Consider the following 230686-nt stretch of genomic DNA (forward strand, 5'->3'; position numbering starts at 1 on the left):
CGTTCGGATCCTGCCCCATCGCTCAAGGTTACGCACAATAAGCCGCTGGCTGGTTCGCCCCAGGCGGCCGCGCGCCTCTTCGCGATGTCGCAGCCGGTCACCGGAACCCTCGCCGAATCCTATTTGCGCAAGCGGGGCATTGCAGCTTTGGTCGAGGATGGCGAGCTGCGCTTCCACCCGCGCTGCTATTACCGTTCCGATGATGATTCCGGGACGGAGATCTGGCCGGCATTGATCGCCCGTGTCACGGATCTCAAGGGGCGCACTACTGGCGTGCATCGCACGTGGCTCGACCCTGACGGCTTCGATCGCGTGCGTCTCGGAAAGGCGCCGATTGACACGCCGCGGCGTGCCATGGGCGACCTTCTCGGCAATGCGGTCCGATTCGGTGTGGCCGATGATGTGCTTACGGCAGGAGAGGGTATCGAAACGATCCTCTCGCTTCGTTGCGCAGCTCCGGCGGTGCCGATGGCTGCGGCGCTTTCGGCAAACCATCTTGCCGCCTTGCTCCTTCCGCTGACGCTACGCCGCATCTACATCGCACGTGATGCCGATGCGGCCGGCGATCTTGCTGTCGCGGCCCTGACCGAGCGCGCCATGCAGGCCGGCATCGAGACGATTGCGTTATCACCTCGGCTTTCAGACTTTAACGAAGACCTGCAAACGTTCGGCCTCGGTGAACTACGATCAGCCTTGCAGCCCCAATTTACTCCGCAGGATGCCATCCGCTTCATTGGCCCGGTTGTAACGAAGTGTTCGCGCTGACGCCTGTCAGCCCTGCTAACGGCTGACGCGGTGCCAACACGTCTTGAAGAAACGATGCAGGATCAGCGAGGGCCAAAGCTTTGCTCCGGAAGAAACCTGCTGCCCGTTCTGCCCGTTCCTCCGACGGCGTTGCCATGCCAGCTCCCCACCAATGCGCGCTCCGCTCCCGCCAATATATTTCTAAGAGGCGCTGCTCTTGGGCGTAGTCAACATCCATCAGTTCAGATGGTCGAGGAAATGTCTCGTGCTAAGGAGCGTCGCTTCCTTAGAATGTGCGTACTGCACAGAAGTCTGCAGCCGCAGTTCTTTGCCGCCAAAATATCCGTGCGGACGACCGAAAAATGATTGTCCCCGTGGGCCAAATCGGGTGCTGCCCAAGCAAGCCTGACATCGGGCTGCGAGACGTCAACCCATCAGACGAGCACAGGTCACAAGGGTGAGGTCATCTTGAACCAGGGGGATAGGAAGACTGAATGCGGAGAGATCTGCAAAACAAACTGGGCGATCTGCTCGTCTGGTTGACGCCGGCACAGCCTCCAGCCGAACGCGATGGAAGACATTGATCGTTCCGAAAGATGCGCTCAACCCTAGGAAACCGCGCATCAACGACTTCATTCGCGGACCTGAGAGAGGCTTGCTTGGTGCATGATGCGATCTGGGCCAGCGCCTAAAAGTAGTCGCCTCAACAATGCGAATTACATCCCTGCCCAGCAATGAACACACCGCTAAAGCGCTGAAACAACTTGTATCTGCCGCTGCGGCAGGCTGTAGCATCGAAAAGCCCGCGACGAAAGCTACGCCACTTTGAGATCGGTGCATCAGCGGATCGGCCATCGCGCCGCTCTGCATCACGATGAGCACAATAGCTTGCTTGCCACGCCTAGCCCCTCTGAGCTCGAAGAATCGGGCACAGGCTCAGACGTAGCTGGTTAATTTTCGTTCAGGAGATCGGAGCACCGTTGAGGTTACCCATGAACTCAAGCCATGCGTCTCGTGCGGGAGATCAAGGCATTTCGCGCCAAGTGTCATCACCAGCGCATGATGCGATGCTCTAGCCATCCGAGCGCTCTCTCGACGGGGAGCCGCAACTTCGCCGACAATCCGACGGCACAGCTCTTACAGGCGAACGCGATCATATGAAGGACACAAAGCTTGATTGAGGCGGAAAGAGAGGTAGCCGAGCACATGCTGGCCTCGTTGTCGACCAGCTCGCTGCAGACTCTGACAACACCCACCCGCCAGCAAGTCGCGCATCATTTTCGGCTGGCGTGCAAAAGGACGGGATTCGTTGGGACGGAAGAATCGACGATGCGAATATTGAAGCTTGTCTCACACGAAATCCGCAAGGCGCAGTCGGTGCTCGAACTTGTCAACCGCCGCGAAGGGCAACCACAATAGACGAACTGCCAAAAGCCGCCTTCGTCAAGACAAGGCAAACGACGTCTCTTCTCATGAGAATTGGATCTCTGGCGGCAACGCGGCGATTGGGCCGGAAGCGCGAGAATAGGATGAATGCTTATCCACACCCAAGCGATCGATAGGCGGAAGCTTTCGCTGCCCGCAACGGGACCAGCCGCCGTATAGGAACCGGACACGCTTATACCGAGCCGGAGTGCGGCCTGCGTTTGCGTGCTGAGCGGGGCTGGAAGAAAGATATCACCATGTCGTCACTATCAATTTCGGGTTCGACTATAGCTCGAACCTGAAGTGGCGAACCAAAGAAAGGGACCATGGAATGAAGAATCGCGCCTTGTGGCCCTATTGTTCGTACTTTTGAGCTCTCAAGTTTTTGCGGGGGAACTCAGCGGAATTCCTCGCATCGTCAGTGGCGACACTATCGAAATCGGTCGAGCAAGAATCCGTCTTTCTGGCATCTACGCGCCGGAGATAGACCAAATTTGCCTCGATGCCAAAGGTCACACGTGGGCTTGCGGTATTGCCGCGCGTAATAATCTGATTAGGCATTCAAATGCGCAGCGTTGGCGCTGCGAAACCACTGTGGTCGACCCCTATGGAAGATCGCTTGGCAACTGCTTCGTCGAGGGCGAGGACGTAAGCGCGTGGATGGTACGATCAGGTTGGGCGCTGTCGTTCAACCGATATTCTCATGCCTACGATGTTGACGAAGCCGTAGCGAGAGAAGCCTGTGCCGGCCTTTGGTCAGGAGCTTTCATCGCGCCATGGGATTGGCAACACCGTAATAAGAAGACGGTCATTCTTAGTGCGACCTCAGTGCCGATCAACGCTCAAACATTACTACTCGATCGTCACCCGAGGCGCCGTCGCCCAAATGTGTGATCGAAGGAAGCGTCAGCCAAAAGGGTACCGCATCTGTCACGTGATCGATCCTCAGATCAACGTGTCGAACTGGCCAGCGTGGTTCTGCACGGATGAGGAAGCGGAAGCAGCAGCAGCAGGATGACGACACGCTGATGGAGGCCGGCGTTTGTCGTCGCTTCGCTAGATAGCTGGCTCGAGCTCCAGCGAAGGTCTGCATGCGTCGACCTGGATGAATTCGGCTTATCTTCGCGTCCAACTCGCGACATAAGCATTTCTGCGCTCAATGCGTCCCGGTCGCGCTAGCCGGCCCGTGGTGCAGCTCATGACGGGTCGTGTGGGGGCGGATCTCGCGGCTAGAGCCGCTCCCTGGCCTTCTAGAGGCGATCGGACGGCAAGCGGCACGGCCCTGCAATGGCAGAGATCGCGGCTATTTTCCGCAGGCGCGTTCCGCGCCTTTGCATCGCGAAACAAAATAGCCGCGCCTCTGCCATCCTCCGCTTCGCTTCGGCCCTGCGCTTCGCTTTGGGTTCTGGTCCGCGCCGCCCGCCGTCAGATGATCGCCGCGAAGGCCGCGATGGGCGCGGCCGACCCGGCGAAGGACCTCAACCATGACGACCGACAATGACGATCTGCAATTCGAGCCGACCGACGCTTCATCCCCCACCGATCACGCTCTTGCCGAACTTCAGCTCTTTGGCTTTCGTCCTTTGCAGGACGAACCCGATCCACGGCCGCTGCCAGACAGCAATTCGATCACCGGCGCCATAGCCGACATCTTCGATGCGCTTGTCTCGACCTTGAATGACACGCGCATGGAGCCCGACCTTCAGGATTTGCTCTGGTCGACCGTCAATCTCTTCCATCGCGCGGCGGACCGCATTGAACGCGAGCTGGACGCCAATGAGTAGGCGCAGCAGAGGAGCCAATGCGACCAGAACGGTTCGGAAGTGCGATCCGTCGAGCTCGAACGACTCACCGCTGAAGGCATCACGCTCATCGAACGCCGCAACGCCATGGAGCTCTTTCGCGACCAGGCTGCCGAAAAGTTCGAAGTTCACACCGGCTCGCCCTGGCGATCGCGTTATGGCTCAGTCGTCAACCATCGTACCCTTACCGCCGCGATGATCGACAGCCGCGACTTTCTTGCTGCCAGACGCAGGGCCGAAACCGAGGTGATGCTCCCTCCTGGGCCCAAGATTGCGCTTACCGGTGGGCTCGATTTCAACGACGTCAAGCTCGTCTGGGATCGGCTCGACAAGGTCCACGCAAAGCACCCTTATATGGTTCTGCTGCACGGCGGCTCGCCGAAAGGCGCCGAATTGATCGCGGCAAAATGGGCCAGCACTCGCAAGGTTCCGCAAATCGCTTTCAGGCCGGACTGGACGAAGCATGCGAAGGCTGCACCATTCAAGCGCAACGACACAATGCTGGAGGCCATGCCAATCGGAGTCATGCACTTCCCGGGCACAGGCATCCAGGACAACCTCGTCGATAAGGCCAAGAAGTTCGGCATCCCGGTCTGGAAGTTTGACAAGGACGGCGCGTGAGCGCCGTCCTCATCGACCCTGAAAGCGGCGCAGCCGGGTAAAAAAAACCAATGTCGCAGGATTTCCTTGGTGCGTTGGGGCGGTGATTCGTTATGGCCCAGTGCATCCCGCATCTGGCGATCCGCTTCTGTCAAATTTACAAGTGCAAGCTATCGGGCGAATTCCGCCAATGCAGTTCCGAACCTCAGGCGACCGTAGCCTGCTTCGGTGGGCCGCCACGCTGACTGTTCACTTTCGCCAGGACTTGTTCGTCCTGACAGGGCCTTTTAGCTGGACCAAGCGGGTTCAAAAACACCTTGGCGGTGCGCCTAATGTTTCCTCCTCGTCCAACTTGCTGAAAGCCTAGCGCACGTTTTCCTCGCCTGCCGCACCTTTTGCGTCGAGTTCCTAAAGCTGTGGCAGTAGTCCGGCGAAGAAAGGCCGCGAGCGGTTGTGCTATTGGATCAGTCGGATGGGGAGCTTTCGCTGCGGGCCTGGCTGGGCGATTTCTAAGATGCGATTGATGCGCAAGGGCGCGTTGCCGATTGTGGCCGTTTTCGCCGTGATAACCTCGAATGTCTATTGGGGCTGGGCGAACGTCTTTCTGGCTTGCGTGCTTGCCCTTGGGGCGGGCGCAATCGTAGAACGTCTGATTAAGCGGTCATTGATCCGCCGCGCCCATGCCGAGATGCGCAGGCTTTATGGTTCCGAATGGGAAATGGATAACTGACGCATCGATTCTGGTGGCCCTAAGAACAAAGGAAACCGAGGCCATCTTGGCCGGTCGCTCCAAAGCACATAAAGCCGGCCATTGTGTATGTTAGATAACCCCTATGAAAATTGGCGTTCACGAAGGTGTTCGAGGCGCATTCATGTTGCAGGATGTGCGGACGAATGCCAAGCCGCGTGAGTTCGCCATATCACCACTTCATGCGGCCCTCGGGTCAGGTTTTGCGAACGCTTCATCGTCAGCCAGCCAGAATGTCGGGGTGAGAAGGCGCTGCACGCGCGGCTCCCAAACGATGGCGAACTGCCTTGCGCTTCACCTGATCTCGTGCAGTAGTTGCTGCTGAGCCGATCACTTCCTCTGGCCCTGAGGATGAGCGCATGTTTGAACTCAGCATAGCGGCTGTTGGCTGAGATCCTTACATGAACGGGCCCGACCCGTGGACCATTCTGTCGCGGCACAAGCGTTGTGCTTTCACTATCAGCGTATATTGGGCGACCAGAATGCTCATAGGTTCCAATCGGATTATCGGCTAACTCAATGATCAAAACTTGGTTGGACTTCCCAACATTTGAGCTGTTCGCGGTCCTAATCGCCCTTTACGCAACGACTGGCGCTGTCATTGTGATCGCGAGCTTCAGCCCCGCAACCGTTGTGCCGGTGCGCCGGGTAGAAGGCGTGGTCGCTCCTTTTTTCGGCACGGTTGGTGTGTTGTTTGCGTTCCTGACCGGATTCCTGGCCAATGATATAACCGATCGCAACCGTCAGCCGGCCCGCGCGGTGCAGTCAGAGGCGGCGGAACTGCGCAACATCTATGCCGTTAGTAACGCCTCCGTCTCGGACATGGGCAGCCTCCGCTCGGTGCTTGCGAAATACGTCGCCGCCCTCCTGGACGACGAGTGGCCGGCGATGGCGCACGACAAGGAGGCCCATTCGGTTGAGTCGGCCTATGCCGCTTTGATGCGAGAAGTGAGCAATCCGCAGATCGCTCAAGCAGCGGGCGGGGCGGTGCAGACGGCCCTGCTAAATGCCGCAGTCGGAGCGGGCATCGCGCGCTCCGAACGACTCGCGTTAGCCTCCGACCGAACGATCGATACCAAATGGATTCTCGTCCTCATCCTTGGCGTGGTGACACAGATATCAATCGGTTTGGTGCACCTGAAGAAAGCCGGTGCGCAAATTACGGCGCTAAGCGTGTTCTCAATCGCCGTCGTGATGGCGCTGGGACTCATTGGTCTGCAAGAGCGTCCTTTTTCGGGTGATATCCGAGTAGAACCGGGGCCTCTGGCAGGGGTAGCTAAAATCGTAGCGGAATAAGGATGCATCAGCTTCCTGCGTCTAATGCAAGTCATTGTCGCGTGACGCGGCTGGAACGCTGGTAGCTGCTGCTCGCAGCAACTGCGCTTGAGCGGAGACGAGATAAAATATGTCTACATCAGCGGCCGCGGCCACCGAAATGTGCGTAAATCTGGATGGTGCGGCTGATTAGGCGGTGCGTCTTCGTCGGATCGGAATGACCTCGACGCCGTCGGCGAATCTGACAGCTGCAACGATCTTCGACGACCGACTTGTGCCCTTTAATTGAAGCCTGGTTTTCGACGCTGTGTCGATGAGCTTGAACACCATCGGCTTGGCGGTTTGCGGTGACAGCGATCCCTTTGTCCGAACGCCCGCTGCACGGTGCCGAACACACTCTCGATTATGGGTTGAAGCGGGTGAGGTGGCTTTCGCATGACCCTCACCCAGATCGTGAGCCGCTATAGAATCTCGGGCGATGTCGTCGTCCAGGAGAACACTCTAGGATAACGGCGTGCGCGTTCTACTAACGGCCGCACTCGCAGAGGGGCATGCGCTGCTCTGGCGGCAGCAATTTGTGGACTGGGGTCCCTAATGTCGGCATGCCTCTGGGTAACGGGTGCAGATATACGGACCAACGGGATCCGGGGCAGGATCTACACATCCATCCGGGCCCCCGACGCAAGGACTTGTTGGTTCGGTTGCGTGCGTATCGGTGTCGAGATCTTGCACAGCCTGCTTTGCGACGTGGACCAAAGAGGGCACCACCGCCGCGAGCACGAGAGCGATCGCAGCTATAAGCAACAATTTTTTCATTCCGAACGTCACTTCCTTACTTGCCCCCATCCCTCAGCCTTTAGCGCCAACGCGAAGCGCCAATTGAACACAGCCGGAGGTGTAGCTACTAGCCACTCTACACAGCAGACGTCCGATGACGGCGCTCGTCGCCTCTCGATCTCGTCAATGAGCGCTAGATGATGCTGACCCGGCAGGCTGCTCTGCACAGATTTTCATCTGCTGTCATCAGTGTTCTCTCTGGTGCCGATCGCGCGTTCATTGCACGCACTTGCTCACTCAATCCTGCGCCGATACTGCACCGCAGCCAGTCCGCTCGCAGTGCTTCTTCCGATTACCAGACGAACTTTGCGCCATCTGGCACCTCGCAAACGAATTCACCTTGATTCACCGCTTCGGCCGCGCCGGCGACCAACTTGGAGGCCCTCACCTTGAGCCTGCCTTCGCGGCTGAGGCTATGGCGGATGTATTCGGTCATAGGGTGTCCCGAGCTGTCCAATGTTTGATGCGCATTGGCGAAGCTGATGCCGTTCTGCGCGCTCACCCTGAAGGCGCTGATAATCAGCCCGCCCTGCACAGCCGGCCCGGGCTGGCCATCAACGGTGGTACAGCGACTGAGGTCTAGTACGACCCTCACTTCCTTGCCGGCTTGGAGGGCACTTAGCACCTCCGCGTATTTCGGCGAGGGCTCGTCGGCCTTCGCGATCGTGCTTACGCTTGCAGCCAAAAGCAAGGACAACAGGATCGACAGACGTTTGCCACTGAACTGCATATGCTCTTCTCCAACACAAGACCCGCAGACGTAAGTCGCAACTGGCCCGATGTCGTGTTCGGAAACCCTTTGGCGGATTCCAGACGTCAGTCGAGGTCGCGTTCGCGACAAACAACATGTGCTGCAACCGCACGCAAGCGGTTGCGAGCGTAAACCTAACGTCACAACCTCGTATGTAAGCTTTGTGAAGTGGCATCACCATTGCGATATCGTTCTATCTGCTCCGGCTGCAGCCAAAGGATGAGCGGCACTAAAGCCGATGAAAATCCGGACTATCGGATGTTTGCAGGGCCTTCAGAAGAAATCTGCCTCGTCTTGCATTGTGAAGTGGCCGCTGCATCGGTGCGGTCTTCGCCGCGGGAGGCTTGCTAATGCGTAGCTACGTAACGATACGGAGGTCGGCCGTCGCATTGTCGTGATCTACGAATTGCATCATCGCCACATGACGACATACAGACCAATCTACGATCCAAAGCTCTGGCGAGGTCGTGCGCACGCAACGCGGACCAAAGCCGATGCGCTCCCGCCCGGCAGACCCAGAGATAGGCTCCTGAAGGTAGCCGAAGAATACGATAAGTTGGCCCGACACGCACAAGAGTGTGGCGCGCTCAGAAATGGTGAAGGCTCATGTTCGTGTGACGAATTCTGATCGTTCTCGGCACTCTGACCAATTTGATCTGCCTCGTCCAAGGGCCAGCAGATGATTGTACGATCGCCGGTTGATTCGTTCGGGTGCCGGCACCTCTGCGGCTCGCGAACGTCGGGACACGGTTGATTTGCCGCATCATGCGCACTACTGATCCGCGAACGTGAGCGTCCAGCTGAGCAAATTGCTCGGGTGCACACACTTTCGTCGATAACCCGTGTCAGAGTTGGCCCGGCGATCGGGAGAGATAATCAGAATTGATTCAGATCGAAGAAAGTATCGTCGGGCACATGCTCGCATCATTGACAATCAGCGCGCTGCTGAATCGAGTCGCTCCCACCCACGAACAGGTGATGCATCACTTGGACGTTGCGTGCGAGAGAGCGGGTCTCATTCGGACGCACGCATCTACGATACGGATGTTGGAGCGTATCTCACGTGAGATCAGTCAGGCTCAGTCGGTGCTGGATTTCATCGGCCGAGGCGAGGTGCAACCACACTGAGTTGGCGAATGAAGCTCCTCATTCTCGTGGTTGTCAGACCTTAGTGAGGGAGGTAATCAGGAAGCCAAGCTTAGTTCAGTGACACGCCAAGCCCGTATCCGATCTCTGCTTTTATGCCAATTCATTATGGCTTGACGCCGGTATTTCGGGTGGCAACGGTGCACTTCGCGCGGTTGGAATCCCCCTGCTGAAGCGCCGCAGATCGCAAATGGGCGTCCGACCAGATCAAAGCGGTGTTCGGCTCAAACCCTAGCCGGCGGGCAGGGTGTTGCTATCCGTGTCGGCATTCAGCAACTTGTCATGTTTGAGCTCATCAAATGAGCGCTGCGGGTGCCCACAGACGTGATGTCCAAGCACATTTCCAGGATGCTCGGACATCTATTCGGACGTGATTCCGCTCTCTGCCGCGTTCCAGTCGGCGCACTTTGCGCGTAGCAGAGCATGCGAAGCCTGAAAACGAGCTTTCAAAACAGCAAACCCGGCGGGGAAGCGATCCCCGCCTGGGTTTGGCGTCGCAAGCACCCTCTTGGTCGAGTCAAATCAAAATAGAAGGGTGCGGCCGGGCGCCTCATTCGCGCCGGGAAATCGCATTTTCCATACAAGAGGGATTTGCGGCTCGATTTCATCATTTTTTGGGTCTATTCCATAAAGTGCGCCGTGGTGGTGGTGGAAGGCGCAGTCGCTACTCTTTCAAACGGGACCACCACCGTGCTCGCTCTTGGACTTGCCCTCAATCTCTTGGGGCTCGGTCTGCTGTTCTGGCTGACTGTTGCTCTCGCAGTATACGCCCTCCCATTTTTTGTTGCGGTCAACACCGCTGTAATGGCGTTGGATCGAGGCAGTGGCATTACTAGTGCACTGACCATCGCCATCGTCAGTGCCGCCTTGACGCTTGCCATTATTCAATTTGCCCATTCTATGACACGGCTGATCATCGTGCGCGGCTTGATTGGTGCCGTTTTTGCCATTCCGGCAGGAATCGCTGGTTACCATGTGACGCTCGCGTTATCGCAGATGAGCGTCACGTCGCCGTTTTGGTGTGAGGCCTTCGCGTGCGTCGGCGCAACCTTCATCGCCGGGAAGGCTTGGATGCAGATCGCTGTCCCTAACGGGCCAAGTGTGAGCCAGCCGGGAAGACCAATTTTGCCTCAAGCGGGTCTGGCGGACCAAGGACGTGAGGAATAGCCCTTGTCCCCGTTATATCTGGGCTTGCTTCACTTTCCCGGGGTGTGCCCAGGTTGTCATTGATAAAGCTCCAGAAAAGACGGCGGTCTTCGTTGCGGTAGATCACGCTATGCCGATCCATTCGGCGCTGTCAGTGGTCAGTGGGAGAGGTCTCGGATTTTACTCAGCGACAATGTCGCCGTTTCCCGCACCCTCTTTCTTTCTCTACCTCGAAACCGCCCGACTTCTTGTGCTGCAAAGCCGCCTCTGCCACGTCTTCTTCCGCTTAGGTCTGTGTTCAGCGCTCGGACGTACCTCGCCTCGTTGGCTTGATCTGGCCGAAGACCGGCTGCGCCTCGATCGTCTGAGCCGCAACGCCGCCGGTTGAGACTTTCTTCCCCTGGGCTACGCCCATTCCTCGCGAGGCAAGAAAGTCTCCCCGCCGGCGTCCTCCGCTTAACGCTCCGGCCCGCGAAGAAGCGGGTGCGTCGACGATCGTCTTCGGCCGTCAGATCGCCATCGAGGCCGCGGTGGTCGCGGGGCTCGAAACAACTCAAGGAGAAGTAACATGGCTAGCATCGGTACTTTCAAAAAGGTCGGCAATGACTTCCAGGGCGAGATCGTCACGCTGAGTCTGCAGGCCAGGGGCGTCCGCATCGTCCCCGAGGCCAACCGCTCAAACGAGAACGCTCCCAGCCACCGCGTCTATGTGGGCCGGGCGGAAATCGGGGCAGCCTGGTCGAAGCGCTCCGAGGAAGGCCGCGACTACCTCTCGCTCAAGCTCGATGACCCCTCGTTTAACGCGCCGATCTACGCCAACCTGTTCGATGATGAAGCCGGCGAAGGCTACACGCTCCTCTGGTTCCGCCCACGCAAGACCGGCGAGTAAGCGCTCGCTCCACAACGCCCCGCCCGATCCCATCGGGCGGGGCCTCTTTCTTCGAGCCCACGGGCTAAGAATGAGACGAGAAGACTTATGCTCAAGGATAGCGGCATCTATGTTGCTACCCTTTTTCCGTGATGAAGACGATTTGCTCGAAGCCGGACAACACGCCGAACCCGGCTGCTTCGAGGACCGCTGCAAGCGGGGTCTTGCGGGACATAATGTAGGGAGCCGCTCCTAGCCATGCGGCGCGAAGCGGGTTTGGTGAGAAGGACATCGGTAGATCTTTTTAGAACAAGACCGTGCAGGGCACATGATGCGCCCGCCGGGCGGGTGGAGTGCTAAGATGGATGGGCATGTGGCTGTTGTGCCTATAGGCAGACGCCGCGAAGACTGCATCGTGTCTCCGTTTTGGTTGCCTTTCGCGCAATCTGCGCGAACTATTTGGCACTCGCATGAATACCTCCAGGAGGAAGATAGCTTTAGAAGGCTGAGATGCCGGAACCTATCAGTTCTGATGGGGTGCAATGCCGGCACGCTGACAGCATGGTGTTCTGACGCTTCTCGAAACCTGGGCGTGGACCGGATCGATGTGCCGACAGCCAGAACCGGATAGACGCAAGCTGATCGAAGGCAAAGTAATCGGCAGCGATTTTATCGTAGCGCGTGGCGACGAGGCGACCTTGCTTTATCGGATTGAAGCAACGTTCAGCCCGGTTCCCGGGCACGGTAGAGGTAGGCGCAAAGCAAATCGGATCATTTCGATTGCTTTTCGGCGCCAAGTGGGCCTTGCACCTTCCTTGACGACAAGCTCTCCGAAGCAACCGCGAATGCATCAGGTATGTGGGAGCACCCCGCATCCGCCCACTGCGGACACTTTGAATCGGCGATTAGAATGCTCACATTCTTCTTTGCTACCGTTTCCCTTCTTTACGCAACAGTCGGCCAAGCGGGAGGTACAGCGTTTCTGGCCCTTATGGCATTCTCATCATTTCCATCAACTCAGATGCGGCCGACGGCATTGTTGCTCAACATCGTTGCTGCGACGTATTCAACGTGGCTCTTTAATCGCGGCGGCTATGTTGATTGGAAAAAGCTGAAACCCCTTGTAATCGCTTCAGTGCCAACCGCCTTAATTGGAGGTTTCACAGTCCTATCCCCGCGGGTTTATAATGCTATTACCGGTGTCGTCCTGCTGATAGCTGCTGCCATCTTGTTGCTTGGCCGAGCCAAGAGAGACGTCTCAGATTGCGCTGCACCGCCTTTAGGAGCGATTGCAACAGGGGCTGGCGTCGGCTTCGTTTCAGGACTTACTGGTATCGGAGGTGGCGTTTTTCTCGCCCCCGTCCTAATCGCGTTGCGGTGGGCGTCGCCCAAACAGGCCGCGGCGCTATCCGCTCCCTTCATTTGGGTGAATTCCGCAATTGGGCTCGTCGGCGCAGTTCATGTCGGGCAATTGCCATCACCGCAGACCTGGCAATATGCGCTAGGTGCTTTTGTCGGAGCAATGATCGGAGCCACCATCGGTCTTCGTTGGCTATCGGAGAAGACAACGCGCTACGTGCTTGTCGTTATACTCGGTGCCGCTGCTATCCAGCTTATCGCCTTTCCAACAAAATGAGATCGTTCACGTGCGAGAGACTTCGCCGCTTCAAGCGTAGCCGGCACATGGGGGCAAACCGAATGTAGACTTTGTCGCGTCGGCCAGTGATCGGCCGGGACGGTCGACGGCTCGCGGAGCAACGTGACAAAGCCGTCACCGGGGAGATGCTTGATGAGGCTTACCGATGATGATGCGGAGATCGGGCCGAAAGCCGAGCGCGACAACCAATTTGGCCGTGACAAACATCGGTCCGATCAACAGATGCCTGGGATGATCGACCGCTGCCGGTCTGCGGCGCTCGAACACCAAATGTCCAATGAACAGCGATGAGACGCCGATCAGAATCAGGACGGCAGTAAGCGACCACATCCCGGCAGTCGTCAGGTGATTGAGGATCATCGTCGCGACTGCAAGCAATGCGATCGCGACGCCTACGATCACGGCGCCAAGTTCGAAATCGAGCGCCAGCCAAAAAATCAGCGCCGGCGTGAGCGCCATGGTCGCCATGCTGATTTGAACTCCCAATACCGTTATGAACCACAGGCCGAGCGGAAGATTACTAGCCAAGAACAAGGACAGGATACCCAAGACGTGCATCGCGCAATTCCAGGGGTCGCGATGATACTCCACGTAATCCGCGAGCAGCCGCCGGAAATACGGGTTCAAGCGGCGCTCGCCTCGCCCGTTGTGTTCGCGACCACGGCACAATTTATCATCTGGCAAACGCAATGCTCGCCTCCACTCGGAAACATGCCCGTTGCTTAGGCGCGGTATAGCCTCACGTCAAATCTCCAAAAAACATGATACTTGGCAGATTCGCATAAGCTGCTTGTCAATTGGCGTTCAAATTTGATCCTCATCGGCGGGCGAATTGACCACTTCGCGCGGCCGGCTAGCGCTCGACTCGTCGCAGCTGGTCAAGTCTGCGGAGACCAGACGAGCGGAGGTTCGCGTGATCGTCGCCGCGGCTTTCGAATCCCGAGTTGTGATTGCCGGTCTCGACGATGTCACGGTGATGCGTCAGCCAGTCGAGCAGCGCTGCGTGATCCGCAGTGGTTGTCTTGGCGTTGCGCTATATCGCGGAGTGGACATTTGGCGCCTCCCGGCTACGACAGGCTCGATGTGCGAGACTCTGGATACTTACCTTTCGCAAGCAAAGATGCATTTGGGCCATGGCTCTTGCTTCGGAGCTATTAGTCGATCTCCAACAAAGTCGCGCTGGAGAAGTCCGCTTCTGACGCCTCGTCGGAAGGCATGGGCATGCAGAGGCAGACATGCGGCGTTACGTTCCGTGCACGAGGCAAGCAACGACATTGCGATATTTCCCTGCATGACTTTTGCCTGCGCCCACAAGCGTGAAGGTTCTGAAGAGAGGCTCAGAAATCGACCTCTCGAAACGCCGTATGATCCGGCCTCGGCAAGTCGAACTGCAGCTACGGGCAATTAAGAGGCGGTAACCATCCCGGGGAGATCTCAGAGGACAGATCCGATCATTCTGATTCCTCGTCAGCTTCTCGAAAGCTAAACCTCTCAGAACGTGTTTATCCAGGGGCCGGCGTTAACTGCCTAGATCTGCCAGGAGAATGGGATGGATCCGTTCAACAACGTCAACCCATTCGAGGCCTCGGACGTAGAGCGGACGCATGACGACAGGCTGCAGACGCAGCAGGCGGACCAAGCGGGGTTTCAGCAGCACCTGAACGAGTTGCATCCGCACGAGCGCCAACCCTCCAATTCAAATAGCCTCGGCCAGCCCCATGTTGTGTCGAACAGAGATGCAGAGCAGTTGAGCATGCCGCGCGAGGATCGCGTCGGAGAAAGCACCTCGTGGTCGCCGTCGGATCCGTCCTCTGAGCAATGGGGTAATCAGAATGTGTATTTTGCGGCCGCGGATCACAGCGGCCAGTTGCCGGGCAGTTTCAGCCTGACAGATTGCTGGCAGGGCATGGATGCAGCTGCCGATTGGCCGACGCATAGTGTCGATCAGGAGGAGCATTCGTGGGCTGAGGCCGATGATGTGGTGTCGGAGTGGCCAACGTCCCCCGAAATTCCTTGGGAGCACAGCCTCGAGGCATCGACCCTCGGCCGACAGCCCTGGCCGGGCGATGGCAATGCTTCAAGAGGAGGCCGCCGGCTCCCCCTCGCGCCGGCCGCGGCGCAGTGGACCGACAGCTTGCACGGCACAGGCGCCTCCACATCTGCCTCTGCCAGCAATCTGACGGACCTTGAAGACCCCGTCCTCAGGGAAGCGCGGCTTGAGCAGATCCTGGACAGCTGGGCTGGCGAGCCGGGGAAGACGGAAAACGAGGACCGGCACGAGGCCGTAAGACGAATAAGGGCCTGGGCAGAAGCCGGCGACGTCTATGCACGCCTGGAGCTGCCACGCCTGGGCCTGACGACATTGCCCGCCGCCTTTCCGGCCGTACTCCGGTCGCTTGACGTGAGCGACAACAAGTTGGTGCACCTGCCCGACACGCTCCCGGCCGGACTCCGGACGCTCGGCGCCAGCGGCAACCGGTTGACCTGCCTGCCTGACATGCTTCCGATCGGACTCCAGTCACTGGAAATCGGCGGCAATCTGCTGAGCAGGCTGCCTGAAACTCTTCCGGAGAACCTCTGGACGCTCGCTGTCTGCAGCTGCCGGCTGACCAGCCTGCCGCACACACTGCCAGCCGGGCTCCAGGACCTCGATGTCCGCGGCAACCTGCTGACCAGCCTGCCCAACACACTCCCGACCGGACTTCAGACACTTGCCGTTGGCGGCAACCGGCTGACCAGCCTACCCGAGAGTCTGCCGCCCGACCTACAGGAGCTCGAAGTCGACGGCAACCGGCTGACCAGCCTGCCCAACGCCCTTCCCGCCGAGCTCCCGTTGCTCTTCGCCCGCGACAACGACCTGACCAGCCTACCTGACACCCTCCCGCCTGAGCTTCAGAGACTCCACGTCGGAGGCAACCGGCTGACGAACTTGCCTGAGAACCTCCCGGCCGAGCTCCAGGTGCTCGAGGTACGAGGCAACCGGTTGACTAGCCTGCCGGAGACGCTGCTAACCCAGCTGGGTTCTGAGTGCATCGTGTATGTAGAGGATAATCCGCTGTCCGAGCGGGTGCGGACGAATTTGGCGGCAGCCCTGAATGCCCTGGGCTATAGCGGTCCGCGAGTGTTCTTCTCGATGAGTGAGGGAACGGCGGGCGATTCAGCGCGACCCCTGAGCGAGGCGGTAGCGGACTGGATGGAGGGCGAGCCAGAGGTGATCGCTGCATGGCAGAACTTCGCCGGCGAAGCGGGCGCGTCGGAATATGCGCTTTTTCTCGACAGGCTGCGTCACACCGTGAATTACGGCAATCCCGAGTTCCGAAAAGCGGTTGCCGAGGATCTGCATCAAGCAGCGATCAGGCCGGGGTTGCGCCAGCAGTATTTCCAGCTGGCGTTTGGGGCGAGCGAGACCTGCGAAGATCGCGTCACCCTGACCTGGAACGGCATGCAGACAGCACGTCTGAACGCTGACGTCGAGGAAGGGGCCTATGACAATCGTCTCGGCGAGCTCGTCGACCAGGCGCGGGTCCTGTTCCGCCTGGGCGCACTCGAGCCGATCGCTCGTCAAAAGATCGGTTCGCTCCAATTCGTCGACGACGTCGAAGTCTATCTCGCCTATCAGGTCAAGCTACGCGAGCGGCTGGACCTGCAGCTCATCGCTCCGGACATGCGGTTCTTTGATGTCTCCTACGTCACTGAGCACGACCTCACCGCGGCCGAGACCCAGGTGCGGAATGAGGAGGCGGCGGGATTCGCCGACTATTTAGCAACTCGCTGGCAACCTTGGGAGACGGTGGTGAGCCGGATCGCCCCCGAGGCCTATGCACAGATGCAGGACCGGCTAATCGGGGCGATGGACGAGGATTTCCAGAGTCGCCTTAAGCAACGGCTCGCCGATCATGACCTCACCGGAAACAGCGATGCCGAGTTGCAGTTCGGAGCAAAGATCCGCGACGAGATCGCCTGCGAGATTAAAGGCGAGCTGATGCGCCAGGTGCTCAGGGACCACGACGTTCAGCTGTGAAGCAGCCGTCCAACTGCGACGCACTTCAATCCTGCTTCCACTCAGCAGTCGCTACGTCATGGTGGTCTTCGCCATGCCGGCGCGCCGAATGGGCCGTTTGTTAAAGACGCTCGGCCAGCAGGATCTAGATGCATGGCGGCGGTCGATCTCCTCGCGGGAGACCGTGGCGCGCGCACGTCGCAGCAGCGCAAATGCAATTCATCGCTCTCGCAGCGACCGATACTATTGCTGCGCAAATCGCCCCTTGGCAATTAAGATATCCATATCGGCGGGAGGCGCGGACCGATTGACTGGCTCGAGGATGGGCTCTCCGGCCGAGCGTCGCACTCGACGGCAAAATTTCATCAAGCGGGAGCGGGCCGATCTTCGACAGAATAAAGTCAAACTGAGGTGACCTTCACCTGACGTTCCGCGGGGATCGTCGAGTTAGCCGACGCCGATCGCAAGCTACTCGCAGTTGACGCCGCGCTGCGACGCCAACAAGCGGCTGCAAGATCCAACATAGCAAATTCTGCGAATTTGTTCGCATCGACGCCGATCGCCAATGCCCCACATGGCATCGCGTCACGGCGTGAGATCATTAAGCTATCAGGTAGGCCGGCCTTGAATGGATCAGTTCGCGATGATGGGTCCATTTTGTATCACACTCTAGGTTTGCCATGGCATGCAGAAAAAAGCCGTTCGACCAATCAATCCCGAGCTCAGGCCCGGCGCTGAGCACGAGCAAAGTGTGACGTTGAGACTTCGTGCCCGAGACCTGACGAGCAGGGAGGCTATACGCCACTTTGCCAACGAAAGCGCACCAAACTCCCCGAACATCGGTCCGCTGCGGGCGTGCCGCCGCCAAATGAACTGGCGGTTCGAACCTCCCTTTGACGGTCGCTTGGCTTTAGTCGGACGCAGCACTGACGCCGCAGCTTCGAAAGAGACCAATATGGTTTCCATCGCCGCATCGTTAGCGAGACCCGTCAGCTCGTCGACAGCTAAACCCCTCATAATAGGAGAGATTGTCTACGGAAGCTGACACGCTGATCTGGCCAGAGGGGAACGAGCATTGATGAACACAGGGCGGGCCGAGTCGGGCGCTGGTACTCCTTCCGAACAAACCCACCGGCAAGGTTGTCTATGCGGTCTCACTCAGGCCGCGGCTCAGTGGGTCGAAGCCTTGACTGGAGCGCGGGAGTCCGCTCGTCCGCAGGACTCGCAGGATCAGATCCTGGATGCTTGGGCTGGCGAAGTGAATCAGGGGCAGGGCGAGGACCGGCAAGAGGCGGTAAGGCGAGTCCGAGCTTGGCGACATAACGCCTATGTCTCTACGCCGCTGCCGCTGAATTTGTCATCGCTGTCCCTGACAACCTTGCCCGCCGCCCTTCCGGCGCACCTCCAGCAGCTCGACGTCAGCGGCAACCAGTTGACCCATTTGCCCGCGACTCTTCCGGCTGGGCTCTGGGATCTGAACGCCGACGAGAACCGGCTGACCAGCCTTCCCGAACGCTCCCGGCAGGACTCCAGCAGCTCAGCGTCACTGGCAATCTACTAACGGCCCTGCCTGATACGCTCCCGCCTAGGCTCCTGCGGCTCTACGCCAGCGTCAACCTGCTGACCCATCTGCCCAATACGCTCCCGGCTGGGCTGCTGCGGCTCTACGTCAGCAGCAACCAGCTGACCAGTCTGCCTGATACCCTTCCGGCGGGGCTCCGGCAACTCGGGGTCGAAGGCAACGGGCTGACAAGCCTGCCGGAGACGCTGCTAACCCAGCTAGGCTCTGCGTCTAGGATTGAGCTGGCGGGTAACCCGCTATCCGAGGGGGTGCGGACGAATCTGGCGGCAGCCCTGAATGCCCCGGGCTATAGCGGTCCGCGGGTCTTCTTCTCGATGAATGAGGGAACCGCGAGTGGTCCAGCACGACCACTGACGGAGGCAGCAGCGAACAGGATGGAGGGCGAGCCGGAGGCGATCGCCGCCTTGCAGAAATTCGCCAATGAGCCAGGGGCGCGCGAATATATGCGTTTCCTCAACAGGCTGCGAGAGACTGTGAGTTACAGACATCTGGAATTCCGAAGCACAGTATTGGAGGATTTGCGGCAAGCAGCGATCAGGCCGGGGTTGCGCCAGCAGTATTTCCAGCTGGCGTTTGGGGCGAGCGAGACCTGCGAAGATCGCATCACCCTGACCTGGAACGGCATGCAAATCGCACGCCTGAACGCTGATGTCGAGGAGGGGACCTATGACCATCGTCTCGGCGAGCTCGTCGACCAGGCGCGGGTCATGTTCCGGCTGGGCGCACTCGAGCGGATTGCTCGTCAGAAGGCCGGCTCGCTCCAATTCGTCGATGAGGTCGAAGTCTATCTCGCCTATCAGGTCAAGCTACGCGAGCGGTTGGATCTGCGGCTGATGGCTCCGAAGATGCGGTTCTTCGATGTCTCCTACGTCACTGAGCACGACCTCACCGCGGCCGAGAAGCAGGTGCGGAATGAGGAGGCGGCGGATTTCGCCGATTATCTAGCAACCCGCTGGCAACCTTGGGAGACGGTCGTGAGGCGGATTGCCCCCGAAGCCCATGCACAGATGCAGGACCGGCTGATCGAGGCGATGGACGAGGATTTCCAGAGTCGGCTCGAGCAACGGCTCGCCGATCATGACCTCACCGGAAACAGCGATGCCGAGTTGCAGTTCGGAGCAAAGATCCGCGACGAGATCGCTTGCGAGATTAAAGGCGCGCTGATGCGCCAGGTGCTCGGCGATCACGGCCTTGAGCTGTGAAGCAGCCATCGCGAGGGACTGCTAAAACACGTGAACTAGGCCTCGCCATCGCCTTTTAGATTGTTTGCCATGATCTTTCCGGAAAACCCTTCTTTTTTCCGGACCCATGCTTTAACGGTCGATGCGATGGCCTCCGCCGCCTCAGCGTTCGCGTCGAACGCTACCGCCAACCCAATTTTGTCATGCCAATTCTATTCGCCCGTTCGCTTGGCTACTAGCGCTTCTGCCTCATCTGTATCCAGTTGGCGAGATTAAAGCGCGCTTAGATTCGGTTGGCATCGCGCAGGCTGTTGTTTCAGCATGAGCTTTCCGAAAAACCGCTTAGAGAGACCACGCTTGATGCCGGTCGGAAGCGCAATGGGTCATCGATCTTACGGCAGATCGTCAAGGCGATCACCACGCCGACACTAGGAACGGTCCGTAGGCGACGTGTCGTCTCATCCGACTTCGCCAACTGGCGGACTTCGTTGGCGAACTTGCTTAGATCTGCTCATGGATCGACAGAAGCGGCTCGATCACATCGCGAAGCTGATGATCTGCGCCCAACAGCTCTCGGACCAGATTGCGAGACTGCAGTCCTATCGTGCGTGCGAACAGCATATTTTTTGATGAGGCTTTCGGACCTGGTCCTCGATATCTCGACGAATAGTCACCAAGCGGGATCTCACGACAAACTCGCGCGGATTCTCTGTTGTCCTTGTTCTTGATCTTGACGAGCCGACACGGACCAGCTCGGCGAGCCCTCGCGCGCCATTCTGATCGCTTCTGTTCATGCGTGCAGAAAATGCCGCGTGCGCATGTCGCGCGTCGATGCAAATCACCGGAAAATCGACCCGACGTAGTTCATGCCACCGCCTTCTTTGTAGGACGGTCGCCAGGAACTGGCTTCCGTCGTGCCGACCGTTGGACAAACGAGCAGGTTGGTGCGAAATCCAGCCGGAGAGGAGACACTTGCATGCGCGGCCCGGAGATTCAAACTCGGGCATTGACGTTGCCGCGGCTGCGCCCGGAAGGCGCGGCGGGAGCGGTCTTGTACGGCAGAGCGCCGGCAATCCGGGCCATAAGTTGCCGCAGCCACCGATGGGCGGCAGAATGATGTGTCCGGGAGGTCCAGGTCATGCCGACTTGAAACGGTTCGGGGAAAGGACACGATGTTGTTACGATGGATTTGGCGATGTTCGAAGCGATGCGGCTTGGCACCGTCGAGACCAGGTCCGAGCCGGGGAGAATGTGGGTTAGATCGGAGATGCTCGGCACCGTGACCACCTGGTTGAGCGACAGGCCGCGTTCATCGAGCCCTCTGAGGTAGCCTGAGCGCCAGGTTTCTCCATAGGTGACGACGGCGTGGTTCGCCTTGACATAGTCGTCGACGCGCAACCGCCGGCCGGCGAGCAGATGGCCCTTATGCATAACGCACACATAATGGTCATCCAGCAGATGGCGATGATAGAAGTTCTCCTCCTGCACCTCATAGGGGCCAATGAGAAGATCGGCTTCGCCGCGTTTGAGATGCGCGATCCCTTTCGCGCGCGCCGTCTTGATCTCCAGCAGCAGGCGCGGCGCCCGGCGCCTGATTTCTGCTATGGTACGCGGCAGAATGATCGAGCGTTCGTAATAGTTGCAGGCGATCGTGATTCGCCCGGACGCGCTTGCGGGATCGAAATCCGTCGGCTGCATTAGGCCCTCGAAGCCCTCAAGCAGGCGGCTGGCACACTCAACGATCTCGACACATCGAGGCGTTGGCGCGATCCCGCCATACTGTCGCACGAACAGCTTGTCGTGAAACGCCGCGCGCAGCCGGTCCATCGTATAACTAATGGTCGATTGGTTCGTACCGAGCACTTCGGCGGCCTTCGAAAATGAGCCCAGTTCCGAGACCAGGCGCAAAGTACGGATCGCAGCAAAATCAATCGCAAGTGGATCCCAATCCTTTGCCATCGCCTTAAGTCCCTCCTCGCAAAATCAAACCACCCTATCGAAAGAGTAGATAACGCTTATCAACTCTGTCCGATTGTCCGATCACTATTGCCAACGCAATCTGCTCGAAAATGGGAGTTAAAGCGGCAGGCCCGCGACCATCGCCTCAACCATGGAGAGCCCATGAACGCACCAAAACCCTTTCCGCTGAATGCCTGGTACGCGGCTGCATGGTCACATGAGATCGCCCGCGAGCTGTCCGCCCGCACAATTTGCGGCAAGAACGTCGTGCTTTACCGCCGCACTGATGGCCTTGTCGCGGCTTTGGAGGATGCCTGTTGGCACCGCCTGCTGCCGCTATCGCTCGGGCATCTCAAGGGCGACGACGTTATGTGTGGCTATCACGGGCTGGTGTTCAATTCGGCCGGCCGCTGCTCCTACATGCCGGCGCAGAAAACGATCAATCCGTCAGCCTGCGTGCGTGCCTATCCAGTGGCTGAGCGGCATCGTCTGGTCTGGCTGTGGCCCGGCGATCCAGCGCTGGCGGACCCCGCCAAAATTCCAGATTTTCATTGGAACGACGGCACAGAATGGGTCGGGGACGGCGGCACGTTCTATCAGCTGAAATGCGACTATCGCCTGGTTGTGGACAACCTGATGGACCTCACGCACGAGACCTATGTGCATGCCGGCAGCATCGGCGACGAGGCGATCACGGCCGCGCCCTTCGATGTGACCCACACCGATAACACAGCGACAATGACGCGCTGGATGATCGACATCGATCCGCCCCCCTTCTGGGGCCGCCAGCTTGCGCGCCCGGGCCGTGTTGATCGCTGGCAGATCGTAACGTTCCAGGCGCCTTCGATCGTCGTCGGCGACGTGGGCGTGGCGCTGACAAATACAGGCGCGCCGCAAGGCGACCGCTCGCAGGGGGTTAGCGGCGCGTTCTTAGCGGCGATCTCGCCCGAAACGGAGACGACCTGCCACTACTTCTGGAACTTCGTCCGGAATTATCGCAAGGATGATGCCCAGCTGACGAGCGAGCTCCAGCTCGCCCACGTCAATGGCGGGGCAGGGGTCTACGATCAGGATCACCGAGTGTTGGAGGCGCAGCAGGCTGCTATCGACAAGAACCCGCGTTCTCCCTTTTACGATCTCAACATCGATGCGGGCGCGCTCTGGGCACGGCGGCTGATCGACCGGATGATGGCTGACGAGCAGGCCCCCGTGATTGCTAACGTTGCGGCCCAGTGAGTGAACGTCTTGGCCCAGCCGACAGAACCGATTAGTGCATGCCTTCGCGCCACGCGCGATCTCACTCCTGACGTCCGTCTTTTCGAGATCGAGCCGGACCGCCCGTTGGCCAAGGTAGCGCCTGGCAGTCACATTGACGTCCTCATGCCGACCGATGGGCGGCCGCAGCTTCGTAGCTATTCATTGGTAGGACCTTGTGCGGACGGCCTCTACCGCATCGCCGTCAAGCGCCTCGCGTCGAGTCGGGGCGGGTCTATCGGCATGTGGCGCCTCAAGGCGGGCGAACGGCTCACGATTTTCGAGCCAAAAAATAGCTTCGAATTGAGCTACGGTCGGCCGGACTATCTGCTGCTGGCCGGCGGCATCGGCATCACGCCCATCTACACGATGGCGTTGGCACTGAAGCAAGCGGGGGCGAATTTTCGCTTGCTCTATGCAGCGCGCAGCCGTCGCGACCTCGCGTTCGCGGACGAGCTTGCCACTTACATCGGGGATCGACTTCAGCTTTTCGTCAGTGAAGAGGGTCAGCGGATCGATATCGGCCGCGAGATCACCCAACTAGATGCGCGTGGTGAGCTCTATGTGTGTGGCCCGTTCGGCATGTTGGAGGTGGCCAAACAGCTTTGGAGCCAAGCGGGCAGGCCCGCGGCGCACCTCCGCTACGAAACGTTCGGCAATACCGGCGGCTTCGCGGACACCGCATTCAAGATCAGGGTTCCCCGATTGGGCCTGGAAATTGACGTCCCTGCCCATCGCTCCATGCTGGAGGCGCTTGAAGATGCCGGCGTCGACATGATCTTTGGTTGCCGGCGTGGAGAATGCGGTCTTTGCGTGCTGCCGATCCTGGAGGCGTCAGCTGAAGTCGATCATCGTGACGTGTTCTTCAGCAGTGAAGAGCGAGCGATGAACAGCAAAGTCTGCACCTGCGTGTCGCGCGCGGCGAGCGGCTTTCTAACCATCGACACGCCTGATCGAACGCCCAATTAGCGTCATTCCCCCGGTACAGGCCTCGGGGCTACATAAGAGCCGCGAATAAGCCTCGCTCGACCAGCGTTCCGCCCGATCTTCTCGGGCGGTATAGGCCCTTCGGCACAACAGCAAGGCACGCGCGACGGCCGTTTCCTTGATTTCGATCGGCTCCGGCTAGACCGGACGAAGCCACGCGCGAGCTGTCGGCGGCAGTGCAAAAAGCGCCATAGAAGTGATTGGTCGATTCCGGCAATTGTTATCGGCCGCTTGGCCTCGGTACTGGCGTTGAAGCTGGTTTTGGAGCTGACCGCGAGAACCGGCCATGCGTTCGGGGAAGAGCGAAAGTACTTCGTCTCGGAAGCTTTCAGGCTACGGGCTGCTGTAGGCCCACGACCCTGATTACGGCCCGCTGGCTCCGGATTTCCTGGGACTGACCAATGATGTCGCCACTCGGCACTCTACCGCTAATGGCCCCTAGATCCCAAGTCGAGCGGCCTGCGTCGACAGTTGGTCCACCTCGGCAAGCCGATAGCGTGGGATGTCACTATGCACTGTGGCCAACAAGGACTTACAGAATGCAGGCGTAAGCTTGCCACGGTGAACCACGACGTTTTCGCGACCCGTCGCAGCCCGGGCGTTCTGCCACTGCTGATTGTAGCCGCGTTGTTCATTGGACTTGACGTGGCAAGCGGCGAAGCCGGCGTCATCCAGCGTCGTCAACTGCCACACATGTACCGGCCGCTTCGTATGGATGTGCACCCACATCGGGCTCGGCATTGCACCATTGCGCAGCGCCTTGGGTTGCAGCTTGACCTCAAACAGCACCCCTGGCTCGCCCTTTAACGCGCGCGGTAGATCGGCAGGCGCCAACTCCTCGGCCGCGCGCAACTGTTCAAGGTAGTTCTGCGAGGGAAAGGCATACGTCTTCATGCAATCGAGCGTCATCGTGTCCTTTCGCTCGTTCAAAGCCGTGGCCAGCCCCTGCGCCTCGGACCGCATCATCTTGAGCCGGACGATTTTGTCGTGCACTTCGCGCACTTGTGCAGGCGTGAGTAGAACACGTCGACGAGGCTCCTCCAACGCGTCTACACAGGCCTGCATCTCGGCTGCCTGGGTCTTCAGGCGCCCGATCGCAGTATCCACGACGTGTTCGGCGTCCTCGGGCTTCATGTGGCGGGCTTGCGAGGCGGCCCTTTGCTGACCAGGCAGATCGAATTGCAAAAGTTCGTCCAACCGCTTGAGGAGCCCCGTCAGTGCTTCCATCGACGGCGGGGCCTGCCAGATCGCCAAATGCGCCGTCGCCGACGATGACGTCCTCGCATGCGCCTCCTGCGCGGTCACGAGCCTCTTCGTACCGAAGTCCGAGAGCACAACAACTTTGGCTGCTGGCGCCGCGGCGTTGTCTGCCGTAGCGACATGCGCCTGGGTCTGCCCAGGCGCCGAGCCGCCAGCGGACCGCGTGCTCTTGCCTTTCACCTTCCTCCGCGCTCTAGCGCCTTCGGCGACTACGGCCTCGCCGATAGTGCTGGCGGGTCGCGCAGCCCGAGGGTCGGACGGCGGCACCATGACCGCTGACGCTATCGGCTGCAGTGACAGGAAGCGCATGACCTCCTGCGCAGTGACCCACGCACCTTCCACTATCTGGCCTGACAGTTCCAATGGGAGCTTGGCTGTCCCAGTATCGCTTAGTTTTGCAACGATGTTGTGCCATGCCAGCCCTAATTCCGAAAGGCGCTCCATAACTCCTTCCAAGACGGCGCAGTGCGCTGCGTCGAGTGCACGCCCTTTGCTGTTTAGAACAGCCTCGCTCGTAGAGTTGAATGCCGGGAAAACGTCATCGATGAACGTTCCTAGCAGACGTACCCGCCCGTTCTCATCCATGAGGGTTTCCCTCGTGGCTGGCTCGAATGTGCTCATCTGCGGCTCAATCGTGATTCGCAAGAGAGCGATCTGCGATTGCAGATGCAGGCACTTCATATTCAGTGCCCAGCCGGTGTGCAGCCGCAGATCGGCCTCTTCGGCTTGCCGCATCTCAACCGTTGTACTTGGTAAGTTGTAAGCGGCGGTGCATACGGACTGCATCCTTTCCAAGCGCAACGCCTTCTTTCCCCACCACTCCATACATGCTGCATAACGGTTTGCTACGCTGGAGATCGCTCGGCTCAGCTGGTCGAAGGGAGCGTTCGATTGGACCATCCGATCAAGCACAGCGGCCGCACTCTTCCTGCTCTGCTCCAGGGCGTAGATGGTCGGGGTCGCTAGTTTGTTGCATTGGTCCCCCGCATAGAGCACCTCGTCGCGGAGACGGCGAGCCTTATCGTCGGACAGAATGCTACGCGCCTCATGCTGGGGCAGGCTCGCGTAGTATTCCAGAACGTTTGAGCCTGCCTTGATGAGCTGGTCAATCAGCTCTTGTGCCACCAACGCGTTCGGCGCCGGCTGCACGGCCGCATCGCGGCAAGTATCAAGTTCTGCCAGCAGGCTGTCCATTTGGCGCTTCGCTGCCTTGATCTCGTCGCCCGTCCAAGGAATGGGGCCCGCCATATCCGAAGTTTGCAGCTGGCTTGCGACCACCGCCGCTCTATCTTGAGGCCCAGAGCGCATCCGCTCCACGACGGAATCGAACAATGGGCTGCCTTCCGCAGGAGCGAGACTAGATTCCGAACGCGAACCGCTCGATCCCCACGTGCTGTCGGCTCCACTAGCCTCAACGTGCGATTTGCCAGGTCGGTCAATGCCCGTCATATTCCAACTCCGATACAGGCGAGAATGCCAAGCCAATTTAGATAGACCGCCTGGCTGACAATTAGCTGACGAACGGCATTCTCTCGGATGCGCCAAGAACATCAGAAGCACCGAAGCTTCCAATTCCGGGAAGACGCCGTGGGTTGGAATCTTGCGCCCTGCAGACGGGCGTCCTCTTCGCAAGCAGGCCGTTATCGGCGCGCAAGGCGGCCCGGCCCTGACGAAGAGGGAGGGGTGTATCCCCGACAACGAGCTAGAGCATGATCCGCAAAAGTGTAGGAGCGGTTTTCCGAAGAAGATCATGCTCAAACAAGAACCTAAAGTGCGATGACGATTCATCCCAATCTCCTCGCGCTTTAGCGGACTGCACACGGCGCAGTTTCGTAGGTGCGATCGCACTCCGGCTGGACGCGGAGAGTGTTGTTATTCGATTTGACCTTGGCTCAAACGAGTTGAAAGCGATGATCTTATCGGCGTCTGCGTTCGCGAGAACGGTCTCGTCATGCGAGAGGAGCTCAGCAACTCGCCAGGTAGCGCGAGCAGATCAAAGATCCCGTTCAGCGCTGCCTTTTTTTACGGCCGCTATTGGGATGCGAACCAGTTCGTGATGATGCAGTGATCGCTGCCTGCTTCATAACCGCCGCCGCGACTTGCCCACGGTCTGCAGGTCCAGCCCCAGTTTGGCCGCCACTTCCATGTTCGGACCATCCTCCGCACAGGTCAGCACAATTCGGGTTCTCAGAGCCTGCGCCGTCTTCCGCCGCATCGTCAGCGATCTCAGTTCGGCACGCTCATCACCGCTCAATATCAGGGGAGCAAGTTGCTGAACCGCCACTGGAAACTCCGTCGCTGTTTGCCTCCATTGGCACAGCGACGCGAATCTATGATTGCGAACTTGCCTAGCTGAAAAGCGCAGCAACGGCAGCAACGTTTTGCGCAACGGTTGTTCCAGTCACCTGCTCGCCTCTATGGCGTCCAGCATCTCTTGATGGCTGTCGAGAAAGCCTGCGAACACATCGATGATGAATTCGGCGTCGGAGCGAGTCATTGGTGTCGAGATCGAAGCGGCAGCGGCATGCGGCAGGATGATGCCGTTTTCCGCGAAAAAACGCGAGAGCTGCTTCATTAAAGCTGCTGCGCCTGGTGCGGGATATGCCTCACGATAGTCACTCGGGATATGCGTCATCGGATGGATACGAAAGAGCGAGGCGGCTCCAGTCACGCACAGCGGTACGTGCCGGGTTGAGATCGCCCGACCAATCCCGTCTCGGAGAATGTTTCCAAGCGTCTCAAGATGTGCAAAAGCCGCATGATCTAAATGCCGCATTGCGGCGAGTCCCGCCGTCATCGATAGGGGATTGGCGGAAAATGTCCCGCCTTGCGGAAGCAGTGGCGGGCCGGCTGAGGCGTCGAATACCTTCATCACGTCCTCGCGACCGCCAACTGCCCCAATTGGCAAACCGCCGCCGATAATCTTGCCCATTGTGAGGAGGTCCGGAACAAGGCCATAGCGGGCGGAAGCCCCTCGGAAACCTTGCCTGAGATTCAGGACTTCGTCGGCAATGACCAGAATGCCATTCTTACCGGCAATTTCCTGAACTGCAGCAATAAATTCAGGCTTCGGCGCAATTAGCCCTCCACGGCTAGGCATTGGATCCAAAAGGACGGCAGCGAGCCTATGCGCATCCAATGACAACAGCCGGTGTACGCCTTCAACATCGTTGAAACGGAGCACGACCACTTCGTTGAGTACGCTTGTCGGCATCCCACGATAGTAGGGCGTAGATAAGGGTGCGGTAGGATCACCCCAATTTTCTGGCGTCGCCGCCAAGCTTACCTCGGCCCAATCGCAGGCGCCATGATAGGCGCCCTCGAGCTTCGCGATTTTCGAACGTCCGGTGAAGGCCCGCGCAGCCTTTATGGCAAACAACACGGCTTCAGTCCCCGAGTTGACGAAGCGGACACGATCAACCCGCGGAATCCGGCCGCAAAGTAGTGCTGCGAGCTCGATCTCACTCTCTGTCGGATTTGCGAAGCAGCTGCCGCGCTGGAGTTGGCGGGTTAGCGCCTCCACGACAGGGGCAAAGGCGTGACCATGAATCAGCGTTGTGAAATTTCCGCCGAGATCGAGAAATCGACGGCCATCGACATCGAACAGATAGCTGCCCATTCCGCGCTCGACGTAGAATGGGACCGGATCCCGATCGACGGTCACTCGCGACGTGCCGTCCGGGAAAACCAACCGCGCGCGGGCAAAGCTGTTCTTAGACTTCTGCCCAACGCGCGCAGCTTCCGCCATGTTCGAAACTGAGTCGTTCACATGATTCTCGTAGATTTTGTTGCGTTTCTGGAGTTGACCGACGACTACCCGCTTAAGCCCTCTCTGTTGGCGCTTTGCCTTTCGGCAAATTGTCTCGGCGCGCCGACGTTTCTCGTGGATCGAGCAGATGTGTCCACCGCGATCTTCTTTGCCCTCGGTGCCATGCAAGTACAACGGTCCTGAGGATGTGCATGGATGGTCGGGTCAGCGCAGAACACTCTTCAGTGATCGAAGATGTTCTGCAGAGTTGCTGGTGAAAGATCATTTTGTCGAGCAGCGTCCACGCGCGCGACATCATTGTTTTTGTCGACAGCTAGCATCATTATCCCTCACCTGATTTGGTCGGCGAGCGATCTGGCCGGAAATTTGAATATGTCGGCTTCTTTGCTGCAAGAGTCCGTGTAATCGAGACATACTCATGAAAATCGAATCCTATCGAAAGCTGGATGCCTTTCTGGACAGCTGCATCATCATACGCCCGTGGGAAGCGCGAAATTTGCAAGGGGTCAACGACGCTGGTCATTACCGCACCTTGGTCCTCTCGTGACGGTTCGTATCCGAGCTTACAGTGCGAGTTACTAACTGATGGTACAGCATTGACGACGGATCAAGACACTACCTGCTCTGGTGAGCACGCTGGATTCGCTATTTTCAAGAAACGGTGTCAGGGCGTACGAGCGTTCAACCACGCCACAGCAAGATTGAGCGCTGGGGCCGTCGATGGGTAGGCTCAGTCGCCGGGCTAGTCCGACGGCTGCCATTATTGAAGGAACTCAACGCTAAACGCCCGCAATGTCATCGAGCTAATGAAGATCGGCGCCATTCTCTCCGACGCCAAAATCTTGCTTTTCGATTTGCACTTGTCGCGTCAACCGTGAGCGAACGTGTCATAGTGTCACAGAACGAAGTGCGGCTCGCCCAATCGCCGAATGCGCGAGGCGAGCAGTCTGTCTCCACCGGCTCCGACGGTCGAGGGACGTGAGAAATAGCCTCTGCCGCGATGTCTAGGCTTGTTTCCTTTTCCGGGATGCCACTCTCTCATCGATAAAGCTCTCGAAAGGCGGCGGTCTTCCATGCGCTAGTCTAGAGCTGTGCCGGCCTCCTTCGGCCCAGTCGGGGGAAATGGGAGAGGCTCGGTCGGGGAGGTTACTCTGCGACAATGTCGCCGTTTCCCGCAGGCTTTTTCTTTCTCTACTCGAAACCGCGGCCCTTCTTGTGCTGCAAAGCGGCCTCTGCCACGTCTCCTTCCGCTTAAGTCTGTGTTCAGCGCTCGGACGCACCTCGCCTCGTTGGCTTGATCTGGCCGAAGACCGGCTGCGCCTCGATCGTCTGAGCCGCAACGCCGCCGGTTGAGACTTTCTTCCCCTGGGCTACGCCCATTCCTCGCGAGGCAAGAAAGTCTCCCCGCCGGCGTCCTCCGCTTAACGCTCCGGCCCGCGAAAAAACGGGTGCGTCGCCGATCGTCTTCGGCCGTCAGATCGCCATCGAGGCCGCGGTGGTCGCGGGGCTCGAAACAACTCAAGGAGAAGTGACATGGCTAGCATCGGAACTTTCAAAAAGGTCGGCAATGACTTCCAGGGCGAGATCGTCACGCTGAGTCTGCAGGCCAGAGGCGTCCGCATCGTCCCCGAGGCCAACCGCTCAAACGAGAACGCTCCCAGCCACCGCGTCTATGTGGGCCGGGCGGAAATCGGGGCAGCCTGGTCGAAGCGCTCCGAGGAAGGCCGCGACTATCTCTCGCTCAAGCTCGACGACCCCTCGTTCAACGCGCCGATTTACGCCAACCTATTCGACGATGAAGCCGGCGAAGGCTACACGCTCCTCTGGTCTCGGCCGCGCAAGACCGGCGAGTAACCTCGCTCCGCCGACGCCCCGCCCGATCTCATCGGGCGGGGCTCTCTTGACGCCGAGCGAACCCGGTGCGAGCGCTCGTCACTTCTTCTTGTAACGTGAACGCGTCGGCTTCCGACCTTTGCGCAACGTCTTAGGAGGGGCCGCCCCTTTGGGCGGCTGGACGAAGAACTCAGAAAGATGAACACCAAGTCTTTTGGCGAGCCTGTCGAGAAGATCGATGGTTGGATTCTCTGCTTGTCGCTCAAGGCCGCCCATATATGAGCGATCAATCCCCGCATCGTAAGCCAATTGCTCCTGCGGAATACCGAGATCCACGCGAATCCGGCGCACATTCCAGGCCACAAGCGCACGAGCTTTCATGCGCTAAAGCAGCCATTTGGCAGGCCATCAAACTACTGGCTATAGCCATCCTATTGCACTAAGTTCGTTAAATACAGATAGCGAACTCGGCGCGTGGGCTTACATGAAAAAGCTGGAGCTGGATCCACAAATCGCGGACGTCGTGCCGAATGCGTCGGTGCTGACGAGTTATGACGAGCAGCATCTGGTGACGTATTGGCGTCTCCTCGATGCTGAGGCCGATGGCGCCGACTGGAAAGACGTTGTGCGGATCGTGTTGCATCTCGATCCTGATTGCGAGCCCGTCCGCGCTCGGGATGCATACGACGGGCATTTGGCTCGCGCAAAATGGATAGCCGAGCACGGCTACGGCCACTTGCTCCGCATTAGCGCCCCCAAGTAGGAAAATCTATCGTGTGGATCGGGCCTGAGGAAAAGAATTTCTCTCGTTGATGCGTGATCGCCTACGTGCATCACGTGATGCATCATTCGTGGCTCCAGGCCCGTTCTTGGCTGGTTGCGACCAAGAATCGGGAACGGGCGCGTCGAAGTTGCGCGTGCGCAGTCCACCGCGCGAGCGGCCAAGCGCCTGATCTTCAGAGTCCCTTTTTTGCGTCCCGGCGGCGTGCAGATGCGCTCGGGCGATGGTGGAATCGACGATCAAATATTCCAGGTCTGGATCATCGGACATCGCCTCGAAGATCCGCCACCAAACACCCTTGATGCTCCATCGGCTGAAGCGCCGCAATACGCTGTTCCATTCCGGAAGATCAGCTAGGCAGAGCGCGTACGCACGATCCAAAGCACACCTTCCATCAACGTCCGGTTGTCCCGCCGCGTCGAGCCCTTCTGGTCCGACCGGCCTGCGATCAGCGGCGCCATTCACTCCCAGGCCGCGTCGCTCCACCACCAAAAAATCCATCACACCTAAGGCCGCCTCCCAAAAAGAACGCTTTGAATCTGATTTGCTCTCAAATGGGAATCCTTAGAGTCCAGACCGCCTAGGGCTTGCACATCACAGGCTGCACGAACTCGGTGCGAGCTATCACCATGCACCAGTTCACTCCCTTCACGTTGAACGAGAGCACGGGGAAAGGGAGAACTGGATGAACGAGATCCTGCTGTACGTTTGCGGTTGCCTCCGCGTCGGTAGCGGCGCTCCAAAGCTTGTTCTCGCAGTTGGGCAACACGGGCGAGACAGCTTGCCGTCAGCTTGACTAAGTACCTTTGCAACGAGGGAGCAACACAGCCTTACCAAGGTAAATCGACATGCTCAACCGAATCAGCCACTCATCAACACTCTCTGGCCAAACTGATGAGCTAAGCAAGTCGGCGCACAGTGACAGGTTTGATAAAGCTCTTGCTAGTCTGCCCGAAAGAATGGGGTGCTGCACCAGTAAGGCAGATGCCTCGGATCCAGCCAATCCCGGCACATCCTCTCCACCTAGGATGAGCATCTCCCTGTCCCAACACATGACGGCCGAATTGCAGGGCGCGAACAGAACTAACATCTGTGTTGGACTCACTGCAGGATGGCTCAGCAATCTCCCGAACAGCCCGAGATCCCGAATGACTGCGCTGCTACCCGGCTCCGACGGGCACCGTTCAGCGGCTGTGTGCCAGCGAAACTATGAGGGCCTTGTGCGATCTTTGCGGGACGAGGAGATAGAAAGGTCTGAGGCGGGTTTTCGTGCAAGGGCCACCGTGTTGAGGGACGCTGGCTTGCGTCCGTCTGAGACAGGGAACACATACACATTTGGCAATGCAGCGAGCTTCTCGGAATTGGCGAGGAAAATCACCGCCGATGGAAGAGCGTATTCGCTCAGCTTGTGTTTCGAGCGGGGTGGAGGACGCGAAAGACACTTGGTTGCGACGTCAGCGTCGGACGGAATGGTCACGCTGTTCGATCCTAACTATGGAGAATTTGCTGTTCCACAGCAGCAGATCGGCGAGTTGTTCGAAAACCTCGCCAATCGTTACAGAAACCCCAATCGATTGCAATTGTTGAGCATCACCACGCAAAGGGTACGGAGTGAGGAAGAGTAGGCTAGGACCGGATGCCCAGCGCCATCGGTGATAACCACGCCGTCGTCACTCTCGCTGTCATCGTCTTGTGGATGCGATAAGTGTCCACACTGCCTAAGCCTAGCTCCGCCAATGCCCCGTCCGATCCAATCGGGCGCGACACTCTATAAGGCCGGCAGTAGGCATCACCGCATCACCGAGGTGCGATCCCTCCGAATCGACCTCATTCCTATGACTTTCGCTTCCCTGACTTGGGACGCGGTTTGCAAAATTCTTCATCAGGCAAGACAAGATCGACGTGGCTGACCCCTAGGACGTCTGCGAGCTCGAACAGCGTCACCACAGTCGGATTGCGCCGACCAGTCTCCAACCCGCTGATGTATTGTTGAGTAAAGCCGGAAGCCTCGGCGAATTTCTCCTGCGTGAAGCCTTTCCGCTTCCGCAGTTTGAGGAAATTCCGACCCACCAACTTGCGCATGTCCATCTGCGCAAGTTGCGTCTTTACATACTCTGAGGTTTATCTCCTATAATGTGTATTCTCAGGTTCGGACCGGGGAATAGGCCTAAAGTGCGGCTTGCAACGAGCAAGCCGCGAGCCTTGAGTCGCCACGCGCACGCTTGTTCTCATTCTTTGCGGGATCCTCATGCAAACACCGCTTTCACCCGATGTCGCGGACTTGGCGCCCACAGATGCGGCGTTGACGTCCTATGACGAGCAGCATCTGGTGACGTATTGGCGACTTCTCGATGCCCAGGCCGATGGCGCCGACTGGAAAGAAGTTTCCCGGATCGTGTTGCACCTTGATCCCGAGCGCGAACCCGAGCGCGCTCGCAATGCATTCGACAGCCATTTGGCACGCGCAAAATGGATGGCTAAGTGCGGTTACCGTCACTTGCTCCGCCCCGACGATCCCAAATAGAAAAAATATGTCGTTTGGACTGCGCCTATGGAAAAGATCTCTCCCAGCGATGGGGTGATCGCCTGCGTGCATCACGGGTGATGCACAATTAAGGACTTCCGCAACAACCCACGGATTTATAAACACTGCGCCGCAATTTTCTTTGGCGGGAGATCACAGCAGTGTCTAAATTCGACTGGCGCTCACCGGAATCGTATCAGAGCGTTACAGCCGGCGAGATGTCCGATTTCGCGTGGGAAAGCCTCCGTCGCAATCCCGAATATCAAGCTGACTACCGAGACGCGCTCTCAAAACACGGGCAAGTGACTCCTGAATTCCGGAGGAGATGGGGCCTCTGCTTTCGCTCATGACCCGCAGCGGTCTTTTCACGAGCAGACCATCTTCTGGGCGCCGGAGGCTCTCCCAGCCGTGGTATTGCTCATTGAAAGCGTTTCCGATCTACATGGCGTTGCCGTTAGGTTTGACCTTGCCGATCTTTCATCGGGCAGCATCCGACAGGCCGCTGACGGTTGGCATGCTGTATTGCGCATTCACGGAACCCGACATCACCTGCGGCTGAAGCAGGCCCCACGCTCAGGTGCCGTCTATTCAATCGAACAGCCGACACAGGACTCGGACTACGAAATCCGCGCCCGCGCTACGCTTCGATTGTTGCGTGCGATCAATGACCGCCCGCCAGGACCTCCGATTGCTCTCTTATCGGCGCAACGACGTAAGCGATTGGCTCTGAGCCTGCGCGCCCTCGATGGGCACATGGATGGCGCCTCCTACCGTGCCATCGCCGAGGTACTATTTGGTCCAAGACGCATCTCTGAGCAGGCCTGGAAAACCCACCCGCTGCGTGGCCGAATTATCCGCCTGCTTAAGGCCGGTTTGGCACTGATGCGCGGTGGTTATCGCGCATTGCTCCGTCCTTCATCTCGCAAGGAATAAAAGAGGGACCCGAAAATCATCGACCTTCGAAAGCACCTCTTGAGCCAACGTGACTTGACTGCGACCTAAGTCTTGGGATCGCCACAGAAACGTCGGCTGGCTGTCGCCACGCCGGAGCGTGCATCTAGACTGAGGTTGCGAAACTCCACTCTGACGCCAGGCTGGCTAATTCGGTCTTGTGTAAGTCAGCCGACGCCAAGTCTTCGGATGCTGGATGGCGCTGCCGCTGCGGCTCCCTGAAAGTTGGCCGTTTCAAGTGTGCCGCGACGGTTTAAGGGTGGCGGCATGGGTGGGCCGAGATCATCAGATCTTGCCGAGAGCAACTTGGCAATCGTTCTCACCTGTGCCGGATAACGCGGCCAGTCGTGCCTCATATCCCGCAATTGCAGTTTTCCACTTTCATATTGGTTGCGCATGTCAAGGTGGCTGTGGCTCGAAGCAGCTTCTGAAATGAAGAGTTCTGCCAAGTCGCACGATCTTGCCTCGCAGCATCATCGCGCAGTTCAGTCGTTACGAATGGCCACCGGGCAGCGTATCCCGCGCGGCCTTCGAAGCCGTAAGCGCCTCGGTCAGCTGCGCTGCGATTGAATTTGCAACCCGCAAGTTCTCCTCTTTCTTGGATTCGGCCAGACGTTGCGCCTGCAGAAAGATCGAGGGGCCGAAAGCCAACGAGGAGGACTGCCCAGCTTGCGGGCTAATACTGTTTAGCTCGGCGTCGCTAGCTGCAATGTCAAACGATCCTACTGTCTTACCTTCCAGGAAATCCCAGCAGCTTCGAAATAGCTGACGATAGCCTTCGGTGACTTCCGGACCCTTATCTACTACGCCAGCCTGTTCTGCAAACCGAAGGTCCTGCTCATAACCGAGCTCTATCAAAAGCTGAGCGCCAACCAGATCAGTCACGACCTGCATCTCTTCGACGCTCAATTCGGTTTGCCAGGCCCGGACTGAGCGATCGTCAATAGTCTTTTTCTCTAGAATCTTTCGATCTCCGAAAGTGCTAGACCGGAGATAGTCCGTTTGCTCCAATGGTGCCGATGACATATCCATCGGGGTGAGTCCAAGGCCAGCAACCACGCGCCTGATTTCCTCATCAGGATGCGCCACAAGAACTTCGTACTGCACCACTTGCATCTGAAGGCGACTACGGTACGCCGCAAGCGCGGGCAAACCCAGAACAAGATCAGCGAGAGAAGACGCGATCGCGGGCGTAGGTCGACTCAGCACGATATCGGCGAGACAAGATGCGATCGCGGATGGGGAGCTAGCTGCCAAAAGCGGAACGCTCCACGTCGATTTCAGTGAGGCGGCAATGGCGTAAGGATTGCGCATCAGAACGATCCGCGGCGCCTCTGGATAGAGGGAATCCAAAAAGTCGAGCACCGTCCAATAGCGCGGCGTCTTGTCTATCAGGGTGCGCTTGCCGGTAGCTGCCAAATATTGCCCGTAAGCTGTATCGGCAAAAGCGCGCGTAACGCTCGTTCGATCTATTCGACCCAAGAATTCCGAGGTTGCGGCCTGAACCAGCGACGTCCCGCAGGGGTGACGGTGGTCGACCCGACCAAATGCCTCAAGTGCCAACATCAGCCAGGGTTCTGGCGGAGCAATAATGTCCGGGTGCCGCTGAAGCAAATGCGCCAGCAGCGTCGTCCCTGAGCGGGGAAGACCCAGAAGAAAGCATACCGCAGGCAAATGGTTTAGATCGCTACTCATGATTCAACCTCATATCCTCGGACAGACCGAGCGGCTGTCCAGAACCAACAGCAATGCCAGATTGACTTAGCCATTCTTATCAATGGAGGACTTGTCAGCCAGAACGACGACCTTCCAGCGACAATGTCCGATAAGAAGTGTCCTCGCGCTTTGGCATTTGCATTCCATACCTGCCCGATGCGATCCGTCGGACCGGCTGAGACGCCGACCTCACGATAACAATAGACATGCCAACGCCGTGTTGCTGCGGACTGATTTGCATCGCGTGACTTCCATTTTCGCAGGATAACCAATGCATGTATCTAGCTGCCACGAATTCGATCGCTTTGGTCAGACCGCAGTCATGGAGCAACAATCGACGGACCAATTCCTGGGCTGTCAGAGCTGCCCAAGTTTCGCTCAGTCGCAAGCAGCTAAGCTATATCGATATGGAGAGCCGTGGCAAAGCTATACCGTGGTTTATCGGAGATAGCTGCTGACGCGAGCCCGAAAACCGTCGACTGGGCGCTGTGGGATCAGTCTCACATCGTGCTCCGAACAAGGCGGTTACAATGAACTTGCGCCTCCGCTCATGCTGGCTGTAAAGCCTCTTTTCCTCTCAGAGCCATGGCAAAAATGATAATCCATCTTGATACACCTTAAGTTCTACGAGCCGGCAAGTTCTACAAACCGGCATGAGTATTTTATATGCCACTCCTAAGATCAGGAATAATCTATATTTCTATGAGCTCGCATTCACGGCGTGGATAGATTTCAACTCGAGTCCGCGTCATCTGTCTCCGAGACAGCACGGCAATTGCGTGGCACTTATCCAGTAAACTGCGGCTCTTTGCGGATTTTGGCATCCGCGCAGAAGCCTCACGCCGTGTCGCGCGATGGCCACGTCAAACCTATGCTTCATTTCCCCGCATCGCGAAGGATCGACGTTGGCGGTGCGCGCCTCCGATCGAGAGATCGACGGATTACCGCGTCATCCCGCAAGTTTTTTCGAACGATCTAGCGCGCCTCTGAACACCACGAGCGCCGCAGGGACTGCGCGCTTTGCGCATTGATGTGCGGCTGTCGACCAAAAATGTTCGGCCTGTCATCTCCGAAAGAACGGAGGAGGGGTGCCGAAAATCAGCTCTGCATCTTCGGCATCCCTCTAAGCGTTTCTACTCCGCCATAATGCTCGTGGGCGCGCGATCAAACCCGCTCGCCCTCCAGACGAGCACGGAGCTTTTCAAATGCCCGATCCGACCGCCGGCTTGCCGCCGCGATTGTTGCGTACCCCTGAAGCGGCGCGCTTTCTCGGTCTGTCCGGCCGAACTCTGGAAAAGCATCGTACCTATGGCACGGGCCCGATCTATCGCAAGCTTGGAGGTCGCGTTGTCTATGCGCTCGAAGACCTAAAAGCCTGGGCTGATCGCGGTGCCAAGAAATCAACCAGCGATCCGGGCACAGGTACGGTCTTGCCCGCCAAGCGCCACACACCCATTCCGTATGCGGGCAAGGAGCGACGTTGACCCATGTCGGACGGCAAACCCTCTGCCCATAGGCGGCGCCATTCGCGGCGCGGTCGCCTTGATCTGGTTCGCTCATTGCGCGGCGATCTGGCGCCGCGCGATGCGCAAGATCTGATGGCATATCCGTTCTTCTCGCTGGCACAGTCGAAACGGGTTGTGCCGATCGACTTCCGCGCCGAGACAATGACGATTGGTGTGGAGGCTGTTGCCGAAGATGGCATGGCGACCATCTGGGATGCCAACGTTTTGGTTTGGGTTGTTTCGCAGATTGTCAAACCTCGCGATGCCGGCCTGAGAACGTCCCGGTTGATGGCGGCTATTTCTTACGCGATCCTGATCTATGTAGGTTGTGGCACCAGCGTGCGCGACTACGAGCGGCTCAGTGCTGCACTCGACCGGCTGCAATCAACGGCGGTCCTGACATCGATCCGCCAGCTCACCGGCCGTGGACCGCATCGCTTGTCCGGCATCAACGAATGCCACGAGACAGCCGATTTGCACGGCCGTGCCTGCGAAATCGAGCTGAACTTGGCCGATCGGTTCTACACGGATGTTTTGGATAACGCGCTCCTGTTGACGATCGACCGCGCCAATTTCGATCTGACAGGTGGATTCGAGGGTTGGCTTTACCGTCTCGCGCGCAAACATGGCGGCTGTCAAGCAGTTGGCTGGGGCTGTGATTTCGTCCATCTTCAACCCAACTCTGGCAGCCTATCCCCTCTCAGACACTTTGCTTATGACCTGCGTCAGACCGTTCATCGTCAGACTCTGCCCGAATATCGGATCGCCATCACGCGCGGCAATGACGGTGTGGAAGGATTGAGCTTCGGACCACTTCAGGTCCGTCCCAATGCAGAACCTCTGCGAATCCGCGGGCGCATCTCTTGGTCGGGGGAAAACCTCGTGAATTGCATCCGGCTATCAGGGCCCGGAACAATCGTGTCGTCTGGGACCGGACCCTCCTGCTGTCGGAGACGGAAATCATCGCGAATGCTCTATCGCGCAATCGCTTTCCGCGCCCGTAACTCGGCTCGCCTGGAATCGTTCGGATTCTTGCTCATGGATCACGGGTTTTTATCTGCGATCGGCAAGGCGACCGCCGCGATGCCTGCTCAACGGCGCCTTACAAACTTGCACCAAAACTGTTGCATCTCCGCCAACCTCATTGCTGCTTTTTTGCAAAGGATAAGCGCCGTGCGGGACGGCCGACAGACGTCTCTGAACAAAGGAGCCGTCAGATGAGCGATGTCACAACCGTTGAACTCTTGTGGGTTAAAGGGCGGATCGAGAATCGCATTCGATTCGGCCGACCGGTATCGGAAAAGATCATTGATCGCCACCGCCGCGTTCTTTCATTCGAGACCGGCAGCATCTTCGCCTTCGTGCGCTGGACATCTAATGAGTTTGGAACCGTTCTGTCCCGCATCGACATTTTACGCGCCGCCTCATCACGGCAGCGATATTCAACTATCCCATGGGTCTTACCCGGCGGAGAGAGCCTGCTGCGGTTGTCAGGATGGACGAAAGTCGAGCGCGCGCTGCAATTGATCGATGCGGTGGAGGCGCTTGGTATCAATCCTGCCGATGCTGCGCCGGACTACTGGCACCACGTTCACAACCGTCTGTCTGTCAGTGAAAACCCGCGAGCCTACACTCAGGCGCGCCATCAGGCATGGCTCCGCCGTCGAAAGCGAGCGCTCTGATGGGACGGCTGACGATTATTTTAGCGATCTGCGGATCGGTAGCTCTCGCCTCAAGGTCCGGCACAGGGGCCGCGCCATGGTACATCTGGAACGCTTCTGAGAGCATCCCTATCGGCCTCTATCGTCTACAGCCAGCTCGACAATTGATTGTCGCCGAACTTGTGGCGGTTCGGCCGCCCGAACCCCTTGCGAGCTTCCTCGACTTGAACGGCTATCTGCCGACCGGTGTTCCCATGCTCAAGCGAGTCCTGGCGTTGCCCGGACAAACCGTTTGCAGAAATGGCTTCGCCCTTTTCGTTGATAACGTCGAGATGGGACTGGCGCGGGAGCGCGACACACGTGGCCGGCCGCTGCCGGTTTGGCGCGGATGCCGCCTCATAGCGCCGGATGAAGTCTTTCTCATGAACCGGCAGTCGGCCGGCTCGTTCGATGGGCGGTACTTCGGGCCACTTCCAGTATCCGCCGTCATGGGGCAAGCCTTGCCGGTGTGGACAGAGGGAGACTGATCTTGTTCGGCCTAGCCCGTGGATATGCAGTTTCGCAGGTTGATGGATCGCAGCGCTACTGGTCCGTCCCGGCTACATTTCTGAAGACGATCATGCGCAGTGCGTGTTGGCGATCGCCTCACGTTCAGCGGCCCGAGCTACTACCCGCAGTGTGCTCGAACGCAACCACCTGCGCTTTGATCCCTGCAACGGCGGTCCGCCTGCTCGGAGCTGTGCTGGCTCTTCAATTGCCGTCGCACGCTTTGGCGGAGATGGCAATACCGGTCCTCGGTGTGCACTCCCCGAGCTCTCCACATGCCGACCTGTACACTGCCTTCTTGACGGAAGCCTCTCGACGATTTGCGCTCCCGGAGCACTGGATTCGCGCCGTGCTGCAAGGCGAGAGCGGCGGCAATGTGCGCGCCATTTCCTCCCGAGGCGCATTGGGCCTGATGCAAATCATGCCCCAAACTTGGGCCGAGCTAAGTAGGCGCTACGATCTCGGTGTCGACCCTTTTGACCCCCATGACAACATTCTCGCAGGCACGGCTTACCTTCGCGAGATGCTCGACCGGTTTGGACCGGAGGGATTTCTCGCAGCTTACAACGCGGGTCCAAAACGCTACGAGGCATATCTGGCAAAAGGGCGATCGCTCCCTGACGAAACAAAAATCTATGTTGCTAGACTCGTACGGTTGATCGGTATCAATCAGCACGGGCCTGTGACTGTGGCCATGCCGCAAGCCATTCCGTGGCGGCAGGCAGCTTTGTTCTTTGGCCGCTCCGACGGCTCGTCGGTTGATGCCAGATCGACACCCGCTCGGCATCCAATGAATAGTCCGAAAGAATTTCCGAGCGTGCGCAGGCTCGCGTTCGTACCAGGTGCGGCCCAGCTTTTTGTGCAGCGATCGACCGAAACGGAGTCCCGATGATCGCAGTCGCATTTCGTCGCGTGTTGTCGAAGTTTGTCGCGAGTAGGAGAGTGCTGGTGAAATTGCAGGGAGTAGCCGACCGCGGATGGCAAGGGAAAAGGCCGGCCGTCGGTCCGGCCCTTGTGGTTGGTTGGATTGGGCAATTTGCTCTCAGCGCACCCGCTCCTGCCATCGCTTCTGCAAATTACCCGAACGAAATCAACCTCGACTGGGCCATCTCTCAGCGGCACGAGGGCTTTTTGCCCCATGACAATGCGCGCCGATGACCTGCGCGTCCGGCCCGGGCGCATTGACCACGGCAACCGTGGTGCAAGGCGGCCACAGACATTCGTCGGGCAGGTCATGCGTGCCGCTAAGCGGGCCGGGCACGTTGGTAACAGCTTCCGGTCAGGTCCGGACCGCAGCCGTTCCCGCTTCGGCCGCGGCCGGCGTGCGGCAATCGCGATCCGCTTGCGCTCGAATGCTCGGCGTGTGGTCACGAAGGCGCGCGTGGTGCGCCATCGGGGAACGCGATTCCGCTCTGCGCCCCTATCTAAGCATGTCGCCTATCTTAAACGTGAGGGCGTTACGCGGGATGGCCGGAATGCCTCGATGTTTGACGCCACCTCTGATGCAGCCGACGAGCGGGGCTTTGCCGAGCGCTGCGAGGGCGACCGCCACCATTTCCGGTTCATTATCTCGCCTGAGGACGGTGCGGCGCTCGGTGACCTGAAGGCATTTACTCGCGAGCTTCTACGCGATGTCGAAAAGGATCTCGCGACCAAGCTCGACTGGATTGCAGTCGATCACTGGAATACGGACAACCCACATGTTCATCTCCTCATTCGCGGCCGTGCCGACGATGGACAGGATCTTGTCATCAGCCGCGAGTACATCAGCCGCGGTTTGCGCGATCGTGCCGCCCACCGCATCACCCTTGAGCTTGGACCCCGGAGCGAACAGGAGGTTCGCACCAGCCTTGAACGGGAGGTCGAGGCTGAGCGCTGGACCAGCCTTGACCGAGCGCTGCGTGAGATCTGCGATGACTGCGCCGGTGTGGCGGACCTCAGGCCGGGACGCAAGGGTGAGGATCCTGAACTGCGCCGACTGCTGCTCGGCAGGGCGGCCAAGCTCGAACGCCTCGGCCTCGCCGAACCCATAGGACCCGCCTGCTGGACCTTAAAGGCGGGGCTGGAGCAGACCCTTCGTCAGCTCGGCATGCGCGGCGACATCATCAAGACCATGCATCGGGCGATGAGTGCCGAGGGGCGGGAGCCGGACATCGCCACCTTCGCCCTGCATGGCGAAGAACCCACAGATCCGGTCCTTGGCCGACTGGTTCAACGTGGTTTGGACGATGAGTTGAAGGGGACGGCGTATGCGATCGTCGCTGGCGTCGACGGTCGGACGCATCATCTGCGGTTCGGCGACCTCGACTTTACCGGCGATGCGCCGGCCGGCGCTATCGTCGAGTTGCGAACTTATACTGATGCGAGCGGAAAACCGCGCATGTCGCTCGCGGTTCGCTCAGACCTGTCGATCGAGGAGCAGGTGAGCGCGAACGGTGCGACCTGGCTCGACCGCCAGCTTCTCGCCAAGAATCCGCCGCTCAGCGGGGGCGGGTTCGGGGCGGAGGTCCGTTCCGCAATGGATGAGCGCCTCGATCACCTCGCTGGCCAAGGTCTTGTGCATCGGTACGGACGGCGCGTCGTGTTTGCGCGCGACTTGCTCGCGACTTTGCAGCAGCGCGAGCTGCAAGCCGCTAGCGCGAAGCTTTCTGCCGAGACAGGACTTACCTATCAGCCCTTAGCCGAGGGCGATCATGTGACCGGCATCTACCGTCAGCGCGTGACGCTTGCCTCGGGGCGTTTCGCTATGATCGACGATGGACTCGGCTTTGAGCTGGTGCCTTGGCGGCCGGCTTTGGAACAGCATCTCGGAAAGCAGGTATCTGGCATTATGATGCCTGGCGGTAGAGTCGATTGGAATATGGGGCGTAAGCGAGGATTGGGAATATAGCCTGAAGAGGCGGGCTCAATGGTCTCAGGAAAGAGCAATGCTCGATCGACAGATCGTGGCCCCGTCTGCTCCCTTGCTATTATGCTCTTTCAGCCCAACTCGCGGCTCCAGAAGAGATCGATGGTACAAGCCGCGCTGTGACGGCTGACGCAGAAAATGGCCGACAGAAACTTCGTCAGAAGTCGCTTTTCGGGACCGTACTTTAACCAATCCCCGAACTGCCGGTGGTGCAGCTCTCAGATCATCCCAACGGGTTCAATGAACGCTCGTTAGCGAGAGCGGGGAAGGCCGACGCCATCCCGAAAGAGCGTCACTTATTCATCCGCTGTATGTCGAGCGTGAAGCGTGCGTTGTGACCGACATCAGACGCGGACTTATCTCAAAGATCATCGGTCTTGTTGCGAAGGCGACATCACTAACGAGCAACTGCAGGGAATGCGCCCCGCGTTCGATGGCCTAGATCCTGCACAAACACACGCCGCGTGGAAGCAGCGCGACAACGTCGGTCATTCGGCCTTCGTTGCAAAATGGCGCGCGCCAGTGTGTTCGTGAGGTGATATGAGATCTGAGCTTCTTTTTTGGGGGACCGCAATAGCTGCGCTCGTTGCAAATGGGGTCGTCAATTCCGCAGATTTGAGGCCGGCAGTAAAAGTCCCGCCTGCAGTATGGAGCTGGACCGGAGGATATTTTGGTGGGCACGTCGGCGGGGGTTACGGCCGGACATCTTTTAGTGATCCCTACGGTCCCTCGATCTATGGCGACGTGGTCGATACCCCAGTATTCCTGGCAGGAGCGCAGATCGGCTACAATTGGCAGAGGGATCGCTGGGTTTTTGGCCTTGAACTGAATGCCAGCGGCGCCATCTCGGACGGCGCAAATACCTGTCTTGCTGCCTCCGGTGTTATCGTGAGCGCAAACTGCAACGCAGGTCCGGACGTCTTTGTCACCGGGACCGGCCGGCTGGGTTATACGTTTGGCCCGCAGGGTCACACGCTTGCCTATCTCAAAGCAGGTGTGGCCTGGCAACACAACCGCGGCGATATAGCCAACGGTAACGAATTTTATAGCGCGACGTACCCGTATGGACGGGCGCCACAGAATGCAACCCATTTCGACTATAACCGTATTGGGGGTATCATCGGCGCAGGTGTCGAGCACGCGCTCACGCCCGCATGGTCGGTCAATATCGGATATGATTACCTGAGGTTCGGCGGACCAAGTGTGGCAACCCCTCCGACGCTACAATATCCGCCCTTTGCAACGGTCCCAGCTAGCGCCACTAACCTGTCCAGCGGCTATCACATCGGCAAGGTCGCTCTGAACTACCATTTTGGCGCCGACCCTCGGGCGCCGCGATCGTCCGATACGCCGCTCTACGCGATAGAGCCGACCTTTGGCGCGCCCGAGATTCCCTTCACGGCAGGCTGGTCGCTAGAAAGCGGCACACGGCTCTGGCTGAGCCGGGGAAGATTTCAATGGGATAGTGGTTCGCCCGATTTTTTGGTGTCGAGGCTGACCTATCACAAGCTGGATGGGATTTCCGGTGAGTTGTTCGAACGACTTGACAGCCCCTGGGGCATCTTCCTGAAGGGAAATATCGGTTTGGGGCGCTTTAGTAGCGGGAATATGAATGATGAGGATTGGGGTTTAGGCGGCGACTCCGGCAATCCCATGGCCTACACCAACACGATATCGGGTCAGGCGAACGGAAGGTTCATGTACTACACGGCCGATGCCGGCTATGATTTTCTGCGGAGCAGCACGTACAAGATCGGTGGATTCGCCGGCTGGACCTATTACGGCCAAAAGTCTGACTCGACGGGATGCGTTCGGATCGCTTCGCTTCAATGTCTCGCGGCGGGCGACAAAAGAACGATGGGCAGCCAAGACACCAACTGGAATGCAGTGCGTATCGGCCTCAGCGCTGAGACCATGTTCCTCGATCGTTGGCGCGTGAGCGCCGATGTCGCTTACCTGCCCTGGACGGATTTCCAGGGGCGCGACAACCATCTGCTGCGAGACTTCACGACATTCGACGATCATCGCGGGAGCGGCGGCCATGGGGTACAAATAGAAGGCATCTTATCGTACTTCATCACGAGCAATTTCAGCGTCGGCGTCGGCGGCCGTTACTGGGCGATGTGGAGTCCGAGAGATAGTGAGCGATTCGCCACCGAAGCCGAGCAGGCGCGTAGCTTTCCTGTGACCTATGGGCCTTTTCCGGCAAGCTTTCACATGGAACGATGGGGCACGTTCTTGCAGGCTTCCTATAAGTTTCACTGAAACCATTCGCTAGTTTCTCTAAGCTTCGAGCCGACTGTACGGCGACCATGAAGAAAGCTCATGTTCCGTAGTTCGGGTCAGTGGGAGGTCGCAAGCTGCAAGCTTTTGGGTCATTCAAACTCGAAAGCTTGCCTCGACCTTCGATGCAAGACTGGACGCTGCGGGCGGCCAGAACTATGTGCTTTGGCCATCATATCTGCCCTTGCGCTCCGCTTCATCCTCAATGCATGTCGTTTATAAGCCGGCCTTATAAGATGCCGCGCGACTATGTCAGAGGTAGCAACCGCAGTGTCGCGCGTCGCTTGCTCCGTTACGCCCCTCGAGGTGGTCCAGATCGTTCTGCACTTACGCTACGGCCACCATTTCTACGCTTGTGCAAGTCTAATGTTGCGGATCTAGGCAGGCAGGGCTGATCAATGCTTGTCATGTCTTCGACCAAGGTCCTTTGGGGCCAAATCACGCTTGTCCTTGCCATCGTGCTCATGACCACCTGGGCAGCGACGGAGTGGGTTGCCTGGAAACTCGGATTTCAGGCGCAGCTCGGACACCCCTGGTTTGAGCTCGGGCGTGGGAAGCCCGTCTACCTGCCGCCCGCGTTTTTCTGGTGGTGGTACGCCTACGACGCCTATGCGCCAACGATATTCGCTGTGGGAGCCTGTATCGCGGCATCGGGTGGCATCATTTCGATCATAGTTGCCTTTGCCATGTCGGTCTGGCGAGCCCAAGAGGCGAAGACCGCCGCAACCTACGGCTCTGCGCGTTGGGCGCTTGCTTCCGAACTTCGATCAGCAGAGCTTACCGGGCCGGATGGCGTCATCCTCGGGCGGTTTGATCACAACTATCTCAGGCACAATGGGCCCGAGCATGTACTCTGCTTTGCGCCGACGCGGTCGGGTAAGGGTGTCGGCCTCGTCGTTCCCACCCTTCTGACCTGGCCGGGTAGTTGCGTTGTCCACGACATCAAAGGCGAGAACTGGACTCTGACTTCCGGTTTTCGCTCTGCGCATGGACGGGTGCTGCTATTCGACCCGACGAACCGGAACTCGGCGGCTTACAACCCACTGCTCGAGGTCCGTCGCGGAGAATGGGAGGTTCGGGATGTCCAGAACATCGCGGATGTCCTGGTGGACCCGGAAGGAGCACTCGAACGACGCAGTCACTGGGAAAAGACAAGCCACTCGCTGCTGGTCGGCGGCATCCTGCACGTGCTTTACGCCGAGCCGGACAAGACATTGGCGGGCGTCGCCAACTTCCTTTCGGACCCCAAGCGTCCCATCGAGGCGACGCTTCGCGCGATGATGACGACGGCGCACCTCGGCGATGCCGGTCCGCATCCCGTCATTGCGTCCGCAGCGCGCGAGCTCCTGAACAAGAGCGAAAATGAGCGCTCCGGCGTGCTGTCGACCGCGATGTCTTTCCTCGGGCTGTACCGCGATCCTGTGGTGGCGCGGGTCACGCGTTGCAGTGATTGGCGTATTTGCGATCTCGTGGAGGCGAAGCGACCGACAACGCTCTATCTGGTCGTGCCGCCCTCGGATATCAGCCGGACCAAGCCGCTTGTGCGGTTGATCCTCAACCAGATCGGACGGCGGCTCACAGAAGATCTCCACGCCGAGGCACGCCGACATCGTGTGCTTCTGATGCTTGACGAGTTCCCTGCTTTGGGCCGGCTCGACTTCTTCGAATCGGCGTTAGCATTCATGGCGGGTTATGGCCTGAAGAGCTTCTTGATCGCGCAATCCCTAAATCAGGTCGAAAAGGCCTACGGACCAAATAATTCCATTCTCGATAATTGCCATGTCCGCGTCGCATTCGCGACGAATGACGAGCGAACCGCAAGACGGGTCTCGGAGGCCCTCGGAATGGCAACCGAACTGCGCGCCATGAAAAATTATGCTGGTCACAGGTTGAGCCCTTGGCTGGGGCACCTGATGGTGTCCAGGCAAGAAACGGCGCGACCTCTCCTAACACCCGGCGAAGTCATGCAGTTGCCGTCGGACGATGAACTCGTATTGGTCTCGGGCTGCCCGCCAATCCGAGCCAAGAAGGCACGCTATTACGAAGATCCACGACTGCGTGAACGGGTACTCCCTCCAGCTCGGCCCGCTAACAGTGAAGATGACATGAAATCGCCTCACGATGATTGGAGCAAGCTGCCTTTGCCTGTCGCCTCGCCGGCCAAACAGGAGCGGTCCTCAGGCCACCAGCCCACGACATCAAGCAGTGATCCCGCTAATGGCGGCATTAGGCGGGAACCGGAACTCGGTCAGCACGAAGAGGTGGAGATGGACCGTAGCACGGAAAGGGCGGAGTTCGAGTTTGCCGATGAAGAAGGTGACGATGAGGTCCAGCGCGCCGGCGTTCTTCGCAAACAGGCTTCTGGTCTTGCGCGTCAAGCCGCAATGGATCCCGGTGACGGTCTCGATCTCTGAGCTGAGCGCATGCGCACCAAGCATACGTTTCGTCTGCCGCCGGACCTCGCTGTTCAGCTTGCTGACTATGCCAGCCGCAAGCGGGTGGCTCAGGCGCTCGTTGTGGAGACGGCGCTATCGACGTTCCTATCGCCGGACAATTCGGAGCGAATGGAGGCAGCGCTTAGCCGGCGTTTGGACCGCCTGACCCGCCAGCTCGAGCGGCTTGAACGCCACGTCACGATTTCGAACGAAGCGCTAGCCCTGTTCGTCCGGTTTTGGCTAACGGCGACTCCGCCTTTGCCTGACACGGCGCAACCAGCAGCCCAGGCGAAAGGACGCGAGCGCTATGATTCATTTGTTGAAGCATTGGGCCGACGCCTGGCAAAGGGACAGAGTTTGGCGAAGGAGGTTAGCTTGGACGTCGAGCCACGCGAAGAAGGGCCGGAGAAGTCCGATCCCGCGTAAGTTCGGGGTCCTTTCTTTCCTTTCTAGAGCATGATGGGCGAAAAGTGTGAAGCGGTTTTCCCTCGCGACAAACGCGGACGGCGTTTGCGCGGAGATCATGCTCAAACAACAACCTAAAGCGCGATGACGATCCCTATTAATCTCATCGCGCTGTAGTCTGCGCAAATCCTGTGATCGAAGGCTCTCCTGCTCGTTTGAGCAGCATCAAACTTTCGCTTCCTAAGCACTCGCCGTGCGTCTCGGCCGCCGTGCACCGAAATGCCTGGTCAGCATGCGTTCCACCCACGCGACGAGACATCGAAGGAGCTTGAATCGGTCCTTGCGTCAAGTTGTACAGATTTGCGGAAGGCATGTCCGCGAAAGCACGGCAAATGAACCTACCGTTTCGCATTATTGTACTATGTTCTACTTTCGGTTTGCTCGGGCTGACTGAAGTTGCGCCCGCGGACTCAGTGCGGCGCTACGACTGCACCATAGACGGAACCGATCGAGAGCCGGTAGGTGATCGGAATGGGCACGTCATTGTCAGCCTCCAATACACCTGCCGCGTCGCAGATGGGCTGTTGAGGGACGCTGGCATCACGGCGATATCGGTCAGCGAGTGGGACAGTGAGAAGGGCACGTACTTGGCCTCTCTCGATGTCCACCGCTCGCTCGGAGGATATGCGGTTGGTCAGCTCTTGGAGGGGGAGGGCTCCTCGGTCATGGAAGACAACAGGGCCGCCGGCATCGCAGCTTCCGGTAAGACGGTGTTTAAGTTCGCATCCGGCTCTTTGGCGGCTCTGTCGGGAAAGACAGTGAAATTCACGACTAAGCCCGTCGGTTCTCGCCGATTTGAGATGGAGTTCACAGGTTGGCCAGAGGATGCTCAACGGAAATAACTCTCCTTTATTAGCCAACTCCTATGGTGGATCGGTACCAGGTCACTTCCGCCGACAATCTGACCGTTCTCGAGAGTATTGCCCGTAGCTCGAGGCCCCCGAGCGCGTTGACTTCATACACAGTCGCCGCTCAATCCCTGGTATCACAGATGCAAGCTGTGAGTGCGGCGCAGGGGCGATAGCGAGATCCACAGCACGGACGCGACCCCGAGCACGCTGCTGGCCAAGAGCGCAGTGCGCAGTCCAGATCCGGCGCCGACGGCACCCCCAAGTAGCGCGCCTAGCGGCGCAAGTCCCCACACCAGGCTCCGAATGCTCGCGTTGACGCGGCCCAGCACCCGAGGCGGGGCCAACGCGTATCGGACGGAGACCTGGTGCACGTTGTAGATCTCCTGACCAAACGATAGCACGAACTGGGACAGCGCCACGCAAACGACTGCCGCCGACCGCGGCTCTGTGAATAGCGCTGCCAGAGTCATGCCTGCGGCGCTAAGCGCCAAGGTGCCCATCAACACTGGCCCGAGGCCAATGGCGCGACCGGCCCAGGCTGCGGTGAGCGCGCCCACGATGCCACCCATTGCGCCGATGCTGAGAACCAAGCCCGTCGTCCAGCCGTCCAGACCAATATGTTGGGTCAGGTAAAGCAGAAAAACCGCCGAGTAAGCGTTGTAGCAGAAGATGAAGCTGCCGGTCGCCAACGTAACTGCCCGCAGGATCGGGTTGCCAAATACAGTCGTCAGTCCTTCCGCGATCTGACCGACGACTGAACTCGATCCAGTTGCGAGCCGTTCGGCCGCCCGTGCCGGCAGCAGCGGCAACAAGACAGCGGCCACTACGAAGGAGGCCGAGTCGGCGAGAATCGCGGTTGGGGCGGAGAACGCGCTGACCAGCCAGCCTGCCAGGAACGGACCGACGGTCACCACGCAAGATCTGCTGAGTTGCCAGGAACTCTGCGCTCTGACTATTCGAGCCCGATCCACGACCGTCGGTACGCACGCCAAATAGGCCACGTCGGCGATCACCGCAGCCGTCCCGACCAGCGTGGTTGCCATATACAGTTGGACCATTCCGAGCTCGCCAAGGCTGGCGAGCAGCGGAATCGTTGCGAGCGTTACTGCCATCACTAAATTGGCAGTCAACAGGATGCATCGGTGTGGGAGGCGATCCACGATCACCCCGGCAAGCAGGCCAATGACGAGGTACGGCGCCCGGCCGCAGGCGAGCAGCAACCCGGTCTGCGCTGGACCTGCTCCCAGCAGAGTGATCGCCGTCAGCGGCAGCGCCAGCACCGTCACTTCGGATCCCAATTCCGACACCGTACGCCCGACGAGCAGCGCTAAGTAGCCGCGCGGCAATCCACGAGGCGGGGTGGAGATATCGGTAGGATTCATGCGTCAATGGCCCAGCTCGCGGCCGACAGATAGCCCAACCGCGCCATTTCGCCGCCGGCGATCCGCTCGAATTCCGCGACTTCCGTGAGCGTCAGATCCTGCCTGAAGCGGCCAAGGCGGCCGGCATGCAGCGGTTTGCCCGCGGACTTCGCTGCCGGGTGGTCGTGCGGCTGTTCGAACAGTGCGTGCTCATGTTCGGCATGCCGCAGCACGGCTTCGTCCCAGGGTAGCTGCAGGTGATCCAAAATCTGCATAAGGCTGGGACGGGGGTGAGTGACCAGATCCTCATATCGCACCTCAAGATAGCGCTCCGGTGGCGCGAGGAGATGCGGCCGAGACACGACTTCAAGCCAGCCTTGCGCAGCGTCTGCCACGGTCGGGTAACCCCAGTCGGGCACCGTTTTCAAATGCGAGGCGGCAAGGTCGCGACCATCCCGCACAATGTGGACGAAATGCGCATGCGGCCACAGCTGCGCGAAGACGTCGATTTGGGTGATCTTGCGTTGCAGCTTCAGTCCCCAGCGCGTTGCCCCTGTTTGTGCCTTTCGGAACTCACCGATCTCATTGATCAGCCTGCACCTGTCGGCGAATGAAACGATGTCGCCCGCTGTCTCGTCCATCACCTTGGTGATGAGCTTGCGCACGTCATCGAAGGTCAGGCCGAACCGCTGGCATTGCACGACGAAGTGCGCGCCATCATACCAGAACGGGTCGATCAAGCTTTTGGTCTTGCCCGTGACACGGGCATCATTCGCTTCGAGAAGATCAGTCGCCTCCAGAATGTGCGAGCCGAGGTTCAACGGTTCCAGGAAGTCGATCTCCGGTCCCACCACCAGATCGGCATGAGAGTCCAGTACGACGCTCAGCAATGTGGTACCCGATCGGTTTTCGCCGCCGAGCAGAACCGGCGAGGTAGAGAACGCGTCGGCCTCGGCCATGGGAGTGTCCCCCGTTCGACTGCTCGCGTTCATGGGTGGCTCGGCGCGGTGAACCAACGCCGAACGGTATCCGGCGTGGCAACGAAGTGATCAGCCGCAAACCGCACCACAGCGGCCATCGGATCCGGATCGTCACCAGTGCTCTCTGCCCGCCTCTTGGCGGCCAGCAGGGCGTGACCGGCGGCTTCAATCGCGGCCCTCACGTCGGCATCCGACAACGCCGCGGACGGCATGAACCTTCCACCGTACTGCATGAGGAAGCCGCGGGACCACATCTCCTCAAAGAAGGCGCGACCAAGATCGGCTTTGGCAAACACGACGTCGAACATGGTTGGCCACGCGAACGCAGAGAGCGCACGAGGGCATTATCAAAACGATCTTGGACTGTCTTCAATGAAGCGCCGGCAGGAAGCACCTGGCCCGCCTCGAGGACGAGCACCCGGAATCCATTTCGGGCGATTTCGTGGGCAACTATCGAGCCACCGGCACCGCTGCCGACTACACACACGTCAACGGCGTTGGACGTCATTGTCCCACCTGTGACAAGAAGCATCGGCCATCCATCGTAGGATGTCCATCATTTGGGTGGTCGAGACGGCTGTGAAATGCCACCCAGCGTGAACGTACGCCCGGTCAGACGTCGCGACCTATCTTGAGACTCGTACAATATGACGTTCCGTACGATTCAAGCCCTTTGCGCGCGATCGCATGAATATGTTCAAGAACCTCTGAAGCGGCGAGCGGATGAACATTGAGAGACCAGTATCTCGGAAGCACTTGGCGCGTGGTGTGCTAATGAGCACCGGCAGCTCCGGCGCGCTTCGACCCTCATCATCTCACTCTCATCGAATGGAAGCTCAAAACAGTAGTGTAGGGGGCAACACTTCAAAAAGGGTTGCAATGCGCTCACCATGAGTGATGCCGGGTTGGTTTCGGATCGCCCCCGATTCCAGCTCATGCAAAAAAGTGGGCTGGGCCTCAGCGCGACGCGTCTACTCGCAACGGGGATGACCGTTGGCGCTGCATATTGCGATGCCATCCTAGCACTGCAGTGTGCCTTTTCTGCCCTTGTATGGCTTTGGCGAGCCGACTTTCGGACAATTGCCATAGATCAGCTACAGGCAGCGGTGGGTCGTCTTCTCCTGCGGTGCCGTTGGAGATTAAAGCAAAGCACGCTGGCTCTGCTGTGGCCTCGCAAGTATGGTGAGAGCAGGTCAGGTCGACAACCTGCGACACTGGGCTCCGATTAGCTAGAGCCCATCTAATTCCGCGTCAGCATAGGGGGCGATCGTGCCGCAAACCACCCGTTCAGATCGGGGACGTCCAAGAGGCTGAAAGCTTCAGTGCAAATCGCTGGACATAGAATGTTTTACTCAGCGTATGTACGTCCGTGAGCATGCCAAAGCGATAGTCGTCGGTTATTGTGCAAAAAGACGTGAGTTCTTGCAGACATTGATGTTCGCAATCACCAATTCAGTGGTCGATTGCCTGATGAACTTGCGACACAGCGGTTGGTATGCGCCGAGCCGGGCAAGGAACTGCGGGGCCAGCTCAGCAGAATACAGCCAATGATCCGTACCTAGCTTCGCGCAGGTTCCTACACATCAGCATGTAGCTGCTTCCGATCCGGCACATTCACACATTCGGCAAAGCAGAAAGCCCTCTTTTCCCGCCATGCGATCGGTAATTTCGCAAAACGTTGGCCCTTCGAAGAGATCTTGATATTCGTCACGAAGAAGATTGCCTAAAACGTGGCGTCGCTCAAAATCCATGCAGCATAGGGTGACGTCGCCGTTCGGGAGAAGAAGATTGCGATGGTGTCGTTCGTCAGCACATGTCACTGCTCCGGCGATTGGCTGCCCTACTTCAACGATGTCAGGATCGACTTCTGGAGCCCTGATGCGGTGGGGGCGTGAGCGAATCAGCGCTTTTTCAGGGATTATCTCGACGAGATCAGGGTGGACTTCGCCCACGACCATGAATAGCACCGATGAAATGTCGGCGTTGACGAGTTGACGCACTAAATCGATATACTTACCCCTGACGAGGCGACTGTTCATGTGGGTGCCGTCATCGAAAACATGGACTAAGAAAACCCGGAAAGTTAGAGCTTGCAGCCGTTGTAGATCTCGCTCGTTCATTCCTACAAGTGTCGTCGATATCCGGATGCCATGGCCCGATGCGTAGGCATGCTCAACCATATCGGTGCAAGCTGGATTGAGCCACGGTTCCGAGTAGCCAGCAAAGCTGATGTCGACAGTTGCCGGTACGTGCGCCAAACATCTCTTGAAATCGTCGAGATGAAGATGCTTTGCACGGGATGCAGATCGTTGCCGAATGGCAAACCTGTCCTGCGGACAATAAGAACATCCTATGACGCAGCCCGTGGTCGTCGTGACTTCCAGGACCCTGCCGTCGGGGATCGCAGAATGAGAATCCTCTATGTTCATTGAATCTTTCACCTTCCGCCCCTCGGTGTCCAAAATAGGAGATCTCGATAGACGCCGCGCGATTTGCGCCGCTCATGCGGGTCACTCACGCATTATCGCGAATTAATGGGGCATAAGCGCGACGCTCTGGAGCGCATTTTGCGGAAGAGATTTACTCGCCGCGACTCTCCTTCCGCCGCCCTGATCGAAATCAAAGCAGAGCTGTGTGGGTGCCGAAAAATTGATCTAGCTCGCCTCAAACGCAAGATTCCTCACCCGACCGCTCACCAATGGATGATGTTGGCCATTAATGTATCGACTGCAATATCATTGACCTGCCGTAGCGGCGACTATCGATCAATCGACAGGACCATAGAAATGTTTCGCCCCTTGCGGAACGTAGGGCCAAGCTAAGCGAGCAAATCTTGCAATCTGACCCAGCGTACGATTTAAACTTTCTTGAACGATCACGTGCAATCGCGCTCCGGGAGAGCGATTGTTTAGCCGCCGAAGCTATACTGGTGGGCGAGGCGATCGGCATTGGCCGCGCGCAATTCCGGTGAGGACGTCCGGATTCCGGAAGAAAATCGACACAAAGAGGGCGGCAGCTCGCTGTCGTGCTGGCAAGTGGGCTTATTCAGCACCCGCCGGCTCACTCCCGCGATACGGGGCGTCGGCCTGGCTTATCTCGATCGTTTTTCGACCATCGTAACGTCGCTCCCGGATCGGCGAAGGGACTATTACAGAATTCATTTGGACCGGGCTTTTGCTCGCTAGCAGGGTCGGGACTTGTGCCGGCGAGTCGCCGCACATTGGTTGCGAATGCCGGGTATTGCTCTGATTTCCAAAAGGCCACGCGTGAGGGGATCCAAGACCGACAGCCGGCGCGAAGCGGTCTTCGACAAACGAACCGGTAAGCGCTTGGTACAGCTTGCTGCCGCCGGCGCGGCGGTCAGAGCAGTATCTGCTGGTCTCGAGGGGCCTAGTGAGTTCTCCGTCTGATCACTTCCAAGTGATGATTCCTCGTGCGGCGAGGCAATTTAGCACCTTGTCAGCCAAATATTCTGGCCGCTCGCCTGATGTCTTCAAATGGATTTCCGGCGTGCTTGGCGCTTCGTACGGTGCATCGATCCCGGTAAAGTTCTTGATCTGGCCTGACTTTGTCTTGGAATAGAGACCCTTTGGATCGCGTCGGATACATTCCTCTATGGGTGTATCCACAAATACCTCGACGAATTCGAGGTTCCCGACCAGATTGCGCACCATGTTCCGGTCAGCCTTGTAGGGAGAAATGAACGAGCAGATGACGATCAGGCCACTTTCGAGCATCAATCGTGCCACCTCGCCAGCACGCCGAATGTTCTCAGCGCGATTTTCCTCAGTGAACTCGAGATCACGGTTGAGGCCCTGACGGAGGTTGTCGCCATCCAGCAGCATCGTGTGATGCGACATTGCGAACAGCTTCTGGTCAACGATATTGGCAATCGTCGACTTGCCGGAGCCGGAAAGGCCGGTGAACCAGATGACGCACGGCTTCTGATGCTTGAGCGCGGAACGCTCCTGCTTCCCAATCGACAGTGGTTGCGGGGCGATGTTGGTCGTACGCCTGCGCGAGAATTCGATCATCCCCGCGCCAACAGTGCGGTTGGTATAGAGGTCGATTACGATGAAGGATCCCGTCCGCCGGTTGATACGGTAGGGATCAAAGATTGCAGGCAGGACAGTGGCCAGATTGCAGAAGCCGATCTCATTAAGACCCAACGTGGTCGCCGCGACCTGCTTGCGTGTGTTGACATCGATCTTGTATTTGATGCAGCTAATGCTGCCCGAAGCGATCGATTGCGTGCCAATCCGGAATGCATAGGAACGACCCGGCATCATTGGTTCCTGGTCCATCCAGATCAGATGAGCAGCAAACTGATGGGCGATTTCAGGCGGCCGCGTGGAGCTTGCCAGGATATCGCCGCGGCTGACGTCGATCTCATCTTCGAGACTAATCGTCACGGCTTCGCCCGCTCCGGCGACTGCAAGATCACCATCATAGGTCACAATCCGCTTTACGCGCGAGCTGAGACCTGAGACAGCGACGATGATTTCATCACCAACCGCGATGGTTCCGGAGGCGATCGTGCCCGCGTACCCTCGGAAATCCAGATTTGGCCGGTTCACCCACTGTACCGGAAAGCGGAAAGGAAGATCTGTCGTCTCCGAGTCTATGTCGACAGTCTCAAGGTAATCAAGCAGGGGCGGGCCACGATACCAATCGGTGTTGCGGGATCGCTTAGTGATGTTGTCACCGTACCTGGCGGAGATTGGAAACGGTGTGATTGACGTAAAACCGAGCTCCGAAGCAAAGGCGACATAGTCGTTCACGATGCCGTCGAAGATATCTTTTCGGTAGTCAACGAGATCAATCTTGTTCACGGCGAGCACGACGTGCCCGATACCCAAGAGCGAGCAGATGAAGGAGTGGCGCTTAGTTTGCGGAAGGACCCCTTTGCGCGCATCGATCAAGATGATGGCGAGCTGCGCGTTGGAGGCGCCGGTCGCCATATTGCGCGTATATTGTTCGTGGCCTGGTGTATCGGCGACCACGAATGATCGGCGGGGCGTGGTGAAGAACCGATGGGCGACATCAATGGTGATGCCTTGTTGGCGCTCAGCCTCGAGACCGTCGACCAGCAGGGCAAAGTCGATGTCGCCGCCCGTTGTACCGTGCTTGGCGCTGTCCCGCGCAAGCGCATGCAGCTGGTCCTCATAGATCATCTTGCAGTCGTGCAGGATTCTGCCAATCAGCGTCGATTTTCCGTCGTCGACCGAGCCACAGGTGATGAAGCGCAATTGATCCTTGCTGTCGGCCTCGCCGACGCAAGGCGTGGCTTCCATATCCATCAAAAGTATCCCTCTCGCTTCTTCTTCTCCATTGAAGCTGCCTCATCCGTGTCGATAAGGCGCCCCTGGCGCTCCGAAACTTTCGCAACCTGCATTTCGGCGACAATGTCCTCGATTGTAGTGGCCTCCGATTCGATCGCGCCGCTCAGGGGGTAGCACCCGAGCGTACGAAAGCGGATTCTCCGCATCTGCGGGCTCTCGTTTGGCAAGAGCGGGAGCCGCTCGTCATCCATCATGATCAGGGTGCCGTTCCGATCCACGACGGGTCGCCATTGCGCAAAGTAGAGAGGCACGACGGGAATCTTTTCGAACATGATGTACTCCCAGATGTCGAGCTCCGTCCAATTCGACATCGCGAACACCCTCATGGTTTCGCCTTGGCGAATGCGGGTGTTGAACAGGTTCCAAAGTTCGGGCCGCTGATTACGTGGATCCCAGACGTGTCCTGCCGAGCGGAACGAAAATATCCGCTCCTTCGCGCGGCTTTTCTCCTCGTCCCGCCGCGCGCCGGCGAATGCCGCATCGAATCCGTGCAGGTCAAGCGCCTGCTTGAGCGCGTCGGTCTTCATAACCTGCGTATGCAGCGTGGAGCCGGAATCGATGGGATTGATGCCGCGCGCGATGCCGTCCTTATTCACGTGGACGATCAGATCGACCCCGATGCGTTTTGCCGTCTCGTCGCGAAATGTGATCATCTCGCGGAATTTCCAGGTCGTATCGATATGCATCAGCGGGAAAGGCAGCTTTGCCGGATAGAACGCCTTCATCGCAAGGTGCAGCATGACGCTGGAATCCTTGCCGATGGAATAGAGCATCACCGGCTTTTTGAATGCGGCCACAACTTCCCGCATGATTTCGATCGACTCGGCCTCGAGACGACGCAAATGGCGGGGCAGCGTATGCGGTTCGGATCTGATCATGACCTTCGCGTCCATATTGAACATCCTTGGGATGTAGCCCGGCGACGAAGTGTCCGTGCCGGTACTTAGGCGTATCCTCTGAGCTTTGCCTATGAGATCGGTGATCCCTCAGCCTTGGTGTGAGCAGGATGGCATGCTCCGCGGTATCTGCCTCCATGGTTGATCCAGGGCGGATAGAGGTCGGCGACAACATCGGCAAGGGCACAGAAATTGTGGGGACGAGCCCACGGGCTGTAGATCGGTGACTGACTGACGATCGCGCGATTTCTTGGTTGCGGCCTCGACATCACACTGGCTAACGGTGGCGCTAAGCCGCTGCGTGCGGGCGGGAGCCGCGGCAGCGCGATCCGTCCATCTTGCTGAAGGGAGGGCATGATCATCTACACGCTTTCAAGCTTGCAAGCGTCCCTGCCACCAATCAAGGGCTGATGCGGAGCCGGCAAATAACTCGCCTATAACCGGATTGCCACGTCCATAATGACGTACTCTTCCTAGGTTTCCCGATAGAAAACCTACCTTATTGCTCAATAGCTGGCGCTTTTCCTATCCGCGAGCACGTGAATTGCGGAAATCGATTTTTTGGATGGGGTACATTCACATCGTTGATGGTGAGGATGCGCTCCCGATGTCCCGGCCTCGATTTCCTGCTCGCACGCGACAGTATAATGGCCTGCGCTGATTAGGTGATTTGCATCCGCAGCACGTTCCTACAAGTCTCACTCGGAGGGCAGGCGTCTACGGCTTGAACGTCATCCGCGGCTGACTCTGCTTGATTATTGAGGAGAATGGAGGTCACTGACTACAGCGGGAGTGTTCCTCCGGGAGGTCATATCGACAAGATGCATCTTAGCCCCGCAGCGCTCTCGATAAATCCCGATCTGGGCAACGGCTTATGCTGCGCTTGCCATCCACCTATACCAATGTTTAAGCGAGTCAACCACGAGAATGATTGGCACGAAGCGCGGGCGCAATCATTATCGGCTTTATGGCTATGTACACTGAAGATTACCCCCTGTTCGCGGAGGCGCAGTAACGCACATCTGAAGCTGGTGCACTTTCCCCATATTCCAGTTTGATCGATGACCTCAGTCAGTTGAATTTCGCAGACGCGGATGACCGTCGAGCATTCCCTCCGACGCTGGCATATTAGCAAGGCATGGGCTCTTCGGGCTTACTACGCCAGCAGAGCACGGCGGATTAGCACTTCCCTTGCAAGAGGCCGTTGACCTCATCTCCGCCACCGCATCTTTCGATGTCTCGGCTGCCTCTACCTCGTGATTCATAATTTCCTGGCCTTGCCCTGCATCGAAGCGGCACCGCACATCCCTGAACAAAGGCATGTCATGTGGGGTGCAACACGCGGCGACCTTTGCGCTTTCGCTTTGACGGAGCCTGGAGCTGGCTCTGCCCCGAGACATATAGAGACGTCGGCTTTCATGTACGAAGATAGAGTTCGTATCTCTGGCCGCAAGATTTGGATAGGCCTTGCTGACTGGGCTCGCTGGATCGTTTGCTTTGCGCGCGCCTCTGGTCTCGATGCGAAAGGTCGGTTGGTTGGTATACTAGTTGATAGGCAGGCTCCGGGCCTAAAGGTCACGCACGAGCATCGCACGCTCGGTCTACGGGGCATTATTCAAAATACTCTGGAGTTCCAGGATGTCGAGGTGCCAAGTTCTTACGTGCTCTCTCGCGATCGCGACGGCTGGGGAGCCGCAGCGTCTAGTATGAACCGTGGACGTATCGGTGTGGCTGCTATGGGTCTTGGAGCCCTTGAGCGCGCTATTCAGGTCGCATCCTCATATGCATGCCACCGTCGAACTAGGTAAGCTGCGCTTGATTGAAAACAGCTATGTCGAGCATTTATTTGGACAAATGGTACTCCGGCGGGAAGTGGTGAAGGCAATGCTGAGTGCATCCTGCCGACTTGTCTCAGCGCAGGGCGCACCGAACGTCCATCTTGCGTCGGCAACGAAGGTTTTGTCGTCGGAGTGGTGCGGCCTCGTAGCTGACCAATGCGTCCAATTGCTAGGTGGCCGTGGTTACGATGAGGGAGCGCCTGTAGCTAAGATCTATCGAGACGCTCGCATTCTTCGTATCTTCGAAGGTCCGACTGAAACGCTCCTATCACATCTCGGCCGCTGCCTTCTCTCTAAAGCCACACGTAGCGAAATAGCCGAGCTTTTTCTGGCTCTTGGTGCGGCGCCAGTGCACGCTGCTGCGATTGAGGAACTCTCAGGGCTCAATGAATCAGACGGTGCTGTGCTAATCTATGCGGGTTGGCTCACTACACTAGGACTGGCACAAGCTGTCACGTCTGCTGGTTACTTCTCCGCCTCAGGATGTGCCGCAACCGCGGCTGACCTAGTCAGTTGTGAATTAGCAACCCTCCGTGCTCGCGCGCCGAAACGGTCGTCTTTCGAAGGCCGCATTCGCGCTCGTCAGACTCTGAATACCTTTCTTCAAGACGCAGCTTCCTCCATCCGCTCACCAGTCCTCACTGATGATTACCTCAGATTGGTACAGTATGTCTGATATCTAGCTACTTCCCGCCCCAAAATTGATCGGGACTTTTCCTGGCTCAGAATCGTGAGGTTTGCTGAAGAGTGCAGGAGCGACCTGGTTTCTCTGTTATCCTCTATGGATAATCCTGAATCATTTCTTACGAAGACTCGACATCGAACCCTTGCGGCCCGCGAAAGCTCGTGGACCGGCTTCCGGTCACGAGCTGCTGGGTGGCACGCTGCTGAGCGCGTCGTTCGTGACAAGAGCGGTTGTCCGAAGTGCGCACGAGGCGAAGGATACAAGTTTTTCGTTTTGACGGGAACCGTATCGCCGTGAACGGACGGGGGCAGTTCAGCGTGCGTCGCCAGCTCGTTGCCGAGCCTCGCCGCTGGCTGATCAACTACCAGGAACTCAATGAGGCGATCGAGCCGGTTTGCCCGCGGATGCACTCAGGGGCTGCCCCATGGCTCGCAGCAGGTCCTCCGTCGATCGCACATGAATCAACAAAGCGAGCAAATCGTGTGACCGTCAGCCATCACTCACGCTTATCGGTGATCGCCGAAATATGGCGATGTTCTATCGATTTGAGATTCTGCTCAGGCTGTTCGGCGAGTGATCGTTCTGTAAACCCTCGTATATGTTTTGCAACCCTTCATATATAGCTCGCTTACCTCTGTAGAGTTGAGCCACCTTCTGGTTGTTTGTACTTTCGAGGTCGAATGATTGGAAAGCAATCGATGGGTGGGGCGCGATGCCTTAAGCTGACCGTTTGCTGAAGCTTGTTGCGTGACATCGAGGCGTGAGGACGAAGTTAAATGGAAGTACGTGAGCCCATCTCCGCGTTGGAGATCCATCAGCACATTGTTTCGCTTCTGCAGAAGCCAGATCCAGTTATTCTGGACATTGGATGCTATGACGGAGCTGACTCGCTACGTTTTCTTCGGCTTTGCCCTGAGGCTCAGCTCTACTGCTTCGAGCCGGATCCCCGCGCGATTGCACGTTTTAAGAAAAACATGGATCTCTATGTTCAGAAAGTGCCTCTATTCGAGATCGCGATCAGCGATCGAAATGGCAGGGTCGACTTTCACCCAAGCAACGGAGACGGAGAAGCGAAGGATTGGGCCCTCTCTGGATCGATAAGGCGACCAAAGAACCATCTTGCCGAGTATGATTGGGTTCGGTTCGATAACCCCATCTCGGTTAAAACGCAAAGGTTGGATGACTGGTGCAGCGAGACCAATCTGAACAAGGTTGATTTGATCTGGATGGATGTGCAAGGAGCCGAGGCAGATGTCTTCGCTGGCGGCAGGCGGACATTGAACAATACGCGGTTCATCTACACCGAATACAGCGACAAGGAGCTTTACGAAGGTCAGCTGAGCCTTCAAGCCCTGCTAAAGCTTCTACCTTCATTCGAAGTTGTGGCCCAATATCCTCGCGCGGTGGAGGGTGATGTATTGCTTAAGAACGTGAGCCTTTAGACCAAACGTATCCGCTTCGCTCATGCTATTGGCCTTAGCCGCTGTCGTCGGATTGATGACCGGGGCCGTTGCCGGCTTGCGAGCTGCCTCAATCCCCTGAATGCGAGCGTCGCGATGGCGTTTACCGAGCTTTTCATCAAACGTCCGGTGTTGTCTCTCGTCGTGAGTCTCTTGATCCTCCTGATCGGACTTCGCGCGGCCACCGTGCTGCCGATTCGGCAGTATCCCAAGCTGTCGAACACGGTCGTCAATATCACGACCTCCTATCCTGGTGCCTCTGCAGATATGATACAGGGGTTCATCACCAGCCCCCTGGAGCAGGCGGTCGCTTCCGCCGAGGGTGTCGATTACATTACGTCCTCCTCGGTGCTCGGTACCTCGACGATCCAGGTCTACATCAAGCTCAATTTCGATCCCAATGAGGCGCTCACCGAAGTGCTCTCTAAGCTCAACTCGGTCAAATCTTTAATCCCAAAGGAATCGAACGATCCGGTCGTTACCAAGTCTACCGGTCAAACCACAGCTGTCATCTATATCGCCTTCTCGAGCGAGGAACTTACAGCCAGCGCGATCACCGACTATCTCTCCCGTGTGGTGCAACCGGTCATGTCGACCGTAGACGGTGTCGCGTCGGCAGACATCCTGGGTGCTCAGAGTTTTGCAATGCGGCTATGGCTTGATCCCGTGAAAATGGCGGGGCACGGGGTGTCGCCGGCTGAGGTTTCGGCTGCAATTGCCGCCAACAACTTCCAGGCCGCCGCCGGCCAAACCAAAGGGTATTTCATTCTCTCCGACGTCACAGCCAACACTGATCTGCGGAGCATCGATGACTTCAAGCGCATGATCGTCAAAGCCAATGACGGCGGCTTTGTGCGCATGGAGGACATTGCGACGGTCGAGCTTGCGGCGCAGAGCACAGATACCAGCGTCGCCATGAACGGCGAGCACGCGATATTCATCGGCGTGCAGGCGAGCCCGCAAGGCAATCCGCTGACGATCGTGCGAGGGGTCCGGGCACTATTTCCTGAAATGGAGCACAACCTGCCGCCATCGCTAAAGATGAAAGTGGCCTACGACTCCACCAAGTTCATCCAATCGTCAATCGATGAGGTGGAGAAGACGCTCATTGAGGCCGTCGTGATCGTGGTGATGGTGATCTTCCTGTTCCTGGCTTCGCTGCGGTCGGCGATCATTCCCGTCGTCACCATTCCGCTGTCGCTCGTTGGCGTCTGCAGCACAATGCTGGCGCTGGGATTTTCATTCAATCTCCTGACCCTCCTCGCGATGGTGCTTGCGATCGGTCTGGTGGTCGACGACGCGATCGTTGTGGTGGAAAATATTAATCGCCATCTGGAAGAAGGCGCGCCGCCCCTGGAGGCCGCTACGAAGGGCGCACGCGAGATCGTTGGCCCCGTCGTCTCCATGACGATTACGCTGGCCGCCGTGTACGCGCCCATCGGCTTTCTCGGCGGCCTCACCGGTGCGCTGTTTCGTGAATTCGCGTTTACGCTGGCGGGTTCTGTGATCGTGTCGGGCGTGATAGCGTTGACGCTGTCGCCGATGATGTGCTCGGTCTTCCTGAAGAGCGCAGAGGAGGGGCGGTTCGCGAGATTAGTGAATCGCGCGTTCGGCGCCATGACACGTTGGTATGGCCGCAAGCTCGATCGCTCGCTCGACTATCGCCCGATTACCGGGCTGTTTGCCTTGACCATGTTGGGCCTCGTCGGTTTTCTCTACATGCATTCTTCCAAGGAACTCGCACCCGAAGAGGATAACGGGATCGTATTCGCACTGACGAAGGCGCCGAAATACGCCAACATCGACTACCTCGACTATTACGGCGCTAGAGTTGACAAGGCGTTCGAGAAATTTCCTGAGACCGATTTGCGCTTCGTGCTCAACGGCATCAGTGGTGCGCAAGCTGGCATGGCCGGCATGTTGCTCAAGCCTGGGGACGAGCGCACGCGATCATCAACGGCTCTCAAGCCGTTGGTCCAGGCTGAGCTGTCAAAAATCGAAGGCATCAACGCCTTTGCCTTTAGCTTGCCGCCGCTTCCTGGCGGTTCAGGCGGCTTACCAGTGCAGATGGTGATCAACTCAACGCTAGGCTTCCAGTCCGTCTATGAGCAGATGTCGATGCTGAAGGATGCCGCACGCAAGAGCGGTCTGTTCATGGTCAGCGACTCTGACCTCGAGTTCAACCAGCCAGTAGTACGAATCAAGGTCGATCGGTCCAAGGCCAACGATCTTGGCATCACCATGCAGAACATCGGTAGCGCGCTCGCAACCCTGCTTGGCGGAAACTACGTCAATCGCTTCAACCTGCAGGGCCGATCCTACCAGGTGATCCCGCAGGTGCCGCGCGAGAAACGCCTGACGCCGGAATCACTGGGGAGCTATTATGTTAAGACTGCTGCGGGCTCGATGCTGCCGCTGTCAACCGTGGTCTCCGTCGAGACTGCGACCGATCCTAACGCGCTCACCCACTACAATCAGCTCAACTCCGCGACCTTCCAGGCGGTGCCGATGCCTGGCGTCACGATCGGTCAGGCTGTGGACTTCCTAGACGGAGAGGCAAAGAAGTTGCCCGCCGGCTTCGGTCACGACTTTCTTTCCGACGCCCGCCAGTATGTGCAGGAGGGTAACCAACTCGCCATCACCTTCGCGTTTGCGCTCATCATCATTTTCTTGGTACTTGCGGCGCAGTTTGAAAGTCTGCGCGATCCTTTCATCATCATGATCAGCGTGCCGATGGCAATTGTCGGCGCCTTGATCCCGCTCTTCTTTGGCGTGGCGACGATGAACATCTATACCCAGGTTGGACTGTTGACGTTGGTCGGACTGATTTCCAAGCATGGTATCCTGATGGTCGAGTTCGCCAATGAGCTGCAGCTCAAGGAGAGACTCGATCGCCGCTCGGCTATCGAGATGGCGGCGCGAGTTCGACTCCGTCCAATCTTGATGACAACGGCAGCGATGATCGCGGGCCTCTTACCCTTGTTGGCCGCAACGGGCGCTGGCGCCGCGAGCCGCTTCTCGATGGGGCTCGTGGTCGTCGCCGGCATGTCCATCGGCACGCTGTTCACGCTGTTCGTGCTGCCAGCGGTCTATGTCACGATCGCGTCCGATCACCGCGGTAAGTCCAACCACGCCGATAACGCCGCCGAGTGCGACCTCGCCGGGGCAACTGATGCCCAGCTGGCCAAGCTATGACGCTGACGGTCACCCGCTTCGCTTGATTGCTGCTTCTGGGTATGGGCGGTGCTCGCCGGCCGCGCTGACTTGAACGGCGGCTACAATTCGTGGCGCGGACGGGCAGGAAGAATGATCCGCGGCTGCTGCGCGTCATCTCGATCTTGCCTGAGGTGGAGGACTGCATCGCTAGGAATACGGCCGCTTCCGGGCCGAATGCCTCAACACTCACTGGTTCCTCAGCCTTGCGACGCTCAGGAAAAAGTGCTGACTAGGCGCAGATAAGACAACGAAGAATGGCCCCTTGGGGCGACAACAGACCCCCGATTGTGCTGCAAACCCACCTCGGCGCGGCCAGCCCGCCAACGTGATTAGGAGCAAAAACGCTAGTTGTGGGTGGTCCAAAGTTCGGCTCGCTACAAACGCGACATTAGGTATCGCACTCTGGAACTGTGCTTCTCGGCCGAGCCGTTTCGGGTAGCGTCTTCGTACTGCACGTGAGCGCTTTGACGGACAGTCCATACGACGGCCATACCTTGCGCGACGTCATTGACCGCACCGAGACATTCACTGGGCTTCCGATCGACTGGCCCTAGGTCAAGGGATGCCGCGGTTACCACGTGCGAAAGCCTCCTCGTCTTCATCTCCGGTCAGAAGCGCGGCGTTCTTCGGCGCCATCGGCGCGAGCTGCGCCGCCGCTCCGCCATCGAGCCCATTATCGGACGCCTTAAGCCATAAGGTCACCTTGGCCGCTGCTCTTTGAAAGCTGCGCAGGCGAGGCGGCGGATGCGAGCGATAGAGATCGAACAACCTAACGGTCTTAAGCTGAGAACAGATCGCCACAGAACTGCTCCCGCGAGCGCGTCTCCGTTAAGAAGTCTGATTGAGCTTGGCTGGACGGGCGAGCGTTCGCCATATTGTCGCGCGCTAACGTAGTCCTCTCAGCCCCGGGGGCCACGACTTCCGCCGCGTTCTCGCCTGACTCAGAGAACTCTCGTGCCCGTTCCGATATCCCTGTCCTGTGCGTGCCCATTTTGATGTTTACTCACTCCGACCTTACCCAACGGGCAATCCACCTATCGGCTCGGTTACGCGTTGTGTCGAAGTCAACTACTAGCCTTGGCAATTGATTGAGGTGGCGGACACTGGCACTTCGTGAGTGTCCCGCGTGTCGGCGGGATGCAACACAAATCTGGCCACGGCGACCCTGATGGGTATGCTGTGTCCTTGCCTGCAGTCGTGAAATGCAATCTTTGGATTTCCTGGAACACCGTGATGGACTCTTGTGCTCGTGGACCGCTCGCATGCACAGAAGCCTCATGACGCGAACTGGACGTGATTGCCGTGCACGAGGCCAGCTTTGCGGTGAGTGATCTTGCGGAGAGGCCCTCCGCGACCAGGATGCGACGATGAGCAAATTCTTCTGGCGCCTAATGGTGAATGCGGCGAGGCGTTCCTACGTGCATGAGAGGGCCGGGATTCAGCGGCAGGCCATGAAATCAATTCCGACAGACTTTGGCTGCTGGCGAGGAGCGCCTCGCATGGCGGAGGGATGGCGCCCGAATGCCGGTGCTCAATCGCGCTTTTGCGAGGCGGGGCGCAGTCCAGATGGTACCGATTTGCGTATCCAGCTTGACTGGATTGCGGCATGACGGGTCTGGATGACAAGGGTCCCATCGCAATCCGGGCGGTGCTTCCGTTCGTTTTTCGCCACTGGTTCCGCCAGCCCTACCGCGTCGCCTTCGTACTTCTTGGCTTCCTCGGGTCAACGGCGGCCGACCTCTTCATGCCGGTCTACTCCGGCCAACTTGTCGATGCATTGACGTTAGGTCCCCAGAGCCCGTCGGCACAACATGCGGCGCTGGCCGCGTTCGGCGGTATCGTCGCGCTCGGACTCGTTTCAGTGATTCTGCGCATCATGGGTCTGCAGGCAATTGTTCCGTTTACGCTTCAGACCATGTCGGACGTGGCGCGCGAAGCGTTCATGCGCGTCCAGCGGTTCTCAACCGATTGGCACGCCAACTCTTTCGCTGGGTCGAGCGTGCGAAAGATCACGCGCGGCATGTGGGCGCTCGACCAGCTCAACGCTACCATCCTGATGTCCCTATTGCCGTCCCTGACGGTATTGGTTGGTTCGATGATCCTGCTCGGGCTGCGTTGGTCTGTGCTGGGTGGCGTGATCGCGATTGGTGCAGCAATCTATGTCGGGCTAACGATGACATTTTCGCTTCGCTATATCGCGCCTGTTGCGCGAGTTTCCAACGCCTGGGATACCAAGGTCGGCGGCACGCTTGCCGATGCGCTGACTTGCAATGCTGTGGTGAAATCGTTCGGCGCGGAAGGGCGCGAGGATGCTCGGCTCGCCCGTACCGTCAACTGCTGGCGCAAGCGGCTGCGACGAACCTGGCTGCGCTACAACCACGCCGCCCTGTCTCAGCACTCGCTTCTGTTGTGCCTTCGGGCATCGGTGATCGGCGGCTCGGTGCTACTGTGGATGAAGGGGTTGGCTTCGCCGGGCGACGTCACCTATGTCCTGACCAGCTACTACGTGATCCACGCATATCTGCGCGACGTCGGGATGTACATCAACAACCTCCAGCGCTCCGTCAATGACATGGAGGAGCTCGTCGCGATTAATGACGAGCCAATCGGGGTGGTGGATGCACCGGATGCATGTCCTATTGCCATCGACGGGGGCGAGATCGTATTTGACGACGTCACCTTCCAGTATGGCGGCGACGGGGCGCCGCTCTATGACAAGTTATCCGTCGATATAAGCGCCGGCGAGCGGGTTGGTCTAGTCGGCCGCTCAGGCTCGGGCAAAACGACTTTCGTCAAGCTGGTGCAACGTCTCTATGATGTCGCGGGCGGCCGCATCCTAATCGACGGTCAGGATATCGCGCTAGCCACGCAGCAATCACTGCGCAGCCAGATAGCCGTCGTACAGCAGGAGCCGATCCTGTTCCACCGCTCGCTCGCCGAAAACATCGCCTATGGTCGTCCCGGAGCCGATATGGGGGCGATCGAACGGGCAGCACGGCTCGCCAATGCACATGAGTTCATCCTGCGCCTGCGCAGCGGTTACGGCACGCTCGTCGGTGAACGCGGTGTCAAGCTCTCAGGTGGTGAGCGGCAGCGCGTCGCGCTGGCGCGCGCCTTTCTCGCGGATGCGCCGGTGCTGATCCTGGACGAGGCGACCTCAAGCCTCGACTCGGAATCGGAAGCCCTCATCCAAGAAGCGATGGAGCGGCTGATGAAGGGCCGCACCTCTCTTGTGATCGCACATCGACTGTCGACGGTGCGCAGCCTCGATCGCATCCTGGTGTTTGATGGCGGCGTCATTGCCGAGCAGGGGACGCATGCTGCCCTGACTAGGCGGCCCGCCGGCATCTATCGGCGGCTGCTTGAGCGCCAAGCCACCGACTTCGGCCGGGTCTCTGCGGCGGGCTAGTAGATTTTGATGGCAAGGCCTGTCCTTGAGCTGGGAGGCAAATCGAAGGTTCAGCCCCGGTTTCCCGCAATCCTGTCAACCGGTTCGTCTCCCTCAGACGCGTGGTGTAAATTGGTTGCGCACTTCGCCTTTGCAACATTGCAGTGGCGAGGACATCGAATGGGCGCATTGCCAAGGTATCGAGGTTTACTGTCCGCCTCCCAACTCCAGGAGCGGTGTCGATCCCTTTTTACCCCGGAGCAGCGACGGTCCTGGAGTAGCAGCCTGGCGTGCCGCATGGCCAGCGAAGCCGGCAAGGCTCAGTACCAGGCCCGCACGATCTGTGAATGCGTTCGTGCCCGATGGCGGAATTGGGACTTCAGGCAATTGACCGCGCGCGCGTCGGCGTCTCCAAGGAACGCATCCGTCGCATCAGGGAGCTCGCCTCCAAGGTCGAGTCCGGCGGCGAGCCGATCATCCAGGATGCCGCCTTCCGCGAGAAGCTGGCGGCCTGCGAGATCGAGCTGAAGGCGCTGGAGCTCACGCAGCTCCGCGTCGTCGCCGACGAGGGCAAGCACGGCAAGGGCAAGCCCAATCCGGCGTCCTCGGTGCTCAAGATCAAGGGCTCCGAGATCCAGCAGACCACGACCGAACTGCTCATGGAGGTCATCGGCCCGTTCGCCGCGCCCTATGACGTCCACGGCGACGACGGTTCGAACGAAGCCATGGACTGGACCGCCCAGATCGCGCCGAGCTACTTCAACAATCGCAAGGTCTCGATCTACGGCGGCTCCAACGAGATCCAGCGCAACATCATCGCCAAGGCGGTGCTGGGGCTTTGAGGGACGCAACAAACGGTGTCGTCCCCCGCGAAGGCGAGGGACCCAGTACGCCGCGGCGGTCGTGGTTACGGCAGACGGTTGCGTTTACTGGATCCCCGCCTTCGCGGGGATGACCGTCTGAGGACAAGGCGACGGCAGGCAAGCAAGGAACCTGCATCGATTTTTGGAGAGACAGATGGATTTTGATTTGACCGAGGGGCAGCGGCTTCTCAAGGACAGTGTCGACGGCCTCTTGACCGACTGCTACGATTTCGAGAGTCGCAAGAAGTACATGAGCGAGAAGGGCGGTTGGAGCAAAGCCGTCTGGGGCAAGCTTGCCGAGCAGGGGCTGCTTGGCCTGCCCTTCGCGGAAGCCGATGGCGGCTTCGGCGGCGGCGGCGTCGAGACCATGATCGTGATGGAGGCGCTCGGCAAGGCGCTGGTGCTCGAGCCATATCTCGCAACCGTCGTGATCGGCGGCGGCTTCCTGCGCCATGGCGGATCGGATGCGCAGAAGGCCGCGCATCTGCCCGGCATCATCGACGGCAGCAAGACTCTAGCGTTTGCGCAGCTCGAGAAGAACTCGCGCTACGATCTCTTCGACGTCGCAGCCTCGGCGAAGAAGAAGGGCAGCGGCTGGGTCATCGACGGCGAGAAATTCGTCGTGCTCAACGGCGAGAACGCCGACAAGCTAATCGTCACCGCCCGCACCAAGGGCGACCGCCGCGACAAGACTGGTATCGGCGTCTTCCTGCTTCCCGCCGGCGCCAAGGGGATCGTCAAGAAGTCGTATCCGACGCAGGACGGCCTGCACGCTGCCGACATCACGTTGATCGGTGTCGAGGTCGGCGCCGATGCGGCGATCGGCAATCCCGAGGACTCGCTCGCTCTGATCGAGCGCGTCGTCGATGAGGCCCGCATCGCACTCTGCGCCGAAGCTGTCGGTCTGATGGATGCATCGCTCAAGACCACAGTCGAGTACATTAAGTTGCGCAAGCAGTTCGGGGTCCCTATCGGTTCATTCCAAGCGCTGCAGCACCGCGCGTCCGACATGTTCATCGCGACCGAACAAGCGCGCTCGATGTCGATGTTAGCGACTATGGCAAACAATTTCGAGGATCCGCAGGACCGCACGACAGCCATCGGCGCGGCCAAGGTGCAGATTGGCAAGTCCGGCAAGTTCGTCGGCGAGCAGTCGATCCAGCTGCATGGGGGCATTGGCATGACCATGGAGGCCAAGATCGGTCATTACTTCAAGCGCCTCGCCATGATCGAGAACACGTTTGGCGATTCCGTTTTTCATCTTCGCCGCGTTAATGACAGCAGCGCGTTGTGTGATCTACATTGCTCAGGCGTTGCCTGAGTTTCACCTTCGATGGGGGGCTGACAGTCCTTAAGGCAATCCCATACGTGGAAGGAGTAGGCAGAGTGAGACTTCTGGACGAGATCGCCAGTTGAAATAGGGAAGCGGACGATTCGCCACGGCAGCCGATTCGGTAAAATAGAGCTGTGGAATGAACTCTCTCCTTCTGCAATGATCTGCGCATTACACCCTTTCAGCTCGCCAGCGACACAAAGCATCTCCGGCCTACTCACATATACCTCCCGAAGCGCGACGGCTGAAATATATCGTGCGGACACGCGCCCACAAGATCGGTTAAAACCCTTTCGCGGGTGCCTCCAGCGAAACTCAACTAACCGATGTTGGTCATAGCAATGGCCAAAACGTTTTCGAAAGGCTTTGCCGAGCTTTCAGGCGCAATCCGAGGCGAGGAATAGAGCTTCGAGTGCATTCTCGCTTGGGCCGACGCAGTCACGCGCGACTTGGCTCGTGCTTAGTAAGGAGGACTCGAAATTCTGGAAGAAGAAGCGAGGACGATCTATACAAGCAAATGCTCGGAGCGTCGTGGCACTGAGGGAGGTCATGCGTTATCACCGCATATGGCCATTACATCGGATCGGAATTTCGTAAACTCGATGGGGCAATCCTTTTTGCGCAGGAGCCATGATTCAAGAATGAAGGATCGAACAACGCCGCTCGAGGAGCACACGGCAATACAAGAGGGCCAGCGAGATAAAACAGCATCTCTGACCGCCGCTCTCAAATCTTAAGCTAAGCTAGCGGAGCCCAAATATGCCGATCAGCAAAGGACCGCAGGCATTTCCACGAGCAGAGTACTTGCGACGGCTTGCCGCCGTGAAGCAAGAGATGGAGCAGCGCGATACCGATACCCTATTTGTGACCGATTCGAGCAATATGACTTATCTCACTGGCTACGCGGCGATATCTGCTTATGTGCCACAAGGGGTTGTGGTTTCGATCTACGACGAGGAGCCGACGATCATCTTGCGTCGAATGGACACTCCGGCAGCAATATATCAGACATTCCTAGAACGAGATAAGATCATTGGCTATCCGGAGGCGTTAGTTGGAAGCTCCGATAAGGACGGATACGATGTAGTGATCGATTTCCTCAACGAAATCGGTTGCGCAAGCCGCGCGATAGGGCTCGAGCTGAACAGCCTACCGGCGCAATCCGCAGAAAAACTCAAGACGCGTCTGCCGAACGCAAAGTTCGTGGATTTCAGTAGAGCGGTCACTTGGATCCGAATCGTGAAGTCCGATCTCGAAGTGGAGGTAATTCGAGAAGCCGCCGCGATCGCCGATGCGGCGATCTTGCGCGCCGCAGAAGTCATACGCCCTGGTCTGCGAGAAGCCGATGCGATCGCCGAAATCGCTGGGACTCTAGCTCGCGGCGTCAACGGCAAAATCGGAACAAGGATCGTCAACATCAACCTATGCTCTTCGCCGCGGACGGGTACATCTCATATCCTTTGGAGCGAAGACATCTTTCGAGAGGGATCTCAGATCAATATTGAACTTGGTGGCGTGCGCCATACTTATTGCGGTGCAATTATGCGAACGTTTTCGATAGGCGCCCCCTCTGACCGCTTGCGTCGCCTACATGATGCGGAAGCCGAAGGTCTTGAGGCCGTGCTCAATGTGGTTCGGCCCGGGGCGACCTGTAGCGACGTCGCCAATGCGTTTTATCGTTCGATCGAGAAGCGTGGGTTCAAGAAGGAGTCCCGTTGTGGATACCCCATTGGGATCAATTGGATGGAGCACACCGCCAGCCTGAAAAATGGAGATATGACAGTGCTGAAACCTAACATGACGTTCCATCTTATGCTGGGGAACTGGATTGAAGAGGACTTTGGATATGTGCTTAGCGAGACCTTTAGCGTTACTGAGACTGGCATCGACGTGTTGACGCGTGCGCCACGCAAAATTTTCGAGCTTAGCTAAATGCTTCTGAACCTGCCAGCCCCGTCGACGACGGCGGGTAAGGCGGTGCGGTGAACCTTGAGCGCATCGCTTGACCCCAGATAGTGATCAACTGTCAATGTCCCAGCGGTTGAGCGCTTACAAACCTTGCGAATCGTTCTTCGGACCAACGTCCGAAAAACATCGCACCGCTTCAATCTCGTTCTTCTTGCCTTCTTTTTTCTTCCGGCGCCGATACACAAAACTGCGGGAATGGCCGCCATTAAGGCTAACCGACCTTGTTAAAACGGTCGCGGCGCGAGGCGAGTGCATCAGTCTAGGGCCGCGAGCCTATCCCGCGCCCGAACCGGGCCAGCTAGACCATTTGCCGATCAGGTTGCACTATCCTGTGGCGGGAAGGTAGTTTTGGATTCTGCGGGCGTGTAAAAGTCAATGATGCGCCAATGGCTTCTCAGAGGCCTAACAGGAAAACCAGCCGGGTTAACTTGAGCTGGTGAGTCCCAGACGAGCGTCGCTTTCGCTGTGGTCGGGATCAGAATCGGATCGCCGCTCAGAGCGCAATAGCCATTGATGAATAACGGCTCGATAAGTTCTGTGCGTCAAGTGAATTGATCATGGGGTTCGGCCGAACCATCCGCTCGGAGGCGCCGTCGCTCGCTTGCCCAAAGCGGAGCGCTGGCAAGGTGGCCGAGCCTGACTGGTCCGTTATTGCCCGCGAGCTCAAGCGCAAACCGCTTCAGCGTGTCACGTACCGTCGTCGGCCCGAATATAGCGCGAACAATCTGGGTGGGGAGCCGTATTGCCTCATGTATTGATGCGTACAGCCGTTGCTCCAGCTCGGCGTCGCCTATCGCTTACGGGACCGGCCATGCCAGACCCGCGCGCCACAACATCCCAATGACATGCGGGGTGCCAGCGGAGGAGGCCGGGCGCTCCGAAACCCCGGCCATCTCCGCACCCGGCCTCCTCCTCAACTCCTCAACCCAAGCCAGGAGCAAAATAAATGAGGCAACCGATCGCGCCCGGGAGCCTCATACCCTGGCGGCATTTTCTCGCTAGGAGCGAACAGCAGCGCGTTCGCTTGCTCGCTGCGCCAGGATTTCAGCCGACGTTGAAGCGTTCGAAGAAGCTCGTTCGGATAGGCTCCAGGATATTCCTCCTGCAAGCGCGAGAGCAGTTCGCTGCCAGTCCGCCAAGGCTCGGTTTCAAACCATTTTCGCAAATCTGGCGTTGCTCGGATGAGCGGGTCGGGACGACGTCGGCCTCTCTTCGCCTTCACGAGTGGCCGATCCGTCGGTCGCATGGCTCCGTCCTTCCAGGCCGTGCGCAGGCTTGCCAGGAAGCGATCGATCGATTGCGATGCCGCAGCAGGATGGCCGATTGGTTGGGTGTCCGCGAGGGCCGCGAGGCACTCCTGCACGCCGCGGATGTCGCGCAACAACGCGACTGGATCGAGAGCGGCATAGATTTCTTGGAGATGATGGCGGACTGTAGCGCGACGATCTGGGAGAGAGGTGCGCGACAATCTGGATGAGAATCTGGTGTCGCGGCGGGTGTGATGATCGCGGCTTTGATTGACGCGCGCAAGTGCTTTGTCAGGTTGATTGTCGCGGCGCGTCAATCAGGGGCGATATTGGCGGGTGTGGCGTAAGACGCTGGGCGCCCAGGTCCCTTTTTGCGCTCAGCGGCCTCGCGGCGTCGGTAGCTTTCGACATTCATCTCGAAGATGGTGGCGTGATGAACGAGCCGGTCGACCGCGGCGAGCGTCATAGCGGGGTCCGGGAAGATCTTCCCCCACTCGCCAAAGGGTTGGTTGGCTGTGATCAGCATGGAGCGCCGTTCGTAACGGGCGCTGATGAGCTCGAAGAGCACACTGGTCTCGGCCTGGTCCTTGGTGACGTATGCGAGATCATCGAGGATGAGCAGGCCGAACTTGTCGAGCTTGGCCAGCACGCTCTCGAGGACGAGGTCGCGGCGGGCCTGCTGCAGCTTCTGGACGAGATCTGTGGTGCGGGTGAACAGCACCTCTGTAGCCGTTCTCGATGAGGGCGAGACCGATCGCCGAGGCGAGATGGCTCTTGCCGGTGCCGGGCGGGCCGAACAGGAGCAGGTTTGCGCCTTTCTCCAACCAGGTGTCGCCGGCGACGATGGCCATGACCTGAGCTTTGGAGACCATCGGCACGGCGTCGAACTCGAAGCTGTCGAGGGTCTTTCCGGGCAGAAGGCGGCCCTCTGTGAGGTGCCGCTCGATGCGGCGGCGATCGCGCTCGGCCAGTTCGTGCTCGGCGAGCACAGTGAGGAAGCGCGCGGCGGGCCAGCCCTCCTTGTCGGCCTGCTCGGCGAACTGTGGCCAGATCACCTTGCTGGCGGGCAGTCGCAGCTCGTTAAGGAGCAGGCTGAGCTTGGCGGGGTCAATCGAGGCGCTCTTCATGCTGCGTCTCCCAGGCTGGCGCCGATGAGCGCTTCGTAGGCCTGAAGCGGCGCCAGGCGGACGACTACGTTGGGTAGGCGCGCGGGATCGGGCGCGAAGCGGGCACGCAGCGCGGCCATGTCGGGGAGCCGGTGATTGTCGAGGCAGATGGACAGCTCCTCGGCCAGTTCGCTCTCGCAGCCGCGCTCGTGGGCGAGGCCAAGAAGCTCGACCATGATGCGGCAGGCCTGGCGCTCGGGCAGACGCTCGACGAGGAGATCGAAAGTCCGCCGGTAGGCCTCGCGCGCGAAGAGCCGATCGCGATAGACCAGATTGAGCAACGCCATCGGCTTCCTTCTGAGCGAATGGATGACGCGCCGGTAGTTGACGACCTGGTCATGCTTGCCGGACGGGGAAGCACGCCCGCGCGGCAGCGTCATGAGATGCGTGCCGCCGATGAAGACGTCGAGCCGATCGTCGTAGAGGCGCACGCGCAAGCGATGGCCGATCAGGCGCGAGGGCACCGTGTAGAAGACCTTGCGCAGCGTGAAGCCGCCTGAGGAAGTGACGCGCACGCTGAGTTCCTCATAGTCGGTGGTGCGCCGCTCAGGTAGCTCCCGAAGCTGGGCGCGCTCGGCATCGATGCGCTTGGCGTTGCGGGCATTGCGGCGGCCGACGATCTCGTCGACGAACGGCGATAGGAGGCGAGATCATCGAAGTCTCAGCCTCGACGAACCCCGGCGCCGGATCGTTCCAATCTGCCGACGTCCGTATTGGAACACTGCGACGCAGGGAATGCGCTGCGTGCCGCCGGCGCCTGCGTCCTAATTTTTCTCGGATCCGCACCAACGCGCGATCGATCGTCGCAGCGCTCATCGCCAAGAGCTTGGCGCGGATCTCGGGGGAAAGGTCGAGGTGGCCGTGCCGTTCCATTGCCTCAATCAGCGCTGGCGTCAACGCTTTCAGTCGCTTCCCGCAGATCCGGTCTGACGCTTCCCAAAGCAGCACGAGCGCGTTGTGTTCCGCCTCATTATAGATCCGACGTCGCGCCCGTCGGCCTGCGCTTACGTCTTCCTGGCCTCGAAGTAGACGCATCGCATGTTTGCGATGGAATCCGGTGATGTCGACGAACTCGTCTAATATCCGCGCCTTCTTCGCACGATCCGAACGCCGATAGCGCGCGCCCGCCGCCGCCGTCAGTTCCTTCCGCGTTGCCATGCTCAGCCACCCCATCTGCGCCCCCGCTCGTTCCCGATCCAGGGGAGCAATTTACGTGAGGCAAAGGCTCAGCATCCGGTAACAATTAAGGCGAGGCAATGCGCCGTCTTCCGCTGTTGACGCGTTTTCGACGGAAGCCAGCTCTTGCAGAATGGCTAAGAGGAACGACCGCTGCAAGCCGTGACCGAAGCGCAAGATGCTTCCTTTGAATAGGCCTTCCTTGGCTTTGATGGTTGCCCTGGGCTCCCCCATCAAAACAGACTTCTCACTGCCCTGCAGCCACTCAACCATGAGACTCGCATCTGGATGCGCGAAGACGGCAAGCCGCTTGGCCAGGCTGTCTGAGATTTCCTGAAGCGTGCCCTGCTCCGCCTCGAGTAGAGCGTCGTACTCGGCGCGGGCGCGCGTGCGCAGAGCCTCCAATGCATCGTCAAAGTTGACCTTCTGACGCACCGTTCGTTGAGGCAGTTTGCCCAACGCGGTGTTTCCGGCTTCTTCGGCTTCTGCAGACGCTTCCTTGACGGCCGGCAGATAAATCCACTGCACGAAGGGCTCAAGCTTTCCCTTGCTCTTGCCGACGCCGTAGAAATGATCGCTACTTCGCTGAATTTCACAAATTTCTGGGCGGGCCTCCTCGTAAGATCGAAGAGCATCGATCATGGCGGCCTTGGTGGGCTTTTTCCCGATATCAGGAAAATCAGCCAATCCTTTCGTTATCTCGAAGAAGCGGGCGCGAAGAGGCTCGACCGTCGCTTTGTTCTTATCGTCATCAAAGAACGGAGCGAATTGCTTGAAGACAAGCCGTTCTCCCCATTGGATGACAGGAGCCTTAGCTGTTTGAGGCTCGAAAACCGCAACTGAGGTGATCACCAGCTCGCCATGGCGCACGTAGTGCGTTAGCGCCCCTTTAGCTGCCTCGCTGAGCTGATCGAATGTGACAGTGATCTGAACGGGAATATCCGTGTTCCCGCCGTGGAAATCCTCTGCCGTGAGCGTTGCTACGTCCGTTGGACTGCTCGCTTCTTGAAAGAACACGTTAAGCGCGGACAGCATCGTCGATTTTCCTGCGCCGTTGGGGCCAACCAAACAGGTGCATGAGCCGAATGAGACTGTTTCGTCTTCAAAGCCTCTAAAATTTTGCACGCGAACGGCTCGAATTCTTATGTCGTACTCCGGAGTAGCAATTGGCTATCACTGAACGGTCCAAATCGGGCAGACTCGCTAATGTCATTTCGATACGCGATGTCCAAAGCTGGAATGCTGCTCATGAGAGCGATGCTCGCAGAGAATCTGCGTGTGTTGGATCATTCGTGCAGTTTGGCCCCTTGATTGTGGAAGGAAGCTCCTCAAGGGACGCGACCATGATCCTGATGGTAGGCGTTCGGCACAGCCGAACAACAGTCCGCCAGGCCGTTAGCTCAACAGGCGGCGGATTGAGTGAGCGGTTGACTCACAGCGCTGCTCGCTGCAGCTGCCATTGACGCACTTGCCGCGCAGCTTGATGACTGCAAGCCTCTTCGTTACATCACAGTCCGTGCAATTTGGAGGTCGTGCCGTGGCAATGGCGATCGTGAAGTGTACAATCCGACGTGGCATAACTTGATCAAGCCGAAGATGGAAGAGCTGATGTCTTCGTTCACGTCAGTGCAGTTTGAAAAAGCAGGCTGCAGCGGACTGGAAGAGGGCGCTCGGGTCAGTTACGAGCCTGAAGGCTGGTCGCTCGGGCAGAAAGTCTGCCGAAAATATCCGGCTCGGCTTGTCTGATCAATTTGCAAAGAAACTTGCAACCGACGGGGCTTCTCTCAACTTGCAGGCTCTCGTATTATTCAGGGTGCGCAGGACTGTTTACGCGAATCTCGGAGGGGAACTGCGTGCTACTTCGCTGACACGGTCTTATCGCGTGTGCGCTAACTAATGTTTTTCTGGGGCGAGAGATTGCCAGCGAAATCCTCGCGAACGACCTACGGCCTGGCAATCAGGCGGGGAGCCGTGGCCGCCGGGGCATGGCAGGTGCCGCACCAAAGACATTTCGCTCGCTACGCTCGTGCCTACCCCGGCCGCTCGAAGGGACCGAGAAGCTTCCGATGACCGAGCGGCAAAGATGCCGATTGCTCTGTCACCCGGAAAGCCCTTAGCATGAATGAGGTGTATATGAAGAAACGAGGGGTCCAATAACGGCAGATCATATGACAACAGCCCCCGTAAGAAGAGAGTGTCGGACGACCCACAGAGTTTCACAAACATAGCGAAGCCTGACTGGAACTACTAGGAGTAAGGCGGTTGAGGGCAAAGCCCGGCCTGTATATGAGCACTGCGGGCACTACGCTCTGCAGGCAATGTATCGAACTCGTTCGTTTGCCCATCTTCACAACGTCTCTCTCGCAGTTTTTCGTGCGATCAGCCGCGACTTCGTCGGGGTGATCTGACAGCATAGCCAAAAGCGCTTTCAGATCGCCACAGGCAGCTCGAGCTGCTAGGAATAAGCCCCCGGAAGAAAATAAAAAACCTGTGGTAGCATCGTTCGCTGGATTCCAAATGTTTTCAGCATTGGTCCCTCACTCATGCCAGGGGAGGGCTCCTCTGTTGAAAGATGAGCTCCGCAATTCACAGATCTTCGATCCTTTCGATTCCGCGCCACCTGAGATGGTCACACCGGGCTGCACCAAGCTGTAGACCGCGCTTTTCGATGAGATGGGCAATGAGCTCGTCAGTGTATGCCCGTATAGCTCCCGATGTGACAATATCGTCCAGCGCCGGGACAATCGTTGTCTTGAGGATTGGCAACGAAAATCGCAGTAAGCTTAGCGTCTTGAAAAGTCTTGGGGCGCCTGCGACGCTGGCTGCGCCAGTCTTGCTCATGTATGTAGAAGCCCGAAATACAGCCGCTATCCGACAACAAAATGGCCGCCCCTTGCGGTAGATCGCCGAAGGGCACTACTGCAGCCACATCGGGCGCTTCGCTGGACATCAAATAGCTCAATGCACCCTGCTCGAAGAGGACATCCCCTTCTAAAACAAGGCAGTCTCCAGCGAGCAAAACGTCGCGCGTCAGCCAAAGAGAATAGTCGCTTCCGGTGCAGTCGAATACCGATGAATCGAGATAGTTGATTTTGAGCTCGCCAAAGCGCCGTCCGCAGGCACATTGAATGGCGTCCTTGCGGTAACCGACCACGATGGTCACCTCTCCGATACCAACCGCATCCAGGTTTCGTAAGCGTTATGAATGATCGACGTGCCATTGACCTCGACCAGCGGCTTTGGGCAGAGATCGGTCAGCGGCCGTAGCCGCGAGCCCAAGCCAGCGGCGAGAATGACGGCGCTGTTTGGGACGTTGGGGGTCATTTTCTTCCCTGTCGTCGAATGATCTCGGGCCGCCGCTCCCTGGCGTTGAGGACTGTGGCCAAACGTCTCTGGGTTCGGCTGTTTGGCCGGCTTTCGGAGAAGGACAAACATCCGCGGGCTCCGAATGCCGTGACCGATGGGGCCTCGTGACCGGAGGTCCCGCTCCCGGAGGGGGCGTGTCCCGGGTGGACGAAGCCGGCGCGAGCCGCATCTCGCCGCAAGCACGGGGGCGGGGCTTGGAATCTGGGGCCAAAGGCAGCTCTAAGCATATCGGCACTCGTAGGACCAAGCTTAGTTCCACTCGTTCAGAGTTGCGACCAGGCGCCGCAAGCCTCGACCGAGTAGTTCAAGATCGATTCCATAGGAAAGCCGGAGACCTGTAGGGTCGCCGAATGCTGCGCCCGATACTGTTGCGACACCGGCCTTCGTCAGCAACGCCTTGGCGAAGTCATCACCGTTGAATTCTCCGGGATCGCCGGCGGCGCGCCGCCGAAGCCCGCAGAGATCGAGGTAGAAGAACAAGCCACCCTGGGCAACGGGCGATGGCACCAACTTCAACTTTGAAAGGATCGAAAGTCCGAGTGCTCGCGCGTCCGAGATGTGGCGCTGCAATCCCAATTCGAAGGCAGAATCGCCAGATTTGAGATGATACAGCAGCGCATGCTACGCAATGACATTGGGATTCGATGTTGTTTGGGTTTGTAGAGCCTTAACCGCACTGATAAAGTTTTTAGGCCCGGCGATATAGCCGATCCGCCAGGGCCAACGATTTCGAAAAGGAATTACGATCAATGTACGATCGCGTGCATTGGGGGCAACCGATAGGATCGAATGATGCGTGTGAGGGGGATGAGCGAAAGCCCCGTAGCATTCGTCAAAGATTATCCAGAGGTTCCGATCCCTCGCGAGTTGAGCAATAGCAGCAAGAGTATCGCGGTCGTAGACTGTGCCTGTCGGGTTGTTGGGCGTGTTGACCACGATCGCTTTGGTTCTTGATGTAATGGCCGTAGCCAGATCTGAGGGCCTGGGCACATAATTGTTGTGCCGGCTCTCAATAAAGATTGGTCTGCCGCCGGCGATGATGATCTGCGTCGGGAAAGTCGTCCAGTATGGGGCGGGAATAAGTACTTCGTCGCCAGGATTTAGCAGAGCCAGGGCCGCGTTGAAGAGAGCCTGCTTGGCGCCGCTAGTCACAGCAATTTCGTCTGCTGACCATGGCTGAGCCGTCTCGGTGGAGATCTTGCAAGCAAGCGCCTGACGAAGCAGCCCGATGGGGGCAGTATAGCGGTTGAAGTTGCCCTTGATCGCTGTGATCGCGCCCTCACGCACTGATGGAGCGAGTTCACTCCAGATCTCCCCTGCGGTCAGATCGATGATGCCCTCGCCGCGTGCAGTGCATTCCTTTGCGGCGGCCCTGGCCGGTGTGTGGCCCCACAGTTTCACCAATGCTCTTCGGTGCGCCAACACGAGCTCTCTCCCTTGAAATCTATGGGATCGTTGTTGGGCGGTCGGCGGAAGACTGTCCGACACTGAATAAGGACATACATCAGATCTCGTTCACCTGATGGTTTCCGTCCGCCAGGCGGAGCCCATGCGTTCGCTAGGTGCCTAGAGCGGTTCACGGATTTATTGAATCGGAAGGGATTGAACGAAGCCGCTGGCGCGGCATGTAGGGAGGCATAGCAAGGATTGCCTCCTGTCTGAGAGGATTGCGGGTTTTCGAAGCCCAACCCTTTAGACAGGAGGTTTTCCGATGGCTGAGATCAGCCCACTTCGCCGCCGCATGATCGAGGACATGACGGTCCGCAATCTGTCACCGGCGACGCAGCAATCCTACCTCAACGCCGTAGCGAAGTTGAGCCGATATTTCGGTCGTTCTCCTGACCGCCTCGACCTGGAGGATATCCGTGCTTTCCAGGTTCATCTGGTTGCGACGGGGATGTCCTGGCCGGCGCTGAACCAGATCGTCTGCGCACTGCGGTTTTTCTACGGTGTGACGCTGGGTCATGACACCGTTCCGGAGCGCATCGCCTATGCGCGTAAACCGCGCAAACTGCCGGTGGTGCTGAGCGCCGACGAGGTCGTGCGCTTCCTGGAAGCAATCCCAAGCCTCAAGAGCCGTACCGCGCTGACCACCGTCTATGCCGCAGGCTTGCGCGTATCGGAAGTGGTCCTCTTGAAGGTTGTCGACATTGATAGCCAGCGGATGTTGATCCGGGTCGAGCACGGCAAGGGCGGCAAGGACCGTTACGTTATGCTCTCGCCGCAGCTTTTGAGGATTCTGCGGACGTATTGGCGGCTCACTCGGCCCAAACGATGGCTATTTCCCGGCCGCGACGACGAGCGTCCGCTCGTCCCTAACGTGCTGCACGCCGCCTGCCGTTCAGCCTGTACGGCGGCCGGCTTGAGCAAGTCGGTGACAGTGCATACGCTGCGGCACACATTCGCGACCCATCTCCTGGAGAACGGGGCCGACGTGCGCATCATCCAGGTGCTGCTCGGCCATGCCAGTCTGCAGAGCACGGCGCGCTATACCCAAGTCGCCACAAAGACCATCAGCAATACGCCAAGTCCGCTTGACCGGCTCCGCCTGGAGGTCGTGCCGCCCGGCTGAGCGGACCTGATGACTCCAGTTCTGGAAGTGGCGGATATCTTCCGCCGCCACGGCGAAGCGTTTCGGCAAGCTCGTGCCGGACATCTGGGTCGCGTCGAGCGGCGCGTCATGGGCGCGATCACGGCATGCCGGACGGCTGTGCTTGGCGGCCACATCGAGCAATGCGACGACTGCGGTGCCACCCGGATCGCCTACAACTCCTGTCGCAATCGGCATTGCCCGAAGTGCCAAGGCTCGGCGCGCGCGCAATGGCTTGCCGAGCGACAATCCGAACTCCTTCCCGTGCCATACTTCCACGTCGTCTTCACCTTGCCGGCGCCGGCCAGAGAGATTGCTTTCCAGAACAAGGCGGTGGTCTATGCCATTCTGTTCCGCTGCGCGGCCGAGACGCTCACCACCATCGCGGCCGACCCCAAGCATCTCGGCGCTCAGCTCGGTCTGACCGCCGTCCTCCATACTTGGGGTCAAACCCTGCAACACCATCCGCATATCCACTGCGTCGTGCCTGGTGGTGGACCTTCACTCGACGGCACACACTGGGTCGCTTGCCGGCCCGGCTTCTTCCTGCCGGTGCGCGTCCTCTCCAGGCTGTTCCGCCGCCTGTTTCTGCAAGAGCTGCAAGCTGCCTTCGCGGCTGGCCAGTTGGGCTTCTTTGGCGATCTCGCCCGTCTCGCCGATCCCGCCGCATTCGCCGAGCGCCTCGCTCAACTTCGATGGACCGACTGGGTCGTCTATGCCAAGCCGCCATTCGGTGGGCCCGAACAGGTGCTGGCTTATCTCGGCCGCTATACGCATCGCGTCGCCATCGCCAACAGTAGGCTGATCTCGCTTGCCGACGGCAAGGTGAGCTTTGCCTGGAAGGACTATCGGCAGAATCGTAAAACCAAAGTGATGACGCTTAAGGCCGATGAGTTCATTCGTCGCTTTCTCCTGCACACCCTGCCGGACAGCTTCCACCGCATCCGCCACTATGGTTTCCTCGCCAATGGCGGACGCAACGATAAAATCGCTTTCTGCCGTCAACTCCTTGCTGTCCGCAACGCTCCGACTGATCAAGAAGCCGGCGCCGATCCCCTCACCAAATGCGAGATCCCCGTCTGCCCGCATTGTGGCGGCACCATGCGGCGCGTCGATATCGTCCCGCGAGCCTGCGCGCGCGACCAGCCGTTTCATTGTGATACGTCATGACCAGCGTCTGTACCATCCACCCCTTCCGTAATCACCTTCTTGGTGGCAACGTCCGAAGTCGCCGTGGCCGCGCTCGTCACCGAACACCCCGCCAATCGTTCGGTAGCGCATCCCAGCGCTGCAAATCGCTCGCTGGATCGCGCCCTTGGCCCGATCAATCGGGCCCCTCACATCCGATGAATGACTCGCGGACGCGCGGCGACCACAGGCGAGCGTTCCCCGCAGCCGCACCCGCTGCACTATTCCCATAGCGCCCACAACTCCGCAGCTTCGTTCAATCCGGCTTCTATGAGGTCGCACGCACCACAGAGCGCGCGGCTCGCGCCTGCCACGCGACCTCACAGAACCCTCAAGATTCCGGGTCTGGGACGAATATGATTCAAGATGCTGGCTGGGCTGGAGGCCAGCATCCGATGGTCCGACCAATTTCCAACGATTTGCGTAAGCGTGCGGTATCCGCTGTTGCCAAAGGTGAGAGCTGCCGATCTGTGGCGGAACGGTTTGGCGTTGCTGTCTCGTCAGTTGTGAAGTGGTCACAGCGTTATCGAACGACCGGCTCGGTAGCGCCTGGCAAGATGGGTGGTCACCGCAAGCCTGTGCTTGATCCGCACCGCGCCTTCATCGTCGAGCGGATCACTCAGACGCCGCACCTGACGCTGCATGGTCTGAAGGCGGAACTGGCAGCCCGTGGGGTCAAGGTCTCACACAATGCGGTCTGGCTGTTCCTGCGCCGGGAAGGGCTGCGGTTCAAAAAAAACACTGTTCGCCCTCGAACAGGCTCGCGCCGACGTCTCTCGTAGGCGCTTGCGTTGGCGAGCCTGGCAGGCCGGGCTCGATCCGGGCCGGCTCGTCTTCATCGATGAGACCTGGATCAAGACCAACATGGCCCCTTTGCGAGGCTGGGGACCCAAAGGGGCGCGCCTGCGCGGCTTCGCTCCGCACGGTCACTGGCGTACCCTCACATTCCTCGGCGCGCTCCGCCATGACCAACTCACGGCACCCTGCGTCTTCGATGGCCCGATCAACGGTGAATGCTTCCGTGGTTACGTAAAGCACATTCTCCTGCCAACCCTGCGTGAAGGCGACATCGTCATTCTCGACAATCTCGGAAGCCATAAGTCGAAAGCCGTCAGGCAAATGATCAAGGCTGCTGGCGCCAGACTCTGGTACCTGCCGCCATACTCGCCCGACCTCAACCCAATCGAACAGGCCTTCTCCAAGATCAAACACTGGATGCGGCAAGCTCAGAAGCGCTCAATCGAGGAGACTTGGCGCCATATCGGTCACCTCGTCCAAGACATCCAGCCTCGCGAATGCGCCAACTACTTCGCCAGCGCCGGTTATGCTTCAATCAAAATGTGAAACGCTCTAGCCGTCGAGCAGAGTTGATAGACAAAAGCGTAAGCCGGTCGCGGAACGGGGCTGTCGTGTCATTTAATGGTGTCTCCATGAGACGAACAGGTGCTGCGTTGGATTCAGTGGTGGGCAACGATAAAAAACAGGTGCGTCGCGTCAGTCCGTCAAAAATGCATGAGTCTTGCGGCGCATCAGTATCCGCTATTTGTTGTCATCAGGTTGGAGATATCGCGCCTCGGCACGGACGAGTTCGTCGTACCCCAGCAGGTCGAAGACCTCATCGAGCGTCGCAATATGCGGCTCTATACTCGCAATGCCTTCCCTGGCGATGATACGAGCACAGACCCTGCGCATGGCCACTATTGCAGCTCGCATGGAGTGGTTGGCCCAGATCACCGTGGAGATGCGAGCATCGCGATATGCAGAGACCGGCGTTCGATAGTACTTGGTTGGAATGATCACGACGGGCAGTCTGTTCTGCCAAGCACTAGCAAAGCCAAGGATCTCGTCCGCGGTGCTCTTTCGCGAGTGAATAAGAATAGCGTCGGCTCCCGCATCGGCGTAAGCGTGAGCACGCAAAACCGCCTCTTCCATTGGACGACCGGCAATCAACGCTTCGATACGCGCCACGACAACCAAGTCTTGCCCAACTGTATCCCTGACTGCCCGCAGACGGCCCGAGAACTCATCGATGTCGGCTATTACATGCCGCTCGCCAACGAATGAGTTGATTTTCGGAAAACAGCTGTCCTGCAGGGCGAGGCCGGCGGCCCCTCGTTGCCGGAGTTTGCGAGCGAGCAGACGCGCATTGTTGAAATTGCCGAAACCGCTATCGCCATCAACGAGCACCGGCAGCTCGCTCGAGTCCACGATCCGTTCGACCACGTCGACGAGTTGGCTCCATGATGCCTCGTTGGCATCTCGGTAGCCAAGAGAGGAGGCGATTGATAGGCCTGACGCCCACAGACCTTTGAAACCGGCGCGCTGAGCGATTGCTCCGGAAAGCCCGTCATGGGCTTCCATGAGAAAGGAGAGGTCGTCACTGGAGCGAACCTGAGGTCGAAGTATATCGGCAGGCAGCATTTTCACGGCGCGATCAGGCTCGTTTTCGCGTACAGATCTCTGTTGCATGCCGAAGTTCCTGAGGCGCGACCTGCGCGCCTTGTTTAAGTAGTGATTGGCACGTCACTGTCATCTCGATCAATTGGTAGCGTTGGTAGTTGACTGGAGCGTAAGCTTCGGATGTAAGCATAGAATCCGAGACTTCGTACTGGTCCGCGCAAAACGTATTTCGAGAATCTAACTGGGTCGAGAATGCATGCATCGTTCGGCGCAAATCGGTAATCAACTTTGCCCCTCGCGTGCGTGCAGCCGTTAGGCTTGCCCGTTCGGCCTTTTATGCGAGCGGAAACCGTCTCATAATCAGGAGATCCCTTGATCTACATCAAGGGACGTCGTGGCCAGTACAAACAGCGCTGTCGCAAATCAGACGTATGTCGCACTGCTTCAATGCGGCTAGCCTTATTTCCTTCAAGTGCTTGTCTTGACGACCAGTCTCCCGAGGCCCGCGACTGGTATGACACTTGCTGAGCTCGTGTCCGTCCCTTGCAGAGTCTTGGAGGAGCGGATGCTCAGTGCCATCTACATCAATCGGGTTCCGGACCTTACCCGAACCGCCGTGCTATTCGCCAACGTCGGCAAGCGCCATGGCGGTGACCAATATCAACCCGTTGGATCAGGTCGGACTGATGGGAGGGACGGAGTTGTAGTTCGACGGCAGCATCAGCGTGCTCACGGTAAGGGCAGCAAACGGACCGCGTTCTTTACCCAAAGTCGGGTCCGTTGGATCCGCGACCGCCATGCGATTGAAAGGTCTCGCCCGCGCGGGCGCCGGCTCGCTGCCGATGACTCATGCGCTGGCAGTCGCAATGCAAAAAAGCGATCCAGTCGGGACGAACTCATCGTCGCTCGCAAGGGAGGAGCAATAGTGACATCACGCAGCTGGAGCGCTGCGAAATCAAGCCGTTCGGCGCACTGCGGCTCAGGTGCCGGCCCAAGGTCGGAACGCGGAATCTCGCCCCGCGGACGATCAAACAACTGGTTGACGCGTTCTTGGCATAGCGGGGAGGCCGACGAGGCCATTCTGCCTAGCGGGAAATATCGGCGCAGCCCTTTCCCGCGCGATCCGCATCATTTTGGCGCGCGCGGAAGCGATATGGTGGCGGCCGTAGAGTCCGGCCAAAGCCCGCCGTCGTTTCGACTGTGCCCTTCCTGCCAACGCGTGGATGTCGTACCTGCGCTGACCCTTGCATTCGGCGCGTAGCTATCGCAGCGCTTGTGCGGCAGGCCTTATGAGAGCTGGAGCATGTCACAACGAAACTCCGCCCGAAAAAGGGGCAATCGAACGGCGCAGAGCGACCGCCCTTCGGCTCGATCGTGTGAGGCGCCATATGAATCTGTTTAGCTTCGTCGAATGCGCAAATCAAACGCAATCTCTCAAAGCACTGTTTGATCTGCTTGTGAGCTGTGCGAGCGTAGAGGCGTTCACTGAAGTCACTTACGGAGCACTCACCTTCGCTGAGCCGCTTCGTCTTCCTGAGTGCCCACCACCTCTGGTCGCTATGAAAGCTCCGCCTGACTGGTGCCATAGCTATTTGGTACGCAGGTACTACACCGTCGATCCGGTGCTCCGGCGGGCTCCGACTTTTGGCGGGCCATTTCTATGGGACGAGCTCCCAAACGAACATCAATTGCAGCCATGTGAACAACGGGTATTGCGGGAGGCGAGAGAGGCAGGCTTGAAGAATGGTGTAGGCGTGCCATTGTTTGGGCCATCAGGACGAATATCTCTGATATCGTTCGCGTCCCTTTTTGACGACGCCGATCCTCAGAGGAATATGAAGCACCTCAACGCGCTGGCTTGGCACTTCCATATTGCGTTTGCGGAGATCGCAAGGCCCTCGGGCGGTGGCTCGAACAGAAAGGTAAGCCTCTCCGAGCGCGAAAAGGATTGTCTGCGATGGGTCGGGGAGGGCAAATCGTCCTGGGAAATCGGGAAGATATTGAACGTGAGCGAGAATACGGTGAATTTCCATGTTAAGAACGCAATACGAAAGCTCGGCACGGCGAACCGGACCCAGGGCCTTGTCAAGGCGATTCGTCTCGGACTCATTGAATTTTCAGAGAGCTATGCGTGAAGCTGGGTGATGACGGAATGAGATAGGCGGCGTATCGAGGCGGGTGTCGAGCCTGCCAGAACCTCTCAAGGAGAGCGATACGCCATGAACGAGACTAGCAATATTGTTGCCCTTCGTCAGCCCGACGAGATCGACGATCCACTGACCAATATTTTGCGAGCTGGTGCTCGGCAGCTTCTGGCGCAGGCCGTGGAGATCGAAGTCGAGACGTTTCTTGCCACGGTGAAAGATTTGAAGCTTGCCGACGGGCGCGCCCGTGTCGTGCGGCATGGTTACGGCCCGGCTCGAACGATTGCGACCGGCATCGGACCGGTCGAGGTCGCACGGGCGAAGATCCGGGACCGCGGTGCAGCCGGCGATGGCGAGCGGATCCGCTTCAGCTCGGCGATTCTGCCACTATGGGCGCGGCGGACCAGGAGCCTGGATGCGCTGTTGCCGGTGTTGTACCTGCGTGGCATCTCGACGGGCGATTTCCAGGAGGCGCTGACGGCCCTGCTGGGTAAGGACGCGCCGAACCTGTCGCCGGCGGTGATTTCCCGGCTGACGGCCGAATGGCAGGGCGAGTATGAGCGTTGGCAGAAGCGCGATCTCTCGGCGCGGCGGTACGTGTATGTGTGGGCCGATGGCGTCTTCCTGCAGGCACGCATGGAAGACCACGGCGAGTGCATGCTGGTGCTGATCGGCGCGACGCCGGAAGGCAAGAAGGAGTTGATCGGCTTTCAGGTCGGTGTCCGGGAGAGCGCGCAGAGCTGGCGTGAGCTCCTGATCGACGTGAAGCAACGCGGGTTGCAAATCGCCCCGGAAATTGCCGTTGGTGACGGCGCGCTCGGCTTCTGGAAGGCGCTTGACGAGGTGTTTCCCGGCACGCGGCACCAGCGCTGCTGGGTGCACAAGACCGTCAACGTCCTGGACAAGGTCCCGCTCTCGGTGCAGGCCAACATGAAGAAGGACCTGCGCGAAGTCTATTGGGCGCCAAACCGGGCGGCCGCCGAAGTGGCGATCGACGTCTTCGCCGAGAAATACCGCACCAAGTACGGCCGGGCGGTCGAATGCCTCGCAAAGGACCGCGACGCGCTGCTGGCCTTCTACGACTTTCCTGCCGAGCATTGGGATCACTTGCGCACGACCAACCCCATCGAAAGCGTGTTCGCGACCGTGCGACACAGAACCGTGCGAACGAAAGGATCGCTGTCCTCAACGACCGCCAGGCTGATGGTGTTCAAGCTGGTTATCGCCGCATCAAAAAAGTGGCGGCGGCTCAAAGGCACAAATCAGTTGCCGAAGCTCATCGCAGGTGTCAGATTCAACGACGGCATCGAGGTCATCCACATGCCGGCAAACCACGCCGCCTGATCGCCTCGTCACCCAAAATCCTGCATAGCTCATTTTCAGAGCCTGCATTCCTAACGCCGATGGTGGCCTAACTGCTGCTACGTCCGCTTTCTAAGAGGCCGGCACAAAATCGCAAGCTAATTGCGTAAGAAGCGATCGGCGCGCCGGTGTGGTCTTAAAAGGGCGTGCTTGCGCGCGCTGAATTCCTCGCATCTATGTGCTGCTACTCGATAGACCATCGCCGCCTGACCAGCTGTGTTTCCGCCGCTCACAGACTAGCATGCTCGATATCCATAGTGAAAGATGTGCATTGTTGCGCACAGGACTGACAGCGACTTACTTATGATACAGATTGGTATTCCAGACTTCCCGGAGAACCGTCTCCTGCACAAGCTGTAGCTTTGAAGAAGCAGTAAACACTTTGCAGTTGTTGGCGTGGAACTACGCGTCAGCAGGTCCCGGGGGAGTAGCAGGTAAGGTTGGCCGCTGCGACTTGGTACAAAATGTCGTACACGAACAGCAATGTCTGCCGATGCGCGTCGAACTATTGTCGTCGTCAGTGTGAAAGGTGCGCGAGGGCGAGGTGAGACTTCGCTGAAGCTGCGCTGGTCGATGGTGCGGCGAAACGACATGGCCCGAGCTCGCACAAATTTTCGTTGCAATCAGCGTCGCTAACGTGCTCCTCACAACAATCGGGCTCGGGCGGGTAATCCAGTCTCAAACATCCCGCGTTACAGATCGCATTGGAGAGGTGGTGCAGCCGTGCCTCAAACGCATAATGGAAACGTCGTCTGCCGTGGGCCATGATTGTCGAAAGCCCATCGGGATAATGCTATCAAGATGGCGAAAACCCGCTCGTCACCGCCTGTGGACTTCCCGCTGCATCAACGAAGCTTTTGCGCAGATCGGCAGCAACGCACCTCAAGCATAGTTGTGGGGCGGTCACACACCATGGCGCCTTGCGCACTCGGTGTGTCCCAGCACATCCGGCAGGCCGAAGTATCCTTTCTTTCAGAACGGTACATGAAGGACGGGAAAAGGCTGCACTTTCAGAAAAGAGAGGCACGCCGGTGATCGTTCGCAAGAAAGAGCCCCGGCCAGAGGGCCGGAGCTCTCGATGCCGTTTGGAGTGAGGCGACGTTACTTGAGGGCTACCGGCCAGCCAAACTTGTAATTGACACGGGCGGTGAGGAGGTCGAAATCCTGGCGGATGCGATCGTTCCCAAACGTGCCACCACCGGCGGCGGTGAAGTTCACGTCGCTAGCCGGCATGAACACGTGGTCGTACTCGAGTCCAGCTGTCCAGTTGGGCGTCAAGTTGACCTCGAATCCGGCACCGACCACGCCGCCCCAGCGCGTAGTGTCCGCGCTCCCAAGCTGCGTACCTGCCGCAACGGAGGTGACCTGATAGCTGCTGCTCACGACCGCGGCGCCCCCTTTGGCGTAGAGTAGTACGTTGCTGAAGGCATACCCGATCTGGCCAGTCATCAAGCCGAACGCGTCGATCTTTGTCTGGTTCCTGTTGGCTGGAAATGCAGCGCTGACATTGGAGCCGTTGAAATCGGCCCAGTTGCCCTGGCCTTCGACGCCAAGCACTGTCTGGCCGATCTGCCAGCGATAGCCGAGCTGTCCACCGACTGTGCCGCCGCTTGCGTCATGCGAGCCCTCAGGGGTCGTGCCTGCGAAATCCCATGAGTTATGGCTCGAACCCCAACCGCCGTTGACGCCCGCATAGAAGCCGCTCCAGTCGTAGAACGCGACCGCGACCGGCGGCGGCGCCTTGGTGTAGATGGGCTGTGCGGCGAGATCGGCGGCGAATGCAGGCGCCGCAGCAGTGAGTGCGACGATGCTGGCAGTCATAAGCAACAAGTTCTTCATTTCGAGCTTCATTTCCTTTAGTGGCCCCCGGCCTCGCGCGTCATAACAGTGCCAACGCGAATTGCTGTAACCGCGACGCAACATTCACGCTCAAAGAATCGACTTGATCCTGACGCTGCGTGAGGTTGTAGCTTTGAACGTCATTAAGAACGAACGCATCGAGCTGTACCAGATGCGCCCGTCTGTTGGAGAATGGAGTGGTGGCTGTGTGTCGAAGCTCTTTTATGAAGGCTGTCTGTGAAGGCTGGCCCGGCATTCATTCGCTGAGCAACAACAACTAGAGTGCGGCACAGTGCACTTAGACGAGCAACGACAATCGAAGCTGTCGTGTCCATATGCGAGGTAGTAAGCGGGGCAGGGTTGCCGCGCTGTATTGACAATCGTCCATGGAGAGCTGCGCGCTGCATCCTCTGCTTCTACGGCACCGAGACGGACGCGCTGAAAAAATTCGCTGCACGAGCCGGACTTGGTCGGTAATGCTTTGCTTGATGTGCAGCAGCGAACGTCAGAGTTCTTAAGGAGCGCTGCGTCGTTCGGTATTTCGGACATACCGATGGCTGGCCGGAGTGCCGGCCGCTCGCGGGCTTCTAGGGTGACCGTGAGCTTGGCCATGCACCTTTTCGCTGGCGGATTCATATTCACTATCTGATGCCTATTAGCTCGGTTTGCGCCACGGGATCAGCATGCCGACTTGTCTCTTGTATTGGCCGTACTGCTCCCCGAACAACTGGAGAAGATCGCGTTCTTCGAAGAGAATCCCCACAAAGATGTAGGTGGTGGTTACGGCCGCAAACAGTAAATGCCCGATTGTCATGACCGGCGCGGCCCAGAACGCGATGATAAAGCCGAGATAAAGGGGATGTCGCACGTACTTGTAGTACAGCGGCGTCCGGAACTGAGGTGCGGGCCTGCCGCGACCGTTGAGATTGGCGTAGACCTGACGCAGTCCGAACAATTCGAAATGATCGATAAGGAACGTGCTGGTAAACACGAGCGCCCAGCCGATGAATGATAGCGTCGCAATCATTACGAATATGTCGGGGTCGTCGACCTGCCAAACAACCGCCGCAAGCGGCCTCCACTGCCAGAATAACAACATGAGGCATAGGCTCGCCATGACCACGTAAGTACTTCGTTCTATGCAGTTCGGAACATATCGCGTCCACCAGTTCTTGAACCAGTTGCGCGCCATGCCGGTGTGCTGGATGACAAACAGAGCCATCAACAAGACGTTTGTGGAAAGCGCATCGATGACCGACGTGTCAGGCCCCGTGTCAATCGTCTTCGGCACAATGATTCCGCTTACAAAGCCGACAGCGTAGACAATCGTGAAAAGAAACATCGCGTAAGCCACCAAACCGTAGAGGAAAGCGATCAATCGGAGCGATCGTATTTGGGAAGCTGCTTGCCTTTTGGAGTTTACCTTGAACATTGATCGACTCCGCTTTTAGGCAACGGCTCGCTTTAAGGCCGTGCCGCACTGAAGAACCAGGAAAATCATCTGATCAAAGCCGCGCGGTCGTACACATCTATTGGAGATGCTGCTGATATGCGGCGCTGAGCGAATGCTGGATGATCATCATCACTAGCAGCGAGGCACTGACCGTGTGCACCGGACCGCTGAGCAATGCCGGCCAGGGGAAAGTCATGTCTGACTAGCCTTAGAGCGGTATGATAATGAGCAGGTTTCATCGTGGACTCCTGTTGCTCCTGTTACAGTTCGCTGGGAGCAACATCAGTTGCAGGGCCTTCGTCATCATCCGAGCAAATGGCATGCCGATCGCGGAGGAAGGGGCACATGTTGCCTGACGCGAGAACGCGGGTGTCAGCCGCGGCTCCAAAGGAAGAATACTGAAGCTTGTGAAATGTTGACATCGCCGTAGTCACCGTACAGGGGGGCAATATGGCGATGCCAGCCATCCCTCGCGCCGCGCTTAGGCGAATCTTCAGGATGATGCGCCAGATGGCGAGTCGGCCCGTAACATGCTCGGTATCGCTTCAGAACTCAACGGGACGGCCCTCGAATTGGCATGTCCGGACTTCCAACTCCGCACCTGGTCATTGCGGTTGTTGTAGCCAGTCGCCCGGTCGTGCCGTCAGCGTTTTCGAACCGCTCATTGTGCTCGATGACGCCTACCGCTTCGCGCTAAGCCGGGGCCCTGCTGAAATTGGGAGCGGATCGATGGTCAGTCGCTGCGGGCGTCTGTTTTCACGACGGAAGCCCGCTGATGCGAGAAGACGCGGACTTCAGCCTTGGCCGATTATCTGTTGAGGTCTGGAGCTGACGGAATGACCGAGGCGCGGCAGTGGCTCGATCGGCTCGAGAAGAGGTTCGTCGGCCCTCACCGTGATCGCACCCGCTACCGGCGGCGAAACAGTCCTCCAGCGTCGTCGGCGCTCCGGCTGCCGCATTCCGTGTTTCTTGGCCATTGTCGACAAGCGGCTGTGCGCCACGTGTGAGTGCAAGGGGTGCAAGGCACGCCGCGCATTCCCTAACTTGCCCCGCCAGCGATCCGTGCACATAAAGCGGCGACCTGAACAACCATCAGAGCCTGAATCCTCTTCTGATGCGCAGAAGATCCGACTCCCCAGGGCGTGCTAGCCTGAGACGCGGACGTTGCAGTGCTATTCGAAGGAATGAGCTTGAAGTGACTGGCGCGTCAGGTTGTAGGCTGAAGGCCACATAAAGCATGCATTGGCGGCGTGCCGAGACGCGGTTGAGGCTAACATCGGAGTGAATTGTGTCTGAAGCGAACTCGCCGATAGAGCAGATAAGTCATGGAAGGCCAACGCTACCCGCGCCTGACGATGATCCTTATCTCTGGCTGGAAGAGATAGAGGGCTCGCGGGCGCTCGACTTTGTCGAGCAGCAGAATGGTAAAACCCTGCAGGTGTTCGGCGGAGCGACATTCACGCAGGATCGCGACGAGCTGGCTTCGATCTACGACCGAGCGGACAATATACCCTATGTCAGCCGGCACGGCGACCATCTCTACAATCTTTGGAAAGATGCCGACAATCCGCGGGGCCTCTGGCGTCGGACGACTTTAGCAGAGTTTCGAAACTCGAAGCCGTCATAGGACGTTTTACTTGATGTGGATCGGCTCGCGGCCATTGAACGGAAGGACTGGCTTGTAAGCTGGACCGCCATGCTGCTTGGTAGCTCGCAAGTGATACTCGCTCTGTCACGGGGCGGTAGCGATGCCGTGACGCTGCGCGAGTTCGACCTGACTACCAAAAGTTTTGTGCCTGATGGTTTTGTGCTTGGGGAAGCGAAGGGTAGTGCCGATTGGGTCGATCAGCATACACTTCTGTTGTCCAGCGCCTATGGCGAGGGCATGGCGACATTGTCGGGCTATGCGAGGACCGTCCGATTGTGGCGCCGCGGTGAGCCTATCGAACGAGCGACCGTGGTGTTTGAGACGATCGCCGATCACATGGGCGTCAGCTGCAGGATCGATCGTACCGGCCAAGACAAACGCGTCTGGTTCACCGATCAGCTGAATTTCTTCAATTCCCACACATGGCTTGGAACCGAACAAGGGGCGCACATCAAGCTCGACCTTCCTACCGATATCCGGCTGGAGGCGCATCAGGATTGGCTAGCGGTGAAGCTCCGCTCGGCCGCGGGTATCGAGGGAGTAATCTACCCGACAGATACCCTGCTCGGCATATCGCTGACCGCCTTTCTCGCTGGAAACCGCAATTTCTCGGTGCTTTTTCTGGCAGGCTCCCCGCGGCGAGCACTGCAGGGATTTTTTTTGGTCGATGGTAAGCTTGTCCTCTCCCTCCTCGACGAGTTGCGGCCGGTGTTCGAGATCTGCACGCCTTTCCCTACGACTTGGGGCCGCGAGCAGCTGAGCATGCTTCCCGATATAGGCCTCGTTAATGCGTGGCCGCTTGATCGCGATCCATCCGAGAGTAATGGTGACCTGCTCGCAAAGGTCGAGGATTCGCTCACGCCCCCGTTACTGATGCGCCTGGAGCAAGGCGTCGCAAGTCCAGCCGTGCTGAAGGAGGCGCCCAAGACCTTTGTCGCTGATGGTCTGGTGGTCACCCAGCATGAGGCGATCTCGGTCGACGGCGCGCGCATTCCCTACGTCCAGACAGGACCGAAACAGGAGACTGGCGAGGCGCCCGTCCATATGAGCGGTTATGGCGGGTTCGGCATCTCAGTCAAGCCGTACTACAATTCCGGCGCTCGGCAAGCTGTGGCTCGAGCGTGGGGGCACCACAGTGCAGGCGCATTTGCGCGGCGGCGGCGAGTTCGGCACACGATGGCACGATGCTGGACGGCTCGCCGGCAAGCGGCTCTCCCATGATGACTTCGCAAGCGTTGCGGCCGACCTTGTCCGCCGCGGCGTCACACAGGCAAAGCGGATCGCGGCCGAGGGCGGATCGAACGGCGGCATTCTCATCAGCAATATGCTGGCGCGCTATCCCGGGCATTTCGGCGCGCTGTTCTGCACCATCCCGCTGATTGATATGCGCCGCTACACCAAGCTGCTCGTGGGCGCGAGTTGGATCGCGGAATATGCCGATCCTGACAAGCCCGAAGAATGGGAATGGCTCAAGACCTATTCCGCCTACCATATTGCCAAGCCCGGGCAGGACTACCCGCCGATCCTGATCGCGACAACGCGGCGGGACGATCGCGTCCATCCCGGACACGCTCGCAAGATGGTCGCCAAGCTCCAAGCGATGGGCTATGAGGCTTATCTCTACGAGCCGGACGCTGGCGGTCACGGCTATGGCCGGGACAACAAGGAGCAGGTCGGCTTTCGAGTACTGGGCTTCCAATTCCTGAAAAGCAAAATTGGCTGGCTGGACGAGAAGGCATAAGCGAGCTTCGCCCCGCTCTCGCAAACACAAGGCTGAAATTGCTGACGCCGGCGACCTGGACGCCAGGCCGTCGCTAAGTCGGAATCGGCGAAGGCGTCTCAACGTCAATACCTTGCGAACGCTCGTTCGGTGTTGCGTTCGTGCAGAATGAGCGTGTGGCGCGAGGTTCTACTTACCAGTGACATATTAGGTGGCCCGACCGCGAGATTTGCTTCTATTTAAAATAAGCAGTGAACCGTTCCTAAGCTAAAAAAAAGGTCAGGGATATCCGATAGGTTCAGGACGCCTTGCGTATACAACCCACGCATGCTTGGCAGCTCCACTTCATCCCTGCTAGATGTGTGCACCGAATACCAACGGAGTAGTTATGCCCAAGACGCTGACCAAGAAGAATGTACGCCGCGAGTACACTAAGACGGACGTAAAGGAATTGCGCGCACACTCGAGGGCAAAGACACCCGTTACGAAAATCGCAAAGCTTACAAAGCGAACGACCGGATCGCTGCGTCAGAAGGCGCGAAAGTTAGGCATCCCGCTCGGGCACCGACGGTAATCAGCGCGCCGTTTGGATAGAAGCACGACGCGGAAGCGCCCGACACCGAGTACATTGGCAGGAAGATGCTCAGCGTCCTCTGAGTTTGATGTCATGCACTCACCGCCATCATCCACCGGCCGTGCCCGTGAGGCCAGCTCGCGGAACGAGAAGGCCCTGCAGGGCAACCATATGACCGCAACAGGCTCGGCGGCATTATAAAAAGCCGCCGGGATATCACCGGGACATGATCTCGCGCGCCTGTGTCGCAGAGCAGCTATTTTATCGGACCTGAGTCGTGTCTTGACCTTGCCAGAAGCGCTGCGTCTTTGGCGTAATCAAACGCGAGCTCGGCGCCACTCGTCCGTCGAGCCTGTAGATGGTCGCGTAAAAGCCGAGCGTCATCTCGACTGTTTGTATCATTGCTACGAGCTTGGCCCGGCGAATGTGATTCCCGCCCCACTCGGCCGAAGTCCCGGCCTAGTCTTCGCCTGGAGTTGCTGGGCCGCTTGGTCGTGAACGTTTTGTTCGGCCTGGTCGCCGCCCCAACCGCGCTCATAAGGGAAGACTATCGTTGCCAGACGTTGGACGTCACCGTTTCGTTCGGGAGGCAATTTGGACGCCATGGCAACGCATATTGATAGATCCACTTCTCGAACCCGTAGACGTGTTGAACCGAAGCGTCACGGCTAGGCCGAAAATCGGGGTATGTCACAGTTCGAGTCGGCCGTTTTGGGCGAGCCTTTGTAACGATCTCAAGTGCAGCTTTGCCCGCAGCTTATCCAATCTCGCCAGACCTCCTCGATTAGGCTCATTGGGAGATAGCTAAAGCACAGACGTACATGGTGGCCACTTCGTGGGCCATAATGACGGCCGTGCACAAGGTGCACGTCGTGCTCGAAGCGCGCAGCCTCGATGAAGGTCTCTGCGTCAATTCTGGAAGCAAGCCATACCCAAAATGAGAAACCACCGCTTGGAAGGAGATATTCTGGCGCGCAAAACCGGCTCCGCTGCAGCAGCGCGTGCAAGCTGTCCCGCTTGCCGCGATAATGCTGGCGTAATCGTACGATGTGTGCATCAAGCGCTCTCGACTGCAGCAACGATAAGACGATATTGCTGACAATAGGGCTGACGCCGCCGTCGCATTTGAGGCGTGCCAGTCTGTTGATGACGTCCGAATCTGCAAGCACCCAGCCCACTCGCAATCCGGGTCCCGCGACCTTGGAGATGCGTTCTGCAAGCCTTGTTCGGAGCTTGGGCAAACCCATCGCATCCGTATACTGAAGCAGATCGGCGGTGGCGACACCGGTATTTTGGCTCAATGCGTCCGGCCAAGTGAGCTCCGAGAACATCGCCGGATCGGGAAGCCCAAAGGCGAAATTGATGGCGTGCTTCGCTACTGAATAGTTGAACGGTGCAAAGCCCTGAGCGAGGGAGCTACGCGTCGAGAAGACAGGCGAGTTCATGACGTTCAAATCCCGCTATTTTGCGTGAGCTTGGCGCTTTCGAAAACGCTCATTGTACTCTACGATGAAATTCGCCGGTACCGCCTCGCTGAGGCTTGGGAAGTCGATGGTCGGTGGCAGACCAGCTTTTACTGCCGGTTTACCGAAGGACGGCTGCCACGCTGCACCGAAGAAGTGCCGCCCATATCGGATCGAAAGCTCAGGTAGGACAGGATACACAAGGCTCAGGAACAGCGAAATCTCGATGGCATTCCACATGCCGCTGCTTTCACGCGCAAAATCGGCTACGTCGAAGTACCTATCGACGATATCAAGCGCATCCCAAAATCGGAGTTCCTCGATTGCGTCCGCGTAACGCTGCGTCAGGATGCGCAGACGAGATCGGAGGCGTCTGCTGTCCAATGTGCGCGCCTTGCCAGCATATTGGCGCAATGCATCTTCCCAGACCCGAAGGTGTGATGCGGCCGTGACCAGCCCGTCAACATCGAACTCGTTTTCGTCTTTGCCGAACGGCCGTGCAATTCGAGCGAGCGCGTAACGAAGGACGTTCGGGTTTACTTCGCGCGCGACCTCGTCGGCCCAAAGCGCGTGGTCACGGCTGGTCGAAAACTTTTCCCCCTCGAGCTTGTAGAAATCTTGGACCGAGTGGTTTGTAGGAATTCGATAGCCACACGCGAGCAGGGCGCCGGTCACACCTATCGTGTAGTAGAAGCGGTTATCCTGGCCCATGAAAAACACAAGCCGAGTACTAGGGTCGTGCATGGTCGATTCTGCGTCCAGAAAATCATTGGCGCATTGCTCACGAATTCCGGTGTCGAAGCACCACAAGCCTTCGAACCATGTGAGCAGGGTTTGCCCGAACAAAGGTTCAGGCTGTAGCAGTTCCACACCATGACTGAAGTTGCGCGACATCGGCAAACCGATGCTTATCGGTGGCTAGCCAAGCTCGCGCCTTGTCCCGGATGAGCTCGGGCCAGGCGCTTTGCCCGATAGCTGTGTCCAGCGCTTCGGTGAGGCGGGACGTTTCGAACACGGCCTGCTCAATGGACCTAAGTGCAAGGTTATGGCCGCAGGTCGTGTGCCGGGCGTTGCATAATGTGTCGTGGCGAATTGCCAGGCCACAGTTCTCAAATAAGTTACTGTCGGTAGTGGAATTGCATGCCGGACAATTACCGGCTGCCAGCGAGTCCGCGACAAATTGATCGCAGTTCTTGCAATAGAGTTGGACGCCCTTGCGCACTTCGACGTAACCGGCTTCCTGCAGCTCGCGGAAAATCGCAAGCGCATTATCCTTATGTATCTCGCTGGACGTGCGAACGAAGACGTCAGGCGTGATGTGCACCGCGCGCAGGCACTCCAGGATTTCGTCAATGTGCTTTTGCGCGACGTCGCTAACGGGTTGCCCGAGCTTTCGCGCTTTTACGAGTGTGTACGTACCGTGCTCATCCGCGCCCGTGATGTAGTGCGCGCGATGGCCGGCCATACGCTGAAAGCGCACGAAGATATCGGCAAGCAAGTATACGCCGCCGATGTGGCCGAGATGTAATATGCCGTTAGGGCAGGGGGGAGCTGGACATACGAAATAGGTGCGCATGTCAATCCCACCAGATGGAGAGGAATTTCAGAGTGTTCTCCCGACTGAGATTGCGGATAGCGTGCATCTGATTTGGCGGCATGTAGAATAAAGTCACGTCCGTCACGGAGCGAGTCTGACCGCCAGCTTCGAATTCCCCCTCACCGGAGATCAGTACCCACAACTCATGCTCGTGGTGCGCGTGCAGATCGACCGCGCCGCCGGGGGTGACCTCAACGACCGAGGTACCAAACTCGGGGCTGAGATCATCCGGCAAATGCTCCAGCAAGCGACAAACCAGTACGCCATATTCGGTTCGCATCAGGGAGCGATCGATCTGCTTCGTATGCACGTGGTCTTTCCTTATGAGTTGCGATCACTCGCGATAAAAGATGCCGTTCGGCGCTTTTAGATCCTGGAGGTCAGCTACCTTGCCCTCAGGTGGGTTGTAGGCCCGCTTCATCCGGTTGTATTCGGCGCGATCAGGGCCGCCCGTGGATGCCCGCTGGAACACCAAATAGAGCGTGCGGCGAGAGCGATCGCTCTTGTTCGGCAGTGAGTAGTGCGGTGCGTAGTCATCGAAAATAAACACATTGCCAGCCTTCCACGGCACCGGTTCCCATTCAAAGCTCTCGGCCACTTCCGGATTGATGACGCCGCCCGCATCCATGGGAAAAACTCCTTCCTTAGCGCCCTGGAGTGAAGAACAGACCACCATTGTCCGGAGCCGAATCGTCGATCGCAACGGCTGCAATGGCATGTACCATTCGCTCCGGTAGCTTGTGGGGGATATGATAGATGTCTTGATGTGGGCGATACCCGCCGCTATCAGGATACTTGAAGATCAGCAGCTCTTTGAGCATCCGCGTGTCTTCATCGAGTAGCTTCTGTACCGCATTGAAAATGCGACCGTCGGACAAGAGTGTCTGGCGCAGTGCGTCATGGTATTCCAGGAAGTTCTCAACTTTCGAGATGATCTTGCGATCATCGCCGGTCTTCTCGAACCACATCATCCATTTGTCGGTGCTTACTTCCCAGCGCGAGACGTTGTCTGCGAAATCAGAGATCTTGTCGCGCGTAGCTTCATCGAAGAAGCCTTCAAGCCGAAGGTATCCATCCTGATGCCATTTCGCCTTTTGTGCGTCGGTCAGCATTCGCGAGCTCCTTTTTTCAGGTTACAGAGAGCCAATTCTTGCCTTTGGACGGAGTGCGGTTGCGAGCACTGCGTTGAAGGCGGTCGCACCCAATAGCGTGAGCAACATCGCATCGGGGCCAAATTCGCGGATCAACTGACCTCCAAAGGACGGAAAGCCGAACAACCCGAGAAAATAGGCTAAGCTGAAGATCTGTGAAGTAACGGGCACGGAGAGCCCACGCTCGCCAGCGAGGTTGACGGCCATTCCGTTAAGTGTGGAATAGCTGAGCCCGTAGCCTGTGGCGAAGATTGTAGCGGCCAGGATATAGAGCAGAGTGTTGTCAGTATTGACAATGAACAACGCCAATGAGGCACCGGTCGCGATAAAGAGCGTGAGCGCAAGCCGATGTACGGGTACTCGGTCCAGCATATGGGCGACAGAAAAGCGAAGCGCCACGCTGGTAAGGGTGAATACCAGGAAGAAAAGGTCGGGATTGAGCTGACGTGATGCTGCATATCGATAGCCCCGAGAAAATGCAGGCCGCAACAACTATCATGGCAATCGGTACGGCCGTCGCGTGTCGAAGCAGAGCGACAGTCGTGACCAAGGTGATCTCGATGTGAGGCATAGGGACCGAAGGGATGCGCAGCATGGCACGTCGCGCCACGTCTACGCAGATGGCCGCGATTACGCAGGCCACGCCAAACAGTGCGTACATGATTGCCATCGAGTCTGTGTAGTCTGTCAGGAAGTGGCCGAGCGGAGCCGCGAGGCCAAGACCGGCCATCTGTGCGCCAGACAAGATCGTCAGATGTTGGATGCGCGCTGTCGGACGTAGATAGCGGATGATCTGTAGCGGGGACAGGATGAACAATACTGACCATCCCACACCGACGAGCATGCCGCCTGCATAGGCTATTCGCGTGTCGGCGACCGCAGCGGCAAAGGCTGCCATGGCCAGCGCCATCACGATCGAGGCGGCAGCTATCGTCGGCATGATCCCGATGCGCTGGGCCAGGCGACCAGCCAGGCAGCAACACACGATTGTCGTAACCATGCCGCTGGAGATAATGAAGCCCGCGACGTCGTGCTCCAAACCGAGAACTTCCATATATTCCGGCAATTTGAAGCTGGTGCCATAGGCTGCAGCAATGACGCTAGATGCGAACAAAAATGGTCCGAAAGCGCGGTAGGGCAGTTGGCATGCGAGGCGGTCTGCAGCTCCAGGAGGCACATCGACGATACGCAAGATTGGGGACCGTGCAGCGCTCATGTGATCGCGCTCATGTTTTCTGCCGCTGTAATCGAGCCCGACGTGGCGTTCTGCTCGTCCGGACTCTCGTATCCGCCGAGGAACTGCCCAGAGTGATCGAGATAAAACGGCTGTCCGAGCAGGCTGTTGATAATGAGGCTGTTGCGGTACGCCACCAGCGACAGGTTTGTGCTCTGTAATCCGTGCTGCAAACGGCTTTGATTCTGCAGATAGACCGGTCCTGGCATTTGCTTGGTGAAGCTGACCGCATAGTCAGGGCCGAGCACGGGCAGGCCGTCCTCCATGTGCGCGCTGCTTAGGAGCGACTGCAGAAAGGGGGGAGTGCGCGGCTGAAAGCCCGTGGCGAGCACTATACGATCAACGACGATGCTGTGATGTTGCTGCTTCGTGAGACCGGTCAGATTTACTCGCCAGCGCTTGTTGAGGGGCGTGATGTGCTTGAGGGCGACACTTGAGAGTAAATGGAAACTCTCAGACAACGCATCGTCCACGGCTCGTTCATACAAGATGTCATAGAGGCGATTACATAGTTCGCCGGAAATACCGTCGCTTGTCAGCTTTTCATGCTCGATGATGGCACTGCGGTGCTGAAGCGGCAGGGCATGAAAGCGCCGGCTATAACCGGGCATATATGCCTCGTTGACGAAGCTGGTATCGTCAATCGCGAACAGGTTTGAGCGCGAAGTAATCCAGGTAATCCGGGGCGAATCGGCGCGATTGAGCATGTGCTCGACGATCTCGGCGCCACTCTGACCACCTCCGACAATGAGCACATGCTCGTTCGGTCGAGGTGAGCCCCGCTCAAGATAGGCGGCTGCATGGTAGACGCTTTCGCTAATGAACGGTTTAGCGCACGGCGGGATCTTTGGCTCAACGCCAACTGCTATCACGATGGCGCGCGAGCCAGGTATGAAGTTGTGCTCGTACTAACGCGATAAGCGTCCCTGAAGGGGGCGACGTCAACCACTTCTTTGTTGAAGCGGACCGTGCCGAGTTGACGTGCGACCCAGCGATAATAGTCAGTGAACTCCCGCCGCGAGGTCGAGGCGACGCGTTTGTTGATGAAGCTGTAGAGCCGCCCGTGGTGTGCGAGGTAATTCAGGAAAGAATAGGGACTGGTTGGGCTTACCAAGGTCACGCAATCCCTGAATGGCGATACCTGTAGGCGGCTGTTCGGAAGCGCCAACCCCGGATGCCAGCAAAATGCTTCGCGTTTCTCCAGGAATAGTGCGCGTAAGGGAGTAGGTTCAATCAGCGCGGCCAGGCTGAGATTGAACGGACCGAGCCCGACACCAATGACATCCAGCGTATCTGAAATGGACCCCGATTGTGGGACCACGTGCTTAGTTGGAAGGGGCTGCTCCGTTTGATAGACGGAGCGCATGATGACAACGAAGACGAGACGCAAGATCGACGCGGCACTGAAGGCAAAGATCGCGCTGGAAGCCGTGCGGGAGCAGACGACGGTGGCCGATCTGGCCCAGCGCTATGAGGTTCACCCGAACCAGATCTATGCCTGGAAGAAGCAGCTGCTGGACCAGGCGGCCCGGGCCTTTGACGCGGGTGTCGGGCGGGAGAGCGAGGACGCTCGCGAACGAGAGATCGAGAAGCTGCACGCCAAGATTGGACAACTGACAGTCGAGCGCGATTTTTTAGCGCGGAGGTCCGGAAGATGAGCACGCCGGACCGTCGAGGAATGCTCGATCGCGCCGACATGGCGCTGTCGATTCGCCGGCAATGCATGTTGCTTGGTATCGCCCGCTCTGGGGTCTACCGGCCGCCACGGCCGGCCAACGACAACGACCTCGCCCTGATGCGGCGCCTCGACGAGCTGTTCACCGCCTGGCCGTTCCTGGGCTCGCGGCGAATGACCGCGATGCTGAAGGCTGAGGGGCTTCAGGTCAATCGCAAGCGTGTGCAGCGGTTGATGCGCAAGATGGGCATCGCGGCGCTGGGACCAAGGCCGAACACGACAAAGCCGGCGCCGGGCCACAAGATCTATCCCTATCTGCTGCGCAACATGACGATCGACCGGCCAAACCAGGTGTGGGCGGCCGACATCACGTATCTGCCCATCGGCCGCGGCTTTCTTTATCTCGTCGCCATCATCGACTGGGCGAGCCGTGCGGTTTTGGCGTGGCGGTTGTCGAACACGATGGACGTCTCGTTCTGCGTGGCGGCTCTGGAAGAGGCGCTGGCGAAGTACGGCACGCCGGAGATTTTCAACACCGACCAGGGCAGCCAGTTCACCAGCGTGGCCTTCACCGGCGCGCTGGCGGCCGCAAAGATCAAGATCTCCATGGATGGCCGCGGTCGTTGGATGGACAACGTCTTCATCGAGCGGCTGTGGCGGTCTCTCAAGCATGAGGACATCTATCTCAAGGGCTATGCCGACGGCCGCGAGGCCAAGGCAGGGATCGCGAGCTGGATCGCCTTCTACAATGATCGTCGCCTTCATCAGTCCCTCGGCTATCGCACGCCGATGGCGGTCTGGCGCGAACGGATCCAGGCCGCGAAGGCTGTGGACATGGTGGACAACGCTGACGCGTTGACCACATGCCCACAGCAACAGCAGCAGACAGAGTCTCTGGCAGCGTGATAGAAAGGATCAGGAGCGGTCAGTTTCCAACTAACAAACCGGTTCAAGCGGTCCCGCTCCGCGGGTCCATTTCAATCCACGAAGTTCTCTCTCACGCTTGGTAAGGTCCCGCTTGAGGAAGATTGTCAGTTGTAGCGTATGAAAGCCTACAACCTGACACCGCGTGAGATACAAGATGTTTTATCGGATCATTGTAGCGATCTTTCAAGTAAGGTGCCCGCACGGCGCGCAGACGCGCATCTGACGCGGACGAGTCTCATCGACGACGAAAAGAATTGGATCGGCATAAAGCGCTGCTAGGACATGGTTATGATGGTGACCGGCCGCGCCCTGAGCGATGTAACGAGTGTCACATCTGAAAGCTTATCCTACGGCCTGCTCGCGGAGACAGGTTGTCGAGAATGCGACACGACTAAAAATGTCTGGGGTGCGTCGCCTGATTGTGGTGAAGGCTATGATTCAAAGCCCATCCTCAAGCTCGAAAGCTCTTTGCGAGTCGCAAAAAATTTTTCAGCAGAGGATCTCCCTGTTGGGTCAGTATCGATTCGGGGTGGAACTGGACGCCGAAGGTCGGGTGGTCGCGATGGGAAAGGGCCATGGTCTCGCCCTCGTCCGAACGCGCCGTTACGATAAGCTGCGAGGTGTGTGGCTGATCGATCTCAACAACAAGGGAATGGTAGCGTCCTACGGAAAGAGGAGACGGGAGTCCTTCGAATAGTCCGCCACCGTCATGCCTAATGTAGGAGGACCGACCGTGCATGGGGCGACGTGCACGCGCCACTCGTCCGCCGAAAACACTACCGATGCACTGATGTCCAAGGCAGATGCCTAAGATCGGAACGCGACCTGAAAGTTCGCGAACGATCGAATTGGATATTCCCGCCTCTGTTGGGGAGCAGGGACCGGGGGAGATGACCACGGCGCGCGGCTTGAGCCGAGCAATATCACCGACGCCGATCACGTCATTCCGGACCACTTCCGTTGTTTCACCAAGCCTACGGAAGTAGCGGGCAACGTTGAAGACGAAGGAATCGTAGTTATCGATGATGACAATCAAAAGTCACCGGAAGAATTGGCGCGAAATGCGTCAAAAATTCGCTGGGCCTTGACGATTGTCTCCTCGTATTCGGCCGCTGGATCCGACATCGCCGTTATCCCGCCACCTGCGTGAAACACAGCCAAGCCGTCATCGATCGTGACAGTGCGAATTGCAATATTCGTATCCATGTGGCCGTTGAAGGCGATGAAGCCGATCGCCCCGCAATAGACCTCTCGTGCCACCCGCTCGATTTCAGTAATAATTTCCATCGATCTCACCTTCGGCGCGCCGGTGATGGAGCCGCCTGGAAAGCAGGCGCGAAGAAGGGCAACCGCGTCTTGGCGCTCTTCAAGTTCACCCGTAACGGCTGACACGAGGTGGTGCACCGAGGCGTAAGAGTCGAGATTGCACAGCGCAGGAACGTCGACTGAATGCGGAGTGCAGACACGTGACAGATCATTCCTTAGGAGGTCGACGATCATGATGTTCTCGGCACGATCTTTGTCGGATGTGACCAGGAGTTGAGCGTGACGCTGATCTTCCTTGGAGTTAGTAGAGCGGGCACTCGTGCCCTTGATGGGACGCGTTTCGACCCCTCGTCCGTCGAGCTTCAGGAAACGCTCCGGGGAGCTTGATGCAATAGTGAGATTGCCGTAGCGCAGGAGCGCTGCAAACGGTGCGGGATTCAATGAGCGCAATTGGCAGTAGAAGGCGACAGGATCAAATGAGGTCGGTAAGCGCGCGCTAAAACGCTGGGCAATATTGCCTTGAAAGACGTCTCCGGCCTGAATCAGGTCGATCACGCGCTGTACTGCTGCAATATAGCCAGCGCGGCTGAAGTTCGAGTGCCATGGTCCGAACGCGCCTGGGGCGTCATTTTGGACCAGGTTTGAGGAGGCAAGGAGAGTTGCGAACTCGTTGCCTTGATGGCGTGCGCGCGCGGCGCGGCGGGCGGGATCCTGCTCCGGCCAGCCTGTAGAAACGATCCAGCACCTCTTCTCACCGTGATCGTAGCTGACGACCACGTCATAGAAATGCAGAATGGATTGAGGCAAGCGGTGTCCGGAGACTGCCGGAACTGGCAATCGCTCCAATGTCCTATTCAGGTCATAACCAAAGTATCCCGCCGCTCCTCCCTGAAATGGCGGCAGATCAGGGCGATGCTCTTGCGGATAGTTAGCAAGCAGGGTGCGAAGAGCTTCCCATGGGTCGCCGTCAAGACCCTGTCCGTTCCAACTCGCCAGTCCGTCCGCTACTATGTAAGTGCCGAAAGGGTCGCAGGTCAGATATGAGTAGCGCCCAAGGGACTTGTGTCTTGCTGCGCTGTCAAGAAATGTGAGATGGGGGCGGCGAGCGAGGCGCCGCATCGCCGTGACGGGGTCAATCCATTGCAACTCTTGGACATGCATTGGCTATCAGTCACCGGCGAGTGGCGTTCGCGCGTTTCCGATTATGGCCCGCCAAACAAGAGCAAGGTTTGATCGGAATTGGCAAGCTCGTGAGACCGGCGGTCAGCTTAGGCTCCACCAGGATCGACCGCGCGGCGAGTGAGGAACCGGACATCCGTCGATACATTGTAGTCTGCCGCGAACCGAAGTTCGCGCAGTGGCCGTACTCGCCTGATCGATTCCTGGTAAAGATCATGCGCTTTGTAGGCCGCCAGTTCCGCCTCGTTGTCGAACTCACCATAAACGATAACGTCAATGTCGTTGCCGAGCTGGTCGCTCTTGCGGTTGCGAGCAACCTCCAGCCGGCTTGCATGCGGAATACTCGTGAGAACCGATAGGCCTTCGATGATCCGATCGATGTGCGCCTCATCCTTGGCGGTGAACAGAACGATGTGACGGATCATGTGTGGCTCTAGCAGTGCTGTTGAGATGGGGCGCATAACTAACTTGGGATCGTGCGCTGCGCAACGCAACTCTGCTGCATTTGGTTGATGATCAATTGTTCGCGCTGTGGTGCCTCCCACGCCGCAACTAAACTCGGCAGAAGCGTTTCTTAACCAGGAGGTCGGAAGGGCAAGGCGCTCAATGGTTTGAATGTGACGCGCGAGCAGGTTACAGGCCTGATCAAGGTTGCGCGCTCGCAGGGCCTGCAAGATCAGGCGGTGATCTTGGTTGGACCGTGGGCGCCAGCCGGCCGTCCGCGCCATTGCGAACACTAGCCTAGAGTTGGCAAGCTGTAGTTCGTCAAGACTGGCGAGCAGCCGCGGCATCGCACAGGGCGCAACCAGAGCGTAATGAAAGGCCCGGTTGGCCATCTCAAAATCCTCAATGGTCTTGGCATTGTCTCCTTCAATGAGGGCGAGTTCGATGCGCGCCAGGTGGACCGATGAGAGCTTTGGAGCTGCATTGCGCAGCGCGACTACTTCGAGCGCTGCACGCATCTCGGCGATCTCCTTCACGGAATTCGTGTCGAGCGGAGCGACCCGCACGCCGCGGCGAGGCGCACTCACGACAAGATGTTGAGCCTCCAATTGTCGAAAAGCCTCGCGCACCGGGACGTGACTCGAGTTGAATTCTCGCGCGACATGATCCTGCCGAAGTGGGGAGTCTGGCTGCAGCGCGCCATTGATAATGCGCTCCCCAATCGACTCGGCGATGCGTCCGGCAGTCGTTCTGTTCTCGCTCATCATAGATTATCTACTGGAAAAATGAGTGCGCCCCGATGACACATCGAATAGCATCGATCCAATGTCGCTGACGATAGATAATTCGCGCGATTATCTATGATTATGGATTCGAAGCTGATGGACGTTTGTGACGGGGTTGACCGGAACGGAAGTTGCGAGCTTGCGCAGGTCGGCGGGAAATGGAAACGTGCCGAGGTCGAAGCTCTCTATGGTCTGCCTCTCTCTGAGCTGATGTTTCGAGCGCAAAGCGTTCACCGCGACAACTTCGATCCAAACCACGTCGAAACAGCTAGCCTGCTCAGCATCAAGACGGGTGGTTGCCCGGAAGACTGCGGCTACTGCGCGCAGAGCGCTCACTACGAGACGGGGGTGAAAGCAACCCGCCTGATGGATTGCGCCGACGTCGTCGCCACCGCGCAACGTGCCAAAGAGGCAGGCGCGACCCGCTTCTGCATGGCCGCGGCCTGGCGCAGTCCGAAAGACCGCGATCTTGATCGGGTCTGCGAGATGGTCGGCGCCGTCAAAGAGCTTGGCATGGAGACCTGCGTCACGCTCGGCATGCTGACGCCGAAGCAGGCAGCACTGCTTTCGGAGGCGGGGCTCGACATCACAACATCGACACTTCGCCTGAGTTCTACGGCAGGATCATCTCCACCCGGACCTTGCAGGATCGCATTGATACGCTTGAGCACGTGCGCGAAGCGGGCATCAAGATCTGCTGTGGCGGCATTATCGGTATGGGCGAGCGTGTTGAGGACCGCCTCGACATGCTGCTCCTGCTCGCCAACCTCCGAGAGCCTCCAGAAAGCATGCCGATCAATCTTTGGAGCGAGGTCAAGGGGGTTCCTGTCATTGACACGGCGGAGGCTCCCGGTCCGATCGCGCTGGTGCGTCTGGTCGCAACCGCCCGGATTATGATGCCGAAGTCGGTGATTCGGCTGTCCGCCGGACGGCAAGACATGACCGACGAATTGCACGCGCTGTGCTTTTTGGCCGGTGCAAATTCAATTTTCATCGGTGACGTGCTGTTGACGACTAAAAATCCGAAAGCCGACCGCGACGCTAGGTTGCTGACCAAGCTAGGTATCACATCCGCCCTTGCCTGACCAAACGGGCAGCGAGCGAGCTGTGTGTAGACCTCCAGGATTAGGTGAGAAATGCAGATTACCTTGTTGAAAGGCAAAATTCATTGCGCATCGGTGACCGAAGCCGATTTGCACTATGAAGGCTCAATCTCAATTGATCGGGCGTTGATGGACGCGGCAGGGTTCCTGGTGAATGAGCGCGTCGAAATTCACAACGTCGAAACTGGCGCGCGGTTCGCCACGTTTGTCACCGAAGCGCCGCGCGGCTCAGGTACCATAGACTTGAACGGTGCGGCTGCGCGACTGGCGTTACCCGGAGACAAAATTAGCGTCCTTGCATACGTCTTACTGGACGAGGCGGAAGCCAAAACGTTCAGACCCCGTATTGTGCTCGTCGATCGAGAAAATCGAATATTGCCGGTTTGATCGCCTATCGGCCAACTGAAGCCGATTTTCTGCGCGTCGGCCAGAATTTTGCGCAATTTCAACGACCTCAGAGTGCACAATGAAGTCAATCCACGCGGGAAAGGCTGCCCGATATACCTCGGCGTTGAACGTCCTGAAAGAAGCCCACCGGTTGCGTAGCCTCACTCCGCGTGCAGGAATCGATTTCACGTCGAACGACTATTTGGCGCTCGCGAGCGCGCCGCGCATGAAGAAGGCTGTCTTGGCAGCAATCGAGGCCGGCACACCGATCGGGGCCGGCGGTTCGCGGCTCCTGCGCGGCAACTGCGAGGAACACGAAAGTCTGGAAGCTGAAGCTGCCAAGTTCTTTGGCGCCGATACAGCGCTCTTCTTTGGCAGCGGTTATGTCGCAAACTTTGCCGTCCTGACGACGGTGCCGCAGAAAGGCGATCTGCTCGTTCTCGATTCTCTGGTGCACGCGAGCATCCATGAAGGCGCACGAGCTGGCCGCGCTGACTTTCGGATAAGTGCCCATAACGACCCAGAATCGGTTGAAAGCACGCTTCGAGACTGGCGGGCAAAGGGCGGAGTTGGCCGCATCTGGATCGTGGCCGAAAGTCTCTACAGCATGGACGGCGATTTGGCGCCGCTCAAAGAGCTGGTTGCGCTCGCCGATCGGCATGATGCGTTCCTGATGGTGGATGAGGCCCATGCCACGGGCGTTTACGGTGAGAAGGGACGGGGGCTCACCGCCCCTTACGAGGGACGAGAAAATCTCCTGGTCGTTCATACCTGCGGCAAGGCGCTGGGCGCAGCGGGGGCGCTTGTCACGGCGTCCGGCATCTTGCGAGACTTCATGGTCAATCGATGCCGGCCATTTATCTTCGCCACCGCCCCCTCGCCGTTGATCGCCGTCGCCGTTCGAGAGGCGATTCTGATCCTGCAGCAGGAACCGGAGCGTCAGCAGCGCCTCATCGAGCTGGTCGCGTTCACACATCGGCAGATGGAGCAGCGCGGTTGGAAAAGTCCTTCGGACTCGCAGATCGTGCCATACATCGTGGGCGATAACGCGCGTGCGATGCGGCTCGCCTCTGCGCTGCAGGGGCGCGGATTCGACATCCGTGGAATTCGCCCGCCAACCGTGCCGGCGGGCACGGCCCGCTTGCGAGTTTCGCTGACGCTCAATGTCGCCGAAAATGACGTACGCGCAATGCTCGATGCGCTGGTCGAGGAGACGGAAGGTAAACTTCAATGAGTCCAAGAATCGTGGTGACGGGCACAGATACCGGAATCGGAAAAACGGTGTTTTCTGCTGGGCTCGCGAACCTCCTGGGCGCGAATTATTGGAAGCCGATCCAGGCTGGCCTCGATGGAGAGACCGATACTGAGACCGTCACACGTTTGGGCGGCCTCTCAGCCGACCGCATCTTGCCGGAGTGCTACCGTCTTCGAACGCCCGCCTCGCCCCATTATGCTGCTGAAGTTGACGGAGTTCGGGTCGAGGCAGAGTCGCTCGACGTGCCGGATACCGGGACGCAGCCATTGGTTATAGAAGGCGCGGGCGGGCTGATGGTGCCGCTGAGCGGCGACACACTTTTTATTGACGTGTTCGAGCGCTGGCGGCTTCCAGTGGTGCTTTGCGCGAGCACACGGCTCGGCACCATCAACCACACACTGCTCTCGATAGAGGCTCTCCGAAAGCGTGAGATCCCCATTCTCGGAATGGCCTTCATTGGCGAGCGAAATGCCGAGACTCAGACTGTTATTCGCGAGATGGGCCGGGTGCGTTGGCTGGGGCGATTGCCATGGCTTTCTCCCCTCACCACGGACACGCTGAAGGCCGCATTCAAAGCTTCATTCCGTGCAGATAGCTTCAAGTTGTATGCTAAAGAATAAGTCCCCCATCTGGCATCCGTTCACCCAACACGGTCTTCAAGACGAGATGACGAGGGTTGTTCGGGGTAATGGTGCTTATCTCCACACCGCGGATGGTCGCCGTATCATCGATGCAATCTCATCCTGGTGGGTGGTGACGCATGGTCATTGCCATCCACATATTGTGCGCGCGATTCAGGAACAGGCAGGTAAGCTCAACCAGATCATCTTTGCCGGGCATACCCACGATCCCGCGGAGGAAGTTGCCGCCCAGCTGCTGAGGCTCGCCCCACGCCGGCTCGAGCATGTCTTTTTCTCGGACAGCGGCTCAGCAAGCGTCGAAGTCGCGCTAAAAATGGCGCTTGGCTATTGGCATAATGTAGGCAAGCAACGAGTACGCATCGTCGTGATGCAGCATTCCTATCATGGCGACACGATAGGTGGGATGTCTGTCGGAGCCCGCAGTGTCTTCAACGAGGCGTACGGACCCTTGCTGTTCGACGTCACCTCAGTCCCATTTCCCGCACCAAGTCGTGAGCAGGATACGCTGGACGCCCTTGAGTCCGCATGTCGAAACGAAATTCCAGCAGCCTTTATTGTGGAGCCTCTGATACTAGGGGCAGGCGGAATGCTGATGTATCCAGCCTGGGTGCTCAGGGAAATGAAGCGGATCTGCGAGGCTTCAGACGTCCTGTTCATTGCAGATGAGGTCATGACCGGATGGGGTCGCACGGGAACACTCTTCGCCTGCGAGCAGGCCAATATCACACCAGATATCGTCTGTTATTCCAAGGGAATTACGGGAGGAGCGCTTCCCCTGGCGGTAACACTCTGTCGTGCGGATATTTTCGATGCTCACTACTCGAAAGATCGAACGCGTACTTTCTTTCATTCGAGCTCATATACCGCAAATCCCGTGGCCTGCGCGGCCGCAAGAGCTAATCTGGAGCTCTGGCAAGTTCCCGATACTCGCCAACGCGTGGCAGCGATCGCCGTGATGCAAGAACAGGCACTTGAGCCATTCCGGGGCGACGCACGCTTCGGAAATGTTCGCCGAACCGGCACGATTACAGCACTCGATCTGAAGACGAGCGATTCGGGTTATCTGGCGGATATAGGTCCGAAGCTTCAGGCCTTTTTTAACAATCGAAACCTGCTACTGCGGCCGCTCGGCAACTCGATCTACGTGATGCCGCCGTACTGTGTGACAGCGGCAGACCTTGATGAAATCTATGCTGGCATCTGGGATGCCGCCGATGCGCTAGCTGGAAGGAGCGCTCTGCGGGCATAGAAACCGAAAGCAAGAGCGTCTTAACTATCCGGGCAACCGTTCGACGATCGCACTCACCCGAACCTCCGCCCGCAGTGGGCTTCAGCAAAGATCTGAGGCAGTGCTGCGATTGCCACGAACCGGGATCCGATACCGTAGATCTTTAGCGACGATAAACAATCCTCACGGTTACAAAAATTTTTTAAGCCTTGGTTTCGTGATTGGTGGTGAGCGCCTATCTGCACTTCTGTTGCGTATCCAAGCGAGCCCGGCAAGATGCAACGTCCCAGGTGCGGGGACAGTGCTGTCAGTGTTGTCGGCACGAATCCTGCGCGACCGCACCAAAGATCGCGCAATTTATGCGCGAGCTGCCGCCTTCGGCGCGAGTTCGCAGCAAGAGAGCGTGATATGCCGACGTCGTAACCGGTCTTGGGGCTGTCGACGATCGGCCACTAGGCCGGCCGACCGCGCAGAGTAAGCCGCGAGGGACAAAGAACGCAAAGCAGACTGCCTGCCCGCCCTTGTCACGCGTGTCCCATGAATCCCGGTCTCACCGTCAACTCTGTGTAACAAACCCAAACTAGAGGTTGCGATGATCAGCGTCTCCCCGAGCTTACGTCTTGAGCGTGCTGATCAGCAACGCGCCGAAAATGATCACGGATTGACTGGCAATTTGATGCTCGCCTCAATGACTGCAATACGGCTCGTATTGCCAATTCTTCGTCGATTTCGGCCAAGCCTGCGAACCAAGATTGCCATGCTTGGAATAGTGGGCGTGCTCGTCACAGGGGCAACTTGCATCGTGGGGCTAAATTATGTTGCACAGGTGCAGCACGAGGCAAACCGGAGCATCCATCTTCGCGCTCACTTGGCCGCCTTGTCAGAAGCGTTTCTTGAATCGCAGCAGCTTGCGCTGGAGTTTCTGCGCAAGCACGACGAAGCATTGATCGCGCGGCACGCCCGAGGCATCAGGAAGGAGCTCGCCGACCTCGATCAGATCGAGGAGTGTGTTGCCTCCTTGCCAGACGGCGATCCTCTGAAAGACGTATCGTTCCTGCGCGCCGGAATTGGCCTTTATGCAACGCGTTTTAACAATATCGTTTCAGCGCAGCGCGTCCTCGGCTTCGCCGAGAATGATGGCCTCCAGGGCAAGCTGCGCGACGCCGTGCATCAGGCCGAATCCCGGCTGACGCAGATCAATCAGCCGCAGCTAACCGTATTGATGCTGATGATGCGACGGCACGAAAAGGATTTCATGCTGCGGCGCGAGGAGAAGTATGGCGATGAACTGGATAAGCGCGTCGCCGAGTTCGACACCACCCTTGCTTCCTCCGAGTTGGGGTCAGTTGCTAAGACGGAACTGAAGCGGCTAATTGATTCCTACCGCTCGAGCTTCGTGGCCTTCCTGGTTGCTCAACAAGCATTGGACGATCAGGTTGATGATCTCGGGCAGATCTACGGCCGGAATCGTCCTCTCCTGTTGAAGGCGATCGCGACAGCTGATGCCAGCGCTACCGCTGCGGAAGAGCGTGCTTCGCGCATCCGCCAGATGCTGGGCTGGGGAATTGGACTTGCCACGCTCGTAATCGGTTTTGTTGCCGTCTTTGTCGGGCAGGGCATGGCCCGGCTGATCACACACATGACCAAAGCGATGCGCCAACTGGCGGCTGGGCAATTCGAGGTGACCCTACCCGGACTTGGTCGTTCGGACGAGATAGGCGAGATGGCGCAGGCCATGGAATCGTTCAAGCTTAAGTCAAAAGAAAAGGCGCAGGCCGAATTTGCAGCGAATCTAGAACAGGATCGCTTGGCGGGAATGCGACGTAAGGAGGAACTGGAGAAGCTTGCCAGGATCTTTGAAGATGCGGTCAGCGGCGTCATCGACACACTGTCATCTGCCTCGACCGAACTGGAGGCTTCTGCCCGCAGCTTGACGGACACGGCCCACAATACACAGGAAGTCTCCGACAAAGTCGCCTTCGCCTCGGAGGAAGCTTCGGGCAACGTTCAGGTTGTCGCTGCACGTACCGCGGAGATGATGGCGTCCGCTACGGAGGTTGAACGCCAGGTCGAGCAATCTGCAGTAATCGCCAGAGGCGCCGTGCGTCAGGCCGAAGAAACCAACCGAAGGATAAAGCACCTGTCGGCAGCGGCCCTAAAGATTGGTGGCGTGGTTGAGCTGATCGCCGCAATTGCGAGGCAAACAAACCTTTTGGCTCTCAACGCGACTATCGAGGCTGCACGCGCGGGTAGGGCCGGCCGCGGCTTTGCCGTTGTGGCGCACGAGGTAAAGTCGCTGGCAACAGAGACGGCGAAGGCGACCTCCCAAATTGCAGAGCAAATCGGAGGTATCCAGGCGGCCACCGAGGAGTCGGTCAGCGCTATCGCCGAGATCGGCAACAGCATCGGCAGGATCTCGCAAATCGCATCGACGATTGCAGCTGCGATCGAAGCGCAGGGTACGGCAACCAAAGATATCGCGCAGAATATCCAACATGCGGCACAAATGTCGACGCAAGTCGCCAGCAACATCCGGCAGGTTGCATTGAGCGCCTCAAGCACAGGCGCGTCATCCTCGCAGGTGCTGACATCGGCGAATGCGCTGGCCCAAAGCAGCCATCGCCTCAAACTGGAAGTCGATGGCTTTCTCGCCGGGGTCAGGTCGTGATGATCTGAAATACTGCAGAACTATTTGACGGTGTGATTATCTGCTCTCATTTGGGGTCTCAGAATGCCTGCCTATCTTGCGTCGTATGATTTGAAGGAGACCAAGCCCGATCCTCACCCCACCTTTTTGAAACAAGCAGCGGCGCAGGGCTGGAAACTGTGGATCCTTGGCTCGAACAACATGCGCTATCGTCTTCCAAACACGACGTTGGTCGGCACATTCGACAGTTTGGCTGTTGCCGAGGCCAGGCTCGAAGCAGCCCGCTTGGCGACAGAGAACGAAATGGGTGGCACCGTCACGACGAGCAAGTGGATTATTGCGGAATACGGACCGACTCGGTTCAATTCTGACGAGCGGCAGAGCGCGTAACGTAGGAGCCCCGAAGCGTTCCTGGCGCGCCCCGGACTCATCATAAACCTTGCTCGTATGATTGGCTTTGTCGGTCTTGAACTCGACGTGAGGCACCAGTTGCAGGCCGCTCTTGCCCCACGACCAGTTGGTTCTCAACGTCCCCGCCTAATTGCCTTCCACAGCAAATCGCTGACTGGTCGCTTGGGACTCAAGGAGCCAATCGGCCGCCTTATCCGTTTCCATCCCCTAACGTAAGAAAGTCCTAGAGCAACATCAGCTTCCGTAACTCAATTCCAGCGCGAGATGATCAGAGTTATCACTTGAAGTGACTTCGTCGTTTTGTCAGATCAACGCACATTTTTCTTGGATCGGAGCACTATGGCTGAACAAGTACCGTCGCCTCGTGGCGCAAGGCCGTCTATTGTCGAAAGTTTTAGTATCGAGGGGCTCTACGGATACCGGACAATTTCGATCGCGTCCGAGTACTCAGCGACAATTCTAATTGCGAAGAATGGTTCAGGAAAAACAACCATCCTCGCTGCCTTAGACGCATTTCTGCGGGGGCAATTCTCTCGATTGCGCGATACAAAGTTTCTGCGCATCCGTTGCAAATTGCGCGCAATAGATCAAGAAATCATTCTCTCACGCGATGACCTGATTGGATACTTCAGGAATGAGGAGATCGAATTAGGTGCTCGTCGGCTTGAACTAGAGCCGGCAATCCTATTCGCCTTTATCGAGGAGTACTACGCCGACGAGCGGAAGCTGAATTACGAAGACGACATCGGGCAGCGAATTATTCAGAAGTTCGGTACGCGCGCTGAGGCACAAAGTTTTTGCCAGCGGTTGAGAGCAGACCTGCTCTCCAATGCGCCTACCATTGAGGCAGCACATACCCAAATAAGAGCCGCGCTCAGCGACACTGAGATAGTTTACCTGCCAACGTACCGTCGCATTGAGCTTTCATTCAGCCCTCCCGCACATGACCGCCTTGGAAGAAGACAGAAACCGTTTTTTCCAGGCGTCAAAACTAGCCTGTTTCCTGCTGACATTCAGTTCGGGCTGTCGGACATTTTGGAGCGTCTGTCTGATCTAAATCAACGTATTGTCTTCGACTCAAACCTTGGCTATCGGGAGATCAGCGCAAGCATCATCAATGAGCTTATCGATGGCAGCTTCGATCAAGTTGCCGCAATGCCTGAAGACATTCCGGACAAGGACGAACTGGAACTCTTCTTTTCGCGCCTACGTGAAGGAGGGAGACGTAGATATGGCCCGTATATAGACCCCAGCTCCATTCCCAATATCGACAAGATCTATACTGGGCAGGACATTTCTGACGAACGCAGCAAGTTCCTGCGATATTTTCTCGCAAAGCTTAGCACGGTGATCAGGGCGACCCGCGACATTGAGGCGTTGGTGCGGGACTTCATTGCAAGTTGTAACAGATACCTCTCGTCGATTGATCCTAGCACTTCTTTGCCGCGGGACGCTAACACCCCGCTATTGGCCATTGATGAAAAAGCATTGCGGCTCGATCGACGAGATCTGCAAGTGTCCGTTGAAAGCCTCAGCGCTGGACGAACGATTCCGCTCGATGCACTCTCGTCTGGCGAAAAGCAAATGATCTCGCTTTTTGCGAAGCTTTTCCTGTATCCAAACAACAAGATCGTCTTGATCGATGAGCCGGAGCTGTCATTGTCGCTTGAATGGCAGCGTCAAATCTTGGTTGACGTGATCAACATACCCCTCTGTAGTCAGATCGTGGCAATTACTCACTCCCCGTTTATTTTTGATAATTCCTTGGAGCCCTTTGCGCGCTCGCTAGTCTCATCGATTGATCCTAGTGAGGGTGCCATTCCCGATGAAGCCGAGGACGATGCATGATCGGCGCATCAGGTGGAGAGGTTCAGGCCCCCAACATCGAGAAGCTCAAAGCAGCCCGCAAAAGTCCAGCGGTGCTCAAAACGAAGCTCGTGCTACTTCGTGACCGGTTGCCGGATTGTATCGTGTTTGCATTCGAAGGGGACAACGACAAGCCGGTCTACTACCAGTGGGCTAAGCAGTTGAGGCCAGACCTGTGCTACGAGCCCTTCGTTTGCGGTGGGAAAAAGCAGGTTTTTGAGTTTCGCGAAATGCTGGCTCGCGACCTAGGCGGCCTGTCGAATCGCGTGTATTTCTTTGTTGATCGAGACTATGACGATCTCGCAGGATTTGACGACAGCCCCGCTACTTTTATGACGGACCGATATTCGGTTGAGAACTATTTGGTAAGTGAGAAAGTATTTGAGGAGCTCCTGAAAGATGAGTTCCACTGTCATGGCGAGCCCGAATTGCGGAAGGAAATCGTCGAGCGATTTGCGGAGCGGTTGAACGAATTCATTTCCGTGACCAAGGAGATCAATCGAAGACTATTCGTAGCGCGACAACTCAAACTTCAGCTCTTGAAGAGCCTGCCGGATAGAATAAACCATATCGCTGTTGTCGAGCTTGCCGGTGTTTCTGCGGCTAAATCCAAACCAGAAGAGCTTATCGTATTGGCAGAAGAACCAGCTCAAAAACAAGTGGAACGTCTTTCGGCTGAATTTGAGAAGCTGCTTCCCATCGAGAGATATCGGGGAAAATTTAGCAATCTATTCTTCATGAAGTGGTTGGAATTGCTCTGTGCGGATCGCAAAGAGCAAAACTCCAAATGCTTCAATCGTCTTGGACAGCCGCGCGTGGTGCCCATACAAGGAATTACGCTGGGAATGCTGGCATCCAAATCTGACTATCCGGCGGGGTTGAGGGAGTTCATTGCTTCAGTTCAGTAGAAGTATCAGCCACAACAATGCGTCGGCAGAGTTTTCCCTTCTTGGCCTCCGTAGGCAAATGATAGATCGCTCGAGTAACACCTTGGTAAATCTTGCCCGCGGCGAGGAAGGGAACTCCTCTCTTGAAAGCCAGATGCGCCTCCACGCAACCGGTTCGCATGTTGAGAGCCACCGATCTCCGCTTGATGATCGCGCAATCATTGGATGTTTGGCGCGGTCTGTTCTTGACTTTTGAGCGCACGTTTGTCTTTTCAGCTCGCCTTTCACTGGTTTCTGCTGTCGTAGTTACCCAACAACCACTCTCGCTATATGGGTGGGCTGACGGATCGAACAAGATGAGCCACATTTCGGACGGGCCTATTGAACGCGTCACAATTCCAGTGCTGCAGCGGTGGAAAGGCGAGGGGCGGCTTGTCGCAATGACCACCGCTTATGACGCCGTCGCGGCACGCATCGCCGACCCCATTGTCGACATTATCCTTGTCGGGGATAGCGTTGGCAATGTCTGCCTCGGTTTCGACAATACGCTGCCGGTCAGTATGGCCATGATGAACCATCACCTCGAAGCCGTGGCGCGTACAAGGCCTCATGCCTTGCTTGTCGCTGATATGCCCTTTCTAAGCTTTCATCTCAGTCACGAGGAGACGATTCGCAGCGCCGGAGGCTTCCTGCAGCGTGGGGCCGACGCCGTGAAACTCGAGGGCGGAGCAAAGCGTGCCGAAACGGTACGCGCCTTGGTCGATTGCGAGATTCCAGTGATGGGCCATCTCGGCCTGACGCCGCAGAGCGTCAATATGATGGGTGGTTTCAAGGTGCAGGGCCGGAAAGCCGATGATGCCTTGCGTCTGCTCGACGACGCCCACTGCCTGCAAGAGGCCGGCTGTTTCGCTCTTGTCCTGGAGGGTATTCCGGCTGAGCTCGCGGCTCGAGCGACCGAGTCCTTGACGATACCGACGATCGGGATCGGGGCTGGCCCCAGTTGTTCCGGCCAGGTGCTTGTATTCCACGATGTGCTCGGCTTGACCGAAAGTCATCGGCCCAAATTCGTTCGCACCTATGTCGAGGGTTTTGGGGTATTGCAGGAGGCACTGTCCCGCTGGGCCGCAGATGTCCGCAATGGCGCATTCCCGGCTGCACAAGAATCGTATCGGCTTCCTGAAGGGTTGAGCGATGCGATTGCAAACTGGGCACCTTCTAATCCAACCTGATGTAAAGCTCACACATGCAAACAATTACGACGGTCGCTGAGCTTCGCGGCGCTCTTGCAAACGTGCGTGACAAACGTGTTGGCTTCGTACCGACAATGGGCTACCTGCACGACGGCCACCTTGCATTGGTCGAGGCGAGTCGTGCACAGTGCGACGTCACGGTCGTAAGTATCTTCGTCAACCCGACTCAGTTCGGGCCGACCGAGGACCTCAGCACCTATCCGCGCGACTTTTTGCGGGATGAGAAGCTGTGTCGCGATGCCGGTGTCGCGATTGTCTTCGCTCCAGAGGAACGGGAGATCTATCCGGCTCAATTTGAGACTTTCGTCGAACCCGGCGAACTCGCAAAATCATTGTGTGGGGCGTTCAGGCCTGGACACTTTCGCGGTGTCGCAACCGTCGTTTGCAAGCTGTTCAACATGGTGCGGCCGGATATCGCATTCTTCGGGCAAAAAGATTTTCAGCAATGCGCGGTCGTGCGTCGGATGGCACTTGATCTCAATCTTCCGATCGAGATCGTCACCGTGCCGACGGTTCGGGAGCCGGACAGGCTCGCAATGAGCAGCCGCAATCGATACCTCAATAAAGAAGAGCGCCGGCGGGCTCTTTCGATCAGTCGCGGTCTGCTCGCGGCGGAAGCCGAATTTCGTGTAGGGGAGCGCAATTGCGAGAAGCTCATCGCAATCGCCAGGCAGCATTTGGACGAAGTCGACCGGCTGCAGTACCTCGAGCTGGTCGATGCCGACACGCTCGAGCCGGCCTCCGGTCCCCTAAGCCATCCTGCGGCTCTATGCGCTGCGGCCTACGTCGGCTCGACGCGGCTGATCGATAACGTAATTCTTAAGCCGTAAGTGAGCACGCAATACGGCGATCAAGCTCGAGCGACCTCATTGAGCGCGATGACGCTCCTTGAAAAAAAGCGCGGCCGTCACGCGCGAAGATCACTTCTGAGCATGAGCGCGGCCGTCCCAACTCTGTGCATAGCGAACCAAAGTAGGTGTAGCCGTCCGGTTTTTGTCCGATTTGGCCGGTCTGTCGTGTCGTGGTTGCGCGGCAATTTGTCTGCGCCCGCAATCCTACCTGTTCTGAGCGCTGCGATATCGAAACGCAGATGTCACAATCTCATGCGACGTGCCGCCCGTCTTCCTCAGTAACGCGCAACCGTCGCATCTCAGCTGGCCCCGCAGTGACTACGCTGATCGAGCAACTCAAGATGGGAATCGGATGGCCGTCCTTTGACAGTGAGAATCGGTGCGAACTACCCTGCCAGTCTGCAAAAAGCGTTTCATCGGTCAATCCAGTTAAAATTCGCCAGGAATCGGGTTTGCATCGCAGGATTTAGGCTCGAGTTTGCTCCGGATTGCAGTAATCAAGATTGGACTGCGCTTATAGTCACCAACCTCGGCGAAGCCGTCCAATGGAACAGTTGCTTCGTCAAATCGATGCATATCAAACGCTTACGTGCCGGGCCTGCAGCTTGGCGTCGGCCGACATCGCCCGCGCGGAAAGATATCCACCCAATACGCCATAGGAGGCGAGAATGCGTAATGGCTTCCATAACTCGGAGCATGTTTCAGGAATGTGCTGTGCGGTCTGCGGTGGAAGGTTCGGTCTGATCCGCTACTACTGTTGGCGAACGGCCCTTTGTTCCAAGAAATGCATCGACCGCTTCAAGGCGCGGCGGGAGGCCGATCAAAAATGGCTTCGCTGGTTGCGGGCGGCCTAATTCTGCCGGGTATCACACAGACCTGGAGATTTCATTGCAATTCTTCAATTTGGATGATTCTCGAGGGCCAGCCGGGGCCATAGGCGGTTGTTACTGTGAGACAGTCCGCAAATATCCACCGCTATCCGCCACCCGGGACGCATGTGATCATGTGATCTGCGGTCGAGCTATGCAGGATTTTGGGTGACGAGGCGATCAGGCGGCGTGGTTTGCCGGCATGTGGATGACCTCGATGCCGTCGTTGAATCTGACACCTGCGATGAGCTTCGGCAACTGATTTGTGCCTTTGAGCCGCCGCCACTTTTTTGATGCGGCGATAACCAGCTTGAACACCATCAGCCTGGCGGTCGTTGAGGACAGCGATCCTTTCGTTCGCACGGTTCTGTGTCGCACGGTCGCGAACACGCTTTCGATGGGGTTGGTCGTGCGCAAGTGATCCCAATGCTCGGCAGGAAAGTCGTAGAAGGCCAGCAGCGCGTCGCGGTCCTTTGCGAGGCATTCGACCGCCCGGCCGTACTTGGTGCGGTATTTCTCGGCGAAGACGTCGATCGCCACTTCGGCGGCCGCCCGGTTTGGCGCCCAATAGACTTCGCGCAGGTCCTTCTTCATGTTGGCCTGCACCGAGAGCGGGACCTTGTCCAGGACGTTGACGGTCTTGTGCACCCAGCAGCGCTGGTGCCGCGTGCCGGGAAACACCTCGTCAAGCGCCTTCCAGAAGCCGAGCGCGCCGTCACCAACGGCAATTTCCGGGGCGATTTGCAACCCGCGTTGCTTCACGTCGATCAGGAGCTCACGCCAGCTCTGCGCGCTCTCCCGGACACCGACCTGAAAGCCGATCAACTCCTTCTTGCCTTCCGGCGTCGCGCCGATCAGCACCAGCATGCACTCGCCGTGGTCTTCCATGCGTGCCTGCAGGAAGACGCCATCGGCCCACACATACACGTACCGCCGCGCCGAGAGATCGCGCTTCTGCCAACGCTCATACTCGCCCTGCCATTCGGCCGTCAGCCGGGAAATCACCGCCGGCGACAGGTTCGGCGCGTCCTTACCCAGCAGGGCCGTCAGCGCCTCCTGGAAATCGCCCGTCGAGATGCCACGCAGGTACAACACCGGCAACAGCGCATCCAGGCTCCTGGTCCGCCGCGCCCATAGTGGCAGAATCGCCGAGCTGAAGCGGATCCGCTCGCCATCGCCGGCTGCACCGCGGTCCCGGATCTTCGCCCGTGCGACCTCGACCGGTCCGATGCCGGTCGCAATCGTTCGAGCCGGGCCGTAACCATGCCGCACGACACGGGCGCGCCCGTCGGCAAGCTTCAAATCTTTCACCGTGGCAAGAAACGTCTCGACTTCGATCTCCACGGCCTGCGCCAGAAGCTGCCGAGCACCAGCTCGCAAAATATTGGTCAGTGGATCGTCGATCTCGTCGGGCTGACGAAGGGCAACAATATTGCTAGTCTCGTTCATGGCGTATCGCTCTCCTTGAGAGGTTCTGGCAGGCTCGACACCCGCCTCGATACGCCGCCTATCTCATTCCGTCATCACCCAGCTTCACGCATAGCTCTCTGCGGTCGCCCGAGATTGGCGCGCTTTCGAAGCTCGAATGGCCGACAAAATCTCAGGCCGGACGGAGTACACTAACAGGCCTATGCTATGAAATTCATCCTGGTGAACCACCGGACCCCGCACGGCGAGCGAGCCTGCACGACCTGCTCTCGGGCGTTAGGTCCTGGCTACCTGCGAGATGTAGTGACGCGTAGAGAATATTGCGGCTATGACTGCTACCGACGCTGTCACTTAACAGACATCGCCTCCCTTTTCTGCAACCCGCGTGCCTTCCTTGGGCATAGGAAGGATCTTGCTCCTGTCGGAGTCGCTGCCCTGCTGACTGCCGCTTCGTGCTGGATTGATGTCGGGCTAGCCACAATGTTATGGATCAATACGGTGGCTTGTCCCGCAGAGCGGTCTAAATCTGAAAGACCTCCGTCGGCCTAAGCGAGGAAAAGTGAAGGCGGCGCTTTGCTGCATGGTGAGTGCAGATTGAACTACTCGACCTGGCGTGGTGCGGGCGCCCAAGCTGGGCCTGCGGCTCATTTTGAGGGAGAACGAAGCATGCCAGGACGCGTGGTGCGTCCTTCCGTTGAGGGCTATGCTGTCGCCTTTCGACAGAGAACTCGCGTATGATTGAGTGGCGCCAGATTGTCGTTCTGGCAATGGTCGCTCGCGTTCGCGGGGCCGTTTCTGAAAGCGGCGGCCCCTTGCCGCGGAGGAGCCGGCTACGCATCGGCACCTCCGCGGCTGCAGCAGAATGGGCGCCGTTGATGTACCTCGTTAGCATTACCAGTTATGGTTTCCGCTGCGCAGCGCTGCATGCTACTGTCGTGATCTGGTAGATGGGCCATTGAAAGCAACTGTTGTTTTGAGAGATATATGTCGCGTTCAGTTGAGTTGATCGTCAACGGCTATGTCAGGCTGAGGGATCGTGGTGCGCTAGAGGACCTTCTTTCGCATCGGCGGGAGCTGCTGAGCCAACTAAGTAGCGTCACCGGCATCGATCCAAGACAAGCCGTCGAGCAGATAACCCAAGAAATCTCAGTTATCGAAGCTGGACTTGCGATGATCGCGCCAGAGTGATCAGCGCGCTCGGACCATTCGGTTGAGCGAAGCAATTTGTAGTCGCTCAGCCGCTTCCCACTAGCGCGAGAAGGAACAGGAGCTCGCCCGATAACGCTCTTCCAACGAACGAAGCGCCGCACCGAGTATATTGGCACGGCGACTTCGCCTCAGGTGAATCCGGACGAGCAATGACCGGTCCGCGGAGCTTAGCGCCCTGCAGAACCGCCGCAAACTAAACGTCTGCATCAAGCTTGATGTCGCCGCAGCAGGTTAATGCGGGAACAGGCGCCTACAGCTAACACTGGCAGCACACGTTCGGCAGCAGATGGCCTATTAGGAGAACTCATGACATGCTGAGGCAGGGGGCACACGATCGGAACTAAGCCATGTGGCAAACCAAAACTCCATATAGATTCTGCTGGATGTGGTGTCGCGGCTTCACTCGCTCACCGGCTTAGGCCGGTCGAGAAAATCCAGGGCGATTCTTATCTGCTCAAGCTGTTGCTCGATCTTTTTGCGCTGCCGAACGTCTTGGGTAGAGTCAAGTTGCTCGATGAGCTTCTGCTTTCGGGCAAGCAGATTTTTAATGACGGTCGTCATCTGAACTCCGCTACAGCTCGCAATCCATGGCCGGTTGCTGCCTATTCGCTTACCTTGTCCGGTGCGGCTCCGGTGATGAGCCAGGACAGCAATCGGGGCTTGCGGCCGCTAAAACGCACCGGTCGCGCCGAAACGAGACAGTAGAGAGGATGGTCATTCGAAAATCTGCGTGATCCCGTTGATGGAACGGAGAAGGAGATTATCGGCCTAATGAGGGTGACGGCGTCTCCCTTGTGCGCGTTGGCAGTACCGGATACTCGATCTTAGGGAGGCGCCCGCTCAGTGAATTGAGAAACGCTACAATCGCGTTGTTCTCCTTCTCGCTGAGCTTGGCACCGAGCTGGACTTCACTCATAACATCTACGGCTTCCTTGAGAGTCCAAACTTGACCAGAATGGAAGTAGGGAGCCCGCATTGCGACGTTCCGCAAGGGGGCAACGCGGAATACGTACTCGTCGGTGGCCGCCTTAGTGACCGCGAATCGTCCCTTGTCGGACGCGGGGAGGAGCTTGGTATCGGGCTTTTCAAGCACACCAAACGGTACGAAGTCCTGTCCACCAATATTGATTCCGTTGTGGCAAGAAGCGCATCCTTTCTCCATGAACAGCCTCAATCCCTCTCTTTGCTGATCATCCAGCGCGTCGGCGGCGCCATTCAGGTACTGATCGAACGGAGCCGCCGGGGTTGTGAGAGTCGCTTCGAAGGCCTCGATTGCCTTCGCGAAATTTTCAAAAGTGACAGATGGTGTATCGTCGGGGAACGCTTGATTGAACATCCCGACATATTCTTTCATCGAATTGAGCGTGTTCATCACGTGATCTGGGGTCGCATTCATCTCGACGCTCGCCTGAACGGGGCCCTTGGCTTGTGCCTTGAGATCAGGCGCGCGTCCGTCCCAGAACTGCGCGACATTAAACACCGAATTGTAGACGGTCGGCGCGCGACGCGCCCCCTTTTGCCAACCGTGACCAACTGAGGTCGGACCCGCGTCGACCCCGCCTGTGCCGAGATTATGGCAGGTATTGCAGCTAATGATCTCGCTTGACGAAAGGCGAGGATCGAAAAACAACATCTTGCCGAGTTCGACTTTCTCGGCGGTGACAGGATTGTCTTTTATCGTCGGGATGCCAGAAGGGATCGGTTTAAAAGTCTCTCTGGCTGCCCTCATCAAAGCGTCATCTGCAGTAGCATGGAATGAGACGAACACTGCGACAGCAACAATAGATACCTTGCGCATCACGTGAGACTTCCGCTTCAATACGATTACCGAGCACCATTTTTCAGAGAGCGCTCGCTACATGATCGCCTGCAGCAATGCAGGAACCGAGCCATCTCTCGCGCGTGAATTGCCGCAGGTCTCTCTGGTCGATGTCGGCTTCGTGACAGTATGCCGGCGGCCCGACAAAAAATCGGTTCGCCGCAGCGTGAAATGTGTCGTGACGTCACTCGAATAGCAGCGCAAAGCGCTGAACGGCACGCTAGTTGCAGAGATACCAAGAACATCAGCGGCATCTGTCCAACGAATTCGGATGAAGACCGCTCAATTGGGGCCAAATCGATGCCATAGATGTCGCACTATCAATTTTGGTCCCGCCGATCGAACTTACGCCTTCGTCACGGAGCGTCGTCGCCTTTGATCGAGGGTTGGGGTCTATTGTGCGTGGAGAACGCGGCGGCTGCGCCCGCCGCACCGAGAAGTGGCCGGGCTTCGCAAAAATTCTAAAGTCGACGTCAATACGTCGTGACGCGCGCCGGGACATTGTGGTCGGCTTTGTTACATCCGATGGGGCGCCCTAACCGCAAGCTCACTCTGATGCCTGGTGAGAAGAGCTGAGCGAGAGCTCCGCCATGCGTCCTCCGATCGCGACGTGCACGCAACGAAGCAGCAGCAGCGGCCGACACCGCAGGGCGACTGCTGTTGCTTAACTATCCGCGGCCACTTGCCCGACCGCGGACACCTTCTTCAGTTTCGCGGCCTTTCTTCAGGGACAAATCCGTCAATTCGAGGAGAACCATGAGCTATGTAATTCGACACTGGTGCAGCGCGCTCTTCGGCTGCGCGCTATCGCTGTTCGCTCTAGCGAGCGCGTGCGCACAAGGCCGTCTCACCGAACCAGCGTCGCGCGTCGTTCTATGTGCCGAGCATCTGAACAAGGACTGTCCAATTGATTTGTGGAGAGCAAACGCGATGGAGAGCGGAAAATTTTTTCCCGCCACGAAGGGAGGGCTGTTAGACCCGGTTGCGCCGACCGACGTGCAGAACGCGGTTCCACCCCAGGACGGCCGCATCGCCGGCAGCAGCGCACGCGGTGATGTGCCCTTGCTGGATGAGCAGACACCAACGCGCTGGGAAAAGGTTCGGCTACACTCAGGCGCGAAACAGAAGTTCAAGTGGGAATACGGCGAGGCTCGCCTGACGCGACGTTGGAACTACTTCATCACACGAATCGGCTGGAATCCATCTGCACCGCTGACGCGCGCGCAGTTCGAGGTGAAGCCATTCTGCACGGCGCAGAATCTCGGCCAGCCGTTTTGGGACCCGTATGCCAATCTAATGCCCCAGGAGCCTACGGTGCACGTGTGTGAGCTGCCAAAGCGCACCGGCTATCACGTGATTTTGGCGGTGTGGGAAGTGGCCAATAGTCCGATGGCTTTCTATCAGATCGTTGACGCAATTTTCGAGGAACAGAGATCGTCCGGTGGCTCCGATTGAGAGGAAAATGGGCGGCTGTGGGCCCCCGAATGCACTACGCACCTCACGAACTGCACAGACTCATGACAGACATTGACGTGCGAGCAAAGGAAACATTGACTGAAGGTGAGTATTCTCGACTTCGCCGATTGATAGTTGGGAGCTAATTGTGAATTTTTGTGCACTGCTGCTGATGCTAGCATCGAAGATGTTCTTTGAGCTGTTATGGCACCAGGCTTCGCTTCGACCTCAAGAACGGTTGCAGCCTCCAACTACCGAAGCCTTGCCGATCTGAGCGTCCGCACTGCTAGCTTCTACGTGAAGGGCCAGCTTCTCAGGCCGATCTCGCGCGGGCTGACGCGGGGCTTACCCCGAGGCCTCATAGTGCAAAGGTAGCCGGCGGCCATCATCGTCTCAGAGCCTACCGTTCCATATCGAGCGTGATTTTGATTGGGCGCGGCGAGTAGGAGCCGAGCTGATGCCCTGAGACGATAAAGCGCCGACTCCTCCCCGCGCCCGCCAAGTGGTGTGGTGTGACTTGAACAGAGCAGGCAGTTTGCCGTATCGAAGACCGCATGCTTCGATAAGCACTTGCGCCGTTGCAGCGTTGAGCCACCAATCCCGCGGAGGGTCTCATTGCTGGAATTGGCGCAAAACTGGCAAATCAGCCTTTGTTAGTCGTGTATGGGCGGAAGACCACGGTTGGCCTTCTCCGTGAGAAAGCGCGCGCACGCCGCTTGCTAGATCCTCCAACAGGACCAAAGTCAATGCTTTACGGGGCAACAAAATCGACTGGAGCGCGCGAAGCTTCTCTTCGCCGGATTTCGGTCAATGGGCCGTCCGCAGCATTGGCGTTAGCGGCGGCGAGTCGCCATGCTGTATCTCACCAATGATTTGGAAGCCGTGACGCTGGTAAAAGGGAATGTTTTCGGGATTTGAACTTTCGAGATAGGCGGCCGTGCCCTCCGAATCACATCGTTTGAGAGCGTGTTTCATCAGCGATGTGCCGAGTCCCTGTCCCACCCAGTTTGGATCGGTGGCAATGAGAGGCAGATACCAATGTGCCTCGGCTGGATGATGTTCGGCCATTCCCAACCGTAGCTGTGCCATGTCGTCGGTGATTTCCGGACGTAGCGAGTGCGCCATAATTGCGTCGAGCGCCTCCTCATCTTGCCCCACCCCGGGTGGCAGCCACAGGGCCGCGGCGCGAATCCCTTCTGTCACGTATGCCGTTCCATGCTCGAATGCTCGTCCCCCACAGGCCTTAACGAACTGAGGCATACTCGCAAGATATTGGGTTGGGTCAGGCCAGCTCCATCGCGCCAGTGGGTCTGCGGCAAAGCCCAGCACAAGCGTCCAAACGGTGGTTGCCTTCGTTTTTGCGTGCGCAGATTTGATGTCCGTCTCCGCTGTCATGATGTCTTTTCCAAGTCTCTATTTGAGCGCCAGAGTTACAAAGTCAGAAAGCACGAGAAGCAGCGCAGAAGTGATGCACCATGGAGGTTTCGTCGGCTGCATTTAGCTTCCGTTCCACGCTCTTTCTTTTCCCTCGGTGGTCGCGCTTACGACCGCTCCAGGACGAATGCTCCATTCAATCGGATCTCGTTGGCGCGCATCGCTGCTTCCTGGATCTGGAAGCGTCAGCACGCCCTTCCTAAAGCAGGCTAAGAGCGTGTTCGCGTAAAAGGCGTCGCCGGCCTGCAACAGCCCTCGAGGGAAGCGACGCAGGGACGTTTTTCGACTTTGCAACGAGAGGAACTCGTGGGACACGCTCGGCAGGAACAGCAGCGTTCGACATCGCCGGGGCAATCAGTAAGCGTCGCACATCGAGATCGACGATAGGCACTGATCTTATGTGATAACACCTCGATTCCCAGTGAGCTGTTCTGGTCGAGGTCTCTCGTTCAAAATACGTGCCAAGTTTGCGAGCCCTAGAATGTTCGCGTCCTGACATTCCCAGTATAAGTAGCGATTGATCTGGAATTAGCGATCCTGAGCCTTACCGACGTTGTGCTGGCGATGGCGAAGCCTCGAGGGGCGGCATAGCGCATAGTTGCGACAAAGCTTAAGAGGGTAAAAAAGATGCAAACCTCGAGCCGCTGAAGAGGAGCGACTTTCTTTCCGGCGAAAAGCTGGTCCGTGGTCGCGAGCGTGGCGACAAGATTGTAGCATTCCATCCAATGAGAGCTTCTCATTCGCGCAACAAATGTCGCGTCTGACGAAGAATTACAAAATCGGATTATCTCAGTCGTCGGAAAAATAGTTCGTCTTCGACTCGCGCGGGCGCAAGTTCTTTGAGAGGATAATCAGGCAATGATGCCGGCCAGGGACGCTTTCGATGCGCAACAGCATTGTCGACCAAGCGAGTGATTTGACGAAGTCCGCAGCTTGCCAGTGCGTTTGGGCGTCCTCGTGTTGACGTCATTGTAATGCGCGCGCTCGGATTGTGTCCGAGGATTGTAGTGCTTCTGAACCAATAGCTTAAGCGACGCCATGAATAGTACGTGAGCCGCGCCCGTCTCACCGAGCGCGACGGCTCGGCGTTGCCCGTCTCAGATCGTCGCCCTTCTCCGGGCAAGCCTAGTTCTTGAGGGACAAACAAGATGACTGTGAACAACAATCCAATCAAGTTCGCTTACTGGGTGCCGAACGTATCGGGCGGCCTCGTGATTTCTTCGATTGAGCAGCGAACCAGCTGGGATATCGAATACAATCGCAAGCTTGCCCAGATCGCCGAGAAAGCCGGCTTCGACTATGCTTTGAGCCAGATCCGATTCACCGCAGGTTATGGCGCCGACAATCAGCACGAGTCAGTCAGCTTCTCCCACGCGCTCCTTGCCGCGACCGAGAGGCTCAAGGTTATCGCTGCGCTTCTTCCAGGGCCTTGGAACCCAGCGCTGGCCGCAAAGCAGATTGCGACGATCAGTCAACTCACCAATGCGCGCGTTGCGGTCAACATCGTCTCAGGGTGGTTTCGCGGCGAATTCCACGCGATCGGCGAGCCTTGGCTGGATCATGACGAGCGTTACCGCCGCTCGGAGGAATTCATCAACGCGCTTCGCGGGACTTGGACCGAGGAAACGTTTACCCTGAGGGGCGACTTCTATCGGTTCAACGACTATTCTCTCAAGCCAAAGCCGCTCGATCCGCTGCCGGAGATCTTTCAGGGCGGCTCATCGCGGGCGGCTCGTGACATGGCCGCTCGCGTGTCCGACTGGTATTTCACCAATGGCAATACGCCAGATGGCCTAAAGACCCAGGTCGATGACATCAGGAGCAAGGAAAAGGCTTTCGGCAAAGGCTGGCGTACCAAAATTGGAATCAATGCTTTCGGTATCGTCCGACAAACGGAAAACGAGGCGAAGGAGACTCTACAGGAGGTCATCGACAAAGCGATCCCGGATGCGGTGCGCGGCTTCCATCACGAGGTCCAGAATGCCGGCAATGCCAGCCCCGAGCGCGAGGGCAATTGGGCCAAATCCACATTTCAGGACCTCGTTCAATACAATGATGGCTTCCGCTCGAACCTGATCGGGACCCCGCAACAGGTTGCCGAACGCATCATCGAGCTCAAGGGGGCTGGTGCCGATCTGATCTTGCTCGGCTTCCTCCATTTCCAGGAAGAGGTCGAATATTTCGGCAAGCACGTGATTCCGCTGGTCCGCGAACTCGAGGCGAACCAACCCGTGCGCGCTGAGGCTGCCGAATAGGCGGAAGGAGAGGCAGCCAAGTGACTGAGATCGTGACGGAAGCGAGTACGCTTCCTCTGGATGGGGTCGCCCCAACGAAAAGTGTTCGTACCTCGAGGCGCGAACGTATCGAGGGGACATGGGCCGGAGGGATCGTGTTGCACTCGCATGCCCGGACTGCGATGGGGCTCGCCCCGCTCGTAAGGAGTAGGGCCTCTCGATCCTGGTAGCTGAACAGAATTCGACGGTCGCGCTAAGCTTTTCGACTCATGCAGTCATCCTCGAGAACGGCCATGACGTCCTGTCCGGCGTATCAATCGCCTGCGCAGCCGCGACGACATTAGGTGTGCTTTAGTTCGGCGGCTCACCGCAAACTGACTCCAGAAAGAAAGTGCTGACGCACGCCGTTGCTTGAACTCGTGGGAAAAAGGAGAGACTGACCATGGCTACAGCCAAGCTGGCACACAACTTCGACTTCTATTCTCGGCTGGACACCGCCATCGATGCGACTGTAAGGGGCAATGCCGATCGCAATGATCTCGAAAGCCGCTTTCCCAAAGAGAATCTCAAGGCGTTGGCGGAAGCGGGCTGGACCGGCGTCTTGAACGAAACCCGATTTGGCGGTCTTGGCCTCGCCCATGTCGATTTCGCCCAAGCTGCCTATCGCATTGGTCAGGTCGATGCGTCGACGGGCCTCGTCTACGTCATGCACGTCGGCGCGGCTCAGACCATCAACCTGTATGGCAACGATGACCAGAAGGAGCGCTGGCTCAAGGCGAAGAACGCGACCCTTCTTGGCACATATTCGACAAGCGAACGCGCGACCGGTGGACACTGGTGGTACAATTTGTCCGAAGCATCGCGTGACGGCGACGACTATCTGCTCGATGCCAAGAAATCATTCACAACGAGCTCCGGTCAGGCCGATTTCTATGTGGTCCAGACACGCACGCCCGGCGCCAAGGACCAGGCCGACATTGTCTTCTTCATCGTGCACGGCAAGTCTCCCGGAATCGAATCGAAGCCTTGGAACGCCCTCGGCGTGCGCGCCAATCACTCGGGGCCCATCCACTACAACAACGTGCGGGTAGCGCAGCGGACCGGCTCGGCGCAGAAGGGGAAGGGAAGGAAATCATCTACAATGGTGTCTCACCCGTCTATCTGATCGGGCTCGGCGCGGTCTGGGAAGGCCTGGCCCGCGGCGCGTTGAATGCCGCCGTCAAGCACACTGAAAGTTTCGTGCACAAGGATCGGAACAAGAGACTTTCGGATTATCAGGCGATCCGGCAGGAGCTCGGCGCGGCCAAGGTTCTCGTCGAATCGTTGCGGCCGTGGCGGCTCGAACTGGCAACAAAGCTGGACGAACTCTGGCGCGCCGGCAAGCCGCAGAGCGAAATCCTGATCCTGCTAACCGAGTTCAAGGTGCATGCCGCCGAGGTGGCGAACAAGGTTGCAGCCGCTGCGCTAACAGTGACCGGAGGCTACGGCTATCACCGAGGGCCGATCGAACGTTCCTTCCGCGACGCGCGCGCAGCTATTGCCATGGGTCCATCGAACATCATCGCTCGGGACTGGATCGGAAAATCTCTGGTGGGCCTTCCGCTTGAGCTCTTTTACGAAGGGGGAGAATAGGTCGAACGCTGCTTCCGAAACGCCTCGATGCCGCAACAGATGCGGCGATCAGGGTAAGCTGGCGAACGGCTCGTCAAGGCGTTGGCCAGCCGGTGGCGACGAGCCCGGCCTTGGGAGTTCTTCATGACTATACTAGTTGAACGTGCCGACCGAGCCCTGCCAGGGCCGGAATTCCAGGTCGCCCCAAAAGCACAACTCATCCGTTCTGATGCGGAGGCGATTGACACTGCGCACAAGGTGGCCGCCGAACTTGCGCTCGAAGCTGCTGCACGCGATCGCGAACGGCGTCTGCCGCTAACCGAGCTTGATCGCTTTTCGTCAAGCGGTCTTTGGGGCGTCACCGTACCGAAGGCTTATGGTGGGGCCGGCGTCTCCTTCGTGACGGTCGCAGAAGTAGTCAAGATCATCTCGGCCGCAGATCCCTCGGTTGGGCAGATTCCGCAAAGTCATCTGAGAGTCCTGGACCTATTGCGACTGACCGGCTCGGAAGAGCAGAAGCACTTCTGGTTTGGTAAGGTCTTGCAAGGCTATCGTTTTGGCAACGCGGTCTCAGAAGCCAAAAGCAAGCATACCGGCATTTTCGAGACGACGATTATCCCTGATGGCGATGCTTATCACATCAATGGTCAGAAGTTCTATGCGACCGGGGCACTATTTGCCCATTATATCGCAATTGCGGGAGCTGACGATTTGGGAAGAGCGCATATTGCCATCGCGCCTCGGGATGCGGACGGACTAAGTGTCGTTGATGATTGGTCCAGTTTCGGCCAGAGGACGACTGCCAGCGGCAGCGTCGTCATGCGCAACCTTCGCGTACCCGCGTCTGCCGTATTGCCGGCCTACGCGGCATATCAGTTCCCGAGTGCGAACGGGCCATTTGCCCAACTCGTTCACGCCGCGATTGACGCGGGCATCGCCAAAGGCGCTCTTGCCGACACTGTTGCTTTTGTGCGCCAGTATGCACGACCATGGATCGATAGCGGTCAGAACCATGCTTACGAGGACCAGTTCACTATCTCACAAATTGGAGATCTCAGCGTCAAAATGCATGCGGCCGAAGCTTTGCTTGATCGGGCGGGGCGGACCTTAGATTTTGCCGCTGCGGAGCCAACTGATAAAATAGTCGACGAGGCATCAATCGCCGTTGCAATTGCCAAGGCGGCGACGACTGAGATCGCGATTTTGGCAGCGAACAAGCTGCACGAGCTTGGCGGAACGCGATCGACGCTTGCGCAGTATAACCTCGATCGTCATTGGCGCAACGCGCGTACCCACACGCTGCATGACCCGGTACGCTGGAAATACTTTCATATCGGCAACTACGTGCTGAACGGAGTAAGTCCGCCGCGCCATCCCTGGAATTGAGAACTCCATTGTGATCAGTACTGCCGGTTCAATAAACCTTGATGTTAGTTGAGCTGTTCCAACGGATGTATACTCTTTCGGTCGATGGGGCGTTTATATCCGCCATGCCCCGAACCCATTGCTGCGCAGACACCGTAAGCAGAATCAGCAGGATGCAGAGTCCAGGAGAACTTGGAACAATATGGAGCGATAACGCGGCGATCGTTGCCGCGGCCTAAAATCGGTCATTACTTATCTCAGATCGTTAAAGCTCACGAGCTTGCCTCATCTGTCGACCTGTTGTCGTCAGCTCTATCGTGTTTCGCAGTCACTTGCGCAGGCGCTGTGCCAACCAACTCTTTATAAAGACGAGGATCGGTCGCGCCCTCGGTGTTGATCAGGAAAACTCGTGCATTCGGTCCAAGACCAATCTCGGCGCGCAGGATCGGATTGGAAGCAGCCTTCAGTAACGCTGCAAGGCCAACACCACCGCTTTCGCCAGCAACAACAGCCGGATCACCATCCTTCGGATTTGCCAACCACTTCATTACGCTGATTGCGTCTTCATCGTCGACCGTCATGAAAGCGTCCGCGGCGCGCGAAAGGATACGCCACGCGATGAGCGAAGGTTCGTAGCATTCGAGCATTGCCATCACGGTGGATTGCCTGGAATCCACTTTGACAGGATGCCCCGCCCGCGCGCTTTCGAAAAGGCACGCCGCCCGCGAGGGGTCGACAACGGTGAAGAACGGCCGATCGTTGCCGAACAGGACGGAGAAATGTCCGGCAATCGCGCCGGCGAGCCCACCCACGCCGGCCTGAATGAACACATGAGTCGGAGGTTCACGCAATTGGCGCAGAGCCTCACTCAATAGAGCGGTGTATCCCTGCATCACGAGCCCCGGGATGCGCTCGTAACCGGGCCAGGACGTGTCAGACACCGTAATCCAGCTGTTTTTCGCCGCAACTCGGGTTGCCTCAGCAACCGAGTCATCATAGTTGCCCTCAACGCGGATCATCTGCGCGCCAAAGCGGGCAATGGCGGTGACGCGCTCAGTGCTCACGCCTGAATGAACAAAAATGGCGCACTTCGCCCCAAATAGCTGGGCGCCGTAAGCAACTGATTTGCCGTGGTTGCCGTCCGTGGCACAGCAGACTGTCATGCTTCGCGCGACGGCCTGAACGTCAGATCCGTGCAATTCGGAAAGCTCAACATTGCGACCGAGCTGGCGAGCTGCTTCCTCAAGCACCAGGCGGATCACAGCATAAGAACCGCCCAGCGCTTTGAAACTTCCAAGGCCGAGACGATGACCTTCATCCTTGAGATGGATCGAACCAACTCCGATGTCACGAGCAAGGCCCGCTAAAGAAATCAGAGGAGTTTCCTTGTGTCCATCGCGATGCCTAAGAAACCGCTCGACCTCGCGAGCGGCTTCGACACTCAGCATGTCGGCGTCCGATGCATCGAGGGAAGCGCGGTGATCGCGGTGCGAGTTGGCAAGAAACATAGTTCAACTTTCCTTGCTCGTTAGCATCTCTGTATAGAGTATGACATTCGCGATGACGAAATAGTCGGCAATGCCGCCTGCCTGTCAGCGCCGCCGGAGAAGATGACGAAATTCTTAGACATGGCATACCGTCCCCAAAGCGTGCGCAGCGGTTAAATCACAGATTGTTTAGATCTTGCCGTCGAACAAGTTGACGCCGATCCTATCAGCGAGAATAACGAGGTCCGCGAACACGGAGTCCACAGTCAGAAGGTCTTGCGAAATGCCTCCGGGCGAGAGATCCGCCGCGGCGACGCGATCGCCGAAGATCACGATCGCCAAGGCGCGATCGTCCTGGCGCGATACCCAGCAAAGTCCCTCTGCGTGGGGGCAAGCAGCGTGAACGGCTTCGGCCCAGTTCCGGGTCTTCGGATACTCGTCCTTTTCAGTATCGATCAACTGACCGCGTTGAATCCCGAGCTTCTTGAGTGCCGTCACGCTGAGATCGACGAGCTTGAGATCTCGTTTCGGCGCCACCTGCGAATAAATGTGGCCAGTCAGCTTTTGCTTGTCGAACGTTTTTAACCCGGCGACAAACGGCACGTCATGAAAGACGGTTTCCATGGCCGCGCAATCAAAGGTCGTGCCACCATAGAGGGTAGGGATGTTCGAGCCGTCTGAAGCTTTAATCGGACTGAACCGGGCGTTGCCATGCGGGCCCGGATTGAACTGGTTGCTGCCATAGACTTTCGGGTGGATTCGATGAACGACCTGGCCTTTCGGCCAGGTCGTCATGTTCACCAGATTGGCAAGGTCGGCGGGCAGAGCCGGTACGGCCGATGGCGGGGCGGGCGAAGGCGGAACTGGCGATGGCCTGGCTGCCTTCGGTCGGGCAGTTGGGGGGCGTCGTGCGCCGGACTTCTTCTTAGCCATGGAGTACGCCGGCTACCTCGTCCTCGGCCGCTGCAACGACGCGATCGGCATTGCTAATCAACAAGTCCTGCGGTCGCTTGCCACCAAGGAAGCTGTTGACCGATGCAAACCAATAGGCGAGGCCCCAATCGTCCTTCTTTCCGCGGAAGACCTCCAGCACCCGCGCCAGGCCCTTTGCCGGCCGATAATCCGTCGAGGAGTCGAAAGCGTAGCCCGGGAAGTAGTCCGTTCCGCGATGATGTATGGCGAAGATCTGCCCATCCCGCTTCCACTTGTTCGGCTGAGCGCTAGGATTGCTGGTGCTATATCCCGCCATCTCGGCGATCTGCGCCGCCGTCATCCATTCGCCGGTCTCTATCACGCGCTTGCGTGCTTCCGCCGTCATCCGGGCTTCAATCAGCTTGTGCCGCGGCGGAGGAACGTCAGGGACGAGAGCCTCGATGATCGACCGAAACCTCGCCTCATGACGATCCTCGATGATGCTGGGGATTAGCGGAGCCAGAATAGCAACTGTATCTAACAGCACGTGGGCAACTGATTTGCTGCCGTGCTTCAATGTCAAAGCAACGACTTGCTCCGCCGATAGGTGGGCCAGTTTGCTTCGCACTTCTTCGGGGGTCCCGGCGACGGTTCCCACACCCGAATGCTCAAGAGCTTTTTTCGCGGCCGTCATGGCTTTATCCAGGTTATTTAGGTTACTAATATAATACAATAACCACGATCATCAATGCCTTTTTCGACCTCATTTCGAGGGGCCACAAGGCGCCGAGGCCGCTTCCAAGGTCGCTTTGGGCTGGCGACCGTTAGAGCTCACAAGCCAGGCAAACCTCGAAGAAACCGGTCTAGATCGCTTTCAAGAATAAGGGTCCGATAGCCACAATTCTTCCAAATGCTTCATCTCGATCTCCTCATCAGCTTGGTTCTCGACAGCCCGGTCTGCTCGAAGACTCCTCGAGAGAGAAGGCGCTCGTGTCCCGTAGAAGGTGAGCCTCGTGCTTCGGACTCGGTCGATGATGGCCGGTCGCTGTTTTCCGGCTCCGAGCCATTGCTCGAAAGCCTCCCTCATCAAGAAGTTGACAGTCGGGTCCAGGTGTCCGGTCATCGGTGTAGTCGCTGTGGACGCCGACGCTTTTTCCTATGCGGGTCCACTCCGAGCCATGGAGCTCGAGATCAATACCTGTACGGCTTTATCGATGAAGGCGCGGAGTTCAACGTGACGGAGAACAGAGCGAAACAGCCAATCCGCGGTGCACTCGAGTTCGAACAAGCGACGGTGCGGATCGTCGCTCATATCGACACGCTCGCCCTGTTCCATCAGTTCGTCAAAGCGCCCGCACAAATCGGGCAAACCCGACCGTTCGGCGGCGAGCCGGGCGCAAAGCAAATCGAAAGCTTCGCTCAACCGGCGCTCCGACAGCGCAGAGTTGATCCATGTGCGTGTCGCTGAAGCAACGGCTCGCACCAATTCCGCTTTGCTGGGTCATGGCGAAATCCCGTGCCTTGGACTCCGCTAATTTTGAGGTTCGGTCACATGGCGAACATGATCGCGCTAATAATGCCATAGGTTGGCGAAGGCACCTTCACGCCGATGACGCTCAACAGCACAGCGGAATGCACGCGATTGGGCTGCGCTCAAAGCGGTCCACGGCTTTACGGTCGCGTTCGCCACGGCAAGCTTTCCGTTTAGTTGTGTCTAGCACCATGCGAGGTAGTATTTGCGGCTGCCGCAACCAGTTCCAGTAACGAAGGGGCCGCCACCGCCAAAGCCAAGACCGGCGTAGTGTTCGGTTATCTCGAGGCGCGGCGCCAAGCTCAATATGCCGGCGGAAGCTTGTAATCCGAGAGCGAGGCGAGTGGACTATCATCGAGCTTCGATATTCTCCTATCGTTAACTCGAGACGGCTTACGCCAGACCGCCTTCGTCTTGGTCCAAATGCAGATCAACACGTCGTAGGCGTCGCCATGGGAGGCGGCTTTAGGAGCCGCAACGTCGGCCCCGCCTAGCTCACACTGCCGATGACCTTGATACTAGTAGGACGTCTGGCTATATCCCGCGTGTTCAATTTGGAGCTACTTTGGTGGCAATAGGTACTGTGAAATGGTTCAGCCCGACTAAGGGCTACGGCTTCATCAAGCCTGACGATGGCGGCCCCGATGTCTTCGTGCACATTCGGTCCGTTGAAAAGGCCGGCTATACGGGACTGGCAGAGGGTGCAAAGATCAGTTACGAGATAAAGGCGGGACGTTCTGGCAAAACGTCCGCCGAAAATCTTCGACTTGGATAGTCGCACTCGCGCGAAGAATAAACAGCCCGACCATTCGTCATTTTGGCTCCGCCTCCCGCTTGTTCGCGAGGCGTAGGTACGGCCTCAGCATATCCCCCCGGAGCCGCTGAGGCCGTTTCCTTATCTGGGCGCTATGAGCCCTCACGCCCTGAATAGGGGGCCAAATGTGTGAGTGCGTCGGCAGACGACTACATTGAAGCAGTCTGGGCATTTGTTTTTGGCGCTAATGTCAGCTCTCCAACGAACGGAGAGACAGCCTCTCAAGGGCGGCCTCGCCTAGAACCCTTAAACGCATCATCAGAATTGCTCCCAGGCGCTGCATTATCCCAACTAAGGCAAGCATTAGGTAGGCTTTCATAGTGGCGCTCGCGCAGTAATGGCGCCAAATTTCATGAGATAGAGGCGTCACTCGCGTCTGCCGCTCCTAGCGAAAAGCAGTTGCTAGGCCCGCTCGAACTTATCAAGCCCCGGATCGATTCGAGAGGCGGAAGGCCGACACTCGGTCGGACGAAAAAATGCGCGCTCTCGGGAGCAAAGGCAGAATTTCGGCGAAACAACGCATAAGAAAGCGAAGTTTCTCATGCGTTGCAAAGGTACCATGTGCGACACGTGGAGCTAAGCTGGCGTTAGCAGAACCGGCTATCCATTATGATCCGCACTAAGGGGCAAATGGGATGGACGGCGCTGCTTGGCCTCAGGTGAGGGGCGATCTTTCATCCACGCGGTGGGGTGCGGCCGCCTTCCTCAACAATCTCGAAGCCGCCTGCACAACCATAAGCTGAAGTGAATGGGCCGTAAGATGGGCTAATATTGGGGATGCCCATCACCTTCTTGGTGAAACGAATATACAGAAGGGGTACCGCGATGAGGCGGCAGAAGATTGGCTATGTGCGCTAACCGCCTTTGAAGTTGCCAGGCGATTAGCTTATGAGGATGCTTCAGCAATCGCAGGCATTTCGGGCCGGATCAACGCCGTCATTCAAAAAGTCGGAACCCTGGAACAGAAGATCGAGCGAGTACAAATTAATTGCTGCGATCAGTTTGAGGTCCCAGCCTACTACTTGTCCGCTTGCGGTCCCGATACAAGCGCCCCAGCAATCCTTTGCATCAGCACGGAAGAGGAAACAGCAACGACACTGCTCGGAAGGATTTTGCCCGTCGTGATGGATAGAGGCATGTCCGTCCTGGTGGTCGCTCATGATGACCTCTCAGACACGCGACGCAGTCAATCGGACATGTTCTTGTCTTGCTGTATGGACTATTTATCGACCCGGTCGGACGTTGATGCTACTCGCATTGGCGTCTACGGAGATGGGCTATCCGCTTCCCTGGCAACCGACCTCGCCGCATTTGACGATCGTGTGGCCGCCGCTGTCTGCGATGGCGGTCTCTGGAACCTAGCTCGCACGTTGGCGTCTGTCGACTGGCTTACTCGAACTGCAGATGCACCCGACGAGGAAGTGGTCTCAGCCCGTCGCTTGCGAGTGGTCCGGCAACTGAGATGCCCAGTTCTCGTGGTGGCCGGTGGGCGCGGCATCGTCAGTGCGGCGGAAGCGATGAAACTACTAGTCGATGATGCCCCAGATCTGCAGTTGGCCATACCGAGGATGATCACGACGGACGGAGATGAGGTCGAAAATTTTCTGACGGCCGACGACCGCATCTTCGGGTGGCTTGAGCATAAGCTTGTCCGTAACCGGCGTGACGCCCCCACCTAGCCATCCCTCGGCTTGCGCGCGATACAGCCTGGCATGAGCGGTTCGGTGGAGGTGGAACGATGGCAAATGCCATGCTTGATGCCAGGCAGGAAGGCGATTCCTATCGTCGCGTCGAGGTGATCACCGGGGAGCGCCGGCGGCGACGATGGACGGGCGAGGAGAAGGCGCGGATCGCGGCGGAGAGCTTTGAGGAGGGTGCGAACATCTCCGAGGTGGCGCGGCGCAATGGCGTTTCCCGCGGGCTGCTCACGGTGTGGCGACGCCAGGTTGCGGCGGCGGTGGCCGGCAAGGCGCCGAGCTTCGTGCCGATCCAAATTGGTGCCGAGAGCGACGGCGAGACGGCCGGCGAGTCCGAGCGCAGTTCGCCATCACAGACGAGGCCTTTCGAGATCGCCGCGCCGCCGGCGAAGGCCTGCGGGGTGATCGAGATCGAGCTGAGTGGGGTTCGCATCCGGGTTGAGCCGGGCGTGGAGCTGGCGACACTTTCGACGGTGCTGTCGGCGCTTCGGGGCATCCGGTGATTGCACTACGCTCCGACCTCAAGGTGGTGCTGGCGGCGCAGCCGGTCGACTTTCGCAAGTCGGTGCACACGCTGTCGGCGCTGGTGAGCGAAGCGCTGCGTGCGAACCCGTATTGTGGCGACGTCTTCGTGTTCCGCAGCAAACGCATGGACAGAGTGAAGCTCCTGGCGTGGGACGGCAGCGGCATGGTGCTGGTGACGAAGTGGTTGCACCAGGGGCGTTTCACCTGGCCACCGATCCGCGACGGTGTGGTGCATCTAAGTGCGACGCAGCTCGCGATGCTGCTCGACGGGCTTGAGTGGACGCGTGTCTCACCCAAGCCTGTGAAGCAGCCGGCCGTTGTCGGCTGAGAGGTGAGGATTTCGCTGGAGCGTGTAGCGTGCGCATGTATCGTTCGATCATGGCGATTCGCCCCGACGCTCTGCCGACCGATCCGTCAGCTCTGACCGAGATGGTGCTCGCGCTTGACGCCGAGAACGAGAAGCTGCGTGTGGCGATGCAGACGCTCAAGGAGATGATCTTCGGGAAGCGCTCAGAGCGACTTGCGGTGCTCGTGGACGAGCAACTCGCGCTTGAGCTGGGCGATCTCGAGACCGATGCCACGTTGCCTGTGCAGGCCAACGACGATGTGCCTGCGGCGAAGCCGCCCGGCAAGGTGCGCAAGAAGGCGCGCCGCAACATCGGCGCACTCCCAAAGCACCTGCCGCGCTGCGAGCAGGTGCTGGAGCCGGAGGCGACGGCCTGCCTGTGCTGCCAGGGTCAGCTCCACAAGATCGGTGAGGACGTCAGCGAGGTGCTCGACATCATCCCGGCGATCTTGCGGGTGCTGCGCACGATCCGTCCCAAATACGGCTGCCGCAGCTGCACCGATGGCGTGGTCCAGGTGAAGGCGTTGCCGCGCCTGATCGAGAGCGGCATGGCCTCGACCGCGCTCGTGACTCACGTGGTGGTCTCGAAGTTCGCCTGGTATTTGCCGCTGTATCGGCAGGTGCAGATTCTGGCCGGCCAGGGCGTCAATCTCGACCGGGCGACGCTTGCCGGCTGGGTGAAGCGTGCAGCCTGGTGGCTCAAGAGCCTCTATGAGCTCCAGCTGCGCACAATTCAGGCCTCGCCGCGCGTGTTCTGCGACGAGACCCCGATGCCCGTGCTCGATCCCGGACGACATCGCACCCGCATCTGCCAGTTCTGGGCGCATGCCATGGATGACCGGCCATGGGGTGGCCCTTCGCCGCCGGCGGTCGCCTACGTGTTCGCCGACGGCCGCGGCACCGAGGAGATCGCCGGACAATTGACGGATTTTTCCGGCATTCTGCAGGTGGATGGTTATGCCGCCTGAAATGGACCCGCGGAGCGGGACCGCTTGAACCGGTTTGTTAGTTGGAAACTGACCGCTCCTGATCCTTTCTATCACGCTGCCAGAGACTCTGTCTGCTGCTGTTGCTGTGGGCATGTGGTCAACGCGTCAGCGTTGTCCACCATGTCCACAGCCTTCGCGGCCTGGATCCGTTCGCGCCAGACCGCCATCGGCGTGCGATAGCCGAGGGACTGATGAAGGCGACGATCATTGTAGAAGGCGATCCAGCTCGCGATCCCTGCCTTGGCCTCGCGGCCGTCGGCATAGCCCTTGAGATAGATGTCCTCATGCTTGAGAGACCGCCACAGCCGCTCGATGAAGACGTTGTCCATCCAACGACCGCGGCCATCCATGGAGATCTTGATCTTTGCGGCCGCCAGCGCGCCGGTGAAGGCCACGCTGGTGAACTGGCTGCCCTGGTCGGTGTTGAAAATCTCCGGCGTGCCGTACTTCGCCAGCGCCTCTTCCAGAGCCGCCACGCAGAACGAGACGTCCATCGTGTTCGACAACCGCCACGCCAGAACCGCACGGCTCGCCCAGTCGATGATGGCGACGAGATAAAGAAAGCCGCGGCCGATGGGCAGATACGTGATGTCGGCCGCCCACACCTGGTTTGGCCGGTCGATCGTCATGTTGCGCAGCAGATAGGGATAGATCTTGTGGCCCGGCGCCGGCTTTGTCGTGTTCGGCCTTGGTCCCAGCGCCGCGATGCCCATCTTGCGCATCAACCGCTGCACACGCTTGCGATTGACCTGAAGCCCCTCAGCCTTCAGCATCGCGGTCATTCGCCGCGAGCCCAGGAACGGCCAGGCGGTGAACAGCTCGTCGAGGCGCCGCATCAGGGCGAGGTCGTTGTCGTTGGCCGGCCGTGGCGGCCGGTAGACCCCAGAGCGGGCGATACCAAGCAACATGCATTGCCGGCGAATCGACAGCGCCATGTCGGCGCGATCGAGCATTCCTCGACGGTCCGGCGTGCTCATCTTCCGGACCTCCGCGCTAAAAAATCGCGCTCGACTGTCAGTTGTCCAATCTTGGCGTGCAGCTTCTCGATCTCTCGTTCGCGAGCGTCCTCGCTCTCCCGCCCGACACCCGCGTCAAAGGCCCGGGCCGCCTGGTCCAGCAGCTGCTTCTTCCAGGCATAGATCTGGTTCGGGTGAACCTCATAGCGCTGGGCCAGATCGGCCACCGTCGTCTGCTCCCGCACGGCTTCCAGCGCGATCTTTGCCTTCAGTGCCGCGTCGATCTTGCGTCTCGTCTTCGTTGTCATCATGCGCTCCGTCTATCAAACGGAGCAGCCCCTTCCAACTAAGCACGTGGTCCCACAATCGGGGTCCATTTCAGCCTACAAGGCGCTCGCCCGCGGCCATGGTGGCGCGATCCAGCTTGCTTTTTGTCTCGCCCATGCCCGACGCAAATTCGTCGAGATCTACAAGATGATGCAGTCGCCATTCGCGCACGAGGTGATCGAACGCCTGCAGGCGGTCTATGCTATCGAGGCGGAGATCCGCGGCAGCAGCGCCGAGCAGCGGCTGGCCGCCCGCCGCACCAGGAGCGCACCGTTGATGGCAGCGCTCAAGGCGCGACTGACCGCCATGGTCGACCAGCTCTTCTCGCAGTCGAAGCTGACGGAGGCGATCAACTACACGCTCAATCACTGGGACGGGTTGACGCTGTTTCTCCGCGACGGCCGCGTCGAGGTCGACAGCAATACGGTCGAGCGTTCCATGCGCCCGATTGCCATGGGGAGACGCAACTCATTGTTCAGCGGTAGCGACGGCGGTGCTGAGAGCTGGGCAATCCTGGCGTCGCTCGTGAACACGGCAAAACTCCATGAGCTCGATCCGCAGGCCTATCTGAACGACGTGCTGGAACGCATCGTTTCAGGGCGAACCAAGAGCCATCAGCTGCACGAGCTGCTTGCCTGGAATTGGAAGGCGGCACGCGAGCGCGTCGCACAAGCTGCCGCATGAGCCCACGTCGCCATAAAACATCGTCGTCGATGGCCGCCGCCGCGATGCCGCTTGCGGAACTCGAGAGATGGCTCCAAGCTCGCGTCGATCAGCATCCTGCCGCCACCAGTCTTCCCATGCTCGACGGCTACGTCGCCGCGATCGTGGCTGGACCAGTGTCGATGAGCCCACTCGACTGGATCTGCCCGCTGCTCGCCATCGATGCCGATGCTTTCAACCACGGCGGCACTCCGGAGTTCGCGGCGATCTCCGCCGTTGCGCTGCGTCATAACGAGATCAGCCAGACCCTTTCGACCACGCCTCGCCAGTTCGCGCCGATGCACCGGCGTGAAGTCAATGGCGATATCGATGCGCGTCCCTGGTGCCAGGGCTTCTATGTCGCGATGCGGCTCAGGCTGTCGGCGTGGGCGCCGTTGCTGGACACCAGCAACGTCAATCACGGCCTGCTGCTACCCGTCCTGCTGCACTGTCGCGACGATCAGGGCCGTCCGCTGCTCGGACCGCCGCGAAGCGGCCGCGAGACCGAGGACTTTCTCCGCAACGCCCACCTCGATATTCCAGCGGCCGTCGAGGCGCTGCGCCAATACTGGATGCCGATCCGCTACGCACGCGCCCGCTGATCACAGCGGACGTGGGAGCTCATACCGGTTACGCTTGTCCTGAATTCGCCCTCGAGCAATTGTTAAGTTGCACGTTAGCGGAAGCCTTTGTGATTCGCGGCGCTGCTGTATGGCGATCATGCCGTAGACGACGTCCCTTCAATTTCTGTTCCAAATCTCAGGCTAGCAGCCGCCATTGAGCTCGCCGCTGAATTGGTCTTGCACCCGAACTTGCCGCAATTTGACTGTGGTCTCGGCGTGCATGGCCGCTGATAGCCAGAACAAGCTCGTGCCGCTTGTAGAAGGTCGCTTAGGTAACCCTTGAGCCTTCTGCCAATTCAATTGCGCTACCACGCCATGCTCCCGGGACGCTTCGTGCCGTTATGAGATTGCGAGGCAGCGCAAGGGTCTCCGGGAGTCCAAGCGGTGCCAAGCGATCAAGCTGTGATGCTTGCACAGGACGTAATTACAAAATCCCGATGCTGAGCTTTTGAGATGCCAAGCGGCTATTTTTGGCGATCAGCACTAGCCGTTTGTTGACGTAGTGAAGAGCCTGCTCGTCCAGTCCTTCAAGCATGGTGGCGTTGAGGGATTGTCTTTTGATTGACAGCTTCCTTACTTCCGCCTGCGCCTTTTGAGTCAGTGATATCCGCAAGTATCTCGCATCTTCGGGCGAGGTTACGCGCGAAAGGAGCTCCATTGCTTCGAGTCTCTTTGTTTGGTTGGTAACGAAGGCGGGATGAATTCGCAGCTTGTTCGCAACCGCTGTTCCCGAGATCCCGTGGCCTTCATCGAGTTCGTCGATGGCCATCAAGATCAACCACTGCGCTTGCGATATGCCTAATAGCTGAGCCCAACTCTTGTGTATTTCCTCGAGTTGGGAGTGGACTTCGACGATATTCCAAATGAAGTCATTAACGGCTCTATCGAGTTGTTCTTTCACTTGCATGTTTGTTTTCCCCGGCAGCTCTAGGTTGGCCGATACGCGCACAGTCGTGTTCACTCCGGCCGGAAACGTTGGTAGCCTTGTTGGGCGACCGAAAAAAGAGCTCACACGACACACTCGCATCAAAAACAATTGAGACGTGCAATTGATCTACCAGTGCATTGACGTTAGATGTCGCGCAGATGTCAACTTTGTGTCTAAACGTAATTAGGTCGGCGGTTGTCCTCCTGCCAATGTACTTATCCGCCCAACTGACCTCGTCCACTGGATCGTCTTGCGATAGAATAATGTTGCTCTTATCGAGACGCGTGAATTCCGATATGACGCCTGATCTTGAGTTTGCCGTTCGGCAGGGGTGGTGGCGAAATGTCTAGGCTTCAGCCGACTGCTGTTTGCGAGCAGCAGTTCAATAGAACGGCCTTACTTGATAGATTTTGCTTCAAGTCTCCGACGAGCATGCTGACAACGACTGCGCGTTCTAATCGTTGTCATCCTTAGGACATGACACGTTTCTAAGATATAAGCTGGGTAGCGACTTATCCCTCAACAAGGCTAAGGTGAAGGCATGCGGCGCCGGTCGTGCTGCGGCCGCTCAGGAATCTTGCCCGTCGTGCGGCGAATTTGTTAGGGGCGTAGGACCTCGCGTATCCAGCAAAGGCACAGCTCGAGTGTTGACGTCGGCTTCGTCCGTTCAGCTCTAGTCTACCGCGTTGATCAGGAGCGATCGCAGTGCGTTGGGAGATTCTTTCAAGCAGGCGAGATCGTTGCGCGGAGACAGGAAGCCTCACTCGATCGTCTGAGTGATTTGGGATAACATCACTATCGCAATGCACACGTTCATAGCGATTGCGCATAGAGTCGCAGGCCAAGTGCGTGGCAGCAGTATTGGCTGCGTTGGCGGTTCAGATCTGGTCGGTTCGCGCTCCGAGAAACCTTTATTCGAGAGGTTACCTCAGTCTGCGATCAGAATCGCAAGAACTGACCGCTTACGAGCAGCCCAGGATCGCGGTATGCCCAAAGGTGTGGCCGAAGCGAACGCCGAAGACGAGCCCCTTAGCCGCTATCATCTTCAGTCCTCGCCTAATGTCAGAAAGGCGCGGTAAGCCTGCTGGATGCCATCCTTCAGGGATGTTTTCGCGTGCCAGCCCAGCTCTGCGAGACGGCTGATGTCGAGCAACTTACGCGGCGTACCGTCGGGGCGAGAGGCATCGAACGCGATCTCGCCTTGATAGCCAACGATCTCGGCGACAAGCCGGGCGAATTCTGCGATCGTTATGTCTTCGCCGGTTCCTATATTGATCAGCTCTGCGCCCGAATAGGTCTTCATGAGGTGGACGCAGGCATCGGCCATGTCGTCGACATAGAGAAATTCGCGGCAGGGTGTGCCGGTGCCCCACACCAGGACGCTTTTTGCACCAGAGACATTGGCTTCATGAAAGCGGCGGATCAGAGCTGCGACCACATGGCTATATTCTGGGTGGTAGTTGTCGCCGGGACCGTAGAGGTTGCTCGGCATCACGCTGATGAAGTCGCTTCCGTACTGACTGCGATAGGCTTCCACCATCTTGATGCCGGCGATCTTGGCGATCGCGTAGGGCTCGTTGGTCGGCTCGAGCAGACCGGTTAGCACCATGTCCTCGCGCAATGGCTGAGGAGCAAGTTTTGGATAAATGCAGGAGGAGCCCAGGAACATCAGCTTCTCCGCACCGTTCACATGCGCGGCATGGATGATGTTCGTGGCGATCGCGATGTTGTCGTAAAGAAATTCGGCGCGCAGCGTGTCGTTGGCGACGATGCCGCCGACCTTCGCGGCTGCCAAAAATACGACCTGTGGGCGCGTCTTGGCGAACCAGCTGAATACCTTTGCCTGGTCGCGCAGATCCACCTCGCGCCGCTCCACCGTGACGAGCCGTACCTCCTCCTGTGCGAGCCGACGCACGAGTGCGCTTCCAACCATGCCGCGGTGGCCGGCCACATAGACGGTCTTGCCTTTCAGCTCAAACGGTGCGCTTGCCATTTTCGGCTTCCCGTTTCCCGCTTCGCCTCGGCAAGATCGCTTGCGACCATCTCCTGCACGAGCTGCGCAAAGCTGCGCTTTGGCTTCCAACCGAGCTGTTCGCGCGCCTTGCTGGCATCTCCAATGAGAAGATCAACCTCCGTCGGCCGGAAATAGGTTGGGTCGATCCTAACCACGGTCTTGCCGCTCTTGGTATCGACGCCAGTTTCTTCTACGCCTTTGCCGTGCCATTCGATGCGATGGCCGACCTCCGCAAAGGCGAGCTCGACCATCTCGCGCACCGACCGCGTCTCGCCGGTGGCGAGCACGAAATCGTCGGGCTTTTCCGCCTGCAGGATCATGTGCATGCCCTCGACGTAGTCGCGTGCATGCCCCCAGTCGCGCTTGGCTTCGAGGTTGCCAAGATAAAGTGTATCCTCGAGGCCGACCTCAATGCGGGCAACGGCGCGAGTGATCTTGCGGGTAACAAAGGTCTCGCCACGAATTGGGCTTTCGTGATTGAACAGAAGGCCGTTACTTGCGAACATGCCATAGGCTTCGCGGTAGTTCACCGTAATCCAATAGCCGTAAAGCTTTGCCACACCATAGGGCGAGCGCGGATAAAACGGCGTGCTCTCCTTCTGGGGGACCTCCTGAACCAGGCCGTAAAGCTCGGATGTGGATGCCTGGTAGAAGCGCGTCTCTTTCTCCAGACCAAGAATCCGGATCGCCTCGAGCAGGCGCAGCACACCGATCGCGTCAGCGTTTGCAGTATATTCCGGGCTTTCAAAGCTAACGCCGACATGGCTCTGCGCGGCCAGATTGTAGATCTCGGTCGGCCTAATTTGCTGGACCAAGCGGATCAGGTTGGTCGAATCGGTCATGTCGCCGTAGTGCATGAGAAACGGCACATTGCCGGCATGCCGGTCCCGATAGAGATGATCGACCCGTGCGGTATTGAAGGAAGATGACCGCCGCTTAATGCCATGTACGACATAGCCGAGCGACAGTAGATATTCGGAGAGATAGGCGCCATCCTGCCCGGTCACGCCCGTAATCAGAGCGACCCGCCGTTGAGAGTTCTCGTTAGTCAAATTTTACCCTATGCAAACGAACTGATCAGTTTCCGTGCCCCTCGCTCACCAACCGGACGTACGTATCCGGCCGGAGCTCTGTTCGAGGGGCAAAACCGATACGGTAATAAACAAAAGGCTGCCGAAGGACAGTATACGCTGGTATAAACGCTTACGACAATTTTGCAGAGCCTTTAGCCGCTTTCCAGTGTTTGACCATGAAGAAAATCAGTCACAGTCGCTCCCAGCGTGTCGCCCCGGCCGTAGATGTTCTCCAGTTTCAATCGCAGGCTCCCCACCACTGTTGGTTCGGCGCCGCAATCTCCAAAGGCGAAAAAGATAGATCGAAATCGTGGAAGATCACGGTCGGACCGAACAAGCGAAACTCGTCGAAAACAGCAATTAGGCGCGGGAATAATGCGCCGATACAGGACCCGTTGCATCAATCCAAATGGAAGCCTTTTGGCTATCCGCCAGTGAGAACTCCAACCCTTTACACGCGCCTGTGTGGGGGCAGCTACAGAGAAGCGGTAAAATCATCGGCGAATCGGCGAAGGCGATGGGAGTAGGGTGTTGCTCGCGTGATCCGCATAAGAAGTTGGGGGCAGGCGTGGATGAAGCAGTAGTAGAAGCGACGTCGTGATCTGTCCCACTTGAATTTTGGGCCCCGCGATCTGATTATCTTCGTCATGAGGGGAAGGGGGATCTCCAATGTTGGATACCGCTACCGCCGAGCTTCTGCGCGCTGTCCTCGACGAGGTCTGCGCGAGCATTTCCCGCTATGAAACGGGCGTCCGCGCACATGTTGCCGCTAGGCTTCTCGAAGCCGCCACGAGAGGTGAAAAGACGCCCAGCCGCCTCAAACAGATTGGCGTCGAAGCGCTTCGCGAAGCACCGACCATGTGGCGGTAGGTGCGGACAATGTGATGTCTCACTCAGGTGAATTTCCAAGTTACCGTCCTAAAGATCCTTGTGAGTTATCCGAACGGCTTCGCATCAATGGCGGAGCTTAAGCGCGACATGGCAATTCTAGCGACGAGCGGTCGAGAGTGGGCCGAACGCACGGCGAGAATGGCCGCTAGGGTCGAGAACCTCAACATTTTTTCCCAGAAACTCGTTGAACGGGCGAACGGTGGCTGGCGTATCACCGATGAGGGCCGTGCCGTCCTTGATCTGATGGAAGCGCGACCAGTTGCTGCACAGCTGCCGCGGGAAACGAACTAAACTGGCTCCGAGCAAGAAGAAACCGATCACGAATCGAAAAATTCGTGCCGGTGACGTGAGCGCCAACTTCAGCCGCGTGGGAAAGTTGCGTCCTAACGTCTCAGTCCCATAACGCGAGTTGGTGTGCCGCTCAGGGTTTATCGTGCTCTGCAGAGGTCATCGGAGTTGCCTTCTGCGACAGTTAACAAAAGCGATCGAAGCCATCCAATGATCCGGCCTGTGCCGTATCCGGCCGTTTTTTGCGCTGCGCGCCATGTGCCCCTTACCTAGAAATCGCACCAAGGTTCTCGAATCTACTCCACGGCTCTGACCGACATTCTACGCCCGTCCTTGCTCGAAATGCGTGTGAGAACGATTCGGGGGTGGCCGCTCTCGCGTCAAGCATTTCCTGCTTCGGCTTGGGTCGTTTTCATACGATCGCCCCCGACCGGAATTCGCGATCAAGCCTCAGCCGCGCCCATTATGCGAACGATGAAGCAGAGCAGAGTGATTGAGGCGGCCCACAGCGCGAGGTATTCCCAGCAAGACAACTCACGCTCGGACGTCTCACGTGCGATGGCAGCAGCCAAGCCACCCAAGGTCATTCCGGCTATGACGCCTGCGAACAAATCAATGCCTTCCATACGTGCTCCGTTCAACCAGGCGTGCAACTGTCGCCATCGCATCTCCAACTGCCTGTTGGGGGTCCTGGTCTGCGCTTGAGCAGTCGTGTTGAGCTCGAACGCTGGGTTCGCTCCACGGAAAGCTGATTGCGCGTTGTGATCGATACCGTGATTAGCTTATCTAGGCTCGATTGGAGGAAGGATGAGTGTGAGCCACTCCGGACAAACAGGAAAACCAGGATCACACGACGGGTTTCGAAATTCCAACTATGCAGGCGAATCTGTCGAGAAATCCAAGAGTCCAATCCTTTTTCAGCATCATTTGCTTCACGGCTGGGAAAGCGCGTCGTTAGAAGTTGCTAAAGAGTCGAGGTCGCGGACCCAACGGAGAAGGCAACTTCGGTGAACCTTCCTACAACTTGACGTAACGTACGATTCAATCCCCAAGAACGTTCGTGGAAAGTTGTCCAAAGACTATTCGGGCGCAGGCACAATCTTGAACCGCACGTGGCATCCCGTTGCAGGATCTCCGGTCGGCCGCTCTTTGCGATTGATCGATGGCTTCCCTGCTTGCTGGCATGCTGCTCTTGAGCGACATCAATGCGCTTTAGGAGCGTCTCTATCTACGGTCTGCTTGTAGCCGAACAACCGCCCCTTTCGGGTTGCTGAGGCTATGGGCTCGGATTGCTGTGCAGTCCGGGCCCGCCCCTCGCGCATCGGCTCGGACGGCACGTTGCTACTGAGGACGAATTGCTCCTTGATGGCCGCCGGCACACGAGCTGATTCCAAAAGCAGCAAGCATTTCTGATGAAAAGCGGCGAGCAGAGGATTGCCGGGGCACCAGGCTGTGGCCAAACCTACGTGGGAGACCGCAGCCAATTGTTGGCTTGGTGACAATTCGAATGGCTTGATACTCATAAAAGCTGCCCCTTGAGGATGCTAGCGCGAATTGCTCGAGAAAGCAGGGCTGCGGCACACTACTTGCTTTGTTCAACGTAGCATCGCCACCCAGCCTGGTGATGCGGGGGCGGGCCGGCGTACCCCTGCTCGTTCGTCAGGCCCGCCCTGTTCATCTCTGCGAGCCAGGGACTCGCATCGGCGTGGCGGCAATACAAAAACTTGAGACGGCCTAAGATTAAAGGTCGCCCGAAGGGATAGTCGAATGGAACGCCTGGACCAATCGCAGCCGCAGTATCGGCCGCAATATCGCTTGTCGTATGTGGGTCTGAACATGCGAAGGCCATTGTCCTATCTGCGACCTACCGTCAGTCTTGTTGAGTTGCGGCCACCACGCATTGCCCAGGCTGAGACAGCGCCGATCCACTAACACCAACGTCGATCCTGGATGCCCGTCTATCGGTCTGAGATCTGGCGTTTTTTATCCCAATTCCCCACCGCTATTGGAGAGATAGCCGATGCACAACGTCGTCTGCATAAAGCAGGTTCCGGACTCGGCGCAGATTCGCGTCCATCCCGTAACGAACACCATTATGCGCCAGGGCGTACCGACAATCGTCAATCCTTACGATTTGTTTGCGCTCGAGGCCGCCATGGAGCTACGCGACAAAATTGGCGGCGAGATCACTGTTCTGACCATGGGCCCTCCAGCCGCCGAAGAGTCCTTGCGAAAAGCGCTGACCTTCGGTGCAGATCGCGCTGTGTTGCTCACAGATCGTGTCTTCGCAGGCGCTGATACGCTGGCGACGACTTACGCGCTAGCGGCGGCCATTCGTAAGATCGGAGAAGAGTACGGACCGCCAGACCTCATTTTCGCTGGCAAGCAGACGATCGATGGCGACACCGCCCAGGTTGGGCCTGGTATTGCCAAGCGGCTTGGCGTAGTTCAGCTCACTTACGTCGCCCAGATCACGAACCTTGATCTGGCGGCCCGCGCAATCGAGGTGGAGCGACGCTCGGAAGGCGGCGTACAGGTGCTGCGTACAAAGCTTCCATGTCTCATCACCATGCTGGAGGCGACGAACGAGATCCGGCGAGGAGGAATGATAGATGCGCTGCGCGCGGCACGTACTGACATCGTAAAATGGAATGCACATGATGCGGGCATTGCGGATATCTCAAAATGCGGTCTTAAGGGCTCGCCGACTATCGTCAAGCGCGTTTTCGCCCCCTCCAAACGCGCGGAGAAGGCAATGCTGGTCGAGGCTGCCGATCAACCCGTGTCGGCGCTAATCGACGCAATTTTCAAGCACCGGCCGAACCTCGAAACTGAACTTTCAGCCCTAGCGCACGCTTCCGACGCGAGGCCGGAGTGCTGAGCCGCTGAAATCTCTTTCGACCTTCGCGTCGTGGTGCCGCCTATGAAGCCTTGGTACAAGAGTCTGTATGCCCAGGTGCTGATCGCCATCGCGGCGGGCACCGTCGTCGGCTGGCTATGGCCCTCCGTCGCCACCAACGACTGGGTCAAGGCGATGGGCGACGGCTTCATCAAGCTGATCAAGATGGTGATCGCCCCGATCATCTTCTGCACCGTCGTCTCCGGCATCGCACATATTCAGGACGCCAAGAAGGTCGGTCGCATCGGCGTCAAGGCGCTGGTCTATTTCGAGATTGTCTCGACCTTCGCGCTCCTGATCGGGCTTCTCGTTGGCAATCTCGTCAAGCCCGGTGCAGGCTTCGGCAGCGCGGCGGCGAGCGCGAATGCGGTCGCCAATTACGCCAAGCAGGCCGAGGGGCAAAAGACCGTCGACTTCATCCTGCATATCATTCCCGACACCGTGGTTGGCGCCTTTGCACAAGGCGAAATCCTCCAGGTTCTGCTGTTCTCGGTGTTGTTCGGCTTCGCCATCATGGGCCTCGGCGAACGCGGCCACGCGATTCGCAATTTCATCGACGATGCCGCGCACGCTGTGTTCGGCGTCATCTCCATCGTGATGCGCGCAGCGCCAATCGGGGCGTTCGGCGCGATGGCCTACACAATCGGCAAGTTCGGTACCGGCGCGATCCTCAACCTGATTGGCCTAATCGCGACGTTCTACGCCACCGCCGCATTGTTCGTATTCATCGTGCTCGGCACCATCGCGCGGTTCGCCGGCTTCTCGATCTTCAAGTTCCTGGACTACATTAAGGACGAGCTGCTGATCGTGCTCGGCACTTCGTCGTCGGAAAGCGCGCTGCCGTCCTTGATGGAGAAGCTGGAACGTCTCGGCTGCTCCAAGTCGGTGGTCGGTCTGGTGGTGCCCACGGGCTACTCGTTCAACCTCGACGGCACCAATATCTACATGACCCTGGCGACCCTTTTCATCGCGCAGGCGCTCGGCTTCGATCTGACCTTGGGGCAGCAGATGACCATCCTGGTCGTGGCCATGCTGACCTCGAAGGGAGCCTCCGGCATCACCGGCGCGGGCTTCATCACGCTCGCCGCGACGCTGGCGGTGGTCGATCCGCGGCTCGTGCCGGGCATGGCGATCGTGCTCGGCATCGACAAGTTCATGAGCGAATGCCGCGCGCTGACCAATCTTTGCGGCAATGGCGTCGCCTGCGTGATCGTCGCCTGGTGGGAAGGCGAGCTCGACCGTAAGAAGCTCAATGGCCGCTGTCAAAATCGATCCCACGAGCATCAGGAAATCAGGATAGACTAGGAAGCGTTACGCACGGGACGTTGGGATAGCCGAATGGGCACGTGGCGGCAATCCGGGGAGGCTGACGAAGTAGGCATGACAGGAGGGTAACCCACCGATTCGAATTTCGCTGCCGAACCAAGATGCCAACGAATTTCGATAGCCAGGGATTAGAGAAGCCGGACGTAGCCGCTTTCCTATAGCTCATCGACATCGGCCGCTAGCTCATGACGCAGCCGAAGGGTATCTGGAAGAGACATCATTCAGGTGCAGATGCGCAACCGTCCATGCGGCGACAGAGTTGCTTTGCTACGGCGCCGCATCGAGACGAGCTATGTCCGCAGAAGTGTTGTTAGTGCGTCAGCGTCCGCCGAGCACCGAATATCCTCAATGTCCCGAGATAACGTGGTTGCCCTTACCCTAATAGCAGCTATGGCCGGAAGATCCGGAATCTGACACTCGAGTTCATTCAGGCGGTGGTTGATGTCTTCTAGCTGAATCTGAAGTCGCTCGATGTCGGTATCTCGGCGTGTTGTTGATTCAATAGTCCAGACCCGCCGTGCTTGCATAAGTCGTCCCCTTTTTAGCTTCGATGTGTCTTAGCGATGTTTCGTGGCCGAATTGGGAACTGCTCGTCAAATGCTTGGCGCGTTCAAGTCGCCCAGACCTGCTTGTTATCTTTGCAGCCGCTAACCTCGTGTTGCTAGTAAGCTAGGGCTTCACCAAGCTGCCGGGCTGGCTGGTAGTGCATCAGGGTTCGGAGCGGCTTGAATCTGACGTTGCGTCAGGTTGTAGGACTCCAGACAATCGCCACCGAGCTCACGGCGATACATGGGGCGAGTGGTGGCGCTCGAGAGAGTGGAGTGCCTGGCGGGGAATCAAGCACACGTAAAGGGCGTTCAAATCAATGCGCGATGAAGGGCACAAGCGAGATCAGTTCGCTATGGTCGCAGCGCACGTATCGAAGTGCCCGCACGTGGCGCCAATGGCGAAAGGAGCCTTTTGGGGGCGGACGCCGTCGCGTCCGTTTCGTGCGATCGCGTGCACGGATCAGAAGCCAGGAATGGTCTCGTCAGTCAGGAAAACTGTGAGGCTTCATCCCAGGAAAACGTCCTGCCACATCAGCTTGCATACCATGACATTGGAAGGACGTACCAGCATTGCTCGGCAGTGTCTGAAGCGAAGAAAAGCGCCTGAGCAGAACGTGATCTTATCTGCGCGGCATAGGAGGTAGCATGAGAGCGCAAATCGCGGACCAGCTCGAGGGCGGTCGTGTACGATATGGACAATTCGCCAGCGCGCCGGGATCAGGTCCTTGTGGTCTCTTCATTGTGCAGGGGCCCTGCGGCTGTAAACTCAAGATCATTGGGCTACTCCATCCGCGTTGGGAACACGTCTCCGTGTCGATACCGCGACGTTGTCCGAACTGGCAGGAGATGTGCTTCGTCAAGGATCTATTTTGGCATGAGGAGGAGTGCGTGATGCAGCTTCATCCGCCCCGGTCCGAATACGTGAATAACAACCGATATTGTCTCCATCTTTGGAGACCGACTTGTCAGGAAATTCCAACGCCACCCTCGGGGCTCGTCGGCATAGTCGGGATTGGTCCAGCTGAAGCGGCTAGGCTAGCTGCACAAATACGGGTCGATGACACTGGCCCATGGGACGTGTCTTCAGGGAGAGGCGCGATCAAGGGTTGAGGCTCGTCTTCCTCGCGAGGAAGTGCGCACACGCGGGTCCGCTGGCAGGAAGTCCATTAACGGTACTTTGTCCCATAATTGCGGTTCTAGGAAATGGACGTGGATCCGTAACCCGCGGCGCTGGCGTCCCTGCTCGTGTCGTTCGCCTGCGTTGAACCCATCCAACGCTCGGATATGTTCTATCGATACAATCGATTTTACGGGCTAGCGAGAACGGCGGATAAGAAAATTCGCTTTAAAGACACGAACTCAGGTCTGTCAGGATGGCACCGAGAAGAATTCTCAGGCTCGCCTCGAGCATCGAGGGAGGTTGCCTATTAACGCAACGTCTTCTCGGCGGCTTGCGCAAAAACTTGCCAGAGGCGCGGGGGCGACCGCCTTCAGCATACCTTCGTATAGATGCTCCAACCATCTCGATGTCGGCCACCTACTTCCGTTCGATTGAACCACCCGTCGCTCCCGTCCTAGCCTCGCGGCGAAGGCGAGAACTGTCGATTGCAGGTGTCTAATGCTGCTTCAGAGAGATCGAGTGCCGTGCGGTCAGCCCGCGCGGGAGGTGCAAAAGAGGTCGCTCCTCGATCTAGTCCGAATGGCCCATACGCTCGATATTATTTCCGTCGTGTGCGATGATCAGTCGGTCTTTGAGCCGTTACTGAACATGCTCATTTCAGCCGGCTGCGTGCCAGAGCTCTTCCGAAGTGCAGATGAATTCCTGAACTCAAAAAGCTACATCAGCACGTCCTGTTTGATCGCGGACATGCTATTATCGACAGCAAGTGGGCTCCAACTATACGAGCAGCTCATCGCATCCGCAAACGCACTTCCCGCCATTCTTCTTGTGGCTGGCCCCGACGAGGACAATTGTGTCCGCGCGGTGCAAGCCGGCGTGTCGCAATTCCTGCGTAAGCCGCTGAACAATAGCGAACTACTCGCGTGCATCAAATCGACGCTTAAAGGCCAAATGACGCTTCGAAGGCGTGTTGAAATATAGCCACGCTAAGTCTGCAGATCACGTCGTGCGCGAGCCAGTTGAGCCCAATCCTGGCGGCGAAGGGGTTGAGGGCTCTTAAATCAGCTGAACTCAAATCGTTGGGAAATAGCGATCCCGCGTTTGTCAGCGTATTGAAAGGCGATCAAACGCAGTGCGCCGGAGCGTCGGCGGATAACCGCACGACAGGAGCCGCACGTGCTTTAGGTAAAGGAGAGGTATGAAAAATGATGCCGTTGTTCAGAGAAAATGTATTGCCGACGCTGATAACGCAATCCGCGCATGAGGACCACAGCGCATGCTAGAATCGACCTCATCCTTGGATGTACACCAGCAGCTTGTTTCACTGCTGGGGAATCCAAGCCCTGTTATCTTAGATATCGGCTGTAACGATGGAACCGACACCAAACGGTTTCTCGAGCTGTGCCCTGAGGCGCGGTTCTACTGCTTTGAGCCGGACCCCCGTGCGGTGGCCCGCTTTAAGAAGAAAATTCCGCCGGACCTCGATAACGTGAGCCTGTTTGAGATCGCCATCAGCGATCGCAATGGCCAGATTGAATTCCACCCGAGCAATGCAGATGCGGAGGTGAAGGAATGGGATCTCTCTGGTTCAATACGCCGACCAAAGAATCACCTTACCGAGTATGAGTGGGTTCGATTTGATCAACCAATCTCCGTTGAAACTCGACGGCTGGATGACTGGTCCAGTGAAACGAACGTAAACAAGCTCGACTTGATCTGGATGGACGTTCAGGGAGCGGAGTCCGATGTCATCGCTGGCGGCAGGCGGACCTTGAGCAATACGCGGTTTATCTACACCGAGTATAGTGACCGCGAGCTTTATGAAGGGCAGCTGTCCCTGCAAGCTATCCTTGAGCTCTTACCTTCATTCGAAGTGGTGCGGCTCTATCCCCGCGCAGTTGAGGGTGATGTATTGCTTAGGAATAGGGGCTGTTAGCGCTTATCTCCTTTACTGCCAGGCCGCATCACGCAACCGCGTGGTGCGGCGTTTGTTTCGCGCAATAGCGAATGTCGGCGATGCAGCCGCTGCTGCTGATCATGGACGCTAGGGCAAGGAGGTGATTTGTGGCGACTGTATTGTCGCTATTTGCGATAGCGCTTGCAGATTAGTTCGCGTGAGACTATTTGATTGATGAAATTTCTCGCGCTGGCAGATAGCAATGAAGCTGAATGACCTGAAGTCCATGAGTGTCGACGAGTTGTGGAATCTCCACGAGAAGATCTCCGCCGCTCTAACTCAACGGATTACAGAGGAGAAGGTCATGCTCGACGAGCGGCTGCGAACGATCGGAGCGGCCGGCAAGCTCGCCCGGCCAACCCCTGAGCGTCGACCCTATCCGCCTGTGCGGCCAAAGTATCGAAATCCAAAGAACCCGGCGGAAACTTGGTCAGGGCGTGGGAAAATGCCCAGATGGCTCGACCCGCAAGTTCGTGCCGGCCGAAAGTTGGATGAGTTCCTCATTGACCGATCTGCGCGTAAGCGTAGCCATAAAGCCTGACGTGGCAGTCAGGTATGCTGATTGTACTGCATGCGACCATGGTTGCTTTGAGCTGTTGGCCTCTGACCAATTACGGCTTTCTTTCGTGTCGCGCAAAGGCTTGATAGCTTCGCAGAACCTTCGGCTCTCACGTCCGCACTTTCCAGGCCACCAATACCGCCGTCCGGCGAGGCCGATTGTTTTGATTTACAGTCTCTTCGACAAACATCCTCCAGGAAAACGTTTTCGCCATCGCCTCTGTGGAACCCGAGGCCCTTTCAACGGGCGACTCATGATCGGCTAGCCAGCGGAGCGGCTGTTACGCATCATTTGCCGACCAAGAGAACTGATTCGTCTTTGCAGATCCGTTTTGCGTTCGCGGCCAAAGTACTCGAGCGGCAAAGAAACGACGTAACCCGCACATCATTAAGGGCGACGCCGATAGCGATCGACGGCTAAAGCTGGCTAGATCAACGACGTTAGTCCTGAGGTTCTCTATTGGACTGCGAGTACAGGTCCACATTTTGGACCCAGCAATCGCACGCCACGAGCTATATAGCTACCGCGCGGCGGCTCAACATAATCCACCCCATCGATCCAAAAGGACATGTCGTCGATCGCAAGCTGCGGATTATAGGTCCACCCAGTCTGGACAGCTTTCACCACGGCGAAGGCGCCTCGCGGTGAGCACGAGTCCGGGATGACGACATCAGCGTCCTGCTCGCATCTTGATAGGAGTTCAATAAGCTCTTTTACCTTCATTTCGCAGCCCTGGGATCGCAGTTGCCAGGAGTATCCATCTATAACTTCTGTAGGATCAGTAAACCCCACGTCAAGCTGTAAGCGACCGATCGCGATTATGCGTCGCCTCCCGCGCAGCGCAGCTCCAAGGCGTTGCCGAAAGTTCAAACGCGGCCTGCGTTTTCGGATACCTGTCATGATAAATCCGTCGCCGGAATTCATCCGGCTGAAGCGCGATCACGCCCGCAAAGCTGGGCAAGAGACGAGTGGTGGAATGGATTATTCCACGAACTCACCGCACTGCTGATTCGGTTTCTGGTCTGCGAGAGAATGCAGATGAGCTGATGCTCGCGGTGAGCGGTTGGGCTAAGTCGGTCGTACCTTTGAAGCGATCCGGTCTTGAATCGAAGCACTATCGGCCGCGGCAGAGGCGCTGAGGGCTTGAACCTGACCCAGCGTCAAGTTGTAGAATCGCAAGGTAGTGTCGACGAAGGGACGTTTCATGATGTCCTCGCTGTTCCCGCCGGAAAGCGCAATCGCTTTGGAAAGAGAGACTTCTCAATGGCGCTGTTTCTAGTTCTGCTTCCGATTTTGTTCGTGGGTTTCGCAGTTGGATACGCTATCCGTGCATGGCGTTCTCGGAAGAGGCGTGAGCGATATCGTTTGCACATGGCTCACCTTCGGCCGACGTCCCGTATTACAGAACGTCCGACTGAATTGTCCAAGCGGAGAGCGTTCTGATACTTCATCATAACAGCGGAGATTGGAACTGAGCCTGATAGCCGGAACGCGTGCCGGCGGTTCGATGTATAAGGCGGGCGGCGTCTTCCGGATCTCGACAAACGATCATGGACGCAAGGCGCTGGTGCAGACAGCCGGCGGTCAGAGCGTCCAATGAGTGCGGGTCCTTGAGGCGACACCTCGTTCGCGAGCCTCGCGTCATCCACCTGCAGAGCCCCCGCCGCGTGCACCGGCGGGGGTTTCTTCTGAATGCCTTCGTCTTAAGACTGCCCCGTCCGGGCCTCGGCAATCACCTGGACGCCATGTCCCGGACTATCATTGGTCTTGGGGCAGGCGCATTTTCGCCGTTCGGTCCCACGCGCCGCTGCTTAATCGAAGCCATGTCGTCCTCTCCTTTGGGTGGTTTCGAAAGGCTGCCCCGCATGAGCCGTGATGCCGGCGAAAGGAACAACGCAAGCGGTCTGATGATGGGGCGCACCGCCGGAGAAAGGCGGTCGCGATGAATAAGGCCCCTATATTCAATCACCCGATGATCTTCCCGCTACGCGCGCGGCGGAAAAATCAGGTTGATGACCCCTCAGGGGTAAGGCCGGCATCTTGAAGGTATTGATCGCAGTTTCTTGAGCCGCAGAGCGACGGCGCGTTCGCTCCGCTCGAGCAGGATAGAAATTCTTTTCGGCGGTTCCTTGTTTGAAGCGAGATCGAGAAGGCGTCTGTCGTCTTCTTTGCACCATCGACGAGATCGGTTCTTAAGCATTGGTCACTTGCTGTGATTTCCATTCCGAGTGATCTAAGCCGAGCGAGGCTAAGCAGTTCCGTTCAAATGGGGCGGGAGCGAATACTTTCCTCTGACGAGAACTGCGGCATCTGTTTTGCGCGCCGACGCGACCAGCCCGCGGGTGTCGTCGCACAGTACTGACCGAGAGTCGGTCCCGAGGTCTTCTGTATTGCGGGCGAGAAGGCTTAGAGGCTGAGTGGTGCTGCAAATGTCTGCCGGGCTGCACACCTGGTCTGCTTACGTTTCTGAGTATGGCCTCTGGCTCGTCCACCGAAATGGCTTGAAGCTGCCGCAGCGTCAAGTTGTAAGATTTTAAGGTCGATCACGCGGCAAAGCGACTGGTGCGCCAATGGCGCAGCTACGCGCGTCGTCGTGCGCATGATTGCTGTTATGAAGGTAGCGGGGCGTGGCGGATAGGCGATCTGGAGCATCTTACAGTTGCCGCGCGCTTCCCTGGATAGTGCCAAACAGCAACTGGTGCTGCTTTTCTGGAGGCCAGAAGTGGCGTCGGACAGGCGGAAGCCCGTAGGGAGCCAAAGCTCCGGTCTTCCACATCGCTCGCACAAGCGCGCCGCCTAATATCCCGCACTTCCGTAAGCGTTACTAATACCGACAGGCTCAAGAGCATGTGATGGATCTCAAATTGATCATGGGCAAAGTCGCTAGCGGCGTCCCGTTGGACCACCAGGAAATGGCCTTGGCGTTCGACATTATGATGTCGGGGCAGGCCACGCCCTCGCAGATGGGCGGGTTGCTGCTGGCGCTGAGGGTGCGCGGCGAGACAGTTGAAGAAATCAGCGCCGCGGTTTCCGCGATGCGCGGCAAAATGCTGCGGGTCAATGCGCCCACCGACGCGATCGACATTGCGGGCACGGGCGGCGACGGTCTGGGCTCGGTCAACGTCTCGACATGTACGTCTTTCATTATCGCGGGCGCCGGCATTCCTGTCGCCAAGCATGGCAACCGCGCACTCTCCTCACGCTCGGGCTCAGCCGATGTACTGGCAGCGTTGGGCGTGAAGATCGACCTGCAGCCGGAAGATGTCGCTCGCTGTCTCCGGGATGTCGGCATCGGATTCATGTTCGCGCCGGACCACCATCCGGCCCTGAAAAACGTGAGCGCAACGCGCCTCGAGCTCGGCACCCGCACAATCTTTAATCTCGTTGGGCCGCTCTGCAATCCCGCGGGGGTGAAGCGGCAGATGATAGGCGTGTTTTCGCGCAAGTGGGTGCAGCCCATAGCGGAAGTCTGCAAGAGGCTCGGCGCGGAAGCGACGTGGGTGGTGCATGGCTGCGATGGGCTCGACGAGATGACGCTCACCGGTTCCACCTTTGTCAGCGCCCTCGACAAAGGCCAGATTCGCACATTCGAAGTTACGCCGGAAGAAGCCGGGCTTCCCCGTTACGGGAAGGAGAGGCTGAAGGGTGGGGATCCCCATACCAATGCGATTGCACTACGAAGGGTGCTCGAGGGCATGCCGGGCCCATATCGCGATGTTGCTCTCTTGAACGCGGCAGGGGCCTTTATAGTGGCCGGTCGGGCCAGAACTCTGAAGGAAGGCGTGGCTATCGGGCGGGAGACTCTTGACAGTGGTGCCGCCGTAGCGCGCCTGAAGCACCTGGTTGCAGTTTCCAATGCCGAATACACAAGATGAGCAACTCCGACATTCTGACAAGAATTGCGACGTATAAGCGGGAAGAAATTGCAGCGGCGCAGCGCGCGCTTTCGCATGCCGAGCTCGACGCGCGCGCACGGTGCGCGCCATCGCCGCGCGGCTTTCTAAACACAATTCGAAAAAAGCATGCGTCGGGTGGCTATGCCCTGATAGCTGAAATGAAGAGGGCGTCGCCGTCGAAGGGGCTCATTCGCACCGACTTCCATCCGCCGTCGCTCGCTAGATCGTATGAAGCAGGGGGCGCGGCTTGCCTTTCAGTGTTAACCGACAAACCATCTTTTATGGGTGACCTTGATTTTATGGAGACTGCGCGCGCCGCCTCAAACCTGCCAGTCTTGCGCAAGGATTTCATTTTTGACACTTACCAGGTGGTCGAGGCTCGCGCGCGTGGTGCCGATTGCATTCTGCTGATCATGGCCGCGCTGGACGACGGGGCTGCCCACGACCTTGAGGCTGCGGCCTTAGCATACGGTATGGACGTGTTGATCGAAGTCCATGATCGGTCCGAACTCGATCGCGCCCTGAGACTTCGCTCACAGATGATTGGCATCAATAACCGCAACCTGCGCACGTTTGTGACAAATCTGAAGACAAGTGAAACGCTAGCACCGCTCATCCCGAAGGATCGACTGATTGTCAGCGAAAGCGGAATCTGTGCGTTTACTGATCTCGAGCGGCTGTCACGAGCCGGTATCGCAACCTTCCTCGTGGGCGAGAGTCTCATGCGACAGTCTGACCTGACGGCAGCAACTCGCGCGCTGCTTTCAAGAAATTAAGCTGGAGCCATCTGGGGCGCATCAATGACAAGCGAAATCTCAAGCCGGTTGATAGGGCACGCGGGCCGAGAGCCGCAAGCAAGACAATGTCCGCACGGAGCTAAGGCGGCACATGCCCCACACGCGGCATGCCAATCCTCGGGTCGACTTGCCAAATGAGTGAGATTCAATCAATTGAGGCGGCCGAGTTTCGCCAGGCCATGCGAAATCTGGCCAGCGGCGTTGCCATCGTGGCGACGGGAACGGCGCTTGAACGACGTGGGCTAACGGTGAGTTCAATTGCCTCGATTTGCATAGAACCGCCCTGTTTGTTGGTGGGCATCAACATCAGTTCCGGGACACACGGTGCGATACTTGCGAACGGCAGGTTTGGCGTGAGCCTCCTTGCGATTGATCATCAGGACATCGCTCTGCGATTCGCCGGCCGGGATGGCTCTAAAGGAGTCCAACGGTTCGACACGGCTCCCTGGGTCCAGGGGATTCTGGATGTACCTTTATTGCAAAGCGCAATATGCGCCCTCGAATGCGTTTTACACCACTACCAAGTCATTGGCACGCACGGGTTATTTATCGGCCGAACCGTGGCGGTCCGCTCAGGAGACGGCAATCCGCTTATCAACTGTCGCGGCGAACTTCGAACATTGCCACACGGCTGAGCGTTTTTCAGTTGTGCTTCAAACTGGCGGTCGCTGAAAACAGGCGCCGAAATGGGCTGGAGCCCGTGAATACTCGCGCGAAAACGATCTTACTACGGAGCCGCTCGAGTGTTGCGGGTTCAAGGTCGCCGTGAGAGGTGCGCTCAGGGTCTCAGCAAGGCTTGGAAGCATTACTCCAACCGATCTAATGCGACCTGCCTGATCACACGACCAGGATGGGTCTAGCCTACAGCCAGATGATTGGTGGTGCCCGCAAAAGCTGCGCATATCAAAAGGCAAGTGCGATAGAGAGCCTCCACGTCCCGCGCCATCGCACAAGGCGTTCACACGCGCATCGGCTTGAAATCTCATAGCCGACGTCGGTTTTCGGGCCTGTCACAGGTCGCGCTTTCTCGACCAATGAGCCAAATCTTGCGACTCTGCCAAACAACACTGTGGCAAGCTGATGATCTCCTGATTCCCATATTTTGATGGATGTTACCGGCGGGCGCGCAAGAACACGCGCCCTTCACCAGGGCCTTCGCCGCTGCTGCCGGTGAATTGTGCTACTCTAGCGTCTCACCTGCAAATACGATTGCGAGGGAAGATTTGAGCACGCCTGCGTGTGCTGTTGGCGATTAGATCGTGCGGCGAGGTTCGTCAGTAACCTGTCTGTCGCTGTGGACCTTGGTCTCGCGAGCAGCGGCCGTAAACTCGAAGGAGGCTAGCTCGAAAGGTACGGATCCCGGCCACTGGTTTTGTGCGCCGCTAAGCCGGAGATCTGATCTGGTGAGCCGGGCTCATCAAAGATTCGTATTGCCGCCTCGCTTGCTGCATGCGTTCAGATCTATGCGCGATAGCCGAAGTGCATCTATGATCTGACCTGTTCGTCAAGCGTTTTCGGTCATGGCGGTGAATGGACATAACGTGAGCAGGGGCAAGAGATGAGGTTTGGGAGGCGCAAAAAAGACTTGGCTCTCAGCTATTGATCGCTCGGGCGTGACGCGTCTCATGTTCAGCCAGTACCGGCGACGACTTCGGAGCGAATGATCGTTGCCGTGTTCACTGAAGCATCAAGAGAGAGGTCCCCAAAGGCAAGCTGACAAAGAAGGTAATTGGCACCCGCTTCTTCTAGATGATTAAGGAGAGTGTGCCTGATCGAGGAGGCGGTCCCCGCGACGCACAACTCGCTCTCGATTGCTGCATCGAAGGTCAAGGGGAGGTTCGGTGGAGTGGGGATGTTGTTGCGCTCATAAAGGAACTTGAAGCTCTTGAGCCAGCGATCGTAAGCCGGCGCAGCAAGCGCATAAGCATCTGCTTCAGAGGTGCCAGCCACAACCATGCGGAGCAAGCCAAGAAACGGCGATTGACCATTCGCGTCTGACCGTACCTCTCGACGCGAGCGGTACGCATCAGTGACCCTCCGAACGCACGATGCAGGTCCGATGCTTGCGATGTTTGCGCCAATCTCAGCCGCCCAGCTTGCCGAGCCGGGTTGATTTACGGCGATCCATGTCGGGGGGTGCGGTCGCTGATGAGGCGTTAGCGTCAAGGGAACGTCATCCAACCGGAAGTGGTCTCCTTCGTAGCAGAGCGACCCGCCTCGCATGGCTTTAACGAGGATTTCGCTGGCCTCTGCATAACGGCCTGGTGCCGCCTCGGCGCTGACCCCGAAATAGCCCAATTCTATTGGAAGTGAGCCGCGTCCGATGCCAAGCTCAAGTCGGCCACCACTCAAGTGGTCCAGCATACATGCCTCTTCGAAGGCTCTCAGCGGGTGATGAAGACTAAGCAGCATGACCATCGGGCCGAGGCGAAGATGTGTCGTGCGCTGTGCGACGCTCGACAAGAATAGATTCGGTGCGGGGCTTCTCCCATGCGGAGTGCAGTGGTGCTCTGCCAGATGATACGCATAAAATCCCAGTCGATCGCATGCCTCGGCAAGTAGGAGGCGATCGTTATACTGCTTGGCTACGTCATGACCGTCCGCGTCCAGGTGATCGAAGATGCCGAACGCTAGTTTTGAAGGGAAAGTACTTGTCACTCGATCACCTCATGTAGTGAAAGCAGGCTATTGGTTTCGGGTCAGTTTGACGACGAAAAAATGTCACTGACGGTTGAAAGAAACGCATCCATTTGCCCTTCTGTGCCGATGCTAATGCGTATGAAATTCTCCAGACCGGCTTCGGGGAAGAACGCAACATGCACGTTCCGCCTCTGCAGCGCGGCTTGCCACCAGGCGCCATCGTGTCCGTCGGGCACGCGAGCTAGCAGGAAGTTGGCGTGGGAAGGCAATACGGTAAACCCAAGTGCTGATAGCGCGACGCTCGTTCGCTCTCTTTCGCGCACGATATGTTGATGGTTCTCCTCGAACGCGGCTCGATGCTCAATGATGCTCATGCCGACCGCATAACCAATCACATTCATGTTGAAGAGGTTCTGCATGGTACGAAGCCTCCCGATAAGCTCGGGGTGGCCGAAGCCAAAACCAATGCGGAGGCCTGCAGTGGCATAACTTTTCGAGAACGTGCGCAATAGCAGAACATTCGAATAGCGGTTGACGAGTCGCAGTCCATTGTCCGGCGCAAAATCGACATACGCTTCGTCAAGGACGATCAGTCGATCAGATTGTGCTACGAGCCTTTCGATATCGGCGATCGGAACAAACGTTCCCGTCGGATTGTTCGGATTGGCTAGCACTACGAACTTGGCATCGCGGGCGGGGCCGGAAAGCAGTTGGTGCGTCGGCAGGGAATGATCCTTACCCCACCCAATCTCCAGGAATTGAGCCTCGTGCAACATGGCGAGCTTGCGGTTGAACGAAAACCCGGGCGACATCATCGCTACGGCGTCACCTGGAGCCAGGAATGCTTTGTAGATAAGGCCGAGAAGTTCGGACGATCCGTTCCCCGCGATCACCTGATCGGCGGAAAGGCCGTAAGCAGAGGCGGCAGCTTCTCTTAAGCCTACATTGTCATCTTCCGGATACAAATAATGCTGCTCAAACGCTGCAATCGCGCTTTTCTTGACAACCGGCGGCAGTGGAAACGGGTTCTCATTCATGTTGAGTTTGACGCAACTTGCGTCAAGCGCGGGGAGAGCAGGCGGCGGAACTTCTAACTGTTTTGCCACGTGCGAAAGGGATGAGAGTGCGCTTAGCAGCCTTGCGTCTGACATGTGGTCGCTCCGTCGAAGGGCATTGGTTTTGAGCATGGCTATGGTCCTATCTAGGTGAACACTCTGGTACCTGCGCGTGAGCGCGCGCGTCAGCAGGCCGACCATGTCTCGCCAGAGCCGGCCGGCGCGGAGCTTAACCCGTTTTTAAAGACCGATCCTAACAGTTGCGTGAAACCAAAAGCAAAACCGCAACTTGCGTTGGGTAGGTCATGCTTTGCGAACGGCGCACCAGTCGGATGTGGGCTCTCTGATGACCAAGCAGAGAAGGGTGCCCAACTCGGGGGCTGTTTATCTGCCGCGAGTAGTCATGGCTGAGTTCGTAAATCTCGGCGATACCGCGCGGTAAGCTGTCGGCACAGACTTCAGCCAGACCTGTTCGGCGATGGCTGCTCGCAAGAATGTCCGTCTGGGGCCTGGTCATGCCTCGAACGGAAGGCCATTGCGGTTGCTCTCCAGCAGGCACACGTAGGTATTCGCGCGCGTCTTGCTGGAGCTGATCGGGGGGCGTGACGGATGGTCGCGGCGCAAACATTTGCGTTTGAGACATTCACAATCCTCGTTCGCGAGCTATCGGAGGCCCCGATGCCTCCCCACTTTTGGTAGTTTACAACTTGACCTTACGTTCGTTTCAAGAGGTTTCGATCATGATCGGAGAATGTCTCGCTCCCTACAACGAGAGCCGATCTCGATATCGGTGAGCTGAATTGCCAAGCCATAAATAATCGTCGCACAAGTCTTGCGGCGGAGCATCCCGCTGGCAAATGTCAGCGAGGTCAAAGTCGCATTGAATCCGGAAATCACCGTTCACAAGGATGCACGAATGAGGTCGCGGTCGCATTGCTCGAGGTTGGCATTCTTGTTGCACCAGCAATGCAGCCGAAGCAGGCGAGATGCCTCGCAGCCCGGCAACATGGCGCGAGCGGAAGGGCAATGCGATGGAAAAGAAATTGTCATGAAGTATCTGGAGGACGAAAAGGATGTAAGAGACACCGAAACCCTATTATGTCGCCTCGGTCGTGCGCCGGCAGAACATGCCGGGATGGTGAATGTGCCGATTTACCGCGGATCTACCATCGTATCGGAGACCTTAGAGGAATGGGACATCCGGAACAAAGACCATCCCAGCTACGGTCGCTTCGGCACGCCCCTGTCGCGTGCCCTCGAGACCGCGATCTGTAAGTTAGAGGGCGGTTATCGCTCGATTCTCTTCCCATCAGGGCAATCGGCTTGTACTCACTCGCTGCTGGCGTGTCTGAAGGCCGGCGATTCGGTTCTGATCAGCGACGGCGTCTACGCGCCTGTGAGAGCCTTCGCGGACAATGTTCTTGCGAGGCTGCAAATCAACGCGGAGTATTTCTGTCCAACCGAGCCGTCAGAATTGGCCGCGAAAATCAACGCAAAGACACGCGCCATCTATTTGGAATCGCCGTCGTCCATGACGTTCGAAGTTCAAGACGTGCCGGCGCTCGCGGCGATCGCACATCGGTCGGACGCACTTGTAATGATGGACAACACGTGGGCGACACCTCTGTATTTCAGACCGTTCCAGCATGGGGTCGACATTTCGATCCAGGCTGCGACGAAGTATATCGTTGGCCATTCCGATGCGTTTCTTGGCGTTGCCACTGCGAACGAAGCGGCATGGCACGCGCTAAAGTCAACTGCGCAGCATTTCGGCGAAATTGGCGGACCGGATGATATTTATCTCGCCCTCCGGGGAATTCGGACTCTAGGTCTGCGTATGAAGCGGCATTGGGAAAATGGCCTTACTCTGGCGCAGAACCTGCAAACTCATCCTGCCGTCGACAGGGTGTTGCACCCGGCCCTTCCCAGCGATCCCGGCCACGTCATTTGGAAGAGAGATTTTCTGGGCGCCAGCGGGCTCTTTGGAATTGTTCTGAAGCCTATGTCGCGCCCGCAACTTTCGGTTCTCTTCAATAGCCTGCGTCTGTTCGGGATTGGTCTGTCCTGGGGCGGGTATGAAAGTCTCGCGTTGCTCGTCGAGCCGCCGAAACGAATGGAAGGCTCGCTTCCGTTTCCAGGACCGCTGCTTCGCATACACGCGGGCATGGAAAGTCCGACCGAGCTGATCGCGGACATGCGTAGAGCATTGAACGCCGCTTGCGAACTTGCAGCTGACGGCGGCGTCCCACCGGAAACGAGTGAGCTTGTCAGTGAATGTCAAATAGTCAGCTAGTCTTCGGGTCTTGAACATGACGGCCCGAGGCCGTGGCGCTAACGATCGTTCAGCGGCCCCTCGTGGTATACGTGATACACGAGATGCAATGGGCGTCGCGCACGATAGGACGGCAATGAATTGTTCGATAGCAATTCAGTCGTTGACGGAATGATCCTCGGCGCGCCCGCAGGCTACCAGATCCAGCCAAGCCCTCGCGGCGGGCGACAGACAAGCATCGCGCCGCCAGATCATTGCAATGTGCCAGTCTGTATCAGCTTCGTGCAGCGGCACCCAAGCGAGCGAAAGGTGCCTGCGTTGCTCAGCAATCATTCGCGGCAGAAAGGCGGCCCCCATGCCCGCCGCAGCAAGCTCGATGACGAAATCAATCGGGCTGCTGCGCGCTACGACGCGCGGTTCAAAACCGTGCCGTCGGCAAGCGTCCATAATCACGCGGTTCGATGCAAACCCGGTTTCGAAGAGAATGACCGGCATCTCGCGCAATTTCGAAAGGTCAAGGGATTGACACCGCGAAAGCTTGTGGTCAATCGGTAGCAGAACAGCAAGGGGCTCGCGTTTGACGTCTTGCCACTCAAAGGCTTCCGATACGGGAAGAAGCGAGGCGGCAAGTTCGATCTCGCCCGCTAGCACAATCTCCTCCAGGCGCTCGCTTCCGTACTCCACGAGACGCATCTCGACGCCTGGATAGCATTTGCGGAAGATCGCAAATAGCTTCGCGAACAGTATGCCACTCCCAACCGGTGGCAACCCGAGCTTGAGAATGCCGCATTTGAGGCCGCGCAGCGCGTTGAGTTCGGAAACTAGATCGTCTCGTTCAGTCAGAATCCTGATCGCATGGCGGTAAACAATTTCGCCGGCAGCGGTCAGTCTGCTGCGATGGCCAATCCGGTCAAGTAGGGGCACACCAATCTCGTCCTCCAACTGCTTAACTGCCTTGCTGACCGTAGACTGAGTCGCGAATACGACCTTGCCGGCCTTGGAGAACCCGCCCTGCCGTACGACCTCCACAAACGCGCGTAGTTTCCGAAGCTCCATGTGAATTCCAAATCCGAATAGACTCTAATCGCTCAATTCATTCGCTGCACTATCGGAAGTTCTCCACCTGAGCCCGTGTCCGAAGGCACTCTCTGCACGGCCTGCCTCGACAGCGCTGTGGGTCAAAAAATCCATTCTGTTTTCGCTCGTTTGGAGCGGTTCTCTATTTCTGACCGGTCGTATTACATGCTGATCCTGCTCTTGCGGTTTTCGCTACCATTGTGGATCGCACACCTTCTGCATGATGTTGAAGAGTCGCAGCATGGTACGATGTTGGTACCGATCCACGAATGCAGTCAAATCAGCGTGCGCTACTAGCACCATTCAGCTCGAATGCAATCGGTAATGCGATGTTGCTAGCGGAACACTTGCGGATGGTCTGTTTCTCAAGCCAAGCATGGCTCGGTCCGATCGGACCGTGCTTGGCGTTGAGACGAAAGCCTGAACGGCGGTACGATGCCGACATAAGATCGGGCGGAATGGCCATTCCCGTGTATGCAGCCTTGCGTTTCAGGCAGCGACAATGCCTTGCCTTAGCGCGTCGGGTGCTCGGCTCAGACTTCCGGCTCGTTCGCCAGGAGCTGCCCATGGGGTGTGAGCGAGGTCAAAAAAGGACCGAAACAGTTTTGGAAGAACACGCGACAATGCGCGACTCCGTCCAAGCTGGAACAGAAATATTTCGCCATGCGTCCGAGCAGTTCGCGGAATTGGTTGCGCAGTCAAAATCCAGTCGACATTGCGTTTGCCCGCATTCATCACGCCAGTGCGCTTCGCTGCTTAATCGAGCGGCACGTCGACATGCTGATGACTGACGCGCCGCAGTTGGTCTTCTTTTTGCCCCAACCCTTTGCAAGGAGCCGAGCCGACGGCGCGATGTTCGATAGGAGAGACGGTGCAAGTTTTGCAGGTACGAAGTGGGGTGTTCGATCCAGAAGACCTTTCACTGTTGGGAAAGATCTATGATGAAGCGGTGGCGGCGCTACCTGCAAGTATGCGAACGGCCGTCAATCGAACAGAGATTGCCAAGCTTGTACTTGGACGCACAGCCGCTGGTGAAGCCCAATTGGTTCTCCTAAAAAGGTTGATGGTGGCGATTGCGTCAGCCGCTTAGTCCAGTTGCGGTAGAATTCGTCTTCTTCGATACATCCGTGTCGGCTTTCTCCCGGCGCTATGGCCGCAGAGTGGCTGCTTAAATCTTGCATGTCACTCAGCTTGCTTAGGCGCTCCTCCGAAAGTCGAGGTTCGATATTGCCGGCGGAAAGTTGGCAACAAGAGCTGCCGCTGGTGGAAACCCCTTGAACCTCACGTGACGTTAGGTTGTAGGGTTGAAAAAGAGAAACATGACCAGACCTACAGTACTCAGGCGTCGGTGGCGACGCATCGGTGAACTTGCGGAGGCGACCGGCGTGACGGTGCGCGCCCTGCGCCATTATGAGCATACCGGATTGCTCAGAGCGTCGCAGCGCACGGGCGGTGGTCACCGGATTTACGACTGTGAAAGCGTCAGAAGGGTTTATCACATTCTGGCCCTTCGCGAGCTCGGCTTCTCTTTGCAAGAGATCCGGAAAGCGATGGAGGGCAGGTCATCGCTTCCAAACTTGCTGAGTGAACAATTGGAGCGAGCGGAGATTCAAGTCGCGCGAGCAACCAAGTTGCGCGATCGTTTGCGTAACATCACGAAGAACGCCGAATCGGACGTGAGTGTGGAGGAATTACCTGCTCGCCTGGACGCGATGTCGCAGGAAGGCTGCGGACAGGCCCGCCGGCGTGCGCGTGCCCCGGATGATGCTGATCGATAGGCGGGTAGGAAAGAACGATTGAGCTTCGCGGATGGTCGCTTGGGGGTGGCGACGTTCTGTGCGACGGGTCATATCGACCGGGGCAGATATTCGAGGCCACGGCAGATCCTAAGAGGAAACCATAGTCAGGGACGTCAAATGGCATTCATTAGCAAGAGTTCGGTTGCCGGCGCTGCGGTCCTTGCTTCTGTATTGATATCGGTCGCTTCCGCTGACGATGTCTATATTGCAGTGGCCGGGCCCATGACGGGCAGCAACGCTGCGGTTGGTGAGCAGATGCGCTATGGTGCCAGTGCGGCCGTGGATGATTTGAATTCTTCCGGAGTTCTTCTCGATACAAAGATCAGATTGATCATTGCCGATGACGCCTGCGACCCGAAGCAAGCCGTCGCGGTCGCGAATCGATTGGCGGCGGACCAGGTCAGGCTGGTCGTTGGCCACTATTGTTCCTCTTCCTCAATTCCCGCCTCCGATGTTTACGACGAAGCGGCAATTATCCAGATTTCACCTGGATCAACTAATCCTCAGTTGACAGAGCGGGGCCTCAAGACCGTCTTTCGGATCTGCGGCCGTGATGACCAGCAAGGCGTAGTCGCCGCCGACTATATCCTACGGCACTTTTCCAACAGCAAGATTGCCATCCTTGATGACAAGAGCACCGCGGGAAAAGGCATCGCCGATATCGTTGCATCTCGACTTCAGGATGCCGGCCTGCGGGACCTCATGCGACAGAGCTATATGGCCGGCGAGAAGGATTACACGGCCCTGGTGTCGAGGCTGAAGAGAGAAGGAATTCAGATCGCCTATGTCGGTGGCTACTACGCAGAGATCGGCTTGATCGTACGGCAAGCGGCAGACGCACAAGCCGGTCTAACTGTCATGGCTAATGATCCTGTGATGACCGGCGAGTTTTGGGCGATTGCGAACAGCGCCGCAAACGGCACGCTCTTCACATTCATGCCCGACGCCACCAAAAGGCCCGAGGCGGCCGACGTCGTAGCTCGTTTGAAAGCATCAAAGCGCTCGGTGGAGGGCTACACGCTTTACGCTTATGCCGCCGTGCAGGTATGGGCCGACGCTGTGAAGCGCGGCGGGTCTTTCAACTCTCTGCGCGTGGCGAAAGCCCTCCGGTCGAAGGAGGTTGAGACTGTGATCGGCCAAGTTCGTTTCGATGCAAAAGGCGACAATGCAACGCCCGGCTTCGTGGTCAATCGCTGGCGCGACAACACGATTGAAATGGTCGAGTAGCATCGACCGTCTAACAGGTCGTCAGATCGAGGAACGGTCCACCCGGAAGCTGTGTCGACTGGCCATTGTCGTCGACGTCACTTCGCAGAGAAGCCAACGGGCGGGTGGCGGGCATCATTTTGAGGCATCTGAAGCCGTGTCTGTAGCTGATGGATGGCCTACGGAACACTTAGAACCAGCACGCGCAGGAGCTAGTCGCGCGGCTTCTTGTAACAAAACCTCGCGCATCCATATGCTCGCCGGATCGGTGTTGTGGACCAAAGGCCACTGAACTGCCTCCGTAAAACCAGGAAGCGGTAGCGGAAGTCTATTGATCCGCAGTGGCATCGTCTTTGCGAAGTACTTCACAAGCGTCAAAGGCATCGTGGCTATTCGGTTGGTGCCCACGAGCATATGCGGGATCATGCCAAAGCTCTGGACGACGACCTCGACCCGTCTCTTCAGACCGTGCTCTTTCATGTACCAGTCGTCTATGGAGGGCACTCGGGAGCGCCCGAATTTGACGGCGACGTGCCCCATCGACATGTATCGCTCGAATGTAAGTTGTCGTGACAGCTGCTTATTCGAACGGCAACCGACGCACACCACCGTTTCCTCAAAGAGCACCGCCTTGGGGTGCGTGTCCGACATGTACACCTCCGGCACGATAAGAAAGTCGATTTCTGCGCGTTCGAGCGGTTGATCGAACGGGTCCGCGTGAGGCATGAACTCGAATCGTATGCCGGGCGCTTCTCGCGCGACACGCTCCACCACGCTTCGGAGTAGTACGATCGTCGCAAAGTCCGACACGCAGATTTTAAAGCGACGGGTCGAGTCAGTCGGTTTAAACGTATTTCTAGAGATAATTGAGAACTGGATGTGGAGCAGAGCTTCCCGAGTCGGAGCAGCGAGGGCTTCCGCACGCGGGGTTGGGATAAGCTCGCGCCCCCTCATCGTAAAGAGCTCGTCCCGAAAATAGGAGCGCAGCCGGCCGACCGCCGCGCTCATGGCCGGTTGACTCAAGTTGATGCTGCGTGCGGCCGCCGTCAGGTTGCGCTCGGTCATCAGAGCGTCAAGCGCGACGAGAAGATTTAGATCAAGGCCTCTAAAACGCATTGTTACCTATCCGCAGTGTCGATGTTTCTCATCCAAACAATAGATTTTACCAGTCCGTGCAACGCCAGTTAGGAAACTGACAGCCTTTGAGAACTTGGTAGGTTTTGGAGAAGCAGAGCGTGGCGCGGAAGACCGCAAAGAGTGGCGACGGCGTTTCGTCCGCTGCGCGCAGCTTAGCGCGCCGCCTGTCATCATATTGTAGCATTCGAAAACATTGCATCGCGTCCAACATTAACCACTCGTGCGAACGATGGCTGATCGCACATGCAGCGAGCCATCGCGCCCCGAAGAAGATCGTTGAACGGCACGAAAATCGCCGCGTGCATCATGGTCAGTACCAGATATTAAACCGGGCGAATAAAGCCGCGGCTAAGATCGTCCCGTTCTGTTTTCTTTACAGGCAAGCAGCATTTTCGCTGTGCAAGCTGGGAAGCGTGACGTCTGGTGCAGCACAGTGGCCGCACCTTCGGAGCACAATTCGTAGCGAGGGGAGTTCTACATCACGGTCGCGTTTCGTTGCAACCGCGTGCTGCTCAATAGCGCGTGCCGGAGCGCGGTTTAAACCAACGTATAATCTCTACATACGCTTCTATGGAAGGCGTCTACCCCGATATGATTGGGTACATGCATGGTTCTTCGATAGCTTGCGTGTACCGCAGGGCCGTCGCGCAGAATGGACGTTTAGGCGCAATGGCAAGCAAATGAGATGCAGAGCAGTACATGAACCAATTGTTGTAACAGCCCCGACCGCTACTCGCCTGAAAGAGAGGACGGCATCAGTTAGCTGCGGCATACACAGGATCGGGAGTTTACAAGAAACGCCCGCTCGCCGCAGCGCCCAAACGCCGTCAACAAGTCAACATCAGCCACAATCGCGGACGCCACCATGGAACGAGCATCGTTACGTTGCTCGGGGCTAGGCTGATGCGTGCTCGAACGCTGCAAGAAGCAGGAGAATCTTTCATGCGCCCTCAGGTCAAGTGGAGGACGTGTTGGGAAAATGACTTGGAGCTCGCCGACCACGTCGAGATATCCCAGTTCTTGCGTAATGCCTACGGGCCGACAGGGGCGTTTAATGCAAAACCCTTTGAAGGCGATCGAAGCTGGGCTGGCGCCAGACCTGAGCTCCGTGTGATCGGCTACGATGAACGCGGCGTGGCGGCTCATATCGGCGGGCTGCGCCGGTATATCAAGGTCGGCGAAGTCGATCTGCTGGTGGCTGAACTCGGATTATACGCAGTGCGTCCGGACCTCGAGGGGATCGGAATCTCCCATTCCATGCGCGTGATGTATCCCGTGCTGCAGCAGCTTGGCGTTCCATTCGGCTTCGGTACGGTTCGACATGAACTCAAAGAGCATATCTCAAGAATGCTCGGCCGCCCGGGCTTGGCGACGATCGTTCCGGGCGTTCGCGTGCGGTCCACTCTTCCGGATATCTATCCCAACTTGCCGCCCACTCGTGTCGATGACGCACTCCTCGTCGTATTCCCTATAGCGCGGCCGATGAGCGAGTGGCCGCCCGGTACAATCATCGAGCGTAACGGGCCAGAGCTGTGAAAGACGCCAATTGCGCCTTCGAAGCGCAGACCAGGCACGCCATGGATACCCGTAGCGTCCATTTGACGTTTGACGATGGGCCGAATCCATATTGCACGCCCGAAATTCTCGATGTGCTGGCGGAATATCGCGCGCCGGCCACCTTCTGCGTCCTTGGCACGTATGCGGCGAATGAGCCTAGGCTAATCCGACGGATGATCGCGGAGGGGCACGAGGTGGCAAACCACACGATGACGCATCCGGATCTATCCAGATGCGAACCAGACCAAGTGCTACATGAAATACAAACGGCGAGTAGGGTTATCAGATGCGCGTGTCCGCAGGCAATGGTGCGACGCGTGCGTGCGCCATATGGCATTTGGACCGAAGAAGTGCTCGCGATCTCGGCGAAGGCCGGACTTGCCGCTCTGCACTGGTCGGTAGACCCCCGCGATTGGTCCTGCCCCGGCGTCGATGCGATCGTCGACGCAGTACTGGCAGCTGTCCGACCTGGCGCGATTGTGCTGCTGCACGATGGATGCCCTCCCGATGAGTTGGGAGGGGACAATCATGCTGGTCTACGCAGTCAGACCGTGAAGGCGCTCTACCGACTTATTCCCGCCTTGCGTGATCGTGGATTTGCGATCTGTCCGCTTCCCAAACTTCACTGAACAAAATTGAGTCCTATGACCCTGCTTGCCACAACCAGCACTGTTGTCGTCTCGTCTTATGCGCTGCTCTCCGCGGTCTACAAGACCGTGCAGGCATTCCATGCCTCACCGGCACACGCGCCGTCGATGCCGACACATGCGAGTCCCCCTGAAGCGATGCCGAGCGTGGATGTGATCGTGCCATGCTTCAACGAAGACCCGCAGACGCTGTCGGCATGTCTAGCGTCGATCGCAAGCCAAGATTACGCTGGGCAGCTCCGCGTCTATGTGGTTGATGACGGCTCGTCGAATCGCGAGGATGTGGCATACGTTCATCAAGACTTTGCGCGTGACTCAAGGTTCAATTTCATTCTCCTGCAAAAGAATGTCGGAAAGCGGAAAGCGCAGATTGCCGCAATTCGCTGCTCATCCGGAGATCTTGTGCTCAATGTCGATTCGGACACAATACTCGCGGCCGATATGGTCGGAAGGCTTGCACTGAAAATGCAAGACACCGAGGTCGGTGCTGCCATGGGCCAGTTAACAGCGAGCAACCGGAATGCCACTTGGTTAACTTCCTTGATCGACATGGAGTACTGGCTGGCGTGCAACGAAGAGCGCGCAGCTCAAGCGCGTTTCGGCGCGGTCATGTGCTGCTGCGGACCATGTGCCATGTACCGACGATCCGCGCTCGCTCTGTTGCTGGATCAGTACGAGGCGCAATACTTTAGAGGAAAGCCAAGCGATTTCGGTGAGGATCGGCATCTCACGATTCTCATGTTGAAGGCGGGATTTCGAACGGAGTACGTTCCTGACGCCTACGCCGCGACAGTCGTTCCGGATAGGTTAGGCCCGTATCTGCGCCAGCAGCTGCGCTGGGCCCGGAGCACTTTCCGAGACACGCTGCTGGCGTTGCGGCTTCTGCCGGGTCTCGATTCATACCTGACATTAGATGTTATCGGGCAAAACGTCGGCCCCCTCCTTCTGGCGCTTTCGGTTGTAACGGGCATCGCGCAACTCGCACTCACGGGCACAGTGCCATGGTGGACATGTGTGATGATCGCAGCAATGACGATGGTCCGATGCGGCGTAGCGGCATTTCGTGCTCGCCAATTGCGGTTTCTCGCGTTTGCACTGCATACCCCCATCAATATCTTTCTGCTCCTTCCGGTAAAGGCATATGCCTTGTGTACCTTAAGCAACAGCGATTGGCTCTCGCGAAATTCGGCCAAGTCACCTGTAGCTAGTGGGGAGCAGCCGCTCAAGCAGAGCCAAAAGCCCCAACTAGACGTCACCCGACGTTCGGGACCTGTAGCGGCGATTCGCAACCGCGACGATTTGCGTCGCTCTTCTGGTGGGGATGCGGCCGCACTAGCCGCGGCGAGTGATCGCGCAGACTGAGGAGCGACTGGCCATGAACCTGGATGAGAATTATCAATTGTTAGAGCGGGAATTGGCCGCGGGGGATCCGTGGCAATTGGACGGCAATCCGTTCGAGCGAGAGCGTCACGCGCAAATGTTGCGGCTTTCGCTTGCCGACGGTTTTGTCATGAATGCGCTCGAAGTGGGATGCGCGGCTGGAGCGTTCACGGAAAAGCTGGCGCCCCACTGCGAGCGACTGACAGTCGTCGACGTCGTGCCGCGGGCGATCGACCGGGCGAGCCTTCGGACGAAGCAATGGTCGCACATCACATGGATCGTGTCCGACATTGAGCAGTTCTCGAGAGCAGAGCGGTTCGATTTGATCGTGGTGGCGGAAGTGCTCTACTATCTCCGCGATGTCGCCGAGATGCGCACGGCTGTCAGTAATCTGGTGAGTATGCTCGCGCCTGATGGTCATTTGGTTTTCGGATCAGCGCGTGATGCCACCTGCCGAGGCTGGGGGCATGCTGCCGGTGCGGAGACGATCATCGCAATGTTGAGCGAAACATTGGTCGAGGTCGAACGGGTGCAATGCCAAGGTGAATCGGCTAGCGAAGACTGCTTGCTCGCTCGTTTTCGGAATTCGGCTCCATCCTCCCTTCTACTCAAGAATCCATCTTAAGCATTGAGGAACTATGCGCATCTGTGGCATCAAGCTGACGCATGACGGGTCCGTCGCTCTTGTAGAGGATGGACGCCTGGTCTTTTGCATCGAGCAGGAGAAACGCGAAAACAATCGGCGATATCAAGCCATCGAGAATCTCGACGCAGTTGTTCTGGCTTTGGCGGAGCACGGGCTGGATCCCCGCGACATTGATCAGTTCGTGATCGACGGCTGGGACGGCGAAACCGAATCGGAATTCCAGGTCTTGAGTGGGTCCGAACCGCTCACGCTCAAAGGTGCGCCGTATGTTGAACGTCCAGAGGGACTCCTCTCTGCAGACGAGCGATTGGGCCTTGTGCTCAACGGGAAAAGTTTCTCTTACAGAAGCTATTCACACGTCACAGGCCATGTTGCCTCCGCATACTGCACGAGCCCGTTTGCGAAAGCGGGAGAACCTGCCTTCTGCCTCGTGTGGGACGGCTGCATCTTTCCGCGCCTCTATTATGTAGATCCCAGTGGCGGTCGCTTCCTAGAATGCTTGTTCCCGATGATAGGGCATGCCTATGCTGTTGCGGGCCACCACTTCGGGCCATACCAGCAACCGAACCGGAACAACTGGGACCTTGGCGTTGCGGGCAAACTGATGGCCTATATCGGCCTGGGGGCGCTCGATGAAGACATCGTAAGGGTGTTTAAGGACGGCTATGAGCAGCACTTTGCGGCAAACACGGAGGCTGCTCGTCGTTTCCGTGCAAACATAAATGACGCCGAGGCGTCACTTGCCGCTACGCACGACTACTTCGCAGAAAGCGCCCTTCGATTAGACGGAAAGCAAGCCGAAAACATTCTTGCATCGTTTCATGTTTTCCTTGAGCGTCTGCTCGTGAGCGAAATGGGCCTTGCTCTGCTGCGGCATTCGAATATCCCAGGACCGCGCAATCTATGCATAGCGGGTGGTTGTGGCCTTAACATCAAATGGAACAGTGCGTTACGCGCGACCGGCTTGTTCGAAGCTGTATGGGTACCGCCATTTCCGAATGACAGTGGCTCAGCAATCGGGGCCGCTTGTTCGGCAATGGTGGCGGACAAGGGTTTCGTGCCGTTGGAATGGTCGGTCTATAGCGGCCCGTTTCTCACCAGCGGCGATGCCTCCGCGGAATGGGGCGCCGCGCCTTGCAGCATAAGCGAGCTTGCCGCGCTGCTTGCAAGCAATAAGCCCGTGGTGTTCCTGGCCGGTCGCGCCGAGCTCGGACCGCGCGCCTTGGGTGGCAGGAGCATTCTTGCAGCGGCGACGTCGCCAGCAATGAAGGACTATCTCAACGACATCAAATTTCGCGAACACTTCCGCCCGGTTGCCCCGATATGCCTGGAAGACCGGGCGCCGGACATTTTCGATCCTGGAACACCCGACCCTTATATGCTCTTCGATCATCAGACGCGGCCAGAATGGCGAGATAAAATACCAGCCGTTGTGCACCTTGACGGATCTGCACGATTGCAGACGATCGGCAGAACATCCGAGCATAAGGTTGCTGAGTTGCTCATTGAATATGAAAAACTCACAGGCATCCCGCTGCTTTGCAATACAAGCGCCAATCACCATGGACGTGGCTTCTTCCCCGATGTCGCAGCCGCCTGCGAATGGGGACGCGTCGAACACATCTGGTGCGACGGCCTGCTCTGGAGCAAAACGCCAGCAACAAAAGCGTTGTCTGATCGACCAGCTGAGATGGACGCATGTCGAGCGTAGCGATCGACTTTGCCGCTGTAAACAAATCCTACCGCGGCAAAGTCGTTGTCAACGGGCTAACGTTCAGTGTTGCGGCGGGAGAGTGCTTCGGTCTGCTTGGACCGAACGGCGCGGGCAAAAGCACAATCGTGCGTATGATCCTCGGCATGGTGCCGCCGGACTCTGGCAAGATTGCTGTGCTTGGAAAGCAAGTCCCGGTAGAGGCTCGCCTGGCACGGGCAGGCGTGGGCGTGGCCCCGCAGTTTGACAATCTTGAGAACGAGTTCACCGTACGCGAGAACTTACTGGTATTCGGGCGCTATTTCGGCTTGAGTGCGCGTGAAATCGAGGCGGTTATTCCATCACTGCTCGAATTTGCTCGCCTAGAGATCAAGGCTGATACGCGCGTTTCTGAGTTATCCGGCGGCATGAAGCGGCGGCTGGTGCTGGCACGCGCGCTGATCAACGATCCGCAACTGCTCGTTATGGACGAGCCGACGACCGGGCTCGATCCGCATGCCCGCCATTTGATCTGGGAACGACTACGATCGCTACTTGCTCGTGGCAAGACGATCCTGCTCACGACCCACTTTATGGAAGAGGCTGAGCGGTTGTGCGACAGGCTGTGCGTGCTTGAAGAAGGCCGCAAGATAGCCGAGGGCGAGCCTCACGCGCTAATCAACGAGCAGATTGGCTGCGACGTCATGGAGATCTATGGCCGCAATCCGCAGGAATCCATTGAGCTGATCAGGCCTTACGCACAGCGCATTGAACAGAGCGGCGAGACCATTTTTGTCTATGCACAAGATCTGGAGCAGGTGCGGAGGCAATTGCGGGGGCGTGCGGGTTTGCGCCTTCTGGAGCGTCCACCCAATCTCGAGGATGTGTTCTTGCGACTTACCGGACGCGAGATAGAGCTATGATGAGAACGACTTATAGCGCGGCCATGCCCGCCAATGCGGTTAACTGGATCGCAGTGTGGCGTCGCAACTATTTGGCATGGAGGAAAGTTGCACTTGCATCGCTCCTTGGCAACCTCGCCGACCCCATGACAAATCTACTTGGTCTTGGCTTTGGCCTCGGACTAATCGTCGGTCGGGTGAACGAGACTTCATATATCGATTTCCTGGTGGGAGGTATGGTTGCGACCAGTGCGATGACCTCTGCGAGCTTTGAGACTATTTACGCCACGTTCGCTCGTATGCACACTCAGCGGACCTGGGAGGCAATGCTGTGCACACAGCTTACGCTCGGCGACATCCTGCTCGGTGAGGTGGCATGGGCAGCCAGCAAGGCTTTGCTGGCTGGCGCGGGAATTACAATCGTTGCCGCGGGACTGGGTTATGCGGCATGGCCATCCATGCTCTATGCGCTTCCCGCAATCGCTCTCACCGGGGTCGTCTTCGCAAGTTTGGCGATGGTCATCGTATCGCTCGCGCCAAGCTACGATTATTTCGTGTTTTACCAGACGCTTGTCCTTACACCCATGGTGTTCCTTTGCGGCGCGGTGTTCCCGATCTCTCAGTTGCCCGCCGCCTTTCAGATCGCAGCAAGCATGTTGCCCCTGCAGCATTCGATTGAGCTCATTCGTCCGGCGATGCTTGGCCGGCCCTTCGGCGAAGTCGGGATCCATATTGGCGCACTCTGCATTTATGCGGTGGTCCCGTTCTTGCTGTCGGTTGCGTTGCTTCTCCGGCGCCTCATGCGCTGACCGGCGGCAGTGGCAAATCTGATGAACCCGAGAGCCCGAACTTTGGAGATCCGGCAAGCTGGCATCTCTCTCAGGCTGTTCATGTCGGCTGGCGCATGCAGGAGAGAGCGACTGTGTGGCTGCTAGGGCCAATTGAGCCTTCTTACAATAAACGGAGAGTGTGATGCTGTGTCTCGGCGTGAGCGGCGGACTAGATAGGGTCTATGAATATCGGCCCGAGCTTCCAAGCACATTTCTGCACGACGGCGCCGCCGTACTCGTGCGCGACGGACGTGTGATCGCAGCCGTCGAAGAAGAGCGACTCAATCGGGTCAAACATTCTAATAAATTTCCAAGCCACTCTATCCAATACTGCCTCGAAGTTGCAGGTGTTCAACTAAAGGACATCGATCGAATCGCATTCTATGCGACCGAAGCGTACTGCAACGCTATGCTGGAGCGCCTGTTTGTTTCGCAGCCGTCCGACGCTATTCCTATGGATGCCAGGCTCTTATTGAAGATGATGCTGGGGCAAGAGTTCGGCACCGAAGTTGATCCATCGCGCATCTCATTCGTAAGTCACCATGAGGCACACGCTGTTAGCGCATTCGCAATGTCTGGATTTGAGCAAAGTCTGGTACTTGCAATTGATGGCGGTGGTGATTTTCTTTCTGGTCTCGTGGCCATCGGGTCCGGAACTGAAGTCAACGTTCTCGAGAGATTTCCGGAGAGCAACTCATTGGGCTTGTTCTATCTCGAGACGATCCGGTATCTCGGCTATAGCTTGTTCGATGAGTACAAGGTCATGGGCCTTGCCCCTTACGGTGATCCCGCGCCCTATCGCAAGCTATTTGAGCAGTTCTACGAACTCTCTGAGAACGGGGGCTACCGGCTCTACCTAGATCGCATCGGTCCAGCGTTGGTCCGCAATATTCAGGTCCGACGAAAAGGAATGCCCTTCACGCAACAGCATCGGGATGTCAGCGCTTCATTGCAGGAAGCGCTTGAACGGATCGTGTTCCATGTACTTCGACACTATCGAGAAGCCACAGGCATGAAGCGGCTGTGCCTGGCTGGCGGAGTGGCCCACAACTGCACCGTGAATGGTAAGCTACTGTATTCAGGGCTCTTCGACGATATTTTCGTGCAGCCGGCGTCCCACGATGCCGGTTGCGCACTAGGCGGCGCATTGATGGCCTCTCATGAGGGTGGTCGGCCCGCGCCGCGTGAGCGGCTCCAGGATGTCTATTGGGGACCTGATCTCGGTAGCGAGCCTGCTGTGGAACAGGAGCTGAGTGCGTGGGCCGGGCACCTCCACATTGAGCGCAGTGATGACGTAGCGGGCAGAGCGGCCGATTGGATGGCAAACGGCGCGGTAATTGGCTGGGTGCAGGGTCGATCGGAGTTCGGACCACGCGCTCTGGGTAACCGCAGTATTCTCGCCGATCCCAGACCTGCAGCTAACAAGGACCGCATCAACGCGATGGTCAAGAAGCGCGAGGGCTATCGGCCATTTGCGCCTTCCGTGTTGGAGGAAGATGCACCAGAATACTTCGATCTCCCGGCGAGTGCGAGAGAATTTCCATTCATGAACTTCGTAGTTCGTGTGCGTGAGTCCAAGCGCGACATGCTGGGCGCCATTACGCATGTTGATGGCACTGCACGGCTGCAAACAGTGTCCCGCAAGTCAAATCCGACCTACTGGGGCCTTATCGATGAGTTCAAGAAGCGGACGGGAATTCCAGTTCTGCTCAACACCTCGTTCAACAATAATGCCGAACCGATCGTAGATTCGGTTGCAGACGCCGTCGCCACATTTCTGACCACTGAGCTCGACGCCCTTGTAGTCGGTCCGTTTCTAGTCAAAAAGCGGGCGGTAACGCTTGAGGACTGGACTTCGCTCGCGGTTTCATTGCCGCCTTATGTATCCCTGTATCGCGTCCGCTCTCATACAGCACGAGATCGGCAAGAGACAGTATGCGAGATCCGCACGGCGTTCTCTGGCGGCGGGACTGTGCGTATCTCAGCAGTGTTGTTCGATCTGCTGATGCGGATCAAAGGCGAGTCCGTCCTCCGGGACCTCTTCGATTCTATGATGATGGACCACGCCGAGCGCGAAACTCTCGTCGAAGAACTGAGAGGCCTGTGGGAGCAACGCCGGGTCCGCCTACATCCTCCCTCACGCGCCACTCACTTGAAGAGTGAGTCCGATCAGATGACAGAGCAAGCTTAAGCGGGCTCAACATAGTTGGACAATCTCGCAATTTAAGCTTTCAGGGCTCAAAAGGAGAGCGTAGTTCGGCGATACACCTCCCAGGCGGGAGGACCCGACCGACATACGCTCTGCCAAATACCATAGCATGCGAGCGGATTGCCACTCGGCCTAAGCAGCTTTGAAGGTATTGCCGGTCCGCGAAACAATGGGGTTGAAGCCTAAAGTTTACGCGGCCTGCTGATTAATCCGGTCCGTCGCGACGAGGAAAGTGAAATGCTTGTTGGGGTTACGAAGGAAAGGTTCGTCATTTCTCGACGACGTACTGGTCTCGGCGACTGCCTGTGGTCGCTCGCGGCAGCCTGGCAGTACGCCAAGCGGACAGGACGTACACTGGTTATCGATTGGCGCGGCTCTTGCTATCTCGATCAACCCTTTACCAATGCCTTTCGGGTCTTTTTCGAACAAATTCACGACATCGCCGGCGTACGCGTGATCTGCGACGATCAGGTCAACTCTCTATCTCTTCCCGGACCGTTTTTTCCAACCTGGTGGAATCGACCATCCATCGATTGCGTTTATCGACCGGATGAACAGATATTCCGAGAACGCGACGAGCTGAGGCAGCTTTTCGAGGCCAAAGATGATACTCACGCCAATACCGTGGTGTGTGATGCTTGTTTGATGTGGGCTTGCGATCAGGAGGCCGAGCGACAAATATTCCGTAGCATCAAACTGCGATCTGAAATTCAAGCTCGGATCGACGCGATACATCACGAGCACTTTGAGGGTCGCAGCATAATCGGCGTTCATGTTCGGCACGGAAACGGCGAGGACATCATGGGGCACAGGCCCTACTGGGCCGATCCAGAGCTCGCCTTGCAGCAGGTAAGCACTGCCATCCAAACGGCCAAAGCATTGCCCCATGGAAAGCCTACGAGGGTCTTTTTGTGCACAGACAGCCAGAAGGTCCGGGATCAGGTCTCGGCTATGTTCCCGGAGGTCTTTACGATCTCAAAACGCTTCCAGGCCGATCAAGCAGGCCCGTTACACAGTGCCGAACTGGGAGCGGACGGCGGATCGTCGGCTCTCATCGAGATGTACCTTCTGGGGCGATGCGACACCGTGATTCGCTTTCCGCCGACCAGCGCTTTTACCCGCTATGCTCGGCTTGTTGTTCCGCGCATTATCGAGTTCGATTTGAATGATCCGACCCGCTTAATCCTGATTGACGAGCCGCACAAGGATCACCCGGTCTCCTAAACCGCATAGGACATTCTCGCCGATCCTACGACGATGGCTCCTTCGGTGAAGTGTTTTCCCGCAGAGCCGTGTCGGCTCTTCTATCGGAACACCTACATCTTTACGTCGACAAATGAGCTCGTTGGTGAAGGGCCAAGGAGCCCTGGAGCGCGTCTCTAGATCATCTCCTCCAAAGTCAAAAAGTTGCGAAACCCAAAGCGAAGTTTTCTCATTTTGTGTCGTCTGTGGGATAGCTAGCTGATAAATCGGACGTGGAAGGCTGCCACGTCTGATTCCTGACCGGAGCGAAGCGCGCCAAGACAATTACGCCGTTGGCGCTGATGTGCGTGCTTACATGTAAGCTGGCATTCTCGATGTCCACGGGCTACCGGCAGGCGGGGCCCGCTTTGGACCAAGAGAAGGTATTGCAAGAACGCCGACCGCAACATCCCTCAGAACACCGCGGCGAAAGATTGCAGCGTCTTTTTCTGAGCGTGAACGAAAGGCTCGACCCAAAGTGCGCTCCAGCGGACGTGATGCTCGTCGCCACGCAAACAAATTGTCCGCCTTCGCATGTTTTGGAGCATTTCCGACAAGCGAGCTCGATTTTGCGGAGTTGGTGGAGCACCTGTCCAGGATGTGACCTCTCGAGCAAGAAGCGGATACATCGCGCCTGCTGCTGTCCGCAATGGCACGTGTCAGATGTCGGTAAATCCGAAGCTGTACGCGGGCGCGACATTGCGTCGCAATCATGTCAGCTTTCTCCGCATCCTATTGGTCCAAATCCTGCACTCATCTTGGCGTGAGTAAATGCGACAGGGCGAAAGCTGAGGTTCGTTCATATGTCGACATATCAGACGAAGATGCCATCTTGCGTTACTTGTTGGACATCGAGGGCGGCATCTACTTCTTGGGGGCGTGAGTGTATGCAGGGTGCGGCGCATCTGCAGAAGGTTACAGCCCGAAGATGGTGCTTCCATGAGGGGAAAGCTGATCTTGTCCTCTAGTTACGACGAAACAACGCAATATCTCTATTCGTGACGTAGCGCATATGTGGCTGCATGCGCGGGCATGAGAGAAATTGCTGCTCTACTTTGCTGGATCGACGCCGATCGTATGCCAACTGAGTTCTCGCGCGATGATTTGAAGGAGCGTGAAGCGGATGAGAGCCTCTTATTTATCATCGTGCCATGAAAAAGTGCTATCTCCTGCCGCCGTTAGGGTAGGCGCGAGATCGAGAGTTAGATGCAAGACGATGTTTCGAAGTGCGAACTGACCGCAACCAAAGAGAGCAAGGGCGGCGTCGACCTTGTTAAGGTGCAGAGTGAGTCCGAATGCGAATGGCACGGCCCGGAAGACGGATCGAACCATCCCGTGGTCTTGCCGGTGAACGAAATTGCGCTCAGAGGAGTGTTCGAAATATCGAACATGCTCGCTAGCCCTTCGCGACTTGAAGTCGCACTGGCAAGCGTGATTGATTTGCTGCAGTCGTCGTTGCAGATGCGGCATGGCGTCGTGTCCCTCCTAGCGGACGACGACGTGCCCGAAATTGCGGTTGGCGCTGGTTGGAGCGAAGGAAGCGATGAGCGCTACCGCATGCGCCTGCCCCAAATGGCGATTGAGGAGATTGTGGCGACGGGTATGCCGTTTGTCGCTGAAGACATCACCAAGCACCCCGCCTTTAGCGCAGCTGACCTGGATGTGCTCGGCGCGTCCGATCACATGCGATTGTCGTTCATTGGAGTTCCTATAAGCATCGATGGAAAGGTCGTTGGCACCCTATCCATTGAGCGTGTGCCCGACCTGGACTCGATGTTCCCTCTCGATTCCGATGTCAGGCTACTCACCATGATCGCCAACCTGATCGGACAGGCTGTGAAGCTGCACCGCTTGGTCGCGCGCGATCGCAAGCGCCTCATGGCTGAGAGCTATCGGTGGCAGAAGGAGCTGCTCGAATTCAAGCAGCCAGCGCGAGAGCGTAAAAAGGTTCACATCGATGGTATTATCGGTACCAGTCCGGCGCTGCGCGGGCTGCTCGACAAGATCGCGGTGGTGGCCAAGTCGAATGCTACGGTTCTGCTGCGTGGTGAATCAGGTACCGGCAAGGAGCTGGTAGCCAAGGCAATTCACGAGCTATCCCCACGAGCAAAACGCCCGTTCATCAAAATGAACTGCGCGGCGCTGCCCGAAACGGTGCTGGAATCCGAATTGTTCGGTCATGAAAAAGGGGCCTTTACCGGCGCCCTTAATTCGCGCAAAGGGCGCTTCGAACTTGCCGACAAGGGAACCCTGTTTCTGGACGAGATTGGCGAGATCTCAGGCTCGTTTCAGGCGAAGTTGTTGCGGGTTCTTCAGGAGCAAGAGTTCGAGCGGGTGGGTAGCGGCCACACGATGAAAGTTGACGTCCGTGTGATTGCTGCAACCAACAAGGACCTGGAAGGGGCGGTCACAAAGAACGAGTTTCGCGCTGATCTCTATTATCGTATCAGCGTAGTTCCGTTGATGCTGCCTCCCTTGCGCGAAAGGCGCAGCGATATTCCGCTGCTCGCCGCTGAGTTTCTCAAGAATTTCAACTGCGAGAACAGTCGGACATTAACGTTCGATCCGAGTGCCGTAGACGTGCTGATGAATTGCGGATTTCCCGGGAATGTGCGTGAACTCGAGAACTGCGTGCAGCGGACGGCTACGCTGGCGCCGGGACCCTTCATTGTCAGGAACGATTTTGCTTGCTGCCATGGTCAATGCCTTTCCGCCCTGCTGTGGAAGAGCGGATTAGATGAAGCGAAGCCGCGAGCCGCGCTGATCAACGAGCTATCCGCCAAAACAGCTACGCCAATACCCGACGCAGCAGGGCCGGTTGCGGCTCTGAGCCCGCCTGTCGCGGCCGAACCAGTCGATGGTGCTATCGTGAGCGGTGGGAAGCTGACGGATCGCGAGCGCCTCATTGCTGCCATGGAGAAAACTGGCTGGGTGCAGGCAAAGGCGGCGCGCCTACTCGGACTTACGCCGCGCCAAATCGGCTACGCGCTGAGGAAATATTGTATCGAAATCAAGCGCCTGTGAGTGGGTGCTGAACCTGGTCAAGGTGCGAGTGTGGCGGCTCTCGCGTTAGCGCGCAGGTCATGCAGTGATCAACGCTTATCGTCGAGAGCTCCCTAGGGCGGCAGGCGGCGCCTACGGCAGACTTCACTATAGTCCATTATAGTTCGGGCTGCCGTCCAAGTTCTGTACGCAAATTCCAGATGGCGTTGTTGGCCAGATGGAGTACATTTTTCTCGCCAGTTTTCAATGAACGTTCGAGGTGGACGCGCAGCCGAGCGCGCAGCAATGCCTCCCCATTATGGGTCAGGAATGGGTCTTTTTCTACGAAACGCCATGACTTCTCAAATGCCACGCTCACCAGAGCATCCAATGTTTGCTTCTGTTGTGAAGAAGTTTGATCCATGAATGGAAACTCCAGCAAAAGATCCTTTCAGCAGGCGTGCTGCTGCAGAATTGGGAGGTCGGAAGCTGACGCTTGAATGCTCAGATAGCCGCAGTCATTCAGCTCATGTTACGCATGTCGATGCGTTGATCGGAGCCTATACATGCGATTGTTGAAGCCATGATGACTAATTGGAGCTTTTGTATTCATGTAATTCGGTATTTTAGTATTCTAAGAGTGAAATTGATGCGTCCAAGACAGGCGTGGCGCCCCTTTTCGCGAGGCGCCGGTAGCTTGTGCGGGCCGAGCGCTCGGCAGCTTTATAACGGGTTCAGCGGGAGAGAGGTCGAGAAGGCCTGAGGATCTTTGCCCGGGCGCGGCTGCGTTTGTTAGCGAAGTAAGTTTGCGTACACACACACACACGCGCAGCCTCGAAAGTTCGAACGGCGACATCGTTGGCGGATTAGGTACCTAATTTAGCGCCTCCTAACAACAGCCGACAACGAGAACGATCGAGTACCACCAGACTTCACCTTCGGAATGAGCTCGGGTGAATCTTTGCAATACTCAAGTGGATCTTGCGATGGAACGACCGCTTGTCTGTTCGCCCTCTGGGAAAATCTGTAACGATTCTGAGCTGCACATCTAATTCGGCCGAGTTTCCTTACCTCTCAGGACCACTCTGGCCACGTTTTGCCGTGCTTCGAGCACTTGGTCTTCAGTCATGAATCCGACTTCGACCAGGTTGTCCAGTACCGTATTAGCGCGAGCCTGCGCGGCCGTCCGGTCGATGCTAGCGGTCGGCGCGTTGATCAGGCCGACCAGCGTCGCAGCTTCAGCGAAAGTCATATCGCCGGCAGGCTTATTGAAGTAGAAACGCGCCGCACCATCAACGCCGAGAATGCCGCCGCCCATATCAACACAGTTTAGATAAAGTCTCAGAATTTCATCTTTAGTCAGATTCCATTCTAGCCAAACCGCAAGAAATGCCTGTTTGATGGGGTGTTCAATGCCGCGCCCGGCATTCAAAAGCAAAGTCCGGGCGAGTTGCTGGCTTATCGAGGAACCATCATCCTGGTAGCGACCGCCGTTCTGCGCTCCTACCAGCAGTGCGTGGAGAGCTCGTGGGATATCGATCCCGACGTGGTCATAAAAATGGCGGTCCTCGGTTGCGAGCGTAGCCTTGATTAGCACGTCGGGAAAATCCCCAAGAGGGATCGGCACGCCATGGCCAATCCCCCCGCCAACCCTCGCATCGGTCAACTGGCCTAGAAAACAAGCCGTGATATCGGCTGCCTTCAGGCACTCCTCTTGAGAGCGGGTGCGAGTAGTCGAAATCGCAAGCGCCAACACCCCCGTGGGTCGGTCAAAATCCCCCGGGTATGGTCACTTGAAACTCCCCCACCTGATGTTCACCGTCAGCGCCGCTGAACAGCGGTAGCCGGTCAGGCAGGACGTTTATTTTCGGTCCCTTTAGCCAGCAAGGGGCCGGGGAGTTGAACGTCTTGAAGCCACACCTGCAAAGCACGGTATTTACGCTACTCGATCGCAACGCCAGCCAGCGCGAGATCCACAGGCTGACGGGGATCGATCGCAAGACGATCCGGCGTTACCGGGCGCTGCGGGCCGGTGCGGAGGCAAATTCCCCCGGGGAAGCGACCACCGGCCCGGTGAGCGTGGACGGCCAAATTCCTCCACCCCGACCACCGGCTTCTGGGGCATCAGGAGCGACGGTCACCAGCAGCCTGGCCCGTTCGGCTTGCGAACCGCATCGGACGTGGATCGAAGAACAGGTCCGCCTGAAGCGGAATGCGCAGGCGATTTACCAGGACCTTGTCGATCATTTTGGCTTTCCGTCCAGCTACCAGAGCGTCAAGCGGTTTGTGCGCACGTTGCGACACAGCGATCCCGAGCAGTTTGATCGACTTGAGTTCCTGCCCGGCGAGGAGGCCCAGGTCGACTATGGCGAGGGCGCTCTGACGATTGATCCCAGGAGCGGCCGGTACCGCCGTCCCCGCCTGTTCGTGATGACGCTGCGCTACTCGCGGCGCAGCTTCCGGCGGGTGGTCTGGAAGTCCAGCCAACACGTCTGGGCGCAGCTCCACGAAGAGGCGTTCCGGTATTTTGGCGGGGTCCCCAGCTATGTCGTGCTCGACAATCTGAAGGAAGGCGTCCTCAAGCCGGATTTGTACGAGCCCGAGCTCAACCCGATTTACAGCGCGATGCTGGCTCATTACGCCGTGGTCGCCGATCCCGCGCGTGTGGCCGATCCCAATCGGAAAGGATGCGTCGAGAGTGCGATTCAACATACCCAGGGCACCGCGCTGGCCGGACGGCGCTTCGAGACACTGGAAGCCCAGAACGAGTTCTTGAGGCACTGGGAGGAGAATTGGGCCTCCAAGCGCATCCACGGCAGCACGCGTCGTCAGGTCGAGGCGATGTTCCAGGAGGAGAAGCCACACCTGCGGCCGTTGCCAGTGGCTGCCTTCCGCATCTTCACCGAGGTCGTTCGGACCGTCTGCGACGATACCACCGTGCGTGTTGATAGCAGCTATTACGCCGCGCGGCCTGCGCCCATCGGCAGTCAGGTCGTGGTGCGGATCTACGCCTCCACGATCGAGATCCGTGATCGCCACACCCATGCGCTGCTGCGTGTTCATCCCCGGATGACGCACTCCGGTTCTGTCGTCCTGCCGACCAGCGAACGGCCGTTCAATCCGTCGCGGCAAACCGCCGTGCTGCTGGCGAGCGCCGAGCGCATCGGGCCGCAGACCAGGGCGCTGTGCCAGCAAGTGTTCGACACCGAGGGGCGCCCCGGACAGCGCGCGATGTGGGGCATTGTCGGGCTGGGCCGGAAGTATCCGGCACGGCTGGTCGAGCAAGCCTGCGCGCACGCCGTCGAGAACCGCATCTACCGCTACAAGCACGTGCGTGCGACCGTCGAGCGGTTGTTCGAACAGGCGATCGCGCAGGTTGGAGCGACGCCACAGCCGGCATCGTCGCTCACCCAGGATCATCCGCTGATCCGCGCTCCAGCCGAATACGGCGATCTCTTCAGCCGTGCCGTGCGGCACGATGCCGGCGACAATGGCCGGCAGGCCGAGGCTCACGGCGACCGCACCCCTGCAACCCGCGCTCGTGGCGCCTGCGCAACCCCGGCCAGCTCCGGCGCCACGAGCGCTCCCGCGGCTTCTCACCTCACACTGGAGACCAAACCACATGATGACCATGCCGGAAATTGAGCGTTGCCTGCGACAGCTGCGCCTGTCGGGCGTTCGCGACACGCTGCAGACGCGCGTGCTGCAGGCGCAGGGCGCCAACCAGCCATTCCTCGAGACCTTCTCCCTGATCCTGCAGGACGAACTGGACCGTCGTCAGTCCCGCCTTATCGAGCGACGATACCAGCAATCCGGGCTCGACGAAAAACTGACGCTCGCCGAGTTCGACTGGACCTTCAATCCCAGATTGCCGCGCCAGACTTGCTTCCAGCTCCACACCCTGGCGTTCATTGCCGCCGGCGAAAACGCGCTGCTTGTCGGCAAACCTGGCACCGGGAAGTCCTACATCGCCAAGGCGATTGCCTATCAGGCGATCCTGCAAAGCCACAAGGTCCAGTATCTTGAGACCGACGACTTCTTCCACCGCTACGCCATGAACTCCCCGGCACAACGCGAGGTCCGGCTGCGAACCATCATCGACTGCGATCTCCTCGTGCTGGACGATCTGTTCCTCGCACGCGCCATCCCTGACGACGCCGGCGCATTGCTGCAGACCCTGATCCATCAGCGCTACAAACTGCGCCGCAGCGTCATCGTTACCTCCAATCGCGTCGTGCAGGACTGGGGGACATACCTGGGGGACAACACCATGAGCACGACGATCCTCGATCGCCTGATGCATCATTGCCATCTGCTTGAGTTCGACGGACGCAGCTATCGGCTCAAAGAGGCCGCTGAAACTCTTGCCCGGAAAACAAAGGCAAACTAACAATCACCATGTCCTGCCTCGCGGGTGGAGGAATTTGACTGACCATACCCGGAGGAATTTGAAGTGACCCGCGGGGAACAAAAGGAGCAATCCGCCGAAAGCGAGCGTCAGGACTTCGGAAGCAGGTTCGAGAAGGAGCCAGCGCTGCCACCGGCCGAACGAGATGCCGTCAACAAGCTTCGAGTATCGGTGGTATAATTCCCGCAACTCCCTTGCGCAGGACAGTAGAGTCGAGTCGGAAGGCGGTTTGCAATCGGACAAGCATTGTCGGATGGCGGGCCCCTCGGGAGGTGGAATCTGAATCACGTGGATCTTTCAGGTTTGGGTACATGGGCGTTCGGGGACGGCGACCAGGGCGCGTTTCGGAAGTGGGGCCGGCAAAACTCAAGGCACTTAGATGTCTGATGTCTCAGCTGGCCGTGCTTCCATTTGGCGCAGGGCTCGGAGGCCACCGTGCTGTTGAGATAAGCGATCACCATCTGCCGTGGCGACTGACGCTTGCTGCGCGAGTGCGAACTCATCGACACACGGCCCGATTTTGTGAACGTCACGCCAGCCAGCACGGTAATGATAGTTCAAACGACCGATGGCGAGAGGGGATCGCTTCTTGCAGGTCAGTCTTACTTCAGCTTGACTCACCTTTCGCAACGAGTCTGTCGCCGCTCCTGGGAAGCTCCGGAGCGTTTGCTTTCTTTGCTTGCCATAGTCCGTGAGCTATATCGAAGCAGATGATGTGCTGAACAGGTATCGAGTCTCCGGCTGTTTCATGTGCATTCTGCTCTTCAATTCATCGAGCAACCTCGGCCGCCTTCATACCGAGCAAGTGTGACGCCGTCGCGCGCTTGTTGCAGCGACAAATCGACAAGACCTGACATCTTTCATGCTTGTGTCAACTTTCGTCCTGAAAAGTCGGGGAGGACGGCTGGCGCACAAGTGCAATTGATCGTAACCGGCGTGACGCCCCCACCTAGCCATCCCTCGGCTTGCGCGCGATACAGCCTGGCATGAGCGGTTCGGTGGAGGTGGAACGATGGCAAATGCCATGCTTGATGCCAGGCAGGAAGGCGATTCCTATCGTCGCGTCGAGGTGATCACCGGGGAGCGCCGGCGGCGACGATGGACGGGCGAGGAGAAGGCGCGGATCGCGGCGGAGAGCTTTGAGGAGGGTGCGAACATCTCCGAGGTGGCGCGGCGCAATGGCGTTTCCCGCGGGCTGCTCACGGTGTGGCGACGCCAGGTTGCGGCGGCGGTGGCCGGCAAGGCGCCGAGCTTCGTGCCGATCCAAATTGGTGCCGAGAGCGACGGCGAGACGGCCGGCGAGTCCGAGCGCAGTTCGCCATCACAGACGAGGCCTTTCGAGATCGCCGCGCCGCCGGCGAAGGCCTGCGGGGTGATCGAGATCGAGCTGAGTGGGGTTCGCATCCGGGTTGAGCCGGGCGTGGAGCTGGCGACACTTTCGACGGTGCTGTCGGCGCTTCGGGGCATCCGGTGATTGCACTACGCTCCGACCTCAAGGTGGTGCTGGCGGCGCAGCCGGTCGACTTTCGCAAGTCGGTGCACACGCTGTCGGCGCTGGTGAGCGAAGCGCTGCGTGCGAACCCGTATTGTGGCGACGTCTTCGTGTTCCGCAGCAAACGCATGGACAGAGTGAAGCTCCTGGCGTGGGACGGCAGCGGCATGGTGCTGGTGACGAAGTGGTTGCACCAGGGGCGTTTCACCTGGCCACCGATCCGCGACGGTGTGGTGCATCTAAGTGCGACGCAGCTCGCGATGCTGCTCGACGGGCTTGAGTGGACGCGTGTCTCACCCAAGCCTGTGAAGCAGCCGGCCGTTGTCGGCTGAGAGGTGAGGATTTCGCTGGAGCGTGTAGCGTGCGCATGTATCGTTCGATCATGGCGATTCGCCCCGACGCTCTGCCGACCGATCCGTCAGCTCTGACCGAGATGGTGCTCGCGCTTGACGCCGAGAACGAGAAGCTGCGTGTGGCGATGCAGACGCTCAAGGAGATGATCTTCGGGAAGCGCTCAGAGCGACTTGCGGTGCTCGTGGACGAGCAACTCGCGCTTGAGCTGGGCGATCTCGAGACCGATGCCACGTTGCCTGTGCAGGCCAACGACGATGTGCCTGCGGCGAAGCCGCCCGGCAAGGTGCGCAAGAAGGCGCGCCGCAACATCGGCGCACTCCCAAAGCACCTGCCGCGCTGCGAGCAGGTGCTGGAGCCGGAGGCGACGGCCTGCCTGTGCTGCCAGGGTCAGCTCCACAAGATCGGTGAGGACGTCAGCGAGGTGCTCGACATCATCCCGGCGATCTTGCGGGTGCTGCGCACGATCCGTCCCAAATACGGCTGCCGCAGCTGCACCGATGGCGTGGTCCAGGTGAAGGCGTTGCCGCGCCTGATCGAGAGCGGCATGGCCTCGACCGCGCTCGTGACTCACGTGGTGGTCTCGAAGTTCGCCTGGTATTTGCCGCTGTATCGGCAGGTGCAGATTCTGGCCGGCCAGGGCGTCAATCTCGACCGGGCGACGCTTGCCGGCTGGGTGAAGCGTGCAGCCTGGTGGCTCAAGAGCCTCTATGAGCTCCAGCTGCGCACAATTCAGGCCTCGCCGCGCGTGTTCTGCGACGAGACCCCGATGCCCGTGCTCGATCCCGGACGACATCGCACCCGCATCTGCCAGTTCTGGGCGCATGCCATGGATGACCGGCCATGGGGTGGCCCTTCGCCGCCGGCGGTCGCCTACGTGTTCGCCGACGGCCGCGGCACCGAGGAGATCGCCGGACAATTGACGGATTTTTCCGGCATTCTGCAGGTGGATGGTTATGCCGCCTACAAGGCGCTCGCCCGCGGCCATGGTGGCGCGATCCAGCTTGCTTTTTGTCTCGCCCATGCCCGACGCAAATTCGTCGAGATCTACAAGATGATGCAGTCGCCATTCGCGCACGAGGTGATCGAACGCCTGCAGGCGGTCTATGCTATCGAGGCGGAGATCCGCGGCAGCAGCGCCGAGCAGCGGCTGGCCGCCCGCCGCACCAGGAGCGCACCGTTGATGGCAGCGCTCAAGGCGCGACTGACCGCCATGGTCGACCAGCTCTTCTCGCAGTCGAAGCTGACGGAGGCGATCAACTACACGCTCAATCACTGGGACGGGTTGACGCTGTTTCTCCGCGACGGCCGCGTCGAGGTCGACAGCAATACGGTCGAGCGTTCCATGCGCCCGATTGCCATGGGGAGACGCAACTCATTGTTCAGCGGTAGCGACGGCGGTGCTGAGAGCTGGGCAATCCTGGCGTCGCTCGTGAACACGGCAAAACTCCATGAGCTCGATCCGCAGGCCTATCTGAACGACGTGCTGGAACGCATCGTTTCAGGGCGAACCAAGAGCCATCAGCTGCACGAGCTGCTTGCCTGGAATTGGAAGGCGGCACGCGAGCGCGTCGCACAAGCTGCCGCATGAGCCCACGTCGCCATAAAACATCGTCGTCGATGGCCGCCGCCGCGATGCCGCTTGCGGAACTCGAGAGATGGCTCCAAGCTCGCGTCGATCAGCATCCTGCCGCCACCAGTCTTCCCATGCTCGACGGCTACGTCGCCGCGATCGTGGCTGGACCAGTGTCGATGAGCCCACTCGACTGGATCTGCCCGCTGCTCGCCATCGATGCCGATGCTTTCAACCACGGCGGCACTCCGGAGTTCGCGGCGATCTCCGCCGTTGCGCTGCGTCATAACGAGATCAGCCAGACCCTTTCGACCACGCCTCGCCAGTTCGCGCCGATGCACCGGCGTGAAGTCAATGGCGATATCGATGCGCGTCCCTGGTGCCAGGGCTTCTATGTCGCGATGCGGCTCAGGCTGTCGGCGTGGGCGCCGTTGCTGGACACCAGCAACGTCAATCACGGCCTGCTGCTACCCGTCCTGCTGCACTGTCGCGACGATCAGGGCCGTCCGCTGCTCGGACCGCCGCGAAGCGGCCGCGAGACCGAGGACTTTCTCCGCAACGCCCACCTCGATATTCCAGCGGCCGTCGAGGCGCTGCGCCAATACTGGATGCCGATCCGCTACGCACGCGCCCGCTGATCACAGCGGACGTGGGAGCTCATACCGGTTACAATTGATCTGATCCGTTGGCTCGACGATGGTTGATTCGCCGATTATCCAAAATTCCCGAGGCAACGGCTGGGCGAAATACTGCTCTATTACCGCGTCAAACGTGATCGCTGTAACTGAGATGCCCCCTCGGAGCGCTTTGGACACACACACACCGCATGGGACCGACTGCCACGCTCGGGTAAAACGCACGAGCGCGAGGGCGCATTGCGACCACGCCCAGTGTCCGGTCGTCAATCGCTGAAATCCGTTTTATCTGATCGAGAATCGAGGTCTCTGAGTATAGCGTACTGAACCTTGCCCAGCGCCGTTCTAGGCAATTCCTCCGTAAAGAAAATTTCGCGCGGAGCTTTAAAGCGTGCAAGATGCGATTGCACATGCGTGACGAGTGTCCCGGCGTCTATCCGGGATCCGGACCGCCTGATCACATAGGCAATCGGCACCTCATCCCATTGTGGATCGGGTCGGCCGATGACCGCGCATTCCGCAACATCAGGATGCTCTAAAAGTACGCGCTCGACCTCCGCCGGATAGATATTTTCTCCACCGGAGATGATCAGGTTTTTCTTTCGGTCATGGACCCAAAAGTATCCGTCGGTGTCGCGACAGGCGATGTCGCCCGTACGGTACCACCCGTCATGCATAGCCTCGCTCGTAGCGGGAAGATTGCCCCAATATTCCTGCAAGACGTTGGGCCCGCGTACAACGATCTCACCTGGAGTCCCTGCGGGCGACTCGTTTCCGGCATCATCCACGACAACCGCTTCACAGCATAGTCCGGGCAGGCCGGTCGACCCCTTCCGCGAAAGATCTCCGCCGAGCCTCGTATAAATCGCAATGGGGCTCGTCTCCGTGGAGCCGTAAACCTGGAGGACCGGCACGCGGCGCGCAACCAGGCGATCAACGAGATGCTGCGGCACAATCGTTGAGCCGACGGAAATCGCCTTCAGTGATGAAAGATCGGTACTGGACCACCTGAGGTCGTCGGTCAAAGCCTGGATCGTCGCAGGCACCAGGACGGTCAAAGTGGGGCGATCATCCTTGAGCGCGGCAAGGGTAGCCTCAGTCGTAAAGCGTGGATGGATTGTGACAGTCGCGCCGAGATGTAATGCAGGCGTCGTCTGAATGTTGAGCCCACCGACGTGGAATAGTGGCAATACAGTCAGCACATGATCGTCGGAGGTCAGGGCGTGCATGTGCTGACTCATCACGCCATTCCATAGCAGGGCCTCCTGGCGCAGCACTGCTCCCTTCGGCCGGCCAGTGGTGCCTGAAGTGTAGACGATCAGAAGCGGGTCGGCCAGGTCTGCGCAGGAATCGCAGTTGTCTGCCTGTATCTGATCCAACAAGCCCTCCCACGTGCACGCACCGCAAGATGGAAAGCCGAAGCCTACAGTTGCAACATCGGGCAGCGTATCTAGCAAGATCGGCAGAACTGCTTCAAAAGCCTGCTCAAGGACCAGAACCTTAGCACCAACGTTGGATAGGATGAAAAGCTGCTCGGATACCGCCAATCGGCAGTTCAACGGAACCAATATTGCCCCGAGCCGGGCACAAGCGTAGAGGAGAATTAGATAATCAGGGCGGTTTAGGCTCAGGAGGGCGACGCGATCGCCTCTCTTGACGCCAAATGCAGTTTGCAGAGCCCGTGCTGCCCGGCCGATGCTTCCATTAAGATCAGCGTAACTTAAGGTGCCGCCCTCAAAATTGACCGCAGCCTTGTCAGGGGCGAACGCTGCGTTGCGCTCAATCAATGTGGAGAGATTCACTTATCAGACATCCCATGTCGTTGGGCCCTACAGGGCTCGCACCAATTGGTGGAACCAACGCGTGTCGGCATTTCTTAAGGGTCGTGACCGGCGTTACGCCGCTCGGGCGAATGCAGCTAAACCGCCAGCCAAAGGGTTCGAGCCGAGGCGCAATCAGCGAGTGGAGTTGGCCGCACTCTTTTGAAGGCCGGTGTGACTGGGGGCGGCCGGGTTGGGATCAGAGGTGTTCGGCACAACTAGAATTTCTACGTCGTCGCAACAGATCGACCCCAATTCTCGCTGTCGGACCAGCTGTGTCCTGCGTCAACGCGACCATTGGGGGATTAAACTCAGCTCGATATCGCGAAAAATCGTGTAATTCTGCCGAATCCACTGATGAAGCTCCGACGAAGAGTCCCTCTCATGGCGTAGATAGCCGGTGAAAGACAAGCCTAGTCGGCAGATGTAGTTATGTAGAAATACCGGCAGTGCCGCCAAACGGACCACCCGGCCCTGGTTCATGGCGTCGAACAAGTCGCCGCGGACGAAGAATTCGTTATGGACGGTGATCAGAATCTGCGTCGGAATCAGCCGCCGCAGCATTTCATGCGCGCGGGCCGAGACCCGGTCAGTATCTGCCACGAATAGCACGATTGGCACGATCCGTTGTTGTATCGCCTCGCTCAGGAAGCCGATCTCGCCGCACATCTTGAAGAACTCGTCGAAAGCGTGGAAGCCAAGGTCGATCACCTTGGCCACTCCATCGTTGAGAACAAGTCGATCAACTAGCTGCATTTTGCCGTAGGTATCCGTGACATCCGCTGTCTCTGTGATCGAGGGGAGATAGTCGAGCAAGGATGGCTCCCTCAGGTTGATGTCGAAGGAGAGCACCGCACCGTTCTTCAGCAGCAAAAATTCGCTCAAGAGCCGAGCAATCAGTGTCTTTCCGACCTGCGGGCTTGCAGAGCAGATGATGTAGACGGGGATGGGCAAAACCGCCAAACCAGTGCGCATAGGTCCGCAAGCGGCTATCTTTCACCCGCACGGGTCACCGACTTCGCGCCGGCGAGGTCTGTTAGGTTGATGCGGTCATACTCGCTCCAGACATTGGCGAGCCAGTGCCGTACGTAGCCGCGCAGCACAAACGAGAAGTTCGCGGCGTCATCATGTTGTCCCTTGTTTGCGACGAAATTGACGAACGGAACAGAGGCGACCTCGACCTGTTCATACGCCATCTCGTTGAGTTTCGGGATTGTCAGATCAGTGGCGTCCTTGATTCGGTTGAAATAGGAATTGTAGGTCGACTGATCCCATTGAAAGAACTGGGTGTCGTTGATGAAGTTCTTGACCAGGAAGTATTTTGCCCCACCCATGAAATCGCTTGTTTCGGCGATCTCGTCTAGCGAGGCGATGGACGATCCCAATACATGGAACACGGCGAAGGTGAGTTGGCCTGACCGGGCGGCGTCCAAAAAGCCAATGTCTCGTAGGGACGCTAGGGCTGGTGACATCAGTCCGGCTCGAACGTCGATGACCGTGACGGACAGGCCCGAGTTCAGCGTATCGAAGATCTTCATCTGGTCCGCGGTTCTCGTCATGTCGACGATTTCGGTGATCGCAGGATGAAAGCGCTTCAGTGTCCCCCGGGGCGACTCGGTGTCGAATGCGCGGGTTTGCACATTATTCGCGCTAAAATAATCCAAAAGCGTGCGAGATACGGTTGTTTTACCGACCCCTCCCTTGTCTGCGCCGACCACAATTACAACTGGCTTTCCCATAGAAGTCCTCTCAAGATGCTTGTTCTTCAATCCACGCGACCGCGAAGCGCGCGGTCTGTGTGTTTCCATTCCTGCCTTCGGCACTATGACGGCCAAAGGAGGAGATCGTCCGATCTGCGCAACATCGACCGATGCTATAGTTTGTCTGGTCCATTACGGACATGGAAGCGAGCGCAACTCGGTTCATGTTGCAGATTGTATGTTTTGATTGGCATCAGAACGTTCTCTTCGGTTGGGGAGTAATGCGGCAGCCATCATGATAGATGGACTTGCCGCGGCTAAGTTGATGAATCAATCGTCGACGACGGCGAGCTCCGATAAGTGCAGGCGCGTTGGATCGTCAAGCCGGCACTTTTAAGAGCCTCGAGGATCTCGCATGCGACGCGCTGAGCGCCACTCTTGTGTTCACCAATCAAGTGTGATGCCACGACTTCGGCGATGATGGCGTATGCTCTTTCGCGCTCGACCACCTCGATCTCAAAAAAATGGCCGCAGGCGCTACAGGAGATCACAGGACGACCGCTCCAGGGATCATGTGACGCGTGTTGATCATTGGCATGACATTTCGGGCATTGCATGGGCGGGGCTTCTGCATGTGTCATCTTGCTACTGAGTTCGGATCGGTGGAAACAAGTGCGTTCCGACGAAAGGGCGTGGCGCGTCGAGTAAAGTGGGAAGACCGACTAGATTGGAGCTCTCCCACGTAGAAGTGAGCGGCAGTGCGACCGAGCGCAGTCAAAATATGCTCATGTGGCTGCGCGCAAACCGCTACATTCGGAAGACACCGTAGTGGGGCGCTTCAATTGGAGCATTAAGCGAAGCGCTTAAGGCGATTGAGAGTGCGTTTCGGGTATCTACGGGATCAAGAATGCCGTCATCCCAAAGCTCCGAAGTCGCATAATAGGCGCTTGATCGCGCCCGATACTCCCTCATAATTGGTTCTCGGATGGCTGCCAGTTCTTGGTCCGACAAGCGCCCGCCTTCACGAGCCAATTGCTTTGCTTTGACATGGGTTAGCACGCCTGCCGCTTGCTCCGCGCCCATGGCCGAAATCTGCGATTGTGGCCAAGTAAACATAAAACGGGGATCGAATGCTCGACCCGCCATGGCGAATGTTCCTGCTCCGTGAGAGGCGTTGCAGATCACCGTAAGCTTAGGGACCGACGCTGCGGAAACGGCCATGATGAGGTTGGCGCCGTTCTTGGTGATGCCATCCTGTTCGTATTCTCGTCCAACCATAAAGCCAGTGGTATTCTGAAGGAAAAGCAATGGCGTCCGGTTCTTATCGCAGAGTTGGATGAAGTGCGTGCCTTTCAGAACACTGTGGTTCTGCAGCACGCCATTGTTTGCGATAATCCCGATCTGATATCCTTGAAGACGCGCGAAACCGCATATCAGGGTTTGATCATAGTTCGGTTGGTACTCATGGAGCCGGCTACCATCCACGAGGCGAGCGATGATCTCCCGAATGTCAAATTGAACGCGGGGATCTTTTGGAATGATGCCGTATAGTTCGGATGCGTCGTAGACGGGAGGCTCCGGAGCGGCCCGATCAACGGCTTCTTTCGTTGGACGATTCGTGTGAGCGACAATGTCGCGCGCGATGGCAATCGCATGCATTTCGCTCGTCGCGAGGTAGTCACTCGTTCCCGTCACGCTCGTATGAATTTGAGCGCCACCAAGCTCTTCGGCTGACACCACTTCTCCAGTGGCGGCCTTTACGACCGGAGGTCCGCCGAGAAAGACGGCTCCGTTCCCCTGCACAATGATGTTGTAATCGCTCAGCGCCGGGACGTAGGCCCCTCCCGCAGTACAGTGACCCATAACGATAGCGACCTGCGGCACCCCCATCTTAGAGAGAATTGATTGATTGCGCAGGATTCGACCTGCGTGGTAGCGATCAGCGGAGAACTCCGCTTGCAGAGGCAAGAAACCGCCCGCGCAGTCGCAAAGATGGACGACCATAAGGCGGTTCTCGATCGCAATGTCCAGCGCCCGCACAATCTTCTTGACGGATAGCGGATACCAAGCGCCGCCCTTCACGCTAGCATCATCCGCGTGAACGATGACCTCGCGACCCGCTACAACGCCGACGCCGACAATCTGCCCTGCGCATGGCACCTCTCCATCGTAGGCCTTGTTGCCGGCGAGGGTTGATAGCTCGAGAAATGGCGTTTCCGGATCAAGCAGCGCATCGATCCGATCGCGAACGAATAGCTTGTTTTGCTGCCGCAAACGCTCCATGTCTCGTGCCGGTCGATCGAAGCGAGCGGAACGCTGCCGCTCCTTCAGTTCGGCCGCAAGTCGTCGGTTATGGAGCTCGTTGAGGCGAAAATCTTGCGACGTGGTGTCGACCCGAGAGACAATCCGCTGCATGTCAGCGCCTTTCCTCGGAAAGCGTAACCAAAGCAAGGCCTCGCTCAAAACTCTCGCCTACACCGAAGTGAATGCGCTCGACCACGCCGCCCCGAGGAGCGCGTACGACAAATTCCAACTTCATACTCTCGACCACCATCAGCGTCGCGCCGGCGCAGACCACATCACCTCGGCAAACCTTGGTCGCAATCACGACGCCGGGCATTGGCGCGCGGGCCACGAGATGACTTGCCTCCTCGTCCAAACACGCAAGTTCTCGCAATGGGTCGCGGTATCGCATGATGTGTGTCCTGCCGAAGATATGCAGGTGAAGTGTGTCACCGTCGGTTGCAAATCTGATCGGCACGCTCTCGTTCGCAATGACAAGGAGACCGCTTCCGTCGAAATGATGTGAGAGTGCCACCGGCGCAATCACCTCATCGCCCAAGTGAAGGCGATAGTCGCGTTGGCCGGGCGAAAGCCACAATTCATAGTTATCGACATTAAGCTCAAAACAGTGCTTCATGTCAGTTTCTCCACTTGCCCAGCTCCGCGTGAAGCCTGGGCACGGCGTCTGCCGAATCCCGAACACTCCTGGTCAGGAGTGCACCGGCTGCCAAGATGGCGGGTAGGTCGCTTCCACGTGGGCCAACGGCCAGCTGCGGATGCTCATCGAGATAACCGGTATGAATCTGTCCGCTTAAAAATGTGTCGTCCATGAGCAGGCGCGCCAGAAAATCGGCGTTTGTCTCGCAGCCAAGAAGCACCAGCTGTCGCATCACATGTGCCACCTTCAATGCAGCTTCACGGCGTGTGGACGAATGTGCGACGACCTTTGCGAGCATCGGATCAAACGCAGTCGTGATCTGCTGACCTTGGACGATACCGCTATCGATGCGCACACCGTCGCACTCCGGGTACTCCAACATGAGGATCTTCCCGGTGGTCGGCGCGTATTCGCGTTCAGGGGCTTCGGCGTATAGCCTCGCTTCAATTGCGTGACCTTTGGACACGATGTCGGATTGCGAAAATGCGAGTTTGTGCCCGGCGGCGATATGGAGTTGTTGGGCAACAAGATCGATGCCGGTGACCATCTCGGTCACGGGGTGCTCGACTTGAAGACGAGTATTCATCTCAAGGAAGTAGAACTCATGCCCATCGAAGATAAATTCGACGGTTCCTGCGTTTCGATAGTTGGCGCTACGAGCTATGCCGACCGCCATTGCACAGACCCGTTCCCGCATTTCTGCGGACAGGGCAGGCGAAGGCGTCTCCTCGACGATCTTCTGGAAGCGGCGCTGCACCGAGCACTCGCGTTCGAAGAGGTGGACCACATTTCCGAATAAATCGCCCAGCACCTGCACTTCGATGTGGCGTGGGTTGTCTACATATCGCTCCACGTAAAGTCGGCTATCTCCGAAATAGCGCAGCCCCTCGCGACGAGCTTGAGAAATTGCGTCATCGAGGGCGTCGAGATCGCGCACAATCCTCATGCCCTTGCCACCACCGCCTGCCGAAGGTTTCACCAGCAAAGGTAAGTCAAGGGCTCGAGCTCTAGATGCGAAGGTTTCCGGTTCGTCTTCTTCGATAGCTGAGGGTGCGACCGGAAATCCGATCTGCTGAGAAAATCTCCGGGCGCGGATCTTATCACCCATCAATTCGATGCTTTCGGGGGTTGGCCCGACGAATACAATGCCGGCCTCTGCAACGGCTCTGGCAAATTCGGCGCTCTCCGACAGAAACCCATAGCCAGGATGCAATGCCCCGACATGAGCTCTGCGCGCGGCGGCGATGATTTGCTCGGCGTCGAGATAGGCAGCAACTGGAGAACAGCCCTCGATCGCGATTGCCGTATCCGCCATGGAAACGGCTGGCGAGGCGGCATCCACATCATGGTAGACGATAGCTGAGCGTAAGCCCAACTGTCGCAAGGTCTTGAGAATACGAACGGCTATCTCGCCTCTATTGGCGATCAGAACTGTATCGAATGGAAAGTTATTCATTCGCCTATCGCTCAAGCGCAGAGTGGGTCTCGTTCGAGAGTTGTCCGCTCTACGAGGGACTGTCGAGGCCATTTAATGCGACACGCTAGCGATGATCCTGTGGATCGAGATACGTAGCGCCGATTACGACCGTCCTTTGTACCCTTGGCGCGACGGTCATTTCGAGTCTGCTTTCACTTTTGTGCTGTCATGTGCCGACATCACGTGCCGGCAGGGGTCACTTAAGCTGTTAAGCTTCGTTCTGAGGCAAGCAGTGATTGCAGCGACATCAGGTATGGCGCTGCTACACAACCGAAACACATCCGGGGTGCACGCTCGTTTCTCCCCCTCCGTTGCTCCTCGATCGCGGGCCACAGCGCTTAGAGAACCAATCGCCGTAAAAGCTATCAAAGCGGTTACATGCCAAGCTGCTCTATAGCTTCGGCGAGAAAAGAGCTGTTGCCTTCGGTTCACGATATCCTCTTTGAGAGTGCTTGCCGCCCGCATTAGCCGTCTTGTGAGGGTCAACGGGGGCTGTCTGAGAAAGTAGGTTGCTCGGATTGGCGGCGTTCCGGGGAGGACGGCTGAACGCGCCGCCAGAGCTTGGGTTTAATCCATCAGCCTGTTCACCGGAGGATGAGCGCGATGGACAAATGCATCCCAAAGTCACTGATAAGAGACAATTGTTACTCATCTTGGGTGCGAGTGAACTGCACCCGACTATCGGCACCACAATTGTTTGGTGTCGGACAGCCTCGTGGTGCACAGGACTGTGGCGTATCATACCGCGTCGGTTTGTGAGGAAGAGTACGCGGCCCAATGCGACCTTGAGCGTCTGATCGGACCAGAACTCTCTCGCAATTGGCGAAGGTAGATACGCTCAACTCCAGCGTTGGTGTCGTTCGCCCAAGATCGTCCGAAAGCGGCAGGCGACTCCACGCATGTTGGAGGCCTGGATCCCCACAGTTTCGTGCGGTGTAGATCTGAATAGGCTGAGACATTGGCCATCCTTGAACTCGTCAGGCGTCGGCCCGCCGAAGACCACCGCTACTTGTTCGAGACCGTACAATTTGACGCTACGTACGATTCAACCCCTCCGGGCCGGCAGCCCGACAAAATTTGTGAATTACGATGGCCAGCGGCAGACCTTCACCAAAGTAAAGGCGTCGAGGTAGCGAAAACACATTCGGAAGCAGCTCGCCCAATAGCGGCGCATCGTGCGAAATCGCTCAGAGCTTGGGATTGTTGTGTCGCAAAAGAAGCGGCGCTGAGGAGGTGTGTCGACTGCTGTCGGCCTACTCGGCTCGCAGATTGCTGCGTCGCCAGTTGAAGGCGCTCAGGTTCGAAACGAGAGCAAGATTGCAGCCGGGACTACTAGATCTGGTGAAGACCAGAAGAATAGCTTGAAACACACGTAACGTCACATTGTAGGCGTGGATCGCTGAACACGAAAGGTGCACGCCATGCCTCACATGCTACCCATTTACACGCTCGGCACAGAGCATAGCATCATCACGCCCGGAGCCCATGATGCCGTAGCCGACAAATGCGGCCGCTCTAAGGACGAGCAGGAGAGAGCACAGAACATATGGGCCTCCTGCTTCTCACCTCGGGATCGAATCAAGTACATCCGCAAAAATCGTCCTCAGTTTAAATTTCACGACTACCGTCAGATAATCGACGTCGTTCGGGGCCGCTGCTTTACCGGCTGCGCATCCGATCTGGTCAACTGGCGCCGTCAATTCAGGGTAAGTGCGTGGCGCGTCGCCTTATTGTTCTGCGTTGCCACCTGGATAGCTATCGTCCTTGCCGTGATTCGCGCGTTGAGTTGAACGTTGGCGGGCAGGGAAGCTAGGAGCGATCGGACTTTAGTGAATGCGCTCGGATCCAGAGCGCGAGAATGCTTGCGAGTGTTGGCGAAACCGAAACGCTCGCTGCCAACAATGGACCAGGTGATCTCTATGGATCATCGGGCTGGGGGCAGCGGTTAGACGAAGCCGCGGCTTCGGTGAAGATCTAGCCGGACCTGACATTGGCTCGCTCGGCCGTGAATTTAGCGCTCGAGGGGCGGGATTCGACAGTTGCAATGTGCTCGAGATCGCTTCGTTCGGAAGTGTCGAGCCGTCCACACGAAGGCGAATGCGGCGCGACGCCTTTCTTGGTTGGAATCAGTCCTCTTTCAGTATCGCGTGATGGCGCGGCGGAGGAGGTAGATCGGCTATATCAAGCGGCAGCGACAAGGGCGGTAATCAACTTGAGAAGAAGCCCCGGTTCGACTTGATCAATAGATGCACGTTCTAAAATGAGTTTAGCGATCTCAATTCGGTTGGAAGGAGTTCGCATGCTCGGAGGTAATGCCAAGACCGCCCCATCAAAAAGCCGTCCGAGAGTGGAAAGCTGTTCCGGCTCGTACAGTTTTCCGTATTCCTGTTCGAGACGCTTGGCATCGCCTCCGTTGGACGCACTACCAGCTTGCTTGTCGCGATGTGAACACATGTCGAGCTTCGCCTTTACCAGCTCGCTTGTAAGCGTATCGAGAAAGCGGGTCGCTTCGAGCGCGCTCTCGTCCTCGCAGATCAGTCTTGCAACCTCTTCAATTTGCGACTCTACGGCTTGCTTTAGATATTGAAGATGCGACTTGCAGCGAGGAGAGTGACGAGCACATTCTCCTGAGCGTGCCGCAGTGATGATATGTGGGGGGCCATCAGCCTTCAGTCGAACGAGAGTTGAGCTGCTGAAAACGCGGAGGGGAAGAGCAAAATATCGAAAGAGTTGCTTAAAAAAACCAAATGTCATCTCCCGATAGGCTTGATTTAGGGGCTCCACCGTCCTGGATTTACTGGACCCGTATACACTCATAGTCATGGCTGCCTCATGCATCGTTCTGGCACACGAATCTACCTTCACCGCGCTGACATCCAGCGCGGCGTAGTTGCGGCTTGACAAGACACTGCTGGCAACCGTTCGAAAGGCCGTGCTTAGCCTTACCATTGCGCTGGGGGCCGACTAGACCACCTAGAGCAACTGACCTCAACAGTCGACGGTTAATCCTCACGACCTGCACTATCCCCCAGCTCAATCGCCGCTTTGACTAGCAGCCTTCGTCAGGGTTGGTAAAATAGATTGTTATGATGGAGGCCATTCACCTCATGGATAGAAAGCAGCGGCCCATTGAATCTCCCGGCCTTCTCTCCGACCTGATGAGTCCGGTGGACGCGTGCTGAGCGTTCGCCTGCCCAATTCCGGCCGCAACGAGGAGGGGCTGCGCGAACGAATCCGAGGCATCAAATCGTTCGTTCTATCCACCCGACCGTCGAGGCCGCGACGTGGGTCTCCTTTGTCATTCTTGATCCTACAAGCTGACGCAGCGTGCGATTCAAGCCCTTTCTGCGTTCTCGCATAATTATCTTAATCTGCCATGAGCGCAGTGTATCTTGGGGCGAGCTGAGGTTCGCGTTTCGCGGCAGGGATCAAAAGGGAGACGCTGATAGCAATTACCGCAAAACGACCAAATTCGCAGCGATGACCGTCAAATTCGACAGATGGTTGGAACAGGAGTTGCCCATTTCAACGTGTTGCGGGGGAACGAAGAGGAGTATACGGACGGCAACCGAACTTAATTCATTGCAGCTGCCTAGGTGCGATCGCTATCGTAAGTCTATAGCGCGCTTCGTTGGTGATCACGCTATTCGCGTGCCCCAATCAAAGTGTAGAGATAGGCTTCACAACACCCGAGCCGCGACAGCCGACATTGAGAAGGCGCGCGATTGCGCGACGACATCAAGCCTTCAAAGTGCGCTTGTATCAGCTATCGCTTGGTAAGTTGCGCAATATAGAGTTCGCCAAGTGTCCATCGAAAAATCAACCGGCGAACATTAGTTCGCAGAGTTAGGAACCGCAGATTGAGTGCTTGGTAGAGTCGACCGTGGCTTCGCTCCGAGGACAAGTCGCGACATGAATCCAAGGTCGTTCACAGCCCAGCGAACCATTATCGTGGCGAAAACGATAGCAACGCCAAGCGCAATTGCGACAGCGCTTCTTGTCGGAAGATCCCAAAGTTCTCCAAATTGGACTAGGTCCATGAGACGAAAGAGGCTTGCTTGAAGGAGGTAAAGAACCAGAGTGCTCTGGCCCAGCTCCATCGCGATAAAGCGAGCAATCCGACTTGAACGGCAAAATTGCCAGCATCGCAGCACCACCTCCATGGCGACAGCAGAGGCTGCGGCAGAGCCAATGAACATCAGCAATACTTGCTTGGCCGACTGCGCATCGTGAATCAGAGCGAGATTGTTATAGACGTAGGTCTCCTTGCCCCAGGCAAGGAAGCATATGAGAGCTAGACCAGAGAGTAAAAAAAACGAATGCGATCTATGATGTAGAACAGCGCCCGTCCGCCAGTCAGAAGACCTGGCGAGCAAGAGCCCGAGGCAGAAAAATGGATAGGTGTACCTAATCAACGGAGCTATCGAAAAGGTGACGGGCGCGAACGCGACCAGGACTGCAGAGACGGATATGATCCTGGTCGAGCCCAGACCGGCGGCGGTGAGAAACCCAACGAGAAGAAAACAAGCAAAGTTTGCCCAAACGAACCAGTATGCGCCTGCCAGTTCACTTGGAAGGCCCAGCAGACCGCTTGGTAGAGCGGGCGAAAATGCGGCCAACTTAACTGCTTCCATGAGCGTGCACCAGAAAAGCACAGGCAACAGTAACTGGATCGCGCGCTCCTTGAGGCCCCGGGTGAACGTTTTCCGCAAAAGCGGGCCCGAGGAAAGATATCCGCTTATTCCCATAAAGAGCGGCATGTGAAACATGTAAATTGATTTGAAGTACGGCGAATACCAATACTGGTTATCTCGGTAGATGATATATTGCAAAAGATGGCCAACGATGACCAAAATAATGAGAACTCCTTTAGCGAAATCAAAACTCAGGTCTCTGTCGGGGGAAGTCGATCTGCGTTCTGTCGCGGCTGTTGCTGTTTGATCAGTCATAAAAGCTCTAACCATTTGTACCGTGCCAGCGTCGTTGGCGGTGCTTTCTGAACTTCCCGATTTCCATTCATAATCGAAGATGACCGCGGCTCTTTGCGAGTGGCGACAGACGCAGCAGAACGCTCTCGTAGCGGTTAGGGTTCGGTCGGATAAGCCCAGAGGGGCTCTCATAGCAATGGGGCCTTTGTCAATCCGGAACGTGCACAGCTGGCGGCTAACCGGATTTATCGCACGGATGTCCGGTCCAGCTTACCCAGTAAGAGCGCGTTCGGTGTTCCCCCATGTTAGCAGGGCCTGTCATCAGAGACTTGTGGTCCTGCTCTTTCCGGGTCCAGAAAACGGGATTCGGGTCGTCAAGCGGTTACGTTTAGATGCTGCTTGTCAATGCTGTTGGCGTAGCTGCACAATTAGAACCGAGCTTAGGCCAGAGTGCATGCCGGCCCGATCGCCGGCCTTCAGATTGTTCAGATAGTAGCCGGGCGATCTCGATGCCGAATGAGAGTAGCTGCATTATCCATGGTGTAGATGCGGCCCATTTACACAATCGATTTTACTAGTCCTGTTGGATCTTGCATAACGAAGGCCTCGTTTTGGAGAAGAGCTTTCGGTCTAATCTGAATGGTCATTGATCTTCGGCTGCACGCGCAAAAGTTCGGTATACAGCACGCATAAGCCTCAGCGCTCGTGCGGTCTGTCTTGTTCGGTGTCTCTCACTATTCGAAACCGAGGGGCCGGAGCGGAAGAACTGAGCGTTGTCACAAAATTGGCGGCGCGCACGAAGTCGAATTCGTTGGGTCTAATGGAACTGAAGAAAGAACTACGACATTACGTTGGAAACGGACATCGGCCTTCTGTGGCTAAGGTTAGCGGCGAATGCCCTCGCCGCGAATGGACCGCCGGTAGCAGCCCTCCCTCTGCCGGCGGAAGCTGGTGCGATGTGTAGCAGCGTCGCTCCTCCGAGGCTGACTTCTGCCCGGCCACCGAAAATGGCCGGGCTTCTTTTGCGGGCCGAGTATGAGCGACAGCATGAAGGCGGAAGCCTCAATCAGCTATTCGCTGCATTCCGGCAGCCGCGGTGCACCTCTTAAGAACCGGGCTGTTGCATCATGAATGATCCTCGGCGAGTCCGGCGATTCGCGATGTTCATATTGGTAAATCATAGGACACCTAACGGTGGGTCGACCTGTATCGACTGTCGTCGATCGCTAGTGATCGGCTACTTGCGAGATATGTCCACGCGGCAAGTCTATTGCGACTACAATTGCTATCGCAGTTACCAGGAGAAGAGACCAAGTGTGCTTCGGCTCGCGACCAAATGGAGCCTAGATGGGCTCGCACATGGCTATCTGATCCAACTTCAAACTGTCGTGTCATTTGCGGCAGTTGCGTGCTGGTGTTCGGTCCTGCTCGCCAAGGCCGCGCTGCGGTTTAGCGAGCCGAAGTTGATGAATAGACCTCACGCGTAAGAACAGGAATAAGTGGACCGGCTGCGAGCGCGTCAAAGTTAGCGCCGGCAATCGAGTGTCGCAAAAGTGTGACGCGGAATTGAGAGTTATCGTTTCAAAGATTGGAGGATATTGATCCGCATGTGCGGGATTGTCGGCATTCTCGGGCGCGAGCCGGTTGCAGAGCAATTGGTGGATTCGCTCAAGCGGCTTGAATATCGCGGTTACGACTCGGCGGGCGTCGCCACGCTGGAAGGCGATCACCTGGAGCGACGTCGCGCCGAAGGCAAGCTTAAGAACCTCGAGGCGCGGCTGCGCGACGAGCCGCTGAAGGGGACGACCGGCATCGGGCATACCCGCTGGGCCACCCACGGCAAGCCGACCGAGCACAATGCCCATCCGCACGCCACCGAGCGGGTCGCGGTGGTCCACAACGGTATCATCGAGAATTTCCGCGAGCTGCGCGAGGAGCTCGAAGCGAAGGGAACGGTGTTCCGCACCGAGACCGACACCGAGATCGTGCTGCACCTGGTCGACGATCTGCTGACGCGCGGCAACAAGCCGGTCGAGGCGGTGAAGCTCGCCTTGAGCAGATTGCGCGGCGCGTTCGCGCTCGGCTTCATCTTCGCCGGCGAGAGCGACCTGATGATCGGCGCCCGTAACGGTCCGCCGCTTGCGGTTGGCTACGGCGATGGTGAGATGTTCCTGGGCTCGGATGCGATCGCGCTCGGCCCGTTCACCGATACGATCAGCTATCTCGAGGACGGCGACTGGGTCGTGCTGACCCGCAACAGCGTTGCGATTTTCGACAAGGACGGCCACGCCGTCCAGCGCGACAAGATCAAGCATGCGGCCTCGACCTCCCTGGTCGACAAAGCCAATTACCGCCACTTCATGGCGAAGGAGATCCACGAGCAGCCCGAGGTCGTCGGCCACACGCTGGCCCGCTATGTCGACATGGCATCCGAGCGGGTGTCGCTGCCGGTGAAGTTGCCGTTCGAGTTCCGCGACATCCAGCGCATCACGATCACGGCCTGCGGCACGGCGAGCTACGCCGGCTATGTCGCAAAGTACTGGTTCGAGCGCATGGCGCGCCTGCCAGTCGAGGTCGACGTTGCCTCCGAGTTCCGCTACCGCGAGTCTCCTCTGCGCAAGGGCGATCTGGCGATCTTCATTTCGCAGTCGGGCGAAACCGCCGATACGCTCGCTGCGCTCCGCTACGCCAAGGCCGAAGGCGTGCACACGCTCGCCGTCGTCAACGTGCCGACCTCGACGATCGCGCGCGAGAGCGAGACGGTGCTCCAGACGCTCGCCGGTCCAGAGATCGGCGTTGCCTCGACAAAGGCCTTCACATGCCAGCTCATGGTGCTCGCCTCGCTCGCGGTCGCGGCCGGCAAGGCGCGCGGCGAATTGTCCGAGGGGGACGAGACGAACCTCGTGCACGGGCTGGTCGAGATCCCGCGCCTGATGGCAGACGCGCTCACCACCGAATTGCAGATCGAGAAGCTCGCGCACCGAATCGCCAAGTCGCGGGACGTGCTCTATCTCGGCCGCGGCACCAGTTTCCCGCTCGCGCTCGAAGGAGCGCTGAAGCTGAAGGAGATCTCCTACATCCACGCCGAGGGCTATGCTGCCGGCGAGCTAAAGCACGGGCCGATCGCGCTGATCGACGAGACCATGCCGGTCGTGGTGATTGCCCCCTACGATCGCGTGTTCGAGAAGACCGTCTCCAACATGCAGGAGGTCGCGGCCCGCGGCGGCAACATCATCCTGATGACGGATGCCAAGGGCGCGGCTGAGGCGACGGTCGATTCGCTTGCCACCATCGTCATGCCTGACATGGCGGATGCCTTCACGCCGATGGTCTATGCCATCCCGGTGCAACTACTCGCCTACCACACGGCGATTGTGATGGGCACCGATGTCGACCAGCCGCGCAATCTCGCCAAATCCGTGACCGTCGAATAAGCCCGACAGAACGCGCCGATGGTTTCTGCCTTCAAATTTGTGGACCATCAGAACTGCGCGTCTCACGTCGATTGGAAGCGAATTAAGTTGCCGGCGGGCGCCGCCTGGCCCGCCGTCAGACGCAGGCCGCCGTGTGTTTCTGGTCGCGTGGACTTGCCACATGTTCCTCCGTTCTAAAACGTAAAACTAGAACAACTTGGAGTTCAGCATTCGGAGTAGGTCGGCGACCTACGCAAGATGAGGGTTGTTATGTTGGTCCGTTTGCACCATTGCGCCTTGCTGTCGATGCTTGCCGTCATGGGCCTTGCACAAGCCAAGGATCGCCGCGCAGTCGCCAAGCCCGTCGCACCTAGCCATATTTGTGCGCGGCTGGCGCCATCGAGCGAAAGCGTCACCGATAGACTGCAAGATGCCATTGCGCAGTGTCCCCCTGGATCGGCGGTTTATTTGGCGGGCGGTATCTTCCTCTCAGGCCCCCTCGAAATGAAATCCGGAGTGATGCTATGGATCGAGCGTGACGCCACGCTTATCGCTCTCGCGCTGCCGAAGGCCTATGACAAAGGTTCAGGAAATTGTGGTCGCATCGGAGGCAAGGGCGACGGCTGCCGGCCATTCATTAGCTTCTTCAAAACACGGGGAGGCGGCATCTATGGCGATGGCATCATTGACGGCCAGGGCGGCGCGCTCATGGTCGGCGCCGGCGAGAGTTGGTGGCAACTGGCACGGCGCGCGCAAACCGAAGGTGGCAACCAAAACGTCCCGCGCCTCATCCAGGTCGACCATGCCCAAGACATTACTTTCCATGGTATCACACTGCGCAATGCGCCCAATTTCCACGTGGCGATGAACCGGGTTGAAGGCGCGACCTTTTGGGGCGTCACAATCGATACACCGGCGGATGCCCGCAATACAGACGGCATCGATCCTGGCGCCAGCCAGGATGTGACAATTGCTCACTGTCAGATCCGCACTGGCGACGACAATGTGGCTATCAAAGCCGGAACCAATGGTCCCGCCCGATATATTTCCATCATCGACAACTACTTCGGTTGGGGACACGGCATGTCCATCGGTAGTGAGGTTAGCTCAGGCGTCAGCGACATACTTGTGCACGGCCTGACCCTGGATGGCACGACATCCGGCCTGCGCATTAAGAGTGATGTCAGCCGGGGTGGTCTGGTGGAGAGGGTCACCTATGAGAACGTGTGCCTGCGGAACAACCGATGGCCTATTTATTTTGATACACGCTATGATCCCCAGGCGCACGGTGACGAAATTCCCATCTACCGACAAATCGTTCTGCGCCATGTGCGTGGCGGTGATGGTGCGCTGGTGATGCACGGTATCGATGTCGCCCACCCGCTAGAGATTGAGCTGGACGATGTGCGATTTTCCGATAGCGCGACTTGGCAGGTGGAAAATGCGAATGTGGTAGGGTCAGGCGTGTGGCCGCCTTTGCGGGGTAGCCAAGGCCGAGTGACGTCCAGCGTATGGGAAGGCTGTGCAAAGGCATTCTCCAAAACACCCAGCAAACGCTCGACCGGCAACACGCACTGATAGAACCTATTGCTTTGTGCAACGGCGCCGAACAAACCAAAGGAGCAGGGTTCTACGACGTTCGCGAGGGCTACGCAGGCCGTAACGAATAGCAGAAGCGGTGGACGTGTGCGCGGCAGCCAGTACGGTACAGTTGCAGATGGACCAGAATTCCACAACCGTCTTATAGTTTCCCTACCTTGATGGTGCGTTCGGCAGCCAGGTCGTGTCATCAGCAAAGAACGCTTTGAGCGACCATTGCTTCGCTTCGTTGTCGGTCAGCTGATGGGAATAAGGTTCTCGTCCTTTGGGATTCGCGCCGATACCGGTGGATTTGTATTCGGCATAGTAAGCGGTACTCAGCCTGTTGGTTTTGGCGCGATCCCACTCGCTCCAGCCCTCTGCGATCACCGGCGCATTCATCCGGGTGGATAAAAAGATCACCGTGGCGTAAGAGCGCCAAGGTCGGCCCAGGGCGATGCGATGTGCGGCGCGATCGGCGGTCAGGATGCAATGGTCGAAAACGTAGGCGCTGTCTTCGTCCGGCGAGTCTTTGCTTTGTGCTGTATAAACCACAGCCTGGTTCGCGATGCCGTGCAGCTCACAACGCTGGAAATAGGCTTTGGCATTGCCAAATATGTAGTCGACATGTCCCTCGATGTAACAGTCCGAAAAGTATTGCCGTGTTGTTCGGCCGTTCGGTCCTTTGTTGGCGAATAGTGTGTCCTGTGCGCCCAGAAGCCGGACACGGGTAATAACGTCCTTGTCTCCGGTAACAGACAGCGCCACCGCCTGCGACGGCGGATTGGCCGGATCCAAGGAATAGTCATTTTGTATCGTCACATTGTTGAGCCGGAAGTCATCGCCTGATGCTTCCATGGTGGCGGAATGAACGGTTCCGCCCACTCTGATGGCGCCATCACCGTAGACGACAACCGTGTCCTCCGGCTTCTCGCCGCTGCCGCTGATGTGAATGCCAGGCTTGGCAACCTTGACCTTCTCGCGATAGATGCCGGGCGCAATTAAAATGTCGCCGCCTCGAGGTGGTAATGCGTCCACCGCCTCTTGGACGGAGCGATAGCCCATAGGGCCGGACTGCGAAACCAAAAGTCGCTCAGCATGTGCTTCCGAGACGTGGAAGCACCTGGCCAGAACGGCGACGTACATCAAGAAAAGTCGCACAATGCTCTCTCTTCGTAGGGCTAACTTCAAGCCGTCTACTGCTGGCGCTTAGGAGTCACCGGGACGCGACGCTCCCGGACCTTAACAGCTTCTTTCCCATTTCAGATTTGGACAGCGCCATCGGCAATTCGTCGTGAATGACGACCGCGCCGCCTGCAACATCCTCAGACTTCGGCGCATTGCCATGTCTGCATCCCATCTTCCTTAGATGTTCATGTCGGAAACACGACATTAGGGCCTTCGCTGGCCGACGCAAATCGTTGCCTTCTTTTTTTCGATCGGGAACTTGCAGCAAATGGCACGCTCATTGCTCGTAGACAGTAAGAGCCGTCACGACAATAGCCTTGTTGCGGTCGCTGGCGGGAATTCAGATGAAGAACTCACCGGCTGGTCCGGACCGTGTCCTGCCAAGTTCGGCTTCTCGTCAGCTTGAATAGCGGCAGTGTAACGCCGCTTGTGGAGACAAGAACTGTGCCAGTCATTGTGAAGTCACCCGAACATTCGGCTTGGATGGTTCCACCTGGGGTGACCGACGGCGCGCCGCATCTGGGAAATATGAACCGATTTACGACCGTTCCGCCAAAGAGGGGAAGCAGATGAAGCTTGGAGTGTTCTATGAGCACCAACTGCCGCAGCCGTGGGAAGAGGGTGGCGAAGAAAAGTTGTTCGCAAAAGCTCTGGAGCAGATCGAGCTCGCTGATCGGCTCGGATACGATAACATCTGGCAGGTCGAGCATCACTTCCTGGAGGAATACTCCCACTCGTCGGCACCTGAAGTCTTTCTAGGTGCCGTTTCGCAGCGGACAAAGAATATCCGTATTGGCCACGGAATTTGTCTTTCCCCGCCGCACTACAATCATCCAGCGAGGGTAGCTGAGCGCCTCGCGACGCTTGATCTGATTTCTGGGGGACGCGTCGAGTGGGGCACTGGACAATCTGCGTCGCTCATTGAGATGCACGGATTTGGCATAGACCCGGACCAAAAGACTGCCATGTGGCGCGAGGGCGTCCAACAGGCGGCCAATATGATGACGATGCGGCCGTATCCTGGATACAACGGGCAATTCTTCAAAATGCCGCCGCGCAATATCGTCCCCAAGCCGATACAGAAGCCGCACCCACCGCTCTGGATGGCCTGTTCGCGGCGCGAGAGCATTTTGAGCGCCGCGCGTCACGGGGTAGGAGCGCTCGTTTTTGGGTTCGTCGAACCGTCCCAAGCGAAGATCTGGCGCGACGAATACTATGAAACAATCAAGTCCGACGAATGCGTGCCTATCGGTCATTCGGTGAACGCCAATATTGCAACGCTCAATGGCATGATGGTTCATGATAACGCCGAAGAAGCGATGCGTCGCGGAATCGAGGGCTTCAAATTCTTCGGATATTCGATCGCGCATTACGCGATCTATGGCGAACATCGTCCTGGGCGAACGAATTTGTGGCGACGCTTCCAGGCGATCAAGGATGACCTGAGGGAGACACCAGGCGCGGGAAGCATCGGGCGGCCGCGAAGCGTTCGCGACCATCTCATGGGGTTTGCCGACGTTGGGATCGACCAGATGATCTTTGTCCAGCAGTGCGGACTAACTAAGCACGAACACATCTGCGAAGCGCTCGAGCTGTTTGCCAGAGAAGTTATGCCCGCACTAAAAGAACGGGAAGACGAGCGCGTTCGACAAAAAGAAGAGGAGTTGGCGCCCTTCATCGAGGCGGCAATAGCCCGTAAGGCCTTGATGCCGGAGCTGACCGAGACGGACATCCCGAACATTGAGGCGATGGGTATCGTACTCGAGCGGCGCACGGGCAAGGACTACGTTTCGGCGGGCGGTACGTTTGCAGATCCGACCCGCGGAGGCGCCATCCCGATGGTTTCGCGCGAAATGTTTGCCAAAGCAGCCAAGGTCGACTGATGGAGCACAACTTGCCGGAGTTCTGTTCGATCGTCGTCGTATTCGCAACGGCTGAGCGCCAAATCTAGCCCAGGATCTGCTCCAACCATCGTGACAGGCGAATGGTCGTACTAGGCCGGCACAAACATCGTTTGCCCAGCTAGTTGGTTGGAGCCAACGCGGCCAGCCCTTGCGCGAGAAGATGGCGCAGCAGCCAACTTTCTGAAGCGGACCGACGCACTTTGTCAGGCTGAAAGTGCGCCGGTCCGCGAGACACTGCCAACGCATTCATGACAATGTCGTCGCCAATGACTCAAGCAGCATGGCAAATCTAAGGCTGCCCTAGCTCGTCAACGCCTCTGCAAAATTGTGCACACAGAGGCCTAGGGGAGCTTGAACCTCACGTAACGTCAAGTTGTAGATTTAACAGAGGTCTTTTCGAGCCTGGCGAAGGTGATGCGCCACATGATGCTCTCGCCGTGCGGCAAAGTGCTCTTGAGATAAGGAGCAGCAAATCCAGCATGTACAAGTTCGTGAGCGCTCGTCCTCCTCCCGCAAAGACAACCAAAGAGGCGGCGGAACCGGCCTTGCAGGCTACGCGAATGCGTGAGGCGGTCTCTACATCATCTCGGGAGCACGATGAGGAGGCTTTCGCCGGCGTCTAATGCGCGATGCCCGAACTGCCTCCTGAGCGGCGGCAAAAAATCCGTATCGTCTGCCGTGATGTCGGACCTGAGACAGCAAGGGTCTGATCGAAGGACTTATTAGCGCGTCCGTATGCCGTCTACTGGACTAATGCCCAGGAAGCTGATCGATGTGATGTTGTGCTCGCTCACGCGCCGCGATACGGCATCAATCAAGCGGATCGTCCCATTCGAGAGTCTCACGCCCGAAAGCTTATGGACTTAATAAGGAATGTATCGACTGCCTATTTCTGCTGACAGGCTTCAGATCATGTATATGGTCCATCGTGTCGCAACCACCCGTCGATCACGCCGTTCACTATGACTAGCCAGTCTCCTTGGCGAGCAAGTGCAGAACAGGAGATCGTACAAATTGACACCGCGTGCGATTCAAGCTCTCGAGAACTGTTTGCTGAAATTGTTGTCGGCGTTGTAGAGCCGGTCTGTGGGCCTCAGTTTTGCCACGCTACTCGCGTCAGTCAGATCAGCATCATCACGGATGTACTGATGGTGCAGAGGCGGGACCCGGCGCATTCTAAGACTGGCAAAAGTGCGCCGGGCGCCTCGGTTGACTTCGCGAGCCGCAACGCCTGGAAGTCCTGTCGATCGCACAAACCGGCGCTGTCTAGAGGGGCGCTTTAATGGGACCGCAAGCTGCGCGTATGAAATCTGAGCTGCGCCGGAGACCGCTTGTGAAGCACCCCGATGAAAAGCAACGAGTTCGCGCGAGTCAAATCGACACTGATATCTCTTAGTCGACATCCGGCAGTAAACACCCGTCGCCATCACGTGCCTGGCCCAATTGTTGCTAACTCCCACCAAAGATGGACTCTTAAGGAGCTCGCTTGTCCCTCGATAGATTAGATGCACACACTGTTGCTGGTCCGAGCTCTGTGCCGGATCTGGCGCGGTGTCCGTTTCACGAAGATGAGTCGCAGGCGCGTCTTGGTCAAAGTAAGACACTTGTACTGACCGGTGCCTCGCGCGGCATTGGCCACGCCACGGGCAAATTGTTCTTCGAAGCCGGTTGGCGAATCATCTCCTGCTCTCGACAGCCGTTTAATAGCGGTCGATGTCCATGGGAATCAGGAAACGACAATCATGTGCAGGTGGAACTAAGCGATCACAACGCGTTGCCGCGCGCGATTGCCGAGATCAAGGAGCGGCTCGGTGGAGAGCCGCTTCACGCCCTGATCAACAATGCCGGCATTTCTCCAAAGGGACCAGACGGTGGTCGGCTGAATTCGCTAACAACATCCATCAACACGTGGATGAGCGTGTTTCACGTGAATTTGGTCGCGCCAATTCTACTTGCTCAAGGCCTGTTCGAAGAATTGAAAATGGCTTCCGGGTCGATCGTCAATGTCACCTCCATCGTCGGCACTCGTGTGCATCCTTTTGCGGGGACTGCCTATGCGACCTCTAAAGCGGCGCTCGCTTGTCTTACACGTGAGATGGCGCATGACTACGCGCCGTTCGGAATTCGGGTCAACGCGATCGCCCCGGGCGAGATCAAGACCGACATCTTGTCACCGGAAACTGAAGAAAAGTTGGCCCCGATTATACCGCTACACCGTGTTGGCACGCCGGACGAGGTCGCGAAGGTCATTTTCTTTCTCTGCTCAAGCGCCGCAAGTTACGTCACAGGTGCGGAAGTGCCAATCAATGGGGGGCAACACGTGTGATACTGCCGAAGTGGTTGATCGCGGAGTTTGTGCGCTAATCAAGACAAGAATTGGTTGTGGCGGCACAAGTTATTGTCGTGAATTGGCCAAGTATGAAACCGACAATTAGTTTTCGGTAAGCCGACAGAATGGATTGACTTCCGACGTGATTACAAGGTCACGAGTGTGGCACGAGGCTTGAAGCGGAATTATCACCTTTTAACCCTAGGATGGAGTTGGAATCCATGGCCTACAAGATCGTCGCCTCGCAATGCTCGGTTTGCGGTGCATGTGAATTCGAGTGTCCGAACGGCGCGATCAGCCTAAAGGGCGATGTCTATGTGGTCGATCCGCAAAAGTGCACAGAGTGCGAGGGGCATTGCGATACGCCGCAATGCGCGGTCGTCTGTCCGATGGAGGGTACGTGCGTTCCCGCCTGACAATGCCGAGCGAGGATTTGCGCCGATGCGTTCACTCGAACGATCGTCGGTGCGCGCCAACTCGGTCGACAAATCGAGTGGCAGCGTCTCACAACGTTCGGTGGAGTAGGCGGTTTCGACGTCGACCGAGCGCTATTCTGTGACGCCGATGCAATATAAGAAGGTCTTGAACGATTTGAGGCGATTAAAGAAGAAGAAGGCTCGCTTGGATGCGTTCAATGGCACTTCGAGGGCTATTCCCGCTCATTGATCATGACAGGGCTTATCTCCGGCGCGCGTCTACTCCCGAAGTGGAGTTTCGGACATCCATTACGAGGTTATACCTAGATCGAAGGCCTAAGTCGCCTTGCCTTGGCACGAGATTGATATCCGGAAGAGCCACCAGAAAGCTGCTATTACTCTCCGCGAGGTCGGCTGAAGATCTGCCCCGCGAAATCGCGAACGATGCGGTCTTCAAGCCGGTACCTATGGCGCGGACCCTCATGGCTGAGGCTGCGTGAGTTTGGCACAATTGCGAGGGCACCCGAGAGTAACCCGAGCTAAAGTTCACCATCCGAAATCGCGCAAGGAACTCCTAATCGAACTTGGATGGAATGAGAACGGGAGGCCGCGTGGGAAAAATCGGCGCCCCCATCGCTATCCTGACGGCTCCGCAGACAGAATTGAAGGAAATCGGATTGCTGATGTACCCGTGTGCGCCGCGTTCGAGCCCAGTCTGCACCAGGGGATCGGATTTCCGCTCGGCTACAAGCAGAATCTTGGTGCGCGCGAACACCTTGGCGAGTTCTCCCAGGACTGCCTCTCCTCGGTCGCGCAGAATGGCAATGCCAACCAGGACTAGATCGGGAGTCCTAGTTGATGGCGACGTCATAGCCTCATCCACAGAAGCAAAAGCATGTGTCTGGTAACCTTCACGTAAGATGTAATCGAGCGCGGAACGCACAACCTGCTCAGGTTCGATTACGAATATGGTCGGACGCGCGCTACTCATATAAGCCTCGCTATCGAACAGCATAATAGCTCCTGTGCATTGATCGATACGAATCAAGCAAGCTCCGTACCGTAGCTGTCCAGCTGTGGGCGAACGAAAGCCGTCGCTTTCGAAGTAGTTGAAGCAAAGCGTTGCCTTGTTTCAGACAAGCGGTTGCGACCGCTCGTGTCGAGAAATGACGATGTCGGACTTGCGACAGCAATACCTCTGCACCGGTATCTATCTGCACTTCCACTGCTATTTGTTATGCGCGGGCGCTGGCACGCTCGTTGCAAAAGTCGTTGTGCAGGCGCGGTTGTCTGCCTTTGTAGCTCATCGAACTGCGCATGCTGCGAGCCGAGTGATGAGATTACGAGAGCGCAGGCGCAGGTCGTCAATCGATAGATGGAGAACAACATGGCTTCGCTGAGACAAATCGCGTTTTACGGCAAGGGTGGTATCGGCAAATCCACGACCTCACAGAACACGCTGGCCGCACTAGCTGAGATGGGTCATAAGATCCTGATCGTCGGCTGCGATCCGAAGGCTGACTCGACCCGACTGATCCTGCATGCCAAGGCACAGGACACGATATTGAGTCTCGCGGCGAACGCCGGCAGCGTCGAGGACCTCGAGATCGAGGATGTCTTGAAAGTCGGTTACCAGGATATTAGGTGCGTTGAATCCGGTGGTCCTGAACCAGGCGTCGGGTGCGCTGGCCGGGGCGTCATTACATCGATCAACTTCTTGGAAGAGAACGGCGCCTACGAAGACATTGATTACGTATCCTACGACGTGCTCGGCGACGTCGTCTGCGGCGGCTTTGCGATGCCGATCCGCGAAAACAAGGCGCAAGAGATCTACATCGTCATGTCCGGCGAGATGATGGCGATGTACGCCGCCAACAACATCTCAAAAGGCATTCTGAAGTATGCCAATTCCGGTGGCGTGCGGCTTGGCGGTTTGATCTGCAATGAACGCCAGACCGACAAGGAGCTAGAGCTCGCCGAAGCGCTCGCCAAGAAGCTCGGCACCCAGCTGATCCACTTTGTCCCCCGAGACAATGTCGTCCAGCACGCCGAGCTGCGCCGAATGACGGTGCTGGAATATGCGCCGGACTCCAAGCAGGCGGAACACTATCGCAATCTCGCGACCAAAATCCACAACAACGGCGGCAAGGGCATCATTCCGACGCCGATCAGCATGGACGAACTTGAGGACATGCTGATGGAGCACGGTATCATGAAGGCGATCGACGAAAGCCAGGTCGGCAAGACCGCTTCCGAGCTCGCTGCTGTTTCGGCCTGAACTGATACCTCACATTCAGCACAAGAAAGCGTCGGCCCAAAGACGCAGAGAGCAATAAGGAAATTCGCATGAGTCTGGCATCCACCCAGAGCGTGGCAGATATCAAGGCCCGCAACAAGGAATTGATTGACGAAGTCTTGCAGGTCTACCCTGAGAAGACAGCCAAACGTCGTGCCAAGCACCTTAACGTGCACGAGGCCGGCAAGTCTGATTGCGGTGTCAAGTCGAATCTCAAATCGATCCCCGGCGTAATGACCATTCGAGGTTGCGCCTACGCCGGCTCGAAGGGCGTCGTTTGGGGGCCGATCAAGGACATGATCCACATCAGCCACGGCCCGGTCGGTTGTGGCCAGTACTCCTGGGGATCGCGACGAAACTATTATGTCGGCACCACCGGCATCGATACCTTCGGAACCATGCAGTTCACGTCCGACTTCCAGGAGAAGGACATCGTCTTCGGCGGCGACAAAAAGCTCGCCCAGGTGATCGACGAAATCCAAGGCCTGTTTCCGCTCAACCGTGGAATCACCATCCAGTCGGAATGTCCGATTGGCCTGATAGGTGATGACATAGAGGCAGTGTCGAGAGTAAAGTCGAAGGAATATGGCGGCAAGACCGTCGTGCCGGTACGCTGCGAAGGTTTCCGCGGCGTATCGCAGTCTCTTGGCCATCACATCGCCAATGACGCTGTACGCGACTGGATTTTTGACAAGCTCACCCCGGAAACGGAACGGCGATTCGAATCCACGCCATATGACGTCGCCATCATCGGCGACTACAACATCGGTGGCGACGCCTGGTCATCTCGTATCCTCCTGGAGGAGATGGGCCTGCGCGTGATTGCGCAGTGGTCTGGCGATGGCAGTCTCGCCGAGCTTGAAGCGACCCCGAAAGCGAAGCTGAACATCCTGCACTGCTACCGCTCGATGAATTACATCTCCCGCCATATGGAGGAAAAGTTCGGGATTCCATGGTGCGAGTATAACTTCTTCGGCCCATCCAAGATCGTGGAGTCGCTGCGTAAGATCGCAAGCTTCTTCGACGACAAGATTAAGGAAGGAGCCGAAAGAGTGATAGTCAAATACCAACCGTTGGTGGATGCCGTCATCGCCAAGTATCGGCCGCGCCTGGAAGGTAAGTCCGTGATGCTCTTCGTTGGCGGCTTGCGCCCTCGGCACGTGATTGGCGCCTATGAAGACCTCGGTATGGAGGTCATCGGGACCGGCTACGAATTTGGTCACAACGACGATTATCAGCGTACGGCGCAGCATTACGTAAAAGATGGGACATTAATTTACGACGACGTCACTGGCTACGAATTCGAGCGCTTCGTCGAGAAGATCCAGCCTGATCTCGTTGGTTCCGGCATCAAGGAAAAATACGTCTTCCAGAAAATGGGGGTGCCGTTCCGGCAGATGCACTCCTGGGACTATTCGGGCCCCTATCACGGCTATGACGGATTCGCGATCTTTGCCCGCGATATGGATATGGCAGTCAATTCACCGATCTGGAAGAAGACCAGGCCGCCGTGGAAGGACGCCCCGCTGCCAAGCCTGATGGCGGCGGAATGAGCGAGCCGGGCCCGACGATCGAAACACGAATCCAATAAGGACGCTAGGATGACACAGACTGCCGAAAACGTGCTCGATCATCTCGAGCTGTTCCGGGGCCCGGAATACCAGCAAATGCTGGCGAACAAACGAGCGCTCTTTGAGAACGCGCATGATCCTGCGGAGGTCGAACGTATCCGCGAATGGGCCAAAACACCCGAATATCGCGAGAAGAACTTCGCGCGCGAGGAACTGACCATCAATCCGGCCAAGGCTTGCCAGCCATTGGGTGCCGTGTTTGCTTCGGTCGGTTTCGAGAGCACGTTGCCTTTCGTGCACGGCTCACAGGGCTGTGTCGCCTACTATCGAAGTCACCTATCGCGGCACTTCAAGGAGCCGACCTCCTGTGTCTCCTCGTCGATGACCGAAGATGCAGCTGTATTCGGCGGTCTCAATAACATGATCGATGGGCTCGCCAACAGCTACAATATGTACAAACCGAAGATGATCGCGGTCTCGACCACCTGCATGGCGGAAGTCATCGGCGATGATCTCAACGCCTTCATCAAAACGTCGAAGGAAAAAGGCTCTGTTCCGGCCGAGTTCGACGTTCCCTTCGCTCATACGCCGGCCTTCGTGGGTAGCCATGTCACGGGCTATGACAACGCGCTAAAAGGCATTATCGAACATTTCTGGGACGGCAAGGCGGGTTCTGAGCCGAAGCTCGAGCGCCAGCCGAACGAAAAGATCAACTTCATCGGCGGCTTCGACGGCTACACCGTAGGCAACATCCGTGAGATAAAGCGCATTTTCGAATTGATGGGCGTCGCGTACACAATTCTCGCTGATAACAGTGACGTGTTCGACACGCCGACGGACGGTGAGTTTCGTATGTATGATGGAGGGACCACGCTGGCGGACGCAGCAAATGCCATCCACGCCAAGGCGACCATCTCAATGCAGCAGTATTGTACAGAGAAAACGCTGCCTTTCATCGAAAGTCATGGCCAAAAGGTCGTTTCGTTCAATCATCCGGTCGGCGTCAGCGCAACCGACGACTTCCTGATGACCCTGTCAGACATTACGGGTAAAGCAATCCCGAAGATCCTAGAACAGGAGCGCGGCCGTCTGGTCGACGCCATGGCGGACTCTAGTGCGCACATTCACGGTAAGAAGTTCGCGATCTATGGCGATCCCGATCTTTGCTATGGCTTAGCGGCCTTCCTGCTCGAGCTCGGCGCCGAACCGACCCACGTCCTGTCAACCAACGGCAACAAAGCCTGGGAAGGCAAAATGCAGGCGCTATTTGCCAGTTCGCAGTATGGCAAGGACTGCCACGCCTATCCGGGCAAGGACCTTTGGCACATGCGCTCGCTGCTGTTCACCGAACCGGTCGATCTTCTGATCGGCAACACCTACGGCAAGTACTTGGAGCGCGATACTGGAACGCCGCTGATCCGCATCGGCTTCCCCGTATTCGATCGGCACCACCACCATCGCTATCCAGTATGGGGCTATCAGGGCGGCATGAATGTGTTGGTGAAGATACTCGATAAGATATTTGAGGAGATCGACAAGAAGACCAATGTGGTGGGCAAAACCGACTACAGCTTTGACATTATCCGCTAATGCGAGCTTGCCTCCACCTCATCGCCGCGTGTCGCGGCCTTGAGGTGGGGATCTGCACACCTGTAATCGTTCATGCAGACTAAGAAAGGTCTGCCGAAGGAGACCTCCGTGACTTCGCTGTCAGCCACGATCCAGGACGTCTTCAACGCGACGGGTTGCGCTAGGAACGCCAACAAGTCGGAGGCCGAACGAAAGAAAGGCTGCACCAAGCAGCCGCAGCCGGGCGGGGCCGCCGGAGGGTGCTCCTTTGATGGCGCCAAGATTGCCCTGCAGCCATTTACAGATGTCGCTCATCTCGTTCATGGCCCGATCGCGTGCGAAGGCAACTCCTGGGACAATCGCGGCTCGGCCTCCTCAGGATCTGATCTGTGGCGCACAAGCTTCACGACCGACATGAATGAGATTGATGTCGTATTCGGCGGCGAGAAGCGGCTGTACAAGGCCATCAAGGAAATCATCGGAAAGTATGATCCTCCAGCGATCTTCGTGTATCAGACCTGCGTTCCGGCCATGATCGGTGACGATATCAATGCGGTCTGCAAGATCGCAGCAGCAAAATTCGGCAAGCCCGTCATTCCCGTCAATTCGCCGGGATTTGTTGGTTCGAAAAACCTTGGCAATAAGCTCGCCGGTGAAGCGCTGCTGGAGTACGTGATTGGCACGCAGGAGCCCGATTACACAACACCTTACGATATCAATCTCATAGGTGAGTACAATTTGTCCGGCGAGCTCTGGCAGATCAAGCCGCTGCTGGACGAAATCGGCATCCGCGTTCTGTCCTGCATCTCCGGCGATGGCAAATTTGGCGAGGTCGCCTGCTCGCATCGGGCACGCGCCGCCATGATGGTGTGCTCCAAGGCCATGATCAACGTCGCGAGCAGGATGGAAGAACGCTACGGCATTCCATTTTTTGAAGGATCTTTCTACGGCATCCAAGACACCAGCGAGGCTCTGCGAAACATCGCGCACATGCTGATCGAGCGCGGCGCGCCGCGCCACTTAATGGAGTGCACTGAGGCAGCAATCGCACGCGAGGAAGCAAAGGCTTGGGCCGCGATCGAGCGGTTCAAGCCGCGGTTTGCCGGCAAGAAGGTGCTGCTCGTCACTGGCGGCGTGAAGTCATGGTCCGTGGTTGCTGCTCTGCAGGAAGCAGGGCTCGAGATTGTCGGCACTTCAGTCAAGAAATCAACCAGCGAGGACAAAGAGCGCATCCAGAAATTGATGGGACATGATGCCCATATGATCGAGGATCTTTCGCCGCGTGAAATGTACAAGATGCTGAGAGAGGCTAAAGCAGACATCATGCTATCGGGCGGCAAGTCGCAGTTTGTCGCTCTGAAAGCGGCCGTGCCATGGCTCGACATTAATCAAGAACGCTGCCACGCCTACATGGGCTATGTGGGCATCGTGAAGCTCATGGAAGAGATCGATAAGGCGCTTTACAATCCGATGTGGGATCAGCTCCGTATGCCCGCGCCGTGGGAAGTCGCGGAGATGAACTGGCAAGCTGAGGCGCCTGGCCAAATGGATGTGCCCGTCGCCGGAGGCCGGCCGAATTCGGCTGTTGCCGAGAAAGCCGTGCGCGCCAAGAGAACTCAGTCGTGTAAAACAGTCGATTTCAGCATCATCAACGATCGCATTCCCACTCACGGCTCGACCGCTACCGATGCCATGGCCCATGACACCGAGGCTTCCGCGGCCTGTATGCGGGCGACCGAGGAGAATATGCCGGCCCAGCCGACGTCCGCGCTGCAGGCGGCGGAGTAGGGCGTCAAGCAGGGTGCAAGCCATGGCTATCGTTACCTGTTCCGACAAGGCCTGCACGATCAACCCGCTGAAGATGAGCCAGCCGATCGGCGGCTCCTTCGCCTTCTTGGGACTTCGGGGGGCGATGCCACTCTTACACGGCCCTCAGGGCTGCACGTCTTTCGGATTGACCCTGTTTGTTCGCCATTTCAAGGAAGCGGTGCCCCTGCAGACCACCGCGATGAGCGAGGTGTCCACAGTGCTCGGTGGTTACGAGAATGTCGAGCAGGCAATTCTCAATATCTACAAACGCGTCAAGCCGGAGATTATCGGCATCAATTCGACCGGCGTCACCGAGACCAAGGGCGACGACGTGGAGGCGTTCATTCGCCTTATTCGGCAGAATCATCCGCATCTCAAAGGTGTGCCGCTCGTCTACGTTTCGACGCCCGATTTCAAGGATGCCTTTCAGGACGGTTGGGAAAGGACCGTGACGCGAATGGTTGAAGTACTCGTTGATCCCGTTGCTGCGGCCACCCCGCGTGACTCCTTGCGGGTTAATGTCCTACCTGGCTGCCACCTCACCCCTGGCGACCTTGACGAGCTACGGACGATCTTTGAGGACTTTGGGATCAGGTCGTCCTTCCTGCCGGATATCTCAGGTTCGCTCGACGGTCACATCCCCGACGAATTCACGCAGACTACGATCGGTGGGATTGGGGTCGACGAGATCGCGACTATGGGGAAGGCGGTTTGGACGATCGCTATCGGAGCTCAGATGAGGCGTGCGGCTGAGGCGATGCAGGCCAAGACTGGCGTGCCGTTCCGGCTATTCGAACGGCTCTGTGGTCTTCTCCCTAACGATGAATTCATTACTTTCTTGAGCGAGCTCAGCGGTAAGGCGGTGCCGAAGAAATATCGCCGGCAGCGTGGCCAGCTCGCGGACGCCATGCTGGATGCGCATTTCCATATCGGAGGTCGAAAGCTAGCGATTGGGGCCGAGCCGGACCTCTTGTTCGACATCTCGAGCATGCTGTACGAGATGGGTGCGCAGGTGACCGCGGCGGTGACGACAACGGCATCTCCGGTGCTCGAACGCGTTAAGGCCAAGGAGGTCGTCATCGGCGATCTCGGAGATCTGGAGGATCTAGCAAAGGTGCGGCAGTGTGATCTGCTGATCTCTCATTCGCACGGCCGGCAGGCGGCCGCTCGGCTCGACATTCCGTTCTACCGTGCCGGCTTTCCGACGTTCGATCGCCTGGGCGCAGGTCACCGGATGAGCGTGGGCTATCGCGGTACGCGCGAGCTTATCTTCGACCTCGCAAACCTCATCATTGCTGATCGCGAGGACAACCGCCAGCCCACGCCGGCAACCTGGCGGATCGTAGACGCCGGTCTGCATGTCGTTCCGCCGCAACCAAACTAGCGCGAAATAGGAATCACAGCCGATGAAGGTCGCATTCGCCACCCAGGATTTAAAGCGTGTCGACGCACATTTTGGCTGGGCCAAAAACATCGCCATCTACGACGTTAGCCCGGAAGGGCACCACTTGATCGAGTCCATTCAGTTCGACGGCGATCTTAGGGAGGACGGCAATGAGGATAAGCTCGCGCCGAAGATCGAGGCCATCAAAGACTGCGCGATCCTCTACGTCGCTGCGATCGGCGGCTCCGGCGCAGCGCGTGTCGTGGCAAATAATATCCATCCTATGAAAGTGAGCAAACCTGAAGCGATCGACGATCTCTGTAACAAGCTCGAAGGAGTATTGAAGGGCTCCCCGCCACCCTGGTTGCGCAAGGTGCTGGCCAAGGGCCAGGAGCGCTCGCTTGATCTCGATGACTGAGGGAAAACGATTATGAACGAGGCGGGTGAATTGATCCAAACCGGCCCGGCGGAGGAGGCACCCTTTGTGAAGGAGCTCGTCAAGATCTGGCGCGCCGAGGATGGCCACGGCGTTTGGGAGAGCAAGAGCGATCTCGAGCTGCTCGAGCCCTATATTCTCAACAGGGAGAAGCGCCGGGCCTTGCCGATTGTGGGCGATCCCGACCCGGACACGATCGGGCGATTGGAATTGTTCTTCAACGCTGTTGCCTTATCCATCGAGAAGGCCACCGGCGTGATGGTTTCGCCGATGCTGAAAATGCACCACGAAGGCTTTGGCCGCATAGTGCTGATAGGCGGTCGGCTCATTGTCGTAAATAAGCAACTGCGCGACGTGCATCGTTTCGGTTTTGACAATCTCTCAAAGCTCGCTTTGGAAGGTGACAAACATGTCGACAGCGGGATCGAGATGATCCGAAAGTTCCCGGAAGTTGCGAACTACTGAGGTGATGGATGAGCGAGCTAGAAGCACTGAAAGCCGAGATCAAGAAGCTCTCGGCCAAGGCCACTCAGGCAAAGATGGATCTCCACGACCTGGCTGAGGAACTGCCCGCCAACTGGACGCAGATCCTTAGCGTTGCCCAACAGGTTCACGACGCCTTCGACGAACTCGAGCGCAAGCGCGAGGATCTCAAGGCGCAGGAACAA

177 protein-coding genes and 18 pseudogenes (2 of these 195 cut by a window edge) are annotated in these 230686 nt (G+C 57.9%); 117 read left to right on the top strand and 78 right to left on the bottom strand.

Translation table 11 applies throughout. From position 1 onward, the window contains the following. The 6 genes and pseudogenes from ACNJYB_RS06490 to ACNJYB_RS06515 all read left to right on the top strand — a co-directional run. Positions 1 to 765 carry the 3' portion of a DUF7146 domain-containing protein gene (locus ACNJYB_RS06490; protein ID WP_439375476.1) on the top strand. The gene continues 300 nt to the left of window position 1, outside the view, so the window shows 765 of its 1065 coding nt (coding positions 301–1065); its start codon lies beyond the left edge, outside the window; its stop codon occupies positions 763 to 765. A 1152-nt stretch (positions 766 to 1917) separates the two neighbouring features. Further along, a complete protein-coding gene (locus ACNJYB_RS06495; RefSeq protein ID WP_439373218.1) occupies positions 1918 to 2163 on the top strand; it encodes a hypothetical protein in 246 nt (81 codons plus the stop codon). A 309-nt stretch (positions 2164 to 2472) separates the two neighbouring features. After that, the gene (locus ACNJYB_RS06500) at positions 2473 to 3063 is read left to right on the top strand and encodes a thermonuclease family protein (RefSeq protein ID WP_439373219.1); all 591 of its coding nucleotides are present in this window, start codon (positions 2473 to 2475) and stop codon (positions 3061 to 3063) included. A 590-nt stretch (positions 3064 to 3653) separates the two neighbouring features. Continuing rightward, positions 3654 to 4592 (top strand): annotated as a pseudogene (locus tag ACNJYB_RS06505) (DUF2493 domain-containing protein). 502 nt (positions 4593 to 5094) lie between these two features. Next, positions 5095 to 5301 (top strand): hypothetical protein, encoded by a 207-nt coding sequence (locus tag ACNJYB_RS06510; RefSeq protein ID WP_439373220.1) that lies wholly within the window; start codon positions 5095 to 5097, stop codon positions 5299 to 5301. Positions 5302 to 5838: 537 nt separating this feature from the next. After that, complete coding sequence (locus ACNJYB_RS06515) at positions 5839 to 6615, top strand: DUF4239 domain-containing protein (protein WP_439373221.1); 777 nt, start codon at positions 5839 to 5841, stop codon at positions 6613 to 6615. A gap of 1108 nt (positions 6616 to 7723) precedes the next feature. On the opposite strand, the gene ACNJYB_RS06520 is transcribed toward ACNJYB_RS06515, so the two are convergent. Continuing rightward, positions 7724 to 8161, bottom strand: a complete 438-nt coding sequence (locus tag ACNJYB_RS06520) for a VirK family protein (protein WP_439373222.1) — start codon at positions 8159 to 8161, stop codon at positions 7724 to 7726. 1758 nt (positions 8162 to 9919) lie between these two features. Between ACNJYB_RS06520 and ACNJYB_RS06525 the strand changes: the two genes are divergently transcribed. Both ACNJYB_RS06525 and ACNJYB_RS06530 read left to right on the top strand, forming a co-directional pair. Then, positions 9920 to 10495, top strand: a complete 576-nt coding sequence (locus ACNJYB_RS06525; RefSeq protein WP_439373223.1) for a hypothetical protein — start codon at positions 9920 to 9922, stop codon at positions 10493 to 10495. Between the two features lie 547 nt (positions 10496 to 11042). Then, the gene (locus ACNJYB_RS06530) at positions 11043 to 11363 is read left to right on the top strand and encodes a DUF736 domain-containing protein (RefSeq protein WP_439373224.1); all 321 of its coding nucleotides are present in this window, start codon (positions 11043 to 11045) and stop codon (positions 11361 to 11363) included. Positions 11364 to 11935: 572 nt separating this feature from the next. Here ACNJYB_RS06530 and ACNJYB_RS06535 read toward each other — a convergent pair. Beyond that, positions 11936 to 12171: pseudogene (locus tag ACNJYB_RS06535) on the bottom strand (IS5/IS1182 family transposase); the annotation flags it as partial. 81 nt (positions 12172 to 12252) lie between these two features. Here ACNJYB_RS06535 and ACNJYB_RS06540 point away from each other — a divergent pair. Beyond that, complete coding sequence (locus tag ACNJYB_RS06540) at positions 12253 to 12978, top strand: sulfite exporter TauE/SafE family protein (protein WP_439373225.1); 726 nt, start codon at positions 12253 to 12255, stop codon at positions 12976 to 12978. A gap of 135 nt (positions 12979 to 13113) precedes the next feature. On the opposite strand, the gene ACNJYB_RS06545 is transcribed toward ACNJYB_RS06540, so the two are convergent. Next, positions 13114 to 13626: a DUF962 domain-containing protein gene (locus ACNJYB_RS06545; RefSeq protein ID WP_439373226.1), complete on the bottom strand. Its 513-nt coding sequence runs from the start codon at positions 13624 to 13626 to the stop codon at positions 13114 to 13116. 922 nt (positions 13627 to 14548) lie between these two features. On the opposite strand from ACNJYB_RS06545, the gene ACNJYB_RS06550 reads away from it, so the two are divergent. After that, positions 14549 to 17020, top strand: coding sequence for an NEL-type E3 ubiquitin ligase domain-containing protein (locus tag ACNJYB_RS06550; protein ID WP_439373227.1), 2472 nt, complete (start codon positions 14549 to 14551; stop codon positions 17018 to 17020). Positions 17021 to 18955: 1935 nt separating this feature from the next. Then, on the top strand, positions 18956 to 19783 hold the full coding sequence (locus ACNJYB_RS06555) for an NEL domain-containing protein (protein WP_439373228.1): 828 nt from the start codon (positions 18956 to 18958) through the stop codon (positions 19781 to 19783). A 35-nt stretch (positions 19784 to 19818) separates the two neighbouring features. On the opposite strand, the gene ACNJYB_RS06560 is transcribed toward ACNJYB_RS06555, so the two are convergent. The 3 genes and pseudogenes from ACNJYB_RS06560 to ACNJYB_RS06570 all read right to left on the bottom strand — a co-directional run bounded on the left by ACNJYB_RS06560 (position 19819) and on the right by ACNJYB_RS06570 (position 21721). Then, on the bottom strand, positions 19819 to 19953 hold the full coding sequence (locus ACNJYB_RS06560) for a hypothetical protein (protein WP_439373229.1): 135 nt from the start codon (positions 19951 to 19953) through the stop codon (positions 19819 to 19821). Positions 19954 to 20093: 140 nt separating this feature from the next. After that, positions 20094 to 20634: pseudogene (locus ACNJYB_RS06565) on the bottom strand (IS110 family transposase); the annotation flags it as partial. 121 nt (positions 20635 to 20755) lie between these two features. Beyond that, entirely contained in the window at positions 20756 to 21721 is a 966-nt protein-coding gene (locus ACNJYB_RS06570; RefSeq protein WP_439373230.1) for a LysR family transcriptional regulator, read from the bottom strand. Positions 21722 to 21883: 162 nt separating this feature from the next. Here ACNJYB_RS06570 and ACNJYB_RS06575 point away from each other — a divergent pair, with 162 nt between their 5' ends. Together ACNJYB_RS06575 and ACNJYB_RS06580 are read left to right on the top strand one after the other, a co-directional pair. Next, positions 21884 to 22957, top strand: a complete 1074-nt coding sequence (locus ACNJYB_RS06575; RefSeq protein ID WP_439373231.1) for an aromatic ring-hydroxylating dioxygenase subunit alpha — start codon at positions 21884 to 21886, stop codon at positions 22955 to 22957. Between the two features lie 9 nt (positions 22958 to 22966). Then, positions 22967 to 23944: a PDR/VanB family oxidoreductase gene (locus tag ACNJYB_RS06580; RefSeq protein ID WP_439373232.1), complete on the top strand. Its 978-nt coding sequence runs from the start codon at positions 22967 to 22969 to the stop codon at positions 23942 to 23944. A 456-nt stretch (positions 23945 to 24400) separates the two neighbouring features. Here the strand turns inward: ACNJYB_RS06580 and ACNJYB_RS06585 are convergent, their stop codons facing one another. The 3 genes from ACNJYB_RS06585 to ACNJYB_RS06595 form a co-directional block, all read right to left on the bottom strand. Next, positions 24401 to 26671 carry a hypothetical protein gene (locus tag ACNJYB_RS06585; RefSeq protein ID WP_439373233.1) on the bottom strand — a complete coding sequence of 757 codons (2271 nt, stop codon included), beginning with the start codon at positions 26669 to 26671 and terminating at the stop codon, positions 24401 to 24403. Positions 26672 to 27302: 631 nt separating this feature from the next. Next, the gene (locus ACNJYB_RS06590; protein ID WP_439373234.1) at positions 27303 to 27506 is read right to left on the bottom strand and encodes a hypothetical protein; all 204 of its coding nucleotides are present in this window, start codon (positions 27504 to 27506) and stop codon (positions 27303 to 27305) included. Between the two features lie 117 nt (positions 27507 to 27623). Continuing rightward, positions 27624 to 28970 (bottom strand): aspartate aminotransferase family protein, encoded by a 1347-nt coding sequence (locus tag ACNJYB_RS06595; protein WP_439375477.1) that lies wholly within the window; start codon positions 28968 to 28970, stop codon positions 27624 to 27626. A 439-nt stretch (positions 28971 to 29409) separates the two neighbouring features. Here ACNJYB_RS06595 and ACNJYB_RS06600 point away from each other — a divergent pair, with 439 nt between their 5' ends. Further along, positions 29410 to 29538, top strand: a complete 129-nt coding sequence (locus tag ACNJYB_RS06600; RefSeq protein ID WP_439373235.1) for a hypothetical protein — start codon at positions 29410 to 29412, stop codon at positions 29536 to 29538. Positions 29539 to 30524: 986 nt separating this feature from the next. Continuing rightward, positions 30525 to 30845 carry a DUF736 domain-containing protein gene (locus tag ACNJYB_RS06605; protein ID WP_283038081.1) on the top strand — a complete coding sequence of 107 codons (321 nt, stop codon included), beginning with the start codon at positions 30525 to 30527 and terminating at the stop codon, positions 30843 to 30845. A 78-nt stretch (positions 30846 to 30923) separates the two neighbouring features. On the opposite strand, the gene ACNJYB_RS06610 is transcribed toward ACNJYB_RS06605, so the two are convergent. Continuing rightward, positions 30924 to 31205, bottom strand: a complete 282-nt coding sequence (locus ACNJYB_RS06610; protein WP_439373236.1) for a helix-turn-helix domain-containing protein — start codon at positions 31203 to 31205, stop codon at positions 30924 to 30926. Between the two features lie 103 nt (positions 31206 to 31308). On the opposite strand from ACNJYB_RS06610, the gene ACNJYB_RS06615 reads away from it, so the two are divergent. Further along, positions 31309 to 31587, top strand: a complete 279-nt coding sequence (locus ACNJYB_RS06615; protein WP_439373237.1) for a DUF2285 domain-containing protein — start codon at positions 31309 to 31311, stop codon at positions 31585 to 31587. Between the two features lie 150 nt (positions 31588 to 31737). On the opposite strand, the pseudogene ACNJYB_RS06620 reads toward ACNJYB_RS06615, so the two are convergent. Beyond that, positions 31738 to 32106 (bottom strand): annotated as a pseudogene (locus tag ACNJYB_RS06620) (transposase); the annotation flags it as partial. 551 nt (positions 32107 to 32657) lie between these two features. Here ACNJYB_RS06620 and ACNJYB_RS06625 point away from each other — a divergent pair. Next, complete coding sequence (locus ACNJYB_RS06625) at positions 32658 to 33230, top strand: YopT-type cysteine protease domain-containing protein (RefSeq protein ID WP_439375478.1); 573 nt, start codon at positions 32658 to 32660, stop codon at positions 33228 to 33230. A 208-nt stretch (positions 33231 to 33438) separates the two neighbouring features. Here the strand turns inward: ACNJYB_RS06625 and ACNJYB_RS06630 are convergent, their stop codons facing one another. Next, the gene (locus tag ACNJYB_RS06630) at positions 33439 to 33693 is read right to left on the bottom strand and encodes a helix-turn-helix domain-containing protein (protein WP_439373238.1); all 255 of its coding nucleotides are present in this window, start codon (positions 33691 to 33693) and stop codon (positions 33439 to 33441) included. Positions 33694 to 33853: 160 nt separating this feature from the next. Here ACNJYB_RS06630 and ACNJYB_RS06635 point away from each other — a divergent pair, with 160 nt between their 5' ends. The 3 genes from ACNJYB_RS06635 (at position 33854) to ACNJYB_RS06645 (ending at position 35062) form a co-directional block, all read left to right on the top strand. Then, on the top strand, positions 33854 to 34129 hold the full coding sequence (locus ACNJYB_RS06635) for a DNA -binding domain-containing protein (RefSeq protein WP_439373239.1): 276 nt from the start codon (positions 33854 to 33856) through the stop codon (positions 34127 to 34129). 218 nt (positions 34130 to 34347) lie between these two features. Continuing rightward, positions 34348 to 34479 carry a transcriptional regulator domain-containing protein gene (locus ACNJYB_RS06640; RefSeq protein ID WP_439375479.1) on the top strand — a complete coding sequence of 44 codons (132 nt, stop codon included), beginning with the start codon at positions 34348 to 34350 and terminating at the stop codon, positions 34477 to 34479. 58 nt (positions 34480 to 34537) lie between these two features. Beyond that, positions 34538 to 35062 carry a DUF2285 domain-containing protein gene (locus ACNJYB_RS06645; protein WP_439373240.1) on the top strand — a complete coding sequence of 175 codons (525 nt, stop codon included), beginning with the start codon at positions 34538 to 34540 and terminating at the stop codon, positions 35060 to 35062. Between the two features lie 185 nt (positions 35063 to 35247). Here ACNJYB_RS06645 and ACNJYB_RS06650 read toward each other — a convergent pair whose 3' ends face one another. Both ACNJYB_RS06650 and ACNJYB_RS06655 read right to left on the bottom strand, forming a co-directional pair. After that, positions 35248 to 35529 (bottom strand): hypothetical protein, encoded by a 282-nt coding sequence (locus ACNJYB_RS06650; RefSeq protein ID WP_439373241.1) that lies wholly within the window; start codon positions 35527 to 35529, stop codon positions 35248 to 35250. A 43-nt stretch (positions 35530 to 35572) separates the two neighbouring features. After that, entirely contained in the window at positions 35573 to 36775 is a 1203-nt protein-coding gene (locus ACNJYB_RS06655; protein ID WP_439373242.1) for a sulfotransferase family protein, read from the bottom strand. A 1226-nt stretch (positions 36776 to 38001) separates the two neighbouring features. On the opposite strand from ACNJYB_RS06655, the gene ACNJYB_RS06660 reads away from it, so the two are divergent. From ACNJYB_RS06660 to ACNJYB_RS06710, 11 genes and pseudogenes are all read left to right on the top strand, one after another. Further along, complete coding sequence (locus tag ACNJYB_RS06660; protein ID WP_061849724.1) at positions 38002 to 38280, top strand: helix-turn-helix transcriptional regulator; 279 nt, start codon at positions 38002 to 38004, stop codon at positions 38278 to 38280. Positions 38281 to 38283: 3 nt separating this feature from the next. Then, positions 38284 to 39183 (top strand): annotated as a pseudogene (locus tag ACNJYB_RS06665) (replication initiator protein A); the annotation flags it as partial. Between the two features lie 335 nt (positions 39184 to 39518). Further along, positions 39519 to 39983: a DUF2840 domain-containing protein gene (locus ACNJYB_RS06670; protein WP_439373243.1), complete on the top strand. Its 465-nt coding sequence runs from the start codon at positions 39519 to 39521 to the stop codon at positions 39981 to 39983. Further along, positions 39983 to 40489 (top strand): S26 family signal peptidase, encoded by a 507-nt coding sequence (locus ACNJYB_RS06675; RefSeq protein WP_439373244.1) that lies wholly within the window; start codon positions 39983 to 39985, stop codon positions 40487 to 40489. The genes ACNJYB_RS06670 and ACNJYB_RS06675 overlap by 1 nt, the downstream gene beginning before the upstream one ends. Positions 40490 to 40857: 368 nt before the next feature. Continuing rightward, positions 40858 to 41400: a lytic transglycosylase domain-containing protein gene (locus ACNJYB_RS06680; protein WP_439373245.1), complete on the top strand. Its 543-nt coding sequence runs from the start codon at positions 40858 to 40860 to the stop codon at positions 41398 to 41400. Continuing rightward, complete coding sequence (locus ACNJYB_RS06685; RefSeq protein WP_439375814.1) at positions 41397 to 41666, top strand: hypothetical protein; 270 nt, start codon at positions 41397 to 41399, stop codon at positions 41664 to 41666. Before ACNJYB_RS06680 ends, ACNJYB_RS06685 begins: the two co-directional genes overlap by 4 nt. Then, positions 41647 to 43398 carry a relaxase/mobilization nuclease domain-containing protein gene (locus ACNJYB_RS06690; RefSeq protein ID WP_439373246.1) on the top strand — a complete coding sequence of 584 codons (1752 nt, stop codon included), beginning with the start codon at positions 41647 to 41649 and terminating at the stop codon, positions 43396 to 43398. The genes ACNJYB_RS06685 and ACNJYB_RS06690 overlap by 20 nt, the downstream gene beginning before the upstream one ends. Positions 43399 to 44031: 633 nt before the next feature. Beyond that, a complete protein-coding gene (locus tag ACNJYB_RS06695) occupies positions 44032 to 45681 on the top strand; it encodes an outer membrane beta-barrel protein (protein ID WP_439375480.1) in 1650 nt (549 codons plus the stop codon). Positions 45682 to 46106: 425 nt separating this feature from the next. Further along, positions 46107 to 48113, top strand: coding sequence for a conjugal transfer protein TraG (locus ACNJYB_RS06700; RefSeq protein ID WP_439373247.1), 2007 nt, complete (start codon positions 46107 to 46109; stop codon positions 48111 to 48113). A 9-nt stretch (positions 48114 to 48122) separates the two neighbouring features. Next, a complete protein-coding gene (locus ACNJYB_RS06705; protein ID WP_439373248.1) occupies positions 48123 to 48560 on the top strand; it encodes a CopG family transcriptional regulator in 438 nt (145 codons plus the stop codon). A gap of 452 nt (positions 48561 to 49012) precedes the next feature. Further along, complete coding sequence (locus tag ACNJYB_RS06710; RefSeq protein ID WP_439373249.1) at positions 49013 to 49441, top strand: hypothetical protein; 429 nt, start codon at positions 49013 to 49015, stop codon at positions 49439 to 49441. 143 nt (positions 49442 to 49584) lie between these two features. On the opposite strand, the gene ACNJYB_RS06715 is transcribed toward ACNJYB_RS06710, so the two are convergent. The 7 genes and pseudogenes from ACNJYB_RS06715 to cysD form a co-directional block, all read right to left on the bottom strand. Then, entirely contained in the window at positions 49585 to 50832 is a 1248-nt protein-coding gene (locus ACNJYB_RS06715; protein ID WP_439373250.1) for an MFS transporter, read from the bottom strand. Continuing rightward, positions 50829 to 51770 (bottom strand): sulfotransferase family protein, encoded by a 942-nt coding sequence (locus ACNJYB_RS06720; RefSeq protein WP_439373251.1) that lies wholly within the window; start codon positions 51768 to 51770, stop codon positions 50829 to 50831. The genes ACNJYB_RS06715 and ACNJYB_RS06720 overlap by 4 nt, the downstream gene beginning before the upstream one ends. 29 nt (positions 51771 to 51799) lie before the next feature. After that, positions 51800 to 52099: a hypothetical protein gene (locus tag ACNJYB_RS06725; RefSeq protein WP_439375815.1), complete on the bottom strand. Its 300-nt coding sequence runs from the start codon at positions 52097 to 52099 to the stop codon at positions 51800 to 51802. A gap of 122 nt (positions 52100 to 52221) precedes the next feature. Then, a pseudogene (locus tag ACNJYB_RS06730) lies at positions 52222 to 52323 on the bottom strand (hypothetical protein); the annotation flags it as partial. A 1051-nt stretch (positions 52324 to 53374) separates the two neighbouring features. Beyond that, positions 53375 to 54220: an SPASM domain-containing protein gene (locus ACNJYB_RS06735; RefSeq protein WP_439373252.1), complete on the bottom strand. Its 846-nt coding sequence runs from the start codon at positions 54218 to 54220 to the stop codon at positions 53375 to 53377. A gap of 981 nt (positions 54221 to 55201) precedes the next feature. Next, complete coding sequence (gene cysN, locus ACNJYB_RS06740; RefSeq protein ID WP_439375481.1) at positions 55202 to 57085, bottom strand: sulfate adenylyltransferase subunit CysN; 1884 nt, start codon at positions 57083 to 57085, stop codon at positions 55202 to 55204. 5 nt (positions 57086 to 57090) lie between these two features. Then, the gene (gene cysD / locus ACNJYB_RS06745; RefSeq protein WP_439373253.1) at positions 57091 to 58035 is read right to left on the bottom strand and encodes a sulfate adenylyltransferase subunit CysD; all 945 of its coding nucleotides are present in this window, start codon (positions 58033 to 58035) and stop codon (positions 57091 to 57093) included. 1319 nt (positions 58036 to 59354) lie between these two features. Here cysD and ACNJYB_RS06750 point away from each other — a divergent pair. The 9 genes and pseudogenes from ACNJYB_RS06750 (at position 59355) to ACNJYB_RS06790 (ending at position 72744) form a co-directional block, all read left to right on the top strand. Continuing rightward, positions 59355 to 60543, top strand: a pseudogene (locus ACNJYB_RS06750) (acyl-CoA dehydrogenase family protein). A gap of 803 nt (positions 60544 to 61346) precedes the next feature. Further along, entirely contained in the window at positions 61347 to 61994 is a 648-nt protein-coding gene (locus ACNJYB_RS06755) for an FkbM family methyltransferase (RefSeq protein ID WP_439375482.1), read from the top strand. Positions 61995 to 62108: 114 nt separating this feature from the next. Further along, the gene (locus ACNJYB_RS06760) at positions 62109 to 65207 is read left to right on the top strand and encodes an efflux RND transporter permease subunit (protein WP_439373254.1); all 3099 of its coding nucleotides are present in this window, start codon (positions 62109 to 62111) and stop codon (positions 65205 to 65207) included. 443 nt (positions 65208 to 65650) lie between these two features. Then, positions 65651 to 65921 (top strand): annotated as a pseudogene (locus ACNJYB_RS06765) (IS5/IS1182 family transposase); the annotation flags it as partial. Between the two features lie 913 nt (positions 65922 to 66834). Further along, a complete protein-coding gene (locus tag ACNJYB_RS06770; RefSeq protein WP_439373255.1) occupies positions 66835 to 68637 on the top strand; it encodes an ABC transporter ATP-binding protein in 1803 nt (600 codons plus the stop codon). 139 nt (positions 68638 to 68776) lie between these two features. After that, a pseudogene (locus tag ACNJYB_RS06775) lies at positions 68777 to 69015 on the top strand (IS5/IS1182 family transposase); the annotation flags it as partial. Continuing rightward, positions 69009 to 69458: pseudogene (locus ACNJYB_RS06780) on the top strand (acyl-CoA dehydrogenase family protein); the annotation flags it as partial. The pseudogenes ACNJYB_RS06775 and ACNJYB_RS06780, both read left to right, overlap by 7 nt. A gap of 175 nt (positions 69459 to 69633) precedes the next feature. Then, the gene (pimD, locus tag ACNJYB_RS06785; protein ID WP_439373256.1) at positions 69634 to 70800 is read left to right on the top strand and encodes a pimeloyl-CoA dehydrogenase small subunit; all 1167 of its coding nucleotides are present in this window, start codon (positions 69634 to 69636) and stop codon (positions 70798 to 70800) included. A 771-nt stretch (positions 70801 to 71571) separates the two neighbouring features. Then, a complete protein-coding gene (locus ACNJYB_RS06790; protein WP_439373257.1) occupies positions 71572 to 72744 on the top strand; it encodes a M24 family metallopeptidase in 1173 nt (390 codons plus the stop codon). Positions 72745 to 73693: 949 nt separating this feature from the next. Here ACNJYB_RS06790 and ACNJYB_RS06795 read toward each other — a convergent pair. The 5 genes and pseudogenes from ACNJYB_RS06795 to ACNJYB_RS06815 form a co-directional block, all read right to left on the bottom strand. Beyond that, a pseudogene (locus tag ACNJYB_RS06795) lies at positions 73694 to 74212 on the bottom strand (hypothetical protein); the annotation flags it as partial. 128 nt (positions 74213 to 74340) lie between these two features. Continuing rightward, positions 74341 to 75154: pseudogene (istB, locus tag ACNJYB_RS06800) on the bottom strand (IS21-like element helper ATPase IstB). Further along, positions 75151 to 75708 (bottom strand): hypothetical protein, encoded by a 558-nt coding sequence (locus ACNJYB_RS06805; protein WP_439373258.1) that lies wholly within the window; start codon positions 75706 to 75708, stop codon positions 75151 to 75153. The pseudogene istB (ACNJYB_RS06800) and the gene ACNJYB_RS06805 overlap by 4 nt, the downstream one beginning before the upstream one ends. Before the next feature lie 118 nt (positions 75709 to 75826). Then, positions 75827 to 76366, bottom strand: a pseudogene (locus ACNJYB_RS06810) (ISNCY family transposase); the annotation flags it as partial. Between the two features lie 36 nt (positions 76367 to 76402). Continuing rightward, positions 76403 to 77494: an AAA family ATPase gene (locus ACNJYB_RS06815; RefSeq protein ID WP_439373259.1), complete on the bottom strand. Its 1092-nt coding sequence runs from the start codon at positions 77492 to 77494 to the stop codon at positions 76403 to 76405. A gap of 456 nt (positions 77495 to 77950) precedes the next feature. On the opposite strand from ACNJYB_RS06815, the gene ACNJYB_RS06820 reads away from it, so the two are divergent. Beyond that, on the top strand, positions 77951 to 78115 hold the full coding sequence (locus tag ACNJYB_RS06820) for a hypothetical protein (RefSeq protein WP_439373260.1): 165 nt from the start codon (positions 77951 to 77953) through the stop codon (positions 78113 to 78115). Positions 78116 to 79058: 943 nt separating this feature from the next. On the opposite strand, the gene ACNJYB_RS06825 is transcribed toward ACNJYB_RS06820, so the two are convergent. From ACNJYB_RS06825 to ACNJYB_RS06840, 4 genes are all read right to left on the bottom strand, one after another. Continuing rightward, complete coding sequence (locus ACNJYB_RS06825) at positions 79059 to 79532, bottom strand: hypothetical protein (protein WP_439373261.1); 474 nt, start codon at positions 79530 to 79532, stop codon at positions 79059 to 79061. Further along, a complete protein-coding gene (locus tag ACNJYB_RS06830; protein WP_439373262.1) occupies positions 79529 to 79804 on the bottom strand; it encodes a sugar phosphate nucleotidyltransferase in 276 nt (91 codons plus the stop codon). The genes ACNJYB_RS06825 and ACNJYB_RS06830 overlap by 4 nt, the downstream gene beginning before the upstream one ends. A gap of 180 nt (positions 79805 to 79984) precedes the next feature. Next, positions 79985 to 80305 (bottom strand): hypothetical protein, encoded by a 321-nt coding sequence (locus tag ACNJYB_RS06835; RefSeq protein WP_439373263.1) that lies wholly within the window; start codon positions 80303 to 80305, stop codon positions 79985 to 79987. A gap of 51 nt (positions 80306 to 80356) precedes the next feature. Then, complete coding sequence (locus ACNJYB_RS06840; protein ID WP_439373264.1) at positions 80357 to 81160, bottom strand: pyridoxal phosphate-dependent aminotransferase; 804 nt, start codon at positions 81158 to 81160, stop codon at positions 80357 to 80359. Positions 81161 to 81446: 286 nt separating this feature from the next. On the opposite strand from ACNJYB_RS06840, the gene ACNJYB_RS06845 reads away from it, so the two are divergent. The 3 genes from ACNJYB_RS06845 to ACNJYB_RS06855 all read left to right on the top strand — a co-directional run bounded on the left by ACNJYB_RS06845 (position 81447) and on the right by ACNJYB_RS06855 (position 84857). Next, positions 81447 to 82307 (top strand): tyrosine-type recombinase/integrase, encoded by an 861-nt coding sequence (locus ACNJYB_RS06845; RefSeq protein ID WP_439368084.1) that lies wholly within the window; start codon positions 81447 to 81449, stop codon positions 82305 to 82307. A 6-nt stretch (positions 82308 to 82313) separates the two neighbouring features. Then, positions 82314 to 83495 (top strand): IS91 family transposase, encoded by a 1182-nt coding sequence (locus tag ACNJYB_RS06850; RefSeq protein ID WP_439375460.1) that lies wholly within the window; start codon positions 82314 to 82316, stop codon positions 83493 to 83495. Between the two features lie 413 nt (positions 83496 to 83908). Then, a protein-coding gene (locus ACNJYB_RS06855) for an IS630 family transposase (RefSeq protein WP_439368321.1) occupies positions 83909 to 84857 on the top strand; the annotation gives its coding sequence in 2 pieces (ribosomal slippage) (positions 83909 to 84244 and positions 84246 to 84857; 948 coding nt in all). 195 nt (positions 84858 to 85052) lie between these two features. Here the strand turns inward: ACNJYB_RS06855 and aepX are convergent. Beyond that, a complete protein-coding gene (aepX, locus tag ACNJYB_RS06860) occupies positions 85053 to 85982 on the bottom strand; it encodes a phosphoenolpyruvate mutase (RefSeq protein ID WP_439373265.1) in 930 nt (309 codons plus the stop codon). A 1319-nt stretch (positions 85983 to 87301) separates the two neighbouring features. On the opposite strand from aepX, the gene ACNJYB_RS06865 reads away from it, so the two are divergent. Then, on the top strand, positions 87302 to 88048 hold the full coding sequence (locus ACNJYB_RS06865; RefSeq protein WP_439373266.1) for an autoinducer binding domain-containing protein: 747 nt from the start codon (positions 87302 to 87304) through the stop codon (positions 88046 to 88048). A gap of 84 nt (positions 88049 to 88132) precedes the next feature. Continuing rightward, a complete protein-coding gene (locus ACNJYB_RS06870) occupies positions 88133 to 89401 on the top strand; it encodes an IS256 family transposase (RefSeq protein WP_439370872.1) in 1269 nt (422 codons plus the stop codon). Between the two features lie 1119 nt (positions 89402 to 90520). On the opposite strand, the gene ACNJYB_RS06875 is transcribed toward ACNJYB_RS06870, so the two are convergent. After that, complete coding sequence (locus tag ACNJYB_RS06875) at positions 90521 to 91258, bottom strand: outer membrane protein (protein WP_439375483.1); 738 nt, start codon at positions 91256 to 91258, stop codon at positions 90521 to 90523. Positions 91259 to 91361: 103 nt separating this feature from the next. Between ACNJYB_RS06875 and ACNJYB_RS06880 the strand changes: the two genes are divergently transcribed. Continuing rightward, complete coding sequence (locus ACNJYB_RS06880; RefSeq protein ID WP_439373267.1) at positions 91362 to 91499, top strand: hypothetical protein; 138 nt, start codon at positions 91362 to 91364, stop codon at positions 91497 to 91499. Positions 91500 to 91913: 414 nt separating this feature from the next. Here ACNJYB_RS06880 and mddA read toward each other — a convergent pair whose 3' ends face one another. Beyond that, a complete protein-coding gene (gene mddA / locus ACNJYB_RS06885) occupies positions 91914 to 92690 on the bottom strand; it encodes a methanethiol S-methyltransferase (protein ID WP_439373268.1) in 777 nt (258 codons plus the stop codon). Between the two features lie 1339 nt (positions 92691 to 94029). On the opposite strand from mddA, the pseudogene ACNJYB_RS06890 reads away from it, so the two are divergent. Continuing rightward, positions 94030 to 96100 (top strand): annotated as a pseudogene (locus tag ACNJYB_RS06890) (prolyl oligopeptidase family serine peptidase). A gap of 367 nt (positions 96101 to 96467) precedes the next feature. Continuing rightward, the gene (locus tag ACNJYB_RS06895; RefSeq protein WP_439373269.1) at positions 96468 to 96653 is read left to right on the top strand and encodes a hypothetical protein; all 186 of its coding nucleotides are present in this window, start codon (positions 96468 to 96470) and stop codon (positions 96651 to 96653) included. 734 nt (positions 96654 to 97387) lie between these two features. Here the strand turns inward: ACNJYB_RS06895 and ACNJYB_RS06900 are convergent. From ACNJYB_RS06900 to ACNJYB_RS06945, 10 genes are read right to left on the bottom strand one after another with little or no spacing between them, the layout of a single operon-like run. Further along, complete coding sequence (locus ACNJYB_RS06900) at positions 97388 to 98098, bottom strand: aminotransferase class I/II-fold pyridoxal phosphate-dependent enzyme (RefSeq protein WP_439373270.1); 711 nt, start codon at positions 98096 to 98098, stop codon at positions 97388 to 97390. 15 nt (positions 98099 to 98113) lie between these two features. Next, complete coding sequence (locus tag ACNJYB_RS06905) at positions 98114 to 99010, bottom strand: class I tRNA ligase family protein (RefSeq protein WP_439373271.1); 897 nt, start codon at positions 99008 to 99010, stop codon at positions 98114 to 98116. Further along, the gene (locus ACNJYB_RS06910) at positions 98967 to 99692 is read right to left on the bottom strand and encodes a class I tRNA ligase family protein (RefSeq protein WP_439373272.1); all 726 of its coding nucleotides are present in this window, start codon (positions 99690 to 99692) and stop codon (positions 98967 to 98969) included. Before ACNJYB_RS06910 ends, ACNJYB_RS06905 begins: the two co-directional genes overlap by 44 nt. Before the next feature lies 1 nt (position 99693). Then, a complete protein-coding gene (locus ACNJYB_RS06915) occupies positions 99694 to 100023 on the bottom strand; it encodes a cupin domain-containing protein (protein ID WP_439373273.1) in 330 nt (109 codons plus the stop codon). Between the two features lie 24 nt (positions 100024 to 100047). Next, complete coding sequence (locus ACNJYB_RS06920; RefSeq protein ID WP_439373274.1) at positions 100048 to 100341, bottom strand: phytanoyl-CoA dioxygenase family protein; 294 nt, start codon at positions 100339 to 100341, stop codon at positions 100048 to 100050. Positions 100342 to 100357: 16 nt separating this feature from the next. After that, entirely contained in the window at positions 100358 to 100825 is a 468-nt protein-coding gene (locus ACNJYB_RS06925) for a phytanoyl-CoA dioxygenase family protein (protein ID WP_439373275.1), read from the bottom strand. Positions 100826 to 100846: 21 nt separating this feature from the next. Next, positions 100847 to 101173 (bottom strand): hypothetical protein, encoded by a 327-nt coding sequence (locus tag ACNJYB_RS06930; RefSeq protein WP_439373276.1) that lies wholly within the window; start codon positions 101171 to 101173, stop codon positions 100847 to 100849. Then, positions 101148 to 102056: an MFS transporter gene (locus ACNJYB_RS06935; RefSeq protein WP_439373277.1), complete on the bottom strand. Its 909-nt coding sequence runs from the start codon at positions 102054 to 102056 to the stop codon at positions 101148 to 101150. Before ACNJYB_RS06935 ends, ACNJYB_RS06930 begins: the two co-directional genes overlap by 26 nt. Positions 102057 to 102076: 20 nt before the next feature. Further along, on the bottom strand, positions 102077 to 102970 hold the full coding sequence (locus ACNJYB_RS06940; protein WP_439373278.1) for a SidA/IucD/PvdA family monooxygenase: 894 nt from the start codon (positions 102968 to 102970) through the stop codon (positions 102077 to 102079). Beyond that, positions 102967 to 103464, bottom strand: coding sequence for a SidA/IucD/PvdA family monooxygenase (locus ACNJYB_RS06945; protein WP_439373279.1), 498 nt, complete (start codon positions 103462 to 103464; stop codon positions 102967 to 102969). The genes ACNJYB_RS06940 and ACNJYB_RS06945 overlap by 4 nt, the downstream gene beginning before the upstream one ends. 1 nt (position 103465) lies before the next feature. Between ACNJYB_RS06945 and ACNJYB_RS06950 the strand changes: the two genes are divergently transcribed. Beyond that, a protein-coding gene (locus ACNJYB_RS06950) for an IS3 family transposase (RefSeq protein ID WP_439375484.1) occupies positions 103466 to 104679 on the top strand; the annotation gives its coding sequence in 2 pieces (ribosomal slippage) (positions 103466 to 103742 and positions 103742 to 104679; 1215 coding nt in all). Positions 104680 to 105151: 472 nt separating this feature from the next. Here the strand turns inward: ACNJYB_RS06950 and ACNJYB_RS06955 are convergent. The 4 genes and pseudogenes from ACNJYB_RS06955 to ACNJYB_RS06970 form a co-directional block, all read right to left on the bottom strand. Further along, positions 105152 to 105736, bottom strand: a complete 585-nt coding sequence (locus tag ACNJYB_RS06955) for an anthranilate synthase component II (protein ID WP_439373280.1) — start codon at positions 105734 to 105736, stop codon at positions 105152 to 105154. After that, a complete protein-coding gene (pabB, locus tag ACNJYB_RS06960) occupies positions 105733 to 107127 on the bottom strand; it encodes an aminodeoxychorismate synthase component I (RefSeq protein WP_439373281.1) in 1395 nt (464 codons plus the stop codon). The genes ACNJYB_RS06955 and pabB overlap by 4 nt, the downstream gene beginning before the upstream one ends. A 107-nt stretch (positions 107128 to 107234) precedes the next feature. Further along, positions 107235 to 107606: a Dabb family protein gene (locus ACNJYB_RS06965; protein ID WP_439375485.1), complete on the bottom strand. Its 372-nt coding sequence runs from the start codon at positions 107604 to 107606 to the stop codon at positions 107235 to 107237. A 120-nt stretch (positions 107607 to 107726) separates the two neighbouring features. Further along, positions 107727 to 108356, bottom strand: a pseudogene (locus ACNJYB_RS06970) (GntR family transcriptional regulator); the annotation flags it as partial. Positions 108357 to 108470: 114 nt separating this feature from the next. Between ACNJYB_RS06970 and bioB the strand changes: the two are divergent. The 11 genes and pseudogenes from bioB (at position 108471) to panC (ending at position 120879) form a co-directional block, all read left to right on the top strand. After that, positions 108471 to 109459 (top strand): annotated as a pseudogene (gene bioB, locus ACNJYB_RS06975) (biotin synthase BioB). Positions 109460 to 109510: 51 nt separating this feature from the next. Then, on the top strand, positions 109511 to 109864 hold the full coding sequence (gene panD / locus ACNJYB_RS06980) for an aspartate 1-decarboxylase (protein ID WP_439373282.1): 354 nt from the start codon (positions 109511 to 109513) through the stop codon (positions 109862 to 109864). A gap of 79 nt (positions 109865 to 109943) precedes the next feature. Then, on the top strand, positions 109944 to 111098 hold the full coding sequence (locus ACNJYB_RS06985) for an 8-amino-7-oxononanoate synthase (protein ID WP_439373283.1): 1155 nt from the start codon (positions 109944 to 109946) through the stop codon (positions 111096 to 111098). After that, positions 111095 to 111739 carry a dethiobiotin synthase gene (bioD, locus tag ACNJYB_RS06990; protein WP_439373284.1) on the top strand — a complete coding sequence of 215 codons (645 nt, stop codon included), beginning with the start codon at positions 111095 to 111097 and terminating at the stop codon, positions 111737 to 111739. The genes ACNJYB_RS06985 and bioD overlap by 4 nt, the downstream gene beginning before the upstream one ends. Continuing rightward, positions 111726 to 113009, top strand: coding sequence for an adenosylmethionine--8-amino-7-oxononanoate transaminase (locus ACNJYB_RS06995; protein ID WP_439373285.1), 1284 nt, complete (start codon positions 111726 to 111728; stop codon positions 113007 to 113009). The genes bioD and ACNJYB_RS06995 overlap by 14 nt, the downstream gene beginning before the upstream one ends. A gap of 571 nt (positions 113010 to 113580) precedes the next feature. Then, complete coding sequence (locus tag ACNJYB_RS07000; protein WP_439373286.1) at positions 113581 to 115656, top strand: methyl-accepting chemotaxis protein; 2076 nt, start codon at positions 113581 to 113583, stop codon at positions 115654 to 115656. A gap of 63 nt (positions 115657 to 115719) precedes the next feature. Further along, positions 115720 to 116025: a hypothetical protein gene (locus ACNJYB_RS07005; protein WP_439373287.1), complete on the top strand. Its 306-nt coding sequence runs from the start codon at positions 115720 to 115722 to the stop codon at positions 116023 to 116025. 360 nt (positions 116026 to 116385) lie between these two features. After that, positions 116386 to 117894 carry an AAA family ATPase gene (locus ACNJYB_RS07010; RefSeq protein ID WP_439373288.1) on the top strand — a complete coding sequence of 503 codons (1509 nt, stop codon included), beginning with the start codon at positions 116386 to 116388 and terminating at the stop codon, positions 117892 to 117894. Beyond that, positions 117891 to 118820, top strand: a complete 930-nt coding sequence (locus ACNJYB_RS07015) for a DUF4435 domain-containing protein (RefSeq protein ID WP_439373289.1) — start codon at positions 117891 to 117893, stop codon at positions 118818 to 118820. The genes ACNJYB_RS07010 and ACNJYB_RS07015 overlap by 4 nt, the downstream gene beginning before the upstream one ends. Positions 118821 to 119155: 335 nt before the next feature. Next, positions 119156 to 120028: a 3-methyl-2-oxobutanoate hydroxymethyltransferase gene (panB, locus tag ACNJYB_RS07020; protein ID WP_439375486.1), complete on the top strand. Its 873-nt coding sequence runs from the start codon at positions 119156 to 119158 to the stop codon at positions 120026 to 120028. Between the two features lie 14 nt (positions 120029 to 120042). Further along, entirely contained in the window at positions 120043 to 120879 is an 837-nt protein-coding gene (gene panC / locus ACNJYB_RS07025) for a pantoate--beta-alanine ligase (protein WP_439373290.1), read from the top strand. Positions 120880 to 121949: 1070 nt separating this feature from the next. Here the strand turns inward: panC and ACNJYB_RS07030 are convergent. Further along, the gene (locus ACNJYB_RS07030; protein WP_439370872.1) at positions 121950 to 123218 is read right to left on the bottom strand and encodes an IS256 family transposase; all 1269 of its coding nucleotides are present in this window, start codon (positions 123216 to 123218) and stop codon (positions 121950 to 121952) included. A gap of 963 nt (positions 123219 to 124181) precedes the next feature. Between ACNJYB_RS07030 and ACNJYB_RS07035 the strand changes: the two genes are divergently transcribed. After that, positions 124182 to 124385 carry a hypothetical protein gene (locus tag ACNJYB_RS07035; RefSeq protein ID WP_439373291.1) on the top strand — a complete coding sequence of 68 codons (204 nt, stop codon included), beginning with the start codon at positions 124182 to 124184 and terminating at the stop codon, positions 124383 to 124385. Between the two features lie 420 nt (positions 124386 to 124805). Here ACNJYB_RS07035 and ACNJYB_RS07040 read toward each other — a convergent pair whose 3' ends face one another. Further along, entirely contained in the window at positions 124806 to 124967 is a 162-nt protein-coding gene (locus ACNJYB_RS07040) for a hypothetical protein (RefSeq protein ID WP_439373292.1), read from the bottom strand. 199 nt (positions 124968 to 125166) lie between these two features. Beyond that, positions 125167 to 126204, bottom strand: coding sequence for a cytochrome-c peroxidase (locus ACNJYB_RS07045; protein ID WP_439375487.1), 1038 nt, complete (start codon positions 126202 to 126204; stop codon positions 125167 to 125169). 777 nt (positions 126205 to 126981) lie between these two features. Here ACNJYB_RS07045 and ACNJYB_RS07050 point away from each other — a divergent pair. Beyond that, positions 126982 to 127680: a lytic polysaccharide monooxygenase gene (locus tag ACNJYB_RS07050; RefSeq protein WP_439373293.1), complete on the top strand. Its 699-nt coding sequence runs from the start codon at positions 126982 to 126984 to the stop codon at positions 127678 to 127680. Positions 127681 to 128487: 807 nt separating this feature from the next. Here ACNJYB_RS07050 and ACNJYB_RS07055 read toward each other — a convergent pair. After that, positions 128488 to 129075 (bottom strand): GNAT family N-acetyltransferase, encoded by a 588-nt coding sequence (locus tag ACNJYB_RS07055; protein ID WP_439373294.1) that lies wholly within the window; start codon positions 129073 to 129075, stop codon positions 128488 to 128490. A 1187-nt stretch (positions 129076 to 130262) separates the two neighbouring features. Here ACNJYB_RS07055 and sfnG point away from each other — a divergent pair. The 5 genes and pseudogenes from sfnG (at position 130263) to ACNJYB_RS07080 (ending at position 134345) form a co-directional block, all read left to right on the top strand. Further along, entirely contained in the window at positions 130263 to 131369 is a 1107-nt protein-coding gene (gene sfnG / locus ACNJYB_RS07060) for a dimethylsulfone monooxygenase SfnG (RefSeq protein WP_439373295.1), read from the top strand. A 190-nt stretch (positions 131370 to 131559) separates the two neighbouring features. After that, a pseudogene (locus ACNJYB_RS07065) lies at positions 131560 to 131763 on the top strand (ABC transporter ATP-binding protein); the annotation flags it as partial. A gap of 27 nt (positions 131764 to 131790) precedes the next feature. After that, entirely contained in the window at positions 131791 to 132513 is a 723-nt protein-coding gene (locus ACNJYB_RS07070) for an acyl-CoA dehydrogenase family protein (RefSeq protein ID WP_439373296.1), read from the top strand. Positions 132514 to 132554: 41 nt separating this feature from the next. Then, entirely contained in the window at positions 132555 to 132980 is a 426-nt protein-coding gene (locus ACNJYB_RS07075; protein WP_439373297.1) for an acyl-CoA dehydrogenase family protein, read from the top strand. A 123-nt stretch (positions 132981 to 133103) separates the two neighbouring features. Beyond that, positions 133104 to 134345 (top strand): SfnB family sulfur acquisition oxidoreductase, encoded by a 1242-nt coding sequence (locus tag ACNJYB_RS07080; protein ID WP_439373298.1) that lies wholly within the window; start codon positions 133104 to 133106, stop codon positions 134343 to 134345. A gap of 251 nt (positions 134346 to 134596) precedes the next feature. On the opposite strand, the gene ACNJYB_RS07085 is transcribed toward ACNJYB_RS07080, so the two are convergent. The 4 genes from ACNJYB_RS07085 to ACNJYB_RS07100 form a co-directional block, all read right to left on the bottom strand. Further along, on the bottom strand, positions 134597 to 135832 hold the full coding sequence (locus tag ACNJYB_RS07085; RefSeq protein ID WP_439373299.1) for a diaminopropionate ammonia-lyase: 1236 nt from the start codon (positions 135830 to 135832) through the stop codon (positions 134597 to 134599). 168 nt (positions 135833 to 136000) lie between these two features. Then, entirely contained in the window at positions 136001 to 136744 is a 744-nt protein-coding gene (locus ACNJYB_RS07090) for an RES family NAD+ phosphorylase (RefSeq protein ID WP_439373300.1), read from the bottom strand. Further along, a complete protein-coding gene (locus tag ACNJYB_RS07095; RefSeq protein WP_439373301.1) occupies positions 136737 to 137417 on the bottom strand; it encodes a hypothetical protein in 681 nt (226 codons plus the stop codon). The genes ACNJYB_RS07090 and ACNJYB_RS07095 overlap by 8 nt, the downstream gene beginning before the upstream one ends. A gap of 462 nt (positions 137418 to 137879) precedes the next feature. Next, complete coding sequence (locus tag ACNJYB_RS07100) at positions 137880 to 138146, bottom strand: hypothetical protein (RefSeq protein ID WP_439373302.1); 267 nt, start codon at positions 138144 to 138146, stop codon at positions 137880 to 137882. A 676-nt stretch (positions 138147 to 138822) separates the two neighbouring features. On the opposite strand from ACNJYB_RS07100, the gene ACNJYB_RS07105 reads away from it, so the two are divergent. Further along, entirely contained in the window at positions 138823 to 139029 is a 207-nt protein-coding gene (locus tag ACNJYB_RS07105) for a cold-shock protein (protein ID WP_439373303.1), read from the top strand. A gap of 938 nt (positions 139030 to 139967) precedes the next feature. Here the strand turns inward: ACNJYB_RS07105 and ACNJYB_RS07110 are convergent. Continuing rightward, positions 139968 to 140228 (bottom strand): hypothetical protein, encoded by a 261-nt coding sequence (locus ACNJYB_RS07110; protein WP_439373304.1) that lies wholly within the window; start codon positions 140226 to 140228, stop codon positions 139968 to 139970. A gap of 578 nt (positions 140229 to 140806) precedes the next feature. Between ACNJYB_RS07110 and tnpA (ACNJYB_RS07115) the strand changes: the two genes are divergently transcribed. The 3 genes from tnpA (ACNJYB_RS07115) to tnpC (ACNJYB_RS07125) are packed head-to-tail and all read left to right on the top strand — an operon-like array spanning position 140807 to position 142604. Beyond that, a complete protein-coding gene (gene tnpA, locus ACNJYB_RS07115) occupies positions 140807 to 141268 on the top strand; it encodes an IS66-like element accessory protein TnpA (RefSeq protein ID WP_439369410.1) in 462 nt (153 codons plus the stop codon). Further along, positions 141265 to 141618 (top strand): IS66 family insertion sequence element accessory protein TnpB, encoded by a 354-nt coding sequence (gene tnpB / locus ACNJYB_RS07120; RefSeq protein ID WP_027577378.1) that lies wholly within the window; start codon positions 141265 to 141267, stop codon positions 141616 to 141618. Before tnpA (ACNJYB_RS07115) ends, tnpB (ACNJYB_RS07120) begins: the two co-directional genes overlap by 4 nt. A 35-nt stretch (positions 141619 to 141653) precedes the next feature. Beyond that, on the top strand, positions 141654 to 142604 hold the full coding sequence (tnpC, locus tag ACNJYB_RS07125) for an IS66 family transposase (RefSeq protein ID WP_439375488.1): 951 nt from the start codon (positions 141654 to 141656) through the stop codon (positions 142602 to 142604). A gap of 71 nt (positions 142605 to 142675) precedes the next feature. On the opposite strand, the gene ACNJYB_RS07130 is transcribed toward tnpC (ACNJYB_RS07125), so the two are convergent. Then, positions 142676 to 143889, bottom strand: a protein-coding gene (locus tag ACNJYB_RS07130) for an IS3 family transposase (RefSeq protein WP_439375484.1) whose coding sequence is annotated in 2 segments (ribosomal slippage) — positions 142676 to 143613 and positions 143613 to 143889 — 1215 coding nt in all. Because the reading frame shifts where the segments join, the coding sequence is not laid out codon by codon here. 46 nt (positions 143890 to 143935) lie between these two features. On the opposite strand from ACNJYB_RS07130, the gene tnpC (ACNJYB_RS07135) reads away from it, so the two are divergent. Beyond that, positions 143936 to 144592 (top strand): IS66 family transposase, encoded by a 657-nt coding sequence (gene tnpC / locus ACNJYB_RS07135; RefSeq protein WP_439373305.1) that lies wholly within the window; start codon positions 143936 to 143938, stop codon positions 144590 to 144592. After that, entirely contained in the window at positions 144589 to 145212 is a 624-nt protein-coding gene (locus ACNJYB_RS07140) for a UPF0149 family protein (protein WP_439369411.1), read from the top strand. Before tnpC (ACNJYB_RS07135) ends, ACNJYB_RS07140 begins: the two co-directional genes overlap by 4 nt. A 445-nt stretch (positions 145213 to 145657) precedes the next feature. Here the strand turns inward: ACNJYB_RS07140 and ACNJYB_RS07145 are convergent, their stop codons facing one another. The 3 genes from ACNJYB_RS07145 to gmd form a co-directional block, all read right to left on the bottom strand. Further along, entirely contained in the window at positions 145658 to 146140 is a 483-nt protein-coding gene (locus ACNJYB_RS07145) for a MarR family winged helix-turn-helix transcriptional regulator (protein WP_439373306.1), read from the bottom strand. A 1066-nt stretch (positions 146141 to 147206) separates the two neighbouring features. Further along, positions 147207 to 148154 (bottom strand): GDP-L-fucose synthase, encoded by a 948-nt coding sequence (gene fcl, locus ACNJYB_RS07150; RefSeq protein ID WP_439373307.1) that lies wholly within the window; start codon positions 148152 to 148154, stop codon positions 147207 to 147209. Next, a complete protein-coding gene (gene gmd, locus ACNJYB_RS07155; RefSeq protein WP_439373308.1) occupies positions 148130 to 149227 on the bottom strand; it encodes a GDP-mannose 4,6-dehydratase in 1098 nt (365 codons plus the stop codon). The genes fcl and gmd overlap by 25 nt, the downstream gene beginning before the upstream one ends. 918 nt (positions 149228 to 150145) lie before the next feature. Here gmd and ACNJYB_RS07160 point away from each other — a divergent pair. Next, positions 150146 to 150397: pseudogene (locus ACNJYB_RS07160) on the top strand (hypothetical protein); the annotation flags it as partial. 473 nt (positions 150398 to 150870) lie between these two features. Here the strand turns inward: ACNJYB_RS07160 and ACNJYB_RS07165 are convergent. Together ACNJYB_RS07165 and ACNJYB_RS07170 are read right to left on the bottom strand one after the other, a co-directional pair. Next, the gene (locus ACNJYB_RS07165; protein ID WP_439373309.1) at positions 150871 to 151053 is read right to left on the bottom strand and encodes a hypothetical protein; all 183 of its coding nucleotides are present in this window, start codon (positions 151051 to 151053) and stop codon (positions 150871 to 150873) included. Between the two features lie 576 nt (positions 151054 to 151629). Beyond that, positions 151630 to 151950 (bottom strand): hypothetical protein, encoded by a 321-nt coding sequence (locus ACNJYB_RS07170; RefSeq protein WP_439373310.1) that lies wholly within the window; start codon positions 151948 to 151950, stop codon positions 151630 to 151632. A 497-nt stretch (positions 151951 to 152447) separates the two neighbouring features. Between ACNJYB_RS07170 and ACNJYB_RS07175 the strand changes: the two genes are divergently transcribed. From ACNJYB_RS07175 to ACNJYB_RS07215, 9 genes are all read left to right on the top strand, one after another. Further along, complete coding sequence (locus ACNJYB_RS07175; RefSeq protein ID WP_439373311.1) at positions 152448 to 153308, top strand: electron transfer flavoprotein subunit beta/FixA family protein; 861 nt, start codon at positions 152448 to 152450, stop codon at positions 153306 to 153308. A gap of 42 nt (positions 153309 to 153350) precedes the next feature. Beyond that, a complete protein-coding gene (locus ACNJYB_RS07180; protein WP_439373312.1) occupies positions 153351 to 154631 on the top strand; it encodes a dicarboxylate/amino acid:cation symporter in 1281 nt (426 codons plus the stop codon). A gap of 1415 nt (positions 154632 to 156046) precedes the next feature. Next, complete coding sequence (locus tag ACNJYB_RS07185) at positions 156047 to 156310, top strand: DUF7694 domain-containing protein (RefSeq protein ID WP_439375489.1); 264 nt, start codon at positions 156047 to 156049, stop codon at positions 156308 to 156310. A gap of 589 nt (positions 156311 to 156899) precedes the next feature. Then, on the top strand, positions 156900 to 157301 hold the full coding sequence (locus ACNJYB_RS07190; protein WP_439373313.1) for a response regulator: 402 nt from the start codon (positions 156900 to 156902) through the stop codon (positions 157299 to 157301). Between the two features lie 295 nt (positions 157302 to 157596). Next, entirely contained in the window at positions 157597 to 158256 is a 660-nt protein-coding gene (locus ACNJYB_RS07195; protein WP_439373314.1) for an FkbM family methyltransferase, read from the top strand. A gap of 223 nt (positions 158257 to 158479) precedes the next feature. Continuing rightward, positions 158480 to 158818: an H-NS histone family protein gene (locus ACNJYB_RS07200; RefSeq protein ID WP_439373315.1), complete on the top strand. Its 339-nt coding sequence runs from the start codon at positions 158480 to 158482 to the stop codon at positions 158816 to 158818. 2867 nt (positions 158819 to 161685) lie between these two features. Beyond that, complete coding sequence (trpD, locus tag ACNJYB_RS07205) at positions 161686 to 162711, top strand: anthranilate phosphoribosyltransferase (protein ID WP_439373316.1); 1026 nt, start codon at positions 161686 to 161688, stop codon at positions 162709 to 162711. Next, entirely contained in the window at positions 162708 to 163508 is an 801-nt protein-coding gene (trpC, locus tag ACNJYB_RS07210; protein ID WP_439373317.1) for an indole-3-glycerol phosphate synthase TrpC, read from the top strand. Before trpD ends, trpC begins: the two co-directional genes overlap by 4 nt. A 155-nt stretch (positions 163509 to 163663) precedes the next feature. After that, complete coding sequence (locus ACNJYB_RS07215; protein ID WP_439373318.1) at positions 163664 to 164164, top strand: flavin reductase family protein; 501 nt, start codon at positions 163664 to 163666, stop codon at positions 164162 to 164164. A gap of 994 nt (positions 164165 to 165158) precedes the next feature. Here ACNJYB_RS07215 and ACNJYB_RS07220 read toward each other — a convergent pair. Continuing rightward, the gene (locus ACNJYB_RS07220; protein ID WP_439373319.1) at positions 165159 to 166187 is read right to left on the bottom strand and encodes an LLM class flavin-dependent oxidoreductase; all 1029 of its coding nucleotides are present in this window, start codon (positions 166185 to 166187) and stop codon (positions 165159 to 165161) included. A gap of 41 nt (positions 166188 to 166228) precedes the next feature. Next, complete coding sequence (locus ACNJYB_RS07225; RefSeq protein ID WP_439375490.1) at positions 166229 to 167320, bottom strand: pyridoxal phosphate-dependent aminotransferase; 1092 nt, start codon at positions 167318 to 167320, stop codon at positions 166229 to 166231. 952 nt (positions 167321 to 168272) lie between these two features. Between ACNJYB_RS07225 and metC the strand changes: the two genes are divergently transcribed. Beyond that, positions 168273 to 169517 carry a cystathionine beta-lyase gene (gene metC / locus ACNJYB_RS07230; protein WP_439373320.1) on the top strand — a complete coding sequence of 415 codons (1245 nt, stop codon included), beginning with the start codon at positions 168273 to 168275 and terminating at the stop codon, positions 169515 to 169517. 135 nt (positions 169518 to 169652) lie between these two features. Here the strand turns inward: metC and ACNJYB_RS07235 are convergent, their stop codons facing one another. After that, positions 169653 to 170552 (bottom strand): LysR family transcriptional regulator, encoded by a 900-nt coding sequence (locus ACNJYB_RS07235; protein ID WP_439373321.1) that lies wholly within the window; start codon positions 170550 to 170552, stop codon positions 169653 to 169655. An 892-nt stretch (positions 170553 to 171444) separates the two neighbouring features. On the opposite strand from ACNJYB_RS07235, the gene ACNJYB_RS07240 reads away from it, so the two are divergent. The 3 genes from ACNJYB_RS07240 (at position 171445) to ACNJYB_RS07250 (ending at position 173599) form a co-directional block, all read left to right on the top strand. After that, a complete protein-coding gene (locus ACNJYB_RS07240; RefSeq protein WP_439373322.1) occupies positions 171445 to 171663 on the top strand; it encodes a hypothetical protein in 219 nt (72 codons plus the stop codon). Between the two features lie 229 nt (positions 171664 to 171892). After that, positions 171893 to 172351, top strand: a complete 459-nt coding sequence (locus tag ACNJYB_RS07245) for a MerR family transcriptional regulator (RefSeq protein ID WP_439373324.1) — start codon at positions 171893 to 171895, stop codon at positions 172349 to 172351. A gap of 138 nt (positions 172352 to 172489) precedes the next feature. Continuing rightward, positions 172490 to 173599 (top strand): branched-chain amino acid ABC transporter substrate-binding protein, encoded by a 1110-nt coding sequence (locus tag ACNJYB_RS07250; protein ID WP_439373325.1) that lies wholly within the window; start codon positions 172490 to 172492, stop codon positions 173597 to 173599. Positions 173600 to 173713: 114 nt separating this feature from the next. On the opposite strand, the gene ACNJYB_RS07255 is transcribed toward ACNJYB_RS07250, so the two are convergent. Then, complete coding sequence (locus ACNJYB_RS07255) at positions 173714 to 174694, bottom strand: LysR family transcriptional regulator (RefSeq protein ID WP_439373326.1); 981 nt, start codon at positions 174692 to 174694, stop codon at positions 173714 to 173716. Between the two features lie 924 nt (positions 174695 to 175618). On the opposite strand from ACNJYB_RS07255, the gene ACNJYB_RS07260 reads away from it, so the two are divergent. From ACNJYB_RS07260 to nifA, 10 genes are all read left to right on the top strand, one after another. Further along, positions 175619 to 176251, top strand: a complete 633-nt coding sequence (locus ACNJYB_RS07260; RefSeq protein ID WP_439373327.1) for a NodA family N-acyltransferase — start codon at positions 175619 to 175621, stop codon at positions 176249 to 176251. A 41-nt stretch (positions 176252 to 176292) separates the two neighbouring features. Then, the gene (gene nodB / locus ACNJYB_RS07265) at positions 176293 to 176901 is read left to right on the top strand and encodes a chitooligosaccharide deacetylase NodB (protein WP_439373328.1); all 609 of its coding nucleotides are present in this window, start codon (positions 176293 to 176295) and stop codon (positions 176899 to 176901) included. Between the two features lie 15 nt (positions 176902 to 176916). Beyond that, positions 176917 to 178281: a chitooligosaccharide synthase NodC gene (gene nodC, locus ACNJYB_RS07270; protein WP_439373329.1), complete on the top strand. Its 1365-nt coding sequence runs from the start codon at positions 176917 to 176919 to the stop codon at positions 178279 to 178281. A 13-nt stretch (positions 178282 to 178294) separates the two neighbouring features. Then, on the top strand, positions 178295 to 178924 hold the full coding sequence (gene nodS / locus ACNJYB_RS07275) for a nodulation methyltransferase NodS (RefSeq protein WP_439373330.1): 630 nt from the start codon (positions 178295 to 178297) through the stop codon (positions 178922 to 178924). Between the two features lie 13 nt (positions 178925 to 178937). After that, complete coding sequence (gene nodU, locus ACNJYB_RS07280; protein WP_439373331.1) at positions 178938 to 180656, top strand: nodulation protein NodU; 1719 nt, start codon at positions 178938 to 178940, stop codon at positions 180654 to 180656. Continuing rightward, positions 180644 to 181558, top strand: a complete 915-nt coding sequence (nodI, locus tag ACNJYB_RS07285; protein ID WP_439373332.1) for a nodulation factor ABC transporter ATP-binding protein NodI — start codon at positions 180644 to 180646, stop codon at positions 181556 to 181558. Before nodU ends, nodI begins: the two co-directional genes overlap by 13 nt. After that, the gene (locus ACNJYB_RS07290; protein WP_439375491.1) at positions 181558 to 182346 is read left to right on the top strand and encodes an ABC transporter permease; all 789 of its coding nucleotides are present in this window, start codon (positions 181558 to 181560) and stop codon (positions 182344 to 182346) included. The genes nodI and ACNJYB_RS07290 overlap by 1 nt, the downstream gene beginning before the upstream one ends. Before the next feature lie 163 nt (positions 182347 to 182509). Further along, the gene (locus ACNJYB_RS07295; protein ID WP_439373333.1) at positions 182510 to 184558 is read left to right on the top strand and encodes a carbamoyltransferase family protein; all 2049 of its coding nucleotides are present in this window, start codon (positions 182510 to 182512) and stop codon (positions 184556 to 184558) included. Between the two features lie 255 nt (positions 184559 to 184813). Continuing rightward, entirely contained in the window at positions 184814 to 185800 is a 987-nt protein-coding gene (locus tag ACNJYB_RS07300; RefSeq protein WP_439373334.1) for a nodulation protein NodZ, read from the top strand. 1224 nt (positions 185801 to 187024) lie between these two features. After that, positions 187025 to 188842, top strand: coding sequence for a nif-specific transcriptional activator NifA (nifA, locus tag ACNJYB_RS07305; RefSeq protein ID WP_439373335.1), 1818 nt, complete (start codon positions 187025 to 187027; stop codon positions 188840 to 188842). 136 nt (positions 188843 to 188978) lie between these two features. Here the strand turns inward: nifA and ACNJYB_RS07310 are convergent, their stop codons facing one another. Next, on the bottom strand, positions 188979 to 189224 hold the full coding sequence (locus ACNJYB_RS07310) for a hypothetical protein (RefSeq protein WP_439373336.1): 246 nt from the start codon (positions 189222 to 189224) through the stop codon (positions 188979 to 188981). Positions 189225 to 189848: 624 nt separating this feature from the next. Next, the gene (locus ACNJYB_RS07315) at positions 189849 to 190553 is read right to left on the bottom strand and encodes a transglycosylase domain-containing protein (RefSeq protein ID WP_439373337.1); all 705 of its coding nucleotides are present in this window, start codon (positions 190551 to 190553) and stop codon (positions 189849 to 189851) included. A 110-nt stretch (positions 190554 to 190663) separates the two neighbouring features. Here ACNJYB_RS07315 and istA point away from each other — a divergent pair, with 110 nt between their 5' ends. From istA to ACNJYB_RS07345, 6 genes are all read left to right on the top strand, one after another. Next, a complete protein-coding gene (istA, locus tag ACNJYB_RS07320; RefSeq protein ID WP_439375470.1) occupies positions 190664 to 192445 on the top strand; it encodes an IS21 family transposase in 1782 nt (593 codons plus the stop codon). Beyond that, a complete protein-coding gene (gene istB, locus ACNJYB_RS07325) occupies positions 192423 to 193190 on the top strand; it encodes an IS21-like element IS1631 family helper ATPase IstB (RefSeq protein ID WP_439371404.1) in 768 nt (255 codons plus the stop codon). Before istA ends, istB (ACNJYB_RS07325) begins: the two co-directional genes overlap by 23 nt. A 1030-nt stretch (positions 193191 to 194220) precedes the next feature. Next, positions 194221 to 194682: an IS66-like element accessory protein TnpA gene (gene tnpA, locus ACNJYB_RS07330; protein ID WP_439369410.1), complete on the top strand. Its 462-nt coding sequence runs from the start codon at positions 194221 to 194223 to the stop codon at positions 194680 to 194682. Beyond that, on the top strand, positions 194679 to 195032 hold the full coding sequence (gene tnpB / locus ACNJYB_RS07335; RefSeq protein ID WP_027577378.1) for an IS66 family insertion sequence element accessory protein TnpB: 354 nt from the start codon (positions 194679 to 194681) through the stop codon (positions 195030 to 195032). The genes tnpA (ACNJYB_RS07330) and tnpB (ACNJYB_RS07335) overlap by 4 nt, the downstream gene beginning before the upstream one ends. 50 nt (positions 195033 to 195082) lie before the next feature. Further along, positions 195083 to 196642, top strand: a complete 1560-nt coding sequence (gene tnpC, locus ACNJYB_RS07340) for an IS66 family transposase (protein ID WP_439375492.1) — start codon at positions 195083 to 195085, stop codon at positions 196640 to 196642. Then, entirely contained in the window at positions 196639 to 197262 is a 624-nt protein-coding gene (locus ACNJYB_RS07345; RefSeq protein ID WP_439369411.1) for a UPF0149 family protein, read from the top strand. The genes tnpC (ACNJYB_RS07340) and ACNJYB_RS07345 overlap by 4 nt, the downstream gene beginning before the upstream one ends. A 263-nt stretch (positions 197263 to 197525) precedes the next feature. Here ACNJYB_RS07345 and ACNJYB_RS07350 read toward each other — a convergent pair whose 3' ends face one another. The 8 genes from ACNJYB_RS07350 to nolL all read right to left on the bottom strand — a co-directional run bounded on the left by ACNJYB_RS07350 (position 197526) and on the right by nolL (position 210146). Continuing rightward, positions 197526 to 199061 carry a class I adenylate-forming enzyme family protein gene (locus ACNJYB_RS07350; protein WP_439373338.1) on the bottom strand — a complete coding sequence of 512 codons (1536 nt, stop codon included), beginning with the start codon at positions 199059 to 199061 and terminating at the stop codon, positions 197526 to 197528. A 303-nt stretch (positions 199062 to 199364) separates the two neighbouring features. After that, positions 199365 to 200054 (bottom strand): hypothetical protein, encoded by a 690-nt coding sequence (locus tag ACNJYB_RS07355; protein WP_439373339.1) that lies wholly within the window; start codon positions 200052 to 200054, stop codon positions 199365 to 199367. A 14-nt stretch (positions 200055 to 200068) separates the two neighbouring features. Next, positions 200069 to 200818 carry a hypothetical protein gene (locus ACNJYB_RS07360; protein WP_439373340.1) on the bottom strand — a complete coding sequence of 250 codons (750 nt, stop codon included), beginning with the start codon at positions 200816 to 200818 and terminating at the stop codon, positions 200069 to 200071. Between the two features lie 768 nt (positions 200819 to 201586). Beyond that, positions 201587 to 203194 (bottom strand): acyl-CoA carboxylase subunit beta, encoded by a 1608-nt coding sequence (locus ACNJYB_RS07365; RefSeq protein WP_439373341.1) that lies wholly within the window; start codon positions 203192 to 203194, stop codon positions 201587 to 201589. Position 203195: 1 nt separating this feature from the next. Then, a complete protein-coding gene (locus ACNJYB_RS07370; protein WP_439373342.1) occupies positions 203196 to 203699 on the bottom strand; it encodes an acetyl-CoA carboxylase biotin carboxyl carrier protein subunit in 504 nt (167 codons plus the stop codon). Between the two features lies 1 nt (position 203700). After that, complete coding sequence (locus ACNJYB_RS07375; protein ID WP_439373343.1) at positions 203701 to 205176, bottom strand: acetyl-CoA carboxylase biotin carboxylase subunit; 1476 nt, start codon at positions 205174 to 205176, stop codon at positions 203701 to 203703. 2202 nt (positions 205177 to 207378) lie between these two features. Continuing rightward, positions 207379 to 208101: a hypothetical protein gene (locus ACNJYB_RS07380; RefSeq protein WP_439373344.1), complete on the bottom strand. Its 723-nt coding sequence runs from the start codon at positions 208099 to 208101 to the stop codon at positions 207379 to 207381. A gap of 929 nt (positions 208102 to 209030) precedes the next feature. Next, positions 209031 to 210146 carry a nodulation factor fucose acetyltransferase NolL gene (nolL, locus tag ACNJYB_RS07385; RefSeq protein ID WP_439373345.1) on the bottom strand — a complete coding sequence of 372 codons (1116 nt, stop codon included), beginning with the start codon at positions 210144 to 210146 and terminating at the stop codon, positions 209031 to 209033. 1586 nt (positions 210147 to 211732) lie between these two features. Here nolL and glmS point away from each other — a divergent pair. Beyond that, the gene (gene glmS / locus ACNJYB_RS07390) at positions 211733 to 213559 is read left to right on the top strand and encodes a glutamine--fructose-6-phosphate transaminase (isomerizing) (RefSeq protein WP_439373346.1); all 1827 of its coding nucleotides are present in this window, start codon (positions 211733 to 211735) and stop codon (positions 213557 to 213559) included. Positions 213560 to 213808: 249 nt separating this feature from the next. Next, positions 213809 to 215116, top strand: coding sequence for a glycoside hydrolase family 28 protein (locus ACNJYB_RS07395; RefSeq protein WP_439373347.1), 1308 nt, complete (start codon positions 213809 to 213811; stop codon positions 215114 to 215116). A gap of 174 nt (positions 215117 to 215290) precedes the next feature. Here ACNJYB_RS07395 and ACNJYB_RS07400 read toward each other — a convergent pair whose 3' ends face one another. Then, a complete protein-coding gene (locus ACNJYB_RS07400) occupies positions 215291 to 216262 on the bottom strand; it encodes a pectinesterase family protein (protein ID WP_439373348.1) in 972 nt (323 codons plus the stop codon). Between the two features lie 521 nt (positions 216263 to 216783). Here ACNJYB_RS07400 and ACNJYB_RS07405 point away from each other — a divergent pair. From ACNJYB_RS07405 to ACNJYB_RS07415, 3 genes are all read left to right on the top strand, one after another. Continuing rightward, positions 216784 to 218187, top strand: coding sequence for an LLM class flavin-dependent oxidoreductase (locus ACNJYB_RS07405; RefSeq protein ID WP_439373349.1), 1404 nt, complete (start codon positions 216784 to 216786; stop codon positions 218185 to 218187). A gap of 1507 nt (positions 218188 to 219694) precedes the next feature. Then, the gene (locus ACNJYB_RS07410) at positions 219695 to 220534 is read left to right on the top strand and encodes an SDR family NAD(P)-dependent oxidoreductase (RefSeq protein ID WP_439373350.1); all 840 of its coding nucleotides are present in this window, start codon (positions 219695 to 219697) and stop codon (positions 220532 to 220534) included. 224 nt (positions 220535 to 220758) lie between these two features. After that, positions 220759 to 220953, top strand: coding sequence for a 4Fe-4S binding protein (locus ACNJYB_RS07415; protein WP_439373351.1), 195 nt, complete (start codon positions 220759 to 220761; stop codon positions 220951 to 220953). Positions 220954 to 221527: 574 nt separating this feature from the next. On the opposite strand, the gene ACNJYB_RS07420 is transcribed toward ACNJYB_RS07415, so the two are convergent. Continuing rightward, on the bottom strand, positions 221528 to 222001 hold the full coding sequence (locus ACNJYB_RS07420) for a response regulator (RefSeq protein ID WP_439373352.1): 474 nt from the start codon (positions 221999 to 222001) through the stop codon (positions 221528 to 221530). Positions 222002 to 222340: 339 nt separating this feature from the next. Between ACNJYB_RS07420 and nifH the strand changes: the two genes are divergently transcribed. The 8 genes from nifH to ACNJYB_RS07460 all read left to right on the top strand — a co-directional run. Continuing rightward, on the top strand, positions 222341 to 223231 hold the full coding sequence (gene nifH, locus ACNJYB_RS07425; protein WP_439375493.1) for a nitrogenase iron protein: 891 nt from the start codon (positions 222341 to 222343) through the stop codon (positions 223229 to 223231). Positions 223232 to 223299: 68 nt separating this feature from the next. Then, positions 223300 to 224802 carry a nitrogenase molybdenum-iron protein alpha chain gene (gene nifD / locus ACNJYB_RS07430; protein ID WP_439373353.1) on the top strand — a complete coding sequence of 501 codons (1503 nt, stop codon included), beginning with the start codon at positions 223300 to 223302 and terminating at the stop codon, positions 224800 to 224802. Between the two features lie 48 nt (positions 224803 to 224850). Further along, complete coding sequence (nifK, locus tag ACNJYB_RS07435) at positions 224851 to 226410, top strand: nitrogenase molybdenum-iron protein subunit beta (RefSeq protein ID WP_439373354.1); 1560 nt, start codon at positions 224851 to 224853, stop codon at positions 226408 to 226410. A gap of 108 nt (positions 226411 to 226518) precedes the next feature. After that, entirely contained in the window at positions 226519 to 228177 is a 1659-nt protein-coding gene (nifE, locus tag ACNJYB_RS07440; protein WP_439373355.1) for a nitrogenase iron-molybdenum cofactor biosynthesis protein NifE, read from the top strand. A 22-nt stretch (positions 228178 to 228199) separates the two neighbouring features. Beyond that, a complete protein-coding gene (gene nifN / locus ACNJYB_RS07445; protein WP_439373356.1) occupies positions 228200 to 229582 on the top strand; it encodes a nitrogenase iron-molybdenum cofactor biosynthesis protein NifN in 1383 nt (460 codons plus the stop codon). Between the two features lie 22 nt (positions 229583 to 229604). Next, on the top strand, positions 229605 to 230000 hold the full coding sequence (gene nifX / locus ACNJYB_RS07450) for a nitrogen fixation protein NifX (protein WP_439373357.1): 396 nt from the start codon (positions 229605 to 229607) through the stop codon (positions 229998 to 230000). A 12-nt stretch (positions 230001 to 230012) separates the two neighbouring features. Then, positions 230013 to 230483 carry a NifX-associated nitrogen fixation protein gene (locus tag ACNJYB_RS07455; RefSeq protein ID WP_439373358.1) on the top strand — a complete coding sequence of 157 codons (471 nt, stop codon included), beginning with the start codon at positions 230013 to 230015 and terminating at the stop codon, positions 230481 to 230483. Positions 230484 to 230491: 8 nt separating this feature from the next. Continuing rightward, positions 230492 to 230686, top strand: the 5' portion of a protein-coding gene (locus ACNJYB_RS07460; RefSeq protein ID WP_439373359.1) for a CCE_0567 family metalloprotein. Its footprint extends 15 nt past the window's final position; the window shows 195 of its 210 coding nt (coding positions 1–195); it begins with the start codon at positions 230492 to 230494; its stop codon lies beyond the right edge, outside the window.

The sequence above is a fragment of the Bradyrhizobium sp. SMVTL-02 genome (assembly GCF_051853005.1).
GTDB lineage: Bacteria > Pseudomonadota > Alphaproteobacteria > Rhizobiales > Xanthobacteraceae > Bradyrhizobium.

Bases quoted from the DNA above. Each gene is read 5' to 3' on its own strand.
- ACNJYB_RS06510 (WP_439373220.1), top strand. From the start codon at position 5,095: ATGCGCAAGGGCGCGTTGCCGATTGTGGCCGTTTTCGCCGTGATAACC.
- ACNJYB_RS06515 (WP_439373221.1), top strand. From the start codon at position 5,839: ATGATCAAAACTTGGTTGGACTTCCCAACATTTGAGCTGTTCGCGGTC.
- ACNJYB_RS06520 (WP_439373222.1), bottom strand. From the start codon at position 8,161: ATGCAGTTCAGTGGCAAACGTCTGTCGATCCTGTTGTCCTTGCTTTTG.
- ACNJYB_RS06530 (WP_439373224.1), top strand. From the start codon at position 11,043: ATGGCTAGCATCGGTACTTTCAAAAAGGTCGGCAATGACTTCCAGGGC.
- ACNJYB_RS06540 (WP_439373225.1), top strand. From the start codon at position 12,253: ATGCTCACATTCTTCTTTGCTACCGTTTCCCTTCTTTACGCAACAGTC.
- ACNJYB_RS06550 (WP_439373227.1), top strand. From the start codon at position 14,549: ATGGATCCGTTCAACAACGTCAACCCATTCGAGGCCTCGGACGTAGAG.
- ACNJYB_RS06555 (WP_439373228.1), top strand. From the start codon at position 18,956: ATGGAGGGCGAGCCGGAGGCGATCGCCGCCTTGCAGAAATTCGCCAAT.
- ACNJYB_RS06570 (WP_439373230.1), bottom strand. From the start codon at position 21,721: ATGGCAAAGGATTGGGATCCACTTGCGATTGATTTTGCTGCGATCCGT.
- ACNJYB_RS06575 (WP_439373231.1), top strand. From the start codon at position 21,884: ATGAACGCACCAAAACCCTTTCCGCTGAATGCCTGGTACGCGGCTGCA.
- ACNJYB_RS06585 (WP_439373233.1), bottom strand. From the start codon at position 26,671: ATGACGGGCATTGACCGACCTGGCAAATCGCACGTTGAGGCTAGTGGA.
- ACNJYB_RS06595 (WP_439375477.1), bottom strand. From the start codon at position 28,970: ATGGCGGAAGCTGCGCGCGTTGGGCAGAAGTCTAAGAACAGCTTTGCC.
- ACNJYB_RS06600 (WP_439373235.1), top strand. From the start codon at position 29,410: ATGAAAATCGAATCCTATCGAAAGCTGGATGCCTTTCTGGACAGCTGC.
- ACNJYB_RS06605 (WP_283038081.1), top strand. From the start codon at position 30,525: ATGGCTAGCATCGGAACTTTCAAAAAGGTCGGCAATGACTTCCAGGGC.
- ACNJYB_RS06610 (WP_439373236.1), bottom strand. From the start codon at position 31,205: ATGAAAGCTCGTGCGCTTGTGGCCTGGAATGTGCGCCGGATTCGCGTG.
- ACNJYB_RS06615 (WP_439373237.1), top strand. From the start codon at position 31,309: ATGAAAAAGCTGGAGCTGGATCCACAAATCGCGGACGTCGTGCCGAAT.
- ACNJYB_RS06625 (WP_439375478.1), top strand. From the start codon at position 32,658: ATGACGGCCGAATTGCAGGGCGCGAACAGAACTAACATCTGTGTTGGA.
- ACNJYB_RS06630 (WP_439373238.1), bottom strand. From the start codon at position 33,693: ATGGACATGCGCAAGTTGGTGGGTCGGAATTTCCTCAAACTGCGGAAG.
- ACNJYB_RS06635 (WP_439373239.1), top strand. From the start codon at position 33,854: ATGCAAACACCGCTTTCACCCGATGTCGCGGACTTGGCGCCCACAGAT.
- ACNJYB_RS06640 (WP_439375479.1), top strand. From the start codon at position 34,348: ATGTCCGATTTCGCGTGGGAAAGCCTCCGTCGCAATCCCGAATATCAA.
- ACNJYB_RS06655 (WP_439373242.1), bottom strand. From the start codon at position 36,775: ATGAGTAGCGATCTAAACCATTTGCCTGCGGTATGCTTTCTTCTGGGT.
- ACNJYB_RS06660 (WP_061849724.1), top strand. From the start codon at position 38,002: ATGCCCGATCCGACCGCCGGCTTGCCGCCGCGATTGTTGCGTACCCCT.
- ACNJYB_RS06670 (WP_439373243.1), top strand. From the start codon at position 39,519: ATGAGCGATGTCACAACCGTTGAACTCTTGTGGGTTAAAGGGCGGATC.
- ACNJYB_RS06675 (WP_439373244.1), top strand. From the start codon at position 39,983: ATGGGACGGCTGACGATTATTTTAGCGATCTGCGGATCGGTAGCTCTC.
- ACNJYB_RS06685 (WP_439375814.1), top strand. From the start codon at position 41,397: ATGATCGCAGTCGCATTTCGTCGCGTGTTGTCGAAGTTTGTCGCGAGT.
- ACNJYB_RS06690 (WP_439373246.1), top strand. From the start codon at position 41,647: ATGACAATGCGCGCCGATGACCTGCGCGTCCGGCCCGGGCGCATTGAC.
- ACNJYB_RS06700 (WP_439373247.1), top strand. From the start codon at position 46,107: ATGTCTTCGACCAAGGTCCTTTGGGGCCAAATCACGCTTGTCCTTGCC.
- ACNJYB_RS06705 (WP_439373248.1), top strand. From the start codon at position 48,123: ATGCGCACCAAGCATACGTTTCGTCTGCCGCCGGACCTCGCTGTTCAG.
- ACNJYB_RS06715 (WP_439373250.1), bottom strand. From the start codon at position 50,832: ATGAATCCTACCGATATCTCCACCCCGCCTCGTGGATTGCCGCGCGGC.
- ACNJYB_RS06720 (WP_439373251.1), bottom strand. From the start codon at position 51,770: ATGGCCGAGGCCGACGCGTTCTCTACCTCGCCGGTTCTGCTCGGCGGC.
- ACNJYB_RS06725 (WP_439375815.1), bottom strand. From the start codon at position 52,099: ATGTTCGACGTCGTGTTTGCCAAAGCCGATCTTGGTCGCGCCTTCTTT.
- ACNJYB_RS06735 (WP_439373252.1), bottom strand. From the start codon at position 54,220: ATGAACATAGAGGATTCTCATTCTGCGATCCCCGACGGCAGGGTCCTG.
- cysN (WP_439375481.1), bottom strand. From the start codon at position 57,085: ATGGAAGCCACGCCTTGCGTCGGCGAGGCCGACAGCAAGGATCAATTG.
- cysD (WP_439373253.1), bottom strand. From the start codon at position 58,035: ATGTTCAATATGGACGCGAAGGTCATGATCAGATCCGAACCGCATACG.
- ACNJYB_RS06760 (WP_439373254.1), top strand. From the start codon at position 62,109: ATGGCGTTTACCGAGCTTTTCATCAAACGTCCGGTGTTGTCTCTCGTC.
- ACNJYB_RS06770 (WP_439373255.1), top strand. From the start codon at position 66,835: ATGACGGGTCTGGATGACAAGGGTCCCATCGCAATCCGGGCGGTGCTT.
- pimD (WP_439373256.1), top strand. From the start codon at position 69,634: ATGGATTTTGATTTGACCGAGGGGCAGCGGCTTCTCAAGGACAGTGTC.
- ACNJYB_RS06790 (WP_439373257.1), top strand. From the start codon at position 71,572: ATGCCGATCAGCAAAGGACCGCAGGCATTTCCACGAGCAGAGTACTTG.
- ACNJYB_RS06830 (WP_439373262.1), bottom strand. From the start codon at position 79,804: ATGTTTGTCCTTCTCCGAAAGCCGGCCAAACAGCCGAACCCAGAGACG.
- ACNJYB_RS06845 (WP_439368084.1), top strand. From the start codon at position 81,447: ATGGCTGAGATCAGCCCACTTCGCCGCCGCATGATCGAGGACATGACG.
- aepX (WP_439373265.1), bottom strand. From the start codon at position 85,982: ATGCAACAGAGATCTGTACGCGAAAACGAGCCTGATCGCGCCGTGAAA.
- ACNJYB_RS06865 (WP_439373266.1), top strand. From the start codon at position 87,302: ATGAATCTGTTTAGCTTCGTCGAATGCGCAAATCAAACGCAATCTCTC.
- ACNJYB_RS06870 (WP_439370872.1), top strand. From the start codon at position 88,133: ATGAACGAGACTAGCAATATTGTTGCCCTTCGTCAGCCCGACGAGATC.
- ACNJYB_RS06875 (WP_439375483.1), bottom strand. From the start codon at position 91,258: ATGAAGAACTTGTTGCTTATGACTGCCAGCATCGTCGCACTCACTGCT.
- mddA (WP_439373268.1), bottom strand. From the start codon at position 92,690: ATGTTCAAGGTAAACTCCAAAAGGCAAGCAGCTTCCCAAATACGATCG.
- ACNJYB_RS06895 (WP_439373269.1), top strand. From the start codon at position 96,468: ATGCCCAAGACGCTGACCAAGAAGAATGTACGCCGCGAGTACACTAAG.
- ACNJYB_RS06900 (WP_439373270.1), bottom strand. From the start codon at position 98,098: ATGAACTCGCCTGTCTTCTCGACGCGTAGCTCCCTCGCTCAGGGCTTT.
- ACNJYB_RS06905 (WP_439373271.1), bottom strand. From the start codon at position 99,010: ATGTCGCGCAACTTCAGTCATGGTGTGGAACTGCTACAGCCTGAACCT.
- ACNJYB_RS06910 (WP_439373272.1), bottom strand. From the start codon at position 99,692: ATGCGCACCTATTTCGTATGTCCAGCTCCCCCCTGCCCTAACGGCATA.
- ACNJYB_RS06920 (WP_439373274.1), bottom strand. From the start codon at position 100,341: ATGGATGCGGGCGGCGTCATCAATCCGGAAGTGGCCGAGAGCTTTGAA.
- ACNJYB_RS06925 (WP_439373275.1), bottom strand. From the start codon at position 100,825: ATGCTGACCGACGCACAAAAGGCGAAATGGCATCAGGATGGATACCTT.
- ACNJYB_RS06945 (WP_439373279.1), bottom strand. From the start codon at position 103,464: ATGCGCTCCGTCTATCAAACGGAGCAGCCCCTTCCAACTAAGCACGTG.
- pabB (WP_439373281.1), bottom strand. From the start codon at position 107,127: ATGCATGTCCAAGAGTTGCAATGGATTGACCCCGTCACGGCGATGCGG.
- ACNJYB_RS06965 (WP_439375485.1), bottom strand. From the start codon at position 107,606: ATGCGCCCCATCTCAACAGCACTGCTAGAGCCACACATGATCCGTCAC.
- panD (WP_439373282.1), top strand. From the start codon at position 109,511: ATGCAGATTACCTTGTTGAAAGGCAAAATTCATTGCGCATCGGTGACC.
- ACNJYB_RS06985 (WP_439373283.1), top strand. From the start codon at position 109,944: ATGAAGTCAATCCACGCGGGAAAGGCTGCCCGATATACCTCGGCGTTG.
- bioD (WP_439373284.1), top strand. From the start codon at position 111,095: ATGAGTCCAAGAATCGTGGTGACGGGCACAGATACCGGAATCGGAAAA.
- ACNJYB_RS06995 (WP_439373285.1), top strand. From the start codon at position 111,726: ATGCTAAAGAATAAGTCCCCCATCTGGCATCCGTTCACCCAACACGGT.
- ACNJYB_RS07000 (WP_439373286.1), top strand. From the start codon at position 113,581: ATGATCAGCGTCTCCCCGAGCTTACGTCTTGAGCGTGCTGATCAGCAA.
- ACNJYB_RS07005 (WP_439373287.1), top strand. From the start codon at position 115,720: ATGCCTGCCTATCTTGCGTCGTATGATTTGAAGGAGACCAAGCCCGAT.
- ACNJYB_RS07010 (WP_439373288.1), top strand. From the start codon at position 116,386: ATGGCTGAACAAGTACCGTCGCCTCGTGGCGCAAGGCCGTCTATTGTC.
- ACNJYB_RS07015 (WP_439373289.1), top strand. From the start codon at position 117,891: ATGATCGGCGCATCAGGTGGAGAGGTTCAGGCCCCCAACATCGAGAAG.
- panB (WP_439375486.1), top strand. From the start codon at position 119,156: ATGAGCCACATTTCGGACGGGCCTATTGAACGCGTCACAATTCCAGTG.
- panC (WP_439373290.1), top strand. From the start codon at position 120,043: ATGCAAACAATTACGACGGTCGCTGAGCTTCGCGGCGCTCTTGCAAAC.
- ACNJYB_RS07030 (WP_439370872.1), bottom strand. From the start codon at position 123,218: ATGAACGAGACTAGCAATATTGTTGCCCTTCGTCAGCCCGACGAGATC.
- ACNJYB_RS07035 (WP_439373291.1), top strand. From the start codon at position 124,182: ATGTCGCGTTCAGTTGAGTTGATCGTCAACGGCTATGTCAGGCTGAGG.
- ACNJYB_RS07040 (WP_439373292.1), bottom strand. From the start codon at position 124,967: ATGACGACCGTCATTAAAAATCTGCTTGCCCGAAAGCAGAAGCTCATC.
- ACNJYB_RS07045 (WP_439375487.1), bottom strand. From the start codon at position 126,204: ATGCGCAAGGTATCTATTGTTGCTGTCGCAGTGTTCGTCTCATTCCAT.
- ACNJYB_RS07050 (WP_439373293.1), top strand. From the start codon at position 126,982: ATGAGCTATGTAATTCGACACTGGTGCAGCGCGCTCTTCGGCTGCGCG.
- ACNJYB_RS07055 (WP_439373294.1), bottom strand. From the start codon at position 129,075: ATGACAGCGGAGACGGACATCAAATCTGCGCACGCAAAAACGAAGGCA.
- sfnG (WP_439373295.1), top strand. From the start codon at position 130,263: ATGACTGTGAACAACAATCCAATCAAGTTCGCTTACTGGGTGCCGAAC.
- ACNJYB_RS07070 (WP_439373296.1), top strand. From the start codon at position 131,791: ATGGCTACAGCCAAGCTGGCACACAACTTCGACTTCTATTCTCGGCTG.
- ACNJYB_RS07080 (WP_439373298.1), top strand. From the start codon at position 133,104: ATGACTATACTAGTTGAACGTGCCGACCGAGCCCTGCCAGGGCCGGAA.
- ACNJYB_RS07085 (WP_439373299.1), bottom strand. From the start codon at position 135,832: ATGTTTCTTGCCAACTCGCACCGCGATCACCGCGCTTCCCTCGATGCA.
- ACNJYB_RS07090 (WP_439373300.1), bottom strand. From the start codon at position 136,744: ATGGCTAAGAAGAAGTCCGGCGCACGACGCCCCCCAACTGCCCGACCG.
- ACNJYB_RS07095 (WP_439373301.1), bottom strand. From the start codon at position 137,417: ATGACGGCCGCGAAAAAAGCTCTTGAGCATTCGGGTGTGGGAACCGTC.
- ACNJYB_RS07110 (WP_439373304.1), bottom strand. From the start codon at position 140,228: ATGAGCGACCACCAGGACGGACATGCCTCTATCCATCACGACGGGCAA.
- tnpA (WP_439369410.1), top strand. From the start codon at position 140,807: ATGGCAAATGCCATGCTTGATGCCAGGCAGGAAGGCGATTCCTATCGT.
- tnpC (WP_439375488.1), top strand. From the start codon at position 141,654: ATGTATCGTTCGATCATGGCGATTCGCCCCGACGCTCTGCCGACCGAT.
- ACNJYB_RS07140 (WP_439369411.1), top strand. From the start codon at position 144,589: ATGAGCCCACGTCGCCATAAAACATCGTCGTCGATGGCCGCCGCCGCG.
- ACNJYB_RS07145 (WP_439373306.1), bottom strand. From the start codon at position 146,140: ATGCAAGTGAAAGAACAACTCGATAGAGCCGTTAATGACTTCATTTGG.
- fcl (WP_439373307.1), bottom strand. From the start codon at position 148,154: ATGGCAAGCGCACCGTTTGAGCTGAAAGGCAAGACCGTCTATGTGGCC.
- ACNJYB_RS07165 (WP_439373309.1), bottom strand. From the start codon at position 151,053: ATGGAAGGCATTGATTTGTTCGCAGGCGTCATAGCCGGAATGACCTTG.
- ACNJYB_RS07170 (WP_439373310.1), bottom strand. From the start codon at position 151,950: ATGAGTATCAAGCCATTCGAATTGTCACCAAGCCAACAATTGGCTGCG.
- ACNJYB_RS07175 (WP_439373311.1), top strand. From the start codon at position 152,448: ATGCACAACGTCGTCTGCATAAAGCAGGTTCCGGACTCGGCGCAGATT.
- ACNJYB_RS07180 (WP_439373312.1), top strand. From the start codon at position 153,351: ATGAAGCCTTGGTACAAGAGTCTGTATGCCCAGGTGCTGATCGCCATC.
- ACNJYB_RS07185 (WP_439375489.1), top strand. From the start codon at position 156,047: ATGTGCTTCGTCAAGGATCTATTTTGGCATGAGGAGGAGTGCGTGATG.
- ACNJYB_RS07190 (WP_439373313.1), top strand. From the start codon at position 156,900: ATGGCCCATACGCTCGATATTATTTCCGTCGTGTGCGATGATCAGTCG.
- ACNJYB_RS07195 (WP_439373314.1), top strand. From the start codon at position 157,597: ATGCTAGAATCGACCTCATCCTTGGATGTACACCAGCAGCTTGTTTCA.
- ACNJYB_RS07200 (WP_439373315.1), top strand. From the start codon at position 158,480: ATGAAGCTGAATGACCTGAAGTCCATGAGTGTCGACGAGTTGTGGAAT.
- trpC (WP_439373317.1), top strand. From the start codon at position 162,708: ATGAGCAACTCCGACATTCTGACAAGAATTGCGACGTATAAGCGGGAA.
- ACNJYB_RS07215 (WP_439373318.1), top strand. From the start codon at position 163,664: ATGAGTGAGATTCAATCAATTGAGGCGGCCGAGTTTCGCCAGGCCATG.
- ACNJYB_RS07225 (WP_439375490.1), bottom strand. From the start codon at position 167,320: ATGTCAGACGCAAGGCTGCTAAGCGCACTCTCATCCCTTTCGCACGTG.
- metC (WP_439373320.1), top strand. From the start codon at position 168,273: ATGAAGTATCTGGAGGACGAAAAGGATGTAAGAGACACCGAAACCCTA.
- ACNJYB_RS07235 (WP_439373321.1), bottom strand. From the start codon at position 170,552: ATGGAGCTTCGGAAACTACGCGCGTTTGTGGAGGTCGTACGGCAGGGC.
- ACNJYB_RS07245 (WP_439373324.1), top strand. From the start codon at position 171,893: ATGACCAGACCTACAGTACTCAGGCGTCGGTGGCGACGCATCGGTGAA.
- ACNJYB_RS07250 (WP_439373325.1), top strand. From the start codon at position 172,490: ATGGCATTCATTAGCAAGAGTTCGGTTGCCGGCGCTGCGGTCCTTGCT.
- ACNJYB_RS07255 (WP_439373326.1), bottom strand. From the start codon at position 174,694: ATGCGTTTTAGAGGCCTTGATCTAAATCTTCTCGTCGCGCTTGACGCT.
- ACNJYB_RS07260 (WP_439373327.1), top strand. From the start codon at position 175,619: ATGCGTGCTCGAACGCTGCAAGAAGCAGGAGAATCTTTCATGCGCCCT.
- nodB (WP_439373328.1), top strand. From the start codon at position 176,293: ATGGATACCCGTAGCGTCCATTTGACGTTTGACGATGGGCCGAATCCA.
- nodC (WP_439373329.1), top strand. From the start codon at position 176,917: ATGACCCTGCTTGCCACAACCAGCACTGTTGTCGTCTCGTCTTATGCG.
- nodS (WP_439373330.1), top strand. From the start codon at position 178,295: ATGAACCTGGATGAGAATTATCAATTGTTAGAGCGGGAATTGGCCGCG.
- nodU (WP_439373331.1), top strand. From the start codon at position 178,938: ATGCGCATCTGTGGCATCAAGCTGACGCATGACGGGTCCGTCGCTCTT.
- nodI (WP_439373332.1), top strand. From the start codon at position 180,644: ATGTCGAGCGTAGCGATCGACTTTGCCGCTGTAAACAAATCCTACCGC.
- ACNJYB_RS07290 (WP_439375491.1), top strand. From the start codon at position 181,558: ATGAGAACGACTTATAGCGCGGCCATGCCCGCCAATGCGGTTAACTGG.
- ACNJYB_RS07295 (WP_439373333.1), top strand. From the start codon at position 182,510: ATGCTGTGTCTCGGCGTGAGCGGCGGACTAGATAGGGTCTATGAATAT.
- ACNJYB_RS07300 (WP_439373334.1), top strand. From the start codon at position 184,814: ATGCTTGTTGGGGTTACGAAGGAAAGGTTCGTCATTTCTCGACGACGT.
- nifA (WP_439373335.1), top strand. From the start codon at position 187,025: ATGCAAGACGATGTTTCGAAGTGCGAACTGACCGCAACCAAAGAGAGC.
- ACNJYB_RS07310 (WP_439373336.1), bottom strand. From the start codon at position 189,224: ATGGATCAAACTTCTTCACAACAGAAGCAAACATTGGATGCTCTGGTG.
- istB (WP_439371404.1), top strand. From the start codon at position 192,423: ATGATGACCATGCCGGAAATTGAGCGTTGCCTGCGACAGCTGCGCCTG.
- tnpA (WP_439369410.1), top strand. From the start codon at position 194,221: ATGGCAAATGCCATGCTTGATGCCAGGCAGGAAGGCGATTCCTATCGT.
- tnpC (WP_439375492.1), top strand. From the start codon at position 195,083: ATGGCGATTCGCCCCGACGCTCTGCCGACCGATCCGTCAGCTCTGACC.
- ACNJYB_RS07345 (WP_439369411.1), top strand. From the start codon at position 196,639: ATGAGCCCACGTCGCCATAAAACATCGTCGTCGATGGCCGCCGCCGCG.
- ACNJYB_RS07355 (WP_439373339.1), bottom strand. From the start codon at position 200,054: ATGCGCACTGGTTTGGCGGTTTTGCCCATCCCCGTCTACATCATCTGC.
- ACNJYB_RS07360 (WP_439373340.1), bottom strand. From the start codon at position 200,818: ATGGGAAAGCCAGTTGTAATTGTGGTCGGCGCAGACAAGGGAGGGGTC.
- ACNJYB_RS07365 (WP_439373341.1), bottom strand. From the start codon at position 203,194: ATGCAGCGGATTGTCTCTCGGGTCGACACCACGTCGCAAGATTTTCGC.
- ACNJYB_RS07370 (WP_439373342.1), bottom strand. From the start codon at position 203,699: ATGAAGCACTGTTTTGAGCTTAATGTCGATAACTATGAATTGTGGCTT.
- ACNJYB_RS07375 (WP_439373343.1), bottom strand. From the start codon at position 205,176: ATGAATAACTTTCCATTCGATACAGTTCTGATCGCCAATAGAGGCGAG.
- nolL (WP_439373345.1), bottom strand. From the start codon at position 210,146: ATGACTGATCAAACAGCAACAGCCGCGACAGAACGCAGATCGACTTCC.
- glmS (WP_439373346.1), top strand. From the start codon at position 211,733: ATGTGCGGGATTGTCGGCATTCTCGGGCGCGAGCCGGTTGCAGAGCAA.
- ACNJYB_RS07395 (WP_439373347.1), top strand. From the start codon at position 213,809: ATGTTGGTCCGTTTGCACCATTGCGCCTTGCTGTCGATGCTTGCCGTC.
- ACNJYB_RS07400 (WP_439373348.1), bottom strand. From the start codon at position 216,262: ATGTACGTCGCCGTTCTGGCCAGGTGCTTCCACGTCTCGGAAGCACAT.
- ACNJYB_RS07415 (WP_439373351.1), top strand. From the start codon at position 220,759: ATGGCCTACAAGATCGTCGCCTCGCAATGCTCGGTTTGCGGTGCATGT.
- nifH (WP_439375493.1), top strand. From the start codon at position 222,341: ATGGCTTCGCTGAGACAAATCGCGTTTTACGGCAAGGGTGGTATCGGC.
- nifD (WP_439373353.1), top strand. From the start codon at position 223,300: ATGAGTCTGGCATCCACCCAGAGCGTGGCAGATATCAAGGCCCGCAAC.
- nifK (WP_439373354.1), top strand. From the start codon at position 224,851: ATGACACAGACTGCCGAAAACGTGCTCGATCATCTCGAGCTGTTCCGG.
- nifN (WP_439373356.1), top strand. From the start codon at position 228,200: ATGGCTATCGTTACCTGTTCCGACAAGGCCTGCACGATCAACCCGCTG.
- nifX (WP_439373357.1), top strand. From the start codon at position 229,605: ATGAAGGTCGCATTCGCCACCCAGGATTTAAAGCGTGTCGACGCACAT.
- ACNJYB_RS07455 (WP_439373358.1), top strand. From the start codon at position 230,013: ATGAACGAGGCGGGTGAATTGATCCAAACCGGCCCGGCGGAGGAGGCA.